Source organism: Rhodoferax ferrireducens (assembly GCF_031458075.1).
In the GTDB taxonomy this organism is placed as follows: Bacteria; Pseudomonadota; Gammaproteobacteria; order Burkholderiales; family Burkholderiaceae_C; genus Rhodoferax_B; species Rhodoferax_B ferrireducens_A.
In genome coordinates, this window is sequence record NZ_JAVDXT010000004.1 from 1 (window position 1) to 225,634 (window position 225,634).

Annotated in this window: 205 protein-coding genes, 2 tRNA genes, 2 pseudogenes and 1 riboswitch (1 of these 210 cut by a window edge); of the genes and pseudogenes, 100 read left to right on the forward strand and 109 right to left on the reverse strand. The window is 64.4% G+C overall.

Features of this window, described 5'->3' with window-relative positions; all coding sequences use genetic code 11:
- Positions 1-183 precede the first annotated feature (183 nt).
- The 16 genes from J2X19_RS18475 to J2X19_RS18550 all read left to right on the forward strand — a co-directional run bounded on the left by J2X19_RS18475 (position 184) and on the right by J2X19_RS18550 (position 24,213).
- The gene (locus J2X19_RS18475; protein ID WP_310375371.1) at positions 184-2,310 is read left to right on the forward strand and encodes a glycoside hydrolase family 31 protein; all 2,127 of its coding nucleotides are present in this window, start codon (positions 184-186) and stop codon (positions 2,308-2,310) included.
- A 524-nt stretch (positions 2,311-2,834) separates the two neighbouring features.
- The gene (gene aceE / locus J2X19_RS18480; protein WP_310375373.1) at positions 2,835-5,507 is read left to right on the forward strand and encodes a pyruvate dehydrogenase (acetyl-transferring), homodimeric type; all 2,673 of its coding nucleotides are present in this window, start codon (positions 2,835-2,837) and stop codon (positions 5,505-5,507) included.
- A gap of 8 nt (positions 5,508-5,515) precedes the next feature.
- The gene (locus J2X19_RS18485) at positions 5,516-7,111 is read left to right on the forward strand and encodes a dihydrolipoyllysine-residue acetyltransferase (RefSeq protein WP_310375374.1); all 1,596 of its coding nucleotides are present in this window, start codon (positions 5,516-5,518) and stop codon (positions 7,109-7,111) included.
- A gap of 13 nt (positions 7,112-7,124) precedes the next feature.
- Positions 7,125-8,879 carry a dihydrolipoyl dehydrogenase gene (gene lpdA, locus J2X19_RS18490; RefSeq protein ID WP_310375376.1) on the forward strand — a complete coding sequence of 585 codons (1,755 nt, stop codon included), beginning with the start codon at positions 7,125-7,127 and terminating at the stop codon, positions 8,877-8,879.
- A gap of 11 nt (positions 8,880-8,890) precedes the next feature.
- Positions 8,891-9,691, forward strand: a complete 801-nt coding sequence (locus tag J2X19_RS18495) for an alpha/beta fold hydrolase (protein ID WP_310375378.1) — start codon at positions 8,891-8,893, stop codon at positions 9,689-9,691.
- Positions 9,692-9,725: 34 nt separating this feature from the next.
- Complete coding sequence (locus tag J2X19_RS18500) at positions 9,726-12,020, forward strand: NADP-dependent malic enzyme (protein ID WP_310375380.1); 2,295 nt, start codon at positions 9,726-9,728, stop codon at positions 12,018-12,020.
- 1 nt (position 12,021) lies between these two features.
- Complete coding sequence (gene lipA / locus J2X19_RS18505) at positions 12,022-12,969, forward strand: lipoyl synthase (RefSeq protein ID WP_310375382.1); 948 nt, start codon at positions 12,022-12,024, stop codon at positions 12,967-12,969.
- 27 nt (positions 12,970-12,996) lie between these two features.
- Complete coding sequence (locus tag J2X19_RS18510; RefSeq protein WP_310375384.1) at positions 12,997-14,340, forward strand: dicarboxylate/amino acid:cation symporter; 1,344 nt, start codon at positions 12,997-12,999, stop codon at positions 14,338-14,340.
- Between the two features lie 39 nt (positions 14,341-14,379).
- Positions 14,380-15,702, forward strand: coding sequence for an NAD(P)/FAD-dependent oxidoreductase (locus J2X19_RS18515; protein ID WP_405048689.1), 1,323 nt, complete (start codon positions 14,380-14,382; stop codon positions 15,700-15,702).
- Between the two features lie 54 nt (positions 15,703-15,756).
- A complete protein-coding gene (locus tag J2X19_RS18520; RefSeq protein WP_310375389.1) occupies positions 15,757-16,938 on the forward strand; it encodes an acetyl-CoA C-acetyltransferase in 1,182 nt (393 codons plus the stop codon).
- 35 nt (positions 16,939-16,973) lie between these two features.
- Positions 16,974-17,720 carry an acetoacetyl-CoA reductase gene (gene phbB, locus J2X19_RS18525; protein ID WP_116605661.1) on the forward strand — a complete coding sequence of 249 codons (747 nt, stop codon included), beginning with the start codon at positions 16,974-16,976 and terminating at the stop codon, positions 17,718-17,720.
- 50 nt (positions 17,721-17,770) lie between these two features.
- Entirely contained in the window at positions 17,771-18,475 is a 705-nt protein-coding gene (locus J2X19_RS18530) for a DUF6781 family protein (RefSeq protein ID WP_310375391.1), read from the forward strand.
- Positions 18,476-18,523: 48 nt separating this feature from the next.
- Positions 18,524-19,930, forward strand: a complete 1,407-nt coding sequence (locus J2X19_RS18535) for a cytochrome ubiquinol oxidase subunit I (protein WP_310375393.1) — start codon at positions 18,524-18,526, stop codon at positions 19,928-19,930.
- A gap of 5 nt (positions 19,931-19,935) precedes the next feature.
- Complete coding sequence (locus J2X19_RS18540; protein WP_310376204.1) at positions 19,936-20,931, forward strand: cytochrome d ubiquinol oxidase subunit II; 996 nt, start codon at positions 19,936-19,938, stop codon at positions 20,929-20,931.
- 212 nt (positions 20,932-21,143) lie between these two features.
- Positions 21,144-22,832, forward strand: a complete 1,689-nt coding sequence (locus J2X19_RS18545) for a sensor histidine kinase (RefSeq protein WP_310375395.1) — start codon at positions 21,144-21,146, stop codon at positions 22,830-22,832.
- 7 nt (positions 22,833-22,839) lie between these two features.
- A complete protein-coding gene (locus J2X19_RS18550) occupies positions 22,840-24,213 on the forward strand; it encodes a sigma-54-dependent transcriptional regulator (protein WP_310375397.1) in 1,374 nt (457 codons plus the stop codon).
- Positions 24,214-24,489: 276 nt separating this feature from the next.
- Here the strand turns inward: J2X19_RS18550 and J2X19_RS25945 are convergent.
- Positions 24,490-24,979 (reverse strand): annotated as a pseudogene (locus tag J2X19_RS25945) (transposase); the annotation flags it as partial.
- Between the two features lie 111 nt (positions 24,980-25,090).
- On the opposite strand from J2X19_RS25945, the gene J2X19_RS18555 reads away from it, so the two are divergent.
- From J2X19_RS18555 to metF, 4 genes are all read left to right on the forward strand, one after another.
- Positions 25,091-25,759, forward strand: coding sequence for an SDR family oxidoreductase (locus tag J2X19_RS18555; RefSeq protein WP_310375399.1), 669 nt, complete (start codon positions 25,091-25,093; stop codon positions 25,757-25,759).
- A 51-nt stretch (positions 25,760-25,810) separates the two neighbouring features.
- A riboswitch (S-adenosyl-L-homocysteine riboswitch) is annotated at positions 25,811-25,904 on the forward strand.
- Between the two features lie 88 nt (positions 25,905-25,992).
- The gene (gene ahcY / locus J2X19_RS18560; RefSeq protein ID WP_310375400.1) at positions 25,993-27,426 is read left to right on the forward strand and encodes an adenosylhomocysteinase; all 1,434 of its coding nucleotides are present in this window, start codon (positions 25,993-25,995) and stop codon (positions 27,424-27,426) included.
- A gap of 54 nt (positions 27,427-27,480) precedes the next feature.
- On the forward strand, positions 27,481-28,500 hold the full coding sequence (locus J2X19_RS18565; RefSeq protein ID WP_310375402.1) for a TlyA family RNA methyltransferase: 1,020 nt from the start codon (positions 27,481-27,483) through the stop codon (positions 28,498-28,500).
- Positions 28,497-29,345, forward strand: coding sequence for a methylenetetrahydrofolate reductase [NAD(P)H] (gene metF, locus J2X19_RS18570; RefSeq protein WP_310375403.1), 849 nt, complete (start codon positions 28,497-28,499; stop codon positions 29,343-29,345). Before J2X19_RS18565 ends, metF begins: the two co-directional genes overlap by 4 nt.
- A 10-nt stretch (positions 29,346-29,355) precedes the next feature.
- On the opposite strand, the pseudogene J2X19_RS18575 reads toward metF, so the two are convergent.
- Positions 29,356-29,484 (reverse strand): annotated as a pseudogene (locus J2X19_RS18575) (IS630-like element ISCARN39 family transposase); the annotation flags it as partial.
- A 238-nt stretch (positions 29,485-29,722) separates the two neighbouring features.
- On the opposite strand from J2X19_RS18575, the gene J2X19_RS18580 reads away from it, so the two are divergent.
- A complete protein-coding gene (locus J2X19_RS18580; RefSeq protein WP_310375404.1) occupies positions 29,723-31,540 on the forward strand; it encodes a beta-propeller fold lactonase family protein in 1,818 nt (605 codons plus the stop codon).
- 107 nt (positions 31,541-31,647) lie between these two features.
- Here J2X19_RS18580 and J2X19_RS18585 read toward each other — a convergent pair whose 3' ends face one another.
- The 11 genes from J2X19_RS18585 to J2X19_RS18635 form a co-directional block, all read right to left on the reverse strand.
- Positions 31,648-32,010, reverse strand: coding sequence for a hypothetical protein (locus J2X19_RS18585; protein ID WP_310375405.1), 363 nt, complete (start codon positions 32,008-32,010; stop codon positions 31,648-31,650).
- 5 nt (positions 32,011-32,015) lie between these two features.
- Positions 32,016-32,321 (reverse strand): DUF6172 family protein, encoded by a 306-nt coding sequence (locus J2X19_RS18590; RefSeq protein ID WP_092758374.1) that lies wholly within the window; start codon positions 32,319-32,321, stop codon positions 32,016-32,018.
- Between the two features lie 155 nt (positions 32,322-32,476).
- On the reverse strand, positions 32,477-34,117 hold the full coding sequence (gene ushA, locus J2X19_RS18595; RefSeq protein WP_310375407.1) for a bifunctional UDP-sugar hydrolase/5'-nucleotidase UshA: 1,641 nt from the start codon (positions 34,115-34,117) through the stop codon (positions 32,477-32,479).
- A 158-nt stretch (positions 34,118-34,275) separates the two neighbouring features.
- Positions 34,276-35,118: a 2OG-Fe(II) oxygenase family protein gene (locus tag J2X19_RS18600; protein WP_116607390.1), complete on the reverse strand. Its 843-nt coding sequence runs from the start codon at positions 35,116-35,118 to the stop codon at positions 34,276-34,278.
- A gap of 22 nt (positions 35,119-35,140) precedes the next feature.
- Positions 35,141-36,124 (reverse strand): nucleoside hydrolase, encoded by a 984-nt coding sequence (locus J2X19_RS18605; protein ID WP_310375411.1) that lies wholly within the window; start codon positions 36,122-36,124, stop codon positions 35,141-35,143.
- Between the two features lie 30 nt (positions 36,125-36,154).
- Entirely contained in the window at positions 36,155-37,084 is a 930-nt protein-coding gene (locus tag J2X19_RS18610; protein ID WP_310375413.1) for a ribokinase, read from the reverse strand.
- 13 nt (positions 37,085-37,097) lie between these two features.
- Complete coding sequence (locus tag J2X19_RS18615) at positions 37,098-38,063, reverse strand: ABC transporter permease (RefSeq protein ID WP_310375416.1); 966 nt, start codon at positions 38,061-38,063, stop codon at positions 37,098-37,100.
- Complete coding sequence (locus J2X19_RS18620) at positions 38,063-39,157, reverse strand: ABC transporter permease (RefSeq protein ID WP_116607387.1); 1,095 nt, start codon at positions 39,155-39,157, stop codon at positions 38,063-38,065. Before J2X19_RS18620 ends, J2X19_RS18615 begins: the two co-directional genes overlap by 1 nt.
- Positions 39,158-39,161: 4 nt before the next feature.
- Positions 39,162-40,691, reverse strand: coding sequence for an ABC transporter ATP-binding protein (locus J2X19_RS18625; protein ID WP_116607468.1), 1,530 nt, complete (start codon positions 40,689-40,691; stop codon positions 39,162-39,164).
- Positions 40,692-40,733: 42 nt separating this feature from the next.
- A complete protein-coding gene (locus J2X19_RS18630; protein ID WP_092758367.1) occupies positions 40,734-41,729 on the reverse strand; it encodes a BMP family lipoprotein in 996 nt (331 codons plus the stop codon).
- Positions 41,730-41,963: 234 nt separating this feature from the next.
- Positions 41,964-42,866 (reverse strand): 23S rRNA (adenine(2030)-N(6))-methyltransferase RlmJ, encoded by a 903-nt coding sequence (locus tag J2X19_RS18635; RefSeq protein ID WP_116607386.1) that lies wholly within the window; start codon positions 42,864-42,866, stop codon positions 41,964-41,966.
- A 74-nt stretch (positions 42,867-42,940) separates the two neighbouring features.
- On the opposite strand from J2X19_RS18635, the gene J2X19_RS18640 reads away from it, so the two are divergent.
- The 5 genes from J2X19_RS18640 (at position 42,941) to mdtD (ending at position 47,557) form a co-directional block, all read left to right on the forward strand.
- Positions 42,941-44,542 carry a serine/threonine protein kinase gene (locus J2X19_RS18640; protein WP_310375418.1) on the forward strand — a complete coding sequence of 534 codons (1,602 nt, stop codon included), beginning with the start codon at positions 42,941-42,943 and terminating at the stop codon, positions 44,540-44,542.
- A 186-nt stretch (positions 44,543-44,728) separates the two neighbouring features.
- Positions 44,729-45,160 carry a 50S ribosomal protein L13 gene (gene rplM, locus J2X19_RS18645; RefSeq protein ID WP_092758364.1) on the forward strand — a complete coding sequence of 144 codons (432 nt, stop codon included), beginning with the start codon at positions 44,729-44,731 and terminating at the stop codon, positions 45,158-45,160.
- A gap of 10 nt (positions 45,161-45,170) precedes the next feature.
- Complete coding sequence (gene rpsI / locus J2X19_RS18650; protein ID WP_116607384.1) at positions 45,171-45,563, forward strand: 30S ribosomal protein S9; 393 nt, start codon at positions 45,171-45,173, stop codon at positions 45,561-45,563.
- Positions 45,564-45,722: 159 nt separating this feature from the next.
- Positions 45,723-46,088 (forward strand): iron-sulfur cluster insertion protein ErpA, encoded by a 366-nt coding sequence (gene erpA / locus J2X19_RS18655; protein ID WP_092758362.1) that lies wholly within the window; start codon positions 45,723-45,725, stop codon positions 46,086-46,088.
- Positions 46,089-46,150: 62 nt separating this feature from the next.
- Complete coding sequence (gene mdtD / locus J2X19_RS18660) at positions 46,151-47,557, forward strand: multidrug transporter subunit MdtD (protein WP_310375426.1); 1,407 nt, start codon at positions 46,151-46,153, stop codon at positions 47,555-47,557.
- Here the strand turns inward: mdtD and J2X19_RS18665 are convergent.
- Positions 47,554-48,657, reverse strand: a complete 1,104-nt coding sequence (locus tag J2X19_RS18665) for an anhydro-N-acetylmuramic acid kinase (RefSeq protein WP_310375428.1) — start codon at positions 48,655-48,657, stop codon at positions 47,554-47,556. The genes mdtD and J2X19_RS18665 overlap by 4 nt on opposite strands.
- A 4-nt stretch (positions 48,658-48,661) precedes the next feature.
- Complete coding sequence (locus tag J2X19_RS18670) at positions 48,662-50,002, reverse strand: M23 family metallopeptidase (RefSeq protein WP_310375430.1); 1,341 nt, start codon at positions 50,000-50,002, stop codon at positions 48,662-48,664.
- Between the two features lie 238 nt (positions 50,003-50,240).
- Here J2X19_RS18670 and tyrS point away from each other — a divergent pair, with 238 nt between their 5' ends.
- A complete protein-coding gene (gene tyrS / locus J2X19_RS18675) occupies positions 50,241-51,497 on the forward strand; it encodes a tyrosine--tRNA ligase (protein WP_310375432.1) in 1,257 nt (418 codons plus the stop codon).
- A 22-nt stretch (positions 51,498-51,519) separates the two neighbouring features.
- Here the strand turns inward: tyrS and J2X19_RS18680 are convergent, their stop codons facing one another.
- The 4 genes from J2X19_RS18680 to J2X19_RS18695 form a co-directional block, all read right to left on the reverse strand.
- Complete coding sequence (locus tag J2X19_RS18680) at positions 51,520-52,209, reverse strand: ankyrin repeat domain-containing protein (RefSeq protein ID WP_310375434.1); 690 nt, start codon at positions 52,207-52,209, stop codon at positions 51,520-51,522.
- Positions 52,210-52,212: 3 nt separating this feature from the next.
- Positions 52,213-52,704: a GlcG/HbpS family heme-binding protein gene (locus J2X19_RS18685; protein WP_310375436.1), complete on the reverse strand. Its 492-nt coding sequence runs from the start codon at positions 52,702-52,704 to the stop codon at positions 52,213-52,215.
- 104 nt (positions 52,705-52,808) lie between these two features.
- Entirely contained in the window at positions 52,809-53,435 is a 627-nt protein-coding gene (locus J2X19_RS18690; protein ID WP_116607377.1) for a response regulator transcription factor, read from the reverse strand.
- On the reverse strand, positions 53,432-54,895 hold the full coding sequence (locus tag J2X19_RS18695; RefSeq protein WP_310375438.1) for a sensor histidine kinase: 1,464 nt from the start codon (positions 54,893-54,895) through the stop codon (positions 53,432-53,434). The genes J2X19_RS18690 and J2X19_RS18695 overlap by 4 nt, the downstream gene beginning before the upstream one ends.
- Positions 54,896-54,947: 52 nt before the next feature.
- On the opposite strand from J2X19_RS18695, the gene dtd reads away from it, so the two are divergent.
- The gene (dtd, locus tag J2X19_RS18700; RefSeq protein ID WP_116607375.1) at positions 54,948-55,403 is read left to right on the forward strand and encodes a D-aminoacyl-tRNA deacylase; all 456 of its coding nucleotides are present in this window, start codon (positions 54,948-54,950) and stop codon (positions 55,401-55,403) included.
- 12 nt (positions 55,404-55,415) lie between these two features.
- Here the strand turns inward: dtd and ybeY are convergent, their stop codons facing one another.
- From ybeY to J2X19_RS18715, 3 genes are read right to left on the reverse strand one after another with little or no spacing between them, the layout of a single operon-like run.
- Entirely contained in the window at positions 55,416-55,871 is a 456-nt protein-coding gene (ybeY, locus tag J2X19_RS18705) for an rRNA maturation RNase YbeY (protein WP_310375441.1), read from the reverse strand.
- 56 nt (positions 55,872-55,927) lie between these two features.
- Positions 55,928-56,884, reverse strand: coding sequence for a PhoH family protein (locus J2X19_RS18710; protein WP_116607373.1), 957 nt, complete (start codon positions 56,882-56,884; stop codon positions 55,928-55,930).
- 55 nt (positions 56,885-56,939) lie between these two features.
- The gene (locus J2X19_RS18715; protein ID WP_116607372.1) at positions 56,940-57,476 is read right to left on the reverse strand and encodes a bactofilin family protein; all 537 of its coding nucleotides are present in this window, start codon (positions 57,474-57,476) and stop codon (positions 56,940-56,942) included.
- Between the two features lie 154 nt (positions 57,477-57,630).
- Between J2X19_RS18715 and ruvA the strand changes: the two genes are divergently transcribed.
- Complete coding sequence (gene ruvA, locus J2X19_RS18720) at positions 57,631-58,203, forward strand: Holliday junction branch migration protein RuvA (RefSeq protein WP_310375445.1); 573 nt, start codon at positions 57,631-57,633, stop codon at positions 58,201-58,203.
- A gap of 68 nt (positions 58,204-58,271) precedes the next feature.
- Here the strand turns inward: ruvA and J2X19_RS18725 are convergent, their stop codons facing one another.
- Positions 58,272-59,474 (reverse strand): carbonic anhydrase, encoded by a 1,203-nt coding sequence (locus tag J2X19_RS18725; RefSeq protein ID WP_310375447.1) that lies wholly within the window; start codon positions 59,472-59,474, stop codon positions 58,272-58,274.
- Positions 59,475-59,596: 122 nt separating this feature from the next.
- On the opposite strand from J2X19_RS18725, the gene ruvB reads away from it, so the two are divergent.
- Positions 59,597-60,658 carry a Holliday junction branch migration DNA helicase RuvB gene (gene ruvB / locus J2X19_RS18730; RefSeq protein ID WP_310375449.1) on the forward strand — a complete coding sequence of 354 codons (1,062 nt, stop codon included), beginning with the start codon at positions 59,597-59,599 and terminating at the stop codon, positions 60,656-60,658.
- A 96-nt stretch (positions 60,659-60,754) separates the two neighbouring features.
- Here the strand turns inward: ruvB and J2X19_RS18735 are convergent, their stop codons facing one another.
- The 9 genes from J2X19_RS18735 to J2X19_RS18775 form a co-directional block, all read right to left on the reverse strand.
- Positions 60,755-61,219: a hypothetical protein gene (locus tag J2X19_RS18735; RefSeq protein ID WP_310375451.1), complete on the reverse strand. Its 465-nt coding sequence runs from the start codon at positions 61,217-61,219 to the stop codon at positions 60,755-60,757.
- A 21-nt stretch (positions 61,220-61,240) separates the two neighbouring features.
- Positions 61,241-61,885 (reverse strand): histidine phosphatase family protein, encoded by a 645-nt coding sequence (locus J2X19_RS18740; RefSeq protein ID WP_310376207.1) that lies wholly within the window; start codon positions 61,883-61,885, stop codon positions 61,241-61,243.
- 22 nt (positions 61,886-61,907) lie between these two features.
- Positions 61,908-62,504, reverse strand: a complete 597-nt coding sequence (locus J2X19_RS18745) for a DUF4136 domain-containing protein (RefSeq protein WP_310375454.1) — start codon at positions 62,502-62,504, stop codon at positions 61,908-61,910.
- A gap of 9 nt (positions 62,505-62,513) precedes the next feature.
- On the reverse strand, positions 62,514-63,449 hold the full coding sequence (gene ttcA / locus J2X19_RS18750) for a tRNA 2-thiocytidine(32) synthetase TtcA (protein WP_310375456.1): 936 nt from the start codon (positions 63,447-63,449) through the stop codon (positions 62,514-62,516).
- A gap of 70 nt (positions 63,450-63,519) precedes the next feature.
- The gene (locus J2X19_RS18755; RefSeq protein WP_310375459.1) at positions 63,520-64,293 is read right to left on the reverse strand and encodes a substrate-binding periplasmic protein; all 774 of its coding nucleotides are present in this window, start codon (positions 64,291-64,293) and stop codon (positions 63,520-63,522) included.
- Positions 64,286-65,683: a GGDEF domain-containing protein gene (locus J2X19_RS18760; protein WP_310375461.1), complete on the reverse strand. Its 1,398-nt coding sequence runs from the start codon at positions 65,681-65,683 to the stop codon at positions 64,286-64,288. The genes J2X19_RS18755 and J2X19_RS18760 overlap by 8 nt, the downstream gene beginning before the upstream one ends.
- Before the next feature lie 48 nt (positions 65,684-65,731).
- Positions 65,732-66,499: a substrate-binding periplasmic protein gene (locus J2X19_RS18765; RefSeq protein ID WP_116607365.1), complete on the reverse strand. Its 768-nt coding sequence runs from the start codon at positions 66,497-66,499 to the stop codon at positions 65,732-65,734.
- 108 nt (positions 66,500-66,607) lie between these two features.
- Positions 66,608-66,979, reverse strand: coding sequence for a dihydroneopterin aldolase (locus J2X19_RS18770; protein ID WP_092758340.1), 372 nt, complete (start codon positions 66,977-66,979; stop codon positions 66,608-66,610).
- A gap of 9 nt (positions 66,980-66,988) precedes the next feature.
- The gene (locus J2X19_RS18775; protein WP_310375464.1) at positions 66,989-67,792 is read right to left on the reverse strand and encodes an SDR family oxidoreductase; all 804 of its coding nucleotides are present in this window, start codon (positions 67,790-67,792) and stop codon (positions 66,989-66,991) included.
- A 71-nt stretch (positions 67,793-67,863) separates the two neighbouring features.
- On the opposite strand from J2X19_RS18775, the gene J2X19_RS18780 reads away from it, so the two are divergent.
- The 6 genes from J2X19_RS18780 to J2X19_RS18805 all read left to right on the forward strand — a co-directional run bounded on the left by J2X19_RS18780 (position 67,864) and on the right by J2X19_RS18805 (position 72,725).
- Positions 67,864-68,928: a class I SAM-dependent methyltransferase gene (locus J2X19_RS18780; protein ID WP_310375466.1), complete on the forward strand. Its 1,065-nt coding sequence runs from the start codon at positions 67,864-67,866 to the stop codon at positions 68,926-68,928.
- A gap of 2 nt (positions 68,929-68,930) precedes the next feature.
- Positions 68,931-69,125, forward strand: a complete 195-nt coding sequence (locus J2X19_RS18785; RefSeq protein WP_092758337.1) for a DUF2905 domain-containing protein — start codon at positions 68,931-68,933, stop codon at positions 69,123-69,125.
- A 12-nt stretch (positions 69,126-69,137) separates the two neighbouring features.
- Positions 69,138-70,064, forward strand: coding sequence for an ROK family protein (locus J2X19_RS18790; RefSeq protein ID WP_116607362.1), 927 nt, complete (start codon positions 69,138-69,140; stop codon positions 70,062-70,064).
- Positions 70,065-70,252: 188 nt separating this feature from the next.
- A complete protein-coding gene (locus J2X19_RS18795) occupies positions 70,253-70,543 on the forward strand; it encodes an H-NS histone family protein (RefSeq protein WP_116607361.1) in 291 nt (96 codons plus the stop codon).
- Between the two features lie 203 nt (positions 70,544-70,746).
- Complete coding sequence (locus J2X19_RS18800) at positions 70,747-71,430, forward strand: glutathione S-transferase family protein (RefSeq protein WP_310375472.1); 684 nt, start codon at positions 70,747-70,749, stop codon at positions 71,428-71,430.
- A 29-nt stretch (positions 71,431-71,459) separates the two neighbouring features.
- The gene (locus J2X19_RS18805) at positions 71,460-72,725 is read left to right on the forward strand and encodes a multifunctional CCA addition/repair protein (RefSeq protein ID WP_310375474.1); all 1,266 of its coding nucleotides are present in this window, start codon (positions 71,460-71,462) and stop codon (positions 72,723-72,725) included.
- On the opposite strand, the gene J2X19_RS18810 is transcribed toward J2X19_RS18805, so the two are convergent.
- Positions 72,722-73,747 carry a substrate-binding domain-containing protein gene (locus J2X19_RS18810; RefSeq protein WP_310375475.1) on the reverse strand — a complete coding sequence of 342 codons (1,026 nt, stop codon included), beginning with the start codon at positions 73,745-73,747 and terminating at the stop codon, positions 72,722-72,724. The genes J2X19_RS18805 and J2X19_RS18810 overlap by 4 nt on opposite strands.
- Before the next feature lie 288 nt (positions 73,748-74,035).
- Between J2X19_RS18810 and J2X19_RS18815 the strand changes: the two genes are divergently transcribed.
- The 6 genes from J2X19_RS18815 to J2X19_RS18840 all read left to right on the forward strand — a co-directional run bounded on the left by J2X19_RS18815 (position 74,036) and on the right by J2X19_RS18840 (position 81,537).
- Positions 74,036-75,268 carry a carbohydrate porin gene (locus J2X19_RS18815; RefSeq protein WP_125473979.1) on the forward strand — a complete coding sequence of 411 codons (1,233 nt, stop codon included), beginning with the start codon at positions 74,036-74,038 and terminating at the stop codon, positions 75,266-75,268.
- 285 nt (positions 75,269-75,553) lie between these two features.
- Positions 75,554-76,822, forward strand: a complete 1,269-nt coding sequence (locus tag J2X19_RS18820; RefSeq protein WP_116607356.1) for an ABC transporter substrate-binding protein — start codon at positions 75,554-75,556, stop codon at positions 76,820-76,822.
- Positions 76,823-76,900: 78 nt separating this feature from the next.
- Positions 76,901-77,839, forward strand: a complete 939-nt coding sequence (locus J2X19_RS18825) for a carbohydrate ABC transporter permease (RefSeq protein WP_116607355.1) — start codon at positions 76,901-76,903, stop codon at positions 77,837-77,839.
- Between the two features lie 11 nt (positions 77,840-77,850).
- Positions 77,851-78,696: a carbohydrate ABC transporter permease gene (locus J2X19_RS18830; protein ID WP_092758328.1), complete on the forward strand. Its 846-nt coding sequence runs from the start codon at positions 77,851-77,853 to the stop codon at positions 78,694-78,696.
- A 2-nt stretch (positions 78,697-78,698) separates the two neighbouring features.
- Positions 78,699-80,324, forward strand: coding sequence for an alpha-amylase family glycosyl hydrolase (locus tag J2X19_RS18835; RefSeq protein ID WP_310375482.1), 1,626 nt, complete (start codon positions 78,699-78,701; stop codon positions 80,322-80,324).
- 22 nt (positions 80,325-80,346) lie between these two features.
- Positions 80,347-81,537 carry an ABC transporter ATP-binding protein gene (locus tag J2X19_RS18840; RefSeq protein ID WP_116607353.1) on the forward strand — a complete coding sequence of 397 codons (1,191 nt, stop codon included), beginning with the start codon at positions 80,347-80,349 and terminating at the stop codon, positions 81,535-81,537.
- A gap of 79 nt (positions 81,538-81,616) precedes the next feature.
- On the opposite strand, the gene panC is transcribed toward J2X19_RS18840, so the two are convergent.
- Genes panC through J2X19_RS18855 form a run of 3 tightly spaced genes read right to left on the reverse strand, consistent with a single transcriptional unit; the run spans position 81,617 to position 85,375 of the window.
- On the reverse strand, positions 81,617-82,462 hold the full coding sequence (gene panC, locus J2X19_RS18845) for a pantoate--beta-alanine ligase (protein ID WP_310375484.1): 846 nt from the start codon (positions 82,460-82,462) through the stop codon (positions 81,617-81,619).
- 28 nt (positions 82,463-82,490) lie between these two features.
- Positions 82,491-83,381: a 3-methyl-2-oxobutanoate hydroxymethyltransferase gene (panB, locus tag J2X19_RS18850; RefSeq protein ID WP_310375486.1), complete on the reverse strand. Its 891-nt coding sequence runs from the start codon at positions 83,379-83,381 to the stop codon at positions 82,491-82,493.
- A complete protein-coding gene (locus J2X19_RS18855) occupies positions 83,378-85,375 on the reverse strand; it encodes a lytic transglycosylase domain-containing protein (RefSeq protein WP_405048692.1) in 1,998 nt (665 codons plus the stop codon). Before J2X19_RS18855 ends, panB begins: the two co-directional genes overlap by 4 nt.
- 81 nt (positions 85,376-85,456) lie before the next feature.
- Here J2X19_RS18855 and J2X19_RS18860 point away from each other — a divergent pair, with 81 nt between their 5' ends.
- On the forward strand, positions 85,457-86,056 hold the full coding sequence (locus tag J2X19_RS18860) for a 5-formyltetrahydrofolate cyclo-ligase (protein WP_310375488.1): 600 nt from the start codon (positions 85,457-85,459) through the stop codon (positions 86,054-86,056).
- A 154-nt stretch (positions 86,057-86,210) separates the two neighbouring features.
- Here the strand turns inward: J2X19_RS18860 and J2X19_RS18865 are convergent, their stop codons facing one another.
- On the reverse strand, positions 86,211-86,597 hold the full coding sequence (locus J2X19_RS18865) for a RidA family protein (protein WP_310375490.1): 387 nt from the start codon (positions 86,595-86,597) through the stop codon (positions 86,211-86,213).
- Between the two features lie 189 nt (positions 86,598-86,786).
- Between J2X19_RS18865 and J2X19_RS18870 the strand changes: the two genes are divergently transcribed.
- The 9 genes from J2X19_RS18870 to J2X19_RS18910 all read left to right on the forward strand — a co-directional run bounded on the left by J2X19_RS18870 (position 86,787) and on the right by J2X19_RS18910 (position 97,260).
- Positions 86,787-88,334: an ABC transporter substrate-binding protein gene (locus J2X19_RS18870; RefSeq protein ID WP_310375492.1), complete on the forward strand. Its 1,548-nt coding sequence runs from the start codon at positions 86,787-86,789 to the stop codon at positions 88,332-88,334.
- Between the two features lie 69 nt (positions 88,335-88,403).
- A complete protein-coding gene (locus tag J2X19_RS18875) occupies positions 88,404-89,726 on the forward strand; it encodes a lactonase family protein (RefSeq protein WP_310375494.1) in 1,323 nt (440 codons plus the stop codon).
- 64 nt (positions 89,727-89,790) lie between these two features.
- Positions 89,791-90,732, forward strand: coding sequence for an ABC transporter permease (locus tag J2X19_RS18880; RefSeq protein ID WP_310375496.1), 942 nt, complete (start codon positions 89,791-89,793; stop codon positions 90,730-90,732).
- Between the two features lie 12 nt (positions 90,733-90,744).
- A complete protein-coding gene (locus J2X19_RS18885; protein ID WP_310375498.1) occupies positions 90,745-91,584 on the forward strand; it encodes an ABC transporter permease in 840 nt (279 codons plus the stop codon).
- Between the two features lie 4 nt (positions 91,585-91,588).
- Positions 91,589-92,647, forward strand: coding sequence for an ABC transporter ATP-binding protein (locus J2X19_RS18890; RefSeq protein WP_310375500.1), 1,059 nt, complete (start codon positions 91,589-91,591; stop codon positions 92,645-92,647).
- Positions 92,644-93,615, forward strand: a complete 972-nt coding sequence (locus J2X19_RS18895) for an ABC transporter ATP-binding protein (protein WP_310375501.1) — start codon at positions 92,644-92,646, stop codon at positions 93,613-93,615. Before J2X19_RS18890 ends, J2X19_RS18895 begins: the two co-directional genes overlap by 4 nt.
- A gap of 2 nt (positions 93,616-93,617) precedes the next feature.
- Positions 93,618-94,901 carry an amino acid deaminase gene (locus J2X19_RS18900; RefSeq protein ID WP_405048693.1) on the forward strand — a complete coding sequence of 428 codons (1,284 nt, stop codon included), beginning with the start codon at positions 93,618-93,620 and terminating at the stop codon, positions 94,899-94,901.
- A gap of 8 nt (positions 94,902-94,909) precedes the next feature.
- Positions 94,910-95,818, forward strand: coding sequence for a MurR/RpiR family transcriptional regulator (locus J2X19_RS18905; RefSeq protein ID WP_116607341.1), 909 nt, complete (start codon positions 94,910-94,912; stop codon positions 95,816-95,818).
- Positions 95,815-97,260: an N-acyl-D-amino-acid deacylase family protein gene (locus J2X19_RS18910; protein WP_310375506.1), complete on the forward strand. Its 1,446-nt coding sequence runs from the start codon at positions 95,815-95,817 to the stop codon at positions 97,258-97,260. The genes J2X19_RS18905 and J2X19_RS18910 overlap by 4 nt, the downstream gene beginning before the upstream one ends.
- Here J2X19_RS18910 and J2X19_RS18915 read toward each other — a convergent pair.
- Entirely contained in the window at positions 97,248-98,234 is a 987-nt protein-coding gene (locus J2X19_RS18915; protein ID WP_116607339.1) for a LysR substrate-binding domain-containing protein, read from the reverse strand. The genes J2X19_RS18910 and J2X19_RS18915 overlap by 13 nt on opposite strands.
- Positions 98,235-98,351: 117 nt before the next feature.
- Here J2X19_RS18915 and J2X19_RS18920 point away from each other — a divergent pair, with 117 nt between their 5' ends.
- On the forward strand, positions 98,352-98,864 hold the full coding sequence (locus J2X19_RS18920; RefSeq protein WP_116607338.1) for a DUF2917 domain-containing protein: 513 nt from the start codon (positions 98,352-98,354) through the stop codon (positions 98,862-98,864).
- 93 nt (positions 98,865-98,957) lie between these two features.
- Here J2X19_RS18920 and J2X19_RS18925 read toward each other — a convergent pair whose 3' ends face one another.
- The 6 genes from J2X19_RS18925 to J2X19_RS18950 all read right to left on the reverse strand — a co-directional run bounded on the left by J2X19_RS18925 (position 98,958) and on the right by J2X19_RS18950 (position 108,898).
- Entirely contained in the window at positions 98,958-100,112 is a 1,155-nt protein-coding gene (locus J2X19_RS18925; protein WP_310375510.1) for a toxin-antitoxin system YwqK family antitoxin, read from the reverse strand.
- Positions 100,113-100,167: 55 nt separating this feature from the next.
- Positions 100,168-100,974 (reverse strand): DODA-type extradiol aromatic ring-opening family dioxygenase, encoded by an 807-nt coding sequence (locus tag J2X19_RS18930; RefSeq protein ID WP_116607336.1) that lies wholly within the window; start codon positions 100,972-100,974, stop codon positions 100,168-100,170.
- 158 nt (positions 100,975-101,132) lie between these two features.
- Positions 101,133-102,542, reverse strand: coding sequence for a Dyp-type peroxidase (locus tag J2X19_RS18935; RefSeq protein WP_310375514.1), 1,410 nt, complete (start codon positions 102,540-102,542; stop codon positions 101,133-101,135).
- Positions 102,543-104,411, reverse strand: a complete 1,869-nt coding sequence (locus J2X19_RS18940) for a cytochrome P450 (protein ID WP_310375516.1) — start codon at positions 104,409-104,411, stop codon at positions 102,543-102,545.
- Positions 104,412-104,458: 47 nt separating this feature from the next.
- On the reverse strand, positions 104,459-108,568 hold the full coding sequence (locus J2X19_RS18945) for an ATP-binding protein (RefSeq protein ID WP_310375518.1): 4,110 nt from the start codon (positions 108,566-108,568) through the stop codon (positions 104,459-104,461).
- Between the two features lie 24 nt (positions 108,569-108,592).
- Positions 108,593-108,898, reverse strand: a complete 306-nt coding sequence (locus J2X19_RS18950; protein ID WP_310375520.1) for a 2Fe-2S iron-sulfur cluster-binding protein — start codon at positions 108,896-108,898, stop codon at positions 108,593-108,595.
- A gap of 118 nt (positions 108,899-109,016) precedes the next feature.
- On the opposite strand from J2X19_RS18950, the gene J2X19_RS18955 reads away from it, so the two are divergent.
- On the forward strand, positions 109,017-109,544 hold the full coding sequence (locus tag J2X19_RS18955) for a GNAT family N-acetyltransferase (protein WP_116607331.1): 528 nt from the start codon (positions 109,017-109,019) through the stop codon (positions 109,542-109,544).
- Positions 109,545-109,624: 80 nt separating this feature from the next.
- Here the strand turns inward: J2X19_RS18955 and J2X19_RS18960 are convergent, their stop codons facing one another.
- The 3 genes from J2X19_RS18960 to J2X19_RS18970 form a co-directional block, all read right to left on the reverse strand.
- Positions 109,625-110,287: a Crp/Fnr family transcriptional regulator gene (locus J2X19_RS18960; RefSeq protein ID WP_116607330.1), complete on the reverse strand. Its 663-nt coding sequence runs from the start codon at positions 110,285-110,287 to the stop codon at positions 109,625-109,627.
- Positions 110,288-110,392: 105 nt separating this feature from the next.
- Positions 110,393-111,070, reverse strand: coding sequence for a helix-turn-helix transcriptional regulator (locus tag J2X19_RS18965; RefSeq protein ID WP_116607329.1), 678 nt, complete (start codon positions 111,068-111,070; stop codon positions 110,393-110,395).
- A gap of 187 nt (positions 111,071-111,257) precedes the next feature.
- Positions 111,258-112,154 carry a DUF6279 family lipoprotein gene (locus tag J2X19_RS18970; RefSeq protein WP_310375525.1) on the reverse strand — a complete coding sequence of 299 codons (897 nt, stop codon included), beginning with the start codon at positions 112,152-112,154 and terminating at the stop codon, positions 111,258-111,260.
- 46 nt (positions 112,155-112,200) lie between these two features.
- Here J2X19_RS18970 and glmU point away from each other — a divergent pair, with 46 nt between their 5' ends.
- The 3 genes from glmU (at position 112,201) to J2X19_RS18985 (ending at position 114,953) form a co-directional block, all read left to right on the forward strand.
- Complete coding sequence (glmU, locus tag J2X19_RS18975; protein ID WP_310375527.1) at positions 112,201-113,601, forward strand: bifunctional UDP-N-acetylglucosamine diphosphorylase/glucosamine-1-phosphate N-acetyltransferase GlmU; 1,401 nt, start codon at positions 112,201-112,203, stop codon at positions 113,599-113,601.
- Complete coding sequence (locus J2X19_RS18980; protein WP_310375528.1) at positions 113,598-114,347, forward strand: sensor histidine kinase; 750 nt, start codon at positions 113,598-113,600, stop codon at positions 114,345-114,347. Before glmU ends, J2X19_RS18980 begins: the two co-directional genes overlap by 4 nt.
- 63 nt (positions 114,348-114,410) lie before the next feature.
- On the forward strand, positions 114,411-114,953 hold the full coding sequence (locus tag J2X19_RS18985; protein WP_310375531.1) for a DUF2059 domain-containing protein: 543 nt from the start codon (positions 114,411-114,413) through the stop codon (positions 114,951-114,953).
- Between the two features lie 90 nt (positions 114,954-115,043).
- Here J2X19_RS18985 and J2X19_RS18990 read toward each other — a convergent pair whose 3' ends face one another.
- Positions 115,044-116,300: an Hsp70 family protein gene (locus tag J2X19_RS18990; protein ID WP_310375533.1), complete on the reverse strand. Its 1,257-nt coding sequence runs from the start codon at positions 116,298-116,300 to the stop codon at positions 115,044-115,046.
- Positions 116,297-116,977: an alpha/beta hydrolase gene (locus J2X19_RS18995; protein ID WP_310375535.1), complete on the reverse strand. Its 681-nt coding sequence runs from the start codon at positions 116,975-116,977 to the stop codon at positions 116,297-116,299. The genes J2X19_RS18990 and J2X19_RS18995 overlap by 4 nt, the downstream gene beginning before the upstream one ends.
- 65 nt (positions 116,978-117,042) lie before the next feature.
- Here J2X19_RS18995 and J2X19_RS19000 point away from each other — a divergent pair, with 65 nt between their 5' ends.
- Positions 117,043-117,816, forward strand: coding sequence for a hypothetical protein (locus tag J2X19_RS19000; RefSeq protein ID WP_310375538.1), 774 nt, complete (start codon positions 117,043-117,045; stop codon positions 117,814-117,816).
- A gap of 3 nt (positions 117,817-117,819) precedes the next feature.
- Here J2X19_RS19000 and ftsY read toward each other — a convergent pair whose 3' ends face one another.
- Positions 117,820-118,899: a signal recognition particle-docking protein FtsY gene (gene ftsY / locus J2X19_RS19005; RefSeq protein ID WP_310375540.1), complete on the reverse strand. Its 1,080-nt coding sequence runs from the start codon at positions 118,897-118,899 to the stop codon at positions 117,820-117,822.
- 28 nt (positions 118,900-118,927) lie between these two features.
- Between ftsY and J2X19_RS19010 the strand changes: the two genes are divergently transcribed.
- From J2X19_RS19010 to coaD, 4 genes are read left to right on the forward strand one after another with little or no spacing between them, the layout of a single operon-like run.
- On the forward strand, positions 118,928-120,322 hold the full coding sequence (locus tag J2X19_RS19010) for a M16 family metallopeptidase (RefSeq protein WP_310375542.1): 1,395 nt from the start codon (positions 118,928-118,930) through the stop codon (positions 120,320-120,322).
- Positions 120,322-121,665 (forward strand): M16 family metallopeptidase, encoded by a 1,344-nt coding sequence (locus tag J2X19_RS19015; protein WP_405048694.1) that lies wholly within the window; start codon positions 120,322-120,324, stop codon positions 121,663-121,665. The genes J2X19_RS19010 and J2X19_RS19015 overlap by 1 nt, the downstream gene beginning before the upstream one ends.
- Positions 121,662-122,327, forward strand: a complete 666-nt coding sequence (rsmD, locus tag J2X19_RS19020) for a 16S rRNA (guanine(966)-N(2))-methyltransferase RsmD (RefSeq protein ID WP_310375545.1) — start codon at positions 121,662-121,664, stop codon at positions 122,325-122,327. Before J2X19_RS19015 ends, rsmD begins: the two co-directional genes overlap by 4 nt.
- The gene (gene coaD, locus J2X19_RS19025) at positions 122,324-122,839 is read left to right on the forward strand and encodes a pantetheine-phosphate adenylyltransferase (RefSeq protein ID WP_116607318.1); all 516 of its coding nucleotides are present in this window, start codon (positions 122,324-122,326) and stop codon (positions 122,837-122,839) included. The genes rsmD and coaD overlap by 4 nt, the downstream gene beginning before the upstream one ends.
- On the opposite strand, the gene J2X19_RS19030 is transcribed toward coaD, so the two are convergent.
- On the reverse strand, positions 122,810-123,514 hold the full coding sequence (locus tag J2X19_RS19030; protein ID WP_310375546.1) for an alpha/beta fold hydrolase: 705 nt from the start codon (positions 123,512-123,514) through the stop codon (positions 122,810-122,812). The two genes, coaD and J2X19_RS19030, sit on opposite strands and share 30 nt — an antisense overlap.
- Positions 123,515-123,583: 69 nt before the next feature.
- On the opposite strand from J2X19_RS19030, the gene J2X19_RS19035 reads away from it, so the two are divergent.
- Complete coding sequence (locus tag J2X19_RS19035; RefSeq protein WP_116607316.1) at positions 123,584-124,051, forward strand: universal stress protein; 468 nt, start codon at positions 123,584-123,586, stop codon at positions 124,049-124,051.
- A gap of 107 nt (positions 124,052-124,158) precedes the next feature.
- Positions 124,159-125,133, forward strand: coding sequence for a tripartite tricarboxylate transporter substrate-binding protein (locus J2X19_RS19040; protein WP_310375551.1), 975 nt, complete (start codon positions 124,159-124,161; stop codon positions 125,131-125,133).
- A gap of 54 nt (positions 125,134-125,187) precedes the next feature.
- Here J2X19_RS19040 and J2X19_RS19045 read toward each other — a convergent pair whose 3' ends face one another.
- Complete coding sequence (locus tag J2X19_RS19045; RefSeq protein ID WP_116607314.1) at positions 125,188-125,490, reverse strand: DUF1840 domain-containing protein; 303 nt, start codon at positions 125,488-125,490, stop codon at positions 125,188-125,190.
- Between the two features lie 147 nt (positions 125,491-125,637).
- Here J2X19_RS19045 and J2X19_RS19050 point away from each other — a divergent pair, with 147 nt between their 5' ends.
- Positions 125,638-125,940 carry a polyhydroxyalkanoic acid system family protein gene (locus J2X19_RS19050; RefSeq protein ID WP_310375554.1) on the forward strand — a complete coding sequence of 101 codons (303 nt, stop codon included), beginning with the start codon at positions 125,638-125,640 and terminating at the stop codon, positions 125,938-125,940.
- A 77-nt stretch (positions 125,941-126,017) separates the two neighbouring features.
- On the opposite strand, the gene rfbC is transcribed toward J2X19_RS19050, so the two are convergent.
- Genes rfbC through rfbB form a run of 4 tightly spaced genes read right to left on the reverse strand, consistent with a single transcriptional unit; the run spans position 126,018 to position 129,422 of the window.
- Positions 126,018-126,566: a dTDP-4-dehydrorhamnose 3,5-epimerase gene (rfbC, locus tag J2X19_RS19055; RefSeq protein WP_310375556.1), complete on the reverse strand. Its 549-nt coding sequence runs from the start codon at positions 126,564-126,566 to the stop codon at positions 126,018-126,020.
- The gene (gene rfbA, locus J2X19_RS19060) at positions 126,563-127,450 is read right to left on the reverse strand and encodes a glucose-1-phosphate thymidylyltransferase RfbA (protein ID WP_310375558.1); all 888 of its coding nucleotides are present in this window, start codon (positions 127,448-127,450) and stop codon (positions 126,563-126,565) included. Before rfbA ends, rfbC begins: the two co-directional genes overlap by 4 nt.
- Positions 127,447-128,346 carry a dTDP-4-dehydrorhamnose reductase gene (gene rfbD, locus J2X19_RS19065; protein ID WP_310376211.1) on the reverse strand — a complete coding sequence of 300 codons (900 nt, stop codon included), beginning with the start codon at positions 128,344-128,346 and terminating at the stop codon, positions 127,447-127,449. Before rfbD ends, rfbA begins: the two co-directional genes overlap by 4 nt.
- Positions 128,347-128,354: 8 nt before the next feature.
- Positions 128,355-129,422, reverse strand: coding sequence for a dTDP-glucose 4,6-dehydratase (rfbB, locus tag J2X19_RS19070; RefSeq protein ID WP_310375560.1), 1,068 nt, complete (start codon positions 129,420-129,422; stop codon positions 128,355-128,357).
- A gap of 229 nt (positions 129,423-129,651) precedes the next feature.
- On the opposite strand from rfbB, the gene J2X19_RS19075 reads away from it, so the two are divergent.
- From J2X19_RS19075 to J2X19_RS19085, 3 genes are all read left to right on the forward strand, one after another.
- The gene (locus J2X19_RS19075) at positions 129,652-130,119 is read left to right on the forward strand and encodes a phasin family protein (protein WP_116607309.1); all 468 of its coding nucleotides are present in this window, start codon (positions 129,652-129,654) and stop codon (positions 130,117-130,119) included.
- 99 nt (positions 130,120-130,218) lie between these two features.
- On the forward strand, positions 130,219-130,893 hold the full coding sequence (locus tag J2X19_RS19080; RefSeq protein ID WP_310375563.1) for a TetR/AcrR family transcriptional regulator: 675 nt from the start codon (positions 130,219-130,221) through the stop codon (positions 130,891-130,893).
- Between the two features lie 29 nt (positions 130,894-130,922).
- Positions 130,923-131,696, forward strand: coding sequence for a tetratricopeptide repeat protein (locus tag J2X19_RS19085; protein ID WP_310375565.1), 774 nt, complete (start codon positions 130,923-130,925; stop codon positions 131,694-131,696).
- On the opposite strand, the gene miaB is transcribed toward J2X19_RS19085, so the two are convergent.
- From miaB to J2X19_RS19115, 6 genes are read right to left on the reverse strand one after another with little or no spacing between them, the layout of a single operon-like run.
- A complete protein-coding gene (miaB, locus tag J2X19_RS19090; RefSeq protein ID WP_310375567.1) occupies positions 131,693-133,045 on the reverse strand; it encodes a tRNA (N6-isopentenyl adenosine(37)-C2)-methylthiotransferase MiaB in 1,353 nt (450 codons plus the stop codon). The genes J2X19_RS19085 and miaB overlap by 4 nt on opposite strands.
- Positions 133,046-133,085: 40 nt before the next feature.
- Positions 133,086-133,472, reverse strand: a complete 387-nt coding sequence (locus tag J2X19_RS19095; protein ID WP_310375569.1) for a hypothetical protein — start codon at positions 133,470-133,472, stop codon at positions 133,086-133,088.
- Between the two features lie 45 nt (positions 133,473-133,517).
- Positions 133,518-134,426 (reverse strand): DUF6999 family protein, encoded by a 909-nt coding sequence (locus J2X19_RS19100; RefSeq protein ID WP_310375571.1) that lies wholly within the window; start codon positions 134,424-134,426, stop codon positions 133,518-133,520.
- Between the two features lie 3 nt (positions 134,427-134,429).
- Positions 134,430-136,322, reverse strand: coding sequence for an iron-containing redox enzyme family protein (locus J2X19_RS19105; RefSeq protein ID WP_310375573.1), 1,893 nt, complete (start codon positions 136,320-136,322; stop codon positions 134,430-134,432).
- Positions 136,322-137,179: a fatty acid desaturase gene (locus J2X19_RS19110; protein WP_310375575.1), complete on the reverse strand. Its 858-nt coding sequence runs from the start codon at positions 137,177-137,179 to the stop codon at positions 136,322-136,324. Before J2X19_RS19110 ends, J2X19_RS19105 begins: the two co-directional genes overlap by 1 nt.
- A gap of 3 nt (positions 137,180-137,182) precedes the next feature.
- Positions 137,183-137,944 (reverse strand): sterol desaturase family protein, encoded by a 762-nt coding sequence (locus J2X19_RS19115; protein ID WP_116607302.1) that lies wholly within the window; start codon positions 137,942-137,944, stop codon positions 137,183-137,185.
- Positions 137,945-138,354: 410 nt separating this feature from the next.
- Between J2X19_RS19115 and J2X19_RS19120 the strand changes: the two genes are divergently transcribed.
- The 5 genes from J2X19_RS19120 (at position 138,355) to J2X19_RS19140 (ending at position 143,571) form a co-directional block, all read left to right on the forward strand.
- Positions 138,355-139,449 (forward strand): ABC transporter substrate-binding protein, encoded by a 1,095-nt coding sequence (locus J2X19_RS19120; RefSeq protein ID WP_405048696.1) that lies wholly within the window; start codon positions 138,355-138,357, stop codon positions 139,447-139,449.
- A 164-nt stretch (positions 139,450-139,613) separates the two neighbouring features.
- On the forward strand, positions 139,614-140,498 hold the full coding sequence (locus J2X19_RS19125; protein WP_165830862.1) for an ABC transporter permease: 885 nt from the start codon (positions 139,614-139,616) through the stop codon (positions 140,496-140,498).
- Positions 140,495-141,280 (forward strand): ABC transporter permease, encoded by a 786-nt coding sequence (locus J2X19_RS19130; RefSeq protein WP_116607299.1) that lies wholly within the window; start codon positions 140,495-140,497, stop codon positions 141,278-141,280. The genes J2X19_RS19125 and J2X19_RS19130 overlap by 4 nt, the downstream gene beginning before the upstream one ends.
- 24 nt (positions 141,281-141,304) lie before the next feature.
- A complete protein-coding gene (locus J2X19_RS19135) occupies positions 141,305-142,372 on the forward strand; it encodes an ABC transporter ATP-binding protein (protein WP_310375580.1) in 1,068 nt (355 codons plus the stop codon).
- 2 nt (positions 142,373-142,374) lie between these two features.
- Positions 142,375-143,571 (forward strand): haloacid dehalogenase-like hydrolase, encoded by a 1,197-nt coding sequence (locus J2X19_RS19140; protein ID WP_310375581.1) that lies wholly within the window; start codon positions 142,375-142,377, stop codon positions 143,569-143,571.
- Positions 143,572-143,573: 2 nt separating this feature from the next.
- Here the strand turns inward: J2X19_RS19140 and J2X19_RS19145 are convergent, their stop codons facing one another.
- From J2X19_RS19145 to J2X19_RS19175, 7 genes are all read right to left on the reverse strand, one after another.
- Positions 143,574-144,782, reverse strand: a complete 1,209-nt coding sequence (locus J2X19_RS19145) for a multidrug effflux MFS transporter (RefSeq protein WP_310375583.1) — start codon at positions 144,780-144,782, stop codon at positions 143,574-143,576.
- 75 nt (positions 144,783-144,857) lie between these two features.
- Positions 144,858-144,934, reverse strand: a tRNA-Met gene (locus J2X19_RS19150).
- Between the two features lie 38 nt (positions 144,935-144,972).
- Entirely contained in the window at positions 144,973-145,752 is a 780-nt protein-coding gene (locus J2X19_RS19155; RefSeq protein WP_310375585.1) for an enoyl-CoA hydratase, read from the reverse strand.
- Between the two features lie 92 nt (positions 145,753-145,844).
- Positions 145,845-147,650: a M61 family metallopeptidase gene (locus J2X19_RS19160; RefSeq protein WP_310375587.1), complete on the reverse strand. Its 1,806-nt coding sequence runs from the start codon at positions 147,648-147,650 to the stop codon at positions 145,845-145,847.
- A 32-nt stretch (positions 147,651-147,682) separates the two neighbouring features.
- Positions 147,683-148,117, reverse strand: coding sequence for a DUF3429 domain-containing protein (locus tag J2X19_RS19165; protein ID WP_310375589.1), 435 nt, complete (start codon positions 148,115-148,117; stop codon positions 147,683-147,685).
- Positions 148,118-148,216: 99 nt separating this feature from the next.
- The gene (locus J2X19_RS19170; RefSeq protein ID WP_116607292.1) at positions 148,217-148,936 is read right to left on the reverse strand and encodes a DsbC family protein; all 720 of its coding nucleotides are present in this window, start codon (positions 148,934-148,936) and stop codon (positions 148,217-148,219) included.
- Positions 148,937-148,955: 19 nt separating this feature from the next.
- A complete protein-coding gene (locus J2X19_RS19175; RefSeq protein ID WP_310375591.1) occupies positions 148,956-150,080 on the reverse strand; it encodes an FAD-dependent monooxygenase in 1,125 nt (374 codons plus the stop codon).
- 103 nt (positions 150,081-150,183) lie between these two features.
- Between J2X19_RS19175 and J2X19_RS19180 the strand changes: the two genes are divergently transcribed.
- The 3 genes from J2X19_RS19180 to J2X19_RS19190 all read left to right on the forward strand — a co-directional run bounded on the left by J2X19_RS19180 (position 150,184) and on the right by J2X19_RS19190 (position 153,148).
- Positions 150,184-151,035 (forward strand): MOSC domain-containing protein, encoded by an 852-nt coding sequence (locus J2X19_RS19180; RefSeq protein ID WP_310375593.1) that lies wholly within the window; start codon positions 150,184-150,186, stop codon positions 151,033-151,035.
- Between the two features lie 190 nt (positions 151,036-151,225).
- Positions 151,226-152,317 carry a redox-regulated ATPase YchF gene (gene ychF, locus J2X19_RS19185; protein ID WP_116607289.1) on the forward strand — a complete coding sequence of 364 codons (1,092 nt, stop codon included), beginning with the start codon at positions 151,226-151,228 and terminating at the stop codon, positions 152,315-152,317.
- 72 nt (positions 152,318-152,389) lie between these two features.
- Positions 152,390-153,148, forward strand: coding sequence for an RNA pseudouridine synthase (locus J2X19_RS19190; protein WP_116607288.1), 759 nt, complete (start codon positions 152,390-152,392; stop codon positions 153,146-153,148).
- A gap of 9 nt (positions 153,149-153,157) precedes the next feature.
- Here J2X19_RS19190 and J2X19_RS19195 read toward each other — a convergent pair whose 3' ends face one another.
- Positions 153,158-153,622, reverse strand: coding sequence for a YqaA family protein (locus J2X19_RS19195; protein ID WP_310375597.1), 465 nt, complete (start codon positions 153,620-153,622; stop codon positions 153,158-153,160).
- Between the two features lie 307 nt (positions 153,623-153,929).
- Between J2X19_RS19195 and aceA the strand changes: the two genes are divergently transcribed.
- Positions 153,930-155,249 (forward strand): isocitrate lyase, encoded by a 1,320-nt coding sequence (gene aceA / locus J2X19_RS19200; protein ID WP_116607286.1) that lies wholly within the window; start codon positions 153,930-153,932, stop codon positions 155,247-155,249.
- 94 nt (positions 155,250-155,343) lie between these two features.
- On the opposite strand, the gene J2X19_RS19205 is transcribed toward aceA, so the two are convergent.
- Positions 155,344-155,853, reverse strand: a complete 510-nt coding sequence (locus J2X19_RS19205) for a septal ring lytic transglycosylase RlpA family protein (RefSeq protein WP_310375600.1) — start codon at positions 155,851-155,853, stop codon at positions 155,344-155,346.
- A 145-nt stretch (positions 155,854-155,998) separates the two neighbouring features.
- Between J2X19_RS19205 and dusB the strand changes: the two genes are divergently transcribed.
- The 5 genes from dusB to J2X19_RS19230 are packed head-to-tail and all read left to right on the forward strand — an operon-like array spanning position 155,999 to position 159,552.
- Complete coding sequence (gene dusB, locus J2X19_RS19210) at positions 155,999-157,048, forward strand: tRNA dihydrouridine synthase DusB (RefSeq protein WP_310375602.1); 1,050 nt, start codon at positions 155,999-156,001, stop codon at positions 157,046-157,048.
- Entirely contained in the window at positions 157,045-157,281 is a 237-nt protein-coding gene (locus J2X19_RS19215; RefSeq protein ID WP_092759536.1) for a helix-turn-helix domain-containing protein, read from the forward strand. The genes dusB and J2X19_RS19215 overlap by 4 nt, the downstream gene beginning before the upstream one ends.
- A gap of 51 nt (positions 157,282-157,332) precedes the next feature.
- Positions 157,333-158,904 carry a bifunctional phosphoribosylaminoimidazolecarboxamide formyltransferase/IMP cyclohydrolase gene (purH, locus tag J2X19_RS19220; protein ID WP_310375605.1) on the forward strand — a complete coding sequence of 524 codons (1,572 nt, stop codon included), beginning with the start codon at positions 157,333-157,335 and terminating at the stop codon, positions 158,902-158,904.
- Between the two features lie 4 nt (positions 158,905-158,908).
- Complete coding sequence (locus J2X19_RS19225) at positions 158,909-159,223, forward strand: c-type cytochrome (RefSeq protein WP_310375607.1); 315 nt, start codon at positions 158,909-158,911, stop codon at positions 159,221-159,223.
- Between the two features lie 38 nt (positions 159,224-159,261).
- Positions 159,262-159,552: a putative quinol monooxygenase gene (locus J2X19_RS19230; protein ID WP_310375609.1), complete on the forward strand. Its 291-nt coding sequence runs from the start codon at positions 159,262-159,264 to the stop codon at positions 159,550-159,552.
- Positions 159,553-159,667: 115 nt separating this feature from the next.
- Here the strand turns inward: J2X19_RS19230 and J2X19_RS19235 are convergent, their stop codons facing one another.
- The 3 genes from J2X19_RS19235 to thiD all read right to left on the reverse strand — a co-directional run bounded on the left by J2X19_RS19235 (position 159,668) and on the right by thiD (position 162,726).
- Complete coding sequence (locus tag J2X19_RS19235; protein WP_310375612.1) at positions 159,668-160,318, reverse strand: glycine zipper 2TM domain-containing protein; 651 nt, start codon at positions 160,316-160,318, stop codon at positions 159,668-159,670.
- Positions 160,319-160,439: 121 nt separating this feature from the next.
- Positions 160,440-161,753 (reverse strand): glutamate-1-semialdehyde 2,1-aminomutase, encoded by a 1,314-nt coding sequence (gene hemL / locus J2X19_RS19240; RefSeq protein ID WP_310375614.1) that lies wholly within the window; start codon positions 161,751-161,753, stop codon positions 160,440-160,442.
- Complete coding sequence (gene thiD, locus J2X19_RS19245; RefSeq protein ID WP_310375616.1) at positions 161,737-162,726, reverse strand: bifunctional hydroxymethylpyrimidine kinase/phosphomethylpyrimidine kinase; 990 nt, start codon at positions 162,724-162,726, stop codon at positions 161,737-161,739. Before thiD ends, hemL begins: the two co-directional genes overlap by 17 nt.
- A gap of 94 nt (positions 162,727-162,820) precedes the next feature.
- Here thiD and J2X19_RS19250 point away from each other — a divergent pair, with 94 nt between their 5' ends.
- From J2X19_RS19250 to J2X19_RS19275, 6 genes are read left to right on the forward strand one after another with little or no spacing between them, the layout of a single operon-like run.
- On the forward strand, positions 162,821-162,994 hold the full coding sequence (locus J2X19_RS19250) for a rubredoxin (protein WP_092759523.1): 174 nt from the start codon (positions 162,821-162,823) through the stop codon (positions 162,992-162,994).
- A 49-nt stretch (positions 162,995-163,043) separates the two neighbouring features.
- Positions 163,044-163,445, forward strand: a complete 402-nt coding sequence (locus tag J2X19_RS19255) for a response regulator (protein WP_092759521.1) — start codon at positions 163,044-163,046, stop codon at positions 163,443-163,445.
- On the forward strand, positions 163,442-163,807 hold the full coding sequence (locus tag J2X19_RS19260) for a response regulator (protein ID WP_092759519.1): 366 nt from the start codon (positions 163,442-163,444) through the stop codon (positions 163,805-163,807). Before J2X19_RS19255 ends, J2X19_RS19260 begins: the two co-directional genes overlap by 4 nt.
- Before the next feature lie 13 nt (positions 163,808-163,820).
- Positions 163,821-164,351, forward strand: coding sequence for a chemotaxis protein CheW (locus J2X19_RS19265; protein ID WP_116607276.1), 531 nt, complete (start codon positions 163,821-163,823; stop codon positions 164,349-164,351).
- Positions 164,352-164,409: 58 nt separating this feature from the next.
- Positions 164,410-166,608: a methyl-accepting chemotaxis protein gene (locus tag J2X19_RS19270; RefSeq protein WP_405048710.1), complete on the forward strand. Its 2,199-nt coding sequence runs from the start codon at positions 164,410-164,412 to the stop codon at positions 166,606-166,608.
- Positions 166,609-166,650: 42 nt separating this feature from the next.
- The gene (locus tag J2X19_RS19275) at positions 166,651-172,467 is read left to right on the forward strand and encodes a hybrid sensor histidine kinase/response regulator (protein ID WP_310375624.1); all 5,817 of its coding nucleotides are present in this window, start codon (positions 166,651-166,653) and stop codon (positions 172,465-172,467) included.
- Between the two features lie 41 nt (positions 172,468-172,508).
- On the opposite strand, the gene J2X19_RS19280 is transcribed toward J2X19_RS19275, so the two are convergent.
- The 24 genes from J2X19_RS19280 to J2X19_RS19395 all read right to left on the reverse strand — a co-directional run bounded on the left by J2X19_RS19280 (position 172,509) and on the right by J2X19_RS19395 (position 202,440).
- Positions 172,509-174,005, reverse strand: coding sequence for a cryptochrome/photolyase family protein (locus J2X19_RS19280; protein WP_310375627.1), 1,497 nt, complete (start codon positions 174,003-174,005; stop codon positions 172,509-172,511).
- On the reverse strand, positions 173,999-175,390 hold the full coding sequence (locus J2X19_RS19285) for an L-serine ammonia-lyase (RefSeq protein WP_310375629.1): 1,392 nt from the start codon (positions 175,388-175,390) through the stop codon (positions 173,999-174,001). Before J2X19_RS19285 ends, J2X19_RS19280 begins: the two co-directional genes overlap by 7 nt.
- A 19-nt stretch (positions 175,391-175,409) precedes the next feature.
- Entirely contained in the window at positions 175,410-177,080 is a 1,671-nt protein-coding gene (betA, locus tag J2X19_RS19290; RefSeq protein WP_310375633.1) for a choline dehydrogenase, read from the reverse strand.
- Between the two features lie 3 nt (positions 177,081-177,083).
- On the reverse strand, positions 177,084-178,544 hold the full coding sequence (gene betB / locus J2X19_RS19295; RefSeq protein WP_310375634.1) for a betaine-aldehyde dehydrogenase: 1,461 nt from the start codon (positions 178,542-178,544) through the stop codon (positions 177,084-177,086).
- A gap of 134 nt (positions 178,545-178,678) precedes the next feature.
- Complete coding sequence (gene purU / locus J2X19_RS19300) at positions 178,679-179,539, reverse strand: formyltetrahydrofolate deformylase (protein ID WP_092759505.1); 861 nt, start codon at positions 179,537-179,539, stop codon at positions 178,679-178,681.
- Positions 179,540-179,630: 91 nt separating this feature from the next.
- The gene (locus J2X19_RS19305; RefSeq protein ID WP_310375637.1) at positions 179,631-180,575 is read right to left on the reverse strand and encodes a choline ABC transporter substrate-binding protein; all 945 of its coding nucleotides are present in this window, start codon (positions 180,573-180,575) and stop codon (positions 179,631-179,633) included.
- A 259-nt stretch (positions 180,576-180,834) separates the two neighbouring features.
- Positions 180,835-181,941 carry a GlxA family transcriptional regulator gene (locus J2X19_RS19310; protein ID WP_405048697.1) on the reverse strand — a complete coding sequence of 369 codons (1,107 nt, stop codon included), beginning with the start codon at positions 181,939-181,941 and terminating at the stop codon, positions 180,835-180,837.
- A 29-nt stretch (positions 181,942-181,970) separates the two neighbouring features.
- The gene (locus tag J2X19_RS19315) at positions 181,971-182,801 is read right to left on the reverse strand and encodes an ABC transporter permease (protein WP_405048711.1); all 831 of its coding nucleotides are present in this window, start codon (positions 182,799-182,801) and stop codon (positions 181,971-181,973) included.
- A 34-nt stretch (positions 182,802-182,835) separates the two neighbouring features.
- Positions 182,836-183,873, reverse strand: a complete 1,038-nt coding sequence (locus J2X19_RS19320) for a quaternary amine ABC transporter ATP-binding protein (protein WP_092759499.1) — start codon at positions 183,871-183,873, stop codon at positions 182,836-182,838.
- Positions 183,874-184,091: 218 nt separating this feature from the next.
- A complete protein-coding gene (locus tag J2X19_RS19325) occupies positions 184,092-185,198 on the reverse strand; it encodes an FAD-binding oxidoreductase (RefSeq protein WP_310375641.1) in 1,107 nt (368 codons plus the stop codon).
- A 43-nt stretch (positions 185,199-185,241) separates the two neighbouring features.
- Entirely contained in the window at positions 185,242-186,498 is a 1,257-nt protein-coding gene (locus J2X19_RS19330; protein ID WP_310375643.1) for an aromatic ring-hydroxylating oxygenase subunit alpha, read from the reverse strand.
- Between the two features lie 20 nt (positions 186,499-186,518).
- A complete protein-coding gene (locus J2X19_RS19335; RefSeq protein WP_310375645.1) occupies positions 186,519-187,271 on the reverse strand; it encodes an adenine nucleotide alpha hydrolase family protein in 753 nt (250 codons plus the stop codon).
- Positions 187,268-188,368, reverse strand: coding sequence for an FAD-binding protein (locus J2X19_RS19340; protein ID WP_310375648.1), 1,101 nt, complete (start codon positions 188,366-188,368; stop codon positions 187,268-187,270). Before J2X19_RS19340 ends, J2X19_RS19335 begins: the two co-directional genes overlap by 4 nt.
- Complete coding sequence (locus tag J2X19_RS19345; protein WP_310375649.1) at positions 188,365-190,248, reverse strand: (Fe-S)-binding protein; 1,884 nt, start codon at positions 190,246-190,248, stop codon at positions 188,365-188,367. The genes J2X19_RS19340 and J2X19_RS19345 overlap by 4 nt, the downstream gene beginning before the upstream one ends.
- Before the next feature lies 1 nt (position 190,249).
- Entirely contained in the window at positions 190,250-192,310 is a 2,061-nt protein-coding gene (locus tag J2X19_RS19350) for an oxidoreductase (protein WP_310375650.1), read from the reverse strand.
- Between the two features lie 9 nt (positions 192,311-192,319).
- Entirely contained in the window at positions 192,320-192,853 is a 534-nt protein-coding gene (locus J2X19_RS19355; protein ID WP_116607261.1) for a DUF5943 domain-containing protein, read from the reverse strand.
- Between the two features lie 44 nt (positions 192,854-192,897).
- Positions 192,898-193,968, reverse strand: a complete 1,071-nt coding sequence (locus tag J2X19_RS19360) for an HAD family hydrolase (protein ID WP_310375652.1) — start codon at positions 193,966-193,968, stop codon at positions 192,898-192,900.
- 45 nt (positions 193,969-194,013) lie between these two features.
- Complete coding sequence (locus tag J2X19_RS19365; protein WP_405048698.1) at positions 194,014-194,889, reverse strand: glycine betaine ABC transporter substrate-binding protein; 876 nt, start codon at positions 194,887-194,889, stop codon at positions 194,014-194,016.
- 64 nt (positions 194,890-194,953) lie between these two features.
- Entirely contained in the window at positions 194,954-195,925 is a 972-nt protein-coding gene (locus tag J2X19_RS19370) for a dipeptidase (protein ID WP_310375654.1), read from the reverse strand.
- 11 nt (positions 195,926-195,936) lie between these two features.
- Positions 195,937-197,211 carry a serine hydroxymethyltransferase gene (locus J2X19_RS19375; protein ID WP_310375656.1) on the reverse strand — a complete coding sequence of 425 codons (1,275 nt, stop codon included), beginning with the start codon at positions 197,209-197,211 and terminating at the stop codon, positions 195,937-195,939.
- Between the two features lie 11 nt (positions 197,212-197,222).
- Positions 197,223-197,885: a sarcosine oxidase subunit gamma gene (locus tag J2X19_RS19380; RefSeq protein WP_310375658.1), complete on the reverse strand. Its 663-nt coding sequence runs from the start codon at positions 197,883-197,885 to the stop codon at positions 197,223-197,225.
- Positions 197,878-200,874 carry a sarcosine oxidase subunit alpha family protein gene (locus J2X19_RS19385; RefSeq protein WP_310375660.1) on the reverse strand — a complete coding sequence of 999 codons (2,997 nt, stop codon included), beginning with the start codon at positions 200,872-200,874 and terminating at the stop codon, positions 197,878-197,880. Before J2X19_RS19385 ends, J2X19_RS19380 begins: the two co-directional genes overlap by 8 nt.
- Complete coding sequence (locus J2X19_RS19390; protein WP_116607254.1) at positions 200,871-201,179, reverse strand: sarcosine oxidase subunit delta; 309 nt, start codon at positions 201,177-201,179, stop codon at positions 200,871-200,873. Before J2X19_RS19390 ends, J2X19_RS19385 begins: the two co-directional genes overlap by 4 nt.
- A 1-nt stretch (position 201,180) precedes the next feature.
- Complete coding sequence (locus J2X19_RS19395; RefSeq protein ID WP_310375663.1) at positions 201,181-202,440, reverse strand: sarcosine oxidase subunit beta family protein; 1,260 nt, start codon at positions 202,438-202,440, stop codon at positions 201,181-201,183.
- Between the two features lie 163 nt (positions 202,441-202,603).
- Between J2X19_RS19395 and J2X19_RS19400 the strand changes: the two genes are divergently transcribed.
- The 7 genes from J2X19_RS19400 to J2X19_RS19430 all read left to right on the forward strand — a co-directional run bounded on the left by J2X19_RS19400 (position 202,604) and on the right by J2X19_RS19430 (position 208,278).
- Positions 202,604-203,203 (forward strand): YqgE/AlgH family protein, encoded by a 600-nt coding sequence (locus J2X19_RS19400; RefSeq protein ID WP_116607252.1) that lies wholly within the window; start codon positions 202,604-202,606, stop codon positions 203,201-203,203.
- Positions 203,200-203,625 (forward strand): Holliday junction resolvase RuvX, encoded by a 426-nt coding sequence (gene ruvX, locus J2X19_RS19405; protein WP_116607251.1) that lies wholly within the window; start codon positions 203,200-203,202, stop codon positions 203,623-203,625. The genes J2X19_RS19400 and ruvX overlap by 4 nt, the downstream gene beginning before the upstream one ends.
- A gap of 8 nt (positions 203,626-203,633) precedes the next feature.
- Complete coding sequence (gene pyrR, locus J2X19_RS19410; RefSeq protein ID WP_405048712.1) at positions 203,634-204,122, forward strand: bifunctional pyr operon transcriptional regulator/uracil phosphoribosyltransferase PyrR; 489 nt, start codon at positions 203,634-203,636, stop codon at positions 204,120-204,122.
- 6 nt (positions 204,123-204,128) lie between these two features.
- Complete coding sequence (locus tag J2X19_RS19415) at positions 204,129-205,094, forward strand: aspartate carbamoyltransferase catalytic subunit (protein WP_116607249.1); 966 nt, start codon at positions 204,129-204,131, stop codon at positions 205,092-205,094.
- A 75-nt stretch (positions 205,095-205,169) separates the two neighbouring features.
- A complete protein-coding gene (locus J2X19_RS19420) occupies positions 205,170-206,477 on the forward strand; it encodes a dihydroorotase (RefSeq protein WP_116607248.1) in 1,308 nt (435 codons plus the stop codon).
- A 61-nt stretch (positions 206,478-206,538) separates the two neighbouring features.
- The gene (locus J2X19_RS19425; RefSeq protein WP_310375669.1) at positions 206,539-207,300 is read left to right on the forward strand and encodes a lysophospholipid acyltransferase family protein; all 762 of its coding nucleotides are present in this window, start codon (positions 206,539-206,541) and stop codon (positions 207,298-207,300) included.
- Between the two features lie 9 nt (positions 207,301-207,309).
- Complete coding sequence (locus J2X19_RS19430; protein WP_310375671.1) at positions 207,310-208,278, forward strand: GDP-mannose 4,6-dehydratase; 969 nt, start codon at positions 207,310-207,312, stop codon at positions 208,276-208,278.
- Here J2X19_RS19430 and J2X19_RS19435 read toward each other — a convergent pair.
- A complete protein-coding gene (locus J2X19_RS19435; protein ID WP_310375673.1) occupies positions 208,275-208,739 on the reverse strand; it encodes an OsmC family protein in 465 nt (154 codons plus the stop codon). The genes J2X19_RS19430 and J2X19_RS19435 overlap by 4 nt on opposite strands.
- 173 nt (positions 208,740-208,912) lie before the next feature.
- Here J2X19_RS19435 and J2X19_RS19440 point away from each other — a divergent pair, with 173 nt between their 5' ends.
- Positions 208,913-210,493 (forward strand): PAS domain-containing protein, encoded by a 1,581-nt coding sequence (locus tag J2X19_RS19440; RefSeq protein WP_310375675.1) that lies wholly within the window; start codon positions 208,913-208,915, stop codon positions 210,491-210,493.
- A gap of 94 nt (positions 210,494-210,587) precedes the next feature.
- Here J2X19_RS19440 and J2X19_RS19445 read toward each other — a convergent pair whose 3' ends face one another.
- From J2X19_RS19445 to J2X19_RS19455, 3 genes are all read right to left on the reverse strand, one after another.
- Entirely contained in the window at positions 210,588-210,800 is a 213-nt protein-coding gene (locus tag J2X19_RS19445; protein WP_310375677.1) for a hypothetical protein, read from the reverse strand.
- Between the two features lie 110 nt (positions 210,801-210,910).
- A tRNA-Arg gene (locus J2X19_RS19450) sits at positions 210,911-210,985 on the reverse strand.
- A 176-nt stretch (positions 210,986-211,161) separates the two neighbouring features.
- The gene (locus tag J2X19_RS19455) at positions 211,162-211,662 is read right to left on the reverse strand and encodes an Lrp/AsnC family transcriptional regulator (RefSeq protein WP_310375679.1); all 501 of its coding nucleotides are present in this window, start codon (positions 211,660-211,662) and stop codon (positions 211,162-211,164) included.
- 86 nt (positions 211,663-211,748) lie between these two features.
- Between J2X19_RS19455 and J2X19_RS19460 the strand changes: the two genes are divergently transcribed.
- The gene (locus tag J2X19_RS19460) at positions 211,749-212,633 is read left to right on the forward strand and encodes an EamA family transporter (RefSeq protein ID WP_310375681.1); all 885 of its coding nucleotides are present in this window, start codon (positions 211,749-211,751) and stop codon (positions 212,631-212,633) included.
- 6 nt (positions 212,634-212,639) lie between these two features.
- Here the strand turns inward: J2X19_RS19460 and J2X19_RS19465 are convergent, their stop codons facing one another.
- The 5 genes from J2X19_RS19465 to J2X19_RS19485 form a co-directional block, all read right to left on the reverse strand.
- Positions 212,640-216,467, reverse strand: a complete 3,828-nt coding sequence (locus J2X19_RS19465; RefSeq protein WP_310375683.1) for a translocation/assembly module TamB domain-containing protein — start codon at positions 216,465-216,467, stop codon at positions 212,640-212,642.
- A 5-nt stretch (positions 216,468-216,472) separates the two neighbouring features.
- Entirely contained in the window at positions 216,473-218,242 is a 1,770-nt protein-coding gene (locus tag J2X19_RS19470) for an autotransporter assembly complex protein TamA (RefSeq protein ID WP_310375685.1), read from the reverse strand.
- A gap of 84 nt (positions 218,243-218,326) precedes the next feature.
- Positions 218,327-219,517, reverse strand: coding sequence for a vWA domain-containing protein (locus J2X19_RS19475; RefSeq protein ID WP_310375687.1), 1,191 nt, complete (start codon positions 219,515-219,517; stop codon positions 218,327-218,329).
- Between the two features lie 10 nt (positions 219,518-219,527).
- A complete protein-coding gene (locus J2X19_RS19480; RefSeq protein WP_310375689.1) occupies positions 219,528-220,130 on the reverse strand; it encodes a GNAT family N-acetyltransferase in 603 nt (200 codons plus the stop codon).
- A gap of 41 nt (positions 220,131-220,171) precedes the next feature.
- Positions 220,172-221,014 (reverse strand): AAA family ATPase, encoded by an 843-nt coding sequence (locus tag J2X19_RS19485; protein WP_310375691.1) that lies wholly within the window; start codon positions 221,012-221,014, stop codon positions 220,172-220,174.
- A 101-nt stretch (positions 221,015-221,115) separates the two neighbouring features.
- On the opposite strand from J2X19_RS19485, the gene J2X19_RS19490 reads away from it, so the two are divergent.
- Positions 221,116-221,781 carry a c-type cytochrome gene (locus tag J2X19_RS19490; RefSeq protein ID WP_116607207.1) on the forward strand — a complete coding sequence of 222 codons (666 nt, stop codon included), beginning with the start codon at positions 221,116-221,118 and terminating at the stop codon, positions 221,779-221,781.
- Between the two features lie 60 nt (positions 221,782-221,841).
- Here J2X19_RS19490 and J2X19_RS19495 read toward each other — a convergent pair whose 3' ends face one another.
- A complete protein-coding gene (locus tag J2X19_RS19495) occupies positions 221,842-222,276 on the reverse strand; it encodes a DUF1841 family protein (RefSeq protein ID WP_116607206.1) in 435 nt (144 codons plus the stop codon).
- 58 nt (positions 222,277-222,334) lie between these two features.
- On the opposite strand from J2X19_RS19495, the gene J2X19_RS19500 reads away from it, so the two are divergent.
- Positions 222,335-223,096 carry a sulfite exporter TauE/SafE family protein gene (locus J2X19_RS19500; protein ID WP_116607205.1) on the forward strand — a complete coding sequence of 254 codons (762 nt, stop codon included), beginning with the start codon at positions 222,335-222,337 and terminating at the stop codon, positions 223,094-223,096.
- 127 nt (positions 223,097-223,223) lie between these two features.
- Positions 223,224-224,249: a helix-turn-helix transcriptional regulator gene (locus J2X19_RS19505; protein ID WP_310375695.1), complete on the forward strand. Its 1,026-nt coding sequence runs from the start codon at positions 223,224-223,226 to the stop codon at positions 224,247-224,249.
- On the opposite strand, the gene kefC is transcribed toward J2X19_RS19505, so the two are convergent.
- A protein-coding gene (kefC, locus tag J2X19_RS19510) for a glutathione-regulated potassium-efflux system protein KefC (RefSeq protein ID WP_310375697.1) crosses the window boundary here: on the reverse strand, positions 224,250-225,634 show its 3' portion. It continues 460 nt past the right edge of the window; the window shows 1,385 of its 1,845 coding nt (coding positions 461-1,845); its start codon lies beyond the right edge, outside the window; it ends in the stop codon at positions 224,250-224,252.

Sequence of the window (225,634 nt, forward strand, 5' to 3'; positions counted from 1 at the left end):
ACGGCCAGACCACCATCCAGCGCGGCGACACCGTGTGCGTCAGCGCACCGCCGGAGCAGCTGCACTGCTTTGATTCCAACGGCCTACGGTTGTAAACCCCACAGCTTCACCTAACCCCCGTATTCGTTCTGCATACCTCAGTGATCAGTACCTTAACCATTTAATGAAAGTGAAAGCAAAGCTATGAAACCGTGGAGCACCGAACTTTGGTCCCTTGAGGGAGACGACAACACCCGCATCGCTCGCGCCCGGCTCGACGATGGCGCCGAAATGAGCGTGCGATTTGTTTCGCCAACCATGGCGCGGGTAACGCTTTGCCCGGTCGGTGGCTGGCGCGAGCCGCGGACCTGGGCCATCGCCCCACAGCCCGGCACCGACGTGCCGTGGGAAGGGCGTGAGCGTGATGATGGGTCTGGCTTCCAGCTTCCGGTCACGCACGCCAGTCAAAGCCGCTTTGGTACGGAACAACTCACCGTCACTTTGAGCGTTGCGCCGCTGCGCCTGCAATGGCATGCCTTTGGGGCCGAGACGCCGGTAGTGAACGACCGCAAGACCACGGCCTATCTGCGTCAATCGCGCGGTGGCCTGGTGCGCCACTACCTGGAGCGCCACACCACCGACCGCTACTATGGTTTGGGTGACAAGACCGGCCCGCTCAACCTGCACGGGCGGCGCTTGCGGACTGCGGCATTTGACTCGATGGGCTACGACCCGGAACATGGCGATCCGCTCTACAAGCACTGGCCTTTCGTGATGAGCCGCGCGGCCAATGGGCAATGGGTGGGCATCTACTACGACACGCTGGCCAACTGCACTTTTGATCTCGGCTGTGAACACGACAACTACCACGACTTCTACCGCTATGTGGAGATTGAAGACGGTGATTTGGACTACTACCTGATGGTCGGTCGCACCCCGGCCGAGGTTATTTCGCAGTTCGTGGGGCTCATTGGTGGAAGTCACCTGCCACCGCGCTGGACATTGGGCTTTGCACAAACGGCAATGGGGCTGACCGACCAGCTCGATGCCCAGGCGCGTTTAACGGCGTTCATCGACGAGGCTGTCGCCAACCGCATTCCGATTTCGTCCTTTCACTACGGGTCTGGCTATTCCAGCCGTGGCAAGCGGCGCTATGTGTTCACCTGGAACCACGACAAGTTTCCCGACCCCAAGGCATTGAACGCAAAGTTTCACAACCATGGCATGCACGTGGTTGCCAACCTAAAGCCGTGTCTGCTGGACGACCACCCGGCCTACGAGGAGGTCAAGGCAAAGGGTGCGTTCGTGGCCGACTCTCGCACCGGAGAACCGGTGGTCGAACCCTTCTGGGACGGCGTGGGTTCGCACCTGGACTTCACCCAGCCAGCAGCCATCCGCTGGTGGCAGGACGGGCTGAAGCAGCAGGTGCTGGACTACGGTATCGACGTGGGATGGAATGACAACAACGAGTATTCGATCCAGGACGAGGATGCGCAATGTGCGGGATTCGGGCGGCCCATTCCCATGCATCGCGCACGCGCGCTCCACCCGCTGCTCATGACGCGCGCCACGTTTGAGGCACAGCAGGAGCGCGCCAAGGACAAACAGGTCTATACCGTCTCCCGGGGCGGCATGCCCGGCATTCAGCGTTATGCCCAGACCTGGACCGGCGACAACACCACCAGCTGGCACACCTTGCGCTGGAATCTGCGCATGGGCTTGCAAATGAGCCTGTCGGGTATGTTCAATATTGGCCACGACATTGGCGGCTTCCACGGCCCCATGCCCGAGCCGGAGCTCTTTCTTCGCTGGGTGCAAGCCTGTTGCTTGAACCCACGTGCGATCGTCAACTCGTGGAAGGCCGGTGGCGTTAGTAGCGTGCCCTGGATGTACCCGGAGGTGACACCGGCCATCCGTCAGGCGATTGAGTTGCGCTACCGCCTGATGCCCTACCTGTGGTCGCTGTTCGAACGCGCCAGCCAACACCACGAGCCGATCATTCGGCCGACGTTTTACGATTTTCCGGATGATGCGCAGTGCCTGGAGGACTGCGATGATTTCATGCTGGGCCGCTCATTGCTGGTGGCCCCGGTGGTTGAGGAGGGCGCCACCACGCGGCGGGTCTACATGCCGGCATTGGCTGACGGCGAGCAGTGGTTTGATTTCGAAACCGGCGCAGCTTTCGCAAGCGGGCAGTGGCACATCGTTGACGCGCCGCTCGAGCGCTTGCCGTTGTTCGCCCGTGCTGGCGCGGCCATTCCGTGTGCTCAGCCCGAACCGGGTCAAATGCCGCGTTTCGACGACCCGGTGGTAGAGACCCGCGGGTTCTGAATGTCTGCGGGTCCAGGCCGGCACGCACTCGCATCACCCTCTGGGGGGCTCGTAGGCCGCGATATCGGGAGAGGGTGTTGATTTCCATCCAGAAGTGACCCCTTGCGGGTCAGGTTTGCGTGGAAATTAACCGGTGGCGAATATATAGCCACATATGCGGCTTCGAAAGCGAAAGTGGTCGATTTTGCAACCAGTTGCCTTCTGAACGATGCTTGTAAGGCTATGAGCTGCCTGCCCAGTTGGTGAGCGCAACTGCTATAGCGCTCCCGGCGCTGTATGCCAGCTGATGCGCTATGTCGAGTTCAGGGTTTCTATGCATATGCCGGTCCGGCGTATCGGATGCTGGCTTGTGTCTAGGTCCGGATCGTCGTCCATCGGTTCATCCGGTAGGTTGCTTACTTCTTTAAAAATCAATAGCTTAGGTCTATTTTTTCAGCCATTTTGAGGTGGCACAAGGGTTGCTCTACAGCATGGCCAGCCGCATCGCCCGATGCGAGACAAGGCCATGACACAGGAGACAACACATGACCATGATGGGTGACCATGATCCTATCGAGACCAGCGAATGGCTGGACGCGCTAGGCGCTGTTCAGCAGCACCGCGGCAGTGAACGCACCAACTTCCTGCTGAACCGTCTGGTCGACGCAGGCCGACGCGATGGGGTGTATGTGCCGCGGTCCCTGACCACGGCCTACAAGAACACCATCGCGCCCGAGAACGAGGAGAAGTCGCCCGGCGATCGCGACATCGAGCACCGCCTGCGCTCCATCATCCGTTGGAACGCAATGGCCATCATCCTGCGGGCCAACAAGGATTCGTCGGAGCTCGGCGGCCACATCGCCAGCTTCCAGTCGGCAGCCACGCTGTACGACATCGGATTCGGCCACTTCTGGCACGCACCCACCGAGACCCATGGCGGTGACCTGCTGTTCATCCAGGGTCACAGTTCGCCCGGTATCTATGCGCGGGCCTTCCTCGAAGGGCGTTTGACCGAGCAGCAACTACTCAATTACCGCCAGGAGACCGATGGCCAGGGCATTCCGTCCTATCCGCACCCCTGGCTGATGCCCGACTTCTGGCAATTCCCTACGGTGTCCATGGGCCTGGGCCCGCTGATGGCCATCTACCAGGCGCGCTTTCTCAAGTATCTGCATGGCCGTGGACTGGCCGATACCACGCCGCGCAAGGTGTGGGCCTTCATGGGCGACGGCGAGATGGACGAGCCTGAATCACTGGGCGCGATTTCGCTGGCCGGCCGCGAGAATCTGGACAACCTGGTGTTCGTCATCAATTGCAATCTGCAGCGCCTGGACGGTCCGGTGCGCGGTAACGGCAAGATCATCCAGGAGCTCGAATCGGTGTTCCGCGGCGCCGGCTGGAACGTCATCAAGATCGTCTGGGGCGGCGGCTGGGATACGCTGCTGGCCAAGGACAAGAGCGGCAAGCTGCTGCAGCGCATGGAGGAGTGCGTCGACGGCGAATACCAGGACTTCAAGAGCAAGAGTGGCGCCTATGTGCGGGAGCATTTCTTCGGCAAGTACGACGAAACCCGCGCGCTGGTGGCCGACATGAGCGACGACGAAATCTGGGGGCTGACGCGTGGCGGCCACGACCCGGTGAAGGTGTTTGCCGCCTACGCTGCGGCCGTCAAGCACACCGGCCAGCCGACCTTGATCCTGCCGAAGACCGTGAAGGGCTACGGCATGGGCGAATCGGGCGAAGGCCAGATGATCGCCCACCAGGCCAAGAAGATGACGCAGGACGCGCTGCGTGGCTTCCGCGACCGCTTTCAGATCCCCGTGTCGGACGAGGACCTGCCCAACATCCCCTTCATCAAGCTGCCCGAAGACAGCCCCGAGATGCAGTATCTGCGCGCGCGCCGCGCCGCACTCGGCGGCTATCTGCCACAGCGCCGGCAGAAGTCGGCCGCGCTGGAGATCCCGCCGCTGGCCAGCTTCGAGCGCCTGCTCAAGGACACCGGCGAGCGCGAGATCTCCACCACCATGGCCTTTGTGCAGATGCTCGGCACCCTGGTGCGCGACAAGCAGATCGGCAAGCACGTGGTGCCCATCGTGCCCGACGAGTCGCGCACCTTCGGCATGGAAGGCATGTTCCGCCAGCTCGGCATCTGGTCGTCGCTGGGCCAGCTGTACAAGCCGCAGGACGCCGACCAGCTGATGTACTACCGCGAATCGAAAGACGGCCAGGTGCTGCAGGAAGGCATCAACGAAGGCGGCGCCATGTCCAGCTGGATCGTGGCGGCCACCTCGTACAGCACGAACAACGTGCCGATGATTCCGTTCTACATCTACTACTCGATGTTCGGCCTGCAGCGCGTCGGCGACCTGGCCTGGCTGGCCGGTGACATCCGGGCCCGCGGCTTCTTGCTGGGCGGCACGGCCGGGCGTACCACGCTGAATGGCGAAGGCCTGCAGCATGAGGACGGCCACAGCCACATCCTGGCCGGCACGATTCCCAACTGCGTCAGCTACGACCCGACCTTCGCCTACGAGGTGGTCACCATCATCCGCGACGGCATGCGCCGCATGTATGCCGAACAGGAAGACGTGTACTACTACGTCACCCTGATGAACGAAAACTACCCGCACCCCGGCATGCCCGAAGGCAGCGAGGCGGGCATCCTGAAGGGCCTGTACCAGCTCAGCGACGGCGGCAAGACACCGAAGAAGGGCCTGCGCGTGCAGCTCATGGGCAGCGGCACCATCCTGCGCGAGGTGATGTTCGCGGCCGAGTTGCTGAAGGCCGACTTCGGCATCGCCGCCGACGTGTGGAGCGCCACCAGCTACAACGAGCTGCGCCGCGACGGCATGGCCGCCGAGCGCTGGAGCCGGCTGCACCCCACCGAGCCGGCGTGCAAGAGCCACGTCGAGCAGTGCCTGGAAGGGCACGAGGGGCCGGTAATTGCCGCCACTGACTACATGCGCAACTACGCAGACCAGGTGCGCGAATACGTGCAGGCCGCGGGCCGGCGCTACACCGTGCTGGGCACCGACGGCTTCGGCCGCAGCGACTACCGGCGCAAGCTGCGCCGCTTCTTCGAGGTTGATCGCTGGCACGTGGCCGTGGCCGCACTCAAGGCGCTGGCCGACGACGGCGTGATCAAGCCAAGCGTCGTTGCCGACGCGATCAAGCAATACGGGCTCGACGCCGAGCGTGCCGCCCCCTGGACTGTGTGAGACGCAATATGAGCAATTCAATCGACATCCAAGTACCCGACATCGGCGACTTCTCTGACGTGCCGGTGATCGAGATCTTCGTCAAGGTGGGCGACATGGTGAAGGTCGAAGACCCGCTGGTCTCGCTCGAATCCGACAAGGCCACATTGGACGTGCCCGCGCCGCGCGGCGGCGTGGTCAAGGCCATCAGCGTGAAGCTGGGCGACAAGGTCAACCAGGGTTCCGTGATCATGCAGTTCGAGGCCGAAGGCGGCGCTGCCGCGGTGGCGCCGCCCGCCGAAGCCGCCAAGCCCAGCGTGACTGCGCCGCCATCGGCGGTGAGCGCGCCGGCCGGCCTGGCCGAGGTGCGTGTGCCCGACATCGGTGACTTCAAGGACGTGCCGGTCATCGAAATCTTCGTGAAAGTGGGCGACACGGTGAAGGCCGAGGACCCGCTGGTCTCGCTGGAATCCGACAAGGCCACGATGGACGTGCCGGCGCCGCTGTCCGGCGTGGTCAAGGAGATCCGCATCAAGATTGGCGACAAGGTCAGCGAGGGCTCGGTGGTGCTGCTGCTGGCCACCGGCGATGCGCCGAGCGCCGCCGCAACGGCGCCCACGGCCGCCGCCGCTGTCGCGCCCCCGGCGCAGGCCAGCGTCGCCGTTGGCGCTTCGGTCAACGAAGCCGCGTTTGCCCTGGCCTATGCGGGACCGGCGGTGCGCAAGCTGGCACGTGAACTCGGCGTGGACCTGGGCCGTGTCAGCGGCAGCGGCGACCATGGGCGCATCGTGCGCGCCGACGTCGAGGCCTTTGCCAAGGGCGGCGGCGCAGCTACCGCACCGGCCGCAGCCAAGCCTGCTTCCGCGCCCGCGGGCGTCGGCGTCGGCGGGCTCGAGTTGCTGGCCTGGCCCAAGGTGGACTTCGCCAAGTTCGGCCCGGTCGAGCGCAAGGAACTGTCGCGCATCAAGAAGATCAGCGGCGCCAACCTGCACCGCAACTGGGTGGTGATCCCGCACGTGACCACGCACGACGAGGCTGACATCACCGAGCTCGAGCAGTTCCGCGTGCAGATGAACAAGGAGCTGGAGAAGTCGGGCGTCAAGCTCAGCATGTTGCCCTTCATGATGAAGGCCGCAGTCTCGGCGCTGAAGAAGTTCCCCGAGTTCAACGCCAGCCTCGATGGCGACGCCCTGGTGCTGAAGAACTACTGGCACATCGGCTTCGCCGCCGACACGCCGAACGGGCTGATGGTGCCGGTGATCCGCGACGTCGACAAGAAGACCGTGCCCGAGATCGCCAAGGAGATGGGCGAGCTTGCCAAGCTGGCGCGCGAAGGCAAGCTCAAGCCCGACCAGATGTCGGGCGGCACCTTCACCATCAGCTCGCTGGGCGGCATCGGCGGCATCTACTTTACGCCCATCATCAACGCGCCCGAGGTGGCCATCATGGGCGTCTGCAAGAGCTACTGGAAGCAGCATTCCAGCGACGGCAAGACCTATACCTCGCGGCTCACGCTGCCGCTGTCGCTGTCGTGGGACCACCGCGTGATCGATGGCGCCGCCGCCGCGCGCTTCAACGTGCATTTCGCCAACGTGCTCGCCGATCTGCGGCGCGTGCTGTTCTGAAGGAAACCCTCCCATGTCTCAAACAGTGGAAGTCAAAGTCCCGGACATCGGCGACTTCAAGGATGTCGCGATCATCGAGCTACTGGTCAAGCCCGGCGAGGTGATCGCCGTGGATACCGGTCTGGTCATGGTCGAGTCCGACAAGGCCTCGATGGAGATTCCGTCGACCCATGCCGGCGTGGTCAAGGAGCTGAAGGTCAAACTCGGCGACAAGGTCAGCGAAGGTTCGGTGATCCTGGTGGTCGAGGCGGCGGGTGCCGCGGCAACCGCACCGGCACCGGTTGCAGCGCACGCAGCGGCTGCGCCGGTTGCCGCCGCGCCCGCCCCCAAGGCTGGCAGCTACGCTGGCAAGGCCGACATCGAATGCGAGGTGCTGGTGCTTGGCGCCGGCCCCGGCGGCTACTCGGCGGCCTTCCGCAGCGCCGACCTCGGCATGAAGACCGTGCTGGTCGAGCGCTATGCCACGCTGGGCGGGGTTTGCCTGAATGTAGGCTGCATCCCGTCGAAAGCGCTGCTGCACACCGCCAGCGTGATGGACGAGGTGAAGAACCTGGGCCACCACGGCATCAAGTTTGCCGCGCCCGAAATCGATCTCGATGGGCTGCGCGGCTTCAAGGACGGCGTGATCAAGAAGCTCACCGGCGGCCTGGCCGGCATGGCCAAGGCGCGCAAGGTCGAGGTCGTCACCGGCGTCGGCAGCTTTCTCGACCCGTATCACCTCGAAGTGCTGGGCGAGGGCGGTGCGAAGAAGGTCGTGAAGTTCGCCAAGGCCATCATCGCCGCCGGTTCGCAGGCGGTGAAGCTGCCCTTCATGCCCGTGGACGAGCGCGTGGTCGATTCCACCGGCGCGCTGCTGCTCAAAAGCATCCCCAAGCGCATGCTGGTGGTCGGCGGCGGCATCATCGGGCTGGAGATGGCCACGGTGTATTCCACGCTGGGCACGCGCATCGACGTGGTCGAGATGCTCGATGGCCTGATGCAGGGCGCCGACCGCGACCTGGTCAAGGTCTGGGAGAAGGTCAACGCGCCGCGCTTCGGCAGCGTGATGCTGAAGACCAAGACTGTCGGCGCCAAGGCGACCAAGGCCGGCATCGAGGTCAAGTTCGAAGGCGAGAAGGCGCCCAGCGAGCCGCAACTTTACGACCTGGTGCTGGTGGCCGTGGGGCGCAGCCCGAATGGCAAGAAGATCGCCGCCGACAAGGCTGGCGTGGCCGTCACCGATCGCGGCTTCATCAACGTCGACAAGCAGATGCGCACCAATGTGCCGCACATCTTCGCCATCGGCGACATCGTCGGCCAGCCGATGCTGGCGCACAAGGCGGTGCACGAGGCCCATGTGGCGGCCGAGGTCGCGCATGGCGAGGCCGCCTACTTCGACGCGCGGCAGATTCCGTCGGTGGCCTATACCGACCCTGAGGTGGCCTGGGCCGGCAAGACCGAGGAACAGTGTAAGGCCGAGGGCATCAAGATCGGCAAGGCGGTGTTCCCCTGGGCCGCGTCGGGCCGGGCTATCGCCAATGGCCGCGACGAGGGTTTCACCAAGCTGCTGTTCGACGAAGCCACGCACCGCGTGATCGGTGGCGGCATCGTTGGCACGCATGCGGGCGACCTGATCAGCGAGGTCTGCCTGGCCATCGAGATGGGCTGCGAGCCGGCCGATATCGGCAAGACCATCCACCCGCACCCGACGCTGGGGGAATCCATCGGCATGGCGGCCGAGGTCTTCGAGGGCCATTGCACCGATCTGCCTCCGGTGAAAAAGAAATAGGCCACCGCACCATGCCCATCGAGCTAGCCTGTGAGGCCCTGGGAGCGGGGCGACCTGTGGTGATCCTGCACGGCCTGTTCGGCGCCGGCTGCAACTGGAGCGAGGTTGCGCGCTCGTTGGCCACCCGCTACCGCGTCTACCTGCCCGATGCCCGCAACCATGGCGCTTCGCCCTGGTCGGACAACATGTCCTACCCCAAGATGGCGCTGGACGTGAAGGTACTGATCGAACGAGAGCGGCTGCAGCGGCCGATGCTGGTCGGTCACAGCATGGGCGGCAAGACCGCTATGACATTGGCCTTGAGCCATCCGGAACTCGTCGGCGGCGTTGCTGTGATCGACATCGCCCCGGAACACTATGCCGAACAATTTTCCACCTATGTAACGGCCATGCGCAGCCTGGATTTGGCCGCGGCGGCGGCAGCAGCACGCCGGCAGTTCCGCGAAGCGTTGGCAAGCAGCCTGCGGCCAGATATCTCGCAGAACTTTCTGATGCAGAACTTGCGGCGCCACAACGAACGTTTTGACTGGCGTCTCAATTTGATGGCTACGGCCGTCTGTATGCCGGATTTGTGCGCATTCCCGGAGGCGTTGCCGCACAAATGCTACGAGGGACCGGCGTTGTTTCTGAGCGGAGAAGAGTCTGACTACGTGCGAAAGGAATCGCAAGCCCGCATCCTGGCGCTATTTCCAGAGGCTGAATTCGGGCGTATCCCCGATGCCGGTCACTGGGTACACGCGGATCAGCCGCAGGCGTTGCTGTGCGGTTTGCACGACTGGCTGAGCGAAGTGCACGCCACTGTTACACGCTGAATCCATCACCTTTGAGAAGAACGGAGACAAAACCATGACCGACAATCTGCGGGAAGCCGCACTTGACTACCACCGCTATCCGACACCGGGCAAGATCTCGGTAATGCCTACCAAGGCCATGGTCACGCAGCGCGACCTGGGTCTGGCCTATTCACCCGGCGTGGCAGAGGCCTGCCTGGCCATCGTCGAAGACCCGCGCGAAGCGGGCAATCTGACGGCGCGCAATAACCTGGTGGCGGTGATCACCAACGGCACGGCGGTATTGGGCCTGGGCAACATCGGCCCACTGGCCGGCAAGCCGGTAATGGAAGGCAAGGGCTGCCTGTTCAAGAAGTTCGCCGGTATTGACGTGTTCGACATAGAACTCGACGAGCTCGACCCCGACAAGCTGATCGACACCATCGCCCGCATGGAGCCGACTTTCGGCGGTATTAACCTCGAGGACATCAAGGCGCCCGAGTGCTTCTACATAGAAACCAAGCTGCGCGAGCGCATGAAGATTCCGGTGTTCCACGACGACCAGCACGGTACGGCTATCGTGGCGGCGGCGGCGATCCTGAACGCCCTCAAGCATGTGGGTAAGGACATCGCCAAAGTCAAGCTGGTGGCATCGGGTGCGGGTGCCGCGGCGCTGGCCTGCCTGGACCTGGCGGTGAGCCTGGGCGTGCGGCGCGAAAACGTCTATGTCAGCGATGCTAAGGGCGTGGTCTACATCGGCCGCACCGAAGGCATGGACCCGAACAAGGCCCGCTACGCGCAGAACACCAGCGCTCGGACGCTGGGCGACATCATCGAAGGTGCCGACATCTTTCTCGGCCTGTCGGCTGGCGGTGTGCTTAAGCCCGAGATGGTCAAGACCATGGCCCGGGACCCGATCATCCTGGCAATGGCCAACCCTTCTCCGGAAATCATGCCCGAGGAGGCGTTGGCAGCGCGGCCCGATGCCGTCATCGGCACCGGCCGTTCGGACTACCCGAACCAGGTGAACAACGTGCTGTGTTTCCCGTTCATCTTCCGCGGCGCGCTCGATGTAGGTGCGACAACCATCAACGAGGAGATGAAGCTGGCCGCTGTGCGCGCTATTGCCGAGCTGGCGCTGGTGGAGATTCCGGAGACCGTGGCCCAGGCCTATGGCACGGTCGGCCTGCGCTTCGGCCGCGACTACCTGATCCCCAAGCCTTTCGACCCGCGCCTGATCGAGGTGGTGGCACCGGCGGTGGCCAAGGCGGCGATGGACAGCGGTGTGGCGCAGCGGCCGATTGCCGATCTGCTCGCTTACCGGCAGCAGCTGTCGCAGTTTGTCTACCAATCGGGTAGCAGCATGCAGCCGGTGTTCGCCGCCGCCAAGCGCGCGCCAAAGCGCGTGGTTTATGCCGAAGGTGAAGACGAGCGCGTGCTGCGTGCCGCCCAGGTGGTGGTGGACGAAGGGCTGGCGCGGCCGCTGCTGCTCGGGCGCCCCGACGTCATCGCCCAGCGTATCGCCCAGTTTGGTCTGCGCATCGAGCTCGGCAAGGACTGCGAGGCCATTAATTTGCTCGACCCACATGTCTACGGCGATGCTGCCGACGACTACTACCAACTGAAGCGACGCGATGGCGTCTCGCCAGCGGTGGCGCGCGCCGAGATGCGCAGCCGCTGCACCCTGCTGGCCGCGATGCTGGTGCGCCAGGGGCGCGCCGACGCCATGCTTTGCGGTACTTTCGGCAGCTACGGTGACCATCTGCGCCATGTACGCGACGTGATCGGCCTGCGCCCGGGCAGCCAGACCATGGCGGCGATGCAGATGTTGATGCTGCCTGGGCGCCAGCTGTTCATCTGCGACACCCATGTGAACCGCGATCCCGATGCCGAGCAGGTGGCCGAGATCGCCTTGCTGGCCGCAGAGGCGGTGTGCCGCTTCGGTGTGACGCCAAGTGTGGCGCTGCTCTCGCATTCCAGCTTCGGCGGCTCGGATGCTCCGTCCGCAGTGAAGATGCGCACCGCCCTGGGCCTGATCCGGGCGCGCGATCCGCAGCTAGCGGTGGAAGGCGAGATGCGCGGCGACGCCGCCTTGTCCAAGACCATACTCGACCACGAGTTCCCTGACTCGGGACTCAGCACCGAAGCCAACGTGCTTGTGATGCCGAATGTCGACGCGGCCAATATCTCCTACAACCTGCTGCGCATCGCCGCCGGCAGCGGCATCACCGTGGGCGGCATCCTGCTGGGCGCGGCGCGGCCGGTGCACATCCTGACGCCGTCCTCGACGGTGCGGCGCATCGTCAACATGACGGCGTTGGCCGTGGTCGATGCGGCTCTGCAGCGCACGGCAACGCACGCGATCGATTGATATGGCAGCGAGTGAAGCTGTCATAACCGCGCCGCAGCGCGGTGAAGCCAAGACCGCGCGCATTCCGATCCGCGTGGAGGTGGCTGTGCCGTTGCCCAAGCCGGACTGGATCCGCGTGCGCCTGTCGCAGGCCGAGAACTTCCATACGGTCAAGCGCGTTCTGCGCGAGGCCAAGCTGCACACCGTGTGCGAAGAGGCCTCGTGCCCGAACATCGGCGAGTGCTTTGGCAAGGGTACAGCCACCTTCATGGTGCTGGGCGCGCTGTGCACGCGCCGCTGCCCGTTCTGCGACGTGGCCCATGGCCGGCCCCAGCCACCCGACCCACTGGAGCCGCAGCACCTGGCCGACACCGTGGCCCGGCTCGGCCTGAACTATGTGGTGGTGACCAGCGTCGACCGCGACGATCTGCGCGATGGCGGGGCGGCGCATTTCGCCGAGTGTATCGGTGCCATACGCCGGCAGTCGCCCGCCACCCGCGTCGAGGTGCTGACGCCGGACTTTCGCGGCCGGGCCACGCTGGCGCTGGACATTCTGGCGGCCAGTCCGCCGGACGTGATGAACCACAACCTCGAAACCGTGCCGCGCCTGTACCGCCAGGCGCGGCCGGGTGCGGACTACGGCCACTCGCTGCGCCTGCTGCAGTCGTTCAAGCAGCGCTGCCCGTATGTGCCGACCAAGTCGGGCCTGATGCTGGGCCTGGGCGAAACCGACGAGGAAGTGCTGGAAGTCATGCATGACCTGCGCCTGCATGGCGTAGACATGCTGACGGTGGGCCAGTACCTGCAGCCACGGCCCGGCAACCTTAGCGTGCAGCGTTACGTGGCGCCGGAGCAGTTCGATCGGCTCGCCGCACAGGCGCGCGCCATGGGTTTTGCACACGCTGTCTGCGGGCCGCTGGTGCGATCAAGTTATCACGCCGACCGGCAGGCCCATGCGGCCGGCATCTGAACCAGAAGATCAACTTAGGAGACATCCGTGGACCATCAAAACGTATCCAAGCCTTTCTACAAGTCCCTGTACTTTCAAGTGATTACCGCCATCGTCGTGGGGGTGCTTCTCGGCCATTTCTACCCACAAACGGGTGAAGCAATGAAGCCACTGGGCGACGGCTTCATCAAGCTGATCAAGATGATCATCGCGCCTATCATCTTCTGCACCGTGGTAGTCGGTATTGCCGGCATGGAAGACATGAAGAAGGTCGGCAAGACCGGCGGCCTGGCTTTACTGTATTTCGAAATTGTCAGCAGCGTTGCACTCGTCGTCGGTCTGGTGATCATCAACTTGGTGAAACCGGGGGTGGGCATGAACATCGACCCGAGTACGCTCGATGCCAAGTCCATCGCCGCTTACACAGGGCCTGGAAAGATGGCTTCGACCACCGACTTCCTACTCAACGTTATCCCCAGCACGGTGGTCGACGCCTTCGCCAAGGGTGAGATCTTGCAGGTGCTGCTGTTTGCTGTGATGTTCGGATTTGCGTTGCACAAGTTCGGTGGCCGTGGCACCCTGGTGTTCGACTTCATAGAGAAGTTTTCGCATGTGCTGTTCTCCATCGTCGGTTACATCATGAAGGTGGCGCCCATCGGAGCCTTCGGAGCGATGGCTTTCACTATCGGGAAATACGGCGTTGGCTCGTTGCTACAACTCGGCCAGCTCATGGCAACGTTCTACATCACCTGCTTACTGTTCATCTTTATCGTGCTCGGCGGCATCGCCAAAGCCCATGGCTTCAGCATCTGGAAGTTCATCAAGTACATCAAAGAAGAACTGCTGATTGTGCTTGGCACATCGTCGAGCGAGGCAGCGCTGCCGCGCATGATGGTCAAGATGGAGAACCTTGGCGCCAAGAAGTCGGTGGTCGGCCTAGTGATTCCCACGGGTTACTCGTTCAATCTGGACGGCACCTCAATTTACCTGACCATGGCGGCCGTCTTCATTGCCCAGGCCACCAATACGCCTCTGGACATCACGCACCAGATCACACTGCTATTGGTACTGCTGCTGACGTCAAAGGGCGCGGCAGGGGTCACCGGCAGTGGCTTCATCGTGCTCGCGGCGACGTTGTCGGCTGTTGGCCATGTGCCGGTGGCCGGCCTGGCCTTGATCCTGGGAATCGACCGATTCATGTCGGAGGCCCGTGCGCTGACCAATCTGATTGGTAACGGTGTGGCCACGCTGGTGGTCGCTAAGTGGACCGGTGACCTTGACACCGAGCGCATGCGTCGGCATCTTGACCAGGGCGCGAGCGCCGAGGCCGACGAGCCGGAGGAGGTGCTCGATGTGGTGGAAACCCACATGTCTGCAGGGCCGGTGCGCTGACGCGTTGCCGCCATTGTGATGCGCACCATGAGCAACCTTATGCCGAGACACCGCATCGTCATCGTTGGTGGCGGTGCCGGTGGGTTAGAGCTGGCCACCCGGCTCGGCGACTCGCTGGGTAAGCGCGGCCACGCCGAAATTACCCTGGTCGACAAGAATCGCACCCACGTTTGGAAGCCCAAGCTGCACGAAATCGCTTCGGGCAGCATGGATATGAGCGCCCACGAGGTGGACTACCTGGCCCAGGCGCATTGGCACCACTTCCGCTTTCGCGTGGGCGAGATGACGGGGCTGGACCGTGCGCGGCGCGAGGTGCGGGTAGCGGCCTACCACGACAGCGAAGGCCGCGAAGTGACGCCCGACCGCAGTTTCGGCTACGACACGCTGGTGCTGGCGCTGGGTAGCCACAGCAACGACTTCGGCACACCGGGCGTGAGCGAGCATGCGCTGAAGCTGGAATCCAAGGCCGACGCACGGCGCTTCAACGAGCGCATGGTCAATGCCTGCATCCGCGCCCATGCCCAGGCTGAGCCGTTGCGGCCGGAGCAGCTGCACGTGGCGATCATCGGCGCCGGTGCCACTGGCGTCGAGCTGGCGGCGGAACTGCACCGCACCACGCGCGAGGTAGTGGCCTACGGGCTGGACCGGGTCGATGCAGAGAAGGACATCCAGGTCTGCCTGATTGAGGCCGCGGACCGCGTGCTGCCGGCACTGCCGCCGCGCATGTCGCAGGCCACCGAGGTGCTGCTGCGCAAGCTCGGGGTGGTCGTGCATACGGCCGCCAGGGTTGCCGAGGTGCAGTCCGGCGGCGTGCGGCTAGCGGATGGCCGCGTGCTGCCGGCCGAGTTGGTGGTGTGGGCTGCAGGAGTCAAGGCGGCAGATTTCCTGAAGGAAATTGCTGGGCTCGAAAGTAACCGCAGCAACCAGCTCGTTGTGCAGCCGACCCTGCAGGCCACGCGCGACGAGAACGTATTTGTGATCGGTGACTGCGCGGCCTGTGCCTGGCCCGAGGCCAACGGCGGCAAGGGCGGCTTCGTACCACCGCGGGCCCAGGCTGCCCACCAGCAGGCATCGCATGTTGCGGCGCAGATCCAGCGACGCATGGCCGGCAAGCCACTTAAGCCCTACCGCTATCGAGACTTCGGCTCCCTGGTGTCGCTCGGCGAGTTCAGCACCGTGGGCAACATGATGGGAGGCCTGATCGGCGGCAGTCTGATGATTGAAGGCGCTTTCGCCCGGCTGATGTATGTGTCGCTGTACAAGATGCACGAGCTGGCCTTGCACGGCTTCTTCAAGGTGGCGCTGGACACGCTGGCACGCTTGATCACGCGTCGCACCGAGCCCCACGTCAAGCTGCACTGAGACCCAGGGTCTTTCCCATTTCCAGTTCTTTCGCACGTCAACAAGGAGACATTCATGAACGACATCGTCATCGTGGCCGCACAACGCACGGCCGTGGGCAAATTCGGCGGCTCGCTCGCCAAGACGGCGGCGCCCGACCTGGGCGCCCATGTGGTCAAAGGCCTGCTGGCCAAGGCCGGCGTGCCGGCCGACGCCATCTCGGAAGTCATCATGGGCCAGGTTCTCACCGCCGGTGCCGGCCAGAACCCGGCGCGCCAGACGGTGATCAAGGCCGGCCTACCGCAGACCGTGCCCGGCCTGACGATCAACAAGGTCTGCGGCTCGGGCCTGAAGGCGGTGATGCTGGCGGCGCAGGCGGTGAAATGCGGCGATGCCGAGATTGTGGTGGCCGGCGGCCAGGAGAACATGAGCGCCTCGCCCCACGTGCTGATGGGCAGCCGCGACGGCCAGCGCATGGGCGACTGGAAGATGATCGACTCCATGATTGTCGACGGTCTGTGGGACGTCTACAACCAGTACCACATGGGCACCACGGCCGAGAACGTGGCCAAGAAATACGGCATTACGCGCGAGATGCAGGACGCGTTAGCCCTGGCTTCGCAGCAAAAAGCCGTCGCGGCCCAGGAGGCAGGCCGCTTCAACGACGAGATCCTGCCGTTCAGCATCGCCCAGAAGAAGGGCGACCCCATCGTCTTTGGTGCCGACGAGTTCGTCAATCGAAAGACCAGTGCCGACGCGCTGGCCGGCCTGCGCCCGGCGTTCGACAAGACCGGCTCGGTGACGGCCGGCAATGCCTCGGGCCTGAACGACGGCGCGGCGGCGGTGCTGGTGATGTCGGCGCAGCGTGCCGCTGCGCTCGGCCTGCCGCCACTGGCGGTGATACGCGCCTATGCGAGTGCCGGGCTGGACCCGACCATCATGGGCATGGGGCCGGTACCGGCCTCGCAGCTGTGCCTGCAGAAGGCTGGCTGGAAGGCGCAGGACCTGGACCTGATGGAGATCAACGAAGCCTTCGCGGCCCAGGCATGCGCGGTGAACCAGGAAATGGGCTGGGACACCAGCAAGATCAACGTCAACGGCGGCGCCATCGCCATTGGCCACCCCATCGGCGCCTCCGGCTGCCGCATCCTGGTGACCCTGCTGCACGAGATGCGTCGCCGAGGTGCGAACAAGGGCCTGGCCTCGTTGTGCATAGGCGGCGGTATGGGCGTGGCCCTCGCGGTCGAACGCGCTTGAATTTCGATTTTCTACAACCAACAAGGAGCAACGATATGAACCAAAAACGAGTGGTACTGGTAACCGGCGGCATGGGCGGTCTGGGTGAGACGATTTCCACCAAGATGGTGGACGCGGGCTACAAGCTGGCCGTGACCTATTCCCCGGGAAACAAGACGCATGGCGAGTGGGTGGCGCAGATGAAGGAACGCGGCTACGACATCCTGGCTGTGCCCTGCGACGTGGCCGATTACGACTCTTGCACGGCAGCTGTGGCCCAGGTGCAGGCCAAGCTCGGCCCGGTGGACGTGCTGGTCAACAACGCCGGCATCACCCGCGACATGACCTTCAAGAAGATGGACAAGGTCAACTGGGATGCGGTGATGCGTACCAACCTCGACAGCCTGTTCAATATGAGCAAGCAGGTCGCCGACGGCATGGTCGAGCGCGGCTGGGGCCGGGTCATCAATGTCTCGTCGGTCAATGGCAGCAAGGGGGCGTTCGGCCAGACCAACTACTCGGCGGCCAAGGCTGGCGTGCATGGTTTCACCAAGGCGCTGGCGCTGGAGGTGGCGAAGAAGGGTGTGACCGTCAACACCATCTCGCCGGGCTATATCGGCACCAAGATGGTCACGGCGATTCCGCGCGAAGTGCTGGACAGCAAGATCCTGCCGCATATCCCGGTAGGCCGACTCGGCAAGCCCGAGGAAGTGGCCGGCTTGATCATCTATCTGGCTTCAGAAGAGGCAGCGTTCGTGACTGGCGCGAATATCGCCATCAACGGCGGCCAGCACATGCAATAACAAAACGATTTGCACGGCACCGGGGTGCTGCAAGTCCTAAAGGAGACGAGATGATCAAACACGGCATCGATCAGGACGCGCTGATCGGCACACTTTCCGCCGCCACGGCGCAGCAGGGCGAGGCGGTCCGCAAGGCCGTCAGTGAAGCGACTCTCAAGGCCCTGCAGGGCCGCGAGCTGACACTGACGCATATCAAGCAGGTGCTCAATACCGTAGCCCAGGCGGCATCCACCGGCGTCGCCGGCAATCCGCTCGGCGTGGTCGAACTGGAAGCCCTGCTCGGCAAGGCCGTTGCCGGCATGGATGGCGCGCTGGAACAGGCTGTGCAGGCAAACCGTCGGGCGCTGCAGCAGATGCTGGACCAGGGCGCGAGCCTGCAGGAGCAGCAGCTGAAGAAGGCGCTGGCCGACACCGAGAAGATGGAAGACGCGCTGTTCGCCTCGCTGCGCAAGGCCGCGGAATCTGCGGGGGCGCCGCTCGAAGGCCCGTGGAACGCGGTGCAGAAGTCCATGCAGAGCCAGGGTAGTGCCACGGGGACGCAAGCCTCGGCGGCGGTCGAGCAGCTGATGGAGAGCGCGCGCCAGAACCTGCGCGACGGCCGGGCCCTGGGGCTGCGTGCGTCGCAGGCCATGCTCGACAGCTACGCGACCCTGGTCAGCGGCGTGCTCATCGGCATGTCGGAGGCGCTGCAGCGCGGGAGCGGCAAAGCCGCGGCCCAGCCTAAGCCCGAGCCGGCCCGTCCACGCAAGAAGTAGGCGACGGGGTTTCGAGACGCGCTTAGTACACCACCAGAGAGCAATTCGATGGACGCCTTGACGCTAGCCCGCATGCAGTTCGCGGCCAACATCACATTCCATATCCTGTTCCCGACCATCAGCATCGGCATGGGCTGGTTGTTGCTGTTCCTGCGCTGGCGCTGGCTCAAGGCCGGCCGCAGCGGCGAGCCGCTGCGCGCACAGGGTTGGCTCGATGCCTACCGCTTCTGGACCAAGGTGTTCGCGCTGACCTTCGCGCTCGGCGTGGTCAGCGGCATCACCATGAGCTTCCAGTTCGGCACGAACTGGCCGGGCTTCATGGAGAAGGTCGGCAACATCGCCGGCCCGTTGCTGGGCTACGAGGTGCTGACGGCCTTCTTCCTCGAAGCCGGTTTTCTGGGCGTGATGTTGTTTGGCCACGGCAAGGTCGGCGAGCGCCTGCACCTGCTGTCGACCTTTCTGGTGGCCTTTGGCACCACGCTGTCGGCGTTTTGGATACTGGCGCTGAACTCCTGGATGCAGACGCCGGCCGGTCACGAGATCGTCAACGGGGAGTTCCAGGTACGCAGTTGGCTGGAGGTGGTGTTCAACCCCTCTTTCCTGTACCGCTTCACGCATATGCTGCTGGCCTCGGCGCTGACCTGCGCCTTTCTGCTGGTCGGCTTGTCCGCATGGCAGATCTTGCGCGGTGTGGGCCAGCGCTCGGCACCAAAGGTGTTGCGCGTCGGGTTGACGTTGGCGGCGCTGGCCATTCCGGTGCAGATCGTGGTCGGCGATATGCACGGCTTGAACACGCTCAAGCACCAGCCGGCCAAGATCGCCGCCATCGAGGGCGTGTGGGACACCGAGCGCGGCGCACCGCTGCTGCTGTTCGCCATTCCCGATGCGCAGCAGCGCAAGAACCATTTCGAGATCGGCGTGCCCAAAGGCGCGAGCCTGATTTTGACCCACCAGGTCGACGGTGAAATCCAGGGCATGAATGACTTCCCCGGGGCACATCCGCCACCGCTGCCGCTGTTCTTCGCTTTCCGCATCATGCTCGGCATGGGTGTGCTGATGCTGGCGACGAGCTGGCTAGGCTGGTGGCTGTACCGGCGCGCGCAGTGGCAGCCGGCGCACCTGCCGCGTGCGCTGCTATGGTTGTTTGCCGGGATGACCTTCTCCGGCTGGATCGCTACCGTGGCCGGCTGGTACGTTACCGAAGTCGGCCGCCAGCCTTTCATTGTCTACGGCCTGCTGCGCACCGCCGACGTGGCCTCAGCACAGCCGTCGTCGATGATCGGCCTGACGCTGGTGCTGTACGTAACCCTGTATCTGGCGCTGATCGTCGCCTATGTCTCGGTGCTCAAATACATGGCCGAAAAACCCGAGGAAGCGCTGGAGCCCGGGATGGCCGTGTTGCCACCAACGCCAGCCGGCACGACGCCGACAGCGGTGCAGGGGAGTGCGGCATGAACTGGATGGATTTTGATACCGCCTTGCCGGTGGTCTTCATGGCGCTGATGGGCATTTCCATGCTGGTCTACGTGGTCAGCGACGGCTACGACCTGGGCGTGGGCATGCTGATGCACCGCGCCAGTGATGCCGAAAAGGACGTGATGGTCGCATCCATCGGTCCGTTCTGGGACGCCAACGAGACCTGGCTGGTGCTGGGCGTGGGCATTCTGCTGGTGGCCTTTCCTAAGGCGCATGGCCTGGTGCTGGGCGAGCTTTACCTGCCGGTGGCGCTGATGCTGATCGGCCTGACCCTGCGCGGCGTGGCCTTTGACTTCCGTGTCAAGGCCAAGGATACGCACAAACGCACCTGGGACCGGCTGTTCTTCGCGGGCTCGACGCTGGCGGCGGTGTCGCAGGGCTGGATGCTCGGCCGTTACGTCAGCGGTTTCGGCAGCGGCTGGAACTACCCGCTTTTCGCTGCGGCGATTGCGCTGGCCCTGCCTATGGCCTATGTGCTGATGGGCGCCGCCTGGCTGATCATGAAGACCGAGGGCCCGCTGCAGGAGCGTGCCGTTGCCTGGGCCCGGACCGCCTGGGCGCCTATGGTGGGGGGAATGCTGCTGATCTCGATGGCCACGCCTTGGGTCAGCGCCACGGTGCGCGGGCGTTGGTTCGTGCTGCCGGAATTCATCGCGCTGATGGCCATTCCGCTGATGGCCGGGGTGGCGCTGGTGGCGGTGCGCGGGTTGCTGCATAGCCGCGTGGTGCGCGGCCCCTTGTGCTGGTTGCCCTTCGTGTTGCTGATCGTGGTGTTCGTGCTGGGCTTTCTGGGTTTGGCCTATAGCATCTATCCGTATGTTGTGATCGACCAACTGACCATCTGGCAGGCGGCCAGCCGTCCGGCGGCACTGAAGGTGATTTTGATAGGTGTCTGTATCTCGGTGCCAGCGATCATTGGCTACACTGTGTTTTCCTACTGGGTGTTCCGTGGCAAGACCAACGAACTGAAATACGCATGAATCCGGATGCAGGGACCTGGGGCTTTGAGCCTGCTTTGCAATCGGTTCACCGGGTTCGCCCCGATGTGACCCTTTGGGCCTTGTGACATACCCTGTTTATGTCTAAACCTGTGTCTGTTTCTCCCTCTCGGTTTCTGGCCAGGCAGCGACGCCTCTGGCATGGTTGGCTACGCTGGTGTGGGGCGCTGGCTCTGGTCGGGGCGGCGGCCTTCATGGGCCATCAACTGGCGCTGAATAGCGGTTTGGCGCGGTTGCGCGACGCCGCAGATCACCGACTCGATATGTTGACCAGTAACCTGGATGCCGATCTGGCCCGCTTTGACTACTTACCGGCCCTATTGGAGATGACGCCAGTGGTCCCCGCGCTGCTGAAGGATCCAACTAGCGTCCAGCTCCGCGACAACGCCAACCGCTATCTTACTGGCGTGAACGCCACCGTCGGCGCCGAGATGCTCTACGTGTTGGACAGTGTGGGGACTTCCCTGGCGGCCTCCGACTGGGGACAGGCAGGCACGACCATCGGGCAGGACTTGTCTTTCCGCCCCTACGTGGTGGCGGCATTGCAGCAGGGCCGGGGTCGTTTTTATGGGGTGGGTATCACCAGCAAGAAGCCAGGCTACTACCTGTCGTATGCACTGCACCGTGATCAGCACCTGCTGGGCGTGATGGCGGTCAAGGTCAATATCGAGCAGTCAGAGCATGACTGGCGAAAATTGCCTGGCGACGTGTTGCTGGTGGACGAACTGGGTGTGGTCATTCTGTCTACGCGCGACGACCTGAAGTTTCGGCCGCTGGCGCCACTGAATGCTACCCGCCAGGCTGAGTTACTCCGTTCCCGACCTTATGGCCAGGCTGCGTTGCAGCCTTTGCGTTGGAGTACCACGGAATCGCTGGCGGAAAACGCCCAGCTCGTCCTACTTGACAGCGTGGCCCATCTTGCGTCTACGCGACGGTTGCAACAGGCGCCTTGGCGTCTCGTGGTACTGGATGCGCTGGAGCCGGTGCGTTTGGCAGCGCGCTACGCCGCCATTACCAGTGGTCTGGCGACGGCGGTGCTGTTACTGCTTGCTGTCACTCTCTGGCAGCGTCGACGTGCGGTAAGGCACAAATTGGCCAGCCAGGCTGCGCTGCAAGCAGCGCATGACGGCCTTGAATCCACCGTAGCGGCCCGTACCGCACAGCTGCGCGCTGCGCAAAGTGAACTGGTGCATGCCGGCAAGATGGCGGTGCTCGGCCAGATGTCCGCCGGTATGGTGCATGAATTAAACCAACCGCTCACGGCTCTGCGCACCTTGTCGGAAAGTGCGGGCATTCTGCTCGACCAAGAACGCCCGGACGAGGTGCGCGGAAATCTGCGCAGGATTACCGGCATGGTGGACCGTCTGGCCCGCCTGACATCGCAACTTAAGACTTTCGCCTATAAAAGCGAACTGGCACTGGTGCCTATCCCCTTGGTGCGCGGTATTGCCGATGCGCAAGCCTTGCTAGGCTGGGGCCTGACTGCACATGGCATCACCGTCGAGGTCGATGTGCAGCCTGCCACGCTTTGTGTCATGGCTGAGGAAGCCGCACTCGGCAGCGTATTGGTCAATCTGATGCGCAACGCGATCGACGCCATGCAAGAGGCGCCGGAGCGTCGGCTGCGCATCGAAGCTAGAGCCCAGGGCCGCCGTGCGATCCTGCGCGTGAGCGATACAGGACCGGGCATCCGTGCGGATATCCTGCCGCGCCTGTTCGATCCCTTCGTCACCAGCAAGCCGGCAGGGGCTGGATTGGGGCTGGGTCTGGTAATTTCGGCCCAACTGGTGCGCGCCGTCGGCGGCACCCTGGACGCATTTAACCAGGAGGAGGGCGGTGCCTGTTTTGTCATTGATCTGCCCATGGTTGCCACACTGGAGTGAATTGCAAGTGAGTGAAAATTCTTCCATTCGGGTATTGCTGGTCGAAGACGATGAAGATGTACGGCTCAGCACAGCCCAGGCGCTGACGCTGGCTGGCTTCGAAGTTGAGTCTTTTGCCAGTGTCGAACGCGCTCGAGCGCAAGTCAGTTTCGGCGTGCCGGTCGTCATCGTGTGCGATGTGCGGCTACCGGGTATGAGCGGAGCCGAGTGGCTACCCGAGATTCGCACCATCGATGCCGAGCTTCCCGTCATCCTGGTCACTGGCCATGGTCACATCGCCATGGCGGTACAGGCCATGCGCGAGGGGGCCTACGACTTTATTGAAAAGCCGTTCGCATCAGAACGCCTGGTCGCCATCGTGCGCCATGCGATGGAGCGGCGGCAGTTGACGCTGCAGGTGCGCATGCTGCGCGATGCATTGGAGAACTGGCACGGGATACAGTCGGTGCTGATCGGCCGCTCGGCGCAGATGCAGCAGGTTCGACGTACTGTGAAAACCCTGGCGGAAACCTCGGCCGATGTGTTGATCTATGGTGAAACTGGGACTGGCAAGGAACTGGTCGCACGCTGTCTGCATGACCACGGCGAGCGTCGGAAGAAGAACTTCGTACCGCTGAATTGTGGTGGTCTGCCCGAGAGCCTGGCGGAAAGCGAGCTGTTCGGCCATGAGGCTGGCGCCTTCACCAGTGCCAACCGCCTGCGGGTGGGAAAGTTCGAATACGCGCACGGCGGCACCTTGTTTCTTGACGAAATTGAAAGCATGCCTATGGCGGTACAGATCAAGCTGCTGCGCGCGCTACAGGAGCGCTGCATCGAGCGCATCGGATCGAACAAGGCGATTCCCTTTGATTGTCGAATCGTGGCTGCTAGCAAGGATGATCTCAAGTCATTGAGCGATCAGCAGAAGTTCCGGGCTGACCTCTATTACCGTATCGGTGTGGCCTTCATCGAGCTGCCTCCGCTGCGGGAGCGCCGTGAGGACATTCCTTTATTGTTCGAACATTTCGTTTTGCTGGCGGCCAGCCGTTACGAGCGGGCAGCGCCGGTGCTAAGCAGCGCGCAGCTCGCCGATCTGATGGCCTATGCCTGGCCTGGAAATGTGCGCGAGCTGCGGAATGTGGCCGATCGTTTTGTGCTGGGCTTGCTGGGAGAGCGCTTGACGCAGGCGCGCGGAGCTTTTGATACCCTTCCGGGGCTGCCGCAAGGTCTGCCGCAGCAGGTTGAGTCGTTCGAGCGTGCCGTGATCATCGAGGCTCTGCGGCGCCACCAGGGCGACCAGCAGGCAACGGCCAGCGCCTTGGCCATACCGCGCCAGACGCTGCACGACAAGGTCCGAAAACTGGGTATCGTGGCGACTGAGTTCAAGTCGGCGAAGCTGTGAATTGACGGGGCGGTGTCAAGTGCTTGCCCGAAACTGATTTTCGAAATCCAATGTAGGGTGCTTGTAAGGACCTCGTAGTAACGCATCTATCCCTTTTGCGAGGGTTTTGTTCGTCCTCCTCTCTGGTTATTCTGCGCTGACCGCAATACATCCTGTAGGGTTGGTATTTCTTCGTAGTAAGTGGCCTTTCGCGGCGGCCCTTGTTTCGCCGGATTGATTTCGATTGCCTCAATCTGTCCTATGAACATCCGGTTCAGTCCACGCCGTATCGGCCAGTTCGCTGAGCTTGAAGTCTTCTCGGATGCACCGTGTGAGTCTTACATCAGCTAGGTTGTGTTCGCTGGCGTGCTTGCCAAACCACTTGTAGAACCTGCTAGCCGAAACATTTATCGCCCGACACATGGCCCGCATGGATCACTCGCCTCGATGGCGGAAGATAAAGGCGTGCTTCACACGGCCCGCGGGCGCGACGAACTATGGATCCCTTGCAAAGTAGCCGAGCGCTTTTTTAGGATTTCACGCTCCGTGGTGCCCCGCCGCAACTCCCGCGGAAGGCGCTCGACCTCTGATGCCGATTCGCTTCGTAAAGGTTTGCTTGGGCGCATGTTTATGACATCGCCGTGCTCCTGGCTGACCCAGCGCCACAGCACGCTCTACTCGATATCCAGGTCCTTCGCAATATGAATGACCATCGCCCCAGGCTGCTTGAGAGCTTCACTGCCTCCCGTTTTAACTCGTCCGTTAATGCTCTTCTTGTCTTTGGCATGCTCTCTTCCTAAACACATCGTGTCCTTCGATGTGTCCGGTAAACTGGAAGATGTCCGTCCTTTTGCCACCCAGACTCCCCGTTTATGATTTGATTTATAGGAGCTTGTGCATGGCCAACATTCTCATCCTGGGCGCGTCGCGCGGTATCGGCCTGGAGTTTGCGCGGCAATACGCAGAGGCGGGCGAGCGCGTGATCGCCACCGCCCGCGATGCCGCCGGACTGGCCCGGCTGAAGGCGCTGGGTGCCGAGCCGCAGCGCCTGGACGTGGCCGATCCGGCCAGTGTTAGCGGCCTGGCCTGGCTGCTGGACGGGGAAAAGATTGACACCGCTGTTTACGTGGCCGGCGTGTATGCCGAGGGCCGCGCCACCTCGCCGCCCACCCAGCAGGACTTTGACCGCGTGATGCACACCAATGTGCTGGGCGCGATGCAGACGATTCCGCAGGTCGCGCCGCTGGTGGAGGAGGCCGGTGGCGTGTTTGCCTTCATCAGCAGCGGCATGGGGCAGATTGGGGAGGTGTCGTCCAGCGACGGCTGGGCCTACCGGGTCAGCAAGGCCGCGCTGAACATGGCGGTGGCCGCGGCCCAGCACGACTACCCGCGCGCAACCCTGCTGGCGCTGTGCCCGGGCTGGGTGCAGACCGATATGGGCGGCCCGGGCGCGCGCCTGACGGTGCAGGACAGCGTGGCCGCCATGCGCAACACCCTGGCTGCGGTCACACCCGCCGACCGGGGCCGCTTTTTGCACCACGACGGCCGGCCTTATGCCAGCTGGTGAGGGGCGATGTGTAACGCCGGCCCCGGCTGCGCGGCTCTACGTATAATCCACCCCTCCGAGGAGCGCTGCAACCCCTGGCCTGGCACACAGGTACGGGTGTGAGGCTCGGAAACCATCCATCAAGTGATAACCGCGCTCACCCACTGCCTGCTAGGCTGAGATTCGGGTGAGTCCCGGTTCACCGTCTGCGCAGTGGCCCTACCAACATGTACCAACCTGTTTTGGAGCCCATCATGAACGCAGTTCTCAAACCCATTCTGACCGCTGACCAAGCCATTGCCGACCTGAGCCTGGCCGCCTGGGGCCAGCGCGAAATCCGCATCGCCGAAACCGAAATGCCCGGCCTGATGGCTATCCGCGAAGAGTTCGCCGCAGCCCAACCGCTGAAGGGTGCGCGCATCACCGGCTCGCTGCATATGACGATCCAGACCGCCGTGCTGATCGAAACCCTGCAGGCCCTGGGCGCTACCGTGCGCTGGGCTTCGTGCAACATCTTCTCGACCCAGGACCACGCGGCTGCCGCGATTGCCGCCGCCGGCACGCCGGTGTTCGCCATCAAGGGCGAGTCGCTGAAAGACTACTGGGACTACACCCACAGCATTTTTGACTTCGGCGCCAAGGGCACGCCCGGCGAAGGCCCGAACATGATCCTGGACGACGGTGGCGACGCCACCTTGCTGATGCACCTGGGCCAGCGCGCCGAGAAGGACATCAGCGTGGTCGGCAACCCGACCAGCGAAGAAGAAACCCTGCTGTTCGCCGCCATCAAGGCCAAGCTGGCCGTGGACCCGACCTGGTACACCCGCAAGTCGGCCGAAATCATCGGCGTGACCGAAGAAACCACCACCGGCGTGCACCGCCTGAACGAAATGTCGGCCAAGGGCACGCTGCTGTTCCGCGCCATCAATGTGAATGACTCGGTGACCAAGAGCAAGTTTGACAACCTGTACGGCTGCCGCGAATCCCTGGTAGACGGCATCAAGCGCGCCACCGACGTGATGATCGCCGGCAAGGTGGCTTGCGTGGCCGGCTACGGCGACGTGGGCAAGGGCTCGGCCCAGGCGCTGCGCGCCCTGTCGGCGCAAGTGTGGGTGACCGAGATCGACCCGATCAACGCGCTGCAAGCCGCAATGGAAGGCTACCGCGTCGTGACCATGGACTACGCGTGTGAACACGCCGACATCTTCGTTACCACCACCGGCAACAAGAGCGTCATCACCCACGCCCACATGCTGAAGATGAAGGACCAGGCCATCGTCTGCAACATCGGCCATTTCGACAACGAGATCGAAGTTGCGGCTATCGAAAAATACGAGTGGGAAGAGATCAAGCCCCAGGTGGACCACATCAAGTTCCCCGACGGCAAGAAGATCATCCTGCTGGCCAAGGGCCGTCTGGTGAACCTGGGCTGCGGCACCGGCCACCCGAGCTTCGTGATGTCGGCCAGCTTCGCCAACCAGACCATCGCCCAGATCGAGCTGTTCACCAAGAAGGACGCCTACGAAGCCGGCAAGGTCTATGTGCTGCCCAAGCACCTGGACGAAAAGGTGGCCCGCCTGCACCTGAAGAAGGTCGGCGCCCAGCTGACCGAGCTGACCGACGAGCAAGCCGCCTACATCGGCGTGAGCAAAGCCGGCCCCTACAAGGCTGAAACCTACCGCTACTAAAGCGTCCGCTCCCCCGCATCCCGGGGGAGTTTTTACCTTCACCTTCGGAGCCCGATGCGCGCTGACCAATTACTTGTAGAACGCGGCCTGGCCGCATCCCGCTCCCAGGCCGTGCGCCTGATCACCGGGGGCATGCGCTGGTTCGACGGCATCAAATGGCGTGACGTCGCCAAGAACAAGGACGACATTCCGACCGACGCCAAGATCGAGTTGCTCGACGACGCCGAGGCGCGCTATGTGTCACGTGGTGGGCTCAAGCTGGAAGCCGCATTGAAGCACTTGGGTCTGGACGTGACCGACTGCAAGGTGCTCGACGTGGGCCAGTCCACCGGCGGTTTCACCGACTGCCTGCTGCAGGCCGGTGCGGCCCAGGTCACCGGCGTCGACGTAGGCCATGGCCAGCTGCACCCCAAGCTGCGTAGCGACCTGCGCGTGTTGTGCGTGGAGGGGCTGAATGCCCGTTCGCTCACCCCCGAGTCGCTGCAGGAAGCCTGTGAGATGGTTTTGTCCGAGCACTGGGAGCCACCCGCGGTGGACGACCCCGAGCCCGAGGCACCCTATAGCTGGATGCGCGGCGGCGGCGAAGTCACCGACTACGACGACAGCGACGACGCAGACGATGCCGAGGTCGAGGCGCATATTGCGCAGGCGACGGGCAAGGTGAATGCGCGGCCTCTGGAGGCGGACCCCGCAGCCGAAGGGGCGGCCGTGCACCAGCGCCCGAACCGCCGAAAACCCGGCTTGGACGGCGTGGACACCGACCCCGAGTTCGACCTGGTGACCGGCGATGTGTCGTTCATTTCGCTGACGTTGATCTTGCCGGCACTGGTGCCGTTGCTGAACCCGGACAGCCGCTTGCTGATGCTGGTCAAACCGCAGTTCGAGCTGCAGCCTGGCCAGGTCGGCAAGGGCGGCATCGTGCGCGACGAAGCCCTGTACGGTGTTGTCGAAGCGCGTTTGCGCCAGTGTTGCGCCGAGCTGGGCCTGGAGGTGCTGGACTGGTTTGACAGCGCCGTGGTCGGCGGCGACGGCAACCGTGAATATTTTATTTTTGCAAAAACGAGTGGCGCATGAGTCTCGCATCCCATTTACCCATCAGTCTTGAATTCTTCCCACCGAAAACGCCCGAAGGCGCGGCCAAGCTGCGCACCGTGCGCCAGGCGCTGTATGCGCTGAAGCCCGAGTTCTGCTCGGTCACCTTTGGCGCCGGCGGCTCGACCCAGGAAGGTACGTTTGCCACCGTGGCCGAGATCCTGGCCGAGGGCGTGCCTGCCGCCAGCCACTTCTCCTGCGTGGGCGCCACCAAGGCCACGGTGCGGGCCCAGCTCGCCACCTTGCAGGCCATGGGCGTGAAGCGCCTGGTGGCCTTGCGTGGCGACCTGCCCAGTGGCTACGGCGCGGGTGGTGAATTCCACTATGCCAGCGATCTGGTCGCGTTTATCCGCGCCGAGACGGGCGATACCTTCCAGCTGGAAGTGGCTTGCTACCCCGAGGTGCACCCCCAGGCCAAGTCGGCCGACGCCGACCTCAACGCATTTGCCATCAAGGTGCATGCGGGCGCGAATTCGGCGATGACCCAGTATTTCTACAACGCCGACGCCTACTTCCGCCTGGTGGAAGATGCGCGCAAGCTGGGCGTGACGATTCCCATCGTGCCGGGCATCATGCCGATCTCCAGCTCTTCGCAGCTGATGCGCTTCAGTGACGCCTGTGGTGCCGAGATTCCGCGCTGGATCCGTCTGCGCCTGCAAGGCTTTGGCGACGACACCGCCAGCATCAAGGCCTTTGGCCTGGATGTGGTGACCGACCTGTGCGAGCGGCTGATTGCCGGCGGCGCACCCAGCCTGCACTTCTACACCATGAACCAGAGCCTGGCCACGCTGGAAATCTGCAAGCGCCTGGGCCGCCTAGCAGCCTGATTACACGACGTCACCAAAGCGTCGCCTGCTGCCAGCAAGCGATGATGGTTGATGGTCGCTTTTGTGCGCTCTTGGGTTTGTTGCGCGCAGTGGTGTACAGCTCGTAGAGGTCGTTGGGGCAGTAGTTGGCCAATGCATGCCCCCAAGAAATTTCTCGGCTTCGATCCTGGCACCTTCAGTATCAAGTTTCTTTCATCATTCGGGGCTAACTCAGACTCATGATAGTTAGCTACATTTTTGCGGTTGCCGCCTGGCAACCCAGTGCGGCCCAGCAGGGGTAGGCGCTGGCAACGGGTTCATGTCATTCGAGGTGCTTTATGCAATTCCGGCTTATGCAGCAGTGGCTGCGTGGCGTCACAGGTATTTTGGGGCTTTGTATGACGATCCTTTTGACCGCATGTGGGGGCGACGGCGATAGCGCGGCGGTGCCGCCTTCAATACCAGCAAGCACCAGCTACACCATCAGCGGCACGGTCACAGGCTTGGCTCCGGGGGGCTCCGTCACCTTGCTGAACAACGCAGCCGACCCGACCAAGCTCAGCGCCAACAGCGGCTTCCGCTTTTCCACGCCGGTCGCCTCCGGTGGCAGCTATGCCGTCACCTTAGGCACCCAACCCAACGACCAGACTTGCACGGTCAGCAACGGCATGGGCTCTGGGGTTTCGGCCAATGTGTCCAATGTGCAGATTACCTGCTCGGCCACCACCTACACCATCAGCGGCACGGTCAGTGGCCTGGCATCAGGGGGCTCCGTTACCTTGCTGAACAACGCAGCCGACGCGACCATGCTCAGCGCCAACAGCGGCTTCCGCTTTGCCACACCGGTCGCCTCCGGCGGCAGCTATGCCGTCACCGTGGGCACCCAACCCAACGGCCAGACCTGCACGGTCAGCAATGGCACGGGCTCTGGGGTTTCGGTCAATATGTCCAATGTGCAGGTCACCTGCTCGGCCACCACCTACACCATCAACGGCACGGTCACTGGCCTGGCATCAGGGGGCTCCGTCACCTTGCTGAACAACGCGGTCGACCCGACCACGCTCAGCGCCAACGGCAGCTTCAGCGTTGCTACGCCGGTCGCCGCTGGCGGCAGCTATGCCGTCACCGTGGGCACCCAACCCATCGGCCAGACCTGTACGGTCAGCAACGGCTCGGGCTCTGGGGTTACGGTCAATGTGGTCAATGTGGCGGTGGCCTGCGTCAGCCGGGCCCGCTATGCCTATGTGGCGAACTTCGGCGACAACACGGTGTCGCAGTACAGCATCGGCTCGGGCGGCGCGCTCACGGCGCTGAGCCCGGCCACTGTGGCGACGGGAGCGAACCCCAATGCGGTCACCGTCGATCCCACGGGGCATTTTGCCTATGTGGCGAACAACGGCAACACGGTGTCGCAGTACCGCATAGGCACGGACGGTGCGCTCACGGCGCTGAGCCCGGCCACAGTGGCGGCGGGAACGAGCCCCAATTCGGTCAGCGTCGATCCCACGGGGCATTTTGCCTATGTGGCGAACACCGGCAACACGGTGTCACAGTACAGCATTGGCTCGGACGGCGCGCTCACGGCGCTGAGCCCGGCCACAGTGGTGGCGGGAGTTGCCCCCGTTTCAGTCAGCGTCGATCCCACGGGGCACTATGCCTATGTGGCGAACTTCAATGACAACACGGTGTCGCAGTACCGCATAGGCACGGACGGTGCGCTCACGGCGTTGAGCCCGGCCACGGCGGCGGCGGGAGTCAACCCCGTTTCAGTCACCGTCGATCCCACGGGGCACTATGCTTATGTGGTCAACGCCAACAACGGCAAGGTGTTGCAGTACAGCATCGGCACGGATGGCACGCTCACGGCGCTGAGCCCTGCCTCGGTGGTGGCGGGAGCTTTCCCGCAATCGGTCACCGTTGATCCCACGGGGCACTATGCCTATGTGGCGAACAACGGCACCTGGACGGTGTCGCAGTACAGCATAGGCACGGGCGGCGCGCTCACGGCGCTGAGTCCGGCCACAGTGACTACGGGACATAGCCCCATGTCAGTCACCGTCGATCCCACGGGGCGCTATGCCTATGTGGCGAACACCGGCGACGGCACGGTGTCGCAGTACAGCATAGGCACGAGCGGTGCGCTCACGGCGCTAAGCCCGGCCATGGTGGCGGCGGGAACTTACCCCAATTCGATCATCACCACGTTCGCACCTTAGCGACAGGCATTGCGCGCCCTGCGCGGCAGCCCCCACGGCCCGGTCTGCGGCGTGGGGGCTTTTTTTCCGGCTATAGATGTGCCCTGCTCACGCAGGGCATGCGCTGATCAGTCCGGTAGAAAGCGCTGCCGAAAGGCATCGCAGAATTGCGCGCTGCCGGTCAGCGACAAGGTCAGCGTGTGCCGCGGCAGGCCTTGCGGGCCCAGCTGCACATGCAGCTCGCGGCTCTGTGCGTCGTAGTGGATTTCTTCGGTGGCTGTCCATTCCTGCTGGCCGTGCAGGTAGAAGTCCCATTCGCCGCCATCGTCCAGCGGCGCGCGCATGCCGGGGAAGGCCGTGTGCGCCCAATCCAGTACCTGTTTGACTTCCTGGCGCACCGCCGGCACCTGCTCGGGCCGGGTTGAGGCCATGGCCTCGAACGCGCCACAGCCTAGCTCGTCTTCGCTGTAGTCAAAGTCGAGGTAGAGCATGCGGCTCAGTCCTGTGCAGGGGCTGCCGGTTTGGCGCTGCGCACGCCGTTCTTGGCTACCAGCTCGATGTAGAACGAGGGCGCACCAGTAGCGGCGATCTCGTCGATCAGCTTGGTGATGGCGGCGTAGTGCGCGACCACGGCGGTGTCGGCGCTGCTGCCGAAGCGGCAATCCCAGTCCCAGTAGTCCACGCCTTCTGGCAGGGGTACGCGCAGCTGGCGTTTGATGTATTTGCGGATTTCGTGTTTGGTGGCATCCAGCACGCGGTCGCGGTGCTTGCCTTCGATGTCCAGGGGGAACGTTTTCTTCACAGAGTGCCTTTGAGAGACCGCTGCCATCCTGGTTGGATGGCACACGGCAGGCGCTCGATTATGGGGCCTGGCGCCCTAGAGTTGGTTTTGCTATTAAATAAATAGCTGCTGGCGCAGATGGAATATGCGCCAGCGGCCGATTTTTTATAAATCGCTTACTTGCGCACCACGGCATCACCCGGGGCGAAGTCGGCGGCCTTCAGCGGGCTGCGGCTGGTGATATAGCTGCGCAGTACGTCGGCGTCGACAAAGCCGGTGTCCACATAGCTCTTGTGGGCCAGCATCTTGGGGTAGCCGTCGCCGCCCACGGCCTGGAAGTTGTTGATCACCAGGCGGTAGGTTTTGCCGGGGTCCACGGCCGCGCCGCGGATGCGGGCGTTGCTGACCACGCCACCGGTGATGACCAGCTGCACGCCCGCAAACTGCGGGAATGCCCCCGAGCCGACCGACATCTTGGCGACGGCGTTCAGGTAGTCCATGACTTCGGCGCCAGTCAGATCCACGGTGGCGATGGTGTTGCCAAACGGCTGGACCTTGAGCACGTCCTTGTAGGTCAACGGGCCGGCGGGCAGCGAGTCGCGCACGCCACCGGCATTGACCACCGAGAAGTCGGCCTTGGTCTTGTCCATCATCGACAGCCCCACCAGCACGCCCATGGCGGCCGGCTGGGCGCGGATCACGCTGCGGTCGCCTTCGATGCGGGCATCGCTGCTGCCCACGGTGATGCCCAGCTTTTCCTGGCCGATGTTCTGGTACGGCGTGAGCAGCGCCAGCATCTCTTTGTTTTCGGCGATTTCCGTGGTGTAGACCACCTTGGCGGTCTTGCCGTCGTCGGTCTTGACGGTCTTTTTCAGGTTGATCGGGATCAGCGCGTATTTGACCAGCTTGAACTCGCCGTTGCGGTAAGTGAAGTCGGCGCGGCCCACGTACTTGCCCCATTCGTGGGCTTGGACGATCCAGGTGCCGTTCTGCCGGTCCGGGGCGCAGGCGGTGCCGGGCACGTAGGCGTCGTCGCGCACGTTCTCGGCCTTCATGCAGACCGGGTTTTGCGAATGCCCGCCGACCACCAGGTCGATGCCCTTGACGGCGCGGGCCATCTCCACATCGCCCTCGGCCTGGGTGCCGTGGTTGCCGTTGGTGTAGTGGCCCATGTGGGTGGCAGCGATGACCACGTCGGCCTTGCTGCGTAGCTCGGGCACGACCTTGTTGGCTTCGGCGATCACGCTGCGGAATTCGACGCCCTTGACGTTGTCGGGGTGCACCATCTTGTAGGTGTCTTCGGTGGTCAGGCCCATCACGCCGATGCGCACGCCGCCGACGTTGAAGATCTTGTAGGGCGCGAACATCCGTTGACCGTTGTCGTAGATGTTGGCCGACAGCATGGGGAAGGTGGCCAGGTCGCGTTGCATCTTCAGCACGACGCGCGGCTTGTCGAATTCGTGGTTACCCACGGCCATGGCGTCGAAGCCTAGCAGGTTCATGCCTTTGAAGTCGGGCACGGCGTCCTGCAGGTCGGATTCGGGCACGCCGGTATTGATGTCGCCACCGCTCAGCAGCAGCACCGAGCCGCCGGCCGCCGCCACCTCGGCCCGCACCTGGTCGACCACGGTCTTCTGGGCCGACAGACCGTACTCGCCATCGCTGTTCTTCCAGAAATGGCCATGGTGGTCATTGGTGTGCAGGACGGTGATGTTGTAGGTCTTGTCTTTTTCCGGGCCCTTGGACCCCATGGACGAGCAGCCCGCCAGGGCGGCGACCAGCAAGAGCAGGGTGAAACGGCGGTTTGGCATTTGCATGGGAACTCCTGAGATGAACGAGAGAAAAGCAAGACAGGGGCCAAGGTACGCGACTGTCTTATTCCAGGGATACCGTGGAACCGGCTCCGCCGGGCCACTGGTATCGCCCCCTGCAAGGGGGGGGGCGGAAACGCGCAGCGTGGAGCCTGGGGGTGAGCCTACTTCTTTCCGCGCAGTTCCTGCATGCGCTCGTCGAAATAGCTTTTCACCGTGTAGCGCTCGGACAGCACCACGTCCCGCCGCGGGTGCAGGAACAGCGGCAGCGAGACCCGCGACTTGAAGCGGCCTTCGCCCGTGGGATTCAGCACGCGGTGGGTGGTAGATGGGTAGTAGTGGCCCGAGGCCTCTTCCAGCATGTCGCCGATGTTGACGATCAGCAGGCCGAAGTCGCAGGGCACGTCGTACCACTGCTGGTCCTTGCCCAGAACCTGCAGGCCGGGCTCGGTGGCGGCGGGCAGGATGGTCAGCAGGTTGATGTCGCCATGGGCGGCGGCGCGCACGCTGCCGGGTTCTTCGTTGCCGCGCAACGGCGGGTAGTGCAGCACCCGCAGCAGGGTCTGGTCGCAGCCCTCGATCATCTTCGGCAGAGGCTCGGAGTAGCGGGCCCGCACCTCGGGCGGTGAATTGTCTTCGACCCATTTCAGCAGCTCGGCGGCCAGGGCGCTGCCTTCCTTGTAGTAGCGCTGCGCCGCATCCGACACCTCGGCCGGATAGCGGCCCCAGGGGTAGATATGGTAGAACTCCTTGAGGTCGCGCTTGTCGTTGCCCTTGGCGGTTTCCGACACGGCGGGCGAGAAGTATCCATCGAACTTCACCGGGTCCTGCGCATACTTGTGCTTGGCCTCGGATCCGAAGAAGGCCAGCCATTCGGCGTAGATGCCGTCCACCAGATGCTGGTCTAGCGGGTGGTTGGCCAACACCCCGAAACCGGTCTCGTGCAGGCTTTTGCAGAAGTCTTGCGCAGCGGTGGGGCTGTGGTAATTGACGACAGGGAATTGCATGGATACCTCTCCTTGGCAGGGCTTAGCGCGGCAGCCAGTCCGACATTAGCACTTCTTCCAGCAGCGTGTTGCAGGCCTCGGCCTGGACCTGCATGCAGACCTGGGTGGCCGGCTTGTCGGCCCAGCCGGCCTGCGGGTGGAAGATGTCCTTCCGCTTCATCATGGTCTGGCCGTTGGCGATGCCTTCGGTGGCGACGCGGATGGCGCCCGACTCGATCACGAACAGCTCGGGGTTCACCAGGTAGATGAAGGCCAGCACGTCGTGGCCGAAGCAGCCGTGGATTTTGGCCACGTGCGGGTAGATGCCGCTGTAGAAGTCGGCGTAGAAGCTGACCGCGTGGTGCAGCACGTCGGTGGCGATGTGCTTTTGCTTGTCGGCAATCTTCTTGAACATGGCCAGCGGCACGATCACGCGGTGGGTTACGTCCAGGCCCACCATGGTCAGCTTCCAGCCGGCGGTGAACACATGGTCGGCCGCGTGCGGGTCGTTCCAGACATTGGCTTCGGCCACCGGGGAGACGTTGCCGGGCTCGACCACCGTGCCGGCCATCAGGATCACTTCCTTCAGCAGCTTGGGCAGCTGGGGTTCGAGCTTCAGGGCCAGGCTTAGGTTGCCCAGCGGACCGACGGCCACTAGGGTGATTTCGCCGGGGTGGGCGCGCGCCATGTCGACGATGAACTGGGCGCTGGAGCGTGGGTCCAGCTGGTTGCTGGTGGCGACGCGCGAAGCCAGGTTGCCCAGGCCGTCGGCGCCGTGGATGAAGGCCGGCGGCGCTTCTCCGGGCTTGACCCAGGGCGTGGCCACGCCTTTGGTGACGGGAATCGTCTTGCCGGCGATGGCCGTGAGGTACAGGGCGTTGGTTGCTGCCTGTTCCACCGTGACATTGCCGAAGGTGGTGGTGATGCCGACCACGTCGATGGCCGGGTGGGCCAGCGCGAAGTACAAGGCCATAGCGTCGTCCACGCCAGGATCGGTATCAAAAATGACTTTGGTAGGTGTGCTCATGGCGTTCGGTCCAATGCTAGGTAAAAGAGGTTAGGCGGGGAAACCGCAGAATGCGCGCAGTTCGGCATCCGCGCCCGCGGGCGTGCCGTTCTGTACCAAAGCCTGTACTTCGGCGTGGGTGGGAATGCTGGACTGCGCACCAGGCCGGGTGCAGGCCAAGGCGCCAGCGGCGCTGCCGTATTGCATGGCCAGCGCCAGGCTGTGGCCTTGGGCCAGGGCGGCGGTGAGTGCGCCGCAGAAGCTGTCGCCAGCGGCTGTGGTGTCTACCGGCGTCACCGGGAAGGCGGCTTGCAGCAGTATCTGGCCGTTCAGCCGGGCGCAGCAGCCGCGGTGGCCCAGGGTGACGACTACGCAGGGCACGGCCAGGCGCTCCAGGCACTCAGCCACGCTGCCCTGGTGCTGGGCCACGCTGGCCAGTTCACCTTCGTTGACCACCAGCACGTCCACCGTGGCCAGCAAGGCTGGCGGCAGCAGCTGGGCGGGGGCGGCATTCAGCACCACCTGCACGCCCTGCGCCTGCGCGGCCTGGGCGTAGGCGGTGACGCTGTCCAGCGGTGTCTCCAGTTGCAGCAGCAGGTGGCTGAAGCCGGCCAGCGGCGGCAGGTGCTTGGCTTGCAGGGCCAGATTGGCACCGGGGGCGACGGTGATGGCGTTTTCGGCGTCGTCGGAGACGCAGATGAAGGCGGTGCCTGTAGGCGTGTCCGGGGTGCGCACCACGTGCGACACCACGCCGGCGTCGGCCAGCGATGCTTCCAGCGGCTGGGCAAAGGCGTCGTCGCCCAGCGCCAGCAGCATATGGGTGGGTGCGCCGCCGGCGCGCGCGCAGGCGATGGCCTGGTTCGCGCCCTTGCCACCGGGGAAGGTCTGGAACGCGCGGCCCAGCACGGTTTCACCCGGTGCGGGGATGTGGGAGGCACGCACTACAAAATCAAGATTGGCCGAGCCAGCAACAAAAATCATGGGACAGAAAGGGTTAACGGGATTTGATGAACGGCACGCCGATGGCCTTGGGGGCGACCGACTTGGCCATGAAGCCCGCCAGGATGATGACGGTGACGATGTAGGGAATCATCTGGATCAGCGAGCCCGGCACCTTGCCGATGACGGGTAGCACCACGCCTTCGAGCTGGATCTGCAGGGCGCTGAAGAACGCAAACATCAGGCAACCCAGCGTGGTGTGCACCGCGCGCCAACTGCCAAACACCAGCGCCGCCAGCGCCAGAAAGCCGTTGCCGGCCGACATGTCGCTGAGGAAGAATCCAGTCTGCACGATCGCCAGGTAGGCGCCTGACAGGCCGCACAGCACGCCGCCGACCAGCAGGGCCAGAAACCGCGTGCGGCCGACGTTGATGCCGGCCGTGTCGGCCGCGTGCGGGTTGTCGCCCACGGCGCGCAGGCGCAGGCCAAAGCGGGTGTGGTTGACCACCCAGTGCACCAGCGGCACCGCCAGGAACGCCAGGTACACCAGCACGGTATGGCCGCCGATCAGCTGGCGCAGCAGCCAGCCCAGCAGCGGCACATCGGCCAGGGCCTGGGTGCCGGGGATGTTGAGCACGCCAAAGCGCCCTTCGTCCAGCGAGGGCGAGCGCCCGCCCTGCTGGAAGAAAAACTGCGCGAGCACAAAGGTCAGGCCGCTGACGGCGATGTTGATGGCCATGCCCGACACCAGCTGGTTGCCGCGCTGCCGGATGCACACATAGCCGTGCAGCAAGGCCAGCAGGCAGGACACCGCAATGCCGGCCAGCACCCCGAACCAGGGGTTTTGCGTGGCATAGGAGACGCAGGCCGAGGCGAATGCGCTGCCCAGGATCTTGCCTTCCAGGCTGATGTCGACGATGCCCGAGCGCTCGGCGAACAGGCCGCCCAGGGCCGCAAAAATCAGCACCGGCGCGCTGCGCACCATGGCGACCAGGATGCTGGAGAGTTGGATATCGTCCATCAGGCGGCACTCGTCTTTTTAAAGCGCTGCAGCAGCGCGGCCAGGGCCGGGGCGTAGAGGTTTTCCATCGCGCCGCAGAACAGGATGATCAGGCCCTGGATGAACACAAACGTCTCGGGCGGGATGTTGGACTTTTCCAGCGACAGGTCGAAGCCGCCCTGGATCAGCCCGCCAAACAGAATGGCCGACAGCAGGATGCCGATCGGGTGGTTGCGCCCCATCAGGGCCACCGCGATGCCGATGAAGCCGGCACCAGCGGTGAAGTTGAGGCCCAGGTTGTGCGACGAGCCCATCTGGCTGTTGACTGCCGCCATGCCGGCCAGCGCACCCGATACCGCCATCACGCCGATGATGGTGCGCTTGATGGAAATCCCAGCGTAGTGGGCGGCGTGCGGGTTCAGCCCGACGGTGCTGACGCCATAGCCCCAGGAGGTGCGCCACATCACCAGCGCATACGCGCCCAGCGCCAGCAGTGCCAGCAGGAAGCTGATGTTCACTGGAGTCTGGCCCAGCACTGGCAGCCAGTCGTTGAGCCGCGGCAGCCAGCCGGAGGCGGCGAACTGGCGGCTCGACGTGCTTTGCTGGCCGACCGGGATCAGCAGGCTGACGATGATGTAGTTCATCAGCGAGGAGGCGATGAAGTTGAACATGATGGTGGTCACCACGATATGGCTACCGCGCTTGGCTTGCAAGTAGCCGGGCAAGAAAGCCCAGGCCGCGCCGAACACGGTGCTGGCCGCAATCGCCAGCGGAATCACCACCCAGGGGCCCCAGTGGGCGTCCATGTTCAGCACCACCAGCGCCATGCCCAGGCCGCCGATGTACATCTGGCCTTCGCCACCGATGTTGAACAGGCCGGCATGCAGCGCAAATGCCACTGCCAGCCCGGTGAAGATGAAGGTGGTGGCGTAGAACAGGGTGTAGCCCAGCCCCTCGGGATTCAGGAAGGCGCTGTTGACCAGGATGCCCAGCGACTCGATGGGGCTTTCGCCCAGGGCAAAGATCACCACGCCGGCCACCAGCATGGCCGAGACGAGGTTCAGTATGGGCAGCAGCAGGTTGGTGGCCCAGCCGGGCAGATTGTGTGGGTTCATAAGTTCAGTGGCTTACGCCGCCCATCATCAAGCCGATGCGGGTGGTATCGAATTCGCCAGCCGCCAGCTCGCCGGTGATGCGGCCGCCACACATCACCAGGGTGCGGTCGGCCAGCACGCAGATTTCTTCCAGCTCTACCGAGACCAGTACGATGGCAATGCCGGCATCGCGCAGGGCCAGCAGCCGGCGGTGGATGGTTTCAATCGAGCCGATGTCCACGCCACGTGTCGGTTGTCCTATCAAAATGAGAGCAGGCTTCGCAGCAATTTCCCGCGCTAGCACCACTTTTTGTTGATTTCCGCCAGAGAGCAAGCCGACGCGCAGCTGCGGGTCGGTGGGGCGCACGTCGAATTCCTGGATCAGCTGTTGCGCATGGGCCAGGATGGCGGGCGGGTTGAGCAGCCAGCCAGCGGCGAATTCGGCGTCGTTCTGGTGCCCGAGCAAGGTGTTGAGCGCCACCGAATTGGCTTTGACCAGGCCTTCGCGCAAGCGGTCTTCCGGCGCGTGGGCGATGCCCAGGCTGCGGTAGGTGGCGGGCAGGCCGTCGGCATCGCGCCGGCCGGTATACGGCAGCAGCTTGCCCTGGTAGCGGATGTCGCCCTGGCTGGGCAGGCGCATGCCGGCCAGTACCTCCAGCAGTTCCGACTGGCCGTTGCCGGAGACGCCAGCGATGGCCACAATCTCGCCGGCCCGCACCGAGAAGTTCAGGTCGTCGAGCAGCTTCACCCCTTGGGCATTCTGCAGGCCCAAGTGGGATACATCCAACACCGTCGCCCCGGGCTGGTAGGGGCCGCGCGACAAAGTGGACTCGATCGAGCGACCGATCATCAGGCCGGCCACGGCTTCGCGGCTGCTGCTGGCGGTATCGACCTCGCCGACCACGGTGCCGGCGCGCATTACGGTGACGCGGTCGGTCAGCGCAAAGATCTCTTGCAGCTTGTGGGTGATCAGGATGATGGTTTTGCCCTGGTCGCGGAACACCCGCAGGATGGCGAACAGCGCGTCGGTTTCCTGCGGGGTGAGCACCGCCGTGGGCTCGTCCAGGATCAGGATGTCGGCGCCGCGGTAGATCAGCTTGAGGATTTCAACCCGCTGCTGTGCCCCCACCGACAGGTGTTCCACTCGCACATTCGGGTCGACTTCCAGCTGGTACTGGGCTCCGAGTTCGCGCAGCTTTTGCTCGGCGATCTTGAACTTCGCGTCCAGCACCAGCGCGCCTTCTACGCCCAGCATGATGTTTTCCAGCACGGTAAAGCTGTCCACCAGCATGAAGTGCTGGTGGATCATGCCGATGCCGCGCTGTATGGCCTCCTGGCTGTTGCGGATGGGAACGGGCTGGCCGTCCAGCAGAATCTGCCCACTGTCGGCCTGGTAGTAGCCGTACAGAATGCTCATCAGCGTGGATTTGCCGGCGCCGTTTTCTCCGACGATGCCGTGGATCGAGCCCTTGCGGATCTGGAAGCTGACGTTGGCATTGGCCTTGACCGCGCCGAACTGTTTGCAAATACCCCGGAATTCCACGACCGGCGCCACGGCGGTGGCGCCCTTGTGTTGCAGCGTCAACGCCACTCCTGGTTAGACGGGGCAGCTGTTGGCGGCGCGGTAGTCCACCACGCTGACCTTGCCCGACTTGATGTCGGTGGCGGCCTGCTTGATGCGGGTTTCCATGGCGGGGGTGATCAGCTTGCGGTTGTTGGCGTCCAGCGCCCAGTCCACGCCGCCTTCTTTCAGGCCCTTGTTGGTCACGCCGGCGGCCCAGGTGCCGTTCTTGACGCTCATGAAGCCATCGTAGGTGGCGTTGTCCACGCGTTTGAGCATGGAGGTCAGGATGAAGCCGGGGTACAGCGGGTTCTGGTTGGAATCCACGCCAATGCCGAGCTTGCCCTTGTCCTTGACCGCTTGCAGCGCGCCCATGCCGCTGCCACCGGCGGCGGCGAACACCACATCGACGCCGCGGTCGAATTGCGCACGGGCCAGCTCGCCGCCCTTGGCCGGATCGCTCCAGGCTGCGGGGGTGGTGCCGACCATGTTCTGGGTGACTTCGATTTTGGGGTCCACTGCCTTCACGCCCTGGGCATAGCCGCAGCCGAAGGCGCGGATCAGGGGCACGTCCATGCCGCCGATGAAGCCGACTTTTTGCGATTTGCTGGCCAGTGCAGCGGCCACGCCGACCAGGTACGAGCCTTCCTGCTCCTTGAAGGTGACGGAGTTGACGTTGTCGCCCTTGACCTCGTCGTCAATGATCATGAACTTGACCTTGGGGAATTCCTTGGACACGGTGGTCACCGCATTGGTCATCGAGAAGCCGATGGAAACCACCAGGTCGACGTTCTTGCGGGCCATCTGGCGCAGCACCTGCTCGCTTTGCGCATCCGAATTCACCTGGGCTTCCAGGTAGCCGATCTTGGTGTCCTTCTTGAAGCGCTCTGCGCCTTCGTAGGCCGACTGGTTGAAGGACTTGTCGAACTTGCCGCCGCTGCCGTAGACCAGCGCCAGTTTGGGGTCGGCGGCATGGGCTCCAAATGCGCACAGTGCAGCAGCTACAGCCAGGGAAATGGAAGTGATTTTCATAGCGGACAAATGGGTTGAGTAAAGGAATGCAGGGGACCGCCACACGCTGTGTAGCGGGGAACCGCCGAGCGGTGCTACATGCTAAGCGAATTTAAGCGCCCGGGAAGTGGCGAAAACCAGTGTCTGCTGATACCGGATATATCGAATTTCGTAATTTGAAACCGCCAATGGATGGCGGACGATCCGCCCGCGGCGACCGGGTTGTCGCCCTGTCGCCGGGCTGCGTCTGTCGGCCTAGCCGCCCGAATCCAGCGTCGAGGTGGCGTGCTTGTCCTGCCCCAGGCGCTCCACCATCTGCTCCAGGGCCGGTTTGAGCGCCGCTTTCAGCGTGTGGGGCGGGTTGATGAGGAACATGCCGCTGGCGGGTAGGCCAGGGCGCTTGACTTCGCCGGCCGCATCGGTGGTCAGCTTGCTGAACTTGACCGTCAAGGTGGCGTGCAGCCAGCTCTTGCCGGCCTTGGTGGCCAGGGTTTTGAGCTTGCGCGGCAGGTCGTGGGCTTCGGGGCGCGGAATGATCGGGTACCAGACCGCGTAGGTGCCGGTGGCAAACAGCTTCAGGCAGTTGCCAATCATCTCGGTCACACGGCTGTAGTCGCTCTTGATTTCATAGCTAGGGTCGCAGAGCAGCAAAGCGCGGCGGCTCGGTGGGGGCAGAAATTTGCGGATGCCTTCAAAGCCGTCTTCGCGGAACACCGCGACCTGGCGGCCGGCTTCCAGCTGGGCGATGTTGGCCGACAGGGTTTTGCTGTCGGTGGGATGCAGTTCAAATAGCTTGAGCCGGTCGTGGTCGCGTAACAATTGTTGCAAGATGAACGGCGAGCCAGGGTAGACTTTTTTGCCGCCCGACTTGTTGAAGCTGGCCACCATGTCCAGATAGTCTTGCAGCGCCGGCGCCGGCTGGAACGGGGGCTGGCCGGGCTCGGGGGCTGCCAGCAGCTTCAGGATGCCATTGGCCGCCTCGCCGCTGGTCTCGGCGTAGTCGCCATCCAGCCGGTACAGACCGGCGCCGGCATGGGTGTCCAGCACCGCCAGGGCCGGGTCTTTTTCGGCGAGGTATTTGAGGGTTGCAATCAAAACCGTGTGCTTGAGCACATCGGCGTGGTTGCCTGCATGGAAGGCGTGACGGTAACTAAACATACCCCTATGGTAACGAGCACGGCACCTGCGGTGTTGCCATGGGCACTAAACTTCGCACCATTCCGTACCGATCCATGAGCCACTCCGTCCATCTCACCGTGCCCCCCAAGGTGCTCCATACCGATGCGCTGCCCAATGGCGCACGGCTGGGTGAGTTCGAGATCATCCGCTTGCTGGGGGTGGGCGGCTTTGGCATGGTCTACCAGGCCTACGACCATTCGCTGCAGCGCTCGGTGGCGATCAAGGAATATATGCCAACCGCGCTGGCGGGGCGCGCCGAGGGGGTGTCGGTGTCCATCCGCTCGTCGCTGGACGGCGCCAGCTACCGCGCAGGCCTGCAGTCGTTCGTGGCCGAGGCGCGCTTGCTGGCCCGCTTCGACCACCCGTCGCTGGTCAAGGTGTTCCGCTTCTGGGAAGCGCACAACACGGCCTATATGGTGATGCCGCTGTATGTCGGCATGACCCTCAAGCAGGCGCGCAGCCAGATGCGCCATCCGCCGCCCGAGGCCTGGCTGCGCCAGGTGCTGTGGTCGGTGCTGGAGGCGCTCAAGCTGCTGCATGCGCAGGACACGGTGCACCGGGATGTATCGCCCGACAATATTTTTCTGCAGGACAGCGGGCCACCGGTGCTGCTGGACCTGGGCGCGGCCCGGCGGGCGATTGGCGACCTGAGCCGCCGGCACACAGCGGTGCTCAAGGTGAATTACGCGCCCATCGAGCAGTATGCCGATGCCCGCGACATGGAGCAGGGGGCTTGGAGCGACCTGTATTCGCTGGCGGCGGTGGTCCATGGTTGCCTGGCCAACGACTTGCCATTGCCCGCGACTTTCCGCGTATTGCGCGACCGCATGCCCAGCATGCAGGATGTCGCGCAATTGGCCCAGGCCGAGCATGGCCGGGCGTATTCGCCCGCGTTTGTGTCTACGTTGGACCGCAGTCTGGCGATCCGCCCCGAAGAGCGGCCGCAGTCAGTAGACGACTTCTCCCAGGCTTTGGGGCTGCAGACGCCGCGGGATATGGCCCAGTTCGACTGGCGTGCCGAGATGGGGCCGGGCTGGCAGTTGTCGCGCGAAGAGCAGGCGCGGCGGGCGCGTCCGGGGCCTATGGACCTGGCAGAACTGCCGACGCAGTTCATGTACCCGCCGCGGCAGTCGGCCGATGGCCTGGCAGTGCTGGACAGCGTGGTGGACGTGGAGCCGCGGCGCTGGAAGATGCCGGCGGTGCTGGCATCCCTGGCGCTGGCCAGCGTGCTGGCGTCGGCCGCCTGGTGGGCCCATGGGCCCGAGCAGCCGCTGCCGGTCGCGGCGGTTGTGCCGCCTGCTGAAGTTGCGGTGGCGGAGGTGCTGGACGAACCGATCACGCTGGAGGTGGTCGCAGAACCTGTGGCGGTTGCCAAGCCGGTGGCCAAAAGCGAGCCACGCAAGCGGACTGTTGCGCCGCCGCCGGCCAAGAGCGCGCGTGCGGAGCCGCGTGCGGCGCCGGTGTCCACCCCTTCTGAGCTGGCGGCGCACTACCGCACCAGCAAGACGCCACAGCCGACTCTGTGTGGCGACAGCAATTTCTTCACCCGTTCCATGTGCATGTACCGTGAATGCCAGAAGCCGGAATTTGCCGATCTGCCGGTGTGCGTGGACAACACCCAGCGCCTGTTGGCCCAGCAGCAACAGCGGCGGTAGGCCCGCATTTGACGGACAGCGAGGCAACTTTGTATAATCAAAGGCTTCGCAGCGTTTAGCTGGCCCCGCGGCGAAGGTTCCAACCCACCTAAGAGATCTCCACCAGAGAGACGCCGACCGTGGAAAAGGGCTGCTAGGACGCCAACCCCTAGGGTTGGCCAAACCATTCTTTTAAAGAGAAAACTCATGACCAAAACTTTCAGCGCCAAACCCGCTGACGTGGTGCACGAGTGGTTTGTGATTGACGCGACCGACAAGGTCCTCGGACGAGTAGCCAGCGAAGTTGCTCTCCGTTTGCGCGGCAAACACAAGGCCATTTATACGCCTCACGTCGATACCGGTGACTTCATCGTCATCATCAACGCAGCCCAGCTGCGTGTCACCGGCGCCAAGTCGACTGACAAGATTTACTACAGCCATTCCGGTTACCCAGGTGGCATTTCTGCCATCTCGTTCCGCGACATGCAAGCCAAGCACCCAGGTCGCGCTTTGGAAAAAGCCGTCAAGGGCATGCTGCCCAAGGGCCCGCTCGGCTACGCCATGATCAAGAAGCTCAAGGTCTACGGTGGTGCTGTGCACCCCCACACCGCCCAGCAACCCAAAGTGTTGGACATCTAAGGAGCTCTAAATGATTGGTGATTGGAACAATGGCACCGGTCGTCGCAAATCCAGCGTCGCTCGTGTGTTTCTGAAAAAAGGCTCCGGCCAGATCAAGGTCAACGGTAAAGACATCACCGAATTCTTCGGTCGTGCTACCTCGATCATGATTTGCAAGCAACCCCTGGTACTGACCAACCACGCCGAGACTTTCGACGTGATGGTGAACGTGCACGGTGGTGGCGAGTCCGGCCAGGCTGGCGCAACCCGCCACGGCATTACCCGCGCCCTGATCGACTACGATGCAACGCTCAAGTCTGAGCTGAGCAAAGCCGGTTTCGTGACGCGTGATGCGCGCGAAGTCGAACGTAAGAAGGTCGGCTTGCACTCTGCTCGCCGCCGCAAGCAGTTCTCGAAGCGTTAAGCCTCGCGACCCTTGTGTCCGCAAAAGCCGCCAGACCTTCGGGTTTTGGCGGTTTTTGTTTTTGAAAAGACCGCACTGCCGATACCGGCAAATTGTTTGCCCCGCAACTTAAGTCGGGAATTGCAGTAGCATCACCCAGATTCTTACGGAGTACCCCACATGAGCGCCCTTGCCGAAAACATCCAGACCGAAATGCCGACCCCCATCGTCTTCACCGACAGCGCTGCTGCCAAGGTGGCCGACTTGATCGCCGAAGAAGGCAATCCGGATCTCAAGCTGCGGGTGTTTGTGCAAGGCGGCGGCTGCTCTGGCTTCCAGTACGGCTTCACCTTCGACGAGATCACCAACGAAGATGACACCACCATGACCAAGAATGGCGTGTCCTTGCTGATCGATGCGATGAGCTACCAGTACCTGCTGGGCGCCGAGATCGACTACAAAGAAGATCTGCAAGGCGCGCAGTTCGTCATCAAGAACCCCAACGCCACCAGCACCTGTGGCTGCGGCTCCAGCTTCTCTGCCTGAGCTTGCTGCGCTTGCAAAACATGGCCGCCTGAGGGCGGCTTTTTCTTGCCCGAAACCTGTACATGCAAGACGAAAAATCCAACCAACGCCTGCTCTGGCTGGTCGCCATCGGCTTCTTCATGCAGACGCTGGATGCCACCATCGTCAACACCGCCTTGCCGGCCATGGCGGCCAGCCTGGGCGAGAGCCCGCTGCGCATGCAGTCGGTGGTGGTGGCCTACTCGCTGACCATGGCCATGCTGATTCCGGCCTCAGGCTGGATGGCCGACCGCTTTGGCACGCGCCGGTTGTTCGTGGCGGCGATTGCCCTGTTTTCGCTGGGCTCGCTGTTTTGCGCCATTTCGCACAGCCTGACCCAACTGGTCATCTCCCGCGTGGTGCAGGGCGTCGGCGGGGCTTTGTTGTTGCCGGTCGGGCGTCTGGCCGTGCTGCGGGCTTTTCCGCGCGAGCAGTTCCTCAAAGCCATGAGCTTTGTGGCACTGCCCGGGCTGATTGGCCCTTTGATCGGCCCCACGCTGGGCGGCTGGCTGGTGGAGTACGCCACCTGGCACTGGATCTTTCTGATCAACCTGCCGGTCGGGCTGGTAGGCGGCGTGGCCACGTTGGCGCTGATGCCTGAGGGCCTGCGCGGTGCGGTCCGGCGGTTTGACCTCAGCGGCTACCTGATGCTGTCCTTCGGCATGGTGGCCTTGTCCTTGTCGCTGGATGGCCTGTCGGAACTGGGCTTGCGCCAGGCCACGGTGCTGGTGCTCTTGGTGTTTGGCCTGGCCAGCCTGGTGGCCTACTGGTTGCATGCGACGCGCCAGCCCGAGCCCTTGTTCTCGCCCCGGCTGTTCGACATCCCTTCGCTGACCATAGGCTTGCTGGGCAATCTGTTTGCCCGTATCGGCAGCAGCTGCATGCCGTTTCTGATTCCCTTGCTGCTGCAGGTCAGCATGGGCTATTCGCCTTCGCAGGCCGGCATGATGATGCTGCCGGTGGCGCTGGCCGGCATGGTGACCAAGACCTTGGCCACCCGCCTGATCACCTGGCTGGGCTACCGCCAGGTGCTGGTGTTGAATACCGCGCTGGTGGGGTTGACGATGGCCAGCTTTGCCTTGGTGGCGCCCGGCCAGCCGCTGTGGCTGCGCCTGGTGCAACTGGCGTTCTTTGGGGCGGTCAATTCGATGCAGTTCACGGCCATGAATACGGTCACCCTCAAGGACCTGGATGGCCCGCTGGCCAGCAGTGGCAACAGCCTGCTGTCCATGGTGCAGATGCTGGCCATGAGTATGGGGGTAGCGGCTGCGGGTGCGGTGCTGGCCGGCTACACCGGCTACTTCACACCGGCCGGTGCTGCGCAGACCTTGCAGGCTTTCCATGCCACGTTTGCCACCATGGGCTTGATGACGCTGGCATCGGCCTGGATTTTCTGGCAGCTGTCGCCCGACGCCCGTGGCGTCGGTAGCGACCCTGCCGACAACCACTAGGCCGGGTAGATCGCCCCCAGCACCCGGTTGCCCCGGGCGCCGGTCACGCTGGCCAGGTTGCCTGGCTGTAGCAGCAGTGCCTGGCGGGCCAGCCAGGCGAAGGCCGCAGCCTCGACCTGCAACGGCGGCAGGCCGTGTGCCGCCGAAGATTGCACCTGTACCGCGGGCAGGGCGGCCTGCAGGCGCTGCATCAAATAACCATTTAGCGCACCGCCACCGCAGACGATCAGTAACTTGCTATTTTTTCCATAGCTATCCATGCAGGTGGCAATTGCGCTAGCGGTCAATTCGGTCAATGTGGCTTGCACGTCGATAGGTGCCAGTGCGGCGAAGCCTTGCAGCTTGGCGGCGAGCCAGGCCGGGTTGAACAGGTCGCGCCCCGTGCTCTTGGGCGGGGCCTTGCCCAGATACGGTTCGGCCAGCAACGCTGCCAGCAGGGCGGGCTGCACCGTGCCGCTGGCGGCCCAGGCGCCATCGGCGTCATAGGCCTGGCCTGTGTGTTGCTGGCACCAGTAGTCCATCAGCGCGTTGCCGGGGCCGCAGTCGAAGCCCAGGATCTGCTCGCCCAGCAGACTCAGGTTGGAGATGCCGCCAATGTTCAGCACCGCGATAGCTTCACCCGCTCGGCCGAAAACCTGGCGGTGGAAGGCGGGCACCAGGGGCGCACCCTGGCCGCCGGCCGCTACATCGCGGCTGCGGAAATCCGCCACCACGGTGATGTCTGTGCGTTCGGCCAGCAGGGCTGGGTTGTTGAGCTGCAGGGTGTAGCCCGTGCCGTCGAATTCCTGTGGCCGGTGCCGCACCGTCTGGCCGTGTGCGCCTATGGCCTGGATATCGGCGGCGCTGCAGCCGCTGCGCTCCAGCAGTTGTTGCACCACGTCGGCATAGACGCCGACCAGGGCATTGGCGGCCAGCGCGGCCCGGTGCAGCTCGTTGCCGCCGGGGCTGTTCAGCGCCAGCAGCTCGGCCTTGGCTTCCAGGGAAAATGCTTGGGTGGCGTGTTGCAGTACCTGCAACGCGCCGTCGGAGAAGGCCACCAGCACACCATCCACCCCGTCCAGCGAGGTGCCGGACATCAGGCCGATGGTGAGTTCGCGCATGGTCTTAATCGGCGCTGGCTTGCTGGATCGATGTGGCTGCAGACAGCTGCAGGCGCATGATCGAAGCCAGCTGGTTGAATGCAGGCTTGGCGGCAGTCGACACCGGCTGGCTGTCGTTCTGGCGCGCCACGGTCAGCGGGTCCTGGTGCACGCCGTTGACGCGGAATTCGAAGTGCAGATGCGGTCCGGTAGCCCAGCCGGTGGAGCCGACAGCGCCGATATGGTCGCCCTGGCTGACGCTTTGGCCGGGTCGCACATCGATGCGGCTCAGATGCGCGTAGACGGTTTCGTTCTGGTTGCGGTGCTTGACGATGATCACGTTGCCGTAGCCGTTCTGCACGCCGGCAAATTCGACCACACCATCGCCCACGGTGCGCACGGAGGTACCGGTGCTGGCCGCGTAGTCCACGCCCAGGTGGGCACGCCACTTCTGCAGAATCGGGTGCATGCGCATGCTGAAGCCGCTGGTGATGCGCGAAAACTCGACCGGCGAGGCCAGGAACGAGCGGCGCAGACTTTGGCCGTCCAGCGTGTAATAGCCACCTTTTTGGCCCGGTTCGGCGAACCACATGGCCTGGTAGGTCTTGCCGTTGCTGGTGAACTCGGCGCTCAGCACGCGGCCGCTGCGCAGTACCTGGCCATCGGCCTCGGCGGTTTCATAGACCACGGAGAAATGGTCGCCCTTGCGCAGCGCGCGGTGGAAATCGATGTCGCCGGAGAAGATTTCAGCGATCTGGGTGGCCACCGGGTCGGGAATGCCGGCCTCGTCGGTGGCAGCAAACAGCGAGCTGCGGATGGTGCCGCCGGCCAGCCGGCTGGTGTTTTGCAGCGCGGCTTCTTCGATGCGTGAGCGGAAGCCTTGCGGGGTTTTCTCGACCACCAGACGTTCAAACACGCCGGCGTTGCCCGGGTTCCAGCGCACGCTCAGGCGTTGCAAAGCGTGGTTGTCGCTGGCTTCGGCGTGCACGGTGCGGCCTGCGCGGCCCAGTACCGCCTTGCTGGCCAGGGCATCGCTGCGCAGGAAGGCCGCGGCGTCGGCGTCGTCAATGCCCAGGCGTTGCAGCAAGGACTTGGCGGTATCGCTGGAGCGGGTGATTTCGGTGCGGAACAGGTTGAAGCTGTGGGTGTCCAGGCTAATCGCCTGCTCTTGCAGCGACAGCGGCTGGACGGCTTCGGTGATTTGGCGGATGGGCAGGTCAGCGGGGTCCGGGGCCAGGGAGGCAACAGCATATGCGCCGCCGCCGCCGCCCAGCAATACAGCCGCCACCAGCGCGGTGAGGCGCTTGGGGTGGCGTTGTAGTACGGACAAAAGCCTATCGCTGACGGTGGTGAGACCGTGGTTCAAAAGAGGGATTCCCAACAAAAATTAGGACTTGCGCTGCCCCCTGGGCTAGGCCTGGGGCCTGCCTCACGGGCACTGCGAAAGTCGCGAAGGTGGACTGCTGAGTAGAGAAGAGCCCTGGAAGTTCAGTCTTTGGGCGGCCTATCAGGCAACGCACCACTAAAATCAGGGCAGACAGCAAAGCAGCGAGTATAGCGGCGTGTCCCGTGCGCCACAACTGAAAAAGCCCTGAAAAACCCTTATGAATCAAGCAGTACGTGCCGAGCCTGGTGGCTCATTTCTTGTAACAGACCGTGTGCGGGAGGCCTTGGCGGTGTCGCTGCGCGGCTGCGACGAACTGATTCCGCAGGAAGACTGGCTGAAGAAACTGGCCCGTTCCGAGGCCACCGGCGTGCCGCTGCGCATCAAGCTGGGCCTGGACCCGACCGCCCCTGACATCCACATCGGCCACACCGTGGTGCTGAACAAGATGCGCCAGCTGCAGGACCTGGGCCATACGGTGATCTTTCTTATCGGCGACTTCACCAGCATGATCGGCGACCCCTCGGGCCGCAACAGCACGCGCCCGCCGCTGACCGCCGAGCAAATCAAGGTCAATGCCGAAACCTATTACAAGCAGGCCAGCCTGGTGCTGGACCCGAGCAAGACCGAGATCCGCTACAACAGCGAGTGGAGCGACCCGCTGGGCGCGCGCGGCATGATCCAGCTGGCGTCGCGCTACACCGTGGCCCGCATGATGGAGCGCAACGACTTCCACGACCGCTTCCACGGCGGCCAGTCGATCGCGGTGCACGAGTTCCTGTACCCGTTGATGCAGGGCTACGACTCGGTGGCCTTGAAGAGCGACCTGGAGCTCGGCGGCACGGACCAGAAGTTCAACCTGCTGATGGGTCGGCACCTGCAGGCCGAATACGGCCAGGAGCCGCAGTGCATCCTGACCATGCCGTTGCTCGAAGGCCTGGACGGCGTGGAAAAGATGTCCAAGTCGAAGAACAACTACATCGGCATCAGCGAAGAGCCGAACACCATGTTCGCCAAGGTACTGAGCATCTCCGACGTGCTGATGTGGCGCTGGTACACCTTGCTGTCGTTCAAGACCGAGGCCGAGATCGCCGCGCTGAAGGCCGAAGTAGAGGCTGGCCGGAACCCGAAAGACGCCAAGGTGGCGCTGGCCAAGGAAATCACCGCGCGCTTCCACAGTGCTGCCGCGGCCGATGCGGCCGAGCAGGACTTCAACAACCGCAGCAAGGGCGGTGTGCCGGATGAAATCCCCGCGCTGAACCTGCTGCTGGGCGAGGGCGGCGCAGCGGTCGGCATTGGCGCGCTGCTGAAGATGGCCGGCCTGGCCGCCAGCAGCGGCGAGGGGAATCGCCTGATCGACGGTGGCGGCGTGCGCGTCGACTCCAGCGTGGTCAGCGACAAGGGCTTGAAGCTGGGCGCCGGCACCTATGTGGTGCAGGTCGGTAAGCGCAAGTTCGCCCGCGTCACCCTGCAATAAGGCATTGCGGGCGCAGCGGGTGCTATTTCGCGCCCGCTGACTCCAGCATCCGCACCATCTCACGGTAGCCCCGGGCGCGCGCCAGTTGCAGCGGCGTGTTGCCCGCGCGGTCGCTGAGCTGCAGATTCGCCCCGGCCTGCACCAGCGCGGCCAGGGTCCGCTGGTGGCGCGGCCCGCCATCGCCGAGCACGATGGATTCGATCAGCGCGGTCCAGTGCAGGTTGTTCACATGGTCCAGCGGCGCACTCGCCGCAATCAATTGCCGTACGACGCCGTCGTGGCCCAGGTGCGCGGCGGCGATCAGCGCCGTGCCGTCGTAGCGGCTGGTTGTCAGCTGGGCGCTGGCGCCGAGAGCCAGCAGCGTGGCCAGAGTGGCTTCGTCATCGGCCACTGCGGCGATGGTGACGGCGTCGTAGCGGTCGTTTTCCAGTAGACCCAGATCTGCGCCCGCGCCCGCCAGCAGGCGGACGGCCTGCGGCTGGCGGGCGAAGGTGGCCACATGCAACGGCGTACGCCCCTGCGCATCGCGGCTGTTCAGCTCGGCCTTTTGGCCCAGCAGCTGCTGCAGCTGGGCCAGGTCGCCGCGCTGGGCCGCCGCGTGCAGGCCGGTGTAGCGGCTGATTTGTGCGGCGCTGGGCGGTACCTGGGCCCAGCCGGGGCTGGCCAGCAGGCAGGCGGCGGCCAGCGCCAAGGAGGTGCGGTAGCGGCGCATGGCTTACTTCAGTTGGTCCTTGATCTTGTCCAGCGCGGCCAGCGCGCATTGCTCGTCCAGATGGCCGCCGGGCGCACCGCCGACGCCAACCGCACCAATCACTTCATTGCCCAGCTTGACCGGTACGCCACCGCCCAGCAGCAAATAGCCGGGGATGTAGACCAGATTGGCGGCCGCGGGGTTCTTCTGCGCGCCTTCCATCATCGCCAGGGTGTTGTTCTTGGCCGAGGCCGAGGTGTAGGCTTTTTGCTGGCTGGCGGCCAGGGTGTGCGGGCCGGCGTTGTCGGCGCGCTGCACGGCGCGCACGCCACCCGCGCGGTCGACCACGGTGGCGCTGACCGCATAGCCGTTGGCGGCGCAGGCCGAGACGCTGGCGGCAGCGATCTGGTTGGCCAGGTCCAGCGAGATATTGTGTTCTGTGCGCACGGCCTGGGCCTGGGCGGCGCCGGCGATGCAGGACAAGGCGATGAAGGCGGTCTTGAAGCTGAGGGTCATGGTGTTCTCCGAGGGGCGGTAGCGGTTCGATCAACCGTGGGAGAACTGTAAAAAATGAGGCTTGATTTGCCCATGCGTACGGCTACGCCCGGCCCTCCGTAGAACTACGGAGCCTGTTCGTCGGCCAGCGCCGCATAGCTGCGGATCAGCTGCGCCAGCGACTCGGCCTCCAGCTTGGCGAACAGATTGGCGCGGTGGGTTTCCACGGTGCGCGGCGACACCTCCAGCGCCCGGCCAATCTCCTTGTTGGTCAGGCCGGCGACGATCAGGCCCAGCACCTCGCGCTCGCGCTCCGACAGCTGGGCGTAGCGCTCGCGGGCCTGCCGGTCGGCCTGGTGCTGGGTGCGGGACTGCACATGCTGGCGCACCGCGTTCTGCAGGGCTTCGAGCAGGGCTTCGTCGTTGACCGGTTTTTCCAGAAATTCGGCTGCGCCGGCCTTGAAGGCGCGCCGGCACATGGCGACCGTGCCGTGGCCGGTCAGCATGATGACCGGCTGGTCCACACCTTGGGCCACCAGGGTGTCCAGCATGGCCAGGCCGCTGATGCCGGGCATGCGCACATCCAGCACGATGGCGCCTATGCCCTGGCGGTCGAATTCGGCCAGAAAAGCCTGCGGGTCGGCCCAGGTCTGCACCCGCAACCCCACGGTGCTGATTAGCAGCGCCAGGCTGTCGCGCACGGCGGCGTCGTCGTCGATCAGATGGATCAGTGGGGACAATGTGGTGTTCATGGCGCCAGGGGTAAGGACAGGCGCAGCGCGGCCCCGTGCGGTGCCACATTGCTGGCCTCCAGCGTGCCACCCATACCGCTGGCCAGGCTTTCACAGAGGTTTAGGCCCAGGCCCAGGCCACCATGGCGGGTGGAGAAAAACGGTTCGAAGATGCGCGGCAGCACTTCGGGCGGAATGCCGGGGCCGCTGTCCTGCACCGTCAGCCGGCCGTGCTGCGGGTCGGCCGTGATGCTCAACGTCAGCCGGCGCTCGGCCGGCGGCAGCTGCTCCAGCGCCTGCAGTGCGTTCATCAGCAGGTTGTGCACGATCTGCTCCAGCGCCACCGGTTCGGCCAGCACGCTGATGTTCGGCAGGCTGCTGTGCACGCTGGGGTGTACCTCGCGGCGCGTGCATTCGGGCTCCAGCAGGTAGAGGGCGTCGTTTACAGCGTCCTGCAGGTTCACCGGCTGCAAGGGGCCGGCCAGGTCGGGCCGCTCCACCGCGCGGCGCAGCCGGCCGACTACGCTGGAGGCGCGCCGGGCCTGCTCCACCGCCTGCGCCATGGCGCTGCGGGCGGTGCTCAGCTCGGGTGGGTCTTCGTCGAGCAGGCGGCTGGCCGCCTGGGTGTTGGCCAGCATGGCCGTCAGCGGCTGGTTCAGCTCATGGGCCATGCCGGCGGCCAGTTCGCCCAGGGTGTTCAGCCGCGCGACCTGGCCCAGGCGCAGCAGCTCTTGGGCGCGGCGGCGTTCGTTGCGCTGGCGTTGCAGCGCCCGCAAGGCTACCAGCACGGCGGCCATGGCCACGGCCCAGGCCAGCATGCGGCTCCAGGGCAATTCATTCCAGCCGACCTGGCGCAGCGCAGCTACGTCAAACGGCTGGCTGTCGGTGGCCAGGTGCTTGTGGAACTCAAAGCGCCAGCCGCCGTCGCCGATGCGGCCCGGCTGCACCACGAACTCCTGGCCCGCCTGCTCCAGCACCAGGCGTACCGGGCTGGTGTCGGCCGGCATCGGCCATTCGCTCCAGGGCACCATGCTGCGCGCGTCTATGCGCAGCGCATAGCTGTTCGGGTCGGCGGCCAGCAGCAGCTGGAAGTGGCCCTGGGCCAGATGCGCGCTGGCCAGCACCACCTGGTGGCTGCGGCGGGAGCGCTCTTCGGCGGTGGTCAGCGCGGCATCCGGCCAGCTGGTATTGGGAGCGCGGTGCTGCACCCCCAGAATCTGCGGGTAGACCGAGGCCAGGCGCTGCTCGGGCGCGGCCGACAGGCCGGAGGCGCCGGCCGGCTGCACCAGGGCCAGCATGGCCAGCACAGCATCGTGCTGCACCGCCCGCTGGCTCAGCAGGCGGTGGGCGATGCGGGCATCGGTTTCAAATGCATCGCGCAGCTGCGCCAGCTCCAGCCGCGCCAACGCCAGACTCCCCAGCGCGGTGAGCAGGCACCACGCCAGGAGCCACCAACCACGGCGCTGTACGGCTTTCCACATGGAACCCATTGTGCCTCGCCGGGTGACAATCCCGGTCTTCTGAGGAGTCTGGATGAAAGCCGTTTTGCAAAGAGTGCGCGAAGCCCGGGTGCTGGTCGGCGCCGAGCTGGTGGGGGAGATTGGTCCGGGCCTGCTGGTGCTGCTATGTGCCGAGCGTGGCGATGCCGAGGCCCAGGCCGACAAGCTGTTGGCCAAGATTTTGAAGCTGCGCATCTTCAGCGACGCGGCCGGCAAGATGAACCTGAGCCTGCAGGACGTGGCCGGCGGGCTACTGGTGGTCAGCCAGTTCACCCTGGCGGCCGATGCCTCGGGCGGGAACCGGCCCAGCTTTACCGGTGCCGCGCTACCCGAGGATGGGCGCCGGCTCTACGACTACTTCGTGGCCCAGGCTCGCCTGGTGCACCAGCCGGTGCAGACCGGGCGGTTTGGCGCCGACATGCAGGTGCACCTTGTCAACGACGGGCCGGTGACGATTCCGTTGCACACTTCCGCAGCGCCCGCTGCGTAAGTCTTCACGCCATCAGCCCGCGTAGGGGTTGGCGATGCCGAGTTCGGCCAGGATTTCGGTCTCGTAGGCTTCCATCTCGTCAGCGTCGGCGGCGCTGGTTTCGTGGTCCCAGCCCTGGGCGTGCAGGGTGCCGTGGACCAGCAGATGGGCGTAGTGGTCTTGCAGCGACTTGCCGTTCTCGGCGGCTTCGCGGGCGACGACTGGCGCGCACAGCACCAGGTCGGCCGTGACCACCGGCTCCTGGGTGTAGTCGAAGGTCAGCACATTGGTGGCGTAGTCCTTCTTGCGGTACGCGCGGTTCAGCGCCTGGCCTTCCTCGGCATCGACGATGCGCACGGTGATTTTGGCGTCCACGGCCAGGGCATGGCGAATCCAGCGGGCCACGCTGTGGCGCGGCAGGGCGGCGCGGTGGGTCGCGGCGTCGGCCAGCTTGCCGAATTGCAGCGAGAGTTGCAGGTTGTTGAGCATGTTTTAGGCCTCTGGCGCAGGGTGTATCTGCGCAGGCAGCTATGGTTTCTGTAGTGTCAGGCGGCTTTGCGGCTGCGCACCGCGATGTCGGATTTGCCGCGGGTGTCGTAGGCGTCGACGATGCGCGCCACCAGCGGGTGCCGCACCACGTCGGCGCTGGTGAAGCGGGTGATCGCAATGCCCTTGGTACGGCGCAGCACCTGCTCGGCGTCGATCAGGCCGCTGAGCTGGGTTTTCGGCAGGTCGATCTGGCTGACGTCGCCGGTCACCACGGCCTTGGCGCCGAAGCCGATGCGGGTCAGAAACATCTTCATCTGCTCGGGCGTGGTGTTCTGCGCCTCGTCCAGGATCACAAACGCGTTGTTCAGCGTGCGGCCGCGCATGAAGGCCAGCGGGGCCACTTCCAGCGCATTGCGCTCGAAGGCTTTTTGCACTTTTTCCGGCCCCATCAGCTCGTACAGCGCGTCGTACAGTGGGCGCAGATAGGGGTCGATCTTCTGGTTCAGGTCGCCGGGCAGAAAGCCCAGGCGCTCGCCGGCTTCCACCGCCGGGCGGGTCAGCACGATGCGCTGTACCGCGCTGCGCTCCAGCGCGTCCACCGCGCAGGCCACGGCCAGATAGGTCTTGCCGGTGCCGGCCGGGCCGATGCCGAAAGTGATGTCGTGCTGGGCGATGTTGTCCAGGTAGGTGGTCTGGTTCGGGGTGCGGGCGCGCAGGTCGGTGCGGCGGGTCTGCAGGCTGTGGCCGTCGGCGCCCAGGTCTGCATCGCTGGCCAGCATCAGCTGCACGGTGTCGGGCTTGATCGGGCGACCCGCCTGTTCGTACAGGGCCTGCAGCAGCTCCAGCGCCTGGTTGGCGGTGGCTTTGGGGCCGTCGATCTTGAACTGTTCGTGCCGGTGGGCGATCTTGATCTGCAGCGCGTCTTCGATGGTGCGCAGATGCGCATCCATGGGGCCGCAGAGGTGGTCGAGCCGGGTGTTGTTAGGGGGCGAGAAGGTGTGGCGAACAATCATGGCCCGTATTGTCGCCTGCTACCCGCAACAGCGTTGCGGGTAGCCTTGCAGTCCGTCAGACGATGGCTTGCAGCGGGGCCTTGGTAGATGCGGATTTGTTGGTGCCGAATGCGATTTCGCCCGACAGCTGGCCGCCTTCTTCGATCACCAGCTTGCCGTAGCGGACCTTGCCCGTGACCTTGCCGGTGGCGTAGATCACCAGCTTGTCGCGTACCGTCAGCTCGCCGTCGAAGGCGCCGTGGATTTCGGCGATGTCGATATCGGCCGAGCCCTTGAAGGCGCCGGCCGAGGTGATCTGCATCAGGCGCGAGTCCATCGTGGCCTCGACCGTACCTTCGACCACCAGGGTGTCGCAGTCGGTGATTTCCACGCCTTTGAGCTTGATGTTGGGCCCGACGGTCAGGGTGCTGCCGGTGGTTTTGACGGGGGCTTCGGCCGCAGCAGCAGGAGCGGCGGTCACAGCGGGCGATTCGACGGGGTTGGTGTTCATGGGGGGAGTCCGGGCCAGGGGAGGGGGGGTATTCGTCAGGTTCTGGCGCAAGCCAAAGGTTTCGGGTTCACGCTTGCCAAAAAACGGGGCTTGCAAAGCCATGGGAAATCCTCCTTGAAGAGACACGACATACGTCTCAGAAGCCGTTGATGGTAGGGGGCTAAGCCGGTTACATCGCCCCGCAGGATGCAAGGTCTGTAACAAAATGACGGATCGCCCCCGTCGTGGACAATCGCGCTTTCAACACGGGAACCCCATGATCGGACGACTCCAAGGCCTGCTGGCCGCCAAGAACCCGCCCCAGGTGCTGATCGACTGCCACGGCGTGGGCTACGAGGTGGATGTGCCCATGAGCACTTTCTACAACCTGCCGGCGCTGGGCGAGGCGGTCACTCTGCTGACCCATTTCGTGGTGCGCGAAGACGCGCAAATCCTCTACGGCTTTGCCACGCCGGGCGAGCGCGATGCGTTCCGCCAGCTGATCAAGATTTCCGGCGTGGGACCGCGCACCGCCTTGAGCGTGCTGTCGGGCATGGGCGTGGACGATCTGGCCCAGGCCATCACCTTGCAAGAGGTGGGGCGGCTGAAGAAGGTGCCCGGCATTGGCCCCAAGACCGCCGAGCGCCTGCTGCTGGAGCTGAAGGGCAAGCTGGGCTCGGACATCGGTGTGCGCACCGGCGCCACCAGCGACGCCCAGGCCGACATCCTGCAAGCCCTGGTGGCCCTGGGCTATAGCGACAAGGAAGCCGCGCTGGCGCTGAAGGCCTTGCCGGCTGGCGTGGGCGTGAGCGAAGGCATCAAGCTGGCTTTGAAGGCGCTGGCGAAATAAGCGCTAAGCCCGGTTGTTATGCTTTTGATAGCTGCCTGCGTAGGTGGAATATGCGCTGGCGGCCTATATCACTGTGCATCGCGGACCACGCGGCCGTTCAAAGGTTGCACTGGCCGCGCGTTGTACGGAAACAGCTGGCTGAACAAACGCAGCTGCTCGGGGCTGATCTGTACCGGCTGCTTCAGCACCATCCACAGCACGCCTTCGGAGCAGGGCGGCGTGGTCAAGGAACCCATGAACTGGTAGTAGCGCATGTCTTGCGGCAGCAGCTCGTTCAGGTCCAGCAGGCCGGCGGGCATGCGCACCCGGTCGCCGCTGTCCAGCGGCATATAGGTCCAGACCTTGTTGATCAGCGCATTCGCCTGGCCGGGGTCGAGCAGCACCGCAATCACCGCAATTTGTCCATCGGGGTCGCGGTGCACCAGGTGGGCCACCATGGCGAAGGTCTTGCCATTCACGCGCTCTTCGCTCGGGTGGTGGAACACGATCTGGTGCAGCTTGTAGGTGGCGCTGCGCACCGTCAGCGTGTTCTCGCCCGCCACATCGACCTGGATGGTGCGGCCGTTGTTCACCACCATGGCGCTGCTGGGCTGGTAGCGGATTTGCAGCGGCTCGGCCGGGCCTTGCAAGGTGTTCAGCTGGTCGATGGCGATGGGCGACTGGCGCGTGCCCTGGGCGCAGAGGTGGAATTCGGGGTTCAGCTTGGCCCAGGCCTGCGGGCCGTTGCTGCCCTCGTAGCCCCAGCGCGTTTCGCCGGCCATGCCGCCGACGTTGCTGCTGCTGTGGGCAGCGCTGGGCTCGCGGCCGGCGGCGGCCAGGGCGGCCGCGCGGGTGGCGGCCCGGCTGTCCACCGGGTTCACCAGGCCGCCATGGGCTTTCTTGTAGGCCGCGGCCACATCGGGCGGCGGCAGGGGGGCGCCACGGACGCTGGCCTTCTTGGGTTCGGCCTCGATGGTCAGGACCATCTTGGGCGTCTCGGCCGGCTTGCTTTTGGCGGCCTTGCCCTTCTTGGCCGGCGGGGGCGCGGCATTGGCTTTTTCGGCCGCGTCGCGTATTTGCTGGGCGATGGATTCCTTGCTGCCCGGGTCTTGCGGCTCGGGCTTGGCGGGCAGGGTGATCTTGCCTATGGATTTGGGTTTTTCGGCCGGGGCGTCAACGGCCCAGGCGCTGGCCAGCAAGCCGGAACACAGTAGCCAGCCTATCGTGCTGCCGCGCACAGTGCGCCAAGAAGAGGTGGTGAGAGCGCGCACTGGGGCGGGGCGGTGCATCATGGATGGAGTCCTGGCTTCGGGGAATGTGTTGCATCGACTATAGCCATAAGCGTTCGCGTGTTTCAAGGTGTTGCGCAGCGACACGCTATAGTGACCAGCCCACTCTTTGCCCTCTGCCTGCCGTGTCCATCCAGACTGATGATTTTGCTGCGCCGCCGCCCAAGCGCGTAGTCTCCGCCGCCCCGTCCTCGCCGCAGGAAGAGGCGATTGAACGCGCGCTGCGCCCCAAGCTGTTTGACGACTACGTGGGCCAGACCAAGGCGCGTGAGCAGCTGGAGATATTTATCGGCGCAGCCACCAAGCGCGGCGAGGCTTTGGACCATGTGCTGCTGTTCGGCCCACCCGGCCTGGGCAAAACCACTTTGAGCCACATCATTGCCCACGAACTCGGCGTGAACCTGCGCCAGACCAGCGGCCCGGTGCTGGAAAAGCCCAAGGACCTGGCGGCGCTGCTGACCAATCTGGAAAAGAACGACGTCCTCTTTATTGATGAAATTCACCGCCTGAGCCCGGTGGTCGAAGAAATCCTGTATCCGGCGCTGGAGGACTACCAGATCGACATCATGATCGGCGAGGGCCCGGCGGCGCGCAGCATCAAGCTGGACCTGCAGCCCTTCACCCTGGTCGGCGCCACCACCCGCGCCGGCATGCTGACCAACCCGCTGCGCGACCGCTTCGGCATCGTCGCGCGGCTGGAGTTCTATACGCCAGACGAGCTGGCGCGCATCGTCAAGCGCAGCGCCGGGCTGTTGAATGCGCCCATGGACGCCGAAGGCGGCTACGAGATCGCCCGCCGCTCCCGCGGCACGCCGCGCATCGCCAACCGCCTGCTGCGCCGGGTGCGCGACTACGCCGACGTCAAAGGAACGGGCACCATCACCCTGGACATCGCCAACCGCGCGCTGTCCATGCTGGACGTGGACCCGCAGGGCTTCGACCTGATGGACCGCAAGCTGCTGGAAGCGGTGATCCACCGCTTCGACGGCGGCCCGGTGGGGCTGGACAACATCGCCGCCAGCATCGGCGAAGAGCGCGACACGATTGAGGATGTGATCGAACCCTACCTGATACAGCAGGGCTTTCTGCAGCGCACCAACCGCGGCCGCATCGCCACCCTGGCCGCCTACCGGCACCTGGGCGTGACCCCGCCGCAGACCGAGGGTGGGCTGTTTGCTGCGGAGTGAGGGAAATTTAGCTTTGCTATTTAATTAATAGCTTCCTGTGCAGGTAATACCTGCGCAAACGGCTGATTTGGCTATAAGCGTGGCAGGGCTGTCGGCCTACTTCACGCCACGCAGGTCGCGCCATTGCGCCCGCGCAAACCAGGCAGATACCGCGGCCAGTGCCAGGTAGAACCCCTGTAGGCCCCAGTTCAGCGCCGGAAATTTCACCAGGCCTATGAGCACAAACAGGATGCTGATGGCGCACAGCAGGCCCGACAGCAGCAGCCAGACCAGTGTCAGTGCGCGTTCCACGCCGGTTTTGACGGTGCCCAGCGCGGTTTGCGTTTGCTGCCAGGCATCGGCCGCGTCCGCCAGCGGGCTTTGTTGTTGCTGCTCCACCAAGGCTTCGGCGATGGAGTTGCGCTGCACCAGTGCCGCAAAGTCCCCTTGGCGGGGCCGTGCAGCACGTTTGCGCCACCAGAAAACCAGGAACAGCAACAGAATGGCCGCGAGAAAGACACCGGCGTACAGCAGCTGCTCCTGCCACGGGTGCTCGGCGGCGTGCATCAGGTAGTGCAGCATGGCGCGGCTTTCAGATAGAGGCTAGGCGCTGGTTTCGTCCAGCGCGGTGTCGGCTTCCAGATGCTGGGTATCGGCCCAGCCCACCAGGTTGAAGCCCTGCGGCGTCCACAGCAGGCGGTTGATGGCCGCGTTGCCCAGCTCCCAGCTGCGCGGGTCTTGCAGGCCCAGGCCGACGGCCGCGCGGTACAGCACGTCCATCACGCCGCCGTGGGCCACGATGGCGATCAGCTCGCCGGGGTGCCGGGCCGCCAGGTCTTGCACGCAGCCGACCACCCGGTCGCGGAAGTCGTTCAGGCACTCGCCGCCCTCGGGGGCGAATTCCGGGTCGCGCTTGCGCCAGCGCAGTGCCTGGTCCGGCAGGCTGGCTTCGATCTCGGCAAAGGTATGGCCCTGGAACACGCCGAAGCCGCGTTCGCGCAGGCCTTCGTCGGTGTCGATCTCCAGGCCCACGGCGCCGGCCACTGCCAGCGCAGTTTCGTAGGCCCGCCATAGATCGCTGGCGTAGACCGCGGTGATGGGTTCGCCGGCGAGTGCCAGGCCCAGCTGCTGGGCTTGCCAGCGGCCGGTGGCGTTGAGCGGAATATCCAGCTGGCCCTGGATGCGGGTGTCTACGTTCCAGGCGGTTTCGCCGTGGCGGATGGCGATGATGCGGGTGGGGTCCATCAGGGCTCCAGAGAGGGCAGATAGGTTAATGCGGCAATTCGATGGTGACGTTGCGCGGGCCGGTGGGCGGATGCGGAAAACCTTGCAGGGCGGCGGCTACCAGCGCGGGCACCACGTCGGTGCCAATCGGCGAGCGGCTGTCAAAACCGGCGCGGGTCTCGTAGACCACCTGGCCGGTGGACAGCTCACGCAGCACCAGGCTCAGCTGGCGCTGGAAATTGCGGGGTGGTGCCCGCCACAGCGGGGCCGAGAAGCCCATGCCCCAACCCCGACCGGCACCAATCCCGCCACCGATCCACGGCGAGTAGTAGCCACCACCCCACATGAATGGGTCGTCGCGGTAGGTGGTTTCTTGCGCCTGGGTGGTGATCAGCAGGCTGTAGGCGGGGCGGGCGTTGTCCAGCACAAAACCGGCCTGGTTCAGCGCCGGCAGCGCCAGTTGCTCCAGCGCGGCTTGGGCCTCGGTCTGCTGCGAGGGCAGGCGTTCGAAGCGGAACGGCAGCGGACCCGGCGGGCTGCTCCAGGAGGCGAAGCTCTGGACTTGGCTGTCCACGCGCCAGAGGTTGGCGCAACCGGTCAGCAGCACGGCGGCTGCGAGGAGGAGGGTGCGCCAGATCAGCATGGGAGCTCCTTAAAGGCGAACGACTTGCAGTCCCGGCAGGCCAGCGGGCGGGAAGCTGGGTGCGTCAAACGCCTGGTCGCCGTCTTCACTGGGTACGCCGGTGGTCTGCAGGCCTTCGAAGTCGTAGCGGCTGCGGTCCATCAAATGCGAGGGCACGACGTTTTGCAGCGCGCTGAACATGCTCTCGACGCGGCCGGGGAATTTCTTTTCCCATTCCTGCAGCATCTGCGAGATCTGCTTGCGCTGCAGGTTTTCCTGGCTGCCGCACAGGGTGCAGGGGATGATGGGGAACTGCTTGTGCGCGGCCCAGCGCACCAGGTCTTTTTCGGTCACATAGGCCAGCGGGCGGATCACGATGTGCTTGCCGTCGTCGCTGACCAGCTTGGGCGGCATGCCCTTGAGCTTGCCGCCGAAGAACATATTCAAAAAGAAGGTCTGCAACATGTCGTCGCGGTGGTGGCCCAGAGCGATCTTGGTGGCGCCCAGCTCATCGGCCACGCGGTACAGGATGCCGCGGCGCAGCCGGCTGCACAGGCCGCAGGTGGTCTTGCCCTCGGGGATCACGCGTTTGACGATGCTGTAGGTGTCCTGGTTCTCGATGTGGAAGGGCACGCCCAGCGCCGTCAGGTAGGTGGGCAGCACCTCGGCGGGGAAGCCGGGCTGCTTTTGGTCCAGGTTGACGGCGATGATGTCGAAATGGATCGGCGCACGGGCTTTGAGCTTGAGCAGGATGTCCAGCATCGCGTAGCTGTCCTTGCCGCCGCTCACGCAGACCATGACCTTGTCGCCCTCTTCGACCATGTTGTAGTCGACGATGGCCTTGCCCATTTCGCGGCACAGGCGCTTTTCGAGCTTGTGCGTTTCACGCTCGATCTTGAAGTCAGTGGCGGTGGGGGTGACGGGCGTTTGGGCTTCGGCCTCGTCGGTGGTCCATACGGCGCTCATAGGGGGCAATCGGTTCTAAAAAACCCGATTATCCCGCGCTGCGCTGCCAACCGGGTCGAACCCGGCCAGATCACTGCGATTTGCTGGTGCTGGCCGTGGACTTTGCCATGGGGGTTTTGGGCTCCATGGCGCGGCGTACCGTGCCATTGGCGCGCAATTGCTCGAACGCGGCCTGGGTGCGCGCCACCAGTTCGGCCGAGGTGAACTTGCTGTAGGCCATGTAGACGCCGGTGGTCATTTCGTCCAGGGTCAGCACCTTTTCCAGCCCCGCGCAGTCGAAATGGGTGGTCTGGCATTGGGCCAGTGCGCCGGATTCGCTGAGCGGCACCATGTCGACCTTGCGGTTCACCAGCTGGGCAAAGTTGTCGGTGCTTTGTGCGGAAACTACTAGCCGCGTAAAGCCCTGGCGCTGCAGGAACTGGTGGCGCAGGTCGTCGCGCATCACGCCGACGACGTAGTTGCGCGCGGCGTCCAGGTTGGCGGCGTTGACATCGCTGCGGTCTTTCAGCTTGTACAGGTGGTAGCGCACCTGCAGCAACTCACCGACCCACTGGAACTGCGGATCGCGCTCGGGGGTGCGGGCGATCAGGTAGATCAGCACATTGGGTTCTTTCAAGGCCATGTCGTAGGCCCGCGCCCAGGGGTACATGGTGAGGCTGTAGTCCTTGATGTTGGCCAGCTGCAGGGTTTTGTGCAGGATCTCGGTGGCCGGGCCGGCAATCTTGTCGCCCTGCATATAGACATAGGGCGTGGTTTCGGTCACTACCCGCACGGTTTGCGCGCCGCCGAGCAACGGCGCCAATAGGGTGGCCGACAGCAGCCACATCCGCAATGCTTTATCCATGGTTTGATCCTGTGTCGCTCTGTAAGGCAATAGCCGCGGGGCTATGCACCACCACCTGGTTCCGGCCTTGGCTCTTGGCCTGGTAAAGCGCTTTGTCGGCCTGGTCGAACAATGTGTCAAAGCGCTCCACCTGCGCGGCGTCGAGCTGGGCCAGGCCGACGCTGATGGTCACGTGGGCCGCAGCCTCGGAGTCTTGGTGGGGAATGGCCAGCGCGGCCACGGCCTGGCACAAATGGGCCGCCAGCTCGGCCCCATGCGCAGCGTCGATCCCTGGCAGCAGGATGGCGAACTCTTCCCCGCCTATGCGCGCCACCAGGTCGCCGGCGCGGGAGCAGGTGGTCTGCATGGCTTCAGCTACGGCGCGCAGGCACTGGTCGCCGGCGGCGTGGCCATAGCGGTCGTTGTAGCGCTTGAAGAAGTCGATGTCGCAGACCAGCAGCGACAGCGGCTGGCCGGTGCGCAGCGCGCGGCGGAACTCGATCTGTTTGATTTCGTCGAAATGCCGCCGGTTGGCCAGTCCGGTCAGGGGGTCGGTACGCGCCAGGCCATCCAGCAAGGCGTTCGCATCTTCCAGCCGGGTGTTGGTGTTCTCCAGCTCGGTGGTGCGTTCGCGCACCAGGTCGGCCAGGTGGTCGCGGTGGGCCACCAGTTCTTTTTCATCGCGCTGCTGGCGCTCCAGGTAGTCGGACAGATTGCTCTGCAGCTGGTTGACCCCGGTGACCAGCTGTGACAGCTCGTCCTGGCGGCTCGGAGGGCGGTCTAGCGCCAGCAGCTGGCGCAGATTGCTGGGCGTCAGCTGGCCCAGGTGCTGGGCGATGCGCCGCACGTGGACGGTGACCAGGCGGCTGAATAGCAGCATGATCAGCCCGGCCAGCAGCAGGGACTGTGCGACCTGGGTGATCACGATGTTGGCGATCTCGGCGCGCAGCCGGGTCCACAGCACCCGCTCGTCGCCGTACAAGGCAAAGGTGCCTACGGTCTCCTTGGTGCCTGGAAACACCTCGTAGTCCAGCTGGGTCTGCAGCGTGGGCGCCAGCTGGGACATCTGCCAGCCTTCGCGTGTGCGCCGGAACACCTCGGGTACCCGGTTGGCCGACTGCAGGGTCACCACTACCTGGCCGACCGAAGGCACATTCACCACGCTGGCGATATGCGTTTGCATGGACTCGCGGTCCATCTCCCAGATGGATTTGGACAGGGTGCGCTCGTACACCTGGGCGATCAGCTTCAGCTCGCCCGACATCACCGCCAAACTGCTTTGCCAGGCCGACCAGGTGCGCAATCCCACCACCACCAAGGTGAACAGCAGGCAAAACCCCAGCGTAGCCAGCACGATGCGGCCGCCCAGGGACACCGAGCGTGGCTGCTGCGCAGAAGGGATTTCTGTCACAGTGTCAACAGGCCGGGTGGGGCCGGCAGGGGCGGGGATGGGCTGCACTCAAAGCCATTTTTTCTGCAGGGCGTCGTAGGTGCCATTCTTCTTGATGGCCTCCAGTCCCTTGCGAAAACGTTCGACCAGGGCGTCCGGCGTCTTGAGCCCAAAGGCCATGTAGTTGCCACCACCGCTGAGCTCGGGGATGCGCAGCGCCTTGTGCAACATCTGGGCCGGGTCGTCGCCGGCCTGGCGCGACATGAAGTAGGCGCCCAACTCGTTCATCACCCACAGGTCGACGCGGCCGAGCTTGAGCTTTTCGTAATTCAATTCGTATTTGCTGCTGGACTGCAGGTTGCGACCCAGTACGAAGCCTTGCGAGGCCAGGAACTGTTCGCCGATGTCCTGGTTGACCGTGCCGATCTGCAGGCTCTTGGCGCTTTCCAGGTCGGCCAGCTGGATGTGGCGGCTTTTCAGGGAGAACAGGTAGAAGTCGGTTGGGGTGATCTGGCCGACCCACTTGAACAGCTTTTCCCGCTCCTTGGAGCGGTTCATGGAATAGATCAGCACGCTGTCGCTGTTCTGCGCGGTCTCGTAGGCCCGCGCCCAGGGGACCGACTGGAACTGGCCTTCCATATTGATCTCTTTCAAGACCGCCTGGACCACCTCGGTGCCGAGCCCGGTGATCTTGCCCTTGTCGGTGTAATTGAAGGGCGGATATTCCTCGGTCAGGATCTTGACGGTCTCCACCGCCCAGGAAGGCAGTGCGCAAGCGCAAAGCCCCAACAGCACAAAGGTGCGGCGGGCCGATGTCGCAAAGCCGGACAAGATCATGCAGCTATCTCCACGGTGGCGAATGAACGGGCCTGCAGGTATCCGGGGGCAGGCAGTATCAGTTTATTCTATGGGCTGGCTGAGGATGTTTGTACGGGATTTGCCGGTTTACCACTGGCCGGTTTCGACCCGGATGGCGACTTCGCAGTCGTCAAAAATCTCCAGCTTGGCGATCTTTACGCGCACACCCAGCACGCCGGGCAGTTGCATCAGGCGCTGGGCCAGCTTGCCGATCAGGCTTTCCAGCAGATTCACGTGTTCGGCGGTGCAGTCGTCGATGATGATCTGGCGCACCTTGCGGTAGTCGAGCACGTGGTTGATGTCGTCGTCGCTGGGCTCCAGCGGCTGCGGGCCCAGGTTCAGCTCGGCGTCCACCAGGATGGGCTGGGGCGAGGTTTTTTCCGACTCCAGAATGCCCAGATTGGCGTCGAAACGCAGGCCGGTGAGTTGCAGGGTTTGGTTGCCGGAGGTATGGGACATGGTGTTCTTTTAAGTAAGGTCCATCAGGGAAAAATCGCGCTCGAATTGCATCAGGTGCTGGCCACCGTCTACCAGCAAGGTAGTGCCGGTGATGGACCCATTCTCCAGCGCAAACTTCACCGTGGCCGCCACATCGGCAGCGGTGGACGAGCGGCCCAGTGGCGAGATCTGGTGCAGCGCGGCAAACTGCTCGTCGCTCAGCATATGGCTCTTCAGGGTCAGGCCGGGGGCTACGCCGACCACCCGCACCCAGGGTGCCAGGGCCTGGGCCAGCATGGTGTTGGCCACTTCGAGCGCGGCCTTGGACAAGGTGTAGCTGAAGAAGTCGGGGTTCAGGTTCCACAGCTTCTGGTCCAGCAGGTTCACCACCGCACCGCTGTGGGTGCCGCGGGTGTGCAGATGCTGGTGCAGCGCCTGCGCCAGCAGAATGGGCGCGCCGGTATTGCTGCGCAGATGCTGCTCCATGGCCTGGAAGCCGAAAGTCTGGGCGCTGTCGTGCTCGAAGGTCGATGCACTATTGACCACCGCATCGACCGTGCCGAACTGCGCCAGTACCTGGGGCAGCAGGGCGCGCACCGCTGCCTCGTCGGCCAGGTCGGCCTGGAATGCAGCATGTTTGAGGCCGCTGGCGCTGGTAATGTCTGCACAGTCAGCTACAGTTTGCATAGCATCTTGGGCAGAATGGCGGTAATGCACGGCCACTTGCCAGCCGCCGCGGGCCAGCGCCAGGGCGATTTCGCGCCCCAGCCGTTTGGCTGCGCCAGTTACCAACACGGTACGAGCTTGCGCGGAGGGCGGAGAGGGAGGCAACATTCAGAGACAATCCAGGGGTGGAAAAAACACCCCCCAGTTTAACGAGCGCGCTCCAGGCGGATATTCGGCGCGTGATCACCGCTGCCGGCGGCTGGATCACCTTTGACCGTTTCATGGCCCTGGCCTTGTACCACCCCGGCCTGGGCTATTACGCCAACGACCGCCCCAAGTTCGGCGCCATGCCCACGCAGCTGCAAGACGGCCAGCGCGTCGAGGGCAGCGACTTCGTCACCGCGCCAGAGATGTCGCCCCTGTTCGGCCAGGCCTTGGCGGTGCAGGTGGCGCAGGCGCTGCAGGTTACCCAGACGAACGAAGTGTGGGAGTTCGGCGCCGGCTCGGGTGCGCTGGCCCTGCAATTGCTGGAAGCCCTGGGCGACCAGGTGCAGCGCTACTGCATCGTCGACCTGTCCGGCAGCCTGCGCGCGCGCCAGCAGCTGCGGCTGCAGCGCTTTGCCGACAAGGTGGAGTGGGTGACCGAGCTGCCTGCCCGTCTGCAGGCGGTGGTGGTCGGCAACGAGGTGCTGGACGCGATGCCGGTGCAGCTGCTGCTGCGCCAGAGTGGCGTCTGGCATGAGCGTGGTGTGGCGCTGCTGGGCGAGGACTTCGTCTGGCAAGACCGTCCCACCGATCTGCGCCCGCCGGTCGAGATCGACGGCCCGCACGACTACCTGACCGAAATCCACCCCCAGGCCGAGTCCTTCATCCGCACCCTGGCAGACCGACTGACCCAGGGCGCAGCCTTCTTCCTGGACTACGGTTTCCCCGAGGGCGAGTACTACCACCCGCAGCGCAGTTCCGGCACGGTGATGTGCCACTATGCGCACCGCTCCGACCCCGACCCGCTGGCCGACGTGGGCTTGAAGGACATCACTGCCCACGTCAACTTCACCGGCATCGCGTTGGCCGGGCAGGACGCGGGTTTGACGGTGCTGGGCTACACCACCCAGGCGCGCTTTCTGATGAACTGCGGCTTGCTCTCAAAAATGGAGCATGCTACGCACGCAGAACGTGCGCAAGCGCTCAAATTGATCACCGAACACGAGATGGGCGAGCTGTTCAAGGTCACCGCCTTCGGCGCCGGCCCCGAGTGGGAGCCCGTGGGCTTCGCTGTCGGTGACCGCAGCCATACGCTGTAGCCATGATCCGCTGGCTGCTGGTTATTTTCCTGGCCCTGTTATTGATTGACTGGTTTTCCCCGTTGTTGCACAAGCTCGGCTTTGGCAGACTGCCTGGCGACTTGCGCTTCAGACTCTTTGGCCGACCCTGGTTTATTCCGTTGACCACCACCCTGGTGCTGAGCTTTCTGGCCAGCCTTGTTTCCAAACTCCTCTAAAGAACTGATCCCATGAAAGCATGTATCGACATCGGCGGCACCAAGGTCGCCGTCAGCCTGGCTACTGGCAACGAAGCGCTGCCCGTGCTGCAGGCGCGGCGCACCGAACCCACGGCCAAAACCGGCACCAACGATGCGCTGGCGGTACAGATCATCCGCATGGTCGGCGAGGCCTGCGCCGAGATCGGTGTGGACCCGGCCACGGTGCAGAACGCGGGCGTGTCGTCCTGCGGCCCGTTCATCATCCGCGACGGCCTGATCGAGCTGGCCGCGCCGAATATCTGCGGCGGCATGGCGGGCCCGGCGCGCGGGTTGCCGAACGACTGGGACACGGCCCTGCTGGAAGCGCCGCTGGGCGCGCGTTTCGCCCGCGTGCGCATCGAAAACGACTGCGTTGCCGCGCTCGAAGCCGAGCGCCACTGGGGTGCGCTGGCCGGTTTTGACCACTGCGCCTATGTCACCTGGAGCACCGGCATCGGCATGGGCGTGTGCGTGGACGGCCATGTGCTGCGCGGCAAAAACGGCAATGCCGGCCACGCCGGCCATATGTTTGTTTCGGACAACGACGATGCGCTGTGCGGCTGCGGCAATATCGGCGACGTCGAAGGCCTGGTGGCCGGCAATGCGATTGCCCGCCGGTTTGGCCAGGACGCCGCGGTGCTGTTCCAGGCCGCGCGCGCGGGCGATGCGGCTGCGCTGGCCAAGGTCGACGACCTGTGCCGCGTGCTGGGCCGCGCCTTGTATAACTTGGTCGTTACCCTGGATTTACAGCGCATCAGCCTGGGCGGCAGCGTGTTCTGGCACAACCGCGAGTTTCTATTGCCGCGCTTGCAATCGCATATTGACGGCAAACTGCCGGCATTAACTGCCGGTGCCTTGCTGGTGCCCGCCGGATTGGCCGACAAAGTGGGCGATTACGCGGCGGTGGCATTGGCCTGATCGCCGGGTAATCCGGCGCCATTCACTGCTTTGGAATTTATATTGGGTCTTCGGGAGTGGGTTTATTGCACAGCCAATCCGGATAAATGCATTGAAAAGCTATTTTTAATAGGTTACAGTCTGCGCAGGGTTTTTCGCGGCATATAATCGGGCCTGATTTTAACTTTCGACGTATCCGGAAACAAAAAATGTCATCCTACAAAGAACTTCTGCAGCAACGTGAACTCCTCGAGCAGCAAATTTCTGAAGCCCGTCAGCGTGAAAATGCCGACGCGATTGAAAAAGTAAAAGCGCTGGTAGCAGATTTTGGTTTGACCGCTGAAGATATTTTTTCTACTGGCGGTAAAGCCAAGGTAAAGAGCGTTGCCAAGGTAGCGCCTAAATTCCGTAACCCAGTTACAGGCGATACCTGGACGGGCCGCGGCAAGCCGCCAAAATGGATCCAAGGCCAAGAGCGTGATCAATTCCTGATTGCCTGATCGATATTCTCCCGCTGCCGCTTTCAATCCGCGGCGCTTGAGATACTGCAAAAGCCCTGTCGTTTGACCGGGCTTTTTGCATTTGGGGCTTTGGATGGGCCGGGCCGCATCAATTTGCCCTGATTTTTGCATCAATACCGTGGCCGGCTTGCGGTAGTCTTGTACTTTGATTCCATCCCCCGGCTTTATTCTCTGGAAACCCCATGCCACAGCTCTACATCGGTAATAAAAATTATTCGTCTTGGTCCATGCGCCCCTGGGTGCTGTTGAAGCAGGCGGGTATTCCGTTTGAAGAAGTCATGCTGCGGTTTGACTCGTTTGACACCCAATCGCATTTCAAGGCCACGGTGCAGGCCGTGAATCCGGTTGGCAAGGTGCCGGTGTGGGTGGACGGCGATCTGGCGGTTTGGGACACGCTGGCGATTGCCGAAACCTTGGCCGAGCAGTTTCCCGACAAAGCCCTGTGGCCGCGCCAGCTGCAAGCGCGTGCCCGGGCCCGCAGCATATGCGCCGAAATGCATTCCGGCTTTACCGCCTTGCGCAGCCACTGCCCGATGAACATCGAGGCCCGCCTGCCCGAAGTCGGCCAGCTGCTCTGGCGCGACAAGCCGGCCGTGCGGGCCGACGTGGCGCGGCTGGCCGCCATGTGGGGCGGCTTGCTGGACGCGCATGGCGGCCCCATGCTGTTTGGCGACTTCTCCATCGCCGACGCCTATTTCGCGCCGGTTTGCATGCGCATCAATACCTACGCGCTGCCGCTGCCCGCCGCCATCCAGGCCTATGTGGACCGCGTGACCGCCTTGCCCGGCGTGCAGGCCTGGATCACCGAGGCACTGGCCGAGCAGGATTTTCTGGACTTCGAGGAACCCTACCGGCTGGCGCGCTAGCGCACCACCGCACTGGCTAAACTGCAGGCATGCAAATTTATCTGGTGGGTGGGGCGGTACGCGATGCCTGGCTGGGCCGCCCGCCGGGCGACCGTGATTGGGTGGTGGTCGGGGCGACGCCCGAGGCCTTGCTGGCCCAGGGCTATCTGGCGGTGGGCAAGGACTTCCCGGTGTTCTTGCACCCCCGCACCCACGAGGAATATGCGCTGGCCCGCACCGAGCGCAAGACCGCCCCCGGCTACCGTGGCTTTGCGGTCCATGCGGCGCCGGATGTCACGCTGGAGCAGGATCTGGCGCGCCGTGACCTTACTATCAATGCGATAGCGGCTCCCGCAGATTCCGTCAGCGCTAGCGGCCAATTTCTTATAAATTCCGAAAATCTGATCGACCCCTACGGCGGCCAGCAGGATTTGCGCGACAAGGTGCTGCGCCATGTGACCTTGGCCTTCCGCGAAGACCCGGTGCGGATTCTGCGCGTGGCCCGGTTCGCCGCCCGCTTCACCGACTTCAGCGTGGCCGCCGAGACCCTGGCGCTGATGCGCGAGATGGTGGATGCAGGCGAGGTCGATGCTCTGGTGCCCGAGCGCGTCTGGCAGGAGCTGGCGCGCGGCCTGATGGAAGTCCAGCCTTCGCGCATGTTCGAGGTCTTGCGCGATTGCGGGGCGCTGGCGCGCCTGCTGCCTGAAGTGGCGGCGCTGTGGGGAGTACCCCAGCGTGCCGACTACCACCCCGAGATCGATACCGGTGTGCACCTGATGATGGTGCTGGACATGGCGGCGCGCCTGCAGGCCCCGTTGCCGGTGCGCTTTGCCTGCCTGACCCACGACCTGGGCAAGGCCACCACGCCGGCCGACGTGCTGCCTCGGCATATCGGCCACGAAGCCCGCAGCGCCCAGCTGCTCAAGGGCGTGTGCCAGCGCCTGCGCGTGCCCACCGACTGCCGCGAGCTGGCCGATGTGGTGGCGCGCGAACACGGCAATATCCACCGCGGCATGGAATTCGGTGCGTCGGCCACGCTGCGTTTGCTGGAGCGCTGCGATGCCTTGCGCAAACCGCAGCGCTTTGCCGATGCCTTGCTGGCCTGCGAGTGCGATGCGCGCGGTCGACTGGGTCTGCACGACTCCGCCTACCCCCAGCGCCCGCACTGGCTACAGGCTTTGGCGGCGGCGCAGTCGGTTGCGACCGAGGTAGTTGCCCGCGAGGCCCAAGCCAAGGGTTTGCAGGGCAAGGACATTGGGGGGCTGGTGCATGCCGCGCGGGTGGCGGCCTTGCGCAACAGCGGCATGGCCGCCTAGGAGGTGGCCGGCGGCGGCCCGTCGCTGTCGCCGATTTCCAGCTCGGGCATGCACAGTTTTTGCAGCGACTCCACGGGCTCGTCGCGCATCCGGGCCAGGGTCAGCTCGGCCAAGGCCAGGCCGGTGGCGGCCGGTGTGGGCTGCATCACGGCCGTCACGCTGGTGCGCACCACCGAGTCGGAGCCCAGCCCGTCGTAGACGATGACCGACAGATCGCGCCCAAGCACCAGCCCCGAATGCAGCACCGCATGCACCGCGCCGATGCCGGCCAGGTTGTTGTCCACCAGCACGGCCGTAGGGCGCTGGGGCAGGGCCAGCAGTTTTTGCATGGCGGCATAGCCGGAGCGGCGTTCCAGCGCATTGCGTTGCACGGACGTGGGCTTGAGAGCCACCCCGGCAGCCTTCAGGCTGGCGCAAAAGCCCGCATAGCGCTGGTCGGCAAAGTTGTATTCGGGCGGCGCGCCCAGATAGCCGATGCGGCGGTGGCCTAGGCGCAGCAGGCGGTCGGTGGCCATGCGGGCACCAGCCAGGTTGTCGAAGTCGAACCAGGGGTAGCTGCTCTGTGCGGGCAAGGAACTGCGGCCATAGGCCACAAATGGTACGTTGCGTGACTGCAGCAGCTCCAGCCGTTGGTCGTGCAAGCGGGTACGCGGCACTACGAAGACGCCGATATGCCGGCCGGTGATGGCGCGCTCGTAGGCTGCCAGCTCGTCCTGGGCGGGGGCCGACATGATCAGCAAATCCAGCCCGGCCTGCGCAAAGCGTTCGCTCATGGACGAGGCGACCTGCAGAAACTGCTGGTCGCCCAGATCGCCGGTGGTGATGGGGAAGACGATACCGACCGCGTCCGCCCGGCCCAGCGCCAGGCCCCGGGCCCGTGCGTCGGGTTTGTAATTCAGCCGTAACGCGGCCGCCATCACGTCGCGGCGCGTAGCGGCCGCTACCTCAGGGTAACCATTCAGCGCGCGGCTGACCGTGGTGAGCGACAGGCCGAGTTCTTCGGCGATCCGTTTCAGTGACATCTAGGCGGGTAAAAGCGTGTAAGGGCTGGGCGATAGTAGCGTTTGCTACCCGCGCAGAGGGTGTGTCAATAGGTGAACCGGCTGTCCAGCCTGCATCCTGTCGCAATTGCGCAACAAAAATGCGGATACCTTGGGCGGCAAAAAAGTTCCATTTTCGATGCCAATTTTTTTCAAATTGAACGCTAATCCAAAGCAAATTTGGCATCGGTTCGGCATCGGAAAAACCGTCTCGGAAGCCCCGTTTTCATTGGGAAAACGGAGGAGTGCACGCGATTCGAACTTTGTTTTTTGCTCGATCTAACTCTTGAAACGGCAACCGAAAAATTTTTGCATTTTGGTAACTCGCTTGTTTCTGTAACAAGGGTAATTGCTTATCGGTCGAAAAAGACCGCCCACCAAGAATACCCCCAGATTTGCATGGTCTTCAAACGGCTTCTGCAGCGTTCAGGCAGCTGTTGGACTAGCAAATCAAGAACAAACTTAATCACACTGGAGACATCCTTGAACCAAGCTACTTTTACCGCCCGCGCCACTGCCCTTGCTGCTTTCGCGATGGTTTCTGCCTCTGCTTTCGCTTTGCCCAATATCGACGCCAATATCGAGCTCGATAGCAAGTACCAAAACAACGACCGCGGCGCTTCCCAGTCCGGCCGTGTCGAACTGAATGCCAGCCAAAAACTGGGTTCCAAGTACTTCATGGCGGGTCGCGCCACCTACCTGTCCAAGCCTGATGGCTCGGCTGGTACGGATGACTTGTGGGCACAGTTCGGTACCGAAAGCGCCGACATCAAGCTGGGCCGTTTCGAAGCTGCCAATCTGTTCCAAACCCCTGGTGACGTGATCGTTGAGTACTCCGGCTTCTCGCCTTACCAAGCCAATGTGCTGCGCGGCCGCCAAGGCGCTTACGCCAATGGCAGCGCACCTTTCCATGCGGCTGTGAACGTTCAATTGGGCGGCGGCCTGAGCCTGGAAGTCAGCGGCGTGTCCAGCAAAGGCGCTGGCGGCGCGACCGGTCTGCGTCCTGTGCTGAACTATGCCAACGGCCCTCTGCATTTGGCTGCTGGTGTGGAAGCGATCAAGTACGAAGGTACTGCTGCTACCACCACCATCGACACAACCTCTTGCACATTGGTTGGTTCGACTTGTACCTTTGGCTCTACGACCACCGCAGCAACGGCAAGTGTGAATCGCACTGGCTATGGCTTGACCGGCGACTACAACTTCGGTGGCGTGACCCTGTACGCCAACTATGCTGCCGGCAAGAGCCGCTCCAATATCAAGCAAAACACCTTTGCGCTGATGGCGGGTATTGGCAATCTGACCCTGGCCAGCGTGTTCGGTAAGGGTTCCAACCTGAGCGCCGACGACAAGGTCACCACGTTCTGGGTTGCCTATGCGATTCCATTCTTTGATGTGAAGGGCGCCAAGATCACCCCCGCAATTTCGCACTCCAAGTCCAGCGGCCCGAACGAAGCGCCGAACGCAACTGGTTTCGCTCTGCGCGTGAACTACGAGTTCTAAGCCCTAGCGGCCATGACCGCCGCAACCATGCTTTCTGCTGTCTAGGCGGAAGCATGTCTTCCATGAAAAGCCTGCATCGCCCTCTGGGATATGCAGGCTTTTTGCGTTGGATGGATGTTTGGATGCGCCAAATGCGCGGGTCCTCGGGTAAACCCAGTGTTCAATTCAAAGCGCTTTGAATTTATACTGGCTCGGCTTTTACCGGCGACAAACAAAGGCCTGCTGGCTTGGCATGGAGTGCCAGAACAGCCTGGGCCCACATCGAATACACAAGGAGACATCTACATGACAGCAATCACCAAAACCGCAGCCGCTGTGCTGCTCAGCCTCGGCGCCATGGGGGCTTATGCAGCGGGCGTGACCATCACCATTTCCTGCGGTTCGGTTGGACAGGACTACGAGTTCTGCAAGAAAGCCGGCGACGAGTGGGCCAGCAAAACCGGCAATACGGTGAAGCATCTGAGCATTCCCCAGTCCACCAGCGACATCCTGGGCCTGTTCCGCCAGATGTTCGCCGCCAAATCTACCGAGGTGGATGTGATCAACGTGGATGTCGTGTGGCCCGGTCTTTTGAAAGACCACTTGCTGGATCTGACGTCCTACACCAAAGGTGCTGAAAAAGCCCATTTCCCGGCCATCGTGGCGAACAACACCGTGGGCGGCAAGCTGTTGGCCATGCCCTGGTTCACCGATGCGGGCGTTCTGTACTACCGCAAGGATTTGTTGACCAAGTACGGCGAAAAAGCCCCCACCACCTGGGCCGAGCTGACCGCTTCCGCCCAAAAGGTGATGGACGGCGAGCGCAAGGCGGGCAATGCCGACATGCAGGGTTTTGTGTTCCAGGCCAAGGCCTACGAAGGTTTGACCTGCGATGGGCTTGAATGGGTGTCCAGCTTCGGCGGCGGCAGCATTGTGGACAGCACCGGCAAGATCACCATCAACAACCCCGCTGCTGCCAAGGCGCTGAACACGGCTGCCGGCTGGATCGGCACCATTGCACCCAAGGGCGTGCTGAACTATGCAGAAGAAGACGCCCGCGGCGTGTTCCAGAAGGGCAATGCCGTGTACATGCGCAACTGGCCGTACGCCTGGTCGCTGAGCCAGGGCGCAGACAGCCCGGTCAAGGGCAAGGTCGGGGTCGTCGCTCTGCCCAAGGGCGATGGCGGCAAGACGGCTGCTGCCCTGGGTGGCTGGCAGCTGGCGGTGAGCAAGTACTCCAAGAGCCCCAAGGAAGCGGCTGATTTTGTGATGTACCTGACCAGCGAGGCCGTGCAAAAAGACCGCGCCATCCGTGGTTCTTACAACCCCACCATCGCCTCGCTGTACAAGGACAAGGAAGTACTGGCTGCCAACCCGTTCTTCGGTGACCTGTACGACACCTTCGTCGGTGCAGTACCCCGCCCGGCCACGGTCACGGGTGCCAAGTACAACGAAGTCTCCGCCGCGTTCTGGAACGCCACGCACGAAGTGCTGTCGGGCAAATCCAGCGGTGAAGACAGTGTGAAGAAGCTCGAAGGCAAGCTGGATTCGATCCGCCGCGGTCCGAAGTGGTAAGCCCCCACTGTTGAACCCCCGGGCCGCCATGCCACACGGCATGGCGGCCCGTTCAGCACCTTGATCCCAGGAGTCGCCATGCGCACCCAAACATCCGAACTCACCCGCGAGCGCACCCGTAGCGCGTGGATCTTTCTGGCCCCCACGCTGATAGTCCTGGTACTGGTCGCTGGTTGGCCGTTAGGCCGCACCATCTGGTTCAGCTTTACCGATGCCACGCTGGAGAACATCGGCGAGTCCTCCTACAACATGGTGGGCCTGCAGAACTACTTCGGCAAGTACGGAGTTTTCAATTTGGAGGCGGTTGAAGGCTTCTGGAAAACCGACTGGGGCATGGCGATCCGCAACACCTTCAAGTTCGCCATCGTCTCCGTTGTCACCGAAACCCTGCTCGGGGTGGTGTTCGCGCTGGTGCTGAATGCCAACTTCAAAGGCCGTTCGTTTGTGCGGGCTGCGGTGCTGGTGCCCTGGGCGATTCCCACTATCGTGTCGGCCAAGATGTGGGCCTGGATCATGCACGACCAGTTTGGCGTGATGAATGCGCTGCTCAAAGGCGCGGGCATCATCGACCACAACATCGCCTGGACCGCCGACCCCGACTACGCGCTGTGGTCGGTCATGCTGGTCGACGTATGGAAGACCACGCCCTTCATGGCCTTGCTGACCTTGGCGGCGCTGCAGATGCTGCCTACCGATTGTTACGAAGCCGCCCACGTGGACGGCATCCACCCGGTGCGGGTGTTCTTCAAGGTCACCCTGCCACTGATCTGGCCGGCCCTGATGGTCGCCGTGATCTTCCGCTTGCTCGATGCCTTGCGGGTGTTCGACATTATTTATGTGATGACCTCCAACAGCGTGGACACCATCAGCATGTCCGGCTTTGTGCGGCGCGAAATCGTCGACAACAACTACGTTGGCTACGGCTCGGCGGCATCCACCGTGCTGTTCCTCATCATCGCGGTCTGCACCCTGCTGTACCTGAAGCTGGCGCGTGTCGATCTGGGCGGCAAGAAGTAAGGAAACCGAGCATGAACCACACTTTCCAAAAAATCCTCGGCTCCATTGGCTTGTATGCCCTGGTGGCGATCATTGCGCTGTTCTGTCTGTTCCCGTTCTATTACGCGATCGTCACCTCGCTGAAGTCGGGCACCGAACTGTTCAGCACCTCGCTGTGGCCGGATGCGCCCTCGCTGAAGAACTACATCGCCATGTTCACCGTGTCCGAGCACCCGTTTGGTCGGCACATTCTCAATTCGGTGGCCGTGTCGACGCTGGTGGTGATCGCCTCGTTGTTCCTGGGTGTGACCGCATCGTATGCACTGGGCCGCATCCAGTTTCGCGGCCGCGGCCTGCTGCTATTGACCGTACTGGCCGTGTCCATGTTTCCGCAGGTGGCGGTGTTGTCGGGCATGTTTGAGCTGATGCAGGCCTTTGGTCTGTACAACCACTGGTGGGGCCTGACTCTGCCGTACATGGTGTTCACCTTGCCGTTCACCGTCTGGGTGCTGACCACCTTTGTGCGCGACCTGCCCAAGGAGTTGGAAGAGGCCGCCATCATGGACGGCTGCACTCCGTGGGGCATCATCACCAAGGTGTTCTTGCCCGTGATGTGGCCAGCCCTGGTGACCACCGGGCTGCTGGCCTTCATCGCCGCCTGGAACGAATTCATGTTCGCCCTGACCTTTGTGCTGAACAACAACGACCGCACGGTGCCGGTGTCGATCTCGCTGATCAGCGGCGCCGACAAGTATGAAATCCCCTGGGGCAAGATCATGGCGGCCTCGGTGCTGGTGACCCTGCCGCTGATTGCCCTGGTACTCATATTCCAACGCAAGATCGTGGGCGGTTTGACCTCTGGTGCCGTGAAAGGCTGAGCATGGCACAGGCGAACGAGTGGTGGCGTGGCGGGGTGATTTACCAGATCTACCCGCGCAGTTTTCAAGACAGCAATGGCGACGGCATCGGCGATCTGGCCGGTGTGGTGCAGCGCCTGCCCTATCTGGCCGAGCTGGGGGTGGAGGCCATTTGGCTGTCCCCCTTCTTCCCGAGCCCGATGAAGGATTTCGGTTACGACATCTCTGATTACCGCGGGGTGGACCCGATGTTCGGCAGCCTGGCCGACTTCGATGCGGTGGTGGCCAAAGCCCATGGCCTGGGCATCAAGCTGCTGATCGACCAGGTACTGAGCCATTGCTCCGACCAGCACCCCTGGTTTGTCGAGTCGCGCTCCAGCCGCGACAACCCGCGCGCCGACTGGTTTGTCTGGGCCGATCCCCAGGACGACGGTACGCCGCCGAACAACTGGCTGTCGATCTTCGGCGGTTCTGCCTGGCAGTGGGACACCCGCCGCTGCCAATACTACATGCACAACTTTCTGGCCAGCCAGCCGGACTTGAACTTCCACAACCCGCAAGTGCAGCAGGCGGCGCTGGACAATATGCAGTTCTGGTTGGACCGCGGTGTCGACGGCTTCCGCCTGGATGCGGTCAACTTCTGCGTGCATGACGCGCAGCTGCGCAACAACCCGGCGCGTGGCATGCCGACCGACGATCCCTCGGTGAACAAGGTCAACCCCTACGGCTGGCAGTACCACCAGTTCGACAAGAGCCAGCCGGAGATGCTGGACTTTCTGCGCCGCATCCGCAGCCTGCTGAACCAGTACCCGGACCTGATGACCGTAGGCGAGATCGGCGACGACGACACCCCGGCGCGGATTGCCGAGTACACCGGCGGCGGCGACAAGCTGCACACCGCGTATTCGTTTGATCTGCTGGGCCCCAAGTGCGACGCGCGCTACATCCATGGCGTGGTCCAGCGGCTCGAGGCCGTGTGCCTGGACGGCTGGCCCTGCTGGTCGGTGTCCAACCACGATGCGGTGCGGGTCGCCAGCCGCTGGCAGCAGCCTGGCCACAATGCCGCCTGGCTGCGCTTGGTGTTCGGGCTGCAGCTGAGCCTGCGCGGCTCGCCCTGTATTTACCAGGGTGACGAGCTGGGTTTGACCGAGGCCACCGTGGCTTTCGAGGACCTGCAAGACCCGTATGGCATCGCCATGTGGCCGGAGTTTGTGGGACGCGATGGCTGCCGCACGCCCATGGTCTGGGACGCGGCTGCGCCCCATGCGGGCTTTAGTACAGCCGCCAAGACCTGGTTGCCCGTGGCCTCGGAGCATCTGCCGCTGGCCGCCTCCAGCCAGATGGCGGCGCCGGATTCCCTGTTCCATTTCTACCAGGCCATGCTGGCCTGGCGGCGCCAGCATGCGGTGCTGCGGACCGGCGATATCGAGTTGCTGGCCGCCGACGATACGGTGCTGGCCTTCGTGCGCCGCAGCGACGACGCAGCCCTGCTGTGTGCCTTCAACCTGGGCGCCAGTCCGGTGCGCTATGCCTTGCCCGACCATGTGCGGCCGCTGGCTGTGGACACCCTGCATTCTTTGCCATCGGGGGCACTGGATGGCCAGACTTTGGTTTTGCCGCCCTATGGCGCGGTATTCGCAACGCTTTAACTAAAAACAGTAGGAGACATCCATGTCTGAAATCCGCTTCCGTGATGTGCATAAACGCTACAACAGCAGCGTGCCCGACACCATCCGCAAGGTCGATCTGGACATCGACAAAGGCGAGTTCGTGGTGTTTGTCGGCCCCTCGGGCTGCGGCAAGTCCACGCTGCTGCGCATGGTCGCGGGCCTGGAGGACATCACCAGCGGCGAGCTCAGCATCAAGGGCCAGCGCATGAACGAAACCCCGCCCTCGCGCCGTGGTGTGGCCATGGTGTTCCAGAGCTATGCGCTGTACCCGCACATGAGCGTCTACGACAACATGGCGTTTGGCCTGAAGCAGGCCAAGACCGACACCGCCACCGTGGAGCAGCGGGTGCGCAAGGCCTCCAAGATTCTGCAGCTCGATCCGCTGCTCAAGCGCCTGCCCAAAGAGCTGTCCGGCGGCCAGCGCCAGCGCGTAGCGATTGGCCGGGCCATCGTGCGCGAGCCCGATGTGTTTTTGTTCGATGAGCCGCTGTCAAATCTGGACGCCTCGTTGCGCGTGCAGACCCGGCTGGAGATTGCCAAGCTGCACAAGGACATCGGCACCGCCAGCATGATCTATGTGACGCACGACCAGGTCGAGGCCATGACCCTGGCCGACAAGATCGTGCTGTTGAATGCCGGCGAAGCCGTGCAGCGCGACGGCAGTGTGGCCCAGTGCGGCGCGCCGTTGCAGCTCTACCACCACCCGGTAAACAAGTTCGTGGCCGGCTTCATCGGCAGCCCGAAGATGAACTTCATCGGCGCCCAGCTGGTCGGTGCCGCCAATGGCGTGGCTACCGCCAAAGTGGCCGAGGTCGAGGTGCAGGCCGAGGTCGATGCTTCGCGCCTGGCCGGGCACAGCATGGTGACCCTGGGCGTGCGGCCTGAGCATGTGCAGATCGTGCCACCCGGCGGCAGCAATGTGGTGGCCGGTCTGGTGGCTTTTCTGGAACAACTGGGCGAAGCCAGCTATATCTATGTGCGCCTGGCCGGCGGCGAGCTGGTCACGGTGCGCGAAAGCGGCCAGTCCAGCTGCAGCGTGGGCAGCGCAGTGAGCTTGTACTTCCCGCCCCACTGCATGCATTTGTTTGACGAAAACGATGTGGCAACGCCGCGCACCGCGCGCCCCGAGATCCTGGGCCAGCCGCTGGTGGCCGGGGTGTCGATATCGCGCGCTACCACGCACGCCAGTTAAGTCCGCGTTTACATATAAAAAGAGCTGCCTGTGCTTATTTGATAAGCGCAGGCAGCTCTTTTATTGATAGCAAACGGTTTTAAACTTCGAGGTTGTCGATCAAGCGGGTCTGGCCCAGCCGGGCCGCGCCCAGTACCACCAGCGGCGCCGGGTCGTTGGCATTGGGCGGCAGTAGATCGCTGCGCCGGCGCGCCACCAGGTAGTCGGGCGCCCAGCCGCGGGCCCGCAGGCCGTCCATGGCCTGGGCTTCCAGCGCGGCAATGTCGCTGGCACCGGCGCGCAAGGCAGCCGCCATGCGCTGCAGTGTGGCCGACAGTTGCACGGCCTCAGCCCGCTCCTGTGTATTCAGATAGCCGTTGCGGGAGGACAGAGCCAGTCCGTCGGCGGCACGCTGGGTGGGGCCGGCCACGATGTCGATGGGCAAGGCAAATTGCCGCACCATGCTGCGGATCACCATCAGCTGCTGGTAGTCCTTCTGGCCGAACACGGCAGTGCGCCGGCCCTTGGCTTCGGAGAAGACGCAGGCAAACATCTTCATCACCACGGTTGCTACGCCGACGAAGAAGCCGGGGCGGAACTGGCCTTCCAACAGATCGGCCAGGCCGGCCGGCGGCTGGATCTTGTAGGTTTGTGCTTCGGGATACAGCTCTTTCTCGTTGGGCGCAAACAGCACGTCGCAGCCGGCGGCGCGCAGCTGGGCGCAGTCGCTGTCCCAGGTGCGGGGGTAGCTGTCGAAGTCTTCGTGCGGCAGAAACTGCAGTCGGTTGACGAAGATGCTGGCCACCGTCACATCGCCCAGCGGCTTGGCCTGCCGCACCAGGGCCAGGTGGCCGGCGTGCAGGTTGCCCATGGTGGGTACAAAAGCGGGATGCTGGTAAGCGCTCAAATGGGCGCGCAGCTCTTCAATGGTGTGGGCGATGAACATGTTGCAGGCGCAGCCGAGGCTGCAAAAATCACCAGGCGTGCTGGCTGTTGTCGGGGAAGCTGCCGTCCTTCACGGCGCGCACATACGCCTCCATGGCACCACGCACACTGCTGGCGCTGTCCATGAAGTTGCGCACAAACCGCGGCATCTTACCCAGGTTGATCCCCAGCATGTCGTGCAGCACCAGCACCTGGCCGGCGGTGTCCTTGCCGGCGCCGATGCCGATGGTGGCGCAGTGGGTGAGCGCCTTGGTGAGCTCCGCTGCTAGCGGCGCCGGCACCATTTCCAACACCACCATGGTTGCGCCTGCGTCCTGCAGCGCATGGGCATGCTGGCGCAGCGTGCTAGCCGCCGCGTCCGACTTGCCTTGCACCCGGTAGCCGCCCAGCGCATGCACGGTCTGCGGCGTCAGCCCCAGGTGGGCGCAGACCGGGATGCCGCGGTCGACCAAGAATTGCACGATCTCGCTGGTCCAGCCGCCACCTTCCAGCTTGACCATATGGGCGCCCGCCTGCATCAGCACGGCGGCGCTGCGTAGGGCTTGTTCGCGGCCTTCGTGGTAGCTGCCGAACGGCAGGTCGGCGATCACCCAGGCGGTGGCCTGGGTACGCTGCAGCCCGCGCACCACGCTTTCGGTGTGGTAGCGCATGGTCTCCAGGCTCACGCCCACGGTGTTGTGCAGGCCTTGGCAGACCATACCCAGCGAGTCACCCACCAGCAGGCATTCCACGCCAGCGGCGTCGGCTACGGCGGCAAAGGTGGCGTCGTACGCCGTCAGCATGGTGATTTTTTCGCCCCGCTGGTGCATTTCGGCCAGGCGCGGCAGGCTGATGGGCTTGCGCTGGGCCGGGGTGCTGGTCGGGGGCAGGGTGCCGTAAGGTGATGCCGAGGTGGCGTTGGGCGTGGCGGGCTGGCTCATGGCAGGTCCTTGTAGGGTTCTACGGCATTGGCGGCCAGCGGACCCACCAAACCCAGGCGGGCCTTCAGTGACTGCGGCTGGCCGCTCAGGATGGCGGCGTAGTTGGTGGTGTTGGAGAGGACTTTTTTGACGTAGTCGCGGGTTTCGGTAAACGGCACATTCTCGGCCCAAATGGCGGCTTCCAGCACCGGGCCGTTGCGCCAGGCGCGGGGCCGCCCCGGGCCGGCGTTGTAGGCGGCGGCGGCCATGGGCATGGAGCCGGCAAAGTCGTCCAGCACCAGCTTCAGGTAGCCGGTGCCGATGGTGATATTGGTGTCGCGGTCGTTCAGCTGGTCGGGGGTAAAGCCGTTCAGGCCGATCTTCTTGGCGGTCCAGCGGGCGGTGGCGGGCATGACTTGCATCAGGCCGGAGGCGCCGACGCCGGAGCGCGCGTCCATGATGAAGCGCGACTCCTGGCGGATCAGGCCATATACGTAGGCCGGATCGAGGTTGATCTCGCGGCTGCGCTTGACCACGGTGTCGCGGTAGGGCATGGGAAAGCGCTGCTCGAAGTCCATCACATTGCGGGTGCGTTCGCTGGTGTTGATGCAGCGGTCCCATACCTCGCGCTGGCAGGCCAGGTCGGCGGCGGCCAGCAGCTCGCGGTCGCCCATGCCGCCGCGCTCATGCAGATTGGTGGTGTAGTTCCACTCGCGGTTGCCCTCGCTGCGCAGGCCCAGCTGGATGGCGGCCAGGCCGCGTTGCAGGCCCAGGTTGGCGCGGGCTGCGTCTTTTTCTTCGGGGGTGACAGCCGGCGGGCGGGGCGGTACCGTGGTTTTCTGGCCCAGCTCTTCCAGCGCCAGCTGTTCGTAAAAGCCACGCACCCCGGCAATGCTCTGCAGCAAGCGCGTGGGTTCCTCGCGGTCCAGGTCGGACTTGGCCAGGGCTTGCAGCGCCCGGGCCCGCCAGTAGACCCAGGTGGCATCGGCATGCAGGTTGTCGCCCATGGCCTGTGTGGCGCTGGCCACGTCTTTCCAGCGGCCCAGGCGCAGCGCGCTGCGGACCTTCCAGGCCAGCATCTCGTCGGTCAGGTCGCTGTCCTTGCTGACTTTGCCGTAGTAGTCGGATGCGCTATTGGACAAGCGCATCGCGGCCTGTTTGCCGATGACGCCCCAGGTCCAGTTGCGCTCTTCCACCGTCAGCTGGGTTTCCCACTTGCTCTCCATCAGGGCCGCGGCATTGTCCGGGTCGGAGGTGGCCAGCTTGACCAGCGCCAGCAGCATCACTTCCCGGCGCGCACGGGACAGGGCAGTGACCTTGCCTAGCAGGAACTTGGTTGGGCTGTCGTTCAGCTCGTTCAGCATGGGCAGCGACTCGGGCGCGACGATCTCCACGGCCTTGGCGGCAACCCGTGGACGGTTGGCCTCCATGCCCAGGCGGGCTTTGCGCCAGATGTCGACCGGCGTGAGCTTCTTGGCCGTGTACAAGTGGCTGGCGGCCTGGGTGCAGCCGTCGTCCAGCTCGCGCTGCGCATACCAGTTGCGGCGCACTTCTTCGGCCAGGGCTGGTGGGCTGTCGGCGCCCAGTTTGATCTGGTCGATCAGCAGCGCGTAGCAGCGGACTTCGCGGTCGTCGGCCATGCGGTAGCGCGCGTGTTCTTCGGCGAACGTGGCCCAGTCGCGGCGCTGACCCAGCAGCAGCAGCCAGTCGTTGCGCAAGCGGTCCTCCTGGTAGCTGCCGGGAAAGCGGCTGCTGAAGCTCTGCAGGTCTAGCGATGTCAGCTCGTCCAGCCGCGCGCGCTGCTCCCAATAGGCGGCCCAGGGCTCCAGCAGGTGGCCGCGCACCTGCGGCAAGAGCGCGCTCAGCCGCTTGCGGTCTGCGCGTTTAAAGGCCTGGCTCATCTCCAGAATGGTGCTGTCACCAGCTGGATCGGATTTGGGTTGGCTGCAGGCTGCGCCTGAGAATACGAAGCTCAGGGCGAGTGCGAACGATGTCAAAATGGCTGGAACTTGCATGTGGGGATTATGGACACGACTTGGTGTATTTCCTGGTCGTTGGTCTCCAAGCCCTTCGACCAGGAAATACACCAAGTCCCTATGGAAAACTCAATGAACGACAAGGCCCAGGACAAAAAAGCCCTGCGCGAGGCGCTGATTGCGCAACGCCTGGAGCTGCCCGACCGCCTGGAACGGGCCGATTTATTGCAACGTGTGATGCGTATCTGGCTGGTGGGGCGGCCCGATACTGTGATTGGCGCCTACTGGCCGATCAAGGGCGAGTTCGATCCCTTGCCCGCCCTGCACCGCTGGAAGGAAGACGGCGAGCTGCTCGACGGCCCCGAGCTCAAGCGCATCGGCCTGCCGGTGGTGAACAAGCTGCACAAGACCATGACCTTCCATGCCTGGTATCCGGGCTGCCCGATGGAAGAAGATGCCTACGGCATTCTGAAGCCCAAGGCGACCGAGATGGTGCAGCCGACCTTGCTGTTTGTGCCCTGCGTGGGCTATGCGGCCGGTGGTTACCGCCTGGGCTATGGCGGTGGTTTTTACGACCGCATGCTGGCGTCGCTGAACCCCAAGCCGTTTACGGTGGGGCTGGGCTTTACCCAGGGTTACCTGGACGACTTTGCGCCCGAGTCGCACGACATGCCGCTGGACGCGATCCTGAACGACAACGGCGTGGTCTGGCCGATCTAGTTGGAACACCCCCAGGCTTGCCCGCTTCGCGTGGCCGCCAACCCCCTTGCAGGGGGCACAACCAGCGGCCTGGCAAAGCCAGTTCCGCGGTTGTTCTGGGAGGGGCGGCTTCGCTGCACCCGCCTTGCGAAGAAAAGAAAACCGTGTTTTTGCGTTACACCGGCTTGTAGGCGATAACGTCGATTTCCACTTTGGCATCCACCATCAGCCGGGCTTCGGTGGTGGAGCGGGCGGGCTTCTTGTCGCCGAAGTAGCCCATGTAGACGCGGTTGAAGCTGGCGAAGTCGCGGGCGTCGTCCAGCCACACGCTGGTCTTGCATACGTCGTCCAGCGTGCAACCCGCCAGCGCCAGCACCTGGGTCAGGTTGTGCATCACCTGGCGGGTCTGCGCTTCGATGCCGCCCTGGACAATCTCGCCCTTGTCGTTGGCCGGCACCTGGCCGGATACGTAGACGAAGTCACCGGCCCGCACGGCCGGTGAGAACGGGCGTGGCAACTGGTCGGAAGTGACGGGCGGGTTGCCTATATGGATCAGCGGCATGAAAAAACTCCTGTGGGGGCAGTAACAAAACAGGCCCCATTCTGGCACGCAGTCTTGGCGCAGATCGCGTTTTGCACTGTTTTGGTGAAATTAATTTTCATAATTTCACGGGTTTTCCCTGTTTTGTTGGGAAATTGCTTGGCATATTCTTTGCATTGTGAAATTTACTTTCAATACAAAGGGTCCATGATGAAGTCAACCACCGCCTTGTTGCGCCGCACCGTTTTATTGATGTCCATGGGCGCGGCGCTGCTGCCCATGGCCCTGCAAGCGCAGACGGCCAAGTCTGCACTCAACCTGGCGATGGTGGCCGAGCCGCAAACCCTGGACCCGATGGCCAGCAGTGCCGACCTGGTCGGCACCATCATGCAGCACGTGTACGAGCCGCTGTTTACCTTCGATGCCAAGTGGAATGTGGTGCCCATGCTGGCCGAAGCCATGCCCAAGGTAACGGCCGATGGCAAGCAATACACCATCACGTTGCGTGCTGGTGTGCAATTGCATAGCGGTCGCGAGCTGAATTCGGAAGACGTGGTCGCGAGCCTGAAGCGCTGGATGGAGGTTTCGCCCCGCGGCAAGGCGCTGGCCAAGGAAGTGGACGACCTGTCCGCCAAAGGTCCGCTGGTGGTATCCATCACTCTGAAGAACCCGTATGCGCCGCTGTTGCCCCAACTGGCTTTGCCGTCGGGCATGGCCGCCATCATGGCCAAGGAGTCAATTGCCCAGCCGTTGAAGGACTTTGTTGGTACCGGCCCCTACAAGTTCAAAGAGCGCCGACCCGACCAATACGTGCTGTTGACGCGTTTTGACGGCTATAGCGCACGCAAAGAAGCTGCCAACGGCTACGGCGGCAAGAAGACCGCGGTAGTGGAAGAACTGCGTTTCATCCCGGTGCCGAACGCCAACACCCGGGTCGAAGGCGCGCTGGCCGGTCAATTTCAGTTTGCCGACCTGCTGCCCATCGAAGCCTTGCCACGCTTGGAAAAAGCCACCGACAAGGTGGTGCCCATCATGACGCCATCGTTTGGCTTCCCTTACCTGGTGTTCAACACCAAAGAAGGCGTGATGGCCCCGCTGGCCGTGCGCCAGGCCGTGCAAGTGGCGCTGGGCGAGGGCGAGATGTTGGCTGCTGGTTTTGGCGATACGCGTTTCTTCACTGCCGAAGGCAACCATTTCCCCAAGGGCACGCCGTTCTATTCGGCGGCCGGTGTGGACAAATACAACGAACGCAACCCCGCCAAGGCCAAGGCGGCCGCCGCCGCTGCCGGCTACAAGGGCGACGCTATCCGCATCCTGACCAGCCGTCAGTACGACTTCCACTACAACATGGCCTTGATCATGGCCGAGCAGTTGAAGAAGGCCGGCTTCAAGGTGGACTTGAATGTGGTGGACTGGGCCACCCTGGTGCAGCGCCGCAACGACTCCAAGCTGTGGGACATCTATGTGACCCATTCCGGCCAGTTCCCCGAGCCCATGCTGTCTCCGCCGCAACTCGGCGATGGCGCGCCCGGCTGGTGGTCCACGCCGGCCAAGCAGGCCGCGCTGTCGGCGCTGAACCAGGAAACCAACCCCGCCAAGCGCGCCGCGCTGTGGGGCAAGGTGCAGCAGGTGGTGTACGACGAAGTGCCTTACATCAACGTGGGCAAGTTCAACAGCCTGTCGGCCAAGTCGCCAGCGCTGGAGGGCTACACACCCGCCACCTGGCCGTTCTTCTGGAACACCGGCCTGAAGAAGTAAGCCGGGTCGGCCAGGTGCCGACCTCTTTTCGCCCCGTCCCGTCCCTTCCACCCATTTACAGGAAATGCCATGCCATCTCGTGTTACTGACCAGGAATTGCACTATGACCACACCGCTGCCAGCCGCAGACACTTTCTCAAAGCCACGGCCGTCGTTTCTGGTCTGGGAGCTCTGGGTTTGACCGCGCTGAGCGCGCAAGCTGCTAGCTCCGGCCCGGTGTACGCGTACGTCGGTACTTACACCGATGGCGGCAAGCCCTGGCGCGGAGGCCGTGGCCTGGGCGTACACCAGTTCGCGCTGAACAGTGCAACCGGCGCGCTGATGCCCATCGCCGGTGCACCGGCAGCGGTATTGAATACCGGCGACGCGGCCAGCAAGCTGCGCAACCCGGCCTCGTTGGCACGCCACCCATCGCTGCGCATGCTGTATGCCGGCAACGAGTTCTCTGCCGTGGCCGGTGCGGACAGCGGCGGCTCGGTATCGGCCTACCGCATCGAGGCGAACGGCGCGCTGTCATTCGTCGCCGAGATCGCTTGCGGCGGCAAGGACCCGGCGCACATCAGCGTCCACCCGGACGGCCGCTTCCTGTTCACCGCCAACTACTCGAGTGGCGATGTCAGCGTCATCGCGCTGCGCGCCGATGGCGGCTTTGATGCCGACAAGCCAGTGGCTGTCTACAAGGATGTGGATGCCTGCGGCGGCACGCAGTGCAAACCCGGCGCCGATGTGGTGCCCAAGGCCGCACTGTCCCATGAGGGCTTTGCCACCAGCGACCACGACGGCCCGCATGCCCACATGGTGCACAGCGACCCGGGCGGCAACTTTGTGCTGGTGGCCGATCTGGGCCTGGACCGTGTGATCTCGTACAAGTTCGACCGCAGCACGGGCGTGCTGAGCCAGCCCAGCAGCGTGGCGGTGTCGGAAAGCTCGGGCGCGCGGCACTTCTGCTTCCACCCGAATGGCAAGTGGCTGTATCTGGTGAACGAAGAGGCGTCGACGATTGCCTTCATGCGCTACCACAGTGGCACGGGTGTGCTGACCCTGGTGAGCGAAACCTCGGCCTTGCCGCCGGGCTTCAAAGGCACAAGCTATGCGTCTGGCATCCGCATGCTGCCCGATGGCCAGCACTTTGTGTCCTTGAACCGCTTGCACGACTCGATTTCGCTGTTCAAGATCAATGCTGCTGGCGAGCCCAAGCTGGTGCGTGAAGAGTGGACGCGTGGCAACTACCCGCGCAGCTGTACCCTCGACCCGAGCGGCAAGTTCTTGTACGTCTGCCATAACAAGCAAGGCGACAACGTGACCATCTTCCGGGTAACCAAGGGCGACATTCAATTCACCGGCCAGTACGTGGCGGTGGGCAGTGCATCCTCGATAGAGTTCTCTGCGTAGGTTTTTTGAAAATGACCGCAGCGGGCTTTCGCTGCTGCGGCTGGTTTGCTTGAGGAGAAATTCTGTGTATCGCTATATTGCCTCCCGCATCGCGGGCATGCTGGTGGTGATGGCGCTGGTAGCGGTACTGGTGTTCATCCTCACGCGGGCCGCGTCCGGCGACCCGATTTCGGTGCTGCTGGGCGACCAGGCCACGGCCGAAGACATTGTTCGCGTACAGCGCGAATACGGGTTGGACCAGCCCCTGGTCGTGCAGTTCGGCTACTGGCTGAAAGAGCTGGCGCATGGCAACCTGGGCCAGTCCATCTTCTTGCAGCGCCCCGTGACCCAGGCGCTGTGGGAGCGGGCTGAGCCCACCACCTTGCTGGCCCTGCTGGCGGTGGCCATTGCCGCATTGATCGGCGTACCCAGCGGCATCGTTTCCGCGGTGTACCGCGGCAAGTGGATCGACCAGGTGGTGACCGGGCTGGCCATGCTCGGCGCCAGCATTCCCAGCTTCTGGCTGGGCCTGGTGCTGATGCAGATTTTTGCCGTGGCGCTGGGCTGGTTCCCGGTGTCCGGCTATGGCGATCCGGGCGCGACGCTGACCGAGCGCCTGCACTATCTGGTGCTGCCGGCCACCGTGCTCGGCGTATTGAATTCGGCGCTGATCATCCGCTTCACCCGCGCGTCCATGCTCGACGTGCTGGAAGAAGACTATGTGCGCACCGCCCGCGCCAAGGGTCTGACCGAGAAGGTCGTCATCCTCAAGCACGCGCTGCGCAATGCGCTGGTGCCCATCGTCACCGTGCTCGGTCTGACCACGGCCCTGATGATCGGCGGCGCGGTCGTGACCGAGACGGTGTTCGGCCTGCCCGGCGTCGGTAACCTGGTGGTGAACGCCGTGTTGCGTCGCGACTATCCGGTGATCCAGGGCGCCCTGCTGGTGATCGCGGTGATTTACGTGGTCATCAATTTCCTGGTGGACCTGCTCTACATGCTGGTCGATCCGCGTGTGAAGTATTGAGCTTGTTCCGTTATGAAAATCCCCCACGTTCTCCAAAAACTATTCCGCCGCCGCATCGTCCTGGTGGCCGCCATCTGCTTGCTGCTGGTGGTCATCGTGGCCATCTTTGCCAGTGTGCTGACGCCGTTTGACCCGAACGACACAGCAGTCAGCCAGCGCCTGTCCAAACCGACGATGGAGCACATCCTGGGCACCGACGAGCTCGGCCGCGACCTGTTCGCCCGCATTGCATTTGGTGGGCGTTATTCGCTCACCATCGCCGCACTGACTGCGGGAGGCGCTATCGTTTTTGGTACTTTGTTCGGTCTGCTGGCCGGCTTCTTTCGCAAGCTGGATGCACCAGTGATGCGGGTGGTGGACGCGATGATGTCCTTCCCCGACATCCTGCTGGCGATTGCGCTGGTGGCGATCCTCGGCCCGTCGATGCTGAATGTAGTGCTGGCCCTGGTGCTGGTCTACACGCCGCGTGTGGCGCGGGTGGTGCGGGCATCGACCCTGGTGGTGCGCGAGCTGCTGTTTGTCGAGGCTGCGCGCGCGCTGGGCGTGTCCACCGGGCGCATTTTGTGGCGGCATATCTTGCCGAACCTGATGTCACCGATCCTGGTGCAGACCTCGTTCATCTTCGCCTACGCCATCCTGGCCGAAGCCGCCTTGTCCTTCCTGGGCGTCGGCGTGCCGCCCGAGATCCCCACCTGGGGCACGATGGTCGCAGGCAGCCAGCAGTATGCGCAGCAGGCGCTGTGGATTGTGCTGTTTCCGGGCCTGGCCATCATCCTGACGGCGCTGTCCCTGCAACTGCTGGGCGATGGTGTGCGCGACCTGCTGGACCCCCGGCTGAAGAAGTCCCTGTAAAACTATGTCTATCCCCACGACCCCCCACCCCACACGGCTGGATGTACGCCATCTCAGCACCTTCTTTGATACCGACGAAGGCCTGATCCGCTCGGTGGCCGATGTCAGCTTCCAGATCCATCCGGGCCGCACCACCGCACTGGTGGGTGAGTCCGGCTCGGGCAAGTCCGTCACCAGCCTGACCCTGATGCGCCTGCTGTCGCGCACCGCCAGCACCCAGGTTAGCGGCGAGGCGCTGTTTACCCAGCGCGACGGCCGCACGGTGGACCTCCTAAAGCTGCCCGAGTCGCAGATGCGCGCCATCCGCGGCAACGAGATTGCGATGATCTTCCAGGAGCCGATGACCAGCCTGAACCCGGTCTTCACCGTCGGCGAGCAGATCGCTGAATCGGCCCGCCTGCACCTGGGCCTGGACGCCGCTGCCGCCATGGCCCATGCCCAGCGCATGCTGGAGCTGGTGGAGATACCGGCCGCCGCCCAGCGCGTCAAGGAGTACCCGCACCAGCTCTCAGGCGGCATGCGCCAGCGTGTGATGATCGCCCTGGCCATGGCTTGCAACCCGACCCTGCTGATCGCCGACGAGCCGACCACCGCACTCGACGTGACCATCCAGGCGCAGATCCTGGCGCTGATGCGGCGCCTGCAGGCCGAGACCGGCATGGGCATTCTGTTCATCACCCACAACCTCGGCGTGGTGGCCCACCACGCGGACGAGGTGGCGGTGATGTACGCTGGCCGCATCGTTGAGGCGGCTCCCGTGGTCGAACTGTTTGCCCAGCCGCGCCATCCCTACACCCAGGGCCTGCTGGCCTGCCTGCCGGCGCAGCAGCGCAAACGCGCGCTGAATGCCGACGGCAAACGCCGCCTGTACGCGATTCGCGGCCAGGTTTCGAGCCCCTTATCACCGCCGCCAGGCTGCGCATTCGCACCGCGCTGCGATCTGGCGCTGCCGTTGTGCCAGCAGGCCATGCCGGCGCTGAATGCCGAAGGCCCGGGCCGCTGGGCCCGCTGCGTATTACCGATAGAGCAGCGCAATCTCATGCAGCACAAGGAGGCCGCATGAGCGAAGCCCTGATTGAGGTACGCGGCCTCCATAAATACTTTGGTGCGAGCACGCGCCCGGTGCGCGCGGTGGACGACGTGTCCTTCGCCATCCAGCGCGGCGAAACCCTGGGCCTGGTGGGCGAGTCGGGTTCCGGAAAAAGCACCATAGGCCGGACCCTGCTGCGCCTGGTGGAAAGCACACAAGGCCAGGTGCTGTACCGTGGCGAAGATCTGGGCCAGGTGTCCGACAGCCGCATGCGCGCACTGCGCAGCAAGTTGCAGATGATCTTCCAAGACCCGTATGCCAGCCTGAACCCGAAGATGCGCATCCGCGACATCTTGGGCGAAGCGCTGCAGGTGCACGGCCTGCATGCCGGCAAGCAGGCGCGTGCGGCGCGCATTGCCGAGCTGCTGGAAACCGTGGGCCTGCGGCCCGAGCATGCGGCGCGCTATCCGCACGAGTTCTCCGGTGGCCAGCGCCAGCGCATCGGTGTGGCGCGGGCCCTGGCGGTGGAGCCGGAATTCATCGTCGCCGACGAGCCTCTGTCGGCGCTGGACGTGTCGATCCAGGCCCAGGTGGTGAACCTGCTGTGCGACCTGCGCGACAAGCTGTCGCTGACCATGTTGTTCATCTCGCACGACCTGGACGTGGTCGAATACCTGTGCGACCGCGTGGTCGTGCTGTACCTGGGCCGGGTGATGGAGGTGGCGCCGACCGCCGATCTGTTCAGCCAGCCCTTGCATCCGTATACCCAGGCTTTGCTGGCCGCATCGCCCAAACCTGACCCGCAGCACAAGAGCGTGCACGTGCCGTTGCAGGGCGACATCCCCAGCCCGATCAACCCGCCGTCGGGCTGCGTCTTCCGTACCCGCTGCCCGCACGCGATGGCACTGTGTGCCGAGCAGCGCCCTGAACTCAAAGACCTGGGGCAGGGCCGTTTCAAGGCCTGCCTGCGCGATGATCTACCCCTGGTGAACATGGAATGAATATGACTCTGCAAGATATCCTGGACCCCCAGCTCGACGCCTCGTTCAAAGGCTTTCCGCAGAACACGGCGCCGCTGCGCCGCTCGGCCGTAGCAGCGCAAGGCTGGAATGTGCTGGACGGCGACCTGCCGCTGCCGCTGGCCATCGTCAAGCGTGACGCGGTGACGCACAACCTGTCGTGGATGCAGCGCTTCGCTACCGAGCGCGGCGTCGACATGGCGCCGCACGGCAAGACCACCATGTCGCCGCAGCTGTTCCGGCGCCAGCTGGATGCCGGCGCCTGGGGGCTGACCTTTGCCACCGTCGGCCAGGTGCGTGCTGGTGCGACCACCGGCGCGCGCCGCTGCCTGATCGCCAACCAGGTGCTGAGCGCTGCGGACCTGCAGGGCATACAAAGCCTGCAGCAGGAGTTCGCCGGCCTGCGCATCGCCTTTCTGGTGGATTCGCTGGCCCAGCTGGCATTGATTGAAGCCTGGTTCAGTGCCCAACCGCAAGCCACACCGTTTGAAGTGATGATTGAAATCGGCGTGCCCGGCGGCCGCACCGGCTGCCGTACCCATGCCGATGCCCTGACTCTGGCCGAGCGCCTGCACCAGAGCAGCGCCACGCGGCTGGTCGGCATCGAATGCTACGAAGGCGGCGGCGCCAGCGGCAAGACCGAGCCCGACAGCGCCTACGCGAATGCCTTGATGCAGCGCGTCGCCGCCATCGCCCTGGCCTGTGATGCGGCAGGCTGGTTTGCCGACGACGAAGTGCTGATCACGGCCGGCGGCTCGGCGATCTTCGACCTGGTGGCCGAACAGTTGAAGCCGCAGTTGTCGCTTCCGGTGCGCGGCTTGCTGCGCTCGGGCTGCTACGTGACGCACGACCACGGTTTCTACAAGCGCATGGTGAATGCGGTGAACCAGCGCCTGGGCTGCGAGGACGGCTTGCACCCGGCGATCGAAGTCTGGGCCAGCGTGCAGTCCTGCCCCGAGCCCGGCCTGGCGATCCTGGCTGTGGGGCGGCGCGACCTGTCCTATGACCTCGATCTGCCCACGCCGATTGCCTACAGCCCGCGCGGTGGCCGCAGCATCCGCACGGCACCTGCCGACTGGACTGTCAGCGCTTTGAACGACCAGCACGCCTATCTGCGCTGGACGGATGCCGGCAGCGCGCTGCTGCAGGTCGGCGACCGCGTGGCGTTGGGGATTTCGCACCCATGCACCACCTTCGACAAATGGCGCTGGATGCCGGTGGTCGATGCCGACTACGGCGTCTGTGATGCGCTGGTGACCTGTTTTTGAAAGCCTGCATGTCCTCTGGCGTACTCCAAAAAATCGCGGCCCTGATGGTCAGTGCACCGGCCGGCCGGCGCAAGGTGCTGGCCCTGGTGCTGCAAGACCCCGAGCGTGTGCTCGATGAAAGTTTTGAAGCCCTGGCCCAACGCGCCGGCAGCTCGGTGCCCACCATCATGCGCACCTGCCGCGACCTCGGTTATCCGGGCCTGCGTGAATTCAAGCTGGCGCTGGCGCAGGAGATGGCGGTTGGCGGCTCGCCGCTGCACCGCAAGGTGCGGTTGGAAGACGATGCGGCCCAGGTGATCACCAAGGTCATCAAGGGTGCGGCCTCGGCCATTAACAGCGTGCCGGCCCAGCTGAGCGTGGAGGCAGTGGAAGCCGCGGCCCGCGCCATGGCGGCGGCCACGCGGGTCGATTGCTACAGCGTAGGTGCCACATCCAGCTTCATGGCATCCGACATGCAGGCGCGCTTGTTCCGCCTGGGGCTGGTGGCGAATGCCTATCTGGACATGCATCTGCAGCTGGTGTCGGCCGCCACGCAGATGCCGGGCGGCGTGGTGTTTGCCATCTCGCATGTGGGGCGCATGCCCTCGCTGATCGAGGCGGTGGATGTGGCGCGCAGCCAGGGCGCCACGGTGATCGCGCTGACCCAGCAAGACAGCCTGTTGGCCCAGCATGCCGACATCGTGCTCGGCATCCATGTGCCCGAAGACCCGGTGATGCATGTCGGCACCGAAGCCTATCTGGTGCATTTGACGGTGATCGAAATTTTGACGGTACTGGTGGCCCAGCGTTTGGGCGACCAGGCGGTGAAGCGTCTTGGTGGTGTGCACGAAATCCTCAGCACCCGCGGCGTCGATATGCGGCACCACCCGCAGCTCAGCTGGGGCGTGGACCCTGCCGAGCCCGGAGACGGCGCATGACGCAGGCCGCTGTGCTGCTGGAGCAGGGCCGCATCATCGACGGCACGGGTGCGCCCGCCTGGGTCGGCGACGTATTGCTGCAGGGCGACCGCATCGCCGCCTTGGGCCCCAAGCTCGCCATAGATCTGCCCGGGCTGCAGCGCATAGATTGCCGCTACCGCGTGATCGCGCCCGGCTTCATCGACGTGCACACCCACGACGACAACCTGGTGCTGCAGTCGCCCGGCATGTGGCCCAAGCTGTCGCAGGGCATCACCACGGTGGTGACCGGCAACTGCGGTATTTCGCTCGCGCCCTACCAGGTGCAGCAGCCGCTGCCGCCGCTGAATCTGCTGGGCCATGACGCGTTCAAATACCCGGCTTTTGAGGCCTATACCGCGGCGGTCGACCAGGCCCAGCCGGCGGTGAATGTGGCTTCGCTGATCGGCCACACCACCTTGCGCTTTGCCTGCATGGCCGACATGGACCAGCCGGCCAGCGCGGAGGAGCTGGAGCGCATGTGCGCGTTGCTGGCCGAGTGCATGGCCCAGGGCGCCACCGGCCTCTCAAGCGGCCTGTTCTACGAGCCAGCATTTGCTGCGCCCATGGAGGAGGTGGTGCGCCTGGCCCAGGTGGTGGCGCAGTTCGACGGCGTCTACGCCACCCATTTGCGCAGCGAGATGGCGGCCATCATCGAGGCCTTGCACGAGGCCGGCGACACCGCCCACATCGCCGGCGTGCCGCTGATCATCTCGCACCACAAATGCGCGGGTCCGGCCAACTGGGGCCGCACCTTGCAGACCCTGCCGCTGATCGAGAAGCTGGCCGAACGGCAGAGCGTGGCCATGGACGTCTACCCCTACCTGGCCGGCTCCACCGTGCTGCGCGAAGATCTGGTGGACGGCGTGATCGACGTGCTGCTCAGCTGGTCGACCCCGCACCCCGAGATGGTGGGCCGCCTGCTGGCCGATATCGCCGCCGAGTGGGGTGTGGACCAGCAAACCGCCTGCCAGCGCCTGCAGCCCGGCGGCGCCTGCTACTTCCAGATGCACGAGGACGATGTGAAGCGCGTGCTGGCCCACCCCTTGAGCATGATCGGCTCGGACGGCCTGCCGCACGACCAGCATCCGCATCCGCGGCTCTGGGGCGCGTTCCCGCGCGTGCTGGGCCGCTATGCGCGCGACGAGCAGCTGTTCACGCTGGAGCAGGCGGTCTACAAGATGACGGGGCTGTCGGCACGCAACTTCCGCCTGCAGCAGCGCGGCCAGCTGCAGCCCGGCTGGTTTGCCGACGTGGTGGTGTTCGACCCGGCACGGGTGCAGGACATGGCCAGCTACGCGAGCCCGCTGGAGCGCTCCATCGGCATCGAACAGGTGTTCGTCAACGGCCAGCTGGCCTGCGAAGCCGGTGCCGACGGCGTGCTGCAACGGGCTGGGCGCATGCTCACGCGTCAGTCGAAGTGATCCACCGTGTCCGGGTCCGGGGCATCGCCTATGGCTTTGCGCGTGACCTGGGCCTGTAGCAGCAGCCAGGCGCAGAAGGCCTTGATCTCCGGCCGCGCCGCGCTGCGCGGGCCGACCACCAGCCAGTAGGCCATGGGCGAGTCCACCCGCATATGCGGCAGGATTTCCACCAGGTCGCCGCTGGCCAGGCTGTCGGCAATCAACGGCATACGGGCCAGCGCCACGCCCTGGCCGGTGAGCGCGGCCTGGGCGATCTGGTGCGCGTAGTTGAAGTGCATCCAGCGCCGGGGTTCGATTTTTTCCAGGTGGTGGATTTCCAGCCAGCGCCGCCAGGTCAGCCATTCCAGGTGCTGGGTGCGGTGCGAGTCGCTGGCTTCCAGCAAGGCGAAATGCGCAAGGTCTTCGCCGCGCGCCAGGGCGTGGCCGGTCTTCAGCAGCCAGGGGCTGGCCACCGGCGTCAGCTGCTCGCCAAACAGGCGCACCGCACCTTGCGGCACGGTCTCGGGCATCGCATAGCGCAGCGCCAGGTCCACATCGGCGGTTTCCATGTCCACCAGGTTGTCGGTAGCGTCGATGCGGATGTCGATGTCGGGGTACTCGGTCTGGAAGGCTTCCAGCCGGGTGATCAGCCACATGGATGCGAACGAGGCCCAGGTGCTGACGGCCACGCTTTTGCGTCCCGCGCTGCGCCGGATCATGCGTACCGTGCTGTCCAGTTGCTCCAGCGTGTGCGTCACGCTACGCATCAATTGCGTGCCCGCGCCGGTCAGCTCGACGGCCCGGGTGTGGCGCAGGAACAGGGGCACGCCGACTTCTTCTTCCAGCGCCTGGATCTGCCGGCTGACGGCCGATTGCGTCAGCGCCAGCTCTTCGGAGGCAGCGCGGAAGTTCAGGTGCCGGGCCACGGCGGCAAAGGCGCGCAGCTGGCCCACGCTGATCGGGCGGGTGCGCAAATGGGTTTGGGGTTGCAGCATTGAGGGGACTTTGCATTCATGCGGTTTGGGAATCAATAGCCTAACCCGATTTCATTGGACCCGGGGGCCTGTGGCAACGATGATTCATTCCCGAAACGTATTTATTTGGAGAACCCTATGTCCGCTACCCTCGCACTGCAATCCTCCCCTTCTGCTTCGGCATTGACGGAATGCTGGAAGCTGGACGCGGGCCATGCCACCACCTTGCAACCGCACCAGGCCGGTGTGTTCCGCGTGACCCAAGGCAAGGTGTGGGCGACTCTGGACGGCCCGCACACCGGCCACACCATGGTGCTGGGCGACCACATCCTGGAAGCCGGCGATACGCTGCGGCTGCAGGCCGGCCAGCGCATGGTGATCGAGTCCTGGTACCTGGGCGAGGGCGCGAGCCAGGCCGAACCCGCCTATTTCAGCTGGGAAGCCGCCACCGAAGCCGTCTGGGATGGCCGCCAGGAAGCCGCCAGCGCCGGCGCCCAGTGGCGCGGTGGCGTGGTCCAACCGGGCCGTGACCTGGCATTGGCCCTGCGTTCCGCCGCCACGGCCGCCGGGCGCCTGGCCATGGGCCTGGTCGGTCTGGGCGACCATCTGGTGGCGGGCCGCGGCCGTACCGTCCGCGCCGATTGCTATTGAATAAATAGCTGCTGGTGCAGGTGGAGTCTGCGCTAGAGGTCGATTTTTTATAAACCTACCGAAAAAGGCACTGCAGACCCGCAGTGCCTTTTTTTATTTGGCGTAGGCCTTGCGCGAGCCGTCTTCAAACACCTCGTCGTCGTGCAAGAGCTTGCCGTCGTCGTCCCAGTCGCGTTCCCGGCTGATGCGGCCACGGCTGTCATAGATGGATTCGCCCACCAGCCGGCCTTGCGGGTTGAAGGACTGGTGTGTGCCCACAGGGGTGCGGTTGTAGCGGTCGGCCTGGGCATAGCGCCCGGTGCGGGACGGCTTGCCGCTGTCGTAGAAGTCGGTTTCGTCCACGTAGTCGGTGTTGCCGTCGCGGCTGTACTGCATGCGGCTCTTGGGCTGGCCGTTCAGGTAGAAGCTGGCGTCGCTGACCGCGCGGCGCTCGGCCCATTTTTGCTCGCGCACCAGGCTGCCTCTTTCGGAGAACTCGCGCTCCAGCGTCTTGCTCGAAGTTTTTCCGTCCAGCTGCCAAAGGGTTTCGCGGCGCAGCGTGCCGTCTTCGGCAAAGCGGCGTTCGGATCGGCTGCCGTCCTTGGTTTCTTCCACGCGCGCGGGCTTGCCGCTGGGGTAGAGCTCTTCGAGTCGCTGGCGCTGGCCGTTGGCGTAGCGGGCGCGCATCTGCTGCACACCCGCGTCGTTGAACATGTCCACCGATGCCGGGCCGCCCGCAAAGCCGCAGAGCTTGGCGTCGTCCACCAGCGGCGCCAGCAGCGGCTTGTCGCCGCAGCGCAGGGCGCGCAGCTGGCCGCGCGGCGTCAACTCGGCATAGGCCAGTTCGCCCTGGTTGCCGGTGCCGTAGTAGGTGGCGCGCTGCAGGGCGCCCGTCGGGTGGTTGCGTCTTACCAGGCCGACCTCGCTGCCGTTGTCGTAGGTGGATTCGCGCAGCACCGTGCCGTCGGGGGCGAATTCGCGCACCAGGCCGTGGTTGTTGCCGCGCTCGTTGACATGGCGTTCGCGCAGCAGCTTGCCGTTTTGGTAGAAGCGGTCCAGGCCGATGGAGCGGCCGTTCTGCAGCTCTTCTTCGCGCGTCAGCTGGCCGGTGTCGCGGTCCTTGCAGCGCATGATGCCGGTCTTGCCGGCGGTGGTGCTGCCGTTGTCGGGGTTGACGGACTGGCCGTTGAGTTCGCAGTCCTGCACGGCGTAGGCCGCGCTGGCGCAGAGCAGGGCCGCACACAGGGCGGTGAGGGAGGGAAAATGCATTTTGCTATTGAATATGTAGCTGCTAGCGCAGGTGCTATCTGCGCTAGCGGCCTGTTTAAGCCTTGGTGTCGAAGCGGAAGCTGGAGGCGGTGACGCCGCCGTACATGGCGTCCTCGTGGTAGACGCAGGTGGCCGGGTCGTTGAAGGCCGCGCCCACAGCCACCATCAGTGGGATCAGATGCTCTTCGCGCGGGTGCGCCAGGCGGGCCGAAGGCGCGCCGGCCCAGGCCAGCAGGCGGGCTTCGCGCTCGGCCGGGGCGGCGGCCACGGTGTCCTGCAGCCAGTCGTCAAAAGCCTTGGACGGCGCCCGGGCCGCCGGGCCGAACATGCGCAGGTTGTGGTAGCTCAGGCCGCTGCCGACGATCAGCACGCCCTCATCGCGCAGCGGCGCCAGGGCCCGGCCCAGCGCCAGGTGGATGGCCGGGTCGAGACCGGTCTTCAGCGACAGTTGCAGCACCGGCACATCGGCCTGCGGGTACATCACCACCAGGGGCGAAAACGTGCCGTGGTCGAAGCCGCGATGCGGGTCGAGACGCGCGGGCAGGCCGGCGGCGGCAACCAGGTCCACCACGCGCTGGGCCAGCTCCGGCGCGCCGGGTGCGGGGTAGACCACCTTGTAGGTATGGGGTGGAAAGCCGCCGTAGTCGTACAGCATCGGAGGCTGGGGACTGGACATGGCGGTGAAGGCGCTTTCCTCCCAGTGGGCGGAAATGCACAGCACGGCCTTGGGGGTGACACCGATCTGGCGCGGCATGTCGGCCAGCGACTCGGCCAGCACGCGCATCATGGGGCGCATCTCTTCCATGTAGGGCCAGGGGCCGCCGCCATGGGAGATGAAATAGGTGGGCAGGGTGGTGGTCATGGGGCGGGAGCTTTCTGTGGGCGAAAGGCGTTTTATAGCGCAGCCGCGCGCCAGCTGCAGGAAAGCCCCTTGGCGGGGGCTCCCAGATTTGCAGTTGCTATTTTATTAATAGCTGCTGGCGCAGGTGCTACCTGCGCCAGTGGTCTATTTGGCTTGCGTTAGACCGCCGGCGGTCCGGCCAGCACCCGCAGCGCCGGCAGGCTGGGGAACAGCGTGTACAGCGTGCCGCGCGTGGTGACGAAGGGGGTGAAGCCGCTGAGCGGTTTGTTCGCCCCCCCGCCCAGCGGGATGTCGTACTGGCCGCCGCTGCCCTCGTGGTTGCCGATCAGCGGGTCTTTGGCCGTGCTGTGGTTGGGCACGCCAAACGGGTTTTTGTTGCCCCACTCGGACACCAGGTGCTCGAACTGGTCTTCCAGGCTGGCGCAGAAGAACAGGCCGAGCAGGCCGCGGTCGCTGTCGGCCCCGTCACCTGCCGGGCCGTAGGGAATGCCACGGCGCAGCAGCGGCCGGCGGCGGAACGGCACGACCGGGTCGGCGCGCGGGTTCATGCGGCGGATGTGCGCGCCGAACGGGCAGCCCAGGCCCTGCTTGTCGGTCGAGAAGTCGAAGTCGTTCAGCTCGGCGTTGGACTGGGGGCTGTGGTCCGGCCCGGGCTGGTTGGGCGATGCCGCATCCACTACCCGGCCGTCGTGCCAGCGGCCCAGCAGCTTGGCGCGCACGTAGTCGGCCGACGGGGCGTCGCTGGCGGCCTTGTCGACGAAGGACTCGAACGCCGCCGTGTCCTGTGCCATCTTGCGGAATACCGAGAAGCTGCCGTTGGCAAAGAACTGGCGCACCGGCTCGTCCTCGCCGCTGAGCAGCCAGCGGTTATAGCCCTCGTCGTTGTCGTGGCCCAGCAGGAACTCGCCCGGCGCGTGGAACTGCGGCTGCAGCTTGAGATCGGCGTAGTGGGCGGCATGCGGGTGCAGGCCGTTGATCAGCGGGTTGGTGAGGCCGTCCAGGTAGCCGAAGTGGATGCGGCGCTTTTTGCGCTCGCGGTTCAGGTGGCCGCCCTGGAAGGCTGCCGTCCAGCCCTCGGGCGCAAACGCCGGGCCGGCCAGCTGCTGCAGCGTGGCCTGGGCCTGGTCCAGTTCGGCCTGGGTGTCGGCATGCAGGGTGAGGAAGATGTGCGCCGTGTTCGGCCGAAAGCTGGTATCCCACTGCTCGGCAGCGCTGGGGCCGGTATCGGACAGCCGGTGCGCGGCGCGCTGGTAGGCGCCCTGGGCAAAGGCCGGCGCGCGGTCCTGGAAGGCGCGCAGGTACACCGTTGGCAGCTGCAATTGCTGCAGGCCTTGGAAGGTGAAACCTATGCCCATCGGGCAGCGTTGCTGGGCCTTCAGCCGTTCGGCAGCGGCGCGCGAGGCGGTGGCCGAGACCACCCAGCCGCCGTCCAGCAGCGCGCGCAGAAACTGCCGCGCCGCATCGGCCTGGGTGATGCTGAGCACCAGGTAGCGGCTGCAGTGGAAGTCGTAGCCGTTGGCCACGATGTTCTGGATGTGGGCTTTTTCCAGCCGGGCGGTGTGTGGCATTTAGCGGACCTCCGGGCTGGCAACGATGTCGGCCACGGTGCGCAGCGGGTAGGCGCTGTAGAAATAGCGCCCGGCCGGTGCCTTGTTGTGCAGGCGGATGGCGTCGATGAATTCCTTCGGAAACTCGGCCACCGGCAGCGGCGGCGCATGCTCGATGTGCTCGAACAGCAGGTCGAACAGCGGGCCGATCTGCAGCGCGAAGTGCTCGATATAGGCGTCGAAGTCGCCGTCGAAGATGGTGTGCAGCACCAGCTTGCTGTCGTTTTCCAGAAATTCGAAGAACGCGAAGTGCACATGGCGCGCCTGCTGCAGCCGCAGCTCGATGCGCGGTGCGCCGTAGACGATGATCTGCTTCAGCGCCTCGGCGTGCACGGCCAGCGGCTTCTTGATTTCCATCACCACGTTGAGTGATTGCTGGATGACCCGTTTGTCCACAGTGAACTGCAGCGGGAAGCTGCTGCAGTTGAAGCCCCAGTGTTTTTGCAGCCGGTTCGGTTCACCGGTGGTCGGGTCCAGCGTTTGCGCCAGGCCTGGCAGCAGCAGCACCTGCTGCACCACCTGGGCTACCAGCGGCATGGCGATGTACTTGCCCAGGCACTGGTGCAGGTGGTCGCGGGGGTCGCCACCGAAGAGCAGTGGATCGTCCTGGGTGGCCGTGGGGCGGAATTCGTGCGGATGCGGCTGGCCGTCATCGCGCGTAGCGGCGCCCACTGCCAGGATGACCAGCGACCCGGCCGGGACGCGCACGCCGTCCGCGTCGCCAAAGGGGTTGTCCTTCAGCACCCGGCGCGGCAGGAAGGGGGCGGGCGGCTGCAGGCGCAGCGCTTCCAGAATCAGACTGCTCAGGGCCCCGGCATCGGTCGGGTTCTGCGCCGCACGCAACGCGGCGGCCTGGGCCAGCGGCATCTGGCCCAGGGTGAAGAATTGGCTGATAGCGATGCTGACGCTGGCCTGCACATTGCCGATGATGCCGGCGATGGAGCCGACTACGATGGCCGCCAGCTCCGTACCCGAATACTGGGCCGCGGTGCGCGCCAGCCGTGGCAGGATGGGCTCGAAATCCTTCAGCAGTTGGACGCCCTGCGGCGGGAAGGCGAAGGTCTGCAGCTCCTTCAGTTCTAGCTGCAGCGCGGCGACATCGTCCTGTTCTTTTTTACCGATGGCCTGCTGGTACTGGTCGATCAGTTGGCCCACACGCACCAGCAGCATGCCCATCGCGCCCGAGGCCTGGGGCACGGCGAGCGGGTTGGCCACAAAGTGGCGGGCGAACATCTGGTAGCTCATGCCGTTGTAGGCCATGCGCATGGTCTGTTCCAGCAGGCCTACATCCGACTGGGCGAAGCCGAACAAAAAGCCGACAAAACGCAGCGCCGCCTGCTCGCTCAGGTAGGCGAGGTCGAACTCACGGGTCTTCAACGGCAGCACCGCGGCGGCCTGGTAGGCTAGCGCCGACAGCGCGGCAATGGTGCGGTCGTCGTACTTGAACGCGCTCATCGCAAACTGGCGCTGGGCCTTGTGTTCGTCGGTGGCAGGCGTGGGCTGGTCCTTGTCCAGGCCCAGCATGAAGGTGCCGCTGCCCAGCGCCAGGTAGGGCGAGTTGCTGAAGGATGCGGTGTCGGTCAGCGCCTGCTCGATATGGGCGCGCTGGGTCAGCAGGTAGACGGTTTGGTGGTACTGCGAGTCGCCGGGGTCGCTGGCCCGGGCCTTGGTGTCGGCCCGGCTGGTGAAGGCCAGCACGCGTGGACTGTGCAGCAGTTCGCGGTACAGCGTGGCGCGTTGCTGCTCGTCGCACAGCCAGCTGAACAGCAGGCGGTTTTGCTGAAACGCCGAGTTGTCGGTCGCGTCGAAGGTACTCAGTAGCTTGGTCATGGGGGCTCCGTGATGGGGCCGACTGACCGAGATGGCTGTGGCCCGCTTTATGCCAGGATGGGTGTGCTGCTGACGAGCTGCAGTTGTTCCAGCAACGCGCTCGCAGCTTGCACGTCCTGAGTGTAGTAACCTTCTGTTACAGCGTCATACTCCAATTTGAGGATGTGCCAGGCATCCTGCGGCCGGCCTTGGGTCTGCCACAGACGGCCCAGGCTGGTGGCGCTGCGCAAGGCGGCCGCGTGGTGCTGGTGGGCGCGGGCAAACTCGAGTGCGCCCAGCAGCCACTGCTGGGCTTCCAGGCTGCGGTCCTGCCCGTGCTGGGCGGCCGACTGCAGAATCAGCTCGCCAGTGAGGCGCCGGACCTCGGCCTCGTGGTAATGCTCTTTGTACTGGCAGACCATTTCGAAGGCCTGGGCCAGCACGGCCAGGCCCTCGTCGGGGCGTCCGGCCAATGCCAGGCCTTCGGCCTGCATCGCCAGGTACAGCGGGCGGGTCACGACCGCGCCGGTGGATACCCACATGCCATAGGCTTGCCGCATTTCCTCGACCCCGGCTGCAGGATCTCCGAGTTCGGCCACCAGGCGGCCGTGCAGCAGCTGGGCATAGGCCAGCCAGACCGCAAAACCGTTTTCCTGGCAGATGTCCCGGGCGCGCTGGGCGCACTGCAGGGCTTGCGGGTGCTCGCCACGGAACAGGTGCACCGAGGCGCAGAACGCATAGGCTTCGGCCATGCTGAATTTATGTTCGAGCTGTTCGGCCACGGCGACAGCTTTTTGCGCGCGGGCCAGGGCCTGGTCGGCCTGGCCGATCTCCCACAGGGCCCAGGCCGAATAGCAAAGGCAGATGACGCCCGGGTCCTGCACCATGCTCGGGTGGTGGGGGATGGCGTCGTAAGCGACCAGGCAGGCGTCGAGCCGCTCCACCGTGGCCGCAAATTCGCCTTGGTGGAACAGGATGTTGCCGACCGCCCATTGCAGCTGGATCTTGCGGATCGGGTCGACCGAGTCGCCCAGCATGGCGGTCGCTTGGCGGGCGATGATGTGGGCGCGCTCGAAGTCGGCACGCATGAAGTGGTAGCCCTCCAGGCCGAGCAGGGTTTTCATCTGCGCGGCTTCGTCGCCGGCCCGCTGGCAGAGCTCGGCGGCGCGCTCGTACGCATGGCCGACCTGGTCGGCGCCATAGCCGTGGGTGGCGATCAACTGTCCGGCCAGCATCAGCTGCAGGCGCAGCTCGGTGCGGTCGCGCTCGGGTACCGCCGGCAGCCGGGCCAGCAGGCCCAAGCCGCTGCGCAGGTGGTTGGTGGCCTCCATGTGGGCCGAGCGGGCGGCGGCGCGGCGGGCTGCGCGTTCCCAGTATTCGAGGGCCTGGGCGTCGTTGCCCGACTGCGCAAAATGGTGGGCCAGCAGCTCGGGCTGGCTTTGCGCCAGGTCCTGGAATTGCTCGCGCACCACGTTGGCAATGGTGCGGTGCAGGCGTTTGCGGTCGCGCTCCCACAGCGAGCCGTAGGCAGCGTCGCGCACCAGCGCATGCTTGAAGAAGTAATTGGCGCTGGCGCCACTGCCTTTTTCGACCAGCAGGCCCGAGCGCACCAGGGTGGCCAACTGGGCTGGCAGATGGTTCAGCCCGATGGGTGAGGTTTCGTGGCCCAGAATGGCCTGCAGCAAGGGCAGCGAGAACTCGCGGCCGATGGTGGCGCCCACCTGGGCGACCTGTTTGGCGCCGGCCAGCCGGTCCAGCCGGGCCATCAGCAGGTCGTGGATGGTGGTGGGCACCGAGAAGCGGGCGGCCAGGGCGGCGTCGCCGCTGTGCGCCTGCACCCCCAGGTCCATCACCATGCGCGCCGATTCCTCGATGAACAAGGGCACGCCGTCGGCTTTTTCGGCCAGCAGCTGGACCATTTCGCCCGGCACGGCAGAGGGGCCGCAGGCGGTCAGTATCATGGCCCGGGTGGCGTCGGGCGACAGGCCCTTGAGCGGGATCTCGTGGACTGCAAAGCCCGGGTCGTGCGGGGGCGGCTGCTCCGAGCGCAAGGTCAACAGAATCAGCAGCGGTGCCTGTTCGGCCTCGGCCACCACGCGGTGCAAGAACTCACGGGTCGATGGGTCTATCCACTGCAGGTCTTCCACCACCAGGCAGACCGGGCCGCGCCGGGTTTCCTGCAGCAGCCAGGCGACCAGTACGTCCAGGGTACCCTGGCGTTGTTTCTCGGCCGAGGTTTTCGGCGGCGACAGATGGCCTTCTACGGGCACCGATAGCAGGGAGGCGACCAGCGCCAGATTACCGTCGTGCGCCATCTCCTGCGGCAGCCGGTGTCGGATCCTGTCGAGCTTGGCTTCGGTGGTGTCGTCGTCGCCCAGGCGCAGCCGCCGGCGTAGCAGGTCGATCAGCGGATGGAAGGCGCTATGGATGTGCTCCGGCGTGCAGCGGCATTCGATGGCCCGGTGGCTGCGCGCCGTGAGCCGGCGGCGGAACTCGCTGGCCAGGCGCGATTTGCCCATGCCGGCCTCGCCCGACACCAGGACGCAGCGCAATGCGCCGGTTTGCACGCCGGTCCAATGGGTTTCCAGCAGGTGGATTTCGGCGTCCCGGCCCACAAACGGGGTCCGCGGTGGGGCGCCTTCGCGCGGCTGCGTGGTGCCATCGAGCACTTCGCCCAGCACCTGGTAGGCGGTGGTGGTCAGCGAAAACCCCTTGAGCTGGGGCAGGCTGTCCAGGCGTTCAAAAATGAATTTGTTCTTGACGATCTGCCGCGTCGAGTCGCTGGCCACCAGCGTGTTAGGCCGGGCAATCGACTGCAGCCGCGCCGCCAGGTGCAGCGATACCCCGAAGGGCTGGCCGGCCTTGACCACCACGTGGCCGGTGACCACGCCCAGGCGCACCTGGATACCCAGCTGTGTGACCATTTGCAGGATTTCCAGCCCGGCCCGCAGTGCCCGCGCGGCCGAGTCCTCGTAGGCCAGCGGAATGCCGAAATAGCACATCACGCCATCGTCGCCCTGGGGGCTGTCCGATATGCCGCCCCAGCGCGCCACAATGCCCGCGCAGGCTGCGTGGTAGCTGTCGAGCATGTCGCTATAGCGCTCGGCACCCCACACCCCCAGCAGCTTGGTCGATTCCACCAGGTCGCAGGACATGGCTGTGACCTGGCGCAAATGGTCGCCCAGTCCGGGGCGGTCGCTGGCCGGCTGCAACACCAGTTTGGCGTCACCGTAGAGTGCCGGGGTCCAGGGGCGCCGGCCGGCGGAGTCGTGATGGGCGCTGTGCTGCAGGCCTTCCACCCGGGCCAGGCGCACCGCTTCCCCCAGGGCCAGGCCTTGCGCCAGCCCACGGTAAAGCGCGTGCATGCCGTCCACACTGTTGTGCCCGTCCATCCAATGGGTTTGTACCAATACGGGAGCGCTGCGGTGGCAGGCGGTTTGCAGCCAGGCCGTGTTGCTGGTCTGGCCGGCTGTGCTGGCCAGGCTGTCGAAGACCAGCAGCTGGGCGGTTTTGGCCTGGCGCGCAAGGTCGTTCCAGACCAGCGGAAGGGTGTGCGCCGTGGCGGGGTGCAGGCTGGGGTCGATTGCGTCTATGCAATGCACCACGTCGCTCTCGTCGGCCAGCCGCAGCAGGGCTGGGCGCTCCAGGGCCTGGGCGCTGGCTTCGGTCACGACCAGGTATTCCATGGTCCGCAGCCGGGTGGCCAAGGCATTGCTGTAGTCGTTGTGGGCCTGGCTGCTGCCTGTGCCCAGCACCAGCAGCACCCGCAGGGTTTCGCGGTGCAGGTCGACGCGCGGCGTGAAGGCCAGGGTGGCATCGGACACGATGCGCCGGGCGATCTGGAATTTCTCGCCCAGAAAGTTCTTGCCGTCGAAGGCCATTTCCCAGGGGATGTCGAGCAGCTTTGCATCCAGCTGCAGGCACAGGTCGCGCGGTGGGCTGTGGCGCAGCAGCAGGCGGATTTTTTCCGGAAACAGCCGCGCAAACAGGCCGGCGCCCCGAGTCTGGAGTTCGAGGTGGCTGGCCGGGGCCAGTTCGGCCAGGGGCGCCAGTGTGCACGGCGCCAGCTGCAGGCTGGTGATGAGTCCGATGGCGCGCCCGTCGGAAATCGCCATCGACATGCGCGACTCTTCCAGCAGCACCGTCATGGTCAGGGCGGGGGCGTCAAAGGTATGCACTGCGCAGTTCCGTCGGCGGCGGTGTCAGAAGGTGTAGCCGGCCCGCGGGGGCAGCTGGACCACCATGTCAGACATCGGATAAGCCACGCAGGGCAGGATGTAGCCCTCGGCTTTTTCCTCGGCACTCAGGCCGGGCCAGGCGATCTGGTAGCGCACCCGTCCGCTCAGCAGCAGACAAATGCAGCTGCGGCAACTGCCGTTGCGGCAGGAACTGGCGAGCAGCAGACCCGCGTGCTCGGCCGATACCAGCACAGGCAGGTCGGGTGGGGCATCAAAGTGTTCAGCCTCAGGAAAAAGGCTGACTTTGTAACGGGTTGCTTCTGATGGCATGGGTGGCTTGAGTTTAGTCTGAGCCACCCTCCGGTGCCAAGAGCCTGCGTTTTGCGGCGACAATCCTGCTCCCCCGAAATACTTTCGTTCTTTGGCCGCTGTTGGCCGCTACTTCCCCATGACCAGTCCTCTCTCTATTGATGTTCGCCCCGCCGTGCTGCGCGAGGCCCAGGCGATTGCCGATTTGCACGTGAGCGCCACCGCCGCCGCTTACCAAGGCCTGGTGCCGGACGAGCATCTGAACACCTTGCCCATGCCCAAGCGCCTGAGCCTGTGGCGCGAGGCCATCGAATACGGCGATCCGCAGGTGCAGGTGGCGCTGGACGGCGACAAGATCGTCGGCTTTGTGGGCTTTGACCGTTCGCGCGACAAGGGCACGAAGAACACCGTGGGTGAAATCTGGTCGATTTACGTGGCGGCCAGCCATTGGGACAAGGGCGTGGGCCTGGCCCTGTGGGATGCGGCCCGCGAAGCCCTGGTCGAAGAAGGCTGTACCACCGTCACCGTGTGGATTCCGCTGCGCAACGAACGCGCGCTGCGGTTTTTTGACCTGGCCGGCTTCAAGCGCGAACTCAACACCGCCAAGACCGTGCCCATGGGCGACATCAAGATCGAAGAAATCCGCCTGAAACGTGCACTGGACTGATTTGCTATTTATTAGATAGCGTATTGCGCTTATTGCGTAAGCGCTAGAGGTCTAAAAAGCATATATTTAGCGGGGTGGCGTCACCACCTCGCCGGGAGGGGCTGCATCAGCACGATCTGGCGGTTGTCGATGCGGACGTAGCCGCCGTTCTCCAGATCTTTCAATATCCGGCTGACCATTTCCCGGCTGCAGCCGGTGCGGCTGGCGATTTCCTGGTGGGTCAGGCGCTCGGTGATCTTGTGGGTGCCGTCTTCTTGTGGGCTGGCCAGCCCCAGCAGGCACTGGCTGAGTCGTCCGTAGACGTCGACAAAGGCCAGGTTGCGCGCGCTATTGGTCGCCATGCGGGCGCGGCGTATCACCTTGGACAGCAGGTGCAGCGCAAATTCCGGGTGCCGGGCAATGAAGCCCAGCAAGGTGGTACGCGTCAGCAGCGCACAGACAGTGGACTCCAGGGTTACCACGCTGGCAGCGCGGGGGCCGCCGTCCAGCGCCATTTCGCCAAAGTATTCGCCGGGGCCGATTACGCCAAAGGTGATTTCCTTGTCGTTGTCGTCGGTGCAATACACCTTGACCCGCCCGTCCACCACCACAAACAGCGTATCGCCGGCGTCGGCCTCGTGGATCAGGATCGAACCCTTGCGGTAGCGTCGCACTTCACCCAGCGGCACCAGCTCACGCACCAGTTGCGGATGGCTGGGGTCGTCGCAGAAACGTTGGGTCAGGGTCGGAAGTGGGGTTTGCATGGAATAGGCGGGCGCAAGCGGCGCACGCCAGTCTAAGCCATGGCAAGCCTGTAAAAAGACGAATGCAGGCCCGGGTTACGGGCGTAAAGGGGCGCTAAGTGGGGCTTAGTGCTGCACTGCAGCCATGTGCCGCGCCATGGGCGGCAGGATGGACACGGTTTCCACCAGCTGGCGGATGGTGTCGCAGCGGGTCTTGAGCCGGATGCTGCGTAGCTGGCTACGCACGGTGGAGATCTGCACGCCGTGGTGCTGGGCGATTTCGGTGGGGCGCATGCCGCTGCAGACCGAGGCCAGCACATTGCTTTCGGCGCTGGTCAGACCGCGTTCCCGGGCGAACAGCGCCATGGTCGAGCTGTCGCACAGCTGCTGTTTGGCAAATACCAGCAGGGCATAGGGGGTGGGTGTCGGGGCATTCAGCGGAACCACAGCCACGCTGGTGGTGCAGTCTTCACCGCCCAGGCTGATCAGGGCGCGCACGCCGCCATGGGCACGCAGCAGTGCGCGTTCCAGCTGGGCGTGGTCGGTGGGCAGCAAGGTGCTCAGACGTCCGGCCACTACGCACAGGCCGCTGCGCAGGCTGCCGGGGCCGTTGAGGCCGTCGTGCGCCAGGCGGTTGGCAAAACGGATTTGGCGGGTTGCCATGTGCACCAGGGCCAGGCCGTAGTCCATTTGCTCCAGCACACACTGCATCAGGCCCAGCGCGTCGGGGGATTCACTGGTGCTGGGTTCGTCGATGTAGTTGACGGATTCGGAGGCGAGGGCGGCGAAAGTAGAGTGCAACATGGCGGATTCCCTGGGAGCCCGCTGGTCCTGCGGTATGCAGGCCGGTGCATGGAATGCGGTAGGCAGCGTGGCTGGTACCAAGCATATGTAAACCTAGTGTTTCTAGGCGGTTACTTTGGAGGGCGGATTTTGTGACGCATGCACCAAAAACCCTGGTTTAGGGTTTGGAACAGGGTGCCGGCGAGGCTCAGCGTTGCGCCACCAGTTCCTGCAGCGACTTTTCGTAGCTGCCTAGCCAGCGCACCGCGGCTTCGCGCTGCTTGGCGGTGGTGCTGTTGTGCACCGCGGCCATGCCTTGGCAGTCCTGCTGGGCCAGGGCTGCCACATAGCTGCGGTAAGCGGCCTGGGGCGAGTGCGTGGCCCGCTGCAGCAGGCCGCGGACCGCTTGCAGGGTGTCGGCAGCGCCGGGGGCGGCGCGCTGCAGCTGGCGCAGGGTTTGGAGGATGTCGGTTTGCCGGCGCTGGCGCTCGGCGTACAGCAGCTGCGGATCGAAGCCCGACAGCTCGACCTGCTGGCGGATCAAGGCCTTCTGTGCCGGGGTGACGCGGCCATAGACCATTTCGGCACGCTCCAGGGCTTTGTCGTAGCGTTTGGCGCGCATTTCTGCGGGTTCCGGCGCCAGCCATTCCTTGCGGAACTCGGCATTGTTCTTGGCGTATTTGCGCTCCAGCTGGGCCAGCTGCGCCGGCGTCAGGCTCAGCGCCAGGGTGGTGGCGGCCGATTCGCCGCTGAGCAGCAGCTCGTCGACAAAGCCCCGCACCTGGTTGCCCATGCTGCAGATCTGTTCAGGCGCCAGGTCATTGGCGACCAGGGTCTGGGCCTGGTTCAGCCATTCGGCGTAGCTGGGCAGCTGCTGCTGGCGGTGCTGGCGCTGCAGCAGCACCAGGTCTTCGCGCAGCTGCCGGGTTTGGGATTTGTCCAGGTCCACATAGCCGTCCAGCCACCAGACAGCCAGGTCCACGCCGTTGTTGTAGCCCAGCTTGATGCCGGTGCAGGCAGGCAGCGCGGCGGCCAGCAGCAACAGGCCGATAATTCGAATCCACCCGTGCCTGCGCAGCGGCTGGAAAGCCTGTTGGACACCCATTCGGACGCTGCGCAAGCCGTTCCATTTACCTCTAAAGAAACAAGACATGGCAGAAGTCGATGTAGTCATCATGGCGGCGGGTAAAGGTACCCGCATGAAAAGCAAGTTGCCCAAAGTGTTGCATTCTTTGGCCGGGCGCGCACTGCTGGCCCATGTGGTGGATACCGCCAGCGCCCTGCAGCCGCGCAACGTGGTGGTGATTACCGGCCACGGTGCTACAGAAGTTGAAGCAGCTCTCGCAGGCTACATCAGCGCTAGCGCCCTGTTTTCTTTAAATTTCGCACGCCAGGAGCCGCAGCTCGGCACCGGCCACGCGGTGCAGCAGGCCTTGCCCTATCTCGCAGACGACGGTGTGGTGATTGTCCTGTCCGGCGATGTGCCGTTGACCCGGGCCGATACCTTGCGCCAGTTGCTGGCGGTGGGCGGCGGTGACAAACTGGCCTTGCTGACCCTGGAATTGCCCGACCCCAGCGGCTATGGCCGCATCGTGCGCGAGGGCGATGCGGTGCAGGCCATCGTCGAGCACAAGGACGCGAGCGAGGCCCAGCGCGCGATCCGCGAAATCTACAGCGGCATCATGGCCGTGCCGGCCGCCCGCCTGCGCACCTGGCTGGGCCGCTTGGACAACCGCAATGCCCAGTCCGAGTACTACCTGACCGACATCGTGAAGATGGCCGTGGCCGATGGCGTGCCGGTGGTGGCGCACAAGATTACCGACGAGCTGCAGGTCGCCGGCGTCAACAGCCCGGTGCAGCTGGCCGAGCTGGAGCGTGCCTACCAGCGCCAGCAGGCCCTGGCCTTGATGGAGCAGGGCGTGCGCCTGGCCGACCCGGCGCGGCTCGATGTGCGCGGCAGCCTGGAATGCGCGCAGGATGTGTCCATCGACGTGAACTGCGTGTTCGAAGGCACGGTGGTGCTGGGCGAGGGCGTGCGCATCGGCGCCAATTGCGTGATCGCCAATGCCCGCCTGGCGGCCGGCGTGGTGGTGCATCCCTTCACCCATATCGACGGCGAAAAAGCCGGCGTCACGGTAGGCGCGGGCAGTTTGATCGGCCCGTTTGCCCGGCTGCGCCCCGGCGCCCAGTTGGGGGACGAGGTGCACATCGGCAATTTTGTCGAGGTGAAGAATTCCACTATGGGCGATGGCGCCAAGGCCAACCACCTGGCCTACCTGGGCGACGCCACGGTGGGTGCGCGGGTCAACTTTGGCGCCGGCAGCATCACCGCCAACTACGACGGCGCCAACAAGCACCGCACTGTCATCGGCGACGACGTGCACGTGGGCAGCAACTGTGTGCTGGTGGCGCCCATCACCCTGGGTGCCGGCGGCACCGTGGGTGGTGGCTCGACCCTGACCAAGGACACCCCCGCAGGCGCGTTGAGCGTAGCCCGCGGCCGCCAGGTGGCGATTGCCAACTGGAGCCGCCCGAAAAAGGCCAAGCCTTGACCCAGCCGGATACCGCCACCCAGATCGCCGAGCTGCAGGCCCGCCTGCAGCAGAGCGAGGCGCGCAATGCGGCGCTACAGGACGAACTCGAGCACTTTGTGCGCAATGTCTCGCACGATCTGCGGGCCCCGCTGCGGCATATCAGCGCCTATGCACCGCTGGTGCGCGAGATGCTGGCCGAGGGCGAAGACCCGGCCCCTTGCCTGGACACGCTGGAGCAGTCGGCGCGCAGCATGGCCCGCATGGTCGATGCGCTGCTGGAGCTATCCCGCCTGGGCCGCATCCCACTGCAATGCCAGCCATTGGACATGGCCGCGCTGGTCGCCGAGGCCCGGCGCGAGCTGGCCGCCGACTGCGCCGGCCGCAACATAGCCTGGCAATTGCCCGACACTTGGCCGGCGCTCAACGGCGACGCCGCCTTGCTGCGCCAACTGTGGCGGCATCTGCTGTCGAACGCCATCAAGTTCACCCGGCCCCGGCTGCAGGCGCAAATCGCCATGGGCTGGGAGCCGGCTGCCGAGGGCTTCAGCTTCTGGGTGCGCGACAACGGCGTAGGTTTCAACCCGGCGGCCAGCGGCACGATGTTTGGCCTGTTCCAGCGCCTGCACACGGTCTCTGAATTCGAGGGCGCCGGCATCGGCCTGGCCCTGGCCCGCAAGATCGTGCAGCGCCATGGTGGCAGCATGTCCGCACAGGCGGTGCAGGATGGTGGGTGTACCGTGCGCTTTACCTTGGCGGCGGGTTAGCATGGTGATAATCCGCCCATGGCTCCGTGCCACCCCAGATTACTTCCATTGAAAGAATCGATAATGAAGAAAACACTCCTTGCTGCCACCTTGCTGGCGGTCGCATCCATGGCCCACGCCGAACCCAATCCCGCCAAAAAAGAGCTGATCAACAAATTGCTGCAAATCCAGCAGCCTGCGGTGGACATCACGGCGTCGGCCCTGGCCGAACAACCCTTGCTGCGCCTGAAGCAGCAAGTGGAGGCCGCCGTCCAGTTCCGCGTGCCGCCCGAACGCCGCGAAGCGCTGGGCAAGGAAATCCAGGGCGACGTCAAGAAATACATCGACGAAGCCCGCCCGCTGTTGCGGGAGCGCGCGAACAAACTGGCCCCTTCGACCATCGGCGTGTTGCTGGACGAAAAGTTCACGGAAGACGAGCTGCGCCAGCTGATCGCGCTGTTGGAGTCGCCGGTACAGCGTAAATTCAACCAGCTGGGCCAGGAACTCCAGAAGTCCCTGGTCGACAAGCTGGTGGCCGACACCAAGGGCCAGATCGAGCCCAAGCTGAAGACCCTGGAGCAGTCCATTGGCAAGCGGCTGGAAGCCGCGGCGCAACCCGCCAAGTAAATCTAAAGAAATATGGCTCTGGCGTAGGCATTACCTGCGCCAGCAGCTATTTGCCCGCAGCTATTTATTAGATAGCAACTGCTGCCGGGTTCAGGCCGTGGCCAATTCCCGCGCCACCGAGCCCGCATAGGCCAGCCCGGCCGCCACGCTGGAGAAGCGGTCGCCGACCACCATGCGCGACTGCGGGAACAGGGCTTGCAAAGCCTGTTGCAGCGGCGCCAGCGCCGACGAGCCGCCGGTCAGGTACACAGCATCCGGCCGCTCCACGCCGGCCAGTTCCACACATTCCTGCGCGCACTGCACCACCCGGGCCAGTTGGGCCTGCAGCGCCTGGGCCAGGTCTTCGGGCGTGAGCCGGGCGTCCAGGCCACGCTCAATGCAGTCCAGGTCGATATCGGCCGGCGCCGCGCTCAGCGAGCAGGCGATCTTGGCGGCTTCCACATTCGCTAGGATGTGGTGGCCTACGCGATGCTGCAGCACCTGCAGCAGCCGCTGGTGCATCCGGCGGTCGGTATAGGCGTCGCGCAGATCGGCGGCCTGGGCCAGGCTTTTGCGCGAATACGACTGGTGGATCAGATGCCAGGTGCTCAGGTCGAAAAACACGCCGGAGGGCACTTCGCGACCGCTGGGGCCGGTATGGCCCAGGCCCAGCAAGGGCATGGCGTGGCGCAGGTTCAGGATCTGGTCGAAGTCGGTGCCGCCTATGTGCACGCCGGTGGTGGCCAGAATGTCGCGGCTGCGGTCGCCCAGCGCCTGCCGGCCGGGCCCAACCCGCACCACGGTGAAGTCCGAGGTGCCGCCGCCAATGTCGACCACCAGCACCGTGGTGTCCTGGGTGACGCGGCGCTCGAAGTCAAAGGCCGCGGCAATCGGCTCCAGCTGGAACTGCACTTCGTCAAAGCCGGCGGCGCGCGCAGCCTGCTCCAGCGTGGCCTGGGCCAGCGCATCGCGGGCCGGGTTGCCGTCGACAAAATGCACGGGCCGGCCCAGCATGGCGTGCTGCACCGCGTGGCCCAAATGGGCTTCGGAGCGCTTCTTCAGCTCCTTGAAAAACAGGCCCAGGATGTCGGAAAAACCCATCAGTTGGCCGTTGACCACGGTTTTCTCGTCCATCAGGCTGCTGCCGAGCAGGCTTTTGATGGAGCGCATCAGCCGCCCGTCGGTGCCGGCCAGATAGGCCTGCATGGCGGCAGTGCCAAAGCTGGTGTGCTGGTCTTCGTGCGAGAAGAACAGCGCGGTGGGCAGGGTGGGCTTGCCTGCGTCCAGCGCGATGGTGTCCAGGCTGCCGTCGGCGCGCACCAGCGCCGCCACGGTATTCGAGGTGCCGAAATCGATACCGAGCATCATCCCTTGCTCGCCCCCAGCACCGACTGCAGGAAGCGGCTGATGTCGGCCACCTCCTGGGGGTGCACGCTGTGCGGCATGGGGTAGGTATGCCATTGCACCGGGTAGCCCAGGGCCAGCAAGGCCTGGCGCGAGGCCTCGGCGCGCGGCAGCACGACCACCGGGTCGGCCGTGCCGTGGGCCATGTAGATGGGGGTCCGGGCGTTGGCCGGATGCCGCTCAGCGGCCAGGGTGCCGGCCAGCGGCAGATAGCCGGACAAGGCCATGATGCCGGCCAGCCGGGCGCTGTGGCGCAGCCCGGTGTGCAAGGCCATGGCGCAGCCCTGCGAGAAGCCGGCCAGCACGATGTGTTCAGGCGCAATGCCACGGGCGACCTCGTGGGCGATCAGGGCTTCGATGGCCAGCGCCGAGGCGTGGATGCCGGCTGCGTCTTCCTGCCGCACCAGGTCTACGTTTTTGATGTCGTACCAGGCGGGCATCACATAGCCGTTGTTGATGCTGACCGGCATGGTCGGCGCATGCGGAAACACGAAGCGGATGGGCGCGCAGCCGCGCAGGTCCAGCTCGGGCACGATCGCCGCAAAGTCGTCGCCGCTGGCGCCCAGGCCGTGCAGCCAGATGATGGCGGCGGTGGGATGGGGCGCGGTTTCGATTTCAATGCGCTGCAGAAGAGTGGTCATGGTGCGTACTAAGGGTTTTCCGCAGGTTCGCGGCGTCAGGAGGGTAGTGATTCTAAGGAGCTACGGTGAACCCGGGCAAAATCGCCCGCATGCCCTTTCTGCGCCACTGCCTCTTGCCAGCCGTCTTCCTTGCCTTTTGTGGGCCCCTGGCGTGGGCCGCGGACGCACCGGCCAGCAAGGACATGCAGATCGTCCAGCGCATCGACGACGTGCTGGTCGGGGTGGATGCGGTGTCGCTGGAGATCCTGGGCCGCCGCCATGTGGCTGGCACCTATTTCTTGATCAATCTGCGCCGGCCCAGCCCGGTGGCCGGCTATGCCGATTTTGTGGCCGACTGCCAGGGGCCGCTGCGCATCGCCACCCTATCGTCCACCCTGCCGTCGGGTTCGCTGCAGCCCGAGCCGCCGCCCCTGTTGCCCCGCCGCGCCACGGCGCTGGACCTCGAGAGTCTGAGTTTCAACCCGGTACATATGCTGGACGGCACCTGGCTGGTGGCCGAATTCGCCTGCCGCAGCAGCAGCCAGCCCGGCGCGGCACGCCATATTGCCCGCCAGCTGCGCGAAAAAGGCGGTCCGCCCGACATGCTGAGCGTGTATTGCGACCTGCAGGCCGACGGCAGCAACGAGACCCGGCGCGGGGTGGAAGTGCGCTTCAGCGAACAGGACGACGCGGTGGCGGTGAACCACCAGTGGCTGAGTTCGGGCTTTGTGAGTGACACCGAGGTGGTGTTCGGCAGCGGCGCCCAGTGGGTGGTCGACCGCCAGGCCCGCCGCGCGCGCCTGCTGGGCGGCAGCGGCGCGCTGCTGTTCGAAGGCAAGTGCGACAGCCGCGCACCCTAGGGTTTAGGCCAGCAGCGCCTGCGCAAACTCCCGCGCGTTGAAGGTTTCCAGGTCTTCCAGCTGCTCGCCCACGCCGATGAAGTACACCGGAATCGGCCGCTCCTGGGCGATGGCGGCCAGCACGCCGCCCTTGGCCGTGCCGTCCAGCTTGGTGACGATCAGGCCGGTGAGCTGGATCGCGTCGTCAAAAATCTTCACCTGGCTGACGGCGTTCTGGCCGGTATTGCCGTCGATCACCAGCAGCACCTCGTGCGGCGCCGTGGCATCGGCCTTCTGCACCACGCGGCGGATTTTCTTCAGCTCTTCCATCAGATGCAGTTGCGTGGGCAGGCGGCCGGCGGTATCCACCAGCACCACGTCGCGGCCACGGGCCTTGCCGGCGCTCACCGAATCGAAAGCCACGGCGGCCGGGTCGCCGCCTTCCTGGCTGATGATTTCCACCGTGTTGCGGTCGGCCCAGACGCCCAGTTGCTCGCGTGCCGCGGCCCGGAAGGTGTCCGCTGCTGCTAGCAAAACACTAGCGCCTGACGCAGACAGGTGGCGCGTCAGCTTGCCAATCGACGTGGTTTTTCCGGCGCCGTTGACGCCGGTGACCATGATGACGGTCGGCGTGTGCTGGCCGATCACCAGGGCTTTTTCCAGCGGTGCCAGCAGCGCGGTGATGGATTCGACCAGCAAGGCTTTGACGGCCTGCGGCTCGGTGGCCTTGGCGGCCTTGACCCGCTGCTTCAGGTCGGCCAGCAGGTGCTGGGTGGCCTTGACGCCGGTGTCGGCCATCAGCAGCGCGTCTTCCAGTTCCTCGTACAGCGCATCGTCGATCTGCGTGCCGGTGAACACGGTGGCGATGCTGGAGCCGGTCTTGCGCAGGCCGTTCTTCAGCTTGCCCAGCCAGTCGGCGCGCGGGGCGGCGGGGGCGGCCGGCACGGGATCGGCAGCTGGCTTGGCCGCGAAAGGGTTGCGAAGCCAGCTGGAGGCGGGGGCTTCGGGTGCTGGCGTAGAGGCGGGGATAGGCAGGGGCGCAGGCGCCGCGGCGGGGGCGGGAATCTCGGGGGTAGGAGGTTTTTTCTTGAAAAAGCTGAACATAAAGGGCGTTCTTAGAATCAACCATTCTATGAAACGCCTCTTGCCCCTGTTGTGCTGCAGCCTCAGTGCCCTGGCGAATGCCCAGATTGCCCCCTCCACCACCCCGACCACGGCCACGCAATGCGGGCTGGCGAATGGCTTGACGGTCATCGTCCAGCCCGACCACCGGGCCCCCACGGCGGTGCAAATGCTGTGGGTCCGCGTGGGTGCCATGGACGAGGTAGACGGCACCTCGGGCGTGGCCCACATCCTGGAGCACATGCTGTTCAAGGGCACGCCCAGCCTGGCGCCTGGCGAGTTCTCGCGCCGGGTGGCAGCCCTGGGCGGGCGCGAGAACGCCTTCACCGCCAAGGACAACACCGGCTACTACCAGCAGATCCCCGCCGCCAAGCTGGAAGCGGTGATGCAGCTGGAGGCCGACCGCTTTGCCCACAACCAGTGGAGCGACGACGAGTTCAAGCGCGAGCTGGAGGTGGTGAAGGAAGAACGCCGCATGCGCGTGGAGGATTCGCCGCGCTCGCTGATGCACGAGGCATTGACCGCCACCGTCTTCACAGCCTCGCCCTACCGCCGCCCGGTGGTGGGCTGGATGAGCGACCTGGAGGCCATGACGGCCGACGACGCCCGGGCCTTCTACCAGCGCTGGTACGTACCGGCCAATGCGGCCCTGGTGGTGGCTGGTGATGTGGAGCCGGCCCAGGTCTGCGCGCTGGCCCAGAAGCATTACGGCAGCATCCCGGCGCGCGCCGTGCCGGCCCGCAAGCCCCGGCTGGAGCCGCAGCAGGTCGGCATCCGCCGGCTCGACTACAAGGCCCCGGCCGAACAGGCCTATGTAGCCCTGGCCTTCAAGGTGCCCAAGCTGGCCGAGGACAACGACGACGCTTTGGCCTTGACCGTGCTCGCCGCGGTGCTCGACGGCTACAGCGGCGCCCGGCTGGAGCGCGCGCTGACCCAGGACCGCGGCCAGGCCGGTGGCCCGGTGGCCGACAGCGCTGGCGCCTACAACGGCCTGGTCGGGCGCGGCCCCCAGCTGTTCATGCTGGACGGCGTGCCGGCCGCCGGCCACACTACGGAAGAAGTGGAAGCCGCCCTGCGCGCCCAGGTAGCCCTGGTAGCGCAGAACGGCGTCACCGAGGCCGAGCTCAGCCGGGTCAAGACCCAGTGGGTGTCGAATGCGGTGTACAAGCTGGACTCGGTGTTCAACCAGGCGCGCGAGCTGGGCAGCAACTGGGTGCAAGGCCTGCCGCTGGACGCCAACGACCGCCTCATCGCGCGGCTGCGTGGCATCACGGCGGCCCAGGTGCAGGCGGTGGCGGCGCGCTACTTTGGTGACGACCAGCTCACCGTGGCGGCGCTGCGGCCCCAGCCGCTGGACCCGAACCGACCCAAGAAACGCCCAATGCCCACCGGAGATCTGCGCTGATGTTTACTATTAAAAATATAGCTGCTTGCGCAGGTTATATATGCACTATCGGCATTTTTTGCTTAAATTCTGCCATGGCGGCGATTCCGGTCCAGCACTGGACCCAGCCCAGCGGTGCCCAGGTCTTTCTGGTGGCCAGCCCGGCGATTCCCATGCTGGACGTGCAGCTCGACTTCGACGCCGGCAGCCGCCGCGACCCGGCCGCGCAGGCCGGCCTGGCCAGCATGACGGCGAATATGGCGACCCAGGGCATGCGTGCCGTCGGTAAAGACCCGGCGCTGGACGACAACGCCGTGGGCGAGGCCTGGGCCGACCTCGGCGCCTCGCTGGGCAGCAGTGCCAGCGCCGACCGCATGAGCTTTTCGCTGCGCAGCCTGACCTACCCCGACCTGCTGGACAAGGCCACGGCGCTGGCTGCGCGGCAAATCGGCGAGCCGGCGTTCAGCGACAGCCTGTGGCAGCGCGAGCGCCAGCGCGTGGCAGCCCAACTGAAGGAGGCCGCCACCCGCCCCGGCACCGTGGCCGGCCGGGCGCTGGCGGCCGCAGTCTACGGCAGCCATCCCTATGGCTACCAGCTGACCGAGGCGACCCTGGCGCGCATCCAGACCGCCGACATGCGGGCGCTGTATGCGCGCAGCATCCTGCCCTGCCGGGCCACCGTCAGCCTGGTCGGTGCGGTGGACCGGGCCCAGGCCGATGCGCTGGTCACCCGGCTGCTGGCGCGCCTGCCGCAGACCGCCTGTGCGCCCTTGCCGGCCCTGCCGGAGGTGGCGCCACTGGCCCAGGCCAGCGATCAGCGCATCCCCTTTGATTCGGCCCAGGCCCAGGTGATGATTGGCCAGCGCGGCTACCCGCGCAGCGACCCCGACTTTTTTGCGCTGCTGGTTGGCAACCACATCCTGGGCGGCGGTGGCTTTGGCTCGCGGCTGACCAGCGAGGTGCGCGAAAAGCGCGGCCTGAGCTACAGCGTCTATAGCGGCTTCGGCCCAGGCCTGCACGCGGGGGCCTTTACCATCGGCCTGCAAACCCGGCCCGACCAGGCCACGCAGGCGGTGCAGGTGGCCAAACAGGTGCTGGCCCGGTTTGTGGCCGAGGGCCCGACGGCCGCCGAGTTGCAGGCCGCCAAGGACAATCTGGCCGGCGGATTTGCGCTGCGTATCGACAGCAACCGCAAACTGCTGGACAACGTGGCTAACATCGCCTGGAACCATCTGCCGCTGGACTACCTGGACCACTGGACCCAGCAGATCGAACGCGTGACGCAAGCCGACATCCAATTGGCTTTCCAGCGTATCTTGCAACCTGAAAAAATGGCCACCGTGGTGGTCGGAGAAAACCCATGAGCACGTTGCAACGCCCCACCAAGCAAGCCCCCAAGAAGACCAAGCCGCGCCCGTCCGACCCGCACCCGACCAGCGGCAAGCCCGGCGAGATCCGCATCATCGGCGGCCAGTGGAAGCGCATCCGCCTCACCGTGGCCAGCAAACCCGGCCTGCGCCCCACGCCCGACCGTGTCCGCGAAACCCTGTTCAACTGGCTGGGCCAGGACCTGGGCGGCTGGCGCTGCGTGGACGTGTTTGCCGGCACCGGCGTGCTGGGCTTCGAGGCGGCGTCGCGCGGCGCGGCCGAGGTGCATATCTTTGAGCAAGACCCAGCGCTGGTGGCCCAGCTGAAGGCCACGCAGATCAAGCTGCAGGCCGGCGCCACCCAGATCCAGCGCGGCGACGGCGTGGCGGCGCTGCGCCAGCTGGCGCCGGCCAGCGTGGACCTGGTGTTCTTGGACCCGCCGTTCGAGTCCGGCCTGTACGAACCGGCGTTGGGTGCCGCGGCCAAGGCGCTGCAGCCCAAGGGCTTTGTCTACCTCGAAGGTCCGAGCAAATGGACCGACGAATTGCTAGCCCCGTTCGGCCTGCGCGTCTACCGCTACCTGAAGGCCGGCGCGGTGCATGCGCATCTGCTGCAGGCCCAGGGCGCAAATGTCGGAGATACCGGAGGAGGGGCATGAACCCGCCGGTCCTGGCCGTCTACCCCGGCACCTTCGACCCCATGACCCTGGGCCACGAGGACGTGGTGCGCCGTGCGGCCCAGCTGTTCGACCAGGTGATCGTGGCCGTGGCGGCCGGCCACCACAAGAAAACCCTGTTCAGCCTGGAGCAGCGCATGGAGATGGCGCGCGAATCGGTCAAGGCCTATCCGCAGGTGCGGGTGGAGAGCTTTTCGGGCCTGCTGCGCGACTTCGTGGTGGCGCGCGGCGGCAAGGCCATGGTGCGCGGACTGCGCGCGGTCACCGATTTCGACTACGAATTCCAGCTGGCCGGCATGAACCGCACGCTGATGCCCGACGTGGAAACCGTGTTCCTGACACCCAGCGACGGCTTCCAGTTCGTCTCCAGCACCTTTGTGCGCGAGATCGCCTTGCTGGGCGGCGAGGTGCACAAGTTTGTCTCGCCCTTTGTGCAGCAGCAGCTGGACGCCAAAGTGCGCAGCCTAGCGGCCCAGCCGGGTCAGCCAGGCTAGCAAGGCCGCATTCACCGCTTGCGGCTGCTCCATGGTCAGCATATGGCCGCACTGGGGCAGCAGTTGCAGCTCGGCGCCGGGTACCAGCGCGGCGATCTCCTGCGACAGCGCGGGCGGCGTCAGCAGGTCGGATTCGCCGCACAGCACCAGGGTCGGGCAGCGCACCTGGGCCAGGTGCAGGCGGGCGTCGGGCCGGTCCATGATGGCGCGGTTCTGGCGTATCCACTGGGCGGCGCCGGCACGCAGCACCAGGTCTTTGTAGCGCCGGGTCAGGGCCTTGTTGCCGGCCTGCTCGCGCGAGAAGGCCAAGGAGGCGCTGGCCCGCACGAATTCCGACACCCGGCCCTGTTCGAACATCTGGATCGCGCCTTCGCGCTGGCGCCGGTGCAGCGCGCTCTCGGGCCGCGCGCCGGTGCCCAGCAGGGCCAGGCCGCGGACACGTTGTGGCGCCTGGCGGGCGGCTTCCATGGCCACCATGCCGCCCATGGAGGCGCCGCATAGCACCAGTTCGCCCGCATGCTCTTGCAGCAATGCCTGGGCCATGGCTGCGATGTCGCCGTGGCGGGCGTGCACATCGGTCACCGTGGTGCGCCAGCGCGGCGGCAGGGCGGCGAGCTGGTCTAACCACATCTCGGCATCGGCTGCCAGGCCGGGGATCAGAATCAGTTGGGGCATGCGGGAATCTTCGGGCGGAGGGGAAAATTGGCCTATGCTGGCCGTATTCAAACCCCGGGAGAATACGCCATGAAGATCTTGTTACCCCTAGACGGCTCCGAGGTGTCGCTGCAGGCCGTGCGCCAGGTCATCAGCATGGTGCGCCAGGGCCTGCAGGCCGAGGTAGTGCTGGCCAATGTGCAAGAGCCCGCGCACCTGTACGAGATGGTGATGGCGGCCGATCCGGCGCTGATCGCCCGGGCCAGTGCCCAGGCCGGTGCCAAGGCGCTGAAGGCCGGCGAGGCCTTGTTGCGGCATGCCGGTATTCCGTACGCCACCGAAGTGGCCACCGGCGACCCGGCCCACACGCTGATCGACATCGTGGAGCGCTTTGCCTGCGACATGGTGGTGATGGGCGCGCGCGACAAGGGCAGCCTGCGCAGTGCGCTGCTGGGCTCGGTGTCGCACGAGGTGCTGCATGCGGCCAAGGTGCCGGTGATGCTGATCAAGCCGAGTGAGGCGCCGGAAGCGGAGCCAGAATTCGAGGAAACGGCCTGATTTTTCTGGCCGGACTAGGTGATTTCCCATGCTCCGGCCTACGTGGTTTCCCATACGCTGAAACACAGGGGCTTGGCTATGATCGCCCCAGTTCAACAGGAGCATCCATGAAAAAACTCGTTACCTTGGTCGCATTGGCGGCTGTCGCTGTGTGCAGCCAGGCGGCCGATTTCCCCAGCAAGCCGGTCAGCATCGTCGTGCCTTTCTCGGCTGGCGGCCCTACCGACCGGGTAGCCCGTGACCTGGCCGAAGCTTTGCGCAAGCCCCTGGGCGGCGTCAGCATCGTGGTGGACAACGTCGCCGGTGCCGGTAGCTCGATCGGCTCCGCCAAGGTGGCGCGGGCCACGCCCGATGGCTATACCTTGCTGTTGAACCACATCGCCATGGCGACCATGCCAGGGCTGGTGCGCAACCTGCCTTTCAAGGTGGATAGCGACTTTGAATACCTGGGTCTGGTCAATGAAGTGCCCATGACCCTGGTGACCAAACCCAGCATGCCGGCCAACAACTACAAAGAGTTGACCGCCTGGCTGGCGCAGAACAAAGGCAAGGTGAATCTGGGCAATGCGGGTGTGGGTTCGGCATCGCATTTGTGCGGCCTGTTGTTCCAGAGCGCCTTGCAGTCCGACATGACCACCGTGCCCTACAAGGGTGCGGCTCCGGCGATGACCGACCTGATCGGTGGCCAGATCGATCTGATGTGCGACCAGACGACCAACACCTCTGGCCAGATCGAAGCCAAGAAGGTCAAGGCGTTTGCCGTGGCGAGCAGCAAGCGCCTGACGACTCCGGCCCTGAAGGACCTGCCCACACTGCAGGAACTGGGCTTGAAAGACTTTGAAGTCACCATCTGGCATGGCCTGTATGCGCCCAAAGGCACGCCACCGGACGTACTGGCCAAGATCAACGCAGCATTGAAAGTGGCGCTGAAGGACCCAGACTTCATCAAGAAGCAAGAAGGCCTGGGTGCGGTAGTGGTGACCGACAAACGTGTCGAACCCGCGGAGCACAAGAAGTACGTGCAGGCTGAAATCGCCAAGTGGAGCCCTGTCATCAAGGCTGCCGGCGTGTACGCGGACTGATTGCGTCTGTGTTGATCTAAGCCGCTGCGCCGCCAGGCCCAGCGGCTTTTTTATTTACCAGACGACTTCGACGTTGTCCTTGGCGCAGCGCTGCAGCATGGTGATGAAGGGCTTGGCGCGCTGCTGTAGCGACACGCTGTCCATTTCATGGGCCTTGGCCTCGGCGGTGGCGGCGCGGCGGGCAGCGTTGTCTTGCACGATGGCGGCCTCCAGCGCGCTGATTGCGCCCGGGATTTCGGCCGGCAGGATGATGCCGTGGGCACCGGTGGTCTTGCCCAGAATATCCAGTATCTGGCGGCCATTCGGTTCGAGCATGACAAGGTCGCCGTCCGCCTTGGATTTGAATTTGTAGATCATGGAAGCTCCGTTGGAAATGGTGTCACCATTGTGCCCGGCTTGCTGCCGTTAGACTGGCATGATGCGGCCCGTAACTTCCCTAGGATGTGCGCTATCCCCGGGTCGCGTGCCACCTGGGCCATGTCCATTTCCCACAGGAGATTTTGAGTGTCCGACATCCATATGCAGCGTGAACATACCCTGGGCTTGCCCGCCGCACGCAAGCTCGCCAACGAATGGCTAGAGCAAGCAGAAAGCCGGCTGGGCCTGAGCTGCACCTATGTCGAGGGCGCGAGCTGCGACGAGATTTCCTTTGAACGCGCCGGCGTGAGTGGGACGGTGCAGGTCACCGAAGACCGCTTTGTGCTGGACGCCGAGCTGGGCTTCTTGTTCAGCGCATTCCAGGACAAGATCGAGACCGAAGTGGCCCGGCGGATGGACAAGCTGCTGGCGCAGGCGGCTCAAGCCTGAAATTTATAAGAAAAAGGCCGCTGGCGCTTGTTATATAAGCGCCAGAAGCTATTTTTTGTATAGCGTTTGCAGCCAGTTCAACTGGTAAATACTTCGGCGTCTTGCAGTGCAGCCCCGACCGCATCCTTGGCCGACAGCAGCGGCGTAATGCCATCCGGCCACTCTATGCCAATAGCAGGGTCGTTCCACGCGATGCAGCGCTCGTGTGCGGGTGCGTAGTAGTCGGTGGTCTTGTACAAGAAATCGGCTGATGCGCTGAGCACCAGAAAGCCATGGGCAAAGCCGGGCGGTACCCACATCTGGCGGTGGTTGTCTTCCGACAGCTCCTCACCGACCCATTGGCCGAACGTGGGCGAGCTGCGGCGGATGTCCACCGCCACATCGAACACCGCGCCACGCACCACGCGCACCAGCTTGCCCTGCGGGTTCTGTACCTGGTAGTGCAGGCCGCGCAGCACGCCCTGGGCCGAGCGCGAATGGTTGTCCTGCACAAAGGCCAGATCCAGGCCAGTGGCCTGGGCAAACGCCTGCTGGTTGAAGCTTTCGTAAAAGAAGCCGCGGGAATCGCCAAACACTTTGGGCTCGACAATGAGCACATCCGGGATGCGGGTGGGCGTGGCTTTCATTTGCGCAGCTCCTCTTTGAGCATGCGCAGCAGGTACTGGCCATAGCCGTTCTTGGCCAGCGGCTGGGCCAGGCGTTCGACCTGCTCGCTGCTGATGAAGCCGTTGCGCCAGGAGATTTCTTCCGGGCAGGCGATCTTCAAGCCTTGGCGACGCTCCAGCGTGGCGATGAACTGGCCGGCTTCCAGCAGGCTGTCGAAGGTGCCGGTATCCAGCCAGGCATAGCCGCGCTGCATGATTTGCACGTCCAGCGTGCCCCGGTCCAGGTAGGCTTGGTTGACGGCGGTGATCTCCAGCTCGCCACGGGCACTGGGCTTGACGGCCTTCGCAACATCCACTACCTGGTTGTCGTAGAAATACAGGCCGGTGACGGCGTAATTGCTCTGCGGCTGGGCGGGCTTTTCTTCGATGCTGGTAGCCTTGCCTTGGGCATTGAACGCCACCACGCCGTAGCGCTCGGGGTCATGCACATGGTAGGCAAACACCGAGGCACCGGCGGTTTTGGCATCGGCTGTGCCCAGCAGCTGGGCAAAATCATGGCCGTAGAAGATATTGTCGCCCAGCACCAAAGCGCTGGGATCGTTGCCGATGAAGTCTTCACCGATCAGAAAGGCCTGGGCCAGGCCGTCGGGGCTGGGCTGTACCGCGTACTGCAGGTTCAGTCCCCACTGCGAGCCATCGCCCAGCAACTGGGTGAAGCGCGGCGTATCTTGCGGCGTGCTGATGACCAGGATGTCGCGTATGCCGGCCAGCATCAGTGTGCTCAGCGGGTAGTAGATCATCGGTTTGTCATAGACCGGCAGCAGCTGTTTGCTGATGGCCAGGGTGGCGGGGTGCAAGCGGGTGCCGGAGCCGCCGGCGAGGATGATGCCTTTGCGTTGGGTCATGGGGTGGGAAGTGTCTCGTTGAGCATGCGGGCCACACCGTCCTGCCAGTCGGGCAGGGTCAGGCCAAAGGCGGCTTGCAGTTTGTGGGTGTCCAGGCGGCTATTGTGCGGCCGCTTGGCGGGAGTCGGAAAGGCTGTAGTGGGCACGGCTTCGACGGCATCGGGGCCGGCTTTCAGGGCTACGCCGGCCTGCTGGGCCAGGCTCAGCACATAGCGCGCATAGCCGTGCCAGGAGGTCTGGCCGGCCGCCGCCAGGTGGTAGATGCCTGCCAAAGCGGGGGCGGCCATGGCCGAGCGCAAGGCCAGCGCTGTCACATCGGCCAGCAGCTCAGCCCCGGTGGGCGCACCGATCTGGTCGTCGATCACGGTGAGTTGCGTGCGTTCCCGGGCCAGGCGCAGCATGGTTTTGGCAAAGTTGCCACCCCGCGCTGCATAGACCCAGCTGGTACGGAAGATCAGGTGTTTGCTGCAGGTGGCCTGGATACGCTGTTCGCCCTCCAGCTTGCTGCGGCCATAGACACTCAGCGGGGCTGGACTGTCGGTCTCCCGCCAGGGCTGGTTGCCGCTGCCGTCGAACACATAGTCGGTCGAATAATGCACCAGCCAGGCGCCGAGCTTTTCGGCTTCGGTTGCCAGCACGCCGGGGGCCAGGGCGTTCAGCGTGCGTGCCAGCTCGGGCTCGCTCTCGGCCCGGTCTACGGCGGTATGGGCGGCGGCGTTGACGATGACATCGGGATGCAGGCGGCGCACGGTATCGGCCAGGCCATCCAGCTGGTTGAGGTCGCCGCAGTAATCGCTGCTATGGCGGTCCAGCGCGGTCAACTGCCCGAGTACCGCCAGGCTGCGCTGCAGTTCCCAGCCGACCTGGCCGTTCTTGCCCAGCAGCAGGATTTTCAGCGCAGGCTTCATGCGGCGCGGGCTGCGTAGTTGGTCTGCACCCAGTCGCGGTAGGCACCGCTTTGCACGCGGGCCACCCATTCGGGGTTGGCCAGATACCACTCTATGGTTTTGCGGATGCCGGTGGCGAAGGTTTCGGCAGGCTTCCAGCCCAGTTCGCGCTCGATCTTGCCGGCGTCGATGGCGTAGCGGCGGTCGTGGCCGGGGCGGTCGGTCACATAGGTGATCTGGCTGGTATAGCTCTGGCCGTCGGCGCGCGGGCGCAGGCTGTCGAGCAGGCCACAGACGGTGTGGACGATGTCCAGGTTCGGCATTTCGTTCCAGCCGCCCACGTTATAGGTTTCGCCCAGGCGGCCGGCTTCGAGCACGCGGCGGATGGCGCTGCAGTGGTCTTTGACATACAGCCAGTCGCGCACCTGTTGGCCGTCGCCGTAGATCGGCAGGGGCTTGCCGGCCAACGCGTTGACCACCATCAGCGGGATCAGTTTTTCCGGGAAGTGGTAAGGGCCGTAGTTGTTGCTGCAGTTGGTGGTCAGCACCGGCAATCCATAGGTATGGTGGTAGGCGCGTACCAGGTGGTCGCTGGCGGCCTTGCTGGCCGAATACGGGCTGTTCGGTTCGTAGGGGTGCGACTCGGTAAACGCTGGATCGCTGGCGGCCAGCGATCCATAGACTTCGTCCGTGGACACATGCAGGAAGCGAAAGCCGGCTTTGGCGTCGCCCGTCAGGCTGCCCCAGTAGGCGCGTACGGCTTCCAGCAACTGGAAAGTGCCGACCACATTGGTCTGGATGAAGGCTTCGGGGCTGTGGATGGAGCGGTCTACATGCGACTCGGCTGCGAAGTTGATGACGGCCCGGGGCTGGTGCTCCGCCAGCAAGCGGGTGACCAAGGCGTTGTCGCCAATATCTCCTTGCACGAAGATGTGGCGGCTGTCGGCCTGCACGCTGGCCAGGTTTTCGATATTGCCGGCGTAGGTGAGCTTGTCGAGGTTGACGACCGGTTCGCCCTGCTGCGCCACCCAGTCCAACACAAAATTGGCGCCAATAAAGCCGGCGCCGCCGGTGACGAGAATCATAATTTTCCTTGTAGAACATGGCGCTGGTATGCCTGTGCCACTCAGCGCCTTAGCTGGTAAAGTTTATCCCACTGGATTGGAGGCAATCCGCTGCTAGCCTTAGAGCGTTCGCTCTAGCCATTTAGGATGCCGCACCTACACCCGGCGTATGACACTGCGTACAGTGCTTGCCATGCGCCGCAATTGCCATAGGCTACGGCTAATCTAACCCCCACTTTGCGAGACCCCCATGGACAAGCAGCAACACAACCCCGCTGGCGACAACCCTTCCGACGTACCTCCCAAGCCCAGCGTCAAAGATTCGGCCCAGCAAATCTGGCTAGCGGGGCTGGGGGCTTTTGCCAAGGCGCAGGAAGAGGGCAGCAAAGTCTTTGAAGCCCTGGTGAAAGACGGCATTGGCATGCAAACCAAGTCGCAGGCCATGGCCGAAGAAAAACTTGCCGAAGCGGCCAGCAAGATGACCAGCATGGCCCAGGGCATTTCTGAGCGCGCCACCGGCCAGTGGGACAAGCTGGAGAACATCTTTGAAGACCGGGTTGCCAAGGCCTTGAAGAAGCTGGGTGTACCGTCGGCCCGCGATGTCGAGGTGCTGACTGCCCGGATCGAAGAATTGAGCCAGCTGGTGCAAACCCTGGTGGCCCAGCAAGAACCTGCAGTCAAGGCCAAGGCCGCCCGCGCGGCCAAGCCGGACGCTTGATTTCTTCCTTGGGTTTGTGGATGCACTAGCGCGATCCCTAGTGCAACTGTGGGATCGCCTGGGGTAGAGTGCAGTCTTCCATCACGGGGGAAGACATCCATGGCGAAAAAAGCGCCGCGCCGCACTGCAGAACGCATTCTGGAGGTCACGCTGGATCTGTTCAACCGGTTTGGCGAACCCAATGTCTCTACCACCCTGATCTCGGCCGAGCTGTCCATCAGCCCCGGCAACCTGTACTACCACTACCCTGCCAAAGAAGAGCTGATCAATGCGCTGTTCGACCGCTACGAGAGCGGCCTGACCGAGCTGCTCAGCGCCAGCGATGGCGTGCGCGACGTGGAAGACGCCTGGTTCTTCATGCACACCCTGTTCGAGCTGATCTGGCAGTACCGCTTTTTGTACCGTGATCTGAACGACCTGTTGAGCAATAACCGGCATCTGGAGACCCATTTCCAGGGTGTGCTGAAGCACAAGACCCGCGCCTTGCAAGTCCTGCTCGACGGCATGGCCCAGGCCGGTGCCCTGCAGATCGATGCGCGCGAAGCCGAGGCCACTGCGACCAGCATGGTGGTCATGCTCACCTACTGGCTGAGTTTTGAATATGTGCGCGACCCCCGCCATGCGCTGGAAGCCGACAGCGCCCAGCAGGCCTTGCTGCGCGGCGCCCACCATGTATTGAACCTGTTGCTGCCCTACCTAGAGCCCAGCCAGCGCCAGCATTTGCGCACCCTTGTGTCGGCCTACGCCAGCCCGGCCGCCCAAGCCACGACCTGAAACCCGTCCATTCACCCAGGAGACACGCCATGGCCCAATGGACTACGTTCCCCCACCCGGGCGAATATGCGTTTGATGCGGTCAGCACCGCCAAGAGCTGGGAACGGCTGCACCGCGGCGACTCCGAGCCGCTGCCCACCGATGCGCTGCTGCTGGAGGCCTGGGCCCTGTTCCATAACGGCGAGTTCGAGAAGGCGGCCGATGCCGGGCTGCAGATCGGCTGCCCGGGTTATACCGTGGCCAACAAGGCCATCAGCATCTACGCCACCTATCTCGAGCCGCATGAAAAAACCCGGCTGGACCTGTTTATGGATGTCGCCGAGCGCGCCGAAGCCCAGGCGCTGGCCGATCCCCAGAACGCCAATGCCTGGTACTGGCATGCGTATGCACTGGGTCGCTACAGCCAGGGCATCAGCGTGGCCAAAGCGCTGGCGCGGGGCCTGGGCGGCAAGGTCAAGGATTCGCTGGAAAAGACCATCCGCCTGCAGCCGCGGCACGTGGGCGCCCATATTGCGCTTGGGGCTTTCCATGCCGAGGTGATCGACAAGGTCGGCCCCTTGATCGGCAGCATGACCTATGGCGTGCGCAAGGATGTGGGCCTGAAGCTGCTGCAGGAAGCCCTGCGCCTGAATCCCGGCTCGGCGATTGCGATGGTCGAGTACGCCAATGCCCTGGTGATGCTGGATGGAGAATCGCGTATGGCCGAGGCCACCCGGCTCTACGAACAGGCCGCCGCCGCCGCGCCGCTGGATGCGATGGAGCACCTGGACGCCGACATGGCGCGGGCCGAACTCGACAGTTAGACCGCGGCCGCGGTTTTTTGCACCAGGATCTCGCCGCGCAGCGAGAACGACATGGCTTCGGTCACCCGCACATCGACCATCTGACCGACCAGGCGCGGCTGGCCCTGGAAGTTGACCACGCGGTTGCATTCCGTGCGGCCCATCAGCTCCAGCCCTTCGGCGCTGGGGCGCTTACTCGGGCCTTCGACCAGGATGCGCTGCACCGTACCAACGCGGCTGGCGGCGATGGCGCGCACGCTGTCGTTCAGCACGGTCTGCAGATGCTGCAATCGCGCCAGCTTGACGCTGTGTGGCGTGTCGTCGGCCAGGTTGGCCGCCGGGGTGCCGGGGCGCGGGCTGAAGATGAAGCTGAAGCTGTTGTCGTAGCCCACGTCGTGCACCAGCTTCATCATCTTCTGGAAGTCTTCCTCGGTCTCGCCGGGGAAGCCGACGATGAAGTCGCTGCTCATCGCCATATCCGGGCGGATGGCGCGCAGCTTGCGCACCGTGCTCTTGTATTCCATAGCCGTGTAGCCGCGCTTCATGGCCATCAGGATGCGGTCCGAGCCGTGCTGTACCGGCAGGTGCAGATGGCTGACCAGCTTGGGCAGCTTGTCGTAGGCGTCGATCAGCCGCTGGGTGAATTCATTCGGGTGGCTGGTGGTGTAGCGGATGCGCTCGATGCCAGGGATGTCGGACACATATTCCAGTAGCAGCGCAAAGTCGGCGATCTCCGCCGTGCCACCCATGGTGCCGCGGTAGGCGTTGACGTTCTGGCCCAGCAGCGTCACTTCTTTCACGCCCTGGTCGGCCAGGCCGGCGACTTCCACCAGCACGTCTTCAAACGGGCGCGACACTTCTTCGCCGCGGGTATACGGCACCACGCAGTAGCTGCAGTACTTGGAGCAGCCTTCCATGATGCTGACGAAGGCGGACGCGCCTTCGACCCGGGCCGGCGGCAGGTGGTCGAACTTCTCGATCTCGGGGAAGCTGATGTCGACCTGCGGGCGGCTTTGCAGCGCGCGCTGGTTCAGCATCTCGGGCAGGCGGTGCAGGGTTTGCGGGCCGAACACCACGTCCACATAGGGCGCACGGGCGATGATGGCCGCACCTTCCTGGCTGGCCACGCAGCCGCCAACGCCGATCTGCACGCCTTTTTTCTTCAGGTGCTTGATGCGGCCCAGGTCGCTGAACACCTTCTCTTGCGCCTTCTCGCGCACCGAGCAGGTGTTGAACAGGATCAGGTCGGCCTCGTCCACGTTCTGCGTGGCCTCGTAGCCCTGGGCGGCGTGCAGCACATCGACCATCTTGTCCGAGTCGTACTCGTTCATCTGGCAGCCGAAGGTTTTGATAAAGACTTTTTTGGACATGGGGAACTCTCAGTGCGCAGGGCCGACCAGCGGCCCAGGCTTAATCGAAAAAGGTAAAGAAGCGCGAGGGATTGGCGGTAGGCCGTTTGACCGCAGCCTCGGCTTCGGTCAGCACCCACACCTCGGAGAGTGCACCGTTGATTTCCCGGATGTAATTCACTTTGACCTTCTGGCCGACCAGGGCGCCCGACAGCAACAGCATATTGTTGGTGCCATGGATACGGGCGCCGGGGGAGAGTTGGTCGAGCTTGCCATCGAGCACCACCTGGGGCGGCACGGTCACTTCCAGCGAGCCGCGCAGGGCAGCGGCCGGGAACTCCCGGGTCTGTGCCCAGGAATTTAAAGAAAACAAGGCGCTAGCGCAGATAAATGCTGCGCTAGTAGCTACATTTTTAATAGCTGATGGGGTGGGGGCAGGGATAGTCATGCAGCGGTTCGTGGTGTACATCCAGAGGCTGGTGGAGGGCGGATTTTACCGTGGGGTGGGGGAAGCGGGTGCTGGCGGCGCCTCGGCGGCCTGCGCGGACTTCATCTGCATCAGCAGCGCATGCAGCATTTCGGTCGACAGGCCATGGACCACCAGGCGGTGCCCGGCCCGCAAGGTGCTGAGCGGCACCAGCGGATGCTTGTTGTTGAGCAGGATCAGGTGCTGCGGCGTGTTCAGGATGGTGGCCACGTAGATGCCCACGGTTTCGTCCAGCTGCAGCGAATTGGCGGCGCGCCAGAAGTCGTTGTCCGTCAGGAACAGCTGGTAGATCGGCGTGAAGCACTCGATGGCGGTTTGCAGGTCGATCTTGTTCAGCCGGCCATGGGGGAAGTGCGCCAGCGCCAGCGGCGGTTCTTGCACCATGCTGAAGTCCGGCTGCACCACCGGATGCAGCTGCTGGCCGGCCGCGCGCAAGGCCTGGTTCAACCGGATCACGAAGTTGAACAGGTTCAGGTCGTGCTTGAGAAAGAAGTCGTCCTTCAGATCGTCCAGGCGCAGCGGCTGCAGCGGTGCGGTGGCTACGGGCGTGGGGGCGTTCTTGGCGATGAATTCCAGAATCTGCCCGCCCAGGTGGAAGTGGCGCATCACCAGCCAGTTGGCCTCGGGCGATACCAGCCGCTTCAAGCCTTCGGCCAGCAGCCAGTGCAGCAGGCGCGATGCCGCCCAGCGCCGCGGCAGAAAGGCTTTGACCACCTGGATCAACACAATGCAGGTGCGCGCCAGCGGCCGCACAAAGGGCAGCAGAAACTGCCGCGACACCGAACACGAGTCGGCCAGCCAGGCCTGCTTCACGTGGTCGGGCAGCGGCGTGCTCTGGTCCAGGTACAGCGCCAGCCAGGGGTTGGGGTCCAGCGGGTCGTAGGCTTGGGTCAGGAAGTCGGGCGGGTTTTTCATGGCTTAGGCGATGTGCTCAAACTGCATCAGGTACAGCTGGGCGGTGTGGCGGGCGGTTTGCAGAATCGCTTCCGCGGCCGACGGGTCCAGCGCCAGGGTGATTTCCACCGCAGCCAGCCAGCGGGCCAGGTGGTTTTCGTCGTTGGCGCCGTGGTATTCGAGGAAGCGGAACGCGCTGGGTGGCAGTGGCAGCTGTTGGCGCAGCAGCGGCAGCAGGGCGGGCACGATGCGCTGGCCCGTGCCTTCGATGACGTAGATGGCGCCCAGCAAGCCCAGTGGATTCTCGGTGGCGGCCAGGGCGTGCAGGTAGCTGTTCAGCGCCTCGCCTCCGGGGTTGCGGCGCAGGCCGTCCAGCGGCAGGCTGCCGCCCGCAGCCAGGTAGTCGCGGTACAGGATATGGAAGTCGTCCTGCTCGTCGCTGGCATGGGTTTCGATCAGCGCGCCCAATGCGGCAAATGGCCCGGTCAGCGCGGCGACGGCCTCGCGCATCCAGCGGCTGCCTTCGCGCACCTGGGGCACCCACTGGGCTGTCCAGTTGCGGTAGTCGGCGGTGCTGAATTGCCCGGCCACCAGCTTGTGGACCACTGGGCTGCGCCATACTTGGGAGCGGTAGCCGTGCCAGATGTCGGCCAGGGCAGTGAGCAGCGGCTGCAGCGGGGCCGGTGCGTGCAGCGGGTCGTGCGGCGCAGCAATGGATTCAACCGGTTGGGCGACAGGCTCGGGCGCGGAACGGCTGATCGGGGCATCGGCGGCCTCGACTTCCAGCAGCATGTAGGCGGCGCTGATGCGGCCGGATTCGGGGATGAAGCAGAGGATTTTTTCGCCCGGCTTCAGGCTATGGGTGTCGATGAACTCGGCCAGCATGATGAAGATCGATGCCGCCCCGGTATTGCCGCGGGTGCGCAGATTGTTGTACCAGCGTTCCCGCGGGATCTCTAGCCCGGCCTTGGCCAGCAGGTCGGCCACCACCGGGATGAATTTCTCGGACGAGTAGTGGCACAGGAAGTGGTCGACCTCGCTGGATTGCACCCAGCCTGCGTTGACCAGTTTGACGTACTCGTGGATGGACACATCGAACAAATGCGGCAGCAGGCGGATGTCCTGGCGCAGCGACAGGGCGCCGGCCGCCTCGGCCTCGCTGGCGCTGGGGTAGTCGAGGAACGAGGTGCTGCGGTCTTCGCTCAGGCCCAGCTGCATGCAGACCGGGTAGTCGCCGGCAAAGCTCTGTTGGTGGATCCAGTTCAGCTTGAGCCGGACCCCGGAGCGGCCCACCGTACCATTGGCGCCGTGCAAGCCGTGGGGGCTGTCGCTCAGCAACAAGGCACCTGCGCCATCGGACAGCATCCAGCGCAGGAAATGCGCGTCGAAGTCGCTTTGGTAGCCGCGCGGGCCAAACCGGCTGCGCTTGAACATGCGCGAGGGCATTTCGGCGGCGACTGCCAGCGCCTGGTGGTGGGCGCCCAGTTCTATCCCCTGGGCCGCGTGCAGCAAGGCGCTGACGCCGGCCGCGCATACGCCTTGGCTGGACAGGGTCGCCATCGGCGGTGCGCCCATCTCGCCCTGCACCATGTTGGCAAAACCTGGCATCAGCGCGTCGCCACCCGATGAGCCGACGCTGAGCAGCGAAACATCGGCCATGCGGGCCCCGGCGCGGGCCAGGCAGTCCTGTGCGGCTGCGGCCGCCATCTGGGCGTGGGAGCAGACGGTTGTGCCTTCTGTGTCGATCGCGTAGTGGCGCGACTGGATGCCGTTCTCGGCCAGGATGCGGGCCTTGATACGACCGGAGATGCGGTTGAGGGGGGCAATGTAGTTGTCCATCTCCTCATTACCAACCGCTGCACCGGGCAGGAAATAGCCCGCAGATTCGATATAGACGCGTTCAAAACGGGTAGGCATCAAGCAGTCTCGCTGGTTTGCATAAGTGATTGGCTGCGCCAGCGCGGCAGCAGCGGGCCCAGCACAAAGGTGGTGAACATATACGGAACCAGCCCGCCGCAGATCAGCCGGGGGTGGATCTGGCCACGGTAGCGCGCATGCAGGGCCGGCAAGCGGGACCAGTGCGTGCGCGCATGCAGGTGGTGGGCGGTGTGCAGGCCGATGTTGAACAGCAGAGGGTTGAGCCAGCCCTCGAAGTTGCGGGCGAAATCCATGCGCGAATGGCCGTCTGCATGCGCATGCTGCAGGTAGTTGGTGGCCAGCAGCCAGTGCAGTCCGTGCAGCTGTGGAATCCAGATGAGCAGCAACCATTTTTGCCAGTCGAGGTAGGCCAGGCCGCCCCACAAACCACCCACCAGCAGGTATTGCAGCAGGCAATACCGAAACGCTCCCGGAGCCCGGCGCCGCAAACGGGCCAGCCAGCGAAAGAACAGCGGGTATAGCGCAGCCGTGGCCTGAAACGGGTGGAGCAGATAGCCGACCAGATGGTTGGTGTCTCTGCCAAACCGGTAGGTGCGGGCAGCGTCCTGTGGCCCATGGCGGTAGCGGTGGTGGTTGGCATTGTGGGTCGCGTGGAATACAAAGCCGGGGTGGCCTTGCAGCAGGCTCAGCCACAGATCGGTCGCCCGGTTCAGTGGGCGGCTGCGCCATATCTTCAGATGCGCGAGGTTGTGGTGGACCACGCTGATGCCCAGCGTCAAGAACAGCATGGGCAGGTACAGCCACCAGGTGAAGCCATAACGCCATTGCCAGGCCGCCAGCGCAGGCAGTAGCAGCAGGTACAGCACAGACTGCCAGTCACGCGGGTGGCGCAGCATGGGTCAGGGCTTGCGCCCGTGGCGGGCAATCTGTGCCTGGGCCGCATCGGGTGGCAGCGCGGTGCCGAACAGCCGGTCCATGAACGGAAACATGAAGCCAAAGTTGCCGTGGTAGCACGCATGGTGCAAGTGGTGGCGGCGGGCGCCGTTGAGCCACCAGCGGTCACGGTCCGCATCGGGCAGGAAGTCGAAGTTCGAATGGCCGATGTTGTTGAAGACGATGCTGAACACTGGCACGCTTAGCAGAGCCCACACGCTGAAGTCGTGCAGCAGCATGGGCAGCAACAGTACATTGCCCAGCATCAATGCCTCCACTGGATGGAAGCAGTAGGTGGACCACGGCGTCACCACCACCGAGCGGTGGTGTAGCAGGTGGAAGCGGCGCAGCCAGCGGGTGTGCAGTAACCAGTGGTTGGCATAGAAATGCACTTCGTTCCATACCACCAATACCGCTACCTCCAGTGCTATCTGCCATCCGCTGGGGTTGACCGCTAGCCTGGCCCAGCCCCATTGCAGAAAGCTCCAGGGCACGACGCTGCCCACACCAAACAACAGTACGCTGAGGGCCGACTGGGTTTGCTCCCGCGCCTGCTGGCCGGGTCCGAGTGGGCGCGGGTCCAGCGTGCGGCCGTGGCCCAAGGCGGGCATCAGATGGTGGGTAATTAGTTGGTTGAGGGCGCCCATGCCCCAGTACAGGCTGCCGAAGAAGATGCAAGCCCACAGCATGATCTGGTGCCAGCTAAGGCCAAGCAAGGTGTCGCGCATCGGTTCTATGTTGTTTTTATGTAGGACGAATTTCGAAGGTGACGGACCCGGCTATTGCTCGCCGCCCGGCCCGGTTGCAGCATGGGACAAGCATATTAACGCAGCGCTTTGGGCGCATGAAAACCCGCTGTTTTCTGGCCCGCATATTGCTTGATGTCACGAAATGGTCGCGGATTGGTCATAAACCGCCACTAGGATTGCGCAAGCTCAGGGGGGCTATTAGTATGCAATCGGGGTAAGCAGAACTTACATTTTGCGACCACATCGCCAGCCTAGGCTGGGTGTTTGCGAATGCTGTTGCCGAGGGTGCTGGCTTTGCCTGCATGCCGAGGTCGTTCGCGGGGCCCTGATCTTTCACCGTCAAATGTGTTTCTAACGGATAACCAAAAGGAAGTGATATGCCGCGTCAAATGTTCAAAGTTCTTGCTGTATCAGCAGCTGCCGCTGTCGCCTTGGGTGGCGCGCAAAGCGCTTCGGCCCAGTCGGCCCAGCTCATCGCTGCAGCCAAAGCCGAGGGTGAGCTCACAGTCATCGCGCTGGCGCGTTCCTGGTGTGGCTACGGCAAGATGATCGACGCCTTCAAGGCCAAGTACGGTATCAAGGTGAATGAGCTGAATCCAGATGCCGGTTCGGGCGACGAGCTGGAAGCCATCAAGGCCAATAAGGACAACAAGGGCCCACAGGCGCCCGACACCATCGACGTTGGTTTGTCATTTGGCCCACAGGCCAAGGCGGCCGGTTTGCTGCAACCCTACAAGGTGGCGAACTGGGCCACCATCCCCGATTCATCCAAGGACCCAGAAGGCTACTGGTACGGTGACTACTACGGCGTACTGGCCTTCCAGGTCAACACCGACCTGGTCAGCAAAGTGCCAACCGATTGGAGCGATTTGCTCAAGGCTGACTATAAGAATGCCGTGGCATTGGCGGGCGATCCGCGTTCCGCCAACCAGGCTATCCAGGGTGTGTTTGCCGCTGGCGTATCCACTGGTGGCGGAGACCCTGCCAAAGCCGCCAATGCTGGCCTGAAGTACTTCTCCGACATGAATAAGGCCGGCAACTTTGTGCCAGTGATCGGCAAGGCCGCATCGTTGGCGCAAGGCACGACCCCCATCATCATCCGCTGGGATTACAACGCCTTGGCTGATCGCGATGCACTCAAGGGCAACCCCAAGGTGCAGGTAGTGGTGCCTAAGACCGGCGTGGTTGCGGGTGTCTACGTGCAGGCTATCAGCGCCTACGCTCCCCACCCCAATGCGGCCAAGCTGTGGATGGAGTACTTGTATTCCGACGAAGGCCAGATCGCTTGGCTGGACGGCTACTGCCATCCGATCCGCTTCAACGACCTGGTCGCCAAGAACAAGCTGCCCAAAGCCATGCTGGACAAGCTGCCGCCGGCCGAAGGCTACGCCAAGGCGATGTTCCCCACGCTGGACCAGCAGAACGCAGCCAAGGAAGTGATCACCAAGCAGTGGGATACGGTGGTCGGCGCCGCTGTGAAGTAAGCGCCGAACGCCTGGTGCGTTCATAGCGCTGGCGTGGCCGTCCTGGCCATGCCAGCTCCCTGTTGGGGTTGATGTGAAACAACTTTCATGGCTCGGGGTGCTCTGCACCCGAGTCCAAGAAAGTTAGTGCTTGGCTGAAAGGCGCAGCGTACGTGACTACTTCTTTGACTTCTGGGCCCGCTGCTGCGCCGCCCAAGCCCGGTGGCGGGTTGAATTGGCATTGGCTAGGTGTGCTGCCGTTCCTGTTGTTCGCCACCCTGTTTCTGATTCTGCCGACCGCTTACCTGATGGTTGGCGCGTTCCAGAACGAAGCCGGCCACTTCACGCTGGCCAATATCCGCGGCTTGATGGACGACAACGTTCTCAATGCCTACTGGATCAGCTTCCGCATCAGCGCCGCGTCGGCTCTGGGAGGCGGCATCATCGGCTTTCTGCTGGCTTGGGCCGCAGTGCAAGGCAAACTACCCGAGTGGATACGGCCTACGCTGATGACCTTTTCTGGCGTGGCTTCCAATTTTGCCGGTGTGCCCCTGGCCTTTGCCTTCCTGGCCACCCTGGGACGGGTTGGGCTGGTTACCACGCTGATGCGCAAGTACCTGGGCTTCGATCTGTACTCCACCGGCTTCAGCATCCTCAGCTTTACCGGGCTGACGCTGACCTATCTGTACTTCCAGATTCCCCTGATGGTGCTGATCGTTTCGCCTGCGCTCGAAGGCTTGAAGCGTGAATGGCGCGAGGCCTGCGACTGCCTGGGCGGTTCGGCCTACCACTACTGGCGCTATGTGGCGCTGCCGGTGCTGTGGCCCAGCATCATGGGTGCCATGCTGCTGCTGTTTGCGAATGCTTTTGGTGCGGTGGCCACGGCCTATGCGCTGACCGGCAGCTCGCTGAACATCGTGCCGATTCTGCTGTTCGCGCAGATCCGCGGCGACGTGCTGCACAACCCGAACCTGGGCTACGCGCTGGCTCTGGGTATGGTGGTGATCACCGGTATTTCCAATGCGGGCTACATCTGGCTGCGCAGCAAATCGGAGCGGGGCCGCACATGAAACCAACTTCTCGGCTGGGTGCCTGGATCGCCATCGGCATCGGTGCCAGCTACTTCCTGATTCCGCTGCTGGCGACTTTCGAGTTCAGCCTGCGCATGCTGCGTGGCGAGTACAGCTTCGAGGCCTACCGCGTGGTGTTTGGCGACCCGCAGTTCCAGGCCACGTTCGGCTACTCCATCGTGATGGCGCTGGTGACCATTGTGGTCGGTGTGCTGCTGGTGGTACCCACCGCCTACTGGGTGCAACTGCGCCTGCCCAAGCTGCGGCCGCTGGTCGAGTTCATCACCTTGCTGCCGCTGGTGATTCCGGCCATCGTCATCGTGTTTGGTTATCTGCGCATCTTCGGCAGCAACTCGTGGATACCGCTGACCGGCAACGAGCGGGCGACCGACTTTCTGCTGGTCTGCAGCTACGTTACCTTGTCCCTGCCGTACATGTACCGCTCCATCGATACCGGATTGCGGACCATCGATGTGCGCACCCTGACCGAGGCCGCCGAGGTGCTGGGCGCGGGCACTTTCACCATTCTGTTCAAGGTGATCTTCCCCAATGTGCGTTCGGCGATCTTATCGGGCGCCTTCCTCACCTTTGCGGTGGTGATTGGCGAGTTCACCATGGCCAGCCTGCTGAACCGGCCGGCGTTTGGCCCGTACCTGCAACTGGTGGGGGCTAACAAGGCGTATGAGCCGTCGGCGCTGGCCATCATGGCCTTCTTGATCACCTGGGCTTCCATGGGCCTGATCCAAGTGTTCGGGCGCAATGCCAAGAACGCCAAGCAATAAATTCCGTTTACAGAAAAGCACCGCATGGCCTTCCTTGAAATCTCCCATCTGAAAAAAGTCTTCGGCAACCAAACGGCGGTGCATGACTTCACCATGGACATCGAACGCGGTGAGTTCATTACCTTTCTCGGCCCTTCGGGTTGTGGCAAGACCACCATCCTGCGCATGCTGGCCGGGTTTGAGGGGCCGTCCGGCGGGGTCATCAAGTTCGATGGCAAGGATGTCACCCACACACCGACTAGCCAGCGCAACATCGGCATGGTGTTCCAGTCGTATGCGCTGTTTCCGAACATGACGGTGGCCGAGAACATCGGCTTTGGCCTCAAGGTGGCCAAGATGCCGCAGGAGCAGATCCATGTGCGGGTGACCGAGATGCTCAAGCTCATCGGCCTGGCCGCGCTGGGTGCGCGCTATCCCTGGCAGCTGTCGGGCGGTCAGCAGCAACGTGTGGCCCTGGCCCGCGCGCTGGCCGGCAAGCCGCAGGTGCTGTTGCTGGACGAACCTCTGTCGGCCCTGGACGCCAAGATCCGCGTCTCGCTGCGCGAAGAAATCCGGGCCGTGCAGCGCGAGCTGGGCATCACCTCGGTGTTCGTTACCCACGACCAGGAAGAGGCTTTGTCGATCTCCGACCGCATCGTGGTGCTGAGCGAAGGCCGGGTCGAGCAGATCGGTACGCCCAGCGAGGTCTACAACTTTCCGCGCACCCGTTTCGTGGCCTCGTTTGTCGGCACCCTCAACCTGCTGTCCGGTGTGGTGGTGGATGCTGCGGCCGGCCAGATCTCGGTAAACGGCCAGCCACTGGTGACCTCGAATTCCATACAGGGTGCCGTGACCGGCCAAACTCGGGCACTGGCGATCCGACCCGAAGCCATCGCGCTGGAGGCTCCCACGCCGGGCCGCAATTCTCTGGCGGCGACGGTGGAAGAAGTGAACTTCCTGGGCGCCGTGGTGCGCATCCGGGTGCGTATGGGTGCGGTGGCGATTTCGCTGGATGTGTTCAATAACCCCCACCGCACGCTGCCGCAGCGCGGTGAGAATATCACCCTGGGCTTCTCCTTCGACAACCTGCTGGTACTGGAAGAAGTGGCCTGAGCATGGCGATCAACACCTCTGTTTTGCCCGACCAGCCCGCGGGCTGGTCAGCGGCCAACCGCCGCGCCATCAACCAGCTGCTGCAGTCTGTGGGCAATTGCAGCGCGGGCTATGACCCGGCCCGCAAACCCTATGCGGTGTTCGACTGGGACAACACCTGCATCATGAACGACACCGAGGAGTCGCTGCTGCTGTACCAGGCGGACAATCTGCTGTTCAAGCTGACCCCCGCAGAGTTTGCCGAGGTGCTGCGCCAAGGTGTGCCCGAGGGCGTGTTCCACCCCGACTACACCAACCTCGATGGCCAACCGGTGGCAATGGCCGAACTGGCGGCCGACATCGACGAAGCCTATGCCTGGCTGTATGCGCACTGCGCAGCGCTGGGCGGCACGCAGCCCTTGGCGGAGTTGCGCGCGAGCCCGCAGTTCCAGAATTTCCGTGCCAAGTTCTACTACCTGTACGGCGCCCTGTGTGACACCTATCCGATGGAGGTGGGCTACAAGTGGATCATCTATTTTTATAAAAACTTCACGCCTGCCGAGCTGCAGGCGATGGTCGCCGATTCGATTGCCTACAACCTGGCCGAGAGCCTGCACCAAGCGGCGATTCCCAGCAGCGAACAGCAGCCGGGCCGCGCTGGCCGGGTGGCGCCGGTGCACTTCTATGGCATGCGGGTCCACGCGGAAATCGTGGCCTTGATGGCTACGCTGCGCGCCAATGGCATCGATGTCTATGTTTCCACCGCGTCGATTGACGATGTGGTGCGGGTGTTTGCGACCAACCCTCTGTACGGCTACAACATCCCGGCCGAAAACGTGCTCGGCTTGAAGCTGGAAATGGCCGACGGCAAATACACCAATGTGTATAAGAAGGACTGGCATTTCAACTGGGGCCCAGGCAAGACCATCGGCATCCGGAACGTCTTTGTGGCCCAGAAGGGCTATGGCCCGGCGCTGGTGTTTGGCGACAGCGATGGCGATGCCTGGATGATGAAGGACTTTGCCGATACCCGGCTGGGCGTGATCATCAATCGGCTGCACGCCGGCGTGATTGGCCAGAACAGCCTGCAGGCCGCTACCACCTTGGGCCAGCCGGATGCGCGCTTTCTGCTGCAGGGCCGCGACGAACACACCGGTTGCTTCAACGCCGATGAGCGGACGCTGAAATACGGCCAGACCGAGGTCCGGCTGCTAGCCTGAGGTCAGACCGAAGGCGTGGCCGCGGGCGCGGCGCGGTGCCTGCCCAGGGTGCTGCGCGTCAAGGCAAACGCCACCAGCGCCGAGCCGGCGATGCCCGCGACCATGGGCCGGGCGCTGCCGTCGACAAACAGTCCAACCAGGGCCATCACCACCGCCCCGGTGACGAACTGCAGCGTGCCCATCAACGCCGACGCGGTGCCGGCAATCGCGCCATGTTCTTCCAGCGCCAGTACGGCCGTGGTCGGCACTACCAGGCCGAGGAAGCCGTAGCCTATGAACAGCAGCACCATCATCACCTCCAACTGGTCGATGCCGGCCAGGTTCAGCGCCAGCAGCAAGGTCATCAGCGCCGCATAGCCGATCACTGCCACCTTGACCACCGGCACCAGGCCGAAGCGCAGGCTCAGGCGGCCGGTGAACTGCGAGGCGCCGATGAAGGAGGCGGCGTTGGCCGCAAACGCCATGCTGTACTGGCGTGGCGTCAGCCCGTAGTGGTCGATCAACACAAAGGACGAGTTGGCCAGGTAGGCAAAAAAGCTGGAGATGCCGAACGCGCCTATGAACACCAGGCCCAGGAAATGCCGGTCGCGCAGCAGCACGCCGTAGGCGGCGAGGGCGCTGCGCACCGTGCTGTCCACCCGTTCGGACTGCGGCCGGGTTTCGGGCAGGCTGGTCGCCAGCAACAGCAGGCCTAGGCCGGCGGCCACGGTCACCGCCCAGAACACGCTGCGCCAGCCAAACCATTCGATCAGAAAGCTGCCGGCCAACGGCGCCAGGATGGGGGACACGCTGAACACCAGCATCAGCAGCGACATCAGCCGCGCGGCGTCGTGGCCGGTGTGCAGGTCGCGCACCACGGCGCGCGGTACCACCATGCCGGCGCAGGCGCCCAGGCCCTGGATGAAGCGCAGCACCACCAGGGTGTGGATATCGGGTGCCAGCGCGCAGCCCACGCTGCCGATGGCAAACAGCACCAGCCCGAAATACAGCGGCGCCTTGCGGCCCACCATGTCGGACACCGGCCCGTAGATCAGTTGCCCTATGCCCAGCGAGATGAAGAAGGCCATCAGGCTGGCCTGCACCGCGCCGATGGAGGCGTTCAGGCTTTGGCCGATGGACGGCAGTGCCGGCAGGTACATGTCGATGGCGAACGGGCCAATCGCGGACAGCAGGCCGAGTACGAGTGCGGCGCGGAAGAAGTTCGATTTCATGGGGGTGCTGGGTAAAACGGAGCCAGAAACGGAAAAAACCCGCAGAACGGTAGCTCTGCGGGTTTTAAATGTTTTTGGTGGTGATAGGTGGACTTGAACCACCGACATCAGCATTATGAATGCTGCGCTCTAACCAACTGAGCTATATCACCAACAGCCCGAAATTATATACCGGTTTTTCGGCGACTGTTCAGCGGTGGGTAAAAACTGCTTTGCGCTTGCCGATGAAGGCGTCCATGCCTTCCTTTTGGTCGGCGGTGGAGAACAGCGCGTGGAACAGGCGGCGTTCGAACATGATGCCGTCGCTTAGGCCACCTTCGAACGCGCGGTTCACCGCCTCCTTGGCGGCCATCACGGCCAGCTGGCCGTAGTCGCAAATCATCAGCGCCGCGCCCAGGGTTTCGGTCATTAATTGGTCCAGCGGCACGACGCGGCTGACCAGGCCGCTGCGCTCGGCCTCGGTGGCGTCCATCATGCGGCCGGTCAAGGCCATGTCCATGGCTTTGGACTTGCCCACGGCGCGCGGCAGGCGCTGGGTGCCACCGGCGCCGGGGATCACGCCGATCTTGATCTCGGGCTGGCCGAACTTGGCGTTGTCGGCGGCGATGATGAAATCGCAGGCCATGGCCAGCTCGCAGCCGCCGCCCAGGGCAAAGCCGCTAACCGCAGCGATCACCGGTTTGCGCACGCTGCGGATGGTTTCCCAGTTGCTGGAAACGAAGTCGGTTTTATAGGCTTGGGCAAAGCTCAGGTTGGCGATGGTGGCGATGTCGGCGCCCGCGGCAAACGCTTTTTCGCTGCCGGTGACGATGATGCAGCCAATGTTTTCGTCGGCATCAAAGGCCTTGAGTGCATGGCCTAACTCGTCCATCAGCTGGTCGTTCAGCGCGTTCAGCTGCTTGGGCCGGTTCAGGGTGACGATGCCGACCTTGTCGGCCTCGGTGCGTACGGTAATGCTTGCGTAGTCCATGGATCACCTTGCTTCAAAAGAAAACGGATTGCTATGGTAAACGTAGCTGGTAGCGCTGGTGGAATATGCGCTACAGCCTATTTTTGTATAAATTATTCGGGGCTGGGCTCCAGCCAGGCGCTGATGCTGCGCGGGGTTTCTGCGGCCAGTCGCCAGGTGGTGGTGCTGGCCACCGAGGGCAAGGTCAGCGGCAGACGCAGCAGGCGCTTGTCGCGCGCCACCAGGGCCGTCACTTGCCGGCTGTGGCCCGCATACAGCAGCAGATCGTCCAGCTTGGACATGCGCCAGCCACTGCCATCGGCCAGCTCCACGGCCAGCCATTCGTCGCCCGCTGCCATGCCGGCCTGTTCGGCCGCGCCACCGCGCAGCACCACCTTGACCTGCAGGCCCTGGCTTTCGCCCACGCGCAGGCCCAGGCGCTGGGCCAGCTGGGCCGGGTCTTCATGCACCGCCACGCCGTGGCCGGCCAGCAGGTCTTTCAGAGGCAGCTCGCCCGTGCCGTGCACCCAGGCCTGGATTTCGGCATCGAAGCTGCGTCCGCCCAGCGCGGCCAGCACTTCGGCAAAGTCGGCTTCGCGCATAGGGCCGGCCTGGCAACGGGTCCACAGCGTGCGCATCACCTCGTCCAGTGTGGTTTGGCCTTCGCCGCGCAGGGTCAGGTCGAAGCACAGGGCTACCAGCGCACCTTTGGTGTAGTAGCTGACGGTGGCGTTAGGCGTGTTTTCGTCCTGCCGGTAGTACTTGACCCAGGCGTCTCGGCTGGCCTGGGCGACGGACTGCACCAGCCGGCCCGGGGTTTGCTGCACTTGGTTGATGGTCTTGTTCAGCAGCTTCAGGTAGCCGGCGTTGTCCAGCAGGCCGGCGCGGCGCAGCAACAAGTCGTCGTAGTAGCTGGTGAAGCCTTCGAAGAACCACAGCAGCGGCGTGTACTGCTCGGCGTCGTACTGGTAGCGCGCAAATTCGGCGGGCCGCAGGCGCTTGACGTTCCAGGTGTGGAAGTACTCGTGGCTGATCAGGCCCAGCAGGGTGGTGTAGCCCTCGCCGCGCTTGGGCGGCGAGGCGGGCTTTTTACCATCGGCTTCGGTGGTGCGCGGCAGGTCGCGGCGGTTGCAGACCAGCACGGTGGAGTTGCAGTGTTCGAGCCCGCCGTAGCCGTCGTCCACCGCGTTGAGCATGAAGACGTAATTCTTGTGCGGGGCTTTGCTGCCGCGCTGCTTGCCGTGCCAGAAGCGGATCTCTTCCTCGCAGATGGCCTTGGTGTCGGCCAGCAGCCGCGCGCCGTCGAACGAGGGCGGGGCGCCGGCCACCACAAAGCGGTGCGGCACGCCGCCGGCCTTGAATTTGCCGCTCCAGAAGCTGCCCAGCTCGAACGGGCAGTCGACCAGTTCGTCGTAGTTGCTGGCCTGGTAGTGGCCGAAACCGGCGCTGTCGACAGCGGTGGCTGCCAGGCCCGTGGCCACCGACCAATGGGCGATGGGTTTGGACGCGACCAGCTCCAGGCTGTGCGCTGCGTCGTCCTGGCCGTGCACCCGCAGGAACAGGCTGGTGCCGTTGAAGAAGCCGCGGGTTGCATCTAGCCAGGCGGTGCGCACCGAGGCGTCGTTGGCGTAGACCTCGCAGCTCAGTACCAGCGGCTTGGCGGGGTTGGCCGCCACCTCCCAGCTGTTCTTGTCCAGGTGCAGCAGCGGCACGGCGCGCTTGCCCTGGCGGGCCTGCAGGTGCTGCAAATTCTTGGAAAACTCGCGCACCAGGTAGCTGCCCGGAATCCACACCGGCAGCGATACCCGCTGGACGGCTGCGGGCTGGGCAATGGTCAGCGTGACGCGGAACAGGTGGGCGTGCAGGTCGGCGACCTCCACGCGGTAATGGACGGGGCAGGGCGCTGAGGATGTAGGCATGGGGCTAAGAATACCCCACAGCGCAGGGCTTCTCAGGTGCCGGCGGCGCCCAGCAGGCAGCTCAGCACCGCCACCACCGTGGTATGCAGGCGCATCGGCAGCCAGGCGGACAGCTCGGCGCCGGGCCAGGTCTTGTGGTCGACCACGCAGCAGACCGTCAGCAGCAGGCCCAGCAGCGGCAGCCCGGCATAGGCGGGCATGACCACCGCGACCCAGGCAACCAACATCACCAGACCACCCCAGCCCACGTGCCAGCGCGGCGTCGGCGCGGCCATGCGCAGGCCTATGCCCCAGTGGATGCCGCCCAGAAACGCGGCGTTGACGGCGGCGTAGCCGACCAGTGCGATGGCGATGAAGGGGTGCAGATCGGCCGGCACCATCCACACTAGCGCGGCCAGCAGCACATAGGGCAGCAGGCCCAGGTAGGCCAGGCGCTGCACCAGAATCTCGGTAGTTGTTTTTTGCATGGGCGCGATTCTCAAGGCTTTTACAAGCCTTGCGCGCCAGTAGCCGGTGACTGTGTTGAAAATGCCACGCCGTCCCGGGGGGGGCGGGTGGCCAGCCGGCTAGTTCTTGAGTTTGGCCAGGTGCTCTTCGACCTGCTCGGACGGAATCGCGCCGGGGATGCGCGAGCCGTCGGCAAAAATCAGCGTCGGCGTGCCGGTGATGCGGTACTTTTTGCCGAACTCGACATTCCGCGCCAGTGCCGGCGCGTCGCAGCTGGCGGCCGCCTGGGCGGGCGTCTGGTTGCGCAGCATCCAGTCGGTCCAGGCCTTGGCCTTGTCTTTGGAGCACCAGATATTGCGCGATTTGTCGGTGGAGTCGGCGCTGAGGATGGGGTACAGGTACAGCGAGATCGTCACGTTGTCGATCTTCTGCATGTCTTTTTCGAAGCGTTTGCAGTAGCCGCAGTTCGGGTCTTCAAACACCGCGATCTTGCGCTTGCCGTTGCCGCGCACGATGGTGAACGCGTCCTTGCTGGGCAGGGCGTCGAAGTCCACGGCGCTGAGCTTTTCGACCCGCTCTTCGGTGAGGTTGCGGCGCAGCTTGGTGTCGATCAGGTTGCCCTGGATCAGGAAATTGCCTTCGGCGTCGGTGTACATGATGTCGCTGCCGTTGACCCGCAGCTCGTACAGGCCGGCCATCGGGCTCTTGCTGACCTCGTCGATCTTGGGCATTTGCGGAATCCGCTCGGCCAGGTTCTTGCGGATGGTGGCCTCCTGGGCCTGGGCGCCCAGGCAGGCCAGGGCGATGGCCGTGGCCGCTGCGAATTTCATGAATGTCATATGCGTTCTACCTAAGCTCTTAGCCGAGCGTTTTTAATCCCATGGCCTGCCGCGCGACCCAGGATTTCAACCCGCCGCTGCGCTCAAACCCCCTCATGCCCCAATTGCGCAGGCCTTGCGTCGTCGCGTCGCCGCGCGCAAACAGCTGCTGCAAACCATCGGTCGCGCCGCCCACCGCCAGCAGCGCGGTTTTGCGCGCCCGCTCGTACTGCCGCAGCAGCCGGGTGTCGGCCACGCTGCGCCAGTAGTCCCGTTCGTGCAATACCTGCGCCAGCAGTGCTGCGTCGCCCAGGCCCAGGTTTAGCCCTTGGCCGGCCAGGGGGTGCACGGTGTGCGCCGCATCGCCGGCCAGCACCCAGGCGTTCTTGCCCTGGCTGCCGATCCAGCGGGTGGCTTGCGCCTTGTGCAAGGGCCAGGCAGCGCGTGGGCCGTCCAGCGTCAGATGGCCCAGGTTGCCATGGCTGGCGGCTTGCAGGGCTTGCGCAAATTCTTCGGGTGGCAGCGCCAGCAGCGCCGCCGCCCGGTCCTCTTGCACAGACCACACCACGGCCACAGAGTTCCCGGCTTCGCCTTGCAGGGGTAAAAAAGCCAGGATTTCGCCGTTGTCGAACCACTGGCGGGCGATCTGGCCGTGCGCGTGTTCGCAGGCCAGCCGGGTGGCAATCGCCTGCTGGTGGTAGGGCATGGTGTCGAATTCCACCCCTAGTTCGGCACGGGTGGCGCTGGCCTTGCCTTCGCAGACCACGGTCAGTGTGGCGTCGACCGGCGCGGTGGCCAGCTCGATCATGGGCTGGTAGCGCACGGCTTCGCCCAGGCGGGCTTCCAGCGCCGGCACGTCGACGATCCAGGCCAGGGCCGCAGCGCCCTGGGTGGCGGCGTCGAACTGGACTTCGCCGCCTTTGTCGCCCCAGATGTGCATCTGCTGCACCGTAGTGGCGTGGGCGGCGTCGGGCCAGCAGCGCAGCGATTCGAGCAGGCTGTGCGACGCGGCGTTCAGCGCGTAGGCGCGCACGTCGTCGGTTGCGGCAGCGTGTGCGGGGTCGGCCACCAGGGCCACCCTCAGCCGGTCGCGCGCCAGCAACAGCGCCAGGGTGCGGCCGACGATGCCGGCGCCGCGGATACAAATGTCAAAGGGTTGGGCCATATAAATAAGTCAGGGTGGACGGGGCTCCCGGCGGGGGCTCCGTCCAGTCCTGGGATTGTAGGAGGCGGGCACAATGTTGGAATTTGCCCCAAGGATTCGCCCCATGGACGTGAGCGCCACCATCACCCGCCTGTTTGTCTACCCCATCAAATCCTGCGCCGGGGTAGAGCTGCCCCAGGCCACGCTGACGGAAACCGGGCTGGAGTTCGACCGCGCCTGGATGGTGGTGGACGAGCAGGGCATGTTCGTGACCCAGCGCGAGCTGCCGCGCATGGCCCTGGTCCAGCCTGAGCTGAAGACTTTTGAGATGGTTTTACGGGCTCCCGGCATGCTGGCCCTGCACATTGCGCTAGATAAAGTAGAGCAACCCGTGCAGGTGACGGTATGGAAAGACACGGTGGCCTCGTATGACATGGGCGATGTCGCCGCGCAGTGGTTCAGCGACTTTTTGGGTAAAAGCCTGCGGCTGGTGCGCTTCAACCCGGACCACCGTCGGTTGTCCAGCGCGCAGTGGACCGGCGATACCGAGGGCTTGAACCAATTCTCCGACGGCTACGCGGTGCTGGTCGTCAGTGAGGCCTCGTTGGACGGGCTGAACCAGCGCCTGACCGCGGCCGGCGAAGCCGAGGTCGGCATGCAGCGCTTCCGCCCGAATATCGTGCTGTCCGGCATCGACGCGCACGACGAAGACCGGCTCGACGAGCTGCTGGTGACCACCGCCCAGGGCGAGGCCCGGCTGCGCATGGTCAAGCCTTGCCCGCGCTGCCCGATCCCCAACATCGACCCCCGCACCGCCCTGAGCACGCCTACGGTGGGCGACATGCTGCAAACCTACCGCCAGACCGCGGTGGTCGGCGGCGCCGTGGCCTTCGGCATGAACGCCATCGTGCTGGACGGCGTGGACTTTGAATTGCGCACCGGCCAGGCTGCGGCGGCGGACTACAAGTTCGACTAACCCCTGTCGCATACACTAGCGGGTTGTTTTTAACAAGTATTTACGCCGCCCCCGGCATGTACTAGACACCCCTTCCCCATCGTGGGATACCGTGGAACCGGCTTTGCCGGGCCGCCGGTATCGCCCCCTGCAAGGGGGTTGGCGAAGCGACACGCAGTGCGCGCAGACTGGGGGTGTGCAAAGGACCTTTATGAGCTTGAAGTGCGGCATTGTGGGCCTGCCCAACGTCGGTAAATCGACCCTGTTTAACGCGTTGACCAAGGCGGGTATCGCCGCGGAAAACTACCCCTTCTGCACCATCGAGCCGAATGTGGGCATTGTGGAAGTACCCGATCCGCGCATGGCCCAACTGGCCGAGATCGTCCAGCCCGAGCGCATCGTGCCGGCGGTGGTGGAGTTTGTGGACATTGCCGGCCTGGTGGCTGGCGCCAGCACCGGCGAAGGCTTGGGCAACAAGTTCCTGGCCCACATCCGCGAAACCGACGCCACCATCAATGTGGTGCGCTGTTTTGAAGACGACAACGTGATCCACGTGGCCGGCAAGGTCGACCCGATCTCCGACATCGAAGTCATCCAGACCGAACTCTGCCTGGCCGATTTGGCGGCGGCAGAAAAAGCCCTGCACCGCGTGACCAAGACCGCGCGCTCCGGCGACAAGGAATCGATCAAGCTGGTCGCCATTCTGGAGAAGTGCCAGGCGGCTTTGAACCAAGCCAAGCCGGTGCGTACGCTGGACTTCAGCAAGGAAGAGCTGCCGCTGTTGCAACAGTTTTTCTTCATCACCGCCAAGCCGGCAATGTTTGTGGCCAACGTGGCCGAAGACGGCTTCGAGAACAATCCGATGCTGGACCGCCTGACCGCTTATGCCACGGCGCAGAATGCGCCCGTGGTCGCTATCAGCGCCAAGCTGGAAGCCGAAATGTCGGAGATGGGCGACGAGGACCGCCAGATGTTCCTGGAAGAACTCGGCCAGACCGAGCCCGGCCTGAACCGTTTGATCCGCTCCGCTTACAAGCTGCTGGGCCTGCAAACCTATTTCACCGCCGGCGTGAAGGAAGTGCGCGCCTGGACCATCCACGTGGGCGACACCGGCCCGCAGGCGGCCGGCGTGATCCACACCGATTTCGAGAAGGGCTACATCCGGGCCCAGACCATTGCGTTTGACGACTATATTGCCCACAAGGGTGAGCAGGGCGCCAAGGACGCGGGCAAGATGCGCGCCGAAGGCAAGGAATACGTGGTCAAGGATGGCGACGTGATGAACTTCTTGTTCAGCTCGTAAGTTTTAAGATTTTTAGGCCGCTAGCGCTTATTCCATCTGCGCAAGCAGCTATTAAAACTGTAGTAAACCTCCATGACCGAACCGGTTCGTCTTGCCAAACGCCTTGCTGAACAGCTGGCCTGCTCCCGCCGTGAGGCCGAGCAGTACATCGAAGGCGGCTGGGTGCGGGTGGATGGGCAACTGGTCGAAGAGCCAATGTTCCGCGTCACCACGCAGAAGATCGAGGTCGACCCGGACGCCACCTTGCTGGCGCCGCCGACAGTGACCCTGCTGCTGCACAAGCCCGTGGGCTTTACCGCCGGGCTGGATGCGGGCCCGGGCCCCAAAGCCCAGGCCGCGTTGGCGCTGCTGACGCGCGAGAACCATGCGCCGGACGACCGCTCCGGCATCCGCACCCTGAAGAAGCATTTCGCCCAGCTGCGCCTGGCCACGCCCATGGACAGCCGGGCCAGCGGCCTGGTGGTCTACACCCAGGACGGGCGGGTGGTGCGCAAGCTGGAAGAAGACGCGGACCTGATTGAGCACGAGGTGATCGTCGAAGTGGCCGGTGAAGTTACGCCCGGCATGCTGCGCAAGCTGGCCGACCCGGTGCAATACCACGAGCGCTTGCTGGCGCCCGCCAAGGTCAGCGTCAGCAGCCAGAACGAGGACGCAGCCGAGACCAAACTGCGCTTCGCCCTCAAAGGCGAGCGCCCCGGCCAGATCGACTACCTGTGCGAAAGCGCCGGGCTGCAGATCCGCTCGGTCAAGCGCATCCGCGTCGGCCGTGTGCCGATGACAGCCTTGGCGCCCGGCCAGTGGCGCTATCTGGCGGAACACGAACGCTTCTAAAGCCGTTCGCTAGAACGCCCAGACCAGCGATCCGGTCATCAGTACGTAGCGGATGAACTTGCCGATCGCCATATAGCCCAGGCAGGGCCAGAACGGCAGCTTGAGCCAACCCGCCACCGCGCACAGCGGGTCGCCGACCAGCGGCAGCCAGGCCAGCAAACAGGCTTTAGGCCCCAGTCTTTCCAGCCAGTCGAGCACCCGCATATGGTGTTTGGAGTGGCTGTATTTGTCGGCCACCTTGTGGGCGCCAAAGCCCATCCACCAGTCGACCGCGCCACCCAGGGTATTGCCGGCGGTGGCCACCAGGATGGCGGGCCAGAACAGTTCGGGATTCAGCTTGACCAGGCCGAAGACCACCGGCTCCGAGCCCATGGGCAGCAGCGTGGCGGAGATGAAGGACACCACAAAGACCGTGCTGAGTCCGAATTGCGGCAGGGCCAACAGGGTCAAAAGGTGCTCTATCCAGGCTTGCATCGGCGCAGTATAGAGGTGTGCCTGGGGCGGAATTCCCGTTCCATCTGGTCATTTCACGATGCGAAAAACAAAAACCGCCCTGCGAAAACGTCAATTGCTGCACTGCCGCATTTTCTTTCGGGAAGCGGAAATTCTTTTCGTAATGCGATAAATTTACGTAAGTTGTTGATTTTATTGTGTGAAATATTTAATCTTATATAAGACATAAGAGTGTCTAAAGTCTTGTAGAAGACTTAAAATTTTTCCACAGGCACCGCGGAACCCGCCGCAGATGCAGACCCTGTTTCAACCACCTCTGGAGCTTTTTATGCCGCAATCCATCACCGAACAACTCAGCCGTGAACAACAAGCCGCCGCTCTGCAAAAAGACTGGGACACCAATCCCCGCTGGAAGGGCATCCAACGTGGCTACACCGCGGCCGAAGTCGTGCGTCTGCGCGGCTCCTTCCCCATCGAGCACACCCTGGCCCGCCGTGGCGCTGAAAAGCTCTGGGACTTGCTGCACACCGAAGCCTATGTGAACTGCCTGGGCGCATTGACCGGTGGCCAGGCCATGCAACAGGTGAAGGCCGGCGTGAAAGCCATCTACCTGTCCGGCTGGCAAGTGGCTGCCGACAACAACGGCTATGCGGCCATGTACCCCGACCAGTCGCTGTACCCCGTGGATTCGGTGCCGAAAGTGGTCGAGCGCATCAACAACACCTTCCGCCGTGCCGACGAGATCCAGCACTCCAAGGGCATTGATGCCGGCGACGCAGGTTATATCGACAACTTCGCGCCCATCGTGGCCGATGCCGAAGCCGGTTTCGGCGGCGTGCTGAACGCCTTCGAGCTGATGAAGGCCATGATCAATTCCGGCGCCGCCGGCGTGCACTGGGAAGACCAGCTGGCATCCGTCAAGAAATGCGGCCACATGGGCGGCAAGGTGCTGGTGCCCACCGCCGAAGCCGTGCAAAAGCTGATCGCCGCCCGCATGGCGGCTGACGTCTGCGGCGTGCCGACCCTGGTGATTGCCCGCACCGATGCCGAAGCCGCCGACCTGCTGACCAGCGACTACGACGAGAACGACAAGCCCTTCATCACCGGTGAGCGCACCTCTGAAGGCTTCTACAAGACCAAGAAGGGCATCGACCAGGCTATCAGCCGCGCGATTGCCTACGCCCACTACGCCGATCTGGTGTGGTGCGAAACCGGCACGCCCGATCTGGCCTTCGCCAAGAAGTTTGCCGACGCCGTGCACAAGGTGCACCCCGGCAAGATGCTGGCCTACAACTGCTCGCCGTCCTTCAACTGGAAGAAGAACCTGGACGACGCGACCATCGCCAAGTTCCAGCGTGAGCTCGGCGCCATGGGCTACAAGTACCAGTTCATCACGCTGGCCGGCATCCATTCGATGTGGTTCAACATGTTCGACCTGGCGCAAGACTATGTGAAGCGCGGCATGTCGGCCTATGTGGAAAAGGTGCAAGAGCCCGAGTTCGCTGCCCGCGACCGCGGCTACACCTTTGTGTCGCACCAGCAAGAAGTGGGCACCGGTTACTTCGACGAGGTGACGACAGTGATCCAGGGCGGCAAGTCCAGCGTGACCGCGCTGACCGGTTCCACCGAAGAAGAGCAGTTCCACTGAAATGCCATCTCTGGGGCAGCGGCCTTCTCGCTGCTGCCTGAGCTGAGTTCATAACCAAGCAGCCTGCCAGTGCGCAGGCTGTTTGCGTATGCAGCTATTTTTTCGATAGCGAAGGCGGATCGTCTGGGCTGCGCGCCACGACCCGTTCCACCAGCACATCGCCGGTGCCCATGGCCAGCAGACCCAGCTCGGCCGCGGCCGCCTGGCTCAGGTCGATGACGCGGTGGGTGAGGATGTGCGGGCCGCGGTCGTTGATGCGCACGATGACGCTTTTGCCGTTGCTCAGCAAGGTCACCTTGGCGTAGCTCAGCAAGGGCAGGGTGCGGTGGGCCGCCGTCAGCTCCGACATTTTGAAGACTTCGCCCGAGGCCGTGCGCCGGCCGTGGAAGCGCTTGCCATACCAGCTGGCTTTGCCGCGCTGGGCCGTGCCGGCGCCCAGGTCGGTGGCCCAGAAGTCGGAGGGATTGGTGACCAATGGGGTGGTGGTTTCGGGGGCTTCGGCGCTGGGTTCTTCCGCCACCAGCGGCTGGGCACGCAGGGTGGTCGAGCACCCGGGCAAGAAGGACAACAGCAGCAGCCAGATGATCAATCGCTTTTCAAACATGGGCGCATATTAGTGCCTGCCGGCCGGCTGTCGCCGAAGTTCCGCCATGGGGTAGTGCATTTCAATTGCTGAAATTTTGAGCAGTTAGAATGCGTCTCCCCCAAAAAATACCCTTTGCGCCCTGCCGGCGCTTGTTCCTATTCCCATGCACATCGGCCCGTACGCTTTAGCGAACCGTCTGTTTGTCGCGCCCATGGCTGGCGTGACGGACCGGCCGTTCCGGCGCCTGTGCAAAACCCTGGGAGCGGGCTATGCGGTCAGCGAAATGGTGACCTCGCGGCGCGATCTGTGGAATACGCTGAAGACCTCGCGCCGTGCCAACCACGATGGCGAAGTGGCGCCCATCGCCGTGCAGATTGCCGGCACCGATGCGGCCATGATGGCCGAGGCCGCCGCCTACAACGTGGCCAACGGCGCGCAGATCATCGACATCAACATGGGCTGCCCGGCCAAGAAGGTGTGCAACAAATGGGCGGGTTCGGCGCTGATGCAGGACGAACCCCTGGCCCTGGCCATCGTCGAAGCCGTGGTCGCCGCCTGCGCGCCGCACGGCGTGCCCGTCACCCTGAAGATGCGCACCGGCTGGAGCCAGGACAACAAGAATGCGGTAGCCCTGGCGCGCCAGTTCGAGCAGGCCGGCGTGCAGATGCTGACCGTGCATGGCCGCACCCGCGAGCAGGGCTACAAAGGCCAGGCCGAATACGACACCATCGCCGCCGTCAAGGCCGCGGTGCGGGTGCCGGTGGTGGCCAATGGCGACCTGACCAGTCCCGAGAAAGTCCGCGACGTGCTGGCCTATACCGGTGCCGACGCCGCCATGATCGGCCGCGCCGCCCAAGGCCGGCCCTGGATCTTCCGCGAGGTCGCGCATTTCCTGGACACCGGCAGCCATTTGGCGCCGCCACTGGTGGCCGAGGTGCGGCGTCTGCTGCTCGACCACCTGGAAGACCACTACAGCCTGTACGGCGAATTCAGCGGCGTGCGCACGGCGCGCAAGCACATAGGCTGGTACGTCAAGACCCTGCCCGGCGGCGAAGACTTCCGCGCCCGCATGAACCTGCTGGAAGACCCGCAGCTGCAGCTGGCCGCCGTGGACGATTTTTTTACCGAACTGGCGACCGCCATGGACCGCATGCCGGTCGCCCCAAGCATGAATGACCAAGAACAAGAATCCGATCTGGAGAGCACAGCGTGAGCCAAAAAAGCATTGATGAGTGTGTGCGCCTGAGTCTGGCGAGCTACTTCAAAGACCTGGACGGCATCGAGCCCGCGGGCATGTACGAAATGATGGTGCGGGTGGTCGAGAAGCCGCTGCTCGAAGTGGTGATGGCCCAGGCGGACCAGAACCAGTCGCGCGCCGCCGCCTGGCTGGGGCTGAACCGCAACACCTTGCGCAAGAAGCTGCTGGACCACCGGCTGATGGAATAAGCCCGGCGCCTGCCCCCTTTTTATTTTTGACTCCCTGACCTTTAGAACCCCATGAACGCACTTCTCTCCGTCTCTGACAAAACCGGTGTCCTGGAACTCGCCCGCGCACTGCACGCCCTGGGCGTCGGCCTGCTGTCCACCGGCGGCACCGCCAAGCTGCTGGCCGACAACGGCCTGCCCGTCACCGAGGTGGCCGACCACACCGGCTTCCCCGAAATGCTCGACGGCCGGGTTAAGACCCTGCACCCCAAGGTGCATGGCGGCCTGCTGGCGCGCCGCGATTTCCCCGAGCACATGGCTGCGCTGAAGACCCACGGTATCGACACCATCGACCTGCTGGTGGTGAATCTGTACCCGTTTGAAGCGACGGTGGCCAAGCCCGGTTGCACGCTGGAAGACGCCATCGAGAACATCGACATCGGCGGCCCGGCCATGGTGCGCAGCGCCGCCAAGAACTGGAAAGACGTGGCCGTGCTGACCGACGCCAGCCAGTACGCCACCGTGCTGGCCGAGCTGCAAGCCACCGGTAGCGTCAGCCAGAAGACCAAGTTCGCTCTGTCGGTGGCCGCGTTCAACCGCATCAGCCAGTACGACGGCGCCATCAGCGACTACTTGTCGGCGATCCAGGAAGACGGCAGCCACACGCTGTTCCCGGCCCAGACCAATGGCCGCTTCGTCAAGCTGCAAGACCTGCGCTATGGCGAGAACCCGCACCAGCAGGCCGCGTTCTACCGCGATCTGTACCCCGCGCCTGGCTCGCTGGTCACCGCCAAGCAGCTGCAGGGCAAGGAACTCAGCTACAACAACATCGCCGACGCCGACGCCGCCTGGGAATGCGTGAAGAGCTTCGACGTGCCAGCCTGCGTGATCGTCAAGCACGCGAATCCCTGCGGCGTGGCCGTGGGCGCGAATGGCCTGGAAGCCTATAGCAAGGCCTTCCAGACCGACCCGACCTCGGCGTTTGGCGGCATTATTGCCCTCAACCGCACTTTGGATAAGGACGCAGCGCTACAGATTTCGAAGCAATTCGTCGAGGTGCTGATGGCCCCCGGCTACACCGCCGAGGCGCTGGAAGTGTTCAAGTCCAAGGTCAACGTCCGCATCTTGGAAATCGCCCTGCCGCCCGGCGGCGCGACCGCCTGGGACAAGGGCCAGAACGCCATGGACATCAAGCGCATCGGGTCCGGTCTGCTGATGCAGACCGCCGACAACCACGAGCTGGCGCTGGCCGATCTGAAGATCGTCACCACGCTGCAACCCACGCCGCAGCAGCTGCAAGACCTGCTGTTTGCCTGGAAGGTGGCCAAGTTCGTCAAGAGCAATGCCATCGTCTTCTGCAAGGACGGCATGACCATGGGCGTGGGCGCAGGCCAGATGAGCCGCCTGGACTCGGCGCGCATCGCCAGCATCAAGGCCGGCCATGCGAACCTGACCCTGGCCGGCACCGCCGTGGCCAGCGACGCTTTCTTCCCGTTCCGTGACGGCCTGGACGTGGTGATCGATGCGGGTGCGACCTGCGTGATCCAGCCCGGTGGCTCGATGCGTGACGACGAAGTCATTGCCGCCGCCAACGAGCGCGGCGTGGCCATGGTGCTGACCGGCGTGCGCCACTTCCGCCACTAAAAAGATGCTGCGGCTGGGCGCCATGGCCGCCGTGCTCTTGTGGACCGGGCTGGCCGTGGCCGCCGCGCCGTCCGAGCTGGCCCAGGACTACGGCTGTATGTCCTGCCACGGCCTGGTGCGCAAGCAGGTCGGCCCGGGCTTCGCCCAGGTGGCGGCCCGCTACCGCGGCGATGCCGAGGCGCCGCAGCGCCTGGCAGGCAAGATCCGCAACGGTGGCGTCGGCATCTGGGGGCGCCTGAGCATGCCGCGCCAGCCCCATGTGTCCGAAGCCGACGCCCAGGCCCTGGCGCGCTGGGTATTGTCCCAGCCGGCACCGTAACATCGCGCTCCTATCTACTTTTTCCGCAGGAATTCCGCATGTCCGATCTCGTTATCATCGTCCGCGTGCAAGCCAAGCCGGGCCTGGAAGCCGCTCTGGTGGCCGCGCAAACCGCGCTGGTGGCGCTGTCGCGCCAGCAACCGGGCTGCATCGCCTACGAGCTGCACGAAGACCTGAACCAGCCGGGCAAAGTGGTGTTTTACGAGCGCTGGCAGGACCGCGCGGCGTGGGAAAAACACCTGGCCGGCCCGCACAGCGCGGCGTTCAAGGCCCAGGCCGGCGACTGGATCGCCGACTTGGAAATGCTGGAGATGCGGCAAGTCGGCTGATTTACACGCCAAATCGGCCTTTGGCGCAGATAGATGCTGCGCAGGCAGCTATATAAATGGTAGCAATAAAAAAAGACCGCGGATGCGGTCTTTTGTGTGGGCCAGCCCCAGGCTCTCAGCGCCAGTGGCCGTAGCCGCGGCTGTAGCCGAAGTTCAGCTCCACGCCAATCGGGATGGCTGGGCGGTAATAGGGCGCGGGCTGCACCACCACCGGCGTGGCATACGCAGGCTCGGTGTAGGCTGGCTGGTAGTAGTCGCCGGAAATAGTTTGTACCGGGGCGCGCACTGGCGGCGGGTTGTTGCCAGCCACGGGGCTCACATGCAGCGGGATGGTCGGCCCCGGATCGTTGGCCATGGTGGTGGTGTACTGCTTGCCCGCAAATTCATACACCACGTTGTAGCCAGCGGTGCGGTTTTCGTAGAAGGTTTGCGTATTGCAGCTTTGCACGTTCTGCAATTGGGTCGGGCCGGGGCTTTCGATCCGGTCGCCCAGGATGGCGCCGCCCACAATACCCAGCATAGTGGCTGCGGCCCGGCCGCTGCCGCCGCCGATGGCATTGCCCATGGCGCCGCCGGCAATACCGCCCATCAGGGCGCCAGCGCCGGAGCGCTGCGGCTCCACCGCCACCTGCTGGGTGTTGCAGACCTGGCGCGGCACCGCCACCTGCTGGATGATGGGGGTGGACGACAGCACGCGCCCGGTTTCCTGGGCGGCTGCAAGGCCTGACGCCAAGGTCAGAGCGCTGAGGAGAAGGATGTTTTTCATAATGATGATTAAACGCCTGAACCCGGGCATAGGTTTCAGGCTTTACCATGCATTTTCAATTTTTCACGCCGATTTTTGGCATGAAATGGGCCTCTGGCGCAGGTTCTACCTGCGCTGGTAGCTATGCTTTTGATAGTTCTTTGAAAACCGCGCGCGCGGCCTCAATCGTCGCTGCAATATCCTCTGCCGTGTGCGCCGAGCTGACGAAACCGGCCTCGTACAGCGCCGGGGCGATGTAGACGCCGCGGTCCAGCAGGCCGTGGAACAGCTGGTTGAAACGCGGGCTGCTGGTCTTCATCACCTGCGGGTAGTTTTGTGGCAGCTGGTCCAGCAGGAAGAAGCCGAACATGCCGCCCTCGCTGTCGCTGCAGAAGGCCACGCCCTCGGCATCGGCCGCCGCCTGCAGGCCGCTGACCAGCGACTGGGTGGACTGCGCCAGCGCCTCGTAAAAGCCGGGTTTGCGGATCTCGCGCAAGGTTGCCAGGCCGCAGGCCGTGGCTACCGGGTTGCCCGACAAGGTGCCGGCTTGGTACACCGCGCCCATGGGCGCCAGATGTTCCATCACCGCGCGCGAGCCGCCAAACGCCGCCAGCGGCATGCCGCCGCCAATCACCTTGCCCAGCACCGTCATGTCAGGGGCAAAGCCCGGAATCGCTTTGGCATAGACGCTTTGCGCGCTGCCGAGTGCCACGCGGAAGCCGGTCATCACCTCGTCCAGCACCAGCAGGGCGCCGTACTGGGTGCAGAGTTCGCGGCAGCGCTGCATGAAGGGCACGCTGGCACGTACGAAGTTCATATTGCCGGCGATCGGCTCGATCATCAGGCAGGCGATGTCCTTGCCGTGCAGGGCAAAGGCTTCTTCCAGCTGGGCGATGTGGTTGTACTCCAACACCAGTGTGTGCTGCACGACTTCGGGCGGCACGCCGGCGCTGGTAGCGCTGCCGAAGGTGGCCAGGCCCGATCCGGCTTTTACCAGCAGGGCGTCGGCATGGCCGTGGTAGCAGCCTTCGAACTTGATGATCTTGTTGCGGCCGGTGGCGCCGCGCGCCAGGCGGATGGTGCTCATCGCCGCTTCGGTGCCGGAGCTGACCAGGCGCAGCATTTCCATCGACGGCACCAGGGACAGGATTTCTTCGGCCAGCTCGACCTCGCGCTCGGTGGGGGCGCCGAAGGAGAAGCCTTCGAGCAAGGCTTTTTGCACCGCGTCGACGACGGCCGGATGGCCGTGGCCGAGGATCATCGGGCCCCAGGAGCCGATGTAGTCGGTATAGCGCTGGCCGTTGGCGTCCCAGAAATAGGCGCCCTGGGCGCGCTGCACAAAGCGCGGCGTGCCGCCGACCGCCTTGAAGGCCCGCACGGGGGAATTCACGCCGCCGGGGATGACCTTCAGCGCGCGTTCAAACAGTTGTTGGTTTTTATCAGTGGCGGTGGTCATGGGGCGGGGCTTCCAGTGCGGCGATGGCGCGCAGGGTTTCTTCGTCTAGGGTCTGGTCGGGGTCGGAGCCATCGTCTGCCACGTCGTCCTCGGGCTGGGCCCAGAACATGCGGTCGGGCAGGATGTGGCCCATACCAGGGCGGAAGCCGCCGTCCAGGCAGCGGTCCAGGTAGCTCATGGCCTCGTTGGTGGCTTCAGCCAGGTCGCTGCCGCTGGCCAGCAGGGCAGCCAAGGCAGCGGACAGGGTCTCGCCCGCGCCGGTGAAGACGGCTTCGAACAGTTCGAACTTTTCGCTCACCAGCACCGCCTGGGGGCTGGTCAGCACGTTTTCCACATGCTGCTCAGGCAAGGGGATGCCGGTGACCAGGGTATAGGGCACGCCCATGGTGGCGGCGGCCTTGGCGATGTCGCGCGGCGTGGGGTTGCGCTCGCCATCCCAGTCGGGTAGCAGCCAGCGGCGCAGCGTACTGTGGTTTCCAACCAACACTGTGGTTTGCGGCAGCAGCAATTCACGGAACGCGTCCAGATACTCGTCGATCTTGTCTTCGTCCCACCACGAAAGGTTGGGCATATAGGCCACGACCGGCACCTCGGCGTAGTCGGAGGTGATCTCGGCGATGGCGCTGATGTTCTCCGGGCTGCCGACGAAACCGACCTTGAAGACCTGCACTTCCACGTCTTCCAGCACAGCGCGGGCCTGCTCGGTCACGGCTTCTTCGTCGAAGCAGAAGTGCTCAAAGATCTCGCCGGTGTCGCGCGCATAGGCGCCAGTGACGACCGGCAGGGCGTGCGCGCCTACCGAGGCAATGGCCGTGGTGTCGGCGGCCAGGCCGGCCGCGCCACTCGGATCGCTGGCGTTGAAGACCATGACGCAGGCCGGTCCGGCGAGGTCATCATCGGCGGCTTCGGGCTCATCGACCGCGTCGAGCGGGTCGTTGGATGCGGGCTTTTTTGGGGATTTGGGAGAGTTCATGGGCCTAATTCGGCAGGGGGCGCGAGCAAATTGGCGAGGCCGTCAAACTGCGTCTATACAATCCGTTGCATTCTATTCGAAGGCCCTTTAAGCTGTGACTGACCCTAAAACTTGGATGTGTTTGATTTGCGGGTGGATTTATGACGAAGCTACGGGTTCGCCCGAGCATGGCATTGCCGCTGGAACCGCGTGGGCTTTGGTGCCCATGAACTGGACTTGCCCTGAATGCGGGGCTCGTAAAGAAGATTTCGAGATGGTTCAACTTTGATGCGCGGCGACCGTCCGCGTTGTCCAGTCCTAATGAGGAGCGGTGCCACGTGAGTACGACAGCCACGACCTTCAAAGTCCTTGTGGTGGACGACAGCAATACGATACGTCGTAGTGCCGAGATATTCCTGAAGCAAGGCGGGCACGAGGTGTTGTTGGCCGAAGATGGCTTTGATGCGCTGTCCAAGATCAACGACCACCTGCCGCAGCTGATTTTTTGCGACATTCTGATGCCCAAGCTGGACGGCTACCAGACCTGCGCCATCATCAAGCGCAACCCCAAATTTGCGTCCATCCCGGTGGTCATGCTGTCGTCCAAAGACGGTGTTTTCGACAAGGCGCGTGGCCGCATGGTGGGCTCGCAAGACTATTTAACCAAACCGTTTACCAAAGACCAGCTGCTCCAGGCCGTACAGCAGTTTGGTGCCGTGGTGCAAGGATCTGACGAATGACTATCCACAACGTACTGATCGTGGACGATTCCAAAACAGAATTGTTGTACCTCACCGAGCTGCTGCAGAAAGAGGGCATGTCGGTACGCACGGCGGAGAACGCCGAAGAGGCGTTTCGCCGGCTGGCCGAGCAAAAGCCCGATCTGATCCTGATGGATGTGGTGATGCCCGGGCAGAATGGCTTCCAGCTGACGCGCACCATCAGCCGCAACCCTGATTTTGCGGACGTGCCCATCATCATGTGTACCAGCAAGAACCAGGAAACCGACCGCGTCTGGGGCATGCGCCAGGGAGCCCGCGACTACATCACCAAACCTGTCAATGCCGCCGAGCTGAAGGCCAAGATCAGCGCCTTGGGCTAAGGCGACTGCACCCATGGCGAATCGTGAAGCACTCCGAGAACTGCAAACCCGGCTAGCCTCCCGGCTGCAAGCCGCCCGCAACGAAGGCTTGTCGGTACGCTGGCTGGCGATCCACGTAGGGTCGGGGCGCTACCTGTTTCCCCTGGCCCAGTGCGGTGAAATTTTCCCGTGGACCTCGGTGCAGCCGGCCGCCTATACCCAGCCCTGGTTTCTGGGCGTGGCGAATTTGCGCGGTGGCCTGTGCGGCGTGGTGGACCTGCTGCGCTTCATGGCCCCGGATGCGCCCAACGCGCGCGCCGAGTCCGAGCTGCCGGACTGCAGCCTGCTGTCCTTCAACGGCGCCATGGATGTGAATTGCGCCTTGCTGGTGGACCAGCTCAGCGGCCTGCGTGGTAACGATTCATTTGCTTCCTCTGCGCCACCCGAGGACGGGGCGCCCACGTATTTCGGCCGTACATACAGCGATGCGGCCGGTGTTTCATGGCAGGAAATCAACCTGCTGACCTTGTCCCAACTTCCTTCTTTTCTGAGCATCAGTGCTTAGGGCCCATCCAGAAAGCTGCACCATGCCCGCTGTTGAGAATCTGAATTCGTCGCTCACTATGTCCTCGGTCGAAACCGACCTGGATACCGTGGCAGGTCTGCCGGAGGCAGCCCCTGAAGCGCCGGCTCCCGTGCCCCCGGCGCCTGACTTTGCAGAAAGCCGCTTGGTTGGCTCCAGTACTGCGGCCTCGGTGGACGAATGGGTAACGCTGCCCTTGCTGGGCAAACGCCGCATCAACACCCACCAGCGCATTCTGGTGACGGTACTGGCGCTGGCGGTGCTGGTGCTGGTGCTGGTGGCGGCCTATACCTTGAACCGATCTGACAAAGTGGCGCAGCAATTGGCGGCCACCGGCCAGGCCTTGATGCAGTCGCAGCGGTTGGCCAAATCGGTGTCCCAGGCCCTGGTGGGCAGCACCTCGGCCTTTCCCGATGTGGCCGAAAGCGCCGACGTGTTGGCCAAGAACGTGCGCGGCCTGCAGGCCGGTGACGACCGCCTGGCGGCCGTGAGTTCCGATGACCAGGCCGATATCGCCAAAATTGTTCCGTTGACGGACCGGGCCGAAAAGAATGCGGCCACCGTGATGGGCCAGCAAAAAATTCTGACGCAGGTGGGAGCTGCGCTGCGCACCATCAACCGCCAATCGTCGGACTTGCTGGAAATCGCCGAAACCGTTGCCTCTTTCAAATTGCAGCAGGCGGCTTCGCCCACCGAGATTTCCGCGGCCGGCCAGCTGGTGATGCTGACCCAGCGTATCGGCAAATCGGCCAATGAATTCCAGACCATGGAAGGCGTAAGCCCCGAGGCCGTGTTCCTGCTGGGCAAGGATTTGAATTCGTTCAAGGAAATCACGCAGGGCCTGCTGGAAGGCAGCGCCGAGCTGCGCCTGACGGCCACCAAAGACCCGGCCACGCGCGAACAACTAGGGGCCTTGCTCAAGCTGTATGACGAAACCCGCACCCAGGCGGGCGCGATTCTGGGTAATTTGCAGGGTCTGGTATCGGCCCGCGAAGCGCAGACCGCAGTGGTGGCCGACAGCGAGCCGCTGCGTCGCCAGCTCGAAGAACTGCAAGACAAGCTGTCGTCGCAAAGTGGCCTGGGCGTGGTGGCCGTGACGGTGCTGGTGTTGTCGGCGCTGTTGGCTTTGGCTTGCGCGTTCGGCCTGGCCCGCGTGCAGCTGCTTGGCAGCCGCAAGCGGCAGACCACGGCCGAAGCCCAGCGGGTGGAGGCCGAATTGTCGCAACAAGGCACCAAGCGTGTGAATGACGCAAACCAGGCGGCTATTTTGCGATTGATGAACGAGCTGCAAGCGGTCGCTGAAGGCGATTTGACGCAACAGGCGACGGTGACCGAAGACATTACCGGTGCGATCGCCGACTCGGTGAACTACACGGTGGAAGAGCTGCGCGCGCTGGTGGGCAGCGTGCAGAACACTGCAACCCAGGTGGCCCAGACGACTTCACAGGTGGACAACACCTCGACCGAGCTGCTGGCTGCATCGACCGAACAGCTGCGCGAGATCCGCGAAACCGGCCGCTCGGTGCTGGACATGGCGTCGCGCATCAACGAGGTGTCTACCCAGGCACAAGAGTCGGCTACCGTGGCGCGCCAGTCACTGGAAGCTGCTGACACCGGTTTGCAGGCAGTGCAAAACGCGATCGGCGGTATGAATTCGATCCGCGACCAGATCCAGGAGACTTCCAAGCGCATCAAGCGCCTGGGCGAGTCGTCGCAGGAGATTGGTGAAATCACCGAACTGATTTCCGACATTACCGAGCAAACCAATGTGCTGGCGCTGAATGCCGCCATCCAGGCCGCATCTGCCGGGGAAGCCGGCCGTGGCTTCTCGGTGGTGGCGGAGGAAGTGCAGCGGCTGGCCGAGCGCTCGGCCGATGCGACACGCCAGATTGCGACCTTGGTGAAGGCGATCCAGACCGACACCCAGGATGCCGTGGCCGCTATGGAGCGTTCCACCCAGGGTGTGGTGGCCGGTGCCCGGCTGTCGGACAGTGCGGGTACCGCCCTGTCTGAAATTGACCGCGTGTCGCGCCGACTGGCTGAGCTGATTGAACAGATCTCGCAAGCCACTTCGCGCGAAGCGGAAAAAGCCAACGTGGTGGCAGACAACATCCAGCACATTTTTGCGGTGACCGAGCAGACCGGCGAGGGTACGCGTACCACCGCCGCCCAGGTGCGCGAGCTGTCCCAGATGGCCGAAGAATTGCGCCAGTCGGTTGCACGGTTCAAAATCAAATAAGCGCTAATGCCGTTGTTGCCATTCGCCGCCAGGGACGCATCCATGCAAACCACCGAATCTACGGCTGCTGAGTTGCCCGAGCAAGACCTCGGCCCGCTGGCCTGGGTGCTTGACGAGCTGCGCAAGACGCTGGATACCGCGGTCAAAGCCCTCAAGCGCTTTGTGCGCGAGTCCGATGTCGCCCAGGGCGCAGGTTTTGCTGTGCCCGATACCAGCCACCTGCGCATCGCCTCGCAGCAGTTGCACCTGACGGTCGGTGCGCTGGAAATGGTTGGCATGACAGCGCCCTCTCTGGTGCTGCGTGCCATGGAAGCTGCTGTCAATAAGTTTGTCGATAACCCCAGCCTGTGCGTGGAGGAGTCGGTCGGCAAGATCGAACGCGCCAGTTTTGCGCTGGTCGACTATCTGGAAGGCGTGCTGGCCAGCAAGCCGGTATCGTCAGTCGGTTTGTTTCCACAGTACCGCGAGGCACAGGTGCTGGCAGGGGTGAGCCAGATCCATCCAGCCGATCTCTGGCCGATGGAGGTACGCTGGCGCGAGGTGGCGGCGGCCGTACCCGTGGCGCCGTTGGCCTATGCGCCCGCATTGCGCGCGCGGCTGGACCAGTGCGTGCTTAAGGTCGTGAAGACCGGTGATCCGGTGGCGTCCCAAGAGTTGGTGGCGACCTGCCTGGGGTTTGCCGCTGGCCAGCAGCGCCAGCCCGAGCGGGCGTTCTGGACCATTGCCGCAGCCTATTTTGAAGCCCTGTCGATGGGGCTGTTCCCGCCGGACGTGTATTCCAAACGGATTGCGTCCCGGGTATTGACCCAGTACGCGACCCTGGCTAAGGGTGACCCCACGGTGGCGACCCGCTTGGCGCAGGACATGCTGTTCTTCTGTGCCCAGGCGGTGCCGACCCAGTTTGCGGACGCGCCGACCCTGGCCGCCGTGCGCCAAGCTTACGGCTTGCAGCGGCATGCGCCCATCGATTACGAGGTGCGCCAGTTTGGCCGCTTTGACCCGGCGCTGCTGGCGCAGGCCCGCAAGCGCCTGGCCGCGGCTGCTGAGACCTGGTCGGCGCTGGCCGGAGGTGATACCCATCGCTTCAAGCCGGCACTCGACCAGTTCAACATGGTCGGCGAATCGCTGACCAAGCTGCATTCCGGCAGCGCCGTATTGGCGCAAGCCCTGTGCGAGGCGGTAGAAAGCACAGTGCGGTCCAAAGTGCCACCGTCGGCTGCATTAGGCATGGAGGTGGCGACCTCGGTGCTCTACCTGGAGGCCGCGTTTGAAGAGTTGGACCAGGCCGATGCCCAGTTGGAGGAGCGGGCCAAGTTGCTGGCCGAGCGTTTGATCGGTGTGGAGCGTGGCGGTCAGCCCGAGCCGCTGGCACCCTGGATGGAGGAGCTCTACCACCGCGTGAGCGACCGCCAAACCATGGGCAGTGTGGTCGATGAGCTGCGCAACACCTTGGGTGAGGTTGAGCAGTCGCTGGACCAGTTCTTCCGTACGCCGCGTGAGAAGGTGCCCTTGGCCAAGGTGACCAACCAGCTGTCGCAAATGCGTGGCGTGCTGTCGGTGCTGGGGCTGGACCAGGCCTCCTATGCGGTCATGCGCATGCGCGAAACCGTCGATGGCTATATGTCCGACGACTTGGCCGATGGGGCCGAGCGTGCCGCCAGCTTCGACCGGCTGGGCAATAGCCTGGGAGCGTTGGGCTTCATGATCGATATGCTGGGCTACCAGCGGGCCTTGGCCAAAAAACTGTTTATCTACGACGAAGACGCTGGCGAGTTCAAGCTGGTGATGGGCCGCAGTACGGTACCGGTGCAGGATTCGGTCCAGGCACCGTTCCTGGATTCGCTGGTCGAGCGCGCTATGCAGGAGTCGGCCACCGTGCCCATGCCCTTGCCGGAAGCCGTCTCAGAACCATTCCCCTCGCTGGATTTGCCGTTGGCCGTGGATTCCGCGCCCGAGACGGCACTCTTGCCCGAGCTGGATTTCGCCGCCGGGCTGCCATCGCTGGACCTGCCTGAATCTTTGTCTGAACCCGAGCCGGTCGTGGCTGACGATCTCGCACCCTTGTCGGTGATGGTCGCGCCCGAGCCTTTGCCCGAGCTCACCATGTCGGTGGACGAGCCAGGCCTGGGCCATATCACCGAAGTCACTGGTGAAGCGCTGGATGAAACCGAATTGGCCAAGCTGCTCGATGGGGTGCCTGTCCCCATGGCAGCCGTCGCCGAACCTGCTGCAGAAGACGATGATGCCGAGCTGCGCGACATCTTCCTCGATGAAGCCCGAGAAGTCGTGCAAAGTGGCCTGGAAGCAGTTGGCGATTTGCAGGTCGCTCCTGCGGACATGGGGCCGCAAACCACTTTGCGCCGGGCTTTCCACACCCTCAAGGGCAGTGCCCGCATGGTCGGCTTGTCGGAATTCGGGGAGGCCAGCTGGGCGATGGAGCAGTTGGTGAATGGCTGGTTGGCTGAGCAGGTGCCGGCCAGCCCGGCGTTGCTGGACCTGTCCACCGATGCCTTGCAGGCTTTTGGCCGCTGGGTCGAAGACATTGCTGCGGGTACTGCCGATGCCTGGCGCGCCCAGCCGTTCCGCGCTTCGGCCGACGCCTTGCGTCTGGAGTTGCGTAGTGAGCCTTTGCGGCTGGAGCCCGAGCCGTCGGGACTGCAGGAATTGTCGGAGTTGCAGGATGCGCAACCTGCACCGGCTGAAGTCGAGCCAGAAGCCTCTGCCGTGTTGGATGCCGAGGTGCTGGCCGAACCGGAACTGCCTGCGGCTCCCGAAGAGATTGAGCCGCTGCCAGAGCCATTCGAGCCTATAGATTTGCCCGAGGTACTGGAGCCGGCGCCAGCCGAATTGCTGCCCGAGCCGCTGTTGGACACCCCAGAGTCGCCCGAGGCTGCGGCGCAAGCCGTCTTGCCCGTGCCGGAAACCGATGACACCACCAAGGTGATCGGTACGCTGCGCATGGGCATACCGCTGTACAACGTCTACCTCAACGAAGCCGACGAATGGTCGCGGCGCCTGCTGACCGAGATCAGCGAGTGGTCTCTGGAATTGCACCAGCCGCTGCCCGACTCCACCGTCGCGCTCGCGCATTCGCTGTCGGGTAGTTCGGCCACGGTGGGATTCCAGGCCTTGTCGCAAATGGCGCGGGCCCTGGAAACCGCGCTTGAACATGTGCAGCTGCTCAGCCATGGCACGGCACAGCACGCGCAGATCTTCACCGATGCGGCCGAAGACATCCGCCGCCTGCTGCACCAGTTTGCGGCGGGTTTCCTGAAGGATGCCAACCCGGTGGTACTGCAGGCCCTGCGCGACCTGCTGGAAGCCGAGCCAGCTGCGCCACTGCCCGCGGTGGAAGAAGAACCCGCGGCCGAGCTGGACGATGCCGCTGCGCTTGCTTTCTTCGATGCGCCCGAGCCCGAAGTGCCAGCCGAGCTGGATGTGGCGGTTGCCGAACCCGTCGCGGCTCCAGAGCCCGTCGTTGCGGTGGCCGAGGATGTGATTCCGGCGTTGCACACGTCCATGCCGCCGCCATCGGACTTCGATGATGAAATGGATGTCGTGGATGTGATCGATGCCGATCTGTTCCCGATTTTCGAAGAAGAAGCCGCCGAGCTGCTGCCCCAGTTGGGCGGAGCGCTGCGCCAGTGGTGGGCCCGTCCCGACAATATGGGTGCCCGCAACGAGGTGCTGCGCGCGCTGCATACGCTCAAAGGCAGTGCCCGTTTGGCCGGTGCCCTGCGTCTGGGCGAGCTGGCCCACCGGCTGGAAACCGAGATCGAGCATTTGGGCTCCGAGTCCTTGCAGTCGGCCCAGATCGAGCCGCTGTTGTCGCATTTCGATGCCTTGCAGGCCGATCTGGATGGCTTGCGGCACGCCCATGTGCGGGCCCCGAACGAGGTCGTCGCGCTGCCGGTACCGGCCAAGCCAGAAGCCAAGGCCGACAGCGGCACCGGCACTGTCGTGCCCTTGCCGGCGCCGTCTGCGCCCGACGCTCCGGCCCTGCCGGCGCCGCGCCAGCTGACCCAGCAATCGGTGCGCGTGCGCTCCCAGCTGCTGGACCGGCTGGTCAACCAGGCGGGCGAGGTGATCATCACCCGCACCCGGCTGGAAGCGCGGCTGAACCAGCTGCGCAGTTCGCTGGGCGATTTGACCGGCAACCTGGATCGCATGCGCAGCCATTTGCGCGACATCGAGGTGCAGGCCGAGTCGCAAATGCAGTCGCGGCTGGCTCTGGTCAAGGACACGGCGCAAGGCTTCGATCCGCTGGAATTTGACCGTTTCACCCGGGTCCAGGAACTGACCCGCATGATGGCCGAGTCGGTCAATGACGTGGCCACGGTGCAGCGCAATCTGCAGCGCACGATTGAAGGTACCGAAGACGATCTGGTGAACCAGGCGCGCCAGGCGCGCGAGCTGCAGCGCGATCTGCTGCGCACCCGCATGGTCGAGTTTGAAGGCATTGCCGAGCGCTTGTACGCGGTGGTGCGCCAGGCTTCCAAAGACACGGGTAAGCAGATCAAGCTGGACATCATCGGCGGCTCCATCGAAATGGACCGCGGTGTGCTGGACCGCATGGCCCCCGCTTTCGAGCATTTGCTGCGCAATGCCGTGGCCCATGGCATCGAGGTGTCGGCCGTCCGTACCGCCGCCGGCAAGCCCGCGGCGGGCACTATCACGGTGGAACTGCACCACGAGGGCAACGACATCTCGGTGCGCTTTGCCGACGACGGTGCGGGCCTGGACATGGGGCGCATCCGCCAAAAGGCAATCGCCCAGGGCCTGGTGCCGGCCGACCAAGAGATGGATGCGGCGACAGTGGCCGAGCTGATCTTTCTGCCAGGGTTCTCCACAGCAGCCCAGGTGACCGAGCTGGCCGGTCGTGGCATCGGCATGGATGTGGTGCGCGCCGAAGTGCTGGCACTGGGCGGGCGGATCGAAACCTCCAGCCAACCCGGCCAGGGCACGCAGTTCAAGCTGGTGTTGCCGCTGACCACGGCGGTGACCCAGGTGGTGATGTTGCGGGCCGGGGCCTTGTCCATCGGCGTGCCGGCCAACGTGATCGAAGTGGTGCGCCGCATGCCGCAGGCCGAACTGGCCCAGGCCTATGAGAACCACGTGGTCGAGTTCGATGGCGAGTCGGTGCCGTTCTTCTGGTCGGGTGCATTGCTGCAGGTATCGCAGCGCAGCACCGAGCCAGTGTCCAAGAACAGCGCGGTGGTGATCTTCCGCAGCGCGGCGCAGCGCCTGGCCTTGCATGTGGACGAGGTGCTGGGCAACCAGGAAGTGGTGGTCAAAAACCTCGGGCCGCAGCTGTCGCGCCTGCCTGGCTTGTCCGGCATGTCGGTGCTGGCATCGGGTGCGGTGGTGCTGATCTACAACCCGGTGGCCTTGTCGTCGGTGTACGGCGCGCAAGCCCGTCAGTGGCAGGACGGCACCGGCAACGTGGCGCCCCTGGTCGCGGCGGCGCAGCAAACCCCGCTGGTGCTGGTGGTCGACGATTCGATCACCGTGCGCCGTGTCACCCAGCGTCTGCTGCAGCGCGAAGGCTACCGCGTGACCCTGGCCAACGACGGCCTGCAAGCGCTGGAACGGCTGCGCGACGAAACGCCGGCCCTGGTGCTGTCGGACATCGAAATGCCGCGCATGGACGGCTTCGACCTGGCGCGCAACATCCGCAGCGATGCCGCGTTCAAGGACTTGCCGATCATCATGATCACCTCGCGCATGGCCGAGAAGCACCGCGAACACGCGCGCGCGCTGGGCGTGAACCACTACCTGGGCAAGCCTTATCCCGAAGAAGAGCTGCTCAGCCTGGTGCGCCGTTACACCGCCAAGACTGAGGATGTTTTAAGCCTCTAGCGCAATATCTGCCTGCGCCAGTAGCTATCTATTTGATAGTACTAGGCGCCGGGCAGGGCGTGGGGCTTCTTGACCACGGCGTAGCGCAGCAGGGTGCGTGTGCGCGCCGCGTCGTGCGCCACGATGGGCTGCGGATAGTTTTGGCCCAGCACCACTTCGGCGGCCCGCAGTTCCATCGGTTTGGCGGTCCAGGGCGCGTGGATGGCGGCATTCGGCAGCTTGGCCAGTTGGGGCAGGTAGCGGCGGATGAACTTGCCCTCGGGGTCGAACTTCTCGCTCTGGCTGGTCGGGTTGAAGATGCGGAAATACGGCTGGGCGTCGCAGCCACTGGAGCTGGCCCACTGCCAGCCGCCGTTGTTCGATGCCAGGTCAAAGTCGTTCAGGTGCTCGGCAAAATAGGCCTCCCCCCAGCGCCAGTCCAGCCCCAAGTCCTTCACCAGAAAGCTCGCCACCACCATGCGCAGGCGGTTGTGCATATAACCGGTCTGGTTGATCTGGGCCATGGCCGCGTCCACCAGCGGATAACCGGTCTGGCCCTGGCACCAGGCGTCGAACAAGGCTTTGGCCGGCTTGCCATGCTCCCAGGCGATTTGGTCGTATTCGGGTTTGAACGCAGCCTGGGCCACGTGCGGGAAGTTGCTCAGGATCTGTACATAGAAGTCGCGCCACACCAGCTCGCTGAGCCAGACGCTGGCGCCCTGGAAGCCCTGCAGGTGCAGAGGGTAGGCCATGGCCGCCAGCTGGCGGATCGACACCGTGCCGAAGCGCAGGTGCACGCCCAGGTAGCTCGGCCCCTTGATGCCGGGGAAATCGCGGGTCGCATGGTAGTGCTCTATGCGTTCAAAGAACTCCTCCACCAGCTGCTGGCCGCCGCTGGCGCCCGTGGGCAGCTTCAGGCTGGCCAGGTTGGTGGTTTCAAAACCCAGGTCGTGCAGGCTGGGTACGGGCTGGCGTTCGCAGGGTGCGAGGTGGGCGGCGTAGGCGGCGACGGGGTAGGACTTCAGGTAGAAGTCGTCCAGCTTTTTCAGCCAGGCATTCTTGTAGGGCGTGAACACCCCGTAGGGCTTGCCCTGCTGCGTCAGCACTTCCTTGCGCTCAAAAATCACATGGTCTTTGTAGGTGCGCAGCGCCACGCCCATGTGCGCCAGTGCGCCGCGCACCACCGCGTCGCGGGCCAGGGCCTGGGGTTCGTCGTCGTGGTTGGCGAATACGGCCTGGGCGTGCAGCGTCTTGGCCAGCGCCGGAATCGCCTGGGTCGCCACCGCGTGCAGGGTGACCAGGCCGGCCGAGGGCTGCAGTGCGCGCAGGGCGGTATCCAGCTCGGCGACCGAGGCCTGGATGAATTCGACCCGGCGGTCGGCGCGCGGCAAGTGGTCCAGAATGTCTTTGTCGAAGACAAAGACGCAGTGCACCTGCTGGCAGGTTTTCAGCGCGTGGTACAGCGCCGCGTGGTCAAAGCTGCGCAGGTCGCGCCGGAACCAGACGATGCCGGTGGCGAACTCTGGGGAAACGGTTCTGGCAGGAGTGGGCGCTAGCATTCCACGATGTTAACGGCCAGCCCTCCACGCGCGGTTTCCTTGTATTTGGTCATCATGTCGGCGCCGGTTTCGCGCATGGTTTTGATGACTTTGTCCAGGCTCACGAAGTGGCTGCCATCACCGTGCAAGGCCATGCGAGCGGCGTTGATGGCCTTGACCGACGCTATCGCGTTGCGCTCTATGCAGGGGATCTGCACCAGGCCGCCGACGGGGTCGCAGGTCAGGCCCAGGTGGTGTTCCATGCCGATTTCGGCGGCGTTCTCCACCTGTTCGGGCGTGCCGCCCGTCACTGCGCAGAGGGCCGCTGCGGCCATCGAGCAGGCCACGCCGACCTCGCCCTGGCAGCCGACTTCGGCGCCGGAGATGGAGGCGTTTTCCTTGTACAGCATGCCGATGGCGGCGGCGGTCAGCAGAAAGTCGATGACACCGCTGGGCGTGGCGGTGGCCACAAAGCGCACGTAGTAGTGCAGAACGGCGGGCACGATGCCGGCCGCGCCATTGGTCGGCGCGGTGACGACCCGGCCGCCGGCGGCGTTTTCTTCGTTCACTGCCAGCGCGTACAGGTTCACCCAGTCCAGCACCTGCAACGGGTCGCGCAGCGCAAATTCGGGATTCGAGCAGAGTTTGGTGTACAGGTCGGCCGCGCGGCGCTTGACCTTGAAGCCTCCAGGCAGCACACCCTGGGTGCGGCAGCCGCGCACTACGCAGGCCTGCATCACGGCCCAGATTTTCTGCAGGCCGGCGTCGATCTCGGCATCGCTGCGCCAATGCTGTTCGTTGCGGCGCATCAGTTCGGCAATCGACAGGCCTGCCGTCTTGCACTGCTGCAGCAGTTCGTCGCCGCTGTGGAAGGGGTAGGGCAGCACCGTGGTGTCGGGTGCCAGCACCTTCTGCTTCTGGCCGTCGGCAGCTACTTCATCGCTCACCACAAAACCGCCGCCGACCGAGTAGTAGCAGCGGTTCTGCAGTTCGGTGCCGTCTGCATCGTAGGCGATGCAGCGCATGCCGTTCGAATGGAAGGGCAGGGTTTCGCGCCGGTACATGGCCAGGTGGTCTTTTTCCTTGAAGCTGATCGTGTGCTGGCCGCCCAGGCGCAGCTGGCCGCTGCTGCGGATGGCGTCCAGCATGGCGGGGATGGCCTCTACGTCCACGGTCTCGGGGTCGTGGCCCTCCAGGCCCAGCAGCACGGCTTTGTCGGTGCCGTGGCCCTTGCCGGTGGCGCCCAGGGAACCATAGAGTTTGACTTCGACCCGCGTGCACCGGGCCAGCAGGCCCTGGTGCGCCAGCCGTTCGGTGAACATGCGAGCGGCCCGCATCGGGCCCACGGTATGCGAGCTGCTGGGACCGATACCGATCTTGAAGATGTCGAAAACACTGACGGCCATGGTGGTTGTCTCTTTATTCTTAACGCTGGGTGGTTTGGTAGTCGGGGTGCACGAAGAACGGTGCGTCCGAGCGCGGCAGCGGCGCCTTGCCGCGGATCGCGTCGGCCATCTTCTCGGCCAGCATGATGGTAGGCGCATTCAGGTTGCCGCTGATGACATCCGGCATGATGGACGCGTCCACCACCCGCAAGCCGGCCACGCCGTGGACCCGGCCGCTGCCGTCGGTCACGGCCATCTCGTCCGTGCCCATGCGGCAGGTGCACGAGGGGTGCAGCGCGCTCTCGCCGTGCTCACGGATATGGGCGTCGATCTCGGCGTCGGTCTGCACGCTGTCCTTGGGCGACACGGCCTCGCCGCGGAAGCGGTCAAAGGCTTTCTGCGCAAAGATCTCGCGGGTCAGGCGGATGCCGGCGCGCATTTCCTTGCGGTCTTGCTCGGTCGCCATGTAGTTGAACAGGATGCGCGGCGCCTCCTTGGGATCGGCGCTCTTCAGCGTCACCGCGCCGCGGCTGGTGGGGCGCATCGGCCCCACATGGGCCTGGAAGCCGTGGAAGCTGGCCGGTGCGCTGCCGTCGTACTGGATCGCCATGGGCAGGAAGTGGTACTGCAGGTCCGGGTGCTTGACGCCGGCTTCGCTGCGGATGAAGCCGCCTGATTCAAAGTGGTTGGTGGCGCCCAGGCCCGTGCCTTTGAGCATCCATTCCGCACCTATCTTTACCTTGGCCACCGGGTTCATCGCGCTGTACAAGGTGATTGGCTCCTTGCACTGGTATTGCACATAGGTTTCCAGATGGTCCTGCAGATTCGCACCGACGCCGCGCAGTGGCGCCACTACGCGGATACCCAGCTTGCGCAGGTCGTCGGGGTTACCCACGCCCGAAAGCTGCAACAGCTGCGGCGAGTTGATGGCGCCGCCGCAGAGGATGACTTCGCGGCTGGCCAGGACCAGGTCGGTGCGGTGGCCGTTGACCACCTCCACGCCGACCGCGCGCGGCGGGCTGGATTCGGGTTCGAACGCGACCCGGGCCACCAACGCGCGGGTGCGCACCTGCAGGTTCGGCCGCTTCAGCGCCGGGCGCAGGTAGGCCATGGCCGTGCTCCAGCGCCGGCCCTTGTGCACCGTCATGTCCATCGGCCCCAGGCCTTCCTGGCGGTAGCCGTTCATGTCTTCGGTGCGCGCATAGCCGGCTTGCTGGCCGGCCTCGATAAAGGCGTTGTACAGCGGGTTGATGCAGGCGCCGGTGGACACGTTCAGCGGGCCGCTGTCACCGCGGTAGGCGTCGCCGCCCTTGGCCCGGGTTTCTGCCTTGCGGAAGTAGGGCAGGCAGTCGGCGTACGACCAGTTCTCCAGGCCCTTGTAGCTGGCCCAGTTTTCGTAGTCCAGTGCGTGGCCTCGGATGTAGACCATGCCGTTGATCGACGAGGAGCCGCCCAGCACCCGGCCGCGCGGGCAGTACATGGCGCGGTTGTCCATATAGGGCTCGGGCTCGGAATGGTAGAACCAGTTGTACTTGTCGTTGGCCAGCGGGTAGGCAAAGGCCGAGGGCATGTGGATGAAGATGCTGCGGTCGCCGGGGCCGGCTTCCAGCAGCAGCACGCGCACTTCCGGGTCTTCGGTCAGGCGATTCGCCAGCACGCAGCCGGCCGAGCCGGCGCCGACGATGATGTAGTCGAAGTTTTCGGTGCCCATGGTTCAGCGGTATCCACAGGCGACTTCGCCCAATTCCACATACACGGTCTTCAGCTGGGTGTAGTGCTCCAGCGCCACCATGCTGTTCTCATGGCCGATGCCGGATTCGCCGGCACCGCCGAAGGGAATCTCGATGGGTGTGATGTTGTAGTTGTTGATCCAGCAGATGCCGGCTTTGAGCCTGGCGGCCACGCGGTGGCCGCGCGCGCCGTCGCGGGTGAACACGCCGGCGGCAAGGCCGAAGCGGGTGGCGTTGGCGCGCTGAACCACCTCGGCCTCGTCGTCGAACACCAGCAGCGCCAGTACCGGGCCAAAAATCTCTTCCTGCACGATGGTCATGCCGTCGGTGCAGTCGGCAAAGATGGTGGGGGCGACGAAGTTGCCGTTCTCTCCACCCGGCACGCTGACTGGCGTGCCGCCGCAAACCAGGGTGGCGCCATCGGCCACGCCGCTGGCCACATAGCCGAGCACCTTGTCGCGGTGGGCGGCCGAGATCAGTGCGCCGACCTCGGTGGCCGGGTCGGTCGGGTCGCCGACGCGCAGCAGCAGGGTGCGTTCCTTGAGCCGCGCCAGGAACTTGTCGGCAATGCCGCGCTGCACGAACACGCGGGTGCCATTGGTGCAGATCTCGCCCTGGGTGTAGAAGTTGGCCATCATCGCGGCGGTCACTGCCTGCTCGAAGTCGGCGTCGTCGAAGACGATCAGCGGCGACTTGCCGCCGAGTTCCATGGTCACGCGCTTCAGCGTGCCGGCGGCGCTGGCCATGACCCGCTTGCCGGTGGGAATCGAGCCGGTCACCGACACCTTGGCCACGCCCGGATGGGCGGCCAGCAGCGCGCCGGTGGTGCCGCGGCCTTGCAGCACATTGAAGATACCAGGGGGTACGCCGGCTTCCAGGTAGATCTCGGCCAGCTTCACAGCGGTCATCGGCGTGAGTTCCGATGGTTTAAAAATCATAGCGTTCCCTGCAGCCAGGGCGGGCGCGGACTTCCAGCACGCTATCTGGATCGGGTAGTTCCACGCACCTATGCCCACGCAGACGCCCAGCGGCTCACGCCGGGTGTAGGCAAAGGCGTTCTTCAGCGGGTACTGGGCGCCGGCCAGGGTGGCGGCGGCGCCGGCAAAGTATTCGATGCAATCGGCGCCGCTGGCCACGTCGACCACGCAGGCTTCCTGCCAGGGCTTGCCGGTGTCCTGCACCTCGATGGCAGCCAGCTCGTCGTTGCGTTCGCGCAGCAGCTGGGCCGCACGGTGCAGGATGCGGCCACGCTCGGTGCCGGTCATGGCCGACCAGATGGCAAAGCCGCGTTCGGCCGCGGCTACGGCAGCATGGACATCGGCCTCGGCAGCGTCATGTACCCCGGCAATCACGGCGCCGGTGGCGGGGTTCAGCGTGGTAAAGCGTTCGCCGCTGCCTTGCACGGGCAGGCCATCGACGAAGCTGGGGATGAAGGTTTCAGTCATAGGGATACCCATTTAATTGTTCAAGGCGGGCACAGTTTCTTCGAGAACGCCGCAGAACCGGCTTTGCCGGGCTGTAGGCGTTGCCCCCTGCAAGGGGGGGGGCGAAAACAAGAAGTGTGTAGCCTGGGGGTGTTTCATCTCAGCACCACGGTTTTCATGCCGTTGATGAAGACGCGCCGGTCCAGCACAAAGCGCAGCGCGCGCGACAGCACCAGGCTCTCCACCAGGCGGCCGGCCTGGGACAGGTTTTGCGGCGTGTCCGCATGGTCGACGCGCTCGACCGACTGTTCGATGATCGGGCCTTCGTCCAGGTCGGTGGTGGCAAAGTGGGCGGTGGCGCCTATCAGCTTGACGCCGCGGTCGTGCGCTTGCTGGTAGGGCTTGCCGCCCTTGAAGCCGGGCAGGAAGGAGTGGTGGATGTTGATCACCCGGCCATGCAGCTCATGGCACAGGGTTTCGCTCAGTACCTGCATGTAGCGCGCCAGCACGATGAATTCGGCGTCGGTATCGGCGATCAGCTGCTTGAGCTTGGCCTCCTGAGCGGGCTTGGTGTCGGCCGTGATCGGAATATGGTGGAAGGGAATGCCTTCGGCTTCGGCCAGCGGGGCCAGGTCGGGGTGGTTGGAGACGATGGCCACGATGTCCATCTTCAGCTCGCCGCGCCGCCACTGGGCGATCAGCTCGCGCAGGCAGTGGTCGAACTTGGACACCATGACCAGCACCCGGGTCGGTTCGGCCAGGTCGTGCACCTTCCATTGCGCCTGCGGAAACCCCACCGCCAGCTCGGCAAACGCGCTGCGCAAGGCCTGTACCGAACTGCTGAGGCTGAATACGCTGCGCACATAGAAGCGCTCGGTCGTATGGTCGTCGAACACCGAGAACTGTTCTATGTAGGCGCCGTGCTGGTTCAGCAAGGCGGACACGGCGGCGACCTGGCCCTGGTCGCTGCCGCAGGCCAGGTTCAGGCAGTAATGGGTGGCTTGGTCTGCAGTCATGGGGGATAAACGCGAAAGTGGGGTAGGGCTGCGCCGCCGCACAGCTGGGGCGGCTCGCCCAGCGCTGGGCTGGGCAAGGGCGGAAGTCGGCTTACTTGAGGGAGGCGGTCACGGCGGGCAGGCCTTCTTGGCCGGCAAAGGTTTTCACGCCTTTGAGCCAACCGTCGAGCACGCCGGGGTTCTTTTTCAGGTAGGCCTTGGCCGCATCGTTGGGCTTGGCTTTGTCCAAAATGCCGATCATCACGTTGTTTTCAATCGCGGTGCTGAACTGCAGGTTCTTCAGCAGCGTGGCGACGTTGGGGCAGCGGGCTTCGTAGCTGGGCGGTACGGCGGTGAAGACCTTGGCCTCGCCCAGGTTCGGGCCGAATACCTCGTCGCCACCTTCGAGGTACTTCATTTTCATCTGCACGTTCATGGGATGCGGTTCCCAGCCCAGGAAGACGATGGCCTTGTTGGCACGGGCTGCGCGCTGCACCTCGGCCAGCATGCCGGCTTCTGACGATTCGACCATCTTGAAGCCCTTGAGGCCGAACTGGTTCTTGTCGATCATGCCCTGGATCAGCGCGTTGCCGTCGTTGCCGGGCTCGATGCCGTAGAGCTTGCCGTCCAGCTCCTTCTGGAACTTGGCGATGTCGTTGAAGGTCTTCAGGCCCTTGTCGTACAGGTAGGCGGGTACGGCCAGGGTGTACTTGGCACCGACCAGATTCGGCTGGTCCAGCACCTTGATCTGACCGGCCTTGACGAAGGGCTCGATGATGGGCGTCATGCTGGGGTTCCAGTAGCCCAGGAAGGCGTCGATCTGCTTGGACTTGATGCCGGCAAAGGTGATGGGCACCGAGGCGATGGTCACTGTGGGCTTGTAGCCCAGGCCTTCGAGCACCACCGAGGCCAGGCCGGTGGTGGCGGCAATGTCGCTCCAGCCCACGTCGGCAAAGCGCACGGTTTTACAGCTGGCCGGCTCGGCAGCCTGGGCGACGGGCGCGCAGACGGATACCAGGGCGGAGGCGAGACCGAGAAAAGCAAGTTTCAATTTCATGACCAGATCCTTGAAGAGAGGAGATTGCACCGAGCTAAGACACCCTCGCACTTTCACAGGTTGACGCGCCGGAACTTGGCTAAGAACGACGCGGAGTTGTCCCAGGGCGGCAGTGCGGACAGAAGGGTGAAAAATGCAGTGAAAAATAGGCCGCCCGCGCATATTCCACCAGCGCAAGATGCTATGTTTTGCATAGCTAATAATGGCGTGAATGCTGGGGTCGTTATGCAGGCGCCAGCTGCGCCGCGGGAAACCCTGCTCAGGCTGCCCGCATCACCGGGCCGGTATGTTCCTGCCAGGCTGGGGCCGGCACAGGCGCGCGCGGCTTGGCGGCGCCTGCATGGCGCCGGCGTTCCTCGCTGGGCGAGTGCCCAAACAGGCTGCGGTAGGCCTTGCAGAAATGCGACGACGACTGGAAGCCGCAGGCCACGGTGACCTGCATGATGGGCATGCTGCTGTGGGTCAGCAGCTCCTGGGCCCGGCGCAGGCGCAGGTTCATGTAGTACTGCGCGGGGTTCATGCTGAAGTAGCGGTGGAACAGGCGCTCCAGTTGGCGCAGCGACAGGGCGATCGCGTTCGCCAGCTCGGCCAGCGGCAGCGGCTCTTCGATATTGGCGGCCATGATTTCGGCGGCCTCGGTCAGATGCTGGTAGCCCGGGCCTATGCATTCGGGCTGGGGAATGCGCTGGCGGTCGTTGCTGGCGCGGAGGCGTTCGACGATGAACTGCTCCGAGATGTCCATCACCAGTTTGGCGCCAAAGCGGGCCCGTATAAGGTGCAGCATCAGGTGCAGCGGCGCGGTGCCGCCCGAGCAGGTGATGCGGTCACGGTCGAGGATGAAAACCTCGGTGGAGAACTTCACCTTGGGGAATTCTTCGCTGATGGCGGCCAGGTTTTCCCAGTGGATAGCGCAGCGGTAGCCGTCTAGCAGGCCGGCGCTGGCCAGCGCAAAAGAGCCGGTGCACAGCGCGCCGATGGTGGCGCCAGCGGCGGCGCACTGGCGCAGCAGCTGGCGCACCGCGTCGTCGGTGTTGTTGCGGATGTTGACGCCACCGCAGACGAACACCGTGTCGCAGTCGGCCAGGCTGGCGGCGTCGCCGGTGGAGCCCACGGCCAGGCCGTTGCTGGCCCTGGCCGCCGTCTGGTCGGGACTGACAACGGTCCAGCGGTACAGTGGTTGGCGGCTGATGTAGTTGGCCATGCGCAGTGTTTCCACGGCGTTGGCAAAGGCGATCATCGAGTAGTCGGGCAGCAGGATGAAGCCGATGTGGGTCGTCCCCGTTTTGCCCGAAGCGTCGTTTGCACCATAGGCCGCGGCCGGTGCAGAGGCTGCAGACGGGGGTGGTGCAAGTGGGGTGCGTGGCACGTGGGGCGCTCCTAAGTCTCGGCTCTTGTTCAGCTTTCGCGGCTCTTGCGGGCCACGCCAAAGCTCTCTGTCAGGCGGTCCAAGATGATAGCCAGCAACACCACAGCCAGACCACTCTCAAACCCTAGGCCGATGTCCAGGCGCTGGATGCTGGCCAGCACGTCGTTGCCCAGCCCACCCGCGCCGACCATGGACGCAATGATGACCATGGACAGCGCCATCATGATGGTCTGGTTGACGCCGGCCATGATGGTCGGCATGGCGATAGGCAGCTGTACCTTGAACAGCAGCTGGGTCGAGGTGCAGCCAAAAGCGTTACCGGCTTCGACTTGTTCGGAGCTGACCTGGCGGATGCCCAGGCTGGTCAGGCGCACGACCGGCGGCATGGCGAAGATGACGGTCGCAATCGTGCCGGGCACGCGGCCCAGACCGAACAGCATGGCTGCCGGGATCAGGTACACAAAAGCGGGCATGGTCTGCATGAAGTCGAGTACGGGCCGCACACTGGCGTTGATATGGTTGTTACGGGCACACCAGATGCCCAGGGGGATGCCAAAAATCAGGCTGATGATGGTGGCTGACAGCGTCAGCGCCAGGGTCACCATGGTTTGCGGCCAAAAGCCGGTCACCACAATCAGCATCAGAGCCAAAGCAACAAACACGCCAAAGCCCCAGCTGAGCCGGCGAATGCCGACGATAGTGGCGACCAGAATCACCAGCCAAAAGGGAATCGCCAGCATGCCTTGTTCGATGGACTGGGCGAAGCCTTCCACCACCACGCCGATGGAGTCGAAGACGGTGGCGCCGTTGTCCAGCAGGCTTTTGACCCCGGCGTTGACCCATTTGCCCAGGGGCAGCATATTGCGCGAGGCTTCGGTGACTTGGGTGAGCAGATCAGACATGGCGGGCTTCCTGGGACATTTTGGCAAGCAGGCTGCGGGCAGAGATGCAGCCTAGGCATTGGTCGGTAGCGTCGAATACGCCGACCGGCTGGTCTATGCCCAGCACGATCTTCATGGCTTCGGGCAGGGTGGTGGACCAGGGCAGGCGCGGGCCGCCGTTGTAGGAGTGGCCGTTCAGCCCTGGGTCGAGCAGGTCGGCCGCGGTGAGATAGCGCGAGGTATCCACCCCCTCAAAGAAGCGGCGCACATAGTCGTTGGCCGGCTGGGTGATGATCTGGTGCGCCGTGCCTTCCTGCACCAGGTTGCCGCCTTCCATGATGGCGATGCGGGTGCCGATGCGCAGGGCTTCTTCGAGGTCGTGCGAGACAAACAGCACGGTGCGCTGCTGCTCGCGCTGCAGGTCCAGCATCAAACCCTGCATTTCCACGCGTTTTAGTGGATCCAGCGCCGAAAAAGCTTCATCCATCAGCAAAATGTCGGGATCTACCGCCAAAGCCCGGGCCAGGCCCACGCGCTGCTGCATGCCACCCGACAGCTGGGATGGGTATTTGGCGGCATAGGTTTGCAGGCCGACCTGGCGGAGCACTTCCATGGCGCGGTCCTCGCGTGCTTTGCGCGGTGTTCCTGCCATTTCGAGGCCGAAGGCAGCGTTATCCAGCACATTGCGGTGCGGCATGAGCGCGAACGACTGGAACACCATGGCTACCCGCTTGCGTCGCCATTTGACCAGTTCGGGCTGGGGCAGCTTGGCAATGTCTTCGCCATCGATGTTGATCGAGCCGGAGGATGGCTCCACCAGGCGGTTGATCAGGCGGATCAGCGTGGATTTGCCCGAGCCGGACAAACCCATCAGCACATAGATTTCACCCGCGGCGACGTCAAAGCTCACCTTGTTGACCCCGACCACATGGCCGGTCTTGGCAAAAACCTCGTCTTTGCTGCGGCCTTCGGACAGCATTTTAAGAGCGGGATCGATATTACTGCCGAATATCTTGTACAGATTTCTGACGCTAATTTTGGGATTGGTCATCGCGGGTCTCCGAGAATAGGGAATCAACAACTGCACGCAGTGGTATTTATTATTAGCAAGCGGCGTGCCATTATTTTCTGGTGTCTTTTTATTTAAACCATAGGGTCAATCCATAGGTTTTGATTGAAATCTTTCGGATTGCACCAGAATGGCGCCATATATTGAAAATAAGTTGCCTGGAATATCTTTTGTAGACTTGAAAATGCACGCTTTTGGTCTTAGCGCTCCATCACAATGTCACTCAAAGGCTTGCTGCAGCAGGGCAAAAACCAACCTTGATCAATTTCGCGCTGGCGAATACCGCCTGCATGTTTCATTTCAACCTGGCCAGATATTTTTTTGGTTTTGCAGGTGCCACAAGCCCCGCTGCTGCAAGACGATGGCAGGCGTATGCCGGCTGCAATGGCAGATTTCAAAATGGTTTGGTCTGTGGGGCAAGTAAATGCTTTGCCCATTTTTTGTAATTGAATGTTAAATGATGGAGTTGTACCAACATTAGATGAATCCGTATTATCTGATTCGGCTACTTCCTGGGGCGACAGCGACTCAAAAGAGAAACTTTCTTCGCGGTAGCGCTGCATTTCAAAACCGGCGCCGGACAGCAAGCCCCGCACCGCGCCCATGAACGGCGCCGGGCCGCAGGTGTAGACATCGCGTTGCAAAAAGTCGGGAGCGATATGCGCCAGGCGGGCGGCGTCGAGCCGACCCAGGTGGCCGGCATAGGCGCTACCCGGTGTGTGTTGTTCGCACACCATGGCCAGCCGCAGCTTTGCCATATTGCGCGCCATCATGGTCAGTTCTTCGGGGAACAGCACGTCGGCCGGGGTGCGCGCGCAGTGCACGAACACGATGTCGGCGTCGCTGCCCAGGTCGTGCAACGCGCGGGTCATGGACATCAAAGGCGTCACGCCGCTGCCGCCCGACAGAAACAGGTAACGCTGGGCCGGAGCCTTGAAGCAGCTGAATTCGCCCGACGGCCCCATCGCGCCCAATTCCATGCCGACGCGCACGTTATCGTGCAGCCAGTTGGATACCACGCCACCCGGCACCCGCTTGACGGTGATGCTCACCAGGTCGGGGCGGGTCGGCGTGCTGGAGAGGGTGTAGCAGCGGTTGATCTTTTGGTCGCCGATCTCCAGCTCCAGCGTGATGAACTGGCCCGGCAGGTAGCGGAAGTTGCGCGGACCATTGGCCGCCAGCACGAAGGTTTTGACATCGTGGGTTTCCTGGCGGATGTGCACGCAGCGCAGGGTTTCGTCCTGGTCGGCCGACCAGGGGGGCGACACCGGGGCTGCGAAGTCGGGAGCGTAGAAGGAGGTAGACATGGGCAGGTGCGCAGCGGGCAGATTACGGGTGGGAGGTTGGCGCTTACTTGGTCAGTTCGCTCAGGCGGTTCACATACCAGTTGCAGAACTTCTCCACCAGGCCTTCGGTGAACGGCGAGTAGGGGCCGGGCTCGTAGGCGCCGGTGGCGATGCCGATCTGCGATTCCTCGACCAGGCGGCGGTCCTGGTCGTTGGTGGCGTTCCACACCGCGGTCAGGTTTTCCTTGGTGTAGTCCACGCCTTCGACCGCGTCCTTGTGCACGCACCAGGTGGTGCGCACCAGGGTCTTGGTGGCCGAGATCGGCAGCACGGTGAAGCTGACGATGTGGTCGCTCATGAAGTGGTGCCAGGAATTCGGCTGGGTCCAGAAAGACAGTCCGCCGAGCGCCGGATCTACGAAGTCTGCTAGCAATTTCTTGGATGCGACTTCGGCATTCATGGTTTGCGACTGGCCCGAGCGGTCGATCGGCAGGCGCTGGGTGCGGAAGCCGGTGATGCGGTCGTCCAGGGTGTCGATCTCGGCCGAGGGCAGGCCCATGCCTTCCCAGCGCTCGTGGTTGGCGGCCATGATGTCCTGGAAGCGCTGCAGCTCGTCCTTGTTGTGCTCGTCGGGCTGGTAGCCGAAGCCGTATTCGTACAGCGAGATGGTCAGCTCGGGATGGTTGCTCATGCAGTGGTAGCACTCGCGGTTGTTCTCCATGGTGAGCTTCCAGTTGCAGTCTTCGACGATGTCGATCTGCGCCGCCACCTTGCAGTCCTGCAGCCGGTGCGGGGCCAGGTAGGGCGTCATCTCAGTCACCATCTGCTCGAAATCTTCGGGCGGGTTTTTGGCCAGGCAGATGAAGATCAGGCCGGCCAGGCTGCGCACGTGCACGGGTTTTAGGCCCAGGCCCTTGGGATCGAAGTCGTCGCCCATGTGCTTGGCATGGATCAGCTGGCCGCTCAGGTCGTAGGTCCACTGGTGGTAGGGGCAGACGATGTTGCCCACCACGCCTTGCTGGGTGGCGCACAGGCGCGAACCGCGGTGCCGGCAGACATTGTGGAAGGCCTTGATCTGCATGTCGTCATCGCGCACGATCAGGATCGAGTTCTTGCCGAAGTCCACGGTGATGTAGTCGCCGGCTTCGGGTACCTGCGGCTCTACCGCGACGAAGATCCAGTGCTTGCCGAAGATGTGTTCCATATCGGCCTGCAGCAAGGTGTCGCTGAGGTAGAACGGCGCCTCCAGGCTGTAGCCGGGACGGCGGCGCGCCAGCAACTCACGGGTCAGCAGGGTCTGCGCAGAAATGGGGTTGGTCATGGTGGCGTCTCCTTCAATGCTTAAAAACTCACAAGAGAATGGCTACGCAGGTAGTCCAGAACTGCCTGGGCCTTGGAATCGGGTGTGCCGGTCTGTATCACGGTGCCGCCGGTGGACGGCGATTCGATCGCCCCCAGCATGCGTGCATGGCCGCTCTGCACGGTCTTGGCCTCCAGCAGCTTGCGGCGCTTGCTGGTCGGCACCAGCTGGCCGGCCGGTGCGGTGGCAGCGGTGGGGGTTACCGCGGTGTGGACGATCTGGCCGGTGACGGCATCGGCCAACGCGTGACGCAGTGTCAGCGGGGCGGCGGCGCTCACGGCCAGTACCGCCGGGGCCTGCACCCGCAAGCGCCGCCGCGCCCCCTTGGGCAGGGCCTGGGTGACGATCCAGGCGGCGCCATCTGGCTCTATCGCCAGCACATCGGTGACCACCGGGCGCCCGAGTGCAGCCGCCAGGGCGTAGGGCAGCACGCCCGTGCCCTGGTCGGCTTCACTGCGGGTGCCGGTCAGCACCCAGGGCACATCGCGCAGCGCGGGCAGCAAGGCGTCTAGCAGCGGCGCATCGTCGGCGCACTGCAGGATCTCCAGCTTGGGCGCACCCAGGGCCAGGTAGTCGCGGGCCACGCTATCGGCCATGCTGCCCGCACAGAGCATGCGCAGCGGCAGGCCCAGTTCCAGGCCCAGGGCGACGGCCGTGGCATCGGCTTTGCAGCGCGTGGCGCGCAGGCTGGTGGGGTGGGTGCGCGGGGCAACCAGGACGGTGATCGTGCTCATACGCCTTCCTTCTGTTTGCGCACCAGGCCGAGCAGGGCCTGCATCAGGGCGGCGCTGTCTTCCACCACGGTCAGGTCGGCGCGGCGCGCGATCGGGGCCGAGGCATCCAGGTTCACCGCAATCACATGGCGGCAGTCCTTGATGCCTTGCAAATGTTGTACCGCGCCGGAAATGCCCAGCGCCAGATAGCCGGATGCCGACACGGTCTTGCCGGTGGCGCCGATCTGCTGGGCCCGGGCAAAGCGCCCATCGTCCACCGCCACGCGGGAGGCGCCTACGGCCGCGCCGACTTCCAGCGCCAGCGAGTGGAACAGCGGCAGATCGGTCACGCCATTGCCGGCGGCGAGGATGAAGTCGGCTTCTTCCAGCGCCAGGGTTTGCGGGTCGCCGGCTTTCAGGCCCAGGTCTTCGATGCCGGCCTCGATGGCGGCCGGCAAGGCGGGAGCGGCTTCGCGCAGGCCCAGGCCAACGAAGGGCAGCTTGGTACTGGCCACGGCCTTGGCCAGCAGCATTACGGGAGCGTGGGGGCGCAGCCAGTCTTGGCGGCTGTTGGCCGGCACGCGCAGTGCGTTGGCTCCCAGCTCAACCACGCCGCAGATCAGGTCCAGCCCGGCTTGCACGGCAAAACGGCGGCCCAGTTGGCCGTCGGCACCGCTGTCGGCAAACAGCCATTGCGTGGGGCTATGGCGGGTCTGCAGGCCTTGCAGCCAGCGCACGCAGGCCGTGGGTTGGTAGCGGCTGCTGTCCAGGTCGTCCAGCACCAGCAGGCGGTCCACGCCCAGGGCAGCGGCATCGTCCTGGCAGGCACCCAGCACCGCGACCAGCACTTCGGTGTCGGCAGTGGCCAGGATGGCGGCGGCCGCAATCGCCTGGCGCGCGCCGTCGGTCAAGGCGCCGCGTTCGGCGTGCGTCACCACCAGGGTGGTGCGGCTGAACGGGCCGGCGCTGCGCACCGGTTTGGTGGCCGGGCCATGCGACAGATTGGCCGCCAGCCGTTCGCCTTCGCTACTGCCCAGCACGATGCGGCGCAGGCCGGCCGGCGTGATGATGGCGGGGCGGCGTGGATCAACACGGCGCACGGGTGTGTGTACGGTCATGCAAGCTCCAGGGCGTGGGCTGTCAGTTCGGCAATGTCCAGCACTTCGGGCCGGGGGCCGACCACGCCTTCCAGCATGGCCGTGCAGTTGGGGCAGGCCACGGCCACGATGCCGGCGCCAGTGCTCTTGGCATCGGCAATCCGGATGTCGGGTATGCGGGTCGTGCCGGGGATGTCGGTAAACGGCGCACCGCCGCCACCGCCGCAGCAGCGGCCACGTTCGCGGCTGCGTTCCATCTCCACCACCTTGATACCTATGCCCTTGAGCACGGAGCGCGGTGCATCCACCTCGCGGCCATAGCGACCCAGGTAGCAGGGGTCGTGGTAGGTCACGGCCTCCAGGCTGCCGGCGCGCGTGGGCTTGAGTTGGCCCTTGGCCAGCAGCTCGGCCAGCAGCTGGGTGTGGTGCCATACGTCGAAGTGGCCACCCATGGCCGGGTACTCGTTCTTCAGCGAATGGAAGATATGCGGATCGGGCGTCACGATGTGCATGAAGCCGCGGGTCTTCAGGGTGGCGATCAGGCGTTGCGACAGGCGCTGGAAGCCGGCCTCATCGCCCAGGCGGCGCGCCAGATCACCGCAATCGGTTTCTGCCGCGCCCAGCAGGGCGATCTTCAGCCCGGCCTTTTGCAGCGTCTTGATGAAGGCGCGCAGCGTGCGCTGGTAGCGCATGTCGAAGCCGCCTTCGCCCACCAGCACCAGCCAATCGGTCTGGCCGCCGACATCGAGTACCGGCACGTTCAGGTCGGCCGCCCAGTGGTGCCGGGCCGCCAGCGGGAAGCCGCCGACGGTATCGGTGTCGCGCAGCTGTTCCAGCGCTTCCATGCCCTTGTTCGGTACCACGCCACCGACCAGGGTCATGTGGCGGCGCATATCGACGATGGCATCCACATGTTCGATCAGCATCGGGCATTCCTGCACGCAGGCGCGGCAGGTGGTGCAGGACCACAGCGTGTCGCTGTTGATCAGGCCGTTGACGATGGGCAGGTGCGGTGCGCCCGCATGCTCACCCACCTTTTGGCCCGGATACGGGCTGCCGGCATAGTTCGCATCGCTCTTGGCGCTCATGCCGACCACCAGGTCCTGGATCAGCTTCTTCGGGTTCAGCGGCTGGCCGGCGGCAAAGGCCGGGCAGGCGGCTTCGCACTTGCCACACTGTACGCAGGCGTCAAACGACAGCAGCTTGTTCCAGGCGAAATCGGCCGGCTTGCCCACGCCCATGTCGTCCGCGGTCAGCGTGAGGGGCTTGAGGGCCGTGGCGAAGCGTTCGTCACCAAAGCGCTCGGGCCGGGGATGCAGGCCCAGGTGCAGCAGGCCGGCGACCGCATGCTTCATGGGCCCGCCCAGGCCTATGCCAAGCGCCAGTTCGGCGGCGCCGGCGGCAAAGGCCAGGCTGATCAGGCCCGCCAACCAAGGTGCCAGCGCGGTGCCGGTCAAGGCCACCACGCCCACCAGGGCCACGGCCAGCGCGAACAGCATCAGCGAATACGGCAGGCGGCTCCAAGGGCCTTGGGACAGGCGCGCCGGGGCCTGGCGACGCCGCGAGGCCATGGCGATGGCGCCGGCCAGCATCATCAGGCCGGCCAGCAGCAGCACCGCGTCCAGGCTACGCCAGTACAGGCCCAGGCCGTAGTTCACAGCCACCAGCGCCAGCGCCAGGATGGCACCGCCGGCCACGCCGACGTGGGCCCGGGCGACAAACGGCTCGCGCGCCACCACGTCGTGCAGGTCGACAAAGTAGCGCTTCGGTATTTGTAGCAGCCCGCGCAGGTCTACTGTGCTCGAGCGGCCTTTTTTCCATATAAGAGCGCGGCGCGCCAGGCCCCAGGCCAGACCCAGGACTGCCAGCCAGAAGACCGTGCTTACGAGGTGCTGCAGCATCTTAGAAGTCCTTGCACAGGCGCAGCGAGTCGTAGATCGCGGCGTGGATGTTGTGCATGGAGACGCAGTCGCCCACGCGGTACAGCAGGAAGCTGCCGTTGCCGGTGGTTTCGCTCAGGCCGGGCTGCGGCTTGGCGTCATACAGAGCTTCGATGTCCGTCTGACCCTTGTTCAGCGACAAGGGCTTGAGCTGCCAGTACAGGCCGTCGTTCGGCAGGATGCCGTTTTCGACCACCACCTGGTCCACGGCGCGCTCTTCCAGCGCCTCGGTGTATTCGTTCTTCAGCACGGCGATCAGCTTGTCGCCTTCGCGGTAAACCTTTTCCAGCCAGAAGTTGGGCGTCTGGATCACGGCATTGGCATACAGCTGGCGGTAGAAGATCGGGAAGGTGGTGCCGCCCACGTCGTCGGCCACCTTCACGTCGGGGGTGACGATCTCCACCAGCTTGCCGCGGGCGGCGATGAAGTCGGCCACGCCGGTGCCCGCATGGGTGCTGATGCTGTCGTAGACCAGCACGTTTTCACCGGGTGCGACGGCGCCGGACAGGATGTCCCAGCCGCTGACGCACAGGCCTTCGGCTGCGCCCCAGGCGGGCGTCTGGCCGGTGTGCGGCAGGCCGCCGGTGGCCAGCACCACGATGTCGGGCTGCTCGGCCAGGATCATCTCCTGGGTCGCGGCCACGCCCAAACGGCGGTCCACGCCCAGGCGCAGGGTTTCCATGTCGAACCAGCGGATGATGCCGGCCATCTGCTCGCGTTTCGGTGGCTTGGCCGCCAGATTCACCTGGCCGCCGACCAACGCGTTCTTTTCGAACAGCACCACGTCGTGGCCGCGCTCACGGGCTACCCGGGCAGCTTCCAGGCCGGCAGGGCCGGCGCCGACGACCACCACCTTGCGGCGCTTGCCGGTGGTCTTTTCGATCACGTGCGGCATGGTTTCTTCGCGGCTGGTGGCGGCGTTCTGGATGCACAGCACGTCCAGGCCGTTGTACTGGCGGTCGATGCAGTAATTGGCGCCCACGCATTGCTTGATCTGGTCTTCGCGGCCGTCGCGGATCTTGATGACCATGTGCGGGTCGGCGATCTGGGCCCGGGTCATGCCGACCATGTCGACCATGCCGGTGGCCAGGATGCGCTCGGCCTGCGAGGCGTCGCGGATGCTTTGGGCGTGCATCACGGGTACCTTGGAGACGGACTTGATACCGGCGGCCAGGTGCACAAAGGGCTCGGGCGGCAGCGCCATCGGCGGCATGCAGTTGACCAGGGTGTTGTGCGTGTCGGCACCGGAGCCGACTACGCTGAGGAAGTCCAGCAGGCCGCTTTCACTCATGGCCTGGGCGATTTCTTTCGCCATCTCGTGGCTGATGCCATCTTCATGGAATTCGTCGCCGCACATGCGCATGCCCACGCAGAAGTCGGCGCCGACCTGTTCGCGCACGGCTTGCAGCACTTCCATGCCGAAGCGCAGGCGGTTTTCCAGGCTGCCGCCGTATTCGTCGGTACGGTGGTTCACACGCGGGCTCCAGAACTGGTCGACCAGCTGCTGGTGTGCGGCGGAGATTTCGATGCCGTCGAGTCCCGCATCCTTCACGCGCTTGGCGGCACGGCCGTAGTCGGCCACGATGCGGCGGATTTCTTCGATTTCGATGGTCTTGGCATTGCCGCGGTGCACTGGCTCGCGGATACCCGAGGGGCTGACCAGGTGCGGCCAGTCAAAACCATGCCAGGCATTGCGCCGGCCCATGTGGGTGGCCTGGATCATCAGCTTGGCGCCATGCTTGTGCATGGTTTCGGCCAGCGTCGCCAGCGGCTCAATCACCTTGTTGGTGGCCAGGTTCACCGAACTCCACCAGGACCAGGGGCTGTCGCGCGACACCGGGCTGGAGCCACCGCAAATCGCCAGGCCCACGCCGCCCTTGGCTTTTTCTTCGTAATAGCGGATGTAGCGCTCGGTCGGGTTGCCGCCCTCGGCATACACCTCGGCATGCGCGGTGCTGACGATGCGGTTGCGCAGCAGAACCTGGTTCAGGCGGATGGGCTCAAACAAATGCGGGTAGCGCATGGCGGATCTCTAGAGGGGGCTGACGGTGAAAACGCAGTGGCTATGGCCTTCTGCCGCGCATTGGGTCTCGACGCTGGTGGTGCGCACCGCCGAGCCGCTGGTTTCCAGCACCCAGTCCATGGCGCCCGAGAACCAGCCGGCGAACAAATAGCAGACCTTGCTGTGGTCCACCGGCACGCCGGCAATGCCTTGCGCCAGCACAAACACCGAATGCTCCAGCTTGACCTGGGCGTGGCCGGTAGTGGCATCAGCCTCGATGAAGGAGAACAGGCCCCAGCCGCGTTGCGACAGGCGCTTGAGGTAATGCTCGTACACCGCCATGCCGCTCAAGCCATGGGTGGCGGCTTCCTGCTGGCACCAGAAATAGGCCGAGCGGTGGCCGGCCTTGTACAGCGCCGGTGCATACACCTCCCGGCCCACCACGGCCTCGGTTTCAACATGGTTGTTGACGAAGAAGTGCCGCGGCACGTAAATCATCGGCAGGCCGTCGGTGGTCCAGACGCCTGTGTCGGCGTTCACTTCAATGGGGAGTTGGGGATTCATGGGGTGATCTCTGTGTAGGGATAGGGAAATGCGCAGCCGTGGGCTTACTGGATCTGTTCCGACTTGACCACCACCCAGTTGCGGTCTGCCGTCACGGGCAGGCCTTGGGCTTTCTGGGCTTCGGCATTTTTCTTCTGCATGGCTTGGATCTGCACCAGGTATTTGTCTTTGCGGTTCACCCAGACGCGCAGGCCACCGCGCTCTACGTCGGTACCGCGAAACAGCATGGGGCCGTCACTCACCGGCGTGTCGCCCGCCACCAGAATCGGCTTCTTCCATTCGTCGATATAGGTGTGGATCGCGGCCTGCTTGCCCTCGAACCAGGTCATCGGTGCCCACAGCGCCGATGTCAATTCATGGTCCAGCAAGGCTGCGGGGTCGTAGGTCTTGGCTGCAATCAATTTGCGCGCATTGGTGATCTCGCCGGTCTTGCGGTCCTTCAGCTGCAGGCCGACACCGATGACGTTTTGTGGCTTGATGTTGTAGCCGTTCTTCGGGTCGGCCAGCACCATGCGGACCAGCTCTTCGCTGGCGGCGCTCACCACGTAGACCTCGATGCCGTTTTCCATCAGCTTGTTGTAGAGCTCCTGCATGCCGGTATAGAACTTCGGCGGCTTGATGGCGATGGTCTTGACAGTCGTACCTTCGTAGTAGGTGGCGGGGATGCTGCTGCCGGCGGCCAGCATCTCGTCGACCCAGCCCTTGAGCTCGCGCAAGGTGTAGCCCGAAAACACCTGGGCTACCCAGGGATAGCAGACCTGGTCGTCGATCTCGCACAGGCGGTAGTAATAGCTGTTCAGGCTTTCCTTGTGGCCGTTGATGTCCTTGAAAGGAATCAGCTTCAAAGCCGGATCGAGCTTGTCGCGGCTCAGAATGCCTTTCATTTCCAGAAACGGCAGCAAGGATTCTTCAAGATCGTTGTTGTAGGAGGTGTTGTCGGCGTCGAACACCGCAAACGCGCCCTTGTTGGCGTTGGCCTGGATCAGGCTCTCCAGCTGTGTCGCAGCCTCGGGCGGCCAATGTTTCAATGCTGTCTGGGCCTGGGCGGAAAACGCCAGGCCCAGACTGAGCGCCCAAGGCGCCAGCCATTGGAAAGAAATTGTCTGCTTCAACATTGCGACACAGCCTTTGCTATCTAAAAGGTGGATTCAGTCGGGGGCTTAGGCGAGCCAGCCAGCCACGCGCGCAGGGTTGTCGGCAATCCATTTTTCGGCTGCTGCATCGGGCTTGGCACCGCCTTCGACGGCCAGCATTACGGCGCCGATTTCTTCAGGCTTCCACGACAGCTTCTTCAGGAAGGCCACTACGGTAGGTGCCTTGGTGTTCAGGCCGGGGTTGATCACGCTGTCCACGTGCTCTTCTGCGCCGTAGATGTTTTTCGGGTCGGCCAGGAAGCGCAGCTTGTACTTGGCAAACATCCAGTGCGGAATCCAGCCGGTGACGGCGATGGACTTGTTGGCACGGTAGGCGCGGTCGAGTTCGGCGGCCATGGCCGGGCCGGAGCTGGGCTGCAGGCGCATTTCCAGGCTGTAGGCCTTGATGGCTTCCTCGGTCTTCTTCATCACGCCGGCGCCGGCGTCGATGCCGACGATGCGGTTGTCAAAGTCGGCGCGGTGGCTGTTCAGGTCGGCCAGGCTGGTGGCCTTGACGTACTCGGGCACGATCAGGCCGATCTTGGCGCCAGGGTAGTTGGAGCCCAGAATCTGTACCTTGTCCTTGAAGTTGGCCAGATAGGCTTCGTGCGTCACAGGCAGCCAGGCCGACAACGTGGCGTCGATGTCGCCGCGCGCCACGCCCTGCCACATGATGCCGGCAGCCAGGGGCACCAGCTCCACATTCATGCCTAGCTTGCTGCGGATGATGGCGGCCGCCAGATTGGTGGTGGCGACGCTGTCCGACCAGCCATCGACAAAACCGATCTTGATGGTGGGTTTGGCCTGGGCAAAGGCAGCGCCACCGGACATGGCCAATGCGGACAGACTCAAAGTCTGTGTGAGGAACTCACGACGTTTGCGGGGGGTGAACGAAGCGGTCATAGCAGCTAACTCCTGGTTGTGGAAGGGAACGAGAGGGGACGGGGAAATCGGTAGGTTGCGGGTCTTAGGTGCCCCAGACTTGGTCGAAGAATTTCATCCAGTTGGCACCCAGTACCTTGGTGATCCGGGCATCGGACCAACCCGACTGCTGCATCGTGGTCGTCAGGTTGGGGAAGTCGCCTATGGTCCGGATGCCTTCGGGATTGATCACCTCGCCGAAGTTGGTCAGGCGGCGCCAGCGGCCTTTGTCATGCGTCAGCATGTCGAAGAACTCATGGCCGTGGCCCTGGGTGAAGTCAGAGCCCAGTCCCACGCAGTCTTCGCCAACAATGTTGATGACGTAGTCGATGGCCTCGACGTAGTCGTGCACGGTCGACTCATTGCCGCGCTTGAGGAAGGGTGAGAACATGGTCACGCCGATGAAGCCGCCGTGGTCGGCGATGAACTTCAGCTCGGCGTCGCTTTTGTTGCGCGGGTGGTCCTTCAGGCCCAGGGGCAGGCAGTGGGTGTAAGCCACGGGCTTGGTGGAGGCCAGGATCGCTTCTTCCGAGGTCTTGCTGCCCACGTGCGACAGGTCGACCATGATGCCCACGCGGTTCATCTCGGCGATGACCTCGCGGCCGTAGCCGGAAAGCCCGCCATCGCGTTCATAGCAGCCGGTGCCCACGAGGTTCTGCGTGTTGTAGCAAAGCTGGACCACGCGCACACCCATGTCGTGGAAGGCTTCGATGTAGCCGAGGTTGTCCTCAAAGGCATGGGCGTTCTGGAAGCCCAGAACGATGCCGGTCTTGCCATCAGCTTTCGCCTTGACGATGTCCGCTGTGTTGCGGGCCAGTGTGACGAGATCGCTGTTGTCGCGGATCAGCTGTTTCAGCTGGGCAATGTTGTCCACCGTCTTTGGAAAGTCCTCCCACACGGAGACGGTGCAGTTGGCAGCGGCCAGGCCGCCTTTCTTCATGTCTTCAAATACGCTGCGGTTCAGGTTGGCAATGATGAGACCGTCGATGACGATGGAATCCTGGTGCAGATTGCTCATGGTGATTTCCTTCAGGCGTAGAGGGGAAAGCGGGCAGTCAGTGCTTTGACGCGGGCGTAGACCGAGGCCTCGGTCGCGGCGTCGCCGGCGGGGTTGGTCTTCAGGCTGTTGAAGACTTCCAGCATCAGGCGGCCGACTTCTTCAAACTCGGCCGTGCCGAAGCCGCGCGTGGTGCCGGCAGCGGTGCCGACGCGGATGCCCGAGGTGATGGTCGGTTTTTCGTCGTCGAACGGGATGCCGTTCTTGTTGCAGGTGATGCCGGCGCGCTCCAGCGCCACTTCGGTGGTGTTGCCCTTCAGGCCCAGCGGGCGCAGGTCGACCAGCAGCAGGTGGTTGTCGGTGCCGCCAGTCACCAGGTCCAGGCCACCGGCTTTCAGTACGGCGCCCAGGGCCTTGGCGTTGGCCACAACCTGCTGGGTATAGGCTTTGAAGCTGGGCTGCAGTGCCTCGCCAAAGGCCACAGCTTTGGCGGCGATGACGTGCATCAGCGGGCCGCCTTGCGAGCCGGGGAATACGGCGGAATTGATCTTCTTGGCGATCTCGGCGTCATTGGTCAGCACCACACCGCCGCGCGGGCCGCGCAGGGTTTTGTGGGTGGTGGAGGTGGTCACATGCGCATGCGGCACCGGGCTGGGGTAGACGCCGGTGGCAACCAGGCCGGCCACGTGGGCCATGTCCACCATCAGCAGCGCGCCCACCTTGTCGGCGATTGCGCGGAAGCGCGCCCAGTCAATGGTGCGGGGGTAGGCTGAGAAGCCGGCGATGATGAGTTTGGGTTTGTGTTCGATGGCCAGGGCTTCGACTTCGTCGTAGTCGATCAGCGAGTCGGCGCGGCGCACGCCGTACTGCACGGCCTTGAACCACTTGCCCGACAATGCGGGCTTGGCGCCGTGCGTCAGGTGGCCGCCGGCCGACAGCGACATGCCCAGCACCGTGTCGCCAGGCTGTACCAGGGCCAGCATGACGGCCGTGTTGGCCTGCGCGCCAGAGTGCGGCTGCACATTGGCGAACTCGCAGCCGAACAGTTTGCATAGGCGCTCAATCGCCAGGGCCTCGACCACATCCACATGCTCGCAGCCGCCGTAGTAGCGCTTGCCTGGGTAGCCTTCCGCGTACTTATTGGTCAGCACCGAGCCTTGGGCTTCGAGTACGGCCTTGGAGACGATGTTTTCCGAGGCGATGAGTTCGATCTGCTCGCGCTGGCGTTGCAGTTCGTGGCCCATGGCCGTGTTGACTGCTGCATCGGCCTGTGCCACGCCTACGGCGAAGAAGTTTTCAGTTGTCATGGGGAGAGTCCTCAAACGATTTCAAACAAAGGGGTGAAAACCGGATCGGCGCATTGCGCCGGGCTGGTGATGCACAGGTGGTAGGGCAGGGCGGTGCGCTCCAGCAGGCGCCAGGTGTAGTCGGCAAAGCTGCGGCGGAATACCAGCACTACGCCGGCCTCGTCGGTGCGCGCCACGGTAAAGCCGGTCTTGGATGCCACGGTGCTGGCGCAGCGGCCGACGGCCAGGCTCTCGTAGTCGTAGGGGCCAAGCTGGCGCAGCAGCAGCATGTGGTCGGGGCCGCTGATGCGCAGCGCGGTCAGGCCGCCGCTGTTGTCCACCACCTGGGCGAACACATCCTGCAGCGCGCCGGTCAGGCTGGTCAGCAGTGCGTCACGGCTGGAGCGTTTGCAGACCAGCAGCCATTCGTCGGGCGACACCCACAGCACCACACCGGCGGCGGTGCTCAGCACCGTCATCGGCTGGGTCGGCAAGGGCTGGCCCAGCACACCGGCCACCGCTTGCATGAAGCTGCTGTCATCGGCTTTTCCGCGCAGCACGATATAGCCCATATGGGGCAGCTCGCTCATCACCACCCGATTGCGGGCGGCTGGTGTGGCCACGCGGGCCGGCAGGCCAAAAGCGTGCAGCGGAGATTCCAGCATCGCGTACAGGGCCTTATCTGAATTAGACATTTTGACGGTCACCTTTCACATCCACAAATACGCTGCCGCCTACCTTCACCGGCGTGACCTTGCCGTGGGCGTGCACGTACAAGGTTTGCTCCTTGCGCTGCAGGCCGCCGGCCACCACCGCCATGGCGATGGAGCGGCCCAGGAAGGCGCTGTGGTAGCTGGAGGTCACATGGCCGAGCATCTGGTTGTTGGTGCCGACAGTGGCGCTTTCCATGATTTGCGCGCCTTCGATCAGCACGCTGTTCGGGTCTTCGGGCAGCAGGCCAACCAGCTGCTTGCGGCCTTCGCGGGCTGTGTCGCTGCGGGCCAGCGAGCGTTTGCCCAGGAAGCTGAACGGCTTTTTCATGCCGACTGCCCAGGCCATGTCCAGATCCAGCGGGCTCATCGAGCCATCGGTGTCCTGGCCGACGATGATGAAACCCTTCTCGGCGCGCAGCACGTGCATGGTCTCGGTGCCATAGGGCGTGATGTCGAATTCGGCACCGGCGGCCATCACGGCCTCCCACAGTGCGTGGCCGTAGCCGGATTCGACATTCAGCTCATACGACAGTTCGCCCGAGAAGCTGATGCGGAACACCCGGGCTGGCAGGCCGTTGACCGTGCCAGCGCGCCAGTCCATGAACTTGAAGTTTTCCGGCGACAGGTCAATGTCCGGGCACAGCTTGGCCAGCACCGCACGGGATTTGGGTCCCACCAGGGCGATGGTCGACCAGTGGTCGGTCACCGAGGTCATCCACACCTTGAGTTCCGGCCATTCGGTCTGGTGCCAGCGCTCCAGCCAGTTCAGCACGCGGGCCGCACCGCCGGTGGTGGTGGTCATGTAGAACTGGTTTTGCTGGATGCAGGCGGTCACGCCATCGTCCATCACCATGCCGTTTTCGTCCAGCATCAGGCCGTAGCGGCATTTACCGACGGCCAGTTGGGTCCAGGCGTTGGCGTAGATGCGGTTCAGGAATTCGCGCGCATCCGGGCCGTCGATCTGGATCTTGCCCAGGGTGGAGGCGTCCATCACCGCCACGCCATTGCGTGCGGCCAGGCATTCGCGGTTCACCGCGGCGTGCAGGTCTTCACCGGGCTTGGCGAAGTACCAGGGCCTTTGCCATTGGCCGACCGGTTCCAGCGCCGCGCCGCGCGCCACATGGGATGCGTGGATGGCGCTGTAGCGGTTCGGGTCGAACAGCTCTTCGCTCATGGTGCCGGCCAGCGCACCCAGGCTCACCGGGGTGTAGGCCGGGCGGTAAGTGGTGGTACCGACTTCGTTCACCGGACGCTTCAGAGCGCGGGCGGTGATGACGAAGCCGTTCACATTCGACAGCTTGCCCTGGTCGGTGCCGAAGCCCAGTGCGGTGTAGCGCTTGACGTGCTCGATGGAGTGGTAGTTCTCGCGCACGGCCAGCTCGATATCGGCAGCGCTGACGTCGTTCTGGTAGTCGACAAAGGCCTTGGCTCCTGCGCCTTCGATCTTGCCGTCGGGCAGACGGAACATCGGCCGTGCTGGCAGACGCTTGGGCTGGATGCAGGCTGGGGTTTGCAGCGATTCACGCTTGCCGCAGGCGGCCAGCACCTGTTGCATGGCATGGGTGGTTTGTGCCAGCGCATCGGACAGCTCGAAAGCCCCGGTAACGGCGCCAACGCAGGCCACACCCTTGCGGCCGGTGCGCGGCACTACAAAGGCGGCCACATCTTCCAGCCACTGCGGGCGGCTGCCGTCGTGGCAGAAAAGATGCACGGTGGGCGACAGGCCGCCCGAGCTCAGCACCACGTCGCAGGCGATGGAGGTGCCGTTGCCGGCGACTTCGTCCCGCGTGGCGTGCAGCGGCACCAGGCGTACGCCCTTGACTTCGCTGCCGCCGGTAACTTCGGCAATGCCGTGGCCGGCCAGCACGGCGTAGCTGCTGTTGCGGGCGACGGCGCCATGGCGCACATCGGCCACCGTGACCGTGGCGCCAGCCTTGGCCAGGCCTTCGGCGCAGTCGTGGATCAGATCGCTGGTGCCGCAGATGACGACCCGTTGGCCGACCCGCACGCCGTAGCGGTGCAGAAAGGTCTGGCCGGCCGATACCGTCATCACGCCGGGCAGGTCGTTGTTGCCGAACACCAATGGGCGTTCGATGGCGCCGGTGGCCAGCACCACGTGGTGGGCGCGGATCTTGTGCATGCGGTGCCGCGGCAGATGCGCCTGGCGCTGTTCCGGGGCGATATGGTCTTGCACCAGCTCCACGGCCTGCACCAGGTTCTGCTCGTACATGCCGAAAGCGGTGGTGCGGGTCAGCACGGTGACATGCGGCATCTCGGCCAGGGTGGTGTGCACCGAGCGGATATAGGCATCGCTGTTGCGGCCGTCGATCTGCGCATGCGGGTCGGACAGCAGCCAGCCGCCCAGTTCGTTCTGCTCGTCCAACAGGACGGTCTTGAGTCCGGCGCGGCCGGCTTGCAGCGCGGCCAGCAGACCGCAGGCGCCGCCGCCGACGACCAGCACGTCTACATGGTGGTGCAGGTGGTCGTAGTTTTCGGGATCGGGTTCGGTGGGCGCATCGCCGAAGCCGGCGAACTTGCGGATCACGGTCTCATACAGCGGCCAGAGCTTTTGCGGCCATTTGAAGGTCTTGCTGTAGAAACCGGCTGGCATGAAGCGCGAGCCCTGGCCCAGTACCGACTTCAGGTCAAAGTCCAGCGAGGGCCAACCCGAGGTGGAGCGGGCGCTGAGTCCGTCGTATAGCTCGGCCTGGGTGGCCTTGACGTTGGGCGTGGTCAACGCGCCCGTGCCCAGCTGCACCAGCGCATTCGGTTCTTCCGCGCCGGCACCGATGATGCCGCGGGGCCGGCCGTACTTGAAGCTGCGCGCCATGCGGCGCACACCATGGGCCAGCAGGGCCGAGGCCAGCGTGTCGCCGGGGTGGCCGGTGTAGTCGCGGCCATCGAAGCTGAACTTGACGGTACGCGTCGTGTCGATGCGCGTGCCGGTCTGGGGTACACGTGTGCCGCTCATGCTGTGTGCTCCTTGGCCATGTCGGCCAGAAACAAGGCCTTGCCTTCGGCCAGGGTCCAGGTACCGGCGATCTCGTAGGTAGCGGTGTTGCGCTTCACGGCAAACACCTTGCGGCAGGCCGCTGTGTGCTGCCACTGTTCCCAGAACCAGCCCTTGGTGTTCTTGCGGAAGAATACGTAGTCACCCCAGACGGCATCGTCCACGGCTTCGGGTTGGGCTGGGCGGGGGATATAGGCTTCACCGGCGTTGCTGAACTCTTCTTCGTCCCGCGTTTCGCCGCAATGGGGGCAGTGCAGTAAAAACATATCAGTGTGCGACGCCAGCGGCGCCGTGTTCGTCGATTAAATGGCCGGTGAGGAAACGGTCTACGGAGAAAGCCTTGGACAGCGGGCCGGGTTCACCCTGGGCCAGCATGTCGGCAAACACATGGCCCGAGCCCGGCGTGGCCTTGAAGCCGCCGGTACCCCAGCCGCAGTTGAAGAACAGGCCTTGCACGGCGGTCTTGGAAATGATCGGGCAGGCGTCGGGTGTCACGTCCACAATGCCGCCCCATTGGCGGTTCATGCGCACGCGGGAGAACTGGGGAAACAGCTCGATGATGGCGGCGGCCGTGTGCTCGATCACGTGCGGGCTGCCGCGCTGGCCGTAGCCCAGGTAGCTGTCGATGCCGGCGCCGATCACCAGCTCGCCCTTGTCGGACTGGCTGAGGTAGCCGTGTACCGCGTTGGACATGATCACGGTGTCGATCACGCGCTGCATGGATTCCGACACAAAGGCCTGCAGCGGATGGCTTTCCAGCGGCATGCGCAGGCCGGCCATCTTGGCCAGCACCGAGGAGTGGCCGGCTGCGACGCAACCCACGCGGTCGGTCTTGACCGCGCCCAGGTTGGTTTGCAGGCCGCGGATCTTGCCGCCCTGGATGTCCAGGCCGGTGACTTCGCAGCCCTCGATCAGGTCCACGCCGAGTCGGCTGGCGGCGCGGGCAAAGCCGCGGGCCACGGCGTCGTGGTGGGCAATGCCGGCGCGTGGCTGCCAACTGGCGCCCAGCACCGGGAAGCGGCGGCTGCGGCTGCAGTCGAGCTGGGGGATCTTTTCTTTGACTTCCTGCGCATTCAGCACATGGGCGTCGATGCCTTGCAGCGCGTTGGCGTTGACCCGGCGCTCGATGTCACGCATGTCCTGCAGGTTGTGGCCCAGGTTGAACACACCGCGCTGGCTGAACATCACGTTGAAGTTCAGGTCTTCTGTCAGGCCTTCCCACAGCTTCAGCGAATGCTCGTAAATCGCTGCGGATTCGTCCCACAGGTAGTTGGAGCGCACGATGGTGGTGTTGCGGGCGGTGTTGCCGCCGCCCAGATAGCCTTTTTCCAGTACCGCGATCTTGCCGACGCCGGGGTGGTTCTTGGCCAGGTAGTAGGCGGTGGCCAGGCCGTGCCCGCCGCCGCCGACGATCACCACGTCGTAAGAGGGTTTCAGGGCCACCCGTTCCCAGGCTGGCTCCCAGGTTTGGTGGTTTTTAAAGCCGTGCTTGAGCAGGCTCCAGAGTGAGTAGTTTTGGCCGCGCATGGGTTTCTCGTGGAGGTCCAATGAATCTGGATGCATTGTTGGATGTCCCCCGTGTGTCACCTTGCGCCGCGCAGACGCACACTTGTTCAAATTCGACATTGCGTCGGATCTGTCTATTCGGGCTGGCCGCGTAATCCGCTGCTGGACTGTTTAAAATTGAAGGATGAGCACCGATACCTCCCCCATGAACCTGACGCATCACTTTTTGATTGCGATGCCCGGGCTGGAGGATGAAGCGTTCGCCAAAAGCGTGGTCTACCTGTGCGAGCACAGCCCGCGCGGCGCCATGGGCCTGGTGATCAACAAACCCAGTGAAATCAGCCTGAAAAGCCTGTTCGACAAGGTCGAGCTGCCGCTGCGCCGCGCCGATTTGAGCGATAGCCCGGTATTCCAGGGCGGCCCGGTGCAAACCGAGCGCGGTTTTGTCCTGCACGAAGCCTTCAGCGGCACGGATATCGACCCCAGCGAGTCGGTCTACGCCTCCACCATGGCGATTCCCGGCGGGCTGGAGATGACCACCTCCAAAGACGTGCTGGAAGCCCTGTCCACCGGTGCCGGCCCGCGCCGGGTGTTGATCTCGCTCGGCTATTCGGCTTGGGGCGAGGGCCAGCTGGAGGCCGAACTCGGCGAAAACAGCTGGCTGACGGTAGAGGCCGACCTGGCGGTGATTTTCGACACACCGGTCGAGCAGCGCTACGACAAGGCCTTGATGCTGCTGGGCTTGCAGGCCTGGATGCTGTCCCCCGAGGCGGGCCACGCATGACATCAGCGGTTGCCCCCGCCGTGGACCCCGTTCCTCCCCATTTGCAATCTTTTTTAGCTTTTGACTACGGCCAAAAGCGCACCGGCGTCGCAGTCGGTAACCGTTTCACCCGCACCGCCACGCCGCAGGGCACGATCAATGCCGAAGGCGATGCACGCTTCATCCCCATCGCCGCCCGCGTCAAGGAATGGCAGCCCGACGCCATCGTGGTCGGCGTGCCCTTCCATCCGGACGGCGCCGCGCACGACAACACCCGGCGCGCCCAGAAGTTCGCCCGGCAGCTGCGCGGCCGCTTCAATCTGCCAGTTTTCGAGGTAGATGAGCGCTATAGCACCACAGAAGCGCTGGAGATGGGCGCCAAAGACGCAGATGCCGCCGCCGCCTGCATCATCCTGGAACAATTTTTGAGGAGTATTCCGTGAGCACACTCATGCTGGATGCCGAGGCGCTGTACCTCGAGCTGTTGCGGGGCGTAAAGGCCTTGCTCAAATCCGACACCCGCCTGGTCGGCATCACCTCCGGTGGCGCCTGGCTGGCCGAGCGCCTGCAGGCCGACCTGCAATTGCCGGGCAAACCCGGCGTGATCTCCAGCGCCATGCACCGCGACGACTTTTCCCAGCGCGGCATGGTCTCGGGCGGCGGCGGGCAGACCGCGCTGGACTTTGACGTGAACGGCGCCGACATCATCCTGCTGGACGACGTGCTCTACACCGGCCGCACCATCCGCGCCGTCATCAACGAGCTGTTCGATTTCGGCCGCCCCGCCGCCGTGCGCCTGGCGGTGCTGGTGGACCGCGGCGGGCGCGAGCTGCCGATCCAACCCGATTTCGCCGCTTCCCGCGTAGCTTTGCCGGCCAGCCAGCAGCTGGCGCTGGCGCGCAGTACCGCCGGCGCCTTCAGCTTCAACGTCGAAGGCTGACCTCCTATGCTTTACAAACGCAACAACCCCCAACTCAACAAGCACGGCGAGCTGATCCATCTGCTGTCCACCGAAGGCCTGCCCAAGGACATCCTGACCCAGATCCTGGACACCGCCGCCAACTTCGTCAGCGTCAACGACCGCGAGGTCAAGAAGGTGCCGCTGCTGCGCGGCAAAAGCGTGTTCAACCTGTTCTTCGAGAACTCGACCCGCACCCGCACCACCTTCGAGATCGCCGCCACCCGCCTCAGCGCCGACGTGATCAACCTGGACATCGCCCGCTCCAGCGCCGCCAAGGGTGAGTCGCTGCTGGACACCATCGCCAACCTCAGTGCCATGGCCGCCGACGTGTTCGTGGTGCGGCACAGCGAATCCGGCGCGCCCTACCTGATCGCCCAGCATGTGGCGCCGCACGTCCACGTGGTGAATGCCGGCGACGGCCGCCACGCGCACCCCACCCAGGGCCTGCTGGACATGTACACCATCCGGCACTACAAAAAAGACTTCAGCAACCTCACCGTGGCCATCGTCGGTGACGTGCTGCACTCGCGGGTGGCCCGCTCCGACATCCATGCCCTGACGACGCTGGGCTGCGCCGAAGTCCGCGTGGTCGGCCCCAAGACCCTGGTGCCCAGCGACATGGCGCAGATGGGTGTGCGCGTCTGCCACACGCTGGAAGAGGGCATCAAGGACTGCGACGTGGTCATCATGCTGCGCCTGCAGAACGAGCGCATGAGCGGCGCGCTGCTGCCGTCCAGCCAGGAGTTCTTCCGCAGCTTCGGCCTGACTCCCGAAAAGCTGGCCCTGGCCAAGCCCGACGCCATCGTCATGCACCCGGGCCCGATCAACCGCGGCGTGGAGATCGACTCCGCCGTGGTCGACGGCAAGCAGAGCGTGATCCTGCCGCAAGTCACTTTCGGCATTGCGGTCCGCATGGCGGTGATGGGCATCGTTGCGGGCAATGAAGCCTAAACCCGTGCTTGCTATTCAATCCATAGCTGCTGGCGCAGGTAGTACCTGCGCCAGAGCCTCATTTGGTTTAAAAATATGAAGACCCTGATCCAACACGGCCGCAGCATCGACCCGGCCAGCGGGCTGGACACCACCGGCCCTATCGCCATCGCCGCCGGCCGCATCATCGCCATCGGCCGCGACGTGCCCGACTTCCAGCCCGACCGCGTGGTCGACGCCAGCGGCTGCATCGTGCTGCCCGGCCTGGTCGACCTGTGCGCGCGTCTGCGCGAGCCCGGCTACGAGCACGAAGGCATGATGGAAAGCGAAATGGCCGCGGCAGCAGCCGGCGGCGTGACCAGCCTGGTCTGTCCGCCCGATACCGACCCGGTGCTGGACGAACCCGGCCTGGTGCAGATGCTGAAGTTCCGCGCCAAAAAGAACCACCAGGCGCGGCTGTTCCCGCTGGGTGCGCTGACCCGCGGCCTGCAGGGCGAGGTGCTGACCGAGATGGTCGAGCTTACCGGCGCGGGCTGTATCGGCTTCGGCCAGGCCGAGGTGCCATTGGGCAACACCCAGGTGCTGCAGCGCGCGCTGCAATATGCCGCCACCTTTGACTACGCCGTCTGGCTGCGCCCGCAAGAGCTGCACCTGGGCAAGGGCGTGGCCGCCAGCGGTGCGCTGGCTACGCGTATGGGCTTGAGCGGCGTGCCTGTGTCCGCCGAAACCATCGCGCTGCACACCATCTTTGAATTGATGAAGACCACCGGCGCCCGTGTGCACCTCTGCCGTATCAGCAGTGCCGCCGGCATCGCCCTGGTGCGCCAGGCCAAGAAGGACGGCCTGCGCGTGACCTGCGATGTCAGCATCAACTCGCTGCACCTCACGGATACGGACATCGGTTACTTCGACAGCCGGGCCCGCCTGAGCCCTCCGCTGCGCCAGCAACGCGACCGCGAAGCCCTGCGCGCAGCCCTCGCCGACGGCACTATCGACGCCCTGGTGTCCGACCACACGCCGGTCGAAGCCGATGCCAAGGCCCTGCCGTTCGCCGAAGCCGAACCCGGCGCCACCGGCCTGGAGCTGCTGCTAAGCCTGGCGCTGAAATGGAGCCAGGACGACGGCGTACCGCTGCAGCGCGCGCTGGCCGCCGTCACCTGCGCGCCCGCCGCCGTGCTGGGCAGCAGCCTGGGCACGCTGCAGGCCAGCCTGGGCCAGCTGGTCGAGGGCGGCGTGGCAGACCTCTGCATCTACGACCCTGCGGCCAGTTGGACCGTGGCCGCCGACACCTTGCTCAGCCAGGGCAAGCACACGCCGTTCTCCGGCTACGAGCTGCCGGGCCGCGTGCGCTGCGCCGTGGTGGCCGGCCATGTGGCCTTCGAATCACGCCGCGATGCACTATAAAAATAGTAGCTGCTGGTGCAGGTAGTACCTGCGCTGGCGGCATTATTTTTATCAATTCCTGATGCGCTTGTTTCGCGTTCTTGCCAAGCTGCTGCACCTGCTGCTGCACATCGCTACCGGCTGGTGGACCATCCGCCGGCATTTTCCCCAGATGGACAACGCCGAGCGCGGCGGGCAGGTGCAAGCCTGGTCGCAGCAGCTGCTGCGCGTGCTGGGCATACGGCTGCGGGTCAGCGGCGCGCCCAGCCAGGGCCCGCTGCTGCTGGTGGCCAACCACATCTCCTGGCTGGACATTGCGGTGATACACGCGGCCGGCTACTGCCGTTTTGTGTCCAAGGCCGATGTCAAGCACTGGCCCGTCGTCGGCACCCTGGCCACGGCGTCGGGCACCTTGTACATCGAGCGTGAATCGCGCCGCGACGCCATGCGCGTGGTGCACCACATGGTCGAGAGCCTGCGCGCCGGCGATGTGATCGCCGTCTTTCCCGAGGGCACGACCGGCGACGGCCGCAGCCTGCTGCCATTCCATGCGAACCTGCTGCAGGCGGCGATTTCGGCCAATGTGCCGGTGCAGCCGCTGGCGCTGCGCTTTGTCGATGTGCATACCGGGGCGCTGCATTTCGCCCCCAGCTTTGTGGGCGACGAAACCCTGCTGGGTTCGCTCTGGCGCACTCTCAGCGCGGCCAACCTCGGCGCCGACGTGCTGTATGGCACTGCCGAGCACGCCCAGGGCCGCGACCGCCGAACCTGGGCCCAGGATCTGCACGCGCAGGTCCAGGCTTTGCGGAACCCACCCCTGCCGGCATCCAGCGCAACTGAATAAGATCCACCCATGAAAAAATACCTCATCACCGGATTTTCGGGATTTGTCGGGCGCCATTTTCTGGCCTACCTGGACAGCTTGAATGAGCCCATATCGGTTTTGGGCCTGGACCGGAATGCGGCTGAATTTGATGTGAACCAGTTTGAGAATCTGGAATGCGCTTTCAAAAAGGCCGATCTGCTGCAAAGCAAGGACTGGGCGCCGGTGATCGAGGTGTTCCAACCGGATTACATCGTCCACCTGGCATCGTTCAGCAGCGTGGCCTTCAGCTGGGTGGATCCGATTGGCAGTTTTTCGAACAACACCAATGTGTTTTTGAACCTACTGGAAACCGTGCGCAAGGTGAATCCGCGTTGTCGGATTTTGTCGGTCGGTTCCTCGGAAGAATATGGTGCCTGCAGCCTGGATCAATTGCCGCTGACCGAAGAATCCCTGCTGAACCCTGTCAGCCCCTATGCGGTAGCCCGGGTGTCCCAGGAGCTGTTGTCCAAGGTCTATGTCGATGGCTATGGCTGCGATATCGTGATGACCCGTTCGTTCAACCATATTGGTCCGGGCCAGCTGGATACTTTCGTGATTTCGTCTTTTGCCCGTAAATTGCTGTCCATCCAGAACGGCAGCGCCGAGCCGGTAATGCTGACCGGCGACACCACCATCGTGCGCGACTTTGTCGATGTGCGCGACGTGGTGCGGGCCTACGACGATTTGTTGAAGCATGGCCGCTCCGGGCACATCTACAACATCTGCAGCGGAACCGGCGTTAGCTTGAAATCGGTCATCGACCAAATGGCCTCCATTCTGGGGGTTAGCGTGACCCAGCAAATCGATCCGAAGCTGGTGCGGCCGAATGACAACAAGGCGATTGTCGGATCATTGAAGAAAATCAACGACGAGATCGCCTGGGCGCCGCGCATACCGCTGGATACCAGTCTGCGCGATATCCTGAACTACTGGCTTGGTAAATCCGGTCTCCGTTAGAACACCGGCTCGCACAGCACCTCGGTAGTCACCGAATTGGCGATGTAGCACTCGGCATGCGCGGCGTGGTGTAGTTGTTCCAGCTCTGCGCGGCTGGGCTGCCGGTCGCCGCCGAACTGCACGGCGGGGTGTAGCGTCACCTGGGCCATGGCCATGCGGCCCTGGCTGTTGCGGGCCATCAGGCCGGTGGCGGCGTCGCGGTAGCTGTCGACCACCCAGCCGGCCCGGGCGGCCAGGTCCAGAAACCACAGCATGTGGCAGCTGGACAGGGCGGCGATGAACGCCTCTTCCGGGTCGACCGCCGACGGGTCGGAGAACGGCAGCCGCACCACATGCGGTGACGAAGACGCGGCCACCTGGGCGCCGCCGTCGAAGTGCCAGCTGTGCCGGCGGCTGTAGCGGTGGTCGGTAAAAGGCTGCGCATCGCGTTGCCAGACGATGGTGGCGCTGTGTTGGGGCATGGTGTTTGCTACTCTTTCAATAGCTGTTGCCGCACATCCAATATGCGCGGGCGCCGCTTTTTGTGCAAAAGCTGCAGCAGCATACCGGATGGCCTGCACCAGCGGGCTCGGGTGGATGGATGTCAACAGAATGGATGATTCTGCTGAGGGCGTTTGTAACAAGCGGTGGCAGAATGAAAAAAATTCTGAAGGCCAGCATGGGGATCACCGCGGTACCACAACGCTCCAGTTTTGAGGCCAAGATCCTCATCGCCTTTACGGCTGCCGTGCTGGTGGTGGCCGCGCTGTTTGCCATCACCTGGCAGCTGGAAAAAGAAGCCTCTGAAGCCGCGCGCCGGGTGGCGCACACCCAGGAGGTGATTGGCAACATCGCCCGCGCCCGCGCGGATACGCTGCAGGTGGAGTTCAGCACCCAGAACTACCGCCTCACCGGCGACGTGGCCCAGCTGCTGGAGCGTGATGCGACGATTGCCACCCGGGAAGCGGTGTTGCAACAGATACAGCAGCTGACGCGGGACAACCCCGACCAGCAGCAGCGCTGGAGCGGCTTGCGCGCCGTGGTCAACCAGCGTATCGAAATATCCAAGCATGTGGAGTGGCTGCGCAAGACCCAGGGGCAGGAGGCAGCCACCGCCTTTGTGGCGACCGCGCCGCTGCGCGAAACCCGCGAACGCACCTACCGGCTGCTGCGCGAAATGGAGGCGGAGGAAACCCGGCTGCTGGCCCTGCGCAATGCCGAGCAGCAGCACGGGCGCAAGACACTGCTGGTTTCGGGCGCGCTGGCCACGCTGTTGCTGCTGGTTTTGCTGGTGTCCACCTATGCCCTGATCCGGCGCCAGTTGCGCATCGCCGATGCCAGCCAGCGCGCGCTGGCCGATAACGAAGACAGCCTGACGGCCCTGCTGCAGTCCATCGGCGATGCGGTGCTGGCGACCGACATCGACGGGCGCATCACCCGCATGAACCCGTTGGCCGAACGGCTGACCGGCTGGCCGTTGGCCCAGGCCCGCGGTCGCCCGGTGAACGAGGTGTTTTGCATCATCAACGAGCAGACCCGCCAGCCTGCCGAGGTGCCGGTAGACCGGGTGCTTGCGACCGGCACCCTGCAGGAGCTGGCCAACCACACGCTGCTGGTGCACCGCAACGGCAGCGAATGCCCGATAGCCGACAGTGCGGCGCCCATCCGCGACGCCCAGGGCCTGGTGCGCGGCGTGGTGCTGGTGTTCCGCGACGAAACCACGCCCCGCCAGGTCCAGCGCAGCATCCGCGACCACAACCTGCTGCTCGAGCAGCGCGTGCAAGAGCGCACGCTGCAGCTGCAGGAAAGCCAGGAGCACCTGCGCAGCGTGATCAGCAATGTGCCGGCCATGATCGCCTATGTCGATGCGCAGCAGCGCTATGTGTATGTGAACAAGCCCTATCTGCAGCGCTTTGCCCCCGGTCAGGCCGACATTGCAGGCCGCACGGTGCGCGAAATCCTCGGCCCCGAGCGCTACGCGGTGGTCAGCCCGATGGTTGCTGAGGTACTGAAAGGCCAGCCCCAGGGCTACGACTGGCAGCCTTTTCCCGGCGTCTGGCAGGTCATCCGCTACATGCCCAAGCGCGATACTTACGGCCAGGTGGAGGGTTACTACGTGCTGGGTTCGGACATCACCGAGCGCAAACAGGCCGAGGAAAAAATCCAGGCCCTCAACACCGAACTCGCGCAGCGGGTGCGCGACCTGGAGCAAGTGGGGCGGGCGCTGAAGACCTAGCGGGTCGGTAAAAGCTGACTTGCTACTGTATATATAGCTGCTGGCGCAGACTGTATATGCGCTAGAGGCTTCTTTGACCTGTCATTCTTGCGGCTCAGGCCTGCAGGTTCAGGTGCTGGCCTATGGTGTGCCCCAGCGCATTCGAGGTCGGCTGCGGCGGCATCTTCACATGGAAATTGGCGCTCGGCGCGGTTTCACCCGCCGTGCTGTCTTTGTTAGCGGTCTTCTGGGGGTCGATGGGGGCGGTCGCGCTGGCCTTTTGCGGCGCGGGCACGGCGGTGGCGGAGGTTACGGAGCTGATGGCCATGTGTGCCTTTCGAGTGGTTTAAGCACCGCGCATGCATTGCATGTACAGCGGAGGCACTCTAGCGCCGAGCCCGGCGCCAGGGGCCGGCTTTACCTGCTGCTACAAAAGCCTGGTCCCCTCGACAGGAATCGAACCTGTATCTAGCACTTAGGAGGCACTCGTTCTATCCATTGAACTACGAAGGGGAGCGCGGATTGTAGGGCTTGGCAAGGTCGATTTTGGCGCGGTCGCCGGCCGGCGTGAAAGTCGGGCCTGTTGCGCTTTTGCCGCCCCGGGTTGGATAGGTATACGGATTTTTGCTATTGAAAGCGTAGCTGCTAGCGCTGGTGCTATCTGCGCAGGTGGCACATTTCTTATAAATTTATCCGGCACCGCCGCTTGGTAGCGCCTTGTCCAGCGGCAGTTGCAGGCCGGACTTCAGCCAGCCCAGGGTGACCGAGGTGCGGAAGCGGCGGATGTTGTCGTCGCCCTCGAACAGGCGCCGTGTCAGCGCCTCGTAGTCGGCCATCGAGGCGACGGTGACGATCAGCAGGTAGTCGGCCTCGCCGGTCACGCTGTAGCACTGCTGCACCGCGGTTTCAGCGGCGATGCGGGCGCGCATGGCGGCGGTGCGGTCGGGGCGTTCGTTCTCCAGGTGCAGCTCGATGATGATGGTCAGCGGCAGGCCGACCTTGGCCGCGTCGATCACCGCCACATTGGCGCGTATCACGCCGCTGTCTTGCAGCCGGCGGATGCGCCGCTGCACCGCCGGTGCCGACAGGTGCACCGCCTCGGCAATCGCGCGCTGGGGCACGCTGTTGTCCTTTTGCAGGATGTCCAGGATGGCGATGTCGAATGCGTCTAGGGGCAGGGCGGCGGGCATATGGGTGGATGATGGTGAGCGAATCTTGCGTTTGTGGCCTGTTTTTGCAGCGAAAACCAGCCGTGGTGCGATTTATATTTTCACCCATGACTTTGACACGCTACCCACGGGTGATTCCTTTTTTGGCGGTTCTGGGCGCGGTGACGGCCCTGGGCATTGGCACGTCCTGGGCCAAGCAGCTTTTCCCTTTGGTCGGCGCGCAGGGCACGTCGGCCGTGCGCGTGGGCTTTTCGGCCCTGCTGCTGTTGCTGCTGTGGCGGCCCTGGCGCTGGCATTTGTCGCGGGCCGATGCCATTTCCATTGCCAGCTATGGCGCCGCATTGGGCGCGATGAACCTGATGTTCTACATGTCGCTGCGCACCTTGCCCTTTGGGCTGGCCGTGGCCATCGAATTTGCCGGGCCGCTGGCCTTGGCGATTGCCGCGTCGCGCCGGATGGTCGACTTTGTCTGGCTGGCGCTGGCCGCTCTGGGCCTGGGCATGCTGCTGCCCCTGGGCCTGAGCAGCAACGACCTGGACCCCACGGGCGTGCTGTACGCGCTGGGGACGGCGGTGCTGTGGGCCCTGTACATCGTGTTCGGCAAGCGCGTCGGCCATCTGCATGCGGGGCATTCGGTGTCGTTAGGGCTGCTGGTGGCGGCCATCGTGGTGGTGCCGGTGGGCATTGCGCATGCCGGTGCGGCGCTGCTGTCGCCCACGGTGCTGCTGGTGGGCGTATGTGTGGCGGCGATCTCCAGTGCGTTGCCGATTTCTTTGGAAATGGTGGCGATGAAGCGGCTGCCCAAGGAAGCCTTCGGCATCATGATCAGCATGGAGCCCGCGGTGGCTGCGGTGCTGGCCATGGGTCTGTTGGACGAGCATCTGAACCCCCAGCAGTGGCTGGCCATAGGCTGCATCATGGCCGCGTCCATGGGCAGTGCTGCCACGGCGCGGCGGCCACAGACGCATGCGTCGCAGGTGGTAACTGCTTAGCAATCGTCAGTCGTAGGTCAACGTGAAGATCAGGTCAATCGCGCTTTGCTCGCCGGTCTGGGCGCGCAGGGTGAAGCGCTTGCTCAGGTCGTAGAAGATGTAGAGCGTGCCCAGGGTGCCCGCCAGGCTGTGCTCGTAGGCCACATAGAAGTCCCGCGACAGGCGCTTGCCGAAGGTGACGGCTGCGGCGCTGGTCGTGCCATCTGATTTGCTGGCGCTGCCGCTGAACGACAGCTCGTCCAGGCCCAGCGCTGACGCCAGCCCGCCGGAGATGCCTTTGCCGTTGCCGCCCAGCAGGGCCAGCGCGGCCTGCTGCAGTACCGCGCTTTCAGCCCCGCCGTTGGCGGCGCTGCGGCCCAGGAGCAGCCAGGCGAGCTTTTCGGCGTCGGACAGGTCGGAGTCGGAGTACAGCCGTATCCGCGGCGCCAGCGCGGTGCCGGTGATTTGCACACCTACGCGCACGCTGAGGTTCGGGCGGATCGCCAGCACGTCGAGCGAGGGGTTGTCGTAGGTGCCGGTGAAGCGCAGGATGCCTTCGTCGATGTCCAGCTGCTGGCTGTAGGCGCGGTAGCTGCCGCGCACGGTGCGCAGCTCGCCGGTGACGCGCGGGCCAGCCAGGGTGGGGCCGGCGCGCAGATTGAGCTTGCCGGTCAGGCGGGTGTCCAGGCCGCGGCCGACCAGGTGGAAGTCGCTGCCCAGGTCGAGTTCCAGGTTGATGTCAGGCGTGTTTTTCGACGCGCTGGGCGCGGGTGTGGCCGGGCTGGGCGTCACCACCGCGGTGCTGCGCGAACGGACCACCACGTCGCCCCCCAGGCTGGGCGCGGTTTCATCGGGCAGGATGAACAATGCCTGGTCGGCCTTGAGCGCGCCTTGCAGCGCCAGCTTGCCCTGCGCCAACTTGGCCTGCAGCGTGCCGGATACCGTGAGGCGGCGGTCGGCCCGGGTCGAGATGCGCAGCGCCGTGGCCTGGGCCTGCATATCCAGCTGGATGCCGGCCGGGGCACTGCCGCTCCAGCTGGCCGAGCCGGTGGCGGTGAGGCTGCCGCCGTCATTGGCCGGCGGCGCGGTGCGGGAGGCGTTGCCGGTGGCGGCCGCGGCAGTAGGTGCGCCGCGCAGGCTGAATTCGCTGATGTTCAGGCGCTGGCCGTCGAGGCTGGCGCGCAGCCTGCCATCGCGCAGCTCTATGCCTTCGACCACCGAGCGCAGCGCCAGGTCGTCGGCCTGCAGTGTGCCCGTCCACAGCGGCGCCAGCCGGGTGCCGGCTAGCTTGGCATCGGCGGCCAGGGTGCCGCGCATGCGCCAGCCGGGCGGCGCCAGCACCGACCAGATGCCGACCCGGGGCAGGGCGGCATGCACATTGCCGCTCAGCGGGGCGTCGGCGGGCCAGGTCCAGCTGCCGTCGGCCTGGCGGATCTGGGTGGCCAGGTCGGCCTCGATCTGGCCGGCGCGCTCGCTGTCCCAGCGCAGGCTGGCGCTGAGGGTGTCGCCATGGGTGCGCAGGCCGATGCTGGCGGTGCGGATGCCGGCGCTGATGGTGCTGGGTACGCCTTTGACCGCATCGTCGCCGGTCTGCAGCAGCAGGTCGCCGCTGCGGCGGCGCAGATTGGCGCTGAGCTGCAGGGTCTGCGCGGCCTGGATGTCCCAGTCGCCGTCCAGTACCAGATTGCCTTGCAGGCCGATTTGCGCCAGCTGGCCATTGCCGGCGGCCAGGATCTCCAGCCAGCCCATGGGTATGTCTTGCAGCGTGCCGGTGCTGCGCAGGCGGCCGCCGTTCTGCGCCCAGGCCACGGGCTGCCAGTTGATCTTGGCGTTGCCCGGCACCGGGCCGGTGAGGCTGGCGCTGCCGGCGGCGGCGTCGAAGCTGCTGCCGCTGGCTGGCGTGGCGAACTTCAGGGCGAGAGCCTGGTCCAGCTGCAGCTTCCAGGGGCCGGGGCGGCTGCTGTCCTGCAGCTGCAGCGCCAGGCTGGCGATGCGGGCCTGCCACTGGTTGGGTGCTGACAGGCCGGCGCTGGCGCGGCTGTTCAGGCTCAGGCGTTGGGTGCCGGTGGCGGCTTCGCCTTGCAAGGCCAGGTCCAGCGCGTTCAGGCTGCCGGATGCATCGAGTGCCAGCTGGCGCAGGCTGACGGGTGTGCCGGTGTCGGCCGGCGCGCGGATCTCCAGCGTGGGTACCGCCAACTGGGCCTGCAGGTGGAACGGGGTGCCACTGGGCTTGGCCGCCACGGCGTTGGCCCAGCCACCGTTCCAGCGGCCGGTCAGTACGGCCTGGCCTTTGACGGCGGTGGTTTGCAGGCTGGCGGCCGCGCCGGGCAGGCGGGCCAGCCAGCGCGTGGCCAGGTTGGCATCCTTGACCTGCACTGCGAAATCGCCCGCACCCTGCGCGGCGCTGAGCTGGCCTTGCACATCGGCCTGGGCTCCGGGCAGCGTCAAGTGCAGCTGGCCTTTGGCCGCGCGGGTGGCGATGGCCACTTCCAGCTGGCCTTGCAACAGCGCATCGTCGGTTTGCAGCTTCAGGGCCGACAGGCTGAGCGTACCGGCGGCCCAGCGGCCGGTGGCCTGGACGCTGCGCACGCGCAGGCCCCGCAGGGTCGGGTTGACGACGGGGTTGCTCGCGGGTTGCAGTGCAGCGTCGAAGTGAATCGCCTGCCCGGTGCTGCTGGCGTTGACTTTGCCGTCCAGCAAGGCCGGGTCCATGCGGGTATGGATGGCGGCAGGGTTGACGCGGCGCAGCTGGGCCTGGGCGGTCCAGTCGGTGGAGCCTGCGCCATTCCACTGGCCGCTGAGTTGCAGCTCGCCCTTGCCCAGCTGGGCGTTGAGCGATTCGACGATCCATGCGCCTTGCTGGAACTGCAGCGTGGTTTCCGCGTGGTCCAGCGGCAGCCGGTTTTTGTCCCACGGGCCGCTCAGGCGGTTGTCCACGCGGGCCTGGGCGCGCCAGGTGGCGGCGGCGCTGCCGGGCCGGACCTGGGCGTCGCCCTGGAGCAAGGTTTGTGGGGCTTCGGGCCACAGGTCGGCTAGGTTCAGCTGCTGGAAGCTGGCATCGGCCTGGTGTACCGGCTGTGCGGCCCAGGGTTGGATTTGGGCGTGGAGAGTGGCTTGCAAAGCGCTGGCATTGCCGGGTACCAGCTGGGCCTGGATCTGCAGCAAGGCATCTGCTCCCGCCAGCGGGCCACTGGCCGAGGCTTGGGCTGTAACGCGCAACGGCTTGCCGCCGCCCGGGACCTGGGTGTCCACCGTGCCTTGCAAACTGGCCTGCAATGCCATGGGGCTGCGTGCCTGCAGGCTGGCCTGGGCGGTGTACTGGCCCGAGGCGATGCGTACCTTCGTAATGTCGAGCTGGTGCTGGCTGCCGTCAAAGCGGTAGCGGCCACCCAGCTGCTGGGCGTCCAGGGCTGGCGGGCCTTTCCAGCGCAGTTCTGCCACCTCGAATGGCAGGTCCACGGTCAGCGGCAGCACGATGTCGGCGAGCGGGCTGCTGGGCTCGGTGGACGGGGTGGCTTCGATGTCGAGCCGGGTGATGTGCAGCTTGCCCAGTTGCAGCTCGCGCCGCACCAGGCGGTCGAGCTGCCAGTCCACCGCCACGTCCTGGGCTTCGACCTTCAGGCTGGGGCTTTGGTAGAGCAGGCTGCCGATGTGGCCGCCTCGGCGTACCGAGCCGGTCACATCGCGCGCCTCCAGGCTGTGGCCAGCCGGCAGGTAGCTGGCGGCGCGGTTCAGTGCGGTGGCCAGCGAGGTGTCGCTGCCGAGCCAGACCACCAGCCCCACGACCAGGGCCGCCAGCAGTAGCAGGGGCGCGCCCAGCAGCCAGAGCAGCCATTTGCGATAAGACCTGCGCACCGTACTCAAAAGCTGAACCCCACGCTCAGATGCAGGCGCACTTTTTGGGTGGCCAGTCCATAGGCCAAGTCCATCTGCACTGGGCCGACGGGGCTGCGCCAGCGCACGCCAGCGCCCACGCCGACCTTGGCGTGCATGGCGCCCACGGTGTCGGCCACTGCGCCGGCATCGGCAAACACCGCGCTTTCCCATTCGCTGGCGCGGCCGTTGACGATGATGGGGCGTTGCCATTCAATGCTGCCCGAGCCCAGATAGCGGCCGGCGGTGATGCTGCCGCTGGTGCTGGGTACGCCGATGTCCTGGTAGCCGTAGCCGCGCACGGTGGTGTCGCCGCCGGTCAGAAACTGCTGGCTGCTGGGGATATTGGCATCGGCCTTGGCGATGACGGCACCGGCCTCGGCCCGCAACGCCAGGCGGCCGGCGCGTACCGCCGAGGTATTGCCCGGGAGCAGTTGGCCCAGCGGTATGTAGCCCAGCCAGCGGGTCAGGACCCGGGTGTAAGGCTGGCGGTCGCTGCCCAAGGTGAAGCCACCGCCGAGTTCCACCGCCACGCCATAGCCCTGGGTGGGGGTGCGGATGTCGTCAAAGTCGCGCCGCGTCCAGGCGTAGTTGGCGCTGATGGCGCTGGACGACACTGCCGGCCCGGTACCGGCGGTTTCAATCGCGTGGTCGTATTGCAGGTAGATGTTGCGGTCGATGCGCTCGTTTTCCTGGCTGCGGCCGGCCCGCAGGCGCTGGCTGTTGGTGACGGTGCCGCTCAGGTCCTGGTGCTGCAGCTGGGCCGAGGTGGCCCAGCGCCAGTTGCGGCTATCGGGTGGGGCGGTGAGTTCGCTGCCCAGGGTCTGGGTGTTGCGGTCGAGAGTGAGCTTGGAGACCGCGCGCCAGCCTATCCAGGGCAGCTGGCGGTGGGTGTGTTCGGCCGACACGCGCGGCCCGCTGTCGGTGCTGAAGCCCACGCCTAGCACCAGTTTTTGCAGCTTGGCCTCGCGCAGCTGGGCCACCACGGTGGCGGTGCGCGGATCGCCATTGGTGTCCAACGTCAGAAAAACCGAGTCGAAATACCCGCTATCGGCTAGGCGTTGCTGGGTTTGCAGCAGTTGGGCCTGGGTGTAGTCGGAGCCGGTGGGCAGCTGGGCCAGGCGGCGCACCAGCTCCGGGCTGTAGCGTTGCGTGCCGCGCGGGTCGAGCGTGCCAAACCGGAAGGCCGGGCCCGAGGCCAGCGTCAGCTCCAGGCGCACGGTGTGGGTGTCGGGGTCGATATCGGCCAGGCTGTTGGCGATTTCGCTGGTGGGGAAGCGCTGGATGGTCAGGCTGCGCAGAGCCTGGGTTTTGGCGTCGTCCCAGGCTTCCTGGGTGAACCGTTCCCCGGCGCGCAGCAGCCAGCCGCTGCGTATGCTGTCGCGCAGCTCTTGTGCATCCGGGTCTTCGGCGATGGGGCCGGTGAACGCGATCTCTACCTGGCCAATGCGGGCGGGTTCGCCCAGCTGTACCGTCAGCAATACTTCGTGCGGCGCGCTGGCGCTTTGCGGCGTGTCCAGCGTAGTGATGGTGACGGTAGAGGAAAAATAGCCCTGCGTGGCCAGCAGGTCGTGGGCGTTGCGTTCGGCGGCTTGTAGCAGGCGCGCCAATTCTGTGCTGTCCAGATCGGTCAGGCTGCGGTAGCGCTGCAGTTCCAGGTGTTTTGTCAGCAGTTCGCGTATTTTGTCGGGGGCCTCGACCCGCAGGTCGAAGGCGAATGGGTGCGTGGGGGTACTGGCGGCAGCTGGTTCAGGCAAGGGCTGCGCGAGCAGTGCCCCTGGGCATCCCAGTAGCAGCACACCCGCACACAGCGATACCCGCAGCCAGAATCGCAGCATCGGCTATTTGGACAACAGCCGCATGGTGTCTTCCAGGCCCTTGAGGGTCAGGGGGAACATGCGCTGGGCCATCAGCTGCTGGATCACGCCAATGCTTTGGCGGTATTGCCACAGGCCCTGGGGCTCGGGGTTGATCCAGGCGAACTTGGGGAAGGCCTGGGTCAGCCGCTGCAGCCAGGCGGCGCCCGGCTCTTCGTTGTTGTATTCCACGCTGCCACCGGCCTGCAGGATCTCGTAGGGGCTCATGGTGGCGTCGCCGATGAAGATCAGCTTGTAGTCCTTGTTGTATTTGCGCAGGATGTCCCAGGTAGCGAATTTCTCGCTGTAGCGGCGGCGGTTGTGCTTCCACATGAAGTCGTACACGCAGTTGTGGAAGTAATAGAACTCCAGGTGTTTGAATTCGCTCTTGCTGGCGCTGAACAGCTCTTCGACCCGCTGCACATGTTCGTCCATGCTGCCGCCGACATCCATGAGCAGCAGCACTTTGACGTTGTTATGCCGCTCTGGCACCATTTTGATATCCAGATAGCCGGCGTTGGCAGCGGTAGAGCGTATGGTGTCGGGCAGGTCCAGCTCGTCGGCATGGCCTTGGCGGGCGAATTTGCGCAGCCGGCGCAGCGCCACCTTGATATTGCGCGTGCCTAGCTCCTGCTGGTCGTCATAGTCTTTGAAGGCGCGCTGGTCCCAGACCTTGACCGCGCTTTTGTTGCGGCTTTTTTCCTGGCCTATGCGTATGCCCTGCGGGTTGTAGCCGTTGGCGCCAAACGGGCTGGTGCCACCGGTGCCTATCCATTTGCTGCCGCCTTCGTGGCGTTCTTTTTGTTCTTCGAAGCGCTTTTTCAGCGTTTCCATCAGCTCATCCCAGCCCATCTTCTCGATCTTGGCTTTTTCTTCGGGGCTGAGTTCGAGCTCCAGGTTTTTGCGCAGCCATTCGAGCGGCACATCCTGGGTGAAATCGGCCACCGTTTCTACGCCCTTGAAGTAGGCGGCAAAGGCCTGGTCGAACTTGTCGTAGTGCTTTTCGTCCTTTACCAGGGTGCAGCGGCTCAGGTAGTAAAAGTCGTCTATCTTGTAGCTATCTTCGCTGTTTGGGCCCACAACGCCGGCCTGCAGCGCTTGCAGCAGGCTCAGGTACTCCTTCACCGAAACCGGTAGCTTGGCAGAGCGCAGCGTATAGAAGAAGTCGATCAGCATGGTGGTAGGCTCAATCGCGCGGCTTGTTCAGCATCCAGCGCAGGTGCGCCTTCACCGTAGGCCATTCGCTGGCAATGATGCTGAACACTACGGTGTCACGCAAGGTGCCGTTGGGTGCGAGCTGGTGGTTGCGCAGCACGCCGTCCTGCTTGGCGCCGATACGGGCAATGGCGGCGCGGCTTTCGAAGTTGAACCAGTGGGTGCGGAATTCGACAGCAATGCAGTTCAGGGTTTCGAACGCATGCTTGAGCAGCAATAGCTTGGCTTCGGTGTTGATGCCGGTGCGCTGGGCGCTTTTGCTGTACCAGGTGTGGCCAATTTCCAGGCGGCGGTTGGCGGCATCGACGTTGAAGTAGCGGGTCGTACCCACGATCTTTCCATCGGATTTGCGCCGCACCACAAACGGCATGGCACCCTGGTTGTCGCGCATCTCCAGCGCCTTGTCGATATAGCTGAGCGCGGCATCCGCGCTGGCTACGCTGGTGTACCAGAGCTTCCAGAGTTCACCATCGGCCGCCGCAGCCAGTAGCTCGTCCGTGTGTTCTTGCCGCAAGGGTTCCAGCAGCACGTGGTTGCGTCCGGTCAGGGTCACAGCATCAATGAAGCGGGCCATGCGAGTCTCCGGGCTTTGGTTGAACGGGGGGTGAACCTGGGTCAACGGTGGTGGCGTTGCATGAACACCAGTTTCTCGAACAGGCTCACATCCTGCTCATTTTTGAGCAAAGCGCCGACCAGTGGCGGAACCACCACGGTGTCGTCCTGGCTATGCAGGGTGGCCGCGGAAATGTCTTCGGCCACCAGCAGCTTGAGCCAGTCGAGCAGCTCGGAGGTGGACGGCTTTTTCTTCAGGCCCGGCAGGTTGCGCACGTCGTAGAAGGTTTTCATGGCCGCCGTCAGCAGCTCTTTCTTCAGGTCGGGAAAGTGCACGTCCACGATCTGCTGCATGGTGCTGGCGTCCGGGAACTTGATGTAGTGGAAGAAGCAGCGGCGCAAAAACGCGTCGGGCAGTTCTTTCTCGTTGTTCGAGGTGATGAACACCAGTGGGCGGTTCTTGGCCCGGATCAGCTCGCGCGTCTCGTAGCAGTAGAACTCCATGCGGTCGATCTCGCGCAGCAAGTCGTTGGGAAACTCGATGTCGGCCTTGTCGATTTCGTCGATCAGCAGCACCACCGGTTCGTCGGCGGTAAACGCCTGCCACAGCACGCCTTTGAGGATGTAGTTGTGGATGTCCTTGACCCGCGCATCCCCTAGCTGCGAGTCGCGCAGGCGGCTGACTGCATCGTATTCATACAGGCCTTGCTGCGCCTTGGTGGTGGATTTGATGTGCCACTGCAGCAGCGGCATGCCCAGTGCCAGGGCGACTTCCTCGGCCAGCATGGTCTTGCCGGTACCGGGTTCCCCCTTGATCAGTAGCGGGCGTTGCAGTGTGGCGGCCGCATTGACTGCCAGCATCAGGTCCTGGGTGGCGACGTAGTTGTTGGAGCCTTGAAACTTCATGGGATGGAGCTAGCCGGAAGAAGTGAAGAAATATGAAGCGCGCCGGATATAATCGAAGGTTGATTACAGGCTCGATTTTTCACCAGATTGTGCGCGCAAAAATGAATAAGTATTTCACCACGGTATTTGCATTGGCAGTCGCTTCCATGGGCGCTGCAACCTTTGCCCAGGAGATCGTCGGAGACCCCAAAGCAGGCCATGCCAAGGTGGATATGTGCATTGGTTGCCACGGTATCGTGGGCTACCAGGCCAGCTTTCCGGAGGTGCACAAGGTGCCCAAGATCTCCGGCCAGGGCGCGAAGTACATCGTTGCCGCACTCAATGCCTACAAGAAGGGCGAGCGCAAGCACCCCACCATGCGCGGTATTGCCGACTCCCTCAGCGACCAGGATATGGCCGATGTGGCTGCCTTCTACAGCGCCAATGGCGTGGTCGAAGGCGCTGCGCCTCCGGCTAAATCTACGGTGGAACCCAGTGCCCAGGTGGCGGCTTTGCTGACCAAGGGTGCATGCGTGTCCTGCCATGGCGACAACTTCTCCAAGCCCATCGACCCGAGCTATCCCAAGATCGCCGGCCAGCATGCCGACTACCTGTTCGTGGCTTTAAAGTCCTACAAGGTCGAAAACAACGCACTGGTAGGCCGCTCCAACGCCATCATGGGCGGCGTGGCCAAGCAGTTCTCTGCGGCCGAACTCAAGGCTTTGGCTGGCTATGTGAACTCGCTGGACGGCGAGCTCAAAGTGGTGCCGCAGTCGCGCTTCCGTTGAACCGGATTCAGCCATTTAATAAAAAACCCGCTTCGGCGGGTTTTTTATTGGGTGGGTGGGTCAGTCCTGCGTGGCCCGGCGCTGCACGCAATCTATATAGGCGGCACCGTCGGGCGGCCGCCCTGCGCGCTGGCTTTCCCACAGCATCTGGCCCAGGCAGTCCATGGTTTCATGGTGGGCATCGTGCAGGGAATCGCGGCGACGCGTCAGCAGCTCGACCGACTGGCGGATGCCGCGCGGCTGGTCGATCGAGCATTGCTCGCTGATCGACAGGTGCATGGACAGGTGCAGGAAGGGGTTGGTCTTGCCGGCTTCGGCATCGTAATTGCGGGCCAGAGCCGCATCCACATCGCGGAAGTCCGCGTGGTATTCCGGATGCTCGTCGATCCATTGGCTTGCTATGGTTTCAATAGCTTCTAGCGCTTGTCCTGCTTGCGCCTTGGCGTAAACAGAGCAAAAGAATCGACGGACATCGGCTTGGGACGGATTGAACATCCCGCAAGCCTACCATGGGCAAAGCGCGGCCCTGGGGCGGCTCCTAGAATCCCCGACCATGCTTGCAAGCTTTCCCTTGATCACCGACTGGCATTTCTATGCCATCTCCATTCCTGCCGTGCTGTTGTTGGGCATCAGCAAAAGCGGTTTCGGCGCGGGCTTCGGCTCGCTGGCCGTGCCGATGATGGCCTTGGTGGTGACCGTGCCGCAGGCGGCCGCCATCCTGATGCCGGTGTTGCTGTTGATGGATGTGCTGGGGCTGGCGGCTTTCCGGCGCAACTTCGACGCGCCTTTGCTGCGGTTTTTGATACCGTTCGGGCTGCTCGGCACGGTGCTCGGGTCGCTGCTGTTCAAGCTGCTGGATGCCAAGCTGGTGGCGGGCCTGGTTGGCGGCTTTACCTTGCTGTTCCTGGCCCAGCGCCTGCTGTTTCCGCCCCGGCCTGACAGCCCGCCGCCGCCGCGCTGGGTTGGCGCCTTGCTGACCACCACCTCGGGCTTTACCAGCTTCATTGCCCATGCGGGCGGTCCGCCGATCAATGCCTACGCGATCCCGCTGCGCCTGTCGCCGCTGAAGTTCTCGGCCACCATGGCGGTGTTCTTCTTCTGCATCAACCTGTCGAAATGGATTCCGTACGCCTGGCTGGGCTTGCTGGACTGGCGCAACCTCGCCACGTCGGTCGCGCTGTTGCCGCTGGCGCCGGTGGGCGTGTGGATAGGCGTGCGCATCGCCAAACGCATCAGTCCGGTGTTGTTTTACCGCTTGCTTTACCTTGGCATGCTGCTGACCGGGTGCAAATTACTGTGGGATGTTGTGAAATAGACGATACAGCGGGGCTGCTGGCTCATGCGCGTGAAGGCAGTGTGTAAAAGGGCCTTGCTCTATGGCCCATGTTGGAATCAAATGGTTACACCTATTACATAAAACCGAACCTCGATTTGGGGAAACCATGGACCAGACCGGGCGTCTTTACAAAATTGACCAGCTGTTGCGGCAGCACAAGGTCATTAGTTTCGCAGCTTTGCAGGCCGAGTTGAATGTCTCCCGAGCGACCTTGAAGCGTGATCTCGACGATCTGCGCACCCGCCTCAAACTCCCCATTGAATGGAGCCGCGCCGCGGGTGGCTACCGGCTGGCCCCCATGGCCGGCGAGGTGACCACCGGCGCCCATGAACTGCCGGGCCTGTGGTTCTCGTCTACCGAAATCCATGCCTTGCTGACCATGCAGCATTTGCTGGCGAGCCTGGACACCGGCGGGCTCATCATCAACCCGGTGCCCGTGGGCGACCGGCTCAAGGCCTTGCTGGACAGCAAGGACGCCGAACTGCAAGAGCTGCGCCGGCGTGTGCGCATCATCGGCCTGGAGCAGGACACCGCCACGCCGCGTTATTTCGAGCGGGTTGGCCTGGCCCTGGTGCGGCGCAAGCGCCTGGGTCTGGTGCATGCGCAAGGCGGCGAAAGCGTGATGGAGCCCGATATCTCGCCGCTGCGTCTGGTGCATTGCCGCGGCGGCTGGCATCTGGAGGCCTGGAGCCATTCCCTCGAGGCACTGTGCAGCTTTGCGGTGGACGCGATTACCGACGCCCGGGTCCATGCGAGCAGCGCCATCGACGTGTCCGAGCCCAAGCTGGACGCCCATTTCGGACCCGGCTACGGCGTGTTCACCAGCGGCAGGGTGCGCTGGGCGCGGCTGCAGTTCAGCGCCGAACGGGCCAGCGCGGTAGCCAATGTGCAGTGGCATCCGTTGCAGCAGGGCAAGCTGCAGAACGACGGCAGCTACCTGCTGCGCGTGCCCTATATGGACCACCGCGGGCTGATCGCCGACATCCTGCAGCACGGCGCGCACTGTGAGGTGCTGGGCCCGGCCAGCCTGCGCCAGGCGATGGCCGACGAGGTGGGCAAGATGGTGCTCGCCTACCAGGCACCCGCGCCGGCCGACGAAGAAGAAGCCCAGGCCTTGGACGAGGCGCTGTAACTAGTCGCCTCCGCTTTCGGTTTTGCCCCAGCTCTGGGGCCGACGCTGCGCCTGTTGCGCGCGTTCCTGGGCCATCTGCTCTTCCAACTGCTGCCGACCCTCGGTGGCCACGGCGATCAGCTTGTTGCGGTCTTTGCGGTGCGGGTACATCTGCTCGAACAGGTCGATGTTGTGCCGGCGGAACCGCATCGCCTGCTGGCGCGCCTCGTGTGCCGGGTAGCCCAGAATCTCCAGCACCGAGCGCGCGCTGCGCAGGCTGGACTCGAACACCTCGCGCTCCACCCGCTGCACGCCGCGGTCGCGTAACGCATACCAGTGTGGCACGTCGCGGGCCCGGGCGACGATCTCCAGGTTCGGGAAATGTTCGTGCGCCAGGTCGATGATCTTCAGGCTCTGCTCCTTGTCATCCACCGCCACCACCAGAATCTTGGCTGTGGCCGCGCCGGACAGGCGCAGCAGGTCCAGCCGCGCGGCGTCGCCGTAGAACACCCGCAAGCCGAACTGGCGGATGGTTTCCACCATATCGGCATCGTGGTCCAGCACGGTGGCGCTCAGGCCCTGGGTCAACAGCATGCGGCCGACGATCTGGCCATAGCGGCCAAAGCCGGCAATGATGATCGGCGCTTCCTGCTGCTCGGAGATTTCTTCCAGCCGCTTGCTGCCGCGCTCGGCAAAGCGGGGTAGCAGCAGCTTGTCGATGGCCAGCAGCAGCAAGGGGCTGACGATCATCGACACCGCCACCGAGCCGACCAGCAGCGACGAGGTCTGGGCCGAGAACACCTGGGCGGCGCTGGCGGTCTGGAACACCACGAAGGCAAACTCGCCGCCCTGGGCCAGCAGCACGGTGAACACCGGCCGCTCCTGGAACGGAACGCCCATGAACTTGGCGATGGCGTAGATCACCAGCAGCTTGGCGGCCAGAAAGCCGACCACGATGGCCGCCATCAGCCCCGGCGACTGGCGCAGCACGCCAAAGTCCACGCCCATGCCGACGGCGATGAAGAACAGGCCCAGCAGCAGGCCCTTGAAGGGCTCGATGTCGGTCTCCAGCTCGCGCCGGTACTCGCTCTCGGCCAGCAGCACGCCGGCCAGAAAGGCACCCAAGGCCATCGACAGGCCGACCGACAGCATCAGCGAGGCGATGCCCACCACCAGCAGCAAGGAGGCGGCGGTAAAGATCTCCGGCGCCTTGGAGCGCGCGATCCAGCGGAACAGCGGCCGCAACAGCAAACGCCCGCCGAGCACGATGCCCGCAATCACTGCTACAGTTTTAAGCGCTTGCAGCGCAGGAGAGGTATGCGTCAGAGCCTCATTTTGTTCAGAAACCGCACCCAGCAGCGGCAGCAGTGCCAGGATGGGAATCGCCGCCACGTCCTGGAACAGCA

Coding starts and splice junctions, on each gene's coding strand:
- J2X19_RS18715 (WP_116607372.1), bottom strand. CDS start 57,476: ATGGCTTTGCAAGCCCCGTTTTTTGGCAAGCGTGAACCCGAAACCTTT.
- J2X19_RS18885 (WP_310375498.1), top strand. CDS start 90,745: ATGAAAATCCCCCACGTTCTCCAAAAACTATTCCGCCGCCGCATCGTC.
- J2X19_RS18995 (WP_310375535.1), bottom strand. CDS start 116,977: ATGACCACTCTTCTGCAGCGCATTGAAATCGAAACCGCGCCCCATCCC.
- J2X19_RS19420 (WP_116607248.1), top strand. CDS start 205,170: ATGAAGACCCTGATCCAACACGGCCGCAGCATCGACCCGGCCAGCGGG.
- J2X19_RS19440 (WP_310375675.1), top strand. CDS start 208,913: ATGAAAAAAATTCTGAAGGCCAGCATGGGGATCACCGCGGTACCACAA.
- J2X19_RS18770 (WP_092758340.1), bottom strand. CDS start 66,979: ATGTCCCATACCTCCGGCAACCAAACCCTGCAACTCACCGGCCTGCGT.
- J2X19_RS18860 (WP_310375488.1), top strand. CDS start 85,457: ATGGAAAACTCAATGAACGACAAGGCCCAGGACAAAAAAGCCCTGCGC.
- J2X19_RS19395 (WP_310375663.1), bottom strand. CDS start 202,440: ATGCGCGGCCAAAACTACTCACTCTGGAGCCTGCTCAAGCACGGCTTT.
- J2X19_RS18805 (WP_310375474.1), top strand. CDS start 71,460: ATGCAAATTTATCTGGTGGGTGGGGCGGTACGCGATGCCTGGCTGGGC.
- J2X19_RS19095 (WP_310375569.1), bottom strand. CDS start 133,472: ATGACTATCCCTGCCCCCACCCCATCAGCTATTAAAAATGTAGCTACT.
- tyrS (WP_310375432.1), top strand. CDS start 50,241: ATGAATCAAGCAGTACGTGCCGAGCCTGGTGGCTCATTTCTTGTAACA.
- J2X19_RS18610 (WP_310375413.1), bottom strand. CDS start 37,084: ATGATTTTTGTTGCTGGCTCGGCCAATCTTGATTTTGTAGTGCGTGCC.
- J2X19_RS18865 (WP_310375490.1), bottom strand. CDS start 86,597: ATGCCGCTGATCCATATAGGCAACCCGCCCGTCACTTCCGACCAGTTG.
- J2X19_RS18875 (WP_310375494.1), top strand. CDS start 88,404: ATGCCATCTCGTGTTACTGACCAGGAATTGCACTATGACCACACCGCT.
- J2X19_RS18495 (WP_310375378.1), top strand. CDS start 8,891: ATGCCCATCGAGCTAGCCTGTGAGGCCCTGGGAGCGGGGCGACCTGTG.
- J2X19_RS19270 (WP_405048710.1), top strand. CDS start 164,410: ATGTCCTCGGTCGAAACCGACCTGGATACCGTGGCAGGTCTGCCGGAG.
- J2X19_RS18500 (WP_310375380.1), top strand. CDS start 9,726: ATGACCGACAATCTGCGGGAAGCCGCACTTGACTACCACCGCTATCCG.
- J2X19_RS18925 (WP_310375510.1), bottom strand. CDS start 100,112: ATGCATTTTCCCTCCCTCACCGCCCTGTGTGCGGCCCTGCTCTGCGCC.
- J2X19_RS19280 (WP_310375627.1), bottom strand. CDS start 174,005: ATGCTAGCGCCCACTCCTGCCAGAACCGTTTCCCCAGAGTTCGCCACC.
- aceE (WP_310375373.1), top strand. CDS start 2,835: ATGACCATGATGGGTGACCATGATCCTATCGAGACCAGCGAATGGCTG.
- J2X19_RS19335 (WP_310375645.1), bottom strand. CDS start 187,271: ATGAGCACGATCACCGTCCTGGTTGCCCCGCGCACCCACCCCACCAGC.
- J2X19_RS18630 (WP_092758367.1), bottom strand. CDS start 41,729: ATGAAAATCACTTCCATTTCCCTGGCTGTAGCTGCTGCACTGTGCGCA.
- purU (WP_092759505.1), bottom strand. CDS start 179,539: ATGACTGCAGACCAAGCCACCCATTACTGCCTGAACCTGGCCTGCGGC.
- J2X19_RS18775 (WP_310375464.1), bottom strand. CDS start 67,792: ATGTTGCCTCCCTCTCCGCCCTCCGCGCAAGCTCGTACCGTGTTGGTA.
- J2X19_RS19140 (WP_310375581.1), top strand. CDS start 142,375: ATGGCGATCAACACCTCTGTTTTGCCCGACCAGCCCGCGGGCTGGTCA.
- J2X19_RS18745 (WP_310375454.1), bottom strand. CDS start 62,504: ATGCTGATCTGGCGCACCCTCCTCCTCGCAGCCGCCGTGCTGCTGACC.
- J2X19_RS18585 (WP_310375405.1), bottom strand. CDS start 32,010: ATGCTCTACCTCGACTTTGACTACAGCGAAGACGAGCTAGGCTGTGGC.
- J2X19_RS19235 (WP_310375612.1), bottom strand. CDS start 160,318: ATGAAAAACATCCTTCTCCTCAGCGCTCTGACCTTGGCGTCAGGCCTT.
- J2X19_RS18520 (WP_310375389.1), top strand. CDS start 15,757: ATGAACGACATCGTCATCGTGGCCGCACAACGCACGGCCGTGGGCAAA.
- J2X19_RS18725 (WP_310375447.1), bottom strand. CDS start 59,474: ATGATGCACCGCCCCGCCCCAGTGCGCGCTCTCACCACCTCTTCTTGG.
- metF (WP_310375403.1), top strand. CDS start 28,497: ATGAGTCTCGCATCCCATTTACCCATCAGTCTTGAATTCTTCCCACCG.
- J2X19_RS19135 (WP_310375580.1), top strand. CDS start 141,305: ATGGCCTTCCTTGAAATCTCCCATCTGAAAAAAGTCTTCGGCAACCAA.
- J2X19_RS19390 (WP_116607254.1), bottom strand. CDS start 201,179: ATGTTTTTACTGCACTGCCCCCATTGCGGCGAAACGCGGGACGAAGAA.
- J2X19_RS18765 (WP_116607365.1), bottom strand. CDS start 66,499: ATGATCTTGTCCGGCTTTGCGACATCGGCCCGCCGCACCTTTGTGCTG.
- J2X19_RS18680 (WP_310375434.1), bottom strand. CDS start 52,209: ATGCGCCGCTACCGCACCTCCTTGGCGCTGGCCGCCGCCTGCCTGCTG.
- J2X19_RS19380 (WP_310375658.1), bottom strand. CDS start 197,885: ATGTCTAATTCAGATAAGGCCCTGTACGCGATGCTGGAATCTCCGCTG.
- J2X19_RS19010 (WP_310375542.1), top strand. CDS start 118,928: ATGAAACGCCTCTTGCCCCTGTTGTGCTGCAGCCTCAGTGCCCTGGCG.
- J2X19_RS18820 (WP_116607356.1), top strand. CDS start 75,554: ATGACAGCAATCACCAAAACCGCAGCCGCTGTGCTGCTCAGCCTCGGC.
- dusB (WP_310375602.1), top strand. CDS start 155,999: ATGCACATCGGCCCGTACGCTTTAGCGAACCGTCTGTTTGTCGCGCCC.
- J2X19_RS19275 (WP_310375624.1), top strand. CDS start 166,651: ATGCAAACCACCGAATCTACGGCTGCTGAGTTGCCCGAGCAAGACCTC.
- J2X19_RS19100 (WP_310375571.1), bottom strand. CDS start 134,426: ATGAAAAACCCGCCCGACTTCCTGACCCAAGCCTACGACCCGCTGGAC.
- ushA (WP_310375407.1), bottom strand. CDS start 34,117: ATGCAAATGCCAAACCGCCGTTTCACCCTGCTCTTGCTGGTCGCCGCC.
- J2X19_RS19155 (WP_310375585.1), bottom strand. CDS start 145,752: ATGGACTACGCAAGCATTACCGTACGCACCGAGGCCGACAAGGTCGGC.
- J2X19_RS18790 (WP_116607362.1), top strand. CDS start 69,138: ATGAAAGCATGTATCGACATCGGCGGCACCAAGGTCGCCGTCAGCCTG.
- betA (WP_310375633.1), bottom strand. CDS start 177,080: ATGGGCACCGAAAACTTCGACTACATCATCGTCGGCGCCGGCTCGGCC.
- J2X19_RS18930 (WP_116607336.1), bottom strand. CDS start 100,974: ATGACCACCACCCTGCCCACCTATTTCATCTCCCATGGCGGCGGCCCC.
- J2X19_RS19085 (WP_310375565.1), top strand. CDS start 130,923: ATGGCCCAATGGACTACGTTCCCCCACCCGGGCGAATATGCGTTTGAT.
- J2X19_RS18970 (WP_310375525.1), bottom strand. CDS start 112,154: ATGGGTGTCCAACAGGCTTTCCAGCCGCTGCGCAGGCACGGGTGGATT.
- J2X19_RS19455 (WP_310375679.1), bottom strand. CDS start 211,662: ATGCCCGCCGCCCTGCCCCTAGACGCATTCGACATCGCCATCCTGGAC.
- J2X19_RS19505 (WP_310375695.1), top strand. CDS start 223,224: ATGGACCAGACCGGGCGTCTTTACAAAATTGACCAGCTGTTGCGGCAG.
- pyrR (WP_405048712.1), top strand. CDS start 203,634: ATGCTGGATGCCGAGGCGCTGTACCTCGAGCTGTTGCGGGGCGTAAAG.
- J2X19_RS19365 (WP_405048698.1), bottom strand. CDS start 194,889: ATGACCGCTTCGTTCACCCCCCGCAAACGTCGTGAGTTCCTCACACAG.
- J2X19_RS19170 (WP_116607292.1), bottom strand. CDS start 148,936: ATGACATTCATGAAATTCGCAGCGGCCACGGCCATCGCCCTGGCCTGC.
- J2X19_RS18565 (WP_310375402.1), top strand. CDS start 27,481: ATGCGCGCTGACCAATTACTTGTAGAACGCGGCCTGGCCGCATCCCGC.
- J2X19_RS19475 (WP_310375687.1), bottom strand. CDS start 219,517: ATGCTGATCGACTTCTTCTATACGCTGCGCTCTGCCAAGCTACCGGTT.
- J2X19_RS19260 (WP_092759519.1), top strand. CDS start 163,442: ATGACTATCCACAACGTACTGATCGTGGACGATTCCAAAACAGAATTG.
- J2X19_RS19360 (WP_310375652.1), bottom strand. CDS start 193,968: ATGTTGAAGCAGACAATTTCTTTCCAATGGCTGGCGCCTTGGGCGCTC.
- J2X19_RS19350 (WP_310375650.1), bottom strand. CDS start 192,310: ATGCGCTACCCGCATTTGTTTGAGCCCATCCGCCTGAACCAGGTTCTG.
- J2X19_RS18545 (WP_310375395.1), top strand. CDS start 21,144: ATGGGCCATCAACTGGCGCTGAATAGCGGTTTGGCGCGGTTGCGCGAC.
- coaD (WP_116607318.1), top strand. CDS start 122,324: ATGAACCCGCCGGTCCTGGCCGTCTACCCCGGCACCTTCGACCCCATG.
- ychF (WP_116607289.1), top strand. CDS start 151,226: ATGAGCTTGAAGTGCGGCATTGTGGGCCTGCCCAACGTCGGTAAATCG.
- J2X19_RS19265 (WP_116607276.1), top strand. CDS start 163,821: ATGGCGAATCGTGAAGCACTCCGAGAACTGCAAACCCGGCTAGCCTCC.
- mdtD (WP_310375426.1), top strand. CDS start 46,151: ATGCAAGACGAAAAATCCAACCAACGCCTGCTCTGGCTGGTCGCCATC.
- ttcA (WP_310375456.1), bottom strand. CDS start 63,449: ATGAGCGCCGTATGGACCACCGACGAGGCCGAAGCCCAAACGCCCGTC.
- J2X19_RS18600 (WP_116607390.1), bottom strand. CDS start 35,118: ATGCAATTCCCTGTCGTCAATTACCACAGCCCCACCGCTGCGCAAGAC.
- miaB (WP_310375567.1), bottom strand. CDS start 133,045: ATGTCCAAAAAAGTCTTTATCAAAACCTTCGGCTGCCAGATGAACGAG.
- rfbC (WP_310375556.1), bottom strand. CDS start 126,566: ATGAAAGCCACGCCCACCCGCATCCCGGATGTGCTCATTGTCGAGCCC.
- J2X19_RS18620 (WP_116607387.1), bottom strand. CDS start 39,157: ATGAACCCACACAATCTGCCCGGCTGGGCCACCAACCTGCTGCTGCCC.
- J2X19_RS19415 (WP_116607249.1), top strand. CDS start 204,129: ATGCTTTACAAACGCAACAACCCCCAACTCAACAAGCACGGCGAGCTG.
- ruvX (WP_116607251.1), top strand. CDS start 203,200: ATGACATCAGCGGTTGCCCCCGCCGTGGACCCCGTTCCTCCCCATTTG.
- rfbB (WP_310375560.1), bottom strand. CDS start 129,422: ATGATTCTCGTCACCGGCGGCGCCGGCTTTATTGGCGCCAATTTTGTG.
- hemL (WP_310375614.1), bottom strand. CDS start 161,753: ATGACCACCGCCACTGATAAAAACCAACAACTGTTTGAACGCGCGCTG.
- J2X19_RS19400 (WP_116607252.1), top strand. CDS start 202,604: ATGAGCACCGATACCTCCCCCATGAACCTGACGCATCACTTTTTGATT.
- J2X19_RS18835 (WP_310375482.1), top strand. CDS start 78,699: ATGGCACAGGCGAACGAGTGGTGGCGTGGCGGGGTGATTTACCAGATC.
- dtd (WP_116607375.1), top strand. CDS start 54,948: ATGAAAGCCGTTTTGCAAAGAGTGCGCGAAGCCCGGGTGCTGGTCGGC.
- J2X19_RS19285 (WP_310375629.1), bottom strand. CDS start 175,390: ATGGCCGTCAGTGTTTTCGACATCTTCAAGATCGGTATCGGTCCCAGC.
- J2X19_RS19320 (WP_092759499.1), bottom strand. CDS start 183,873: ATGACCAATCCCAAAATTAGCGTCAGAAATCTGTACAAGATATTCGGC.
- J2X19_RS19435 (WP_310375673.1), bottom strand. CDS start 208,739: ATGCCCCAACACAGCGCCACCATCGTCTGGCAACGCGATGCGCAGCCT.
- J2X19_RS19130 (WP_116607299.1), top strand. CDS start 140,495: ATGAAACCAACTTCTCGGCTGGGTGCCTGGATCGCCATCGGCATCGGT.
- J2X19_RS18830 (WP_092758328.1), top strand. CDS start 77,851: ATGAACCACACTTTCCAAAAAATCCTCGGCTCCATTGGCTTGTATGCC.
- J2X19_RS18905 (WP_116607341.1), top strand. CDS start 94,910: ATGTCCTCTGGCGTACTCCAAAAAATCGCGGCCCTGATGGTCAGTGCA.
- J2X19_RS19030 (WP_310375546.1), bottom strand. CDS start 123,514: ATGCCCCAACTGATTCTGATCCCCGGCCTGGCAGCCGATGCCGAGATG.
- J2X19_RS18935 (WP_310375514.1), bottom strand. CDS start 102,542: ATGCCACACACCGCCCGGCTGGAAAAAGCCCACATCCAGAACATCGTG.
- J2X19_RS18990 (WP_310375533.1), bottom strand. CDS start 116,300: ATGATGCTCGGTATCGATTTCGGCACCTCGAATACCGTGGCGGCGCTG.
- J2X19_RS18960 (WP_116607330.1), bottom strand. CDS start 110,287: ATGCAAACCCCACTTCCGACCCTGACCCAACGTTTCTGCGACGACCCC.
- J2X19_RS18800 (WP_310375472.1), top strand. CDS start 70,747: ATGCCACAGCTCTACATCGGTAATAAAAATTATTCGTCTTGGTCCATG.
- J2X19_RS19195 (WP_310375597.1), bottom strand. CDS start 153,622: ATGCAAGCCTGGATAGAGCACCTTTTGACCCTGTTGGCCCTGCCGCAA.
- J2X19_RS18695 (WP_310375438.1), bottom strand. CDS start 54,895: ATGTGGAAAGCCGTACAGCGCCGTGGTTGGTGGCTCCTGGCGTGGTGC.
- J2X19_RS19305 (WP_310375637.1), bottom strand. CDS start 180,575: ATGAAATTGAAACTTGCTTTTCTCGGTCTCGCCTCCGCCCTGGTATCC.
- J2X19_RS18950 (WP_310375520.1), bottom strand. CDS start 108,898: ATGCCATCAGAAGCAACCCGTTACAAAGTCAGCCTTTTTCCTGAGGCT.
- J2X19_RS18920 (WP_116607338.1), top strand. CDS start 98,352: ATGTCCGCTACCCTCGCACTGCAATCCTCCCCTTCTGCTTCGGCATTG.
- J2X19_RS18810 (WP_310375475.1), bottom strand. CDS start 73,747: ATGTCACTGAAACGGATCGCCGAAGAACTCGGCCTGTCGCTCACCACG.
- J2X19_RS19495 (WP_116607206.1), bottom strand. CDS start 222,276: ATGTTCAATCCGTCCCAAGCCGATGTCCGTCGATTCTTTTGCTCTGTT.
- J2X19_RS18895 (WP_310375501.1), top strand. CDS start 92,644: ATGAGCGAAGCCCTGATTGAGGTACGCGGCCTCCATAAATACTTTGGT.
- ahcY (WP_310375400.1), top strand. CDS start 25,993: ATGAACGCAGTTCTCAAACCCATTCTGACCGCTGACCAAGCCATTGCC.
- panC (WP_310375484.1), bottom strand. CDS start 82,462: ATGTTCATCGCCCACACCATTGAAGAGCTGCGCGCCCATTTGAGCGCT.
- J2X19_RS18690 (WP_116607377.1), bottom strand. CDS start 53,435: ATGAACACCACATTGTCCCCACTGATCCATCTGATCGACGACGACGCC.
- lpdA (WP_310375376.1), top strand. CDS start 7,125: ATGTCTCAAACAGTGGAAGTCAAAGTCCCGGACATCGGCGACTTCAAG.
- J2X19_RS19080 (WP_310375563.1), top strand. CDS start 130,219: ATGGCGAAAAAAGCGCCGCGCCGCACTGCAGAACGCATTCTGGAGGTC.
- J2X19_RS18540 (WP_310376204.1), top strand. CDS start 19,936: ATGGATTTTGATACCGCCTTGCCGGTGGTCTTCATGGCGCTGATGGGC.
- J2X19_RS19165 (WP_310375589.1), bottom strand. CDS start 148,117: ATGCAAAAAACAACTACCGAGATTCTGGTGCAGCGCCTGGCCTACCTG.
- rpsI (WP_116607384.1), top strand. CDS start 45,171: ATGATTGGTGATTGGAACAATGGCACCGGTCGTCGCAAATCCAGCGTC.
- J2X19_RS18555 (WP_310375399.1), top strand. CDS start 25,091: ATGGCCAACATTCTCATCCTGGGCGCGTCGCGCGGTATCGGCCTGGAG.
- thiD (WP_310375616.1), bottom strand. CDS start 162,726: ATGAACTCTCCCAAATCCCCAAAAAAGCCCGCATCCAACGACCCGCTC.
- J2X19_RS19110 (WP_310375575.1), bottom strand. CDS start 137,179: ATGCTGCGCCACCCGCGTGACTGGCAGTCTGTGCTGTACCTGCTGCTA.
- J2X19_RS19500 (WP_116607205.1), top strand. CDS start 222,335: ATGCTTGCAAGCTTTCCCTTGATCACCGACTGGCATTTCTATGCCATC.
- rfbA (WP_310375558.1), bottom strand. CDS start 127,450: ATGACCCAACGCAAAGGCATCATCCTCGCCGGCGGCTCCGGCACCCGC.
- ruvA (WP_310375445.1), top strand. CDS start 57,631: ATGATCGGACGACTCCAAGGCCTGCTGGCCGCCAAGAACCCGCCCCAG.
- J2X19_RS18735 (WP_310375451.1), bottom strand. CDS start 61,219: ATGCTGCACTACCTGATGCACGCCGCCGAGCACCCGTGGCAGGAGCAG.
- J2X19_RS19230 (WP_310375609.1), top strand. CDS start 159,262: ATGTCCGATCTCGTTATCATCGTCCGCGTGCAAGCCAAGCCGGGCCTG.
- J2X19_RS19205 (WP_310375600.1), bottom strand. CDS start 155,853: ATGTTTGAAAAGCGATTGATCATCTGGCTGCTGCTGTTGTCCTTCTTG.
- glmU (WP_310375527.1), top strand. CDS start 112,201: ATGGCAGAAGTCGATGTAGTCATCATGGCGGCGGGTAAAGGTACCCGC.
- ybeY (WP_310375441.1), bottom strand. CDS start 55,871: ATGCTCAACAACCTGCAACTCTCGCTGCAATTCGGCAAGCTGGCCGAC.
- J2X19_RS18840 (WP_116607353.1), top strand. CDS start 80,347: ATGTCTGAAATCCGCTTCCGTGATGTGCATAAACGCTACAACAGCAGC.
- J2X19_RS19325 (WP_310375641.1), bottom strand. CDS start 185,198: ATGTCTACCTCCTTCTACGCTCCCGACTTCGCAGCCCCGGTGTCGCCC.
- J2X19_RS19430 (WP_310375671.1), top strand. CDS start 207,310: ATGAAAAAATACCTCATCACCGGATTTTCGGGATTTGTCGGGCGCCAT.
- J2X19_RS18855 (WP_405048692.1), bottom strand. CDS start 85,375: ATGCAAGTTCCAGCCATTTTGACATCGTTCGCACTCGCCCTGAGCTTC.
- purH (WP_310375605.1), top strand. CDS start 157,333: ATGAACGCACTTCTCTCCGTCTCTGACAAAACCGGTGTCCTGGAACTC.
- J2X19_RS18795 (WP_116607361.1), top strand. CDS start 70,253: ATGTCATCCTACAAAGAACTTCTGCAGCAACGTGAACTCCTCGAGCAG.
- rplM (WP_092758364.1), top strand. CDS start 44,729: ATGACCAAAACTTTCAGCGCCAAACCCGCTGACGTGGTGCACGAGTGG.
- J2X19_RS19015 (WP_405048694.1), top strand. CDS start 120,322: ATGTTTACTATTAAAAATATAGCTGCTTGCGCAGGTTATATATGCACT.
- aceA (WP_116607286.1), top strand. CDS start 153,930: ATGCCGCAATCCATCACCGAACAACTCAGCCGTGAACAACAAGCCGCC.
- J2X19_RS19035 (WP_116607316.1), top strand. CDS start 123,584: ATGAAGATCTTGTTACCCCTAGACGGCTCCGAGGTGTCGCTGCAGGCC.
- rsmD (WP_310375545.1), top strand. CDS start 121,662: ATGAGCACGTTGCAACGCCCCACCAAGCAAGCCCCCAAGAAGACCAAG.
- J2X19_RS18710 (WP_116607373.1), bottom strand. CDS start 56,884: ATGATTGTTCGCCACACCTTCTCGCCCCCTAACAACACCCGGCTCGAC.
- J2X19_RS18940 (WP_310375516.1), bottom strand. CDS start 104,411: ATGACCAAGCTACTGAGTACCTTCGACGCGACCGACAACTCGGCGTTT.
- J2X19_RS19225 (WP_310375607.1), top strand. CDS start 158,909: ATGCTGCGGCTGGGCGCCATGGCCGCCGTGCTCTTGTGGACCGGGCTG.
- J2X19_RS19330 (WP_310375643.1), bottom strand. CDS start 186,498: ATGACCAACCCCATTTCTGCGCAGACCCTGCTGACCCGTGAGTTGCTG.
- panB (WP_310375486.1), bottom strand. CDS start 83,381: ATGAGCCAGCCCGCCACGCCCAACGCCACCTCGGCATCACCTTACGGC.
- J2X19_RS18605 (WP_310375411.1), bottom strand. CDS start 36,124: ATGAGCACACCTACCAAAGTCATTTTTGATACCGATCCTGGCGTGGAC.
- J2X19_RS19190 (WP_116607288.1), top strand. CDS start 152,390: ATGACCGAACCGGTTCGTCTTGCCAAACGCCTTGCTGAACAGCTGGCC.
- J2X19_RS19315 (WP_405048711.1), bottom strand. CDS start 182,801: ATGCTGCCCCTGGGCAAATGGGTCAACGCCGGGGTCAAAAGCCTGCTG.
- J2X19_RS18985 (WP_310375531.1), top strand. CDS start 114,411: ATGAAGAAAACACTCCTTGCTGCCACCTTGCTGGCGGTCGCATCCATG.
- J2X19_RS18535 (WP_310375393.1), top strand. CDS start 18,524: ATGGACGCCTTGACGCTAGCCCGCATGCAGTTCGCGGCCAACATCACA.
- J2X19_RS19485 (WP_310375691.1), bottom strand. CDS start 221,014: ATGAAGTTTCAAGGCTCCAACAACTACGTCGCCACCCAGGACCTGATG.
- J2X19_RS18965 (WP_116607329.1), bottom strand. CDS start 111,070: ATGTTGCACTCTACTTTCGCCGCCCTCGCCTCCGAATCCGTCAACTAC.
- J2X19_RS19445 (WP_310375677.1), bottom strand. CDS start 210,800: ATGGCCATCAGCTCCGTAACCTCCGCCACCGCCGTGCCCGCGCCGCAA.
- J2X19_RS19375 (WP_310375656.1), bottom strand. CDS start 197,211: ATGACAACTGAAAACTTCTTCGCCGTAGGCGTGGCACAGGCCGATGCA.
- J2X19_RS18580 (WP_310375404.1), top strand. CDS start 29,723: ATGACGATCCTTTTGACCGCATGTGGGGGCGACGGCGATAGCGCGGCG.
- J2X19_RS18665 (WP_310375428.1), bottom strand. CDS start 48,657: ATGCGCGAACTCACCATCGGCCTGATGTCCGGCACCTCGCTGGACGGG.
- J2X19_RS19175 (WP_310375591.1), bottom strand. CDS start 150,080: ATGGCCCAACCCTTTGACATTTGTATCCGCGGCGCCGGCATCGTCGGC.
- J2X19_RS18615 (WP_310375416.1), bottom strand. CDS start 38,063: ATGGACGATATCCAACTCTCCAGCATCCTGGTCGCCATGGTGCGCAGC.
- phbB (WP_116605661.1), top strand. CDS start 16,974: ATGAACCAAAAACGAGTGGTACTGGTAACCGGCGGCATGGGCGGTCTG.
- betB (WP_310375634.1), bottom strand. CDS start 178,544: ATGACTGAAACCTTCATCCCCAGCTTCGTCGATGGCCTGCCCGTGCAA.
- ftsY (WP_310375540.1), bottom strand. CDS start 118,899: ATGTTCAGCTTTTTCAAGAAAAAACCTCCTACCCCCGAGATTCCCGCC.
- J2X19_RS19355 (WP_116607261.1), bottom strand. CDS start 192,853: ATGAATCCCCAACTCCCCATTGAAGTGAACGCCGACACAGGCGTCTGG.
- J2X19_RS18635 (WP_116607386.1), bottom strand. CDS start 42,866: ATGTTTAGTTACCGTCACGCCTTCCATGCAGGCAACCACGCCGATGTG.
- J2X19_RS19480 (WP_310375689.1), bottom strand. CDS start 220,130: ATGGCCCGCTTCATTGATGCTGTGACCCTGACCGGACGCAACCACGTG.
- J2X19_RS18825 (WP_116607355.1), top strand. CDS start 76,901: ATGCGCACCCAAACATCCGAACTCACCCGCGAGCGCACCCGTAGCGCG.
- J2X19_RS18910 (WP_310375506.1), top strand. CDS start 95,815: ATGACGCAGGCCGCTGTGCTGCTGGAGCAGGGCCGCATCATCGACGGC.
- J2X19_RS19370 (WP_310375654.1), bottom strand. CDS start 195,925: ATGAGCAATCTGCACCAGGATTCCATCGTCATCGACGGTCTCATCATT.
- J2X19_RS19460 (WP_310375681.1), top strand. CDS start 211,749: ATGACTTTGACACGCTACCCACGGGTGATTCCTTTTTTGGCGGTTCTG.
- J2X19_RS18485 (WP_310375374.1), top strand. CDS start 5,516: ATGAGCAATTCAATCGACATCCAAGTACCCGACATCGGCGACTTCTCT.
- J2X19_RS18475 (WP_310375371.1), top strand. CDS start 184: ATGAAACCGTGGAGCACCGAACTTTGGTCCCTTGAGGGAGACGACAAC.
- J2X19_RS19425 (WP_310375669.1), top strand. CDS start 206,539: ATGCGCTTGTTTCGCGTTCTTGCCAAGCTGCTGCACCTGCTGCTGCAC.
- J2X19_RS19115 (WP_116607302.1), bottom strand. CDS start 137,944: ATGCGCGACACCTTGCTTGGCCTTAGCTGGCACCAGATCATGCTGTGG.
- J2X19_RS19145 (WP_310375583.1), bottom strand. CDS start 144,782: ATGAAATCGAACTTCTTCCGCGCCGCACTCGTACTCGGCCTGCTGTCC.
- J2X19_RS19345 (WP_310375649.1), bottom strand. CDS start 190,248: ATGCTGCAGCACCTCGTAAGCACGGTCTTCTGGCTGGCAGTCCTGGGT.
- J2X19_RS18530 (WP_310375391.1), top strand. CDS start 17,771: ATGATCAAACACGGCATCGATCAGGACGCGCTGATCGGCACACTTTCC.
- J2X19_RS19340 (WP_310375648.1), bottom strand. CDS start 188,368: ATGACCGTACACACACCCGTGCGCCGTGTTGATCCACGCCGCCCCGCC.
- J2X19_RS19075 (WP_116607309.1), top strand. CDS start 129,652: ATGGACAAGCAGCAACACAACCCCGCTGGCGACAACCCTTCCGACGTA.
- J2X19_RS18900 (WP_405048693.1), top strand. CDS start 93,618: ATGACTCTGCAAGATATCCTGGACCCCCAGCTCGACGCCTCGTTCAAA.
- J2X19_RS18640 (WP_310375418.1), top strand. CDS start 42,941: ATGAGCCACTCCGTCCATCTCACCGTGCCCCCCAAGGTGCTCCATACC.
- J2X19_RS18890 (WP_310375500.1), top strand. CDS start 91,589: ATGTCTATCCCCACGACCCCCCACCCCACACGGCTGGATGTACGCCAT.
- J2X19_RS19180 (WP_310375593.1), top strand. CDS start 150,184: ATGGACGTGAGCGCCACCATCACCCGCCTGTTTGTCTACCCCATCAAA.
- J2X19_RS18685 (WP_310375436.1), bottom strand. CDS start 52,704: ATGACCCTCAGCTTCAAGACCGCCTTCATCGCCTTGTCCTGCATCGCC.
- J2X19_RS18955 (WP_116607331.1), top strand. CDS start 109,017: ATGACCAGTCCTCTCTCTATTGATGTTCGCCCCGCCGTGCTGCGCGAG.
- erpA (WP_092758362.1), top strand. CDS start 45,723: ATGAGCGCCCTTGCCGAAAACATCCAGACCGAAATGCCGACCCCCATC.
- J2X19_RS19490 (WP_116607207.1), top strand. CDS start 221,116: ATGAATAAGTATTTCACCACGGTATTTGCATTGGCAGTCGCTTCCATG.
- J2X19_RS19040 (WP_310375551.1), top strand. CDS start 124,159: ATGAAAAAACTCGTTACCTTGGTCGCATTGGCGGCTGTCGCTGTGTGC.
- J2X19_RS18870 (WP_310375492.1), top strand. CDS start 86,787: ATGAAGTCAACCACCGCCTTGTTGCGCCGCACCGTTTTATTGATGTCC.
- J2X19_RS19385 (WP_310375660.1), bottom strand. CDS start 200,874: ATGAGCGGCACACGTGTACCCCAGACCGGCACGCGCATCGACACGACG.
- J2X19_RS19045 (WP_116607314.1), bottom strand. CDS start 125,490: ATGATCTACAAATTCAAATCCAAGGCGGACGGCGACCTTGTCATGCTC.
- J2X19_RS18785 (WP_092758337.1), top strand. CDS start 68,931: ATGATCCGCTGGCTGCTGGTTATTTTCCTGGCCCTGTTATTGATTGAC.
- J2X19_RS19105 (WP_310375573.1), bottom strand. CDS start 136,322: ATGCCTACCCGTTTTGAACGCGTCTATATCGAATCTGCGGGCTATTTC.
- J2X19_RS19160 (WP_310375587.1), bottom strand. CDS start 147,650: ATGCCTACATCCTCAGCGCCCTGCCCCGTCCATTACCGCGTGGAGGTC.
- J2X19_RS18515 (WP_405048689.1), top strand. CDS start 14,380: ATGCCGAGACACCGCATCGTCATCGTTGGTGGCGGTGCCGGTGGGTTA.
- J2X19_RS19120 (WP_405048696.1), top strand. CDS start 138,355: ATGTTCAAAGTTCTTGCTGTATCAGCAGCTGCCGCTGTCGCCTTGGGT.
- J2X19_RS18915 (WP_116607339.1), bottom strand. CDS start 98,234: ATGCTGCAACCCCAAACCCATTTGCGCACCCGCCCGATCAGCGTGGGC.
- J2X19_RS18755 (WP_310375459.1), bottom strand. CDS start 64,293: ATGGATAAAGCATTGCGGATGTGGCTGCTGTCGGCCACCCTATTGGCG.
- lipA (WP_310375382.1), top strand. CDS start 12,022: ATGGCAGCGAGTGAAGCTGTCATAACCGCGCCGCAGCGCGGTGAAGCC.